Annotated in this window: 261 protein-coding genes, 10 tRNA genes and 3 rRNA genes (2 of these 274 cut by a window edge); 137 read left to right on the forward strand and 137 right to left on the reverse strand. The window is 31.9% G+C overall.

Features of this window, described 5'->3' with window-relative positions:
• From prfB to HA151_RS00955, 6 genes are all read left to right on the forward strand, one after another.
• The gene (prfB, locus tag HA151_RS00930) for a peptide chain release factor 2 (RefSeq protein WP_209105704.1) occupies positions 1-951 on the forward strand; it begins 172 nt to the left of the window's first position. Within the gene, positions 1-951 belong to an annotated coding region that runs on past the window's edge; the region does not span the whole gene.
• Positions 952-954: 3 nt separating this feature from the next.
• Positions 955-1137: a DUF3285 domain-containing protein gene (locus tag HA151_RS00935; protein ID WP_209105705.1), complete on the forward strand. Its 183-nt coding sequence runs from the start codon at positions 955-957 to the stop codon at positions 1135-1137.
• Positions 1138-1143: 6 nt separating this feature from the next.
• Positions 1144-1683 (forward strand): rRNA maturation RNase YbeY, encoded by a 540-nt coding sequence (gene ybeY, locus HA151_RS00940; RefSeq protein WP_209105706.1) that lies wholly within the window; start codon positions 1144-1146, stop codon positions 1681-1683.
• A gap of 6 nt (positions 1684-1689) precedes the next feature.
• Positions 1690-2109, forward strand: coding sequence for a diacylglycerol kinase family protein (locus HA151_RS00945; protein ID WP_209105707.1), 420 nt, complete (start codon positions 1690-1692; stop codon positions 2107-2109).
• A 2-nt stretch (positions 2110-2111) separates the two neighbouring features.
• A complete protein-coding gene (locus HA151_RS00950) occupies positions 2112-2708 on the forward strand; it encodes an anthranilate synthase component II (RefSeq protein WP_209105708.1) in 597 nt (198 codons plus the stop codon).
• A 20-nt stretch (positions 2709-2728) separates the two neighbouring features.
• Positions 2729-3454, forward strand: a complete 726-nt coding sequence (locus HA151_RS00955; protein ID WP_209105709.1) for an MBL fold metallo-hydrolase — start codon at positions 2729-2731, stop codon at positions 3452-3454.
• On the opposite strand, the gene HA151_RS00960 is transcribed toward HA151_RS00955, so the two are convergent.
• The 4 genes from HA151_RS00960 to mnmE form a co-directional block, all read right to left on the reverse strand.
• The gene (locus HA151_RS00960; protein WP_209105710.1) at positions 3451-4560 is read right to left on the reverse strand and encodes a pyridoxal phosphate-dependent aminotransferase; all 1110 of its coding nucleotides are present in this window, start codon (positions 4558-4560) and stop codon (positions 3451-3453) included. The genes HA151_RS00955 and HA151_RS00960 overlap by 4 nt on opposite strands.
• The gene (gene argS / locus HA151_RS00965; RefSeq protein WP_209105711.1) at positions 4560-6374 is read right to left on the reverse strand and encodes an arginine--tRNA ligase; all 1815 of its coding nucleotides are present in this window, start codon (positions 6372-6374) and stop codon (positions 4560-4562) included. Before argS ends, HA151_RS00960 begins: the two co-directional genes overlap by 1 nt.
• A 27-nt stretch (positions 6375-6401) precedes the next feature.
• Positions 6402-7268 carry a carboxylating nicotinate-nucleotide diphosphorylase gene (nadC, locus tag HA151_RS00970; protein WP_209105712.1) on the reverse strand — a complete coding sequence of 289 codons (867 nt, stop codon included), beginning with the start codon at positions 7266-7268 and terminating at the stop codon, positions 6402-6404.
• Positions 7269-7340: 72 nt separating this feature from the next.
• Positions 7341-8723, reverse strand: a complete 1383-nt coding sequence (mnmE, locus tag HA151_RS00975; RefSeq protein ID WP_209105713.1) for a tRNA uridine-5-carboxymethylaminomethyl(34) synthesis GTPase MnmE — start codon at positions 8721-8723, stop codon at positions 7341-7343.
• A gap of 66 nt (positions 8724-8789) precedes the next feature.
• On the opposite strand from mnmE, the gene HA151_RS00980 reads away from it, so the two are divergent.
• Positions 8790-9233 (forward strand): DUF2062 domain-containing protein, encoded by a 444-nt coding sequence (locus HA151_RS00980; protein ID WP_209105714.1) that lies wholly within the window; start codon positions 8790-8792, stop codon positions 9231-9233.
• Between the two features lie 18 nt (positions 9234-9251).
• Here the strand turns inward: HA151_RS00980 and HA151_RS00985 are convergent, their stop codons facing one another.
• Complete coding sequence (locus HA151_RS00985) at positions 9252-11567, reverse strand: RelA/SpoT family protein (protein ID WP_209105715.1); 2316 nt, start codon at positions 11565-11567, stop codon at positions 9252-9254.
• Between the two features lie 55 nt (positions 11568-11622).
• Between HA151_RS00985 and HA151_RS00990 the strand changes: the two genes are divergently transcribed.
• The gene (locus tag HA151_RS00990) at positions 11623-13221 is read left to right on the forward strand and encodes an ABC transporter ATP-binding protein (protein WP_209105716.1); all 1599 of its coding nucleotides are present in this window, start codon (positions 11623-11625) and stop codon (positions 13219-13221) included.
• Here the strand turns inward: HA151_RS00990 and HA151_RS00995 are convergent.
• Together HA151_RS00995 and ylqF are read right to left on the reverse strand one after the other, a co-directional pair.
• Positions 13214-14173, reverse strand: coding sequence for an RluA family pseudouridine synthase (locus tag HA151_RS00995; protein WP_209105717.1), 960 nt, complete (start codon positions 14171-14173; stop codon positions 13214-13216). The two genes, HA151_RS00990 and HA151_RS00995, sit on opposite strands and share 8 nt — an antisense overlap.
• Positions 14164-15036 carry a ribosome biogenesis GTPase YlqF gene (gene ylqF, locus HA151_RS01000; protein WP_209105718.1) on the reverse strand — a complete coding sequence of 291 codons (873 nt, stop codon included), beginning with the start codon at positions 15034-15036 and terminating at the stop codon, positions 14164-14166. The genes HA151_RS00995 and ylqF overlap by 10 nt, the downstream gene beginning before the upstream one ends.
• 213 nt (positions 15037-15249) lie before the next feature.
• Between ylqF and HA151_RS01005 the strand changes: the two genes are divergently transcribed.
• Positions 15250-16458, forward strand: a complete 1209-nt coding sequence (locus HA151_RS01005; RefSeq protein WP_209105719.1) for a phosphoglycerate kinase — start codon at positions 15250-15252, stop codon at positions 16456-16458.
• Position 16459: 1 nt separating this feature from the next.
• Here HA151_RS01005 and HA151_RS01010 read toward each other — a convergent pair whose 3' ends face one another.
• Positions 16460-17185, reverse strand: coding sequence for a hypothetical protein (locus tag HA151_RS01010; RefSeq protein ID WP_209105720.1), 726 nt, complete (start codon positions 17183-17185; stop codon positions 16460-16462).
• A gap of 41 nt (positions 17186-17226) precedes the next feature.
• On the opposite strand from HA151_RS01010, the gene HA151_RS01015 reads away from it, so the two are divergent.
• Positions 17227-18318 carry a UDP-N-acetylglucosamine--N-acetylmuramyl-(pentapeptide) pyrophosphoryl-undecaprenol N-acetylglucosamine transferase gene (locus tag HA151_RS01015; RefSeq protein ID WP_209105721.1) on the forward strand — a complete coding sequence of 364 codons (1092 nt, stop codon included), beginning with the start codon at positions 17227-17229 and terminating at the stop codon, positions 18316-18318.
• On the opposite strand, the gene HA151_RS01020 is transcribed toward HA151_RS01015, so the two are convergent.
• The 10 genes from HA151_RS01020 to HA151_RS01065 all read right to left on the reverse strand — a co-directional run bounded on the left by HA151_RS01020 (position 18297) and on the right by HA151_RS01065 (position 27515).
• On the reverse strand, positions 18297-19421 hold the full coding sequence (locus HA151_RS01020) for a pyridoxal phosphate-dependent aminotransferase (RefSeq protein ID WP_209105722.1): 1125 nt from the start codon (positions 19419-19421) through the stop codon (positions 18297-18299). The two genes, HA151_RS01015 and HA151_RS01020, sit on opposite strands and share 22 nt — an antisense overlap.
• Positions 19422-19437: 16 nt before the next feature.
• The gene (locus HA151_RS01025; protein ID WP_209105723.1) at positions 19438-20607 is read right to left on the reverse strand and encodes a quinone-dependent dihydroorotate dehydrogenase; all 1170 of its coding nucleotides are present in this window, start codon (positions 20605-20607) and stop codon (positions 19438-19440) included.
• Complete coding sequence (gene rnhA, locus HA151_RS01030; protein WP_209105724.1) at positions 20604-21332, reverse strand: ribonuclease HI; 729 nt, start codon at positions 21330-21332, stop codon at positions 20604-20606. The genes HA151_RS01025 and rnhA overlap by 4 nt, the downstream gene beginning before the upstream one ends.
• 48 nt (positions 21333-21380) lie before the next feature.
• The gene (gene rplL / locus HA151_RS01035; RefSeq protein WP_011817694.1) at positions 21381-21776 is read right to left on the reverse strand and encodes a 50S ribosomal protein L7/L12; all 396 of its coding nucleotides are present in this window, start codon (positions 21774-21776) and stop codon (positions 21381-21383) included.
• Positions 21777-21804: 28 nt separating this feature from the next.
• Positions 21805-22332, reverse strand: a complete 528-nt coding sequence (gene rplJ / locus HA151_RS01040; protein WP_025925885.1) for a 50S ribosomal protein L10 — start codon at positions 22330-22332, stop codon at positions 21805-21807.
• A 191-nt stretch (positions 22333-22523) separates the two neighbouring features.
• Positions 22524-23231 (reverse strand): 50S ribosomal protein L1, encoded by a 708-nt coding sequence (gene rplA, locus HA151_RS01045; RefSeq protein ID WP_209105725.1) that lies wholly within the window; start codon positions 23229-23231, stop codon positions 22524-22526.
• A 66-nt stretch (positions 23232-23297) separates the two neighbouring features.
• Positions 23298-23723 (reverse strand): 50S ribosomal protein L11, encoded by a 426-nt coding sequence (gene rplK, locus HA151_RS01050; RefSeq protein ID WP_209105726.1) that lies wholly within the window; start codon positions 23721-23723, stop codon positions 23298-23300.
• Positions 23724-23789: 66 nt separating this feature from the next.
• Positions 23790-24401 carry a transcription termination/antitermination protein NusG gene (gene nusG, locus HA151_RS01055; protein WP_032517322.1) on the reverse strand — a complete coding sequence of 204 codons (612 nt, stop codon included), beginning with the start codon at positions 24399-24401 and terminating at the stop codon, positions 23790-23792.
• A 51-nt stretch (positions 24402-24452) separates the two neighbouring features.
• Positions 24453-24695, reverse strand: coding sequence for a preprotein translocase subunit SecE (secE, locus tag HA151_RS01060; RefSeq protein ID WP_025953063.1), 243 nt, complete (start codon positions 24693-24695; stop codon positions 24453-24455).
• Between the two features lie 63 nt (positions 24696-24758).
• Positions 24759-27515 (reverse strand): ATP-dependent Clp protease ATP-binding subunit, encoded by a 2757-nt coding sequence (locus HA151_RS01065; protein ID WP_209105727.1) that lies wholly within the window; start codon positions 27513-27515, stop codon positions 24759-24761.
• A 265-nt stretch (positions 27516-27780) separates the two neighbouring features.
• Between HA151_RS01065 and eno the strand changes: the two genes are divergently transcribed.
• Complete coding sequence (eno, locus tag HA151_RS01070) at positions 27781-29073, forward strand: phosphopyruvate hydratase (protein ID WP_209105728.1); 1293 nt, start codon at positions 27781-27783, stop codon at positions 29071-29073.
• 4 nt (positions 29074-29077) lie between these two features.
• On the opposite strand, the gene HA151_RS01075 is transcribed toward eno, so the two are convergent.
• Both HA151_RS01075 and HA151_RS01080 read right to left on the reverse strand, forming a co-directional pair.
• Positions 29078-30745, reverse strand: a complete 1668-nt coding sequence (locus HA151_RS01075; protein WP_209105729.1) for an ABC1 kinase family protein — start codon at positions 30743-30745, stop codon at positions 29078-29080.
• Positions 30742-31059 carry a hypothetical protein gene (locus HA151_RS01080; protein ID WP_209105730.1) on the reverse strand — a complete coding sequence of 106 codons (318 nt, stop codon included), beginning with the start codon at positions 31057-31059 and terminating at the stop codon, positions 30742-30744. Before HA151_RS01080 ends, HA151_RS01075 begins: the two co-directional genes overlap by 4 nt.
• 255 nt (positions 31060-31314) lie before the next feature.
• On the opposite strand from HA151_RS01080, the gene HA151_RS01085 reads away from it, so the two are divergent.
• Entirely contained in the window at positions 31315-32271 is a 957-nt protein-coding gene (locus HA151_RS01085; protein WP_025913212.1) for an NAD(P)/FAD-dependent oxidoreductase, read from the forward strand.
• A gap of 21 nt (positions 32272-32292) precedes the next feature.
• On the opposite strand, the gene HA151_RS01090 is transcribed toward HA151_RS01085, so the two are convergent.
• The 3 genes from HA151_RS01090 to HA151_RS01100 are packed head-to-tail and all read right to left on the reverse strand — an operon-like array spanning position 32293 to position 35234.
• Positions 32293-32574 (reverse strand): P-II family nitrogen regulator, encoded by a 282-nt coding sequence (locus HA151_RS01090; protein ID WP_025906060.1) that lies wholly within the window; start codon positions 32572-32574, stop codon positions 32293-32295.
• Positions 32575-32576: 2 nt separating this feature from the next.
• On the reverse strand, positions 32577-33575 hold the full coding sequence (locus HA151_RS01095) for a sodium-dependent bicarbonate transport family permease (protein WP_209105731.1): 999 nt from the start codon (positions 33573-33575) through the stop codon (positions 32577-32579).
• Between the two features lie 6 nt (positions 33576-33581).
• Complete coding sequence (locus tag HA151_RS01100) at positions 33582-35234, reverse strand: SulP family inorganic anion transporter (protein ID WP_079317885.1); 1653 nt, start codon at positions 35232-35234, stop codon at positions 33582-33584.
• 222 nt (positions 35235-35456) lie between these two features.
• On the opposite strand from HA151_RS01100, the gene hemB reads away from it, so the two are divergent.
• The 5 genes from hemB to HA151_RS01125 all read left to right on the forward strand — a co-directional run bounded on the left by hemB (position 35457) and on the right by HA151_RS01125 (position 40628).
• The gene (gene hemB / locus HA151_RS01105; RefSeq protein ID WP_209105732.1) at positions 35457-36458 is read left to right on the forward strand and encodes a porphobilinogen synthase; all 1002 of its coding nucleotides are present in this window, start codon (positions 35457-35459) and stop codon (positions 36456-36458) included.
• Positions 36459-36520: 62 nt separating this feature from the next.
• A complete protein-coding gene (locus HA151_RS01110; protein ID WP_032523985.1) occupies positions 36521-36907 on the forward strand; it encodes a VOC family protein in 387 nt (128 codons plus the stop codon).
• A 14-nt stretch (positions 36908-36921) separates the two neighbouring features.
• Positions 36922-39333, forward strand: a complete 2412-nt coding sequence (locus HA151_RS01115; RefSeq protein ID WP_209105733.1) for an endonuclease MutS2 — start codon at positions 36922-36924, stop codon at positions 39331-39333.
• A gap of 42 nt (positions 39334-39375) precedes the next feature.
• Positions 39376-40359 (forward strand): GTPase ObgE, encoded by a 984-nt coding sequence (gene obgE / locus HA151_RS01120; protein WP_209105734.1) that lies wholly within the window; start codon positions 39376-39378, stop codon positions 40357-40359.
• Between the two features lie 86 nt (positions 40360-40445).
• Positions 40446-40628: a hypothetical protein gene (locus HA151_RS01125; RefSeq protein WP_209105735.1), complete on the forward strand. Its 183-nt coding sequence runs from the start codon at positions 40446-40448 to the stop codon at positions 40626-40628.
• Positions 40629-40696: 68 nt separating this feature from the next.
• On the opposite strand, the gene HA151_RS01130 is transcribed toward HA151_RS01125, so the two are convergent.
• Both HA151_RS01130 and HA151_RS01135 read right to left on the reverse strand, forming a co-directional pair.
• Positions 40697-40915 carry a CP12 domain-containing protein gene (locus tag HA151_RS01130; RefSeq protein ID WP_019480078.1) on the reverse strand — a complete coding sequence of 73 codons (219 nt, stop codon included), beginning with the start codon at positions 40913-40915 and terminating at the stop codon, positions 40697-40699.
• A gap of 127 nt (positions 40916-41042) precedes the next feature.
• Positions 41043-41987: a glutathione S-transferase family protein gene (locus HA151_RS01135; protein WP_209105736.1), complete on the reverse strand. Its 945-nt coding sequence runs from the start codon at positions 41985-41987 to the stop codon at positions 41043-41045.
• A gap of 23 nt (positions 41988-42010) precedes the next feature.
• Here HA151_RS01135 and HA151_RS01140 point away from each other — a divergent pair, with 23 nt between their 5' ends.
• Entirely contained in the window at positions 42011-42916 is a 906-nt protein-coding gene (locus tag HA151_RS01140) for an aspartoacylase (RefSeq protein ID WP_209105737.1), read from the forward strand.
• A 119-nt stretch (positions 42917-43035) separates the two neighbouring features.
• On the opposite strand, the gene HA151_RS09330 is transcribed toward HA151_RS01140, so the two are convergent.
• Positions 43036-43164, reverse strand: coding sequence for a hypothetical protein (locus tag HA151_RS09330; RefSeq protein ID WP_257473228.1), 129 nt, complete (start codon positions 43162-43164; stop codon positions 43036-43038).
• A 190-nt stretch (positions 43165-43354) separates the two neighbouring features.
• Here HA151_RS09330 and psbA point away from each other — a divergent pair, with 190 nt between their 5' ends.
• Together psbA and aroC are read left to right on the forward strand one after the other, a co-directional pair.
• On the forward strand, positions 43355-44437 hold the full coding sequence (gene psbA / locus HA151_RS01145) for a photosystem II q(b) protein (protein ID WP_002805533.1): 1083 nt from the start codon (positions 43355-43357) through the stop codon (positions 44435-44437).
• A 108-nt stretch (positions 44438-44545) separates the two neighbouring features.
• Positions 44546-45646, forward strand: a complete 1101-nt coding sequence (aroC, locus tag HA151_RS01150; RefSeq protein ID WP_209105738.1) for a chorismate synthase — start codon at positions 44546-44548, stop codon at positions 45644-45646.
• A gap of 31 nt (positions 45647-45677) precedes the next feature.
• On the opposite strand, the gene HA151_RS01155 is transcribed toward aroC, so the two are convergent.
• The 6 genes from HA151_RS01155 to isiD form a co-directional block, all read right to left on the reverse strand.
• Positions 45678-46304, reverse strand: a complete 627-nt coding sequence (locus HA151_RS01155; RefSeq protein ID WP_209105739.1) for a bifunctional 4-hydroxy-2-oxoglutarate aldolase/2-dehydro-3-deoxy-phosphogluconate aldolase — start codon at positions 46302-46304, stop codon at positions 45678-45680.
• A gap of 21 nt (positions 46305-46325) precedes the next feature.
• Positions 46326-48179, reverse strand: a complete 1854-nt coding sequence (gene ftsH, locus HA151_RS01160; protein ID WP_209105740.1) for an ATP-dependent zinc metalloprotease FtsH — start codon at positions 48177-48179, stop codon at positions 46326-46328.
• A gap of 46 nt (positions 48180-48225) precedes the next feature.
• Positions 48226-49401, reverse strand: coding sequence for a sulfate adenylyltransferase (gene sat, locus HA151_RS01165; protein ID WP_209105741.1), 1176 nt, complete (start codon positions 49399-49401; stop codon positions 48226-48228).
• A 73-nt stretch (positions 49402-49474) separates the two neighbouring features.
• The gene (locus tag HA151_RS01170; RefSeq protein WP_209105742.1) at positions 49475-50269 is read right to left on the reverse strand and encodes a photosystem II manganese-stabilizing polypeptide; all 795 of its coding nucleotides are present in this window, start codon (positions 50267-50269) and stop codon (positions 49475-49477) included.
• Positions 50270-50482: 213 nt separating this feature from the next.
• Entirely contained in the window at positions 50483-51739 is a 1257-nt protein-coding gene (gene coaBC / locus HA151_RS01175) for a bifunctional phosphopantothenoylcysteine decarboxylase/phosphopantothenate--cysteine ligase CoaBC (RefSeq protein WP_209105743.1), read from the reverse strand.
• Positions 51729-51926 (reverse strand): protein IsiD, encoded by a 198-nt coding sequence (isiD, locus tag HA151_RS01180; RefSeq protein ID WP_373922062.1) that lies wholly within the window; start codon positions 51924-51926, stop codon positions 51729-51731. The genes coaBC and isiD overlap by 11 nt, the downstream gene beginning before the upstream one ends.
• Positions 51927-52159: 233 nt before the next feature.
• Between isiD and HA151_RS01185 the strand changes: the two genes are divergently transcribed.
• Positions 52160-52360, forward strand: a complete 201-nt coding sequence (locus HA151_RS01185) for a hypothetical protein (RefSeq protein WP_209105744.1) — start codon at positions 52160-52162, stop codon at positions 52358-52360.
• Positions 52361-52372: 12 nt separating this feature from the next.
• The gene (locus tag HA151_RS01190) at positions 52373-52714 is read left to right on the forward strand and encodes a DUF565 domain-containing protein (RefSeq protein WP_209105745.1); all 342 of its coding nucleotides are present in this window, start codon (positions 52373-52375) and stop codon (positions 52712-52714) included.
• Positions 52715-52716: 2 nt separating this feature from the next.
• Here the strand turns inward: HA151_RS01190 and HA151_RS01195 are convergent, their stop codons facing one another.
• Positions 52717-53736 carry an aspartate carbamoyltransferase catalytic subunit gene (locus tag HA151_RS01195; RefSeq protein ID WP_209105746.1) on the reverse strand — a complete coding sequence of 340 codons (1020 nt, stop codon included), beginning with the start codon at positions 53734-53736 and terminating at the stop codon, positions 52717-52719.
• A 21-nt stretch (positions 53737-53757) separates the two neighbouring features.
• Complete coding sequence (locus tag HA151_RS01200) at positions 53758-54363, reverse strand: DNA-3-methyladenine glycosylase (protein WP_348535612.1); 606 nt, start codon at positions 54361-54363, stop codon at positions 53758-53760.
• A 152-nt stretch (positions 54364-54515) separates the two neighbouring features.
• Here HA151_RS01200 and gatC point away from each other — a divergent pair, with 152 nt between their 5' ends.
• Entirely contained in the window at positions 54516-54809 is a 294-nt protein-coding gene (gene gatC, locus HA151_RS01205) for an Asp-tRNA(Asn)/Glu-tRNA(Gln) amidotransferase subunit GatC (RefSeq protein WP_209105747.1), read from the forward strand.
• Position 54810: 1 nt separating this feature from the next.
• Here gatC and HA151_RS01210 read toward each other — a convergent pair whose 3' ends face one another.
• The gene (locus tag HA151_RS01210; protein ID WP_348535613.1) at positions 54811-55758 is read right to left on the reverse strand and encodes a fatty acid desaturase; all 948 of its coding nucleotides are present in this window, start codon (positions 55756-55758) and stop codon (positions 54811-54813) included.
• A gap of 240 nt (positions 55759-55998) precedes the next feature.
• Here HA151_RS01210 and HA151_RS01215 point away from each other — a divergent pair.
• From HA151_RS01215 to ileS, 3 genes are all read left to right on the forward strand, one after another.
• A tRNA-Leu gene (locus tag HA151_RS01215) sits at positions 55999-56080 on the forward strand.
• Positions 56081-56152: 72 nt separating this feature from the next.
• Positions 56153-56611 carry a hypothetical protein gene (locus HA151_RS01220; protein WP_209105748.1) on the forward strand — a complete coding sequence of 153 codons (459 nt, stop codon included), beginning with the start codon at positions 56153-56155 and terminating at the stop codon, positions 56609-56611.
• 120 nt (positions 56612-56731) lie between these two features.
• The gene (gene ileS / locus HA151_RS01225) at positions 56732-59638 is read left to right on the forward strand and encodes an isoleucine--tRNA ligase (RefSeq protein WP_209105749.1); all 2907 of its coding nucleotides are present in this window, start codon (positions 56732-56734) and stop codon (positions 59636-59638) included.
• 282 nt (positions 59639-59920) lie between these two features.
• On the opposite strand, the gene HA151_RS01230 is transcribed toward ileS, so the two are convergent.
• Positions 59921-60544 (reverse strand): DUF3177 family protein, encoded by a 624-nt coding sequence (locus tag HA151_RS01230; RefSeq protein ID WP_209105750.1) that lies wholly within the window; start codon positions 60542-60544, stop codon positions 59921-59923.
• Positions 60545-60666: 122 nt separating this feature from the next.
• Between HA151_RS01230 and trmB the strand changes: the two genes are divergently transcribed.
• Positions 60667-61296, forward strand: coding sequence for a tRNA (guanosine(46)-N7)-methyltransferase TrmB (gene trmB / locus HA151_RS01235; protein WP_209105751.1), 630 nt, complete (start codon positions 60667-60669; stop codon positions 61294-61296).
• A 7-nt stretch (positions 61297-61303) separates the two neighbouring features.
• Here the strand turns inward: trmB and HA151_RS01240 are convergent, their stop codons facing one another.
• Positions 61304-62656 (reverse strand): phosphoglucosamine mutase, encoded by a 1353-nt coding sequence (locus tag HA151_RS01240; protein WP_209105752.1) that lies wholly within the window; start codon positions 62654-62656, stop codon positions 61304-61306.
• Positions 62657-62791: 135 nt separating this feature from the next.
• On the opposite strand from HA151_RS01240, the gene HA151_RS01245 reads away from it, so the two are divergent.
• Positions 62792-63334: a thioredoxin domain-containing protein gene (locus HA151_RS01245; RefSeq protein WP_209105753.1), complete on the forward strand. Its 543-nt coding sequence runs from the start codon at positions 62792-62794 to the stop codon at positions 63332-63334.
• A 2-nt stretch (positions 63335-63336) separates the two neighbouring features.
• On the opposite strand, the gene thyX is transcribed toward HA151_RS01245, so the two are convergent.
• Genes thyX through HA151_RS01260 form a run of 3 tightly spaced genes read right to left on the reverse strand, consistent with a single transcriptional unit; the run spans position 63337 to position 65150 of the window.
• Entirely contained in the window at positions 63337-63969 is a 633-nt protein-coding gene (gene thyX / locus HA151_RS01250; RefSeq protein ID WP_209105754.1) for an FAD-dependent thymidylate synthase, read from the reverse strand.
• Between the two features lies 1 nt (position 63970).
• A complete protein-coding gene (dcd, locus tag HA151_RS01255; protein WP_209105755.1) occupies positions 63971-64564 on the reverse strand; it encodes a dCTP deaminase in 594 nt (197 codons plus the stop codon).
• A gap of 4 nt (positions 64565-64568) precedes the next feature.
• Positions 64569-65150, reverse strand: a complete 582-nt coding sequence (locus tag HA151_RS01260) for a cob(I)yrinic acid a,c-diamide adenosyltransferase (protein WP_209105756.1) — start codon at positions 65148-65150, stop codon at positions 64569-64571.
• Between the two features lie 202 nt (positions 65151-65352).
• On the opposite strand from HA151_RS01260, the gene ntcA reads away from it, so the two are divergent.
• The 3 genes from ntcA to HA151_RS01275 are packed head-to-tail and all read left to right on the forward strand — an operon-like array spanning position 65353 to position 67530.
• The gene (gene ntcA / locus HA151_RS01265; protein WP_209105757.1) at positions 65353-66087 is read left to right on the forward strand and encodes a global nitrogen regulator NtcA; all 735 of its coding nucleotides are present in this window, start codon (positions 65353-65355) and stop codon (positions 66085-66087) included.
• A gap of 39 nt (positions 66088-66126) precedes the next feature.
• Positions 66127-67086: a DUF3084 domain-containing protein gene (locus HA151_RS01270; RefSeq protein ID WP_209105758.1), complete on the forward strand. Its 960-nt coding sequence runs from the start codon at positions 66127-66129 to the stop codon at positions 67084-67086.
• 6 nt (positions 67087-67092) lie between these two features.
• Positions 67093-67530 carry a hypothetical protein gene (locus HA151_RS01275; RefSeq protein WP_209105759.1) on the forward strand — a complete coding sequence of 146 codons (438 nt, stop codon included), beginning with the start codon at positions 67093-67095 and terminating at the stop codon, positions 67528-67530.
• Here HA151_RS01275 and HA151_RS01280 read toward each other — a convergent pair.
• From HA151_RS01280 to psbH, 3 genes are all read right to left on the reverse strand, one after another.
• On the reverse strand, positions 67511-67768 hold the full coding sequence (locus tag HA151_RS01280) for a DUF3146 family protein (RefSeq protein WP_209105760.1): 258 nt from the start codon (positions 67766-67768) through the stop codon (positions 67511-67513). The two genes, HA151_RS01275 and HA151_RS01280, sit on opposite strands and share 20 nt — an antisense overlap.
• Positions 67769-67771: 3 nt before the next feature.
• Entirely contained in the window at positions 67772-68374 is a 603-nt protein-coding gene (pth, locus tag HA151_RS01285) for an aminoacyl-tRNA hydrolase (protein ID WP_209105761.1), read from the reverse strand.
• A gap of 132 nt (positions 68375-68506) precedes the next feature.
• Positions 68507-68707 (reverse strand): photosystem II reaction center phosphoprotein PsbH, encoded by a 201-nt coding sequence (gene psbH / locus HA151_RS01290; protein WP_002805661.1) that lies wholly within the window; start codon positions 68705-68707, stop codon positions 68507-68509.
• Between the two features lie 80 nt (positions 68708-68787).
• Here psbH and psbN point away from each other — a divergent pair, with 80 nt between their 5' ends.
• Together psbN and HA151_RS01300 are read left to right on the forward strand one after the other, a co-directional pair.
• Entirely contained in the window at positions 68788-68940 is a 153-nt protein-coding gene (gene psbN / locus HA151_RS01295; RefSeq protein ID WP_209105762.1) for a photosystem II reaction center protein PsbN, read from the forward strand.
• Positions 68941-69047: 107 nt separating this feature from the next.
• A complete protein-coding gene (locus HA151_RS01300) occupies positions 69048-69176 on the forward strand; it encodes a photosystem II reaction center protein I (protein WP_002805124.1) in 129 nt (42 codons plus the stop codon).
• Between the two features lie 110 nt (positions 69177-69286).
• Here the strand turns inward: HA151_RS01300 and leuD are convergent, their stop codons facing one another.
• The 5 genes from leuD to HA151_RS01325 all read right to left on the reverse strand — a co-directional run bounded on the left by leuD (position 69287) and on the right by HA151_RS01325 (position 74013).
• Positions 69287-69898 (reverse strand): 3-isopropylmalate dehydratase small subunit, encoded by a 612-nt coding sequence (gene leuD / locus HA151_RS01305; protein ID WP_209105763.1) that lies wholly within the window; start codon positions 69896-69898, stop codon positions 69287-69289.
• Positions 69895-71304, reverse strand: a complete 1410-nt coding sequence (gene leuC, locus HA151_RS01310; protein WP_209105764.1) for a 3-isopropylmalate dehydratase large subunit — start codon at positions 71302-71304, stop codon at positions 69895-69897. Before leuC ends, leuD begins: the two co-directional genes overlap by 4 nt.
• A 14-nt stretch (positions 71305-71318) precedes the next feature.
• A complete protein-coding gene (locus HA151_RS01315) occupies positions 71319-72593 on the reverse strand; it encodes a competence/damage-inducible protein A (protein ID WP_209105765.1) in 1275 nt (424 codons plus the stop codon).
• Positions 72590-73861 carry a serine hydroxymethyltransferase gene (glyA, locus tag HA151_RS01320; RefSeq protein WP_209105766.1) on the reverse strand — a complete coding sequence of 424 codons (1272 nt, stop codon included), beginning with the start codon at positions 73859-73861 and terminating at the stop codon, positions 72590-72592. Before glyA ends, HA151_RS01315 begins: the two co-directional genes overlap by 4 nt.
• 78 nt (positions 73862-73939) lie before the next feature.
• A tRNA-Arg gene (locus HA151_RS01325) sits at positions 73940-74013 on the reverse strand.
• Between the two features lie 86 nt (positions 74014-74099).
• Here HA151_RS01325 and HA151_RS01330 point away from each other — a divergent pair.
• Both HA151_RS01330 and HA151_RS01335 read left to right on the forward strand, forming a co-directional pair.
• The gene (locus HA151_RS01330) at positions 74100-74351 is read left to right on the forward strand and encodes a hypothetical protein (RefSeq protein WP_209105767.1); all 252 of its coding nucleotides are present in this window, start codon (positions 74100-74102) and stop codon (positions 74349-74351) included.
• Positions 74352-74366: 15 nt separating this feature from the next.
• On the forward strand, positions 74367-74657 hold the full coding sequence (locus tag HA151_RS01335; protein ID WP_209105768.1) for a DUF3181 family protein: 291 nt from the start codon (positions 74367-74369) through the stop codon (positions 74655-74657).
• Positions 74658-74659: 2 nt separating this feature from the next.
• Here the strand turns inward: HA151_RS01335 and murJ are convergent, their stop codons facing one another.
• Complete coding sequence (murJ, locus tag HA151_RS01340; RefSeq protein ID WP_209105769.1) at positions 74660-76237, reverse strand: murein biosynthesis integral membrane protein MurJ; 1578 nt, start codon at positions 76235-76237, stop codon at positions 74660-74662.
• 71 nt (positions 76238-76308) lie between these two features.
• Here murJ and sfsA point away from each other — a divergent pair, with 71 nt between their 5' ends.
• From sfsA to HA151_RS01360, 4 genes are all read left to right on the forward strand, one after another.
• A complete protein-coding gene (sfsA, locus tag HA151_RS01345) occupies positions 76309-77049 on the forward strand; it encodes a DNA/RNA nuclease SfsA (RefSeq protein WP_209105770.1) in 741 nt (246 codons plus the stop codon).
• Positions 77050-77229: 180 nt separating this feature from the next.
• A complete protein-coding gene (locus HA151_RS01350) occupies positions 77230-78690 on the forward strand; it encodes an ammonium transporter (RefSeq protein ID WP_209041781.1) in 1461 nt (486 codons plus the stop codon).
• Positions 78691-78779: 89 nt separating this feature from the next.
• The gene (locus HA151_RS01355; RefSeq protein WP_209106121.1) at positions 78780-79976 is read left to right on the forward strand and encodes a 4-hydroxy-3-methylbut-2-enyl diphosphate reductase; all 1197 of its coding nucleotides are present in this window, start codon (positions 78780-78782) and stop codon (positions 79974-79976) included.
• Between the two features lie 104 nt (positions 79977-80080).
• Complete coding sequence (locus tag HA151_RS01360) at positions 80081-80641, forward strand: DoxX family protein (RefSeq protein WP_209105771.1); 561 nt, start codon at positions 80081-80083, stop codon at positions 80639-80641.
• A 1-nt stretch (position 80642) separates the two neighbouring features.
• Here the strand turns inward: HA151_RS01360 and purH are convergent, their stop codons facing one another.
• Positions 80643-82196: a bifunctional phosphoribosylaminoimidazolecarboxamide formyltransferase/IMP cyclohydrolase gene (purH, locus tag HA151_RS01365; protein WP_209105772.1), complete on the reverse strand. Its 1554-nt coding sequence runs from the start codon at positions 82194-82196 to the stop codon at positions 80643-80645.
• A gap of 33 nt (positions 82197-82229) precedes the next feature.
• Here purH and HA151_RS01370 point away from each other — a divergent pair, with 33 nt between their 5' ends.
• Positions 82230-82847 (forward strand): alpha/beta hydrolase, encoded by a 618-nt coding sequence (locus HA151_RS01370; protein WP_209105773.1) that lies wholly within the window; start codon positions 82230-82232, stop codon positions 82845-82847.
• On the opposite strand, the gene HA151_RS01375 is transcribed toward HA151_RS01370, so the two are convergent.
• Positions 82844-83212, reverse strand: coding sequence for a DUF3155 domain-containing protein (locus HA151_RS01375; RefSeq protein WP_032524027.1), 369 nt, complete (start codon positions 83210-83212; stop codon positions 82844-82846). The two genes, HA151_RS01370 and HA151_RS01375, sit on opposite strands and share 4 nt — an antisense overlap.
• Positions 83213-83464: 252 nt before the next feature.
• Here HA151_RS01375 and HA151_RS01380 point away from each other — a divergent pair, with 252 nt between their 5' ends.
• Positions 83465-84601, forward strand: a complete 1137-nt coding sequence (locus HA151_RS01380) for a sensor histidine kinase (protein WP_209105774.1) — start codon at positions 83465-83467, stop codon at positions 84599-84601.
• Here the strand turns inward: HA151_RS01380 and HA151_RS01385 are convergent.
• The gene (locus HA151_RS01385) at positions 84579-85358 is read right to left on the reverse strand and encodes an adenosylcobinamide-GDP ribazoletransferase (RefSeq protein ID WP_348535614.1); all 780 of its coding nucleotides are present in this window, start codon (positions 85356-85358) and stop codon (positions 84579-84581) included. The genes HA151_RS01380 and HA151_RS01385 overlap by 23 nt on opposite strands.
• Before the next feature lie 58 nt (positions 85359-85416).
• Here HA151_RS01385 and tgt point away from each other — a divergent pair, with 58 nt between their 5' ends.
• Both tgt and HA151_RS01395 read left to right on the forward strand, forming a co-directional pair.
• Positions 85417-86535, forward strand: a complete 1119-nt coding sequence (gene tgt, locus HA151_RS01390) for a tRNA guanosine(34) transglycosylase Tgt (protein WP_209105775.1) — start codon at positions 85417-85419, stop codon at positions 86533-86535.
• Between the two features lie 33 nt (positions 86536-86568).
• Entirely contained in the window at positions 86569-86709 is a 141-nt protein-coding gene (locus HA151_RS01395; RefSeq protein ID WP_002805418.1) for a photosystem II reaction center protein K, read from the forward strand.
• 26 nt (positions 86710-86735) lie between these two features.
• Here the strand turns inward: HA151_RS01395 and HA151_RS01400 are convergent, their stop codons facing one another.
• The 3 genes from HA151_RS01400 to HA151_RS01410 form a co-directional block, all read right to left on the reverse strand.
• Positions 86736-87740, reverse strand: a complete 1005-nt coding sequence (locus tag HA151_RS01400) for a Gfo/Idh/MocA family protein (RefSeq protein ID WP_209105776.1) — start codon at positions 87738-87740, stop codon at positions 86736-86738.
• A 50-nt stretch (positions 87741-87790) separates the two neighbouring features.
• On the reverse strand, positions 87791-89059 hold the full coding sequence (locus tag HA151_RS01405; protein WP_209105777.1) for a hemolysin family protein: 1269 nt from the start codon (positions 89057-89059) through the stop codon (positions 87791-87793).
• Positions 89060-89077: 18 nt separating this feature from the next.
• A tRNA-Ile gene (locus HA151_RS01410) sits at positions 89078-89150 on the reverse strand.
• A gap of 141 nt (positions 89151-89291) precedes the next feature.
• On the opposite strand from HA151_RS01410, the gene pyrE reads away from it, so the two are divergent.
• Positions 89292-89852 (forward strand): orotate phosphoribosyltransferase, encoded by a 561-nt coding sequence (gene pyrE, locus HA151_RS01415; protein WP_209105778.1) that lies wholly within the window; start codon positions 89292-89294, stop codon positions 89850-89852.
• 9 nt (positions 89853-89861) lie between these two features.
• Complete coding sequence (locus HA151_RS01420) at positions 89862-90698, forward strand: folate-binding protein YgfZ (RefSeq protein WP_209105779.1); 837 nt, start codon at positions 89862-89864, stop codon at positions 90696-90698.
• Here the strand turns inward: HA151_RS01420 and HA151_RS01425 are convergent.
• Positions 90684-92102 (reverse strand): TM0106 family RecB-like putative nuclease, encoded by a 1419-nt coding sequence (locus HA151_RS01425; RefSeq protein ID WP_209105780.1) that lies wholly within the window; start codon positions 92100-92102, stop codon positions 90684-90686. The genes HA151_RS01420 and HA151_RS01425 overlap by 15 nt on opposite strands.
• A gap of 80 nt (positions 92103-92182) precedes the next feature.
• Between HA151_RS01425 and HA151_RS01430 the strand changes: the two genes are divergently transcribed.
• Together HA151_RS01430 and rdgB are read left to right on the forward strand one after the other, a co-directional pair.
• Positions 92183-93637, forward strand: coding sequence for a phosphoglucomutase/phosphomannomutase family protein (locus HA151_RS01430; protein ID WP_209105781.1), 1455 nt, complete (start codon positions 92183-92185; stop codon positions 93635-93637).
• Between the two features lie 2 nt (positions 93638-93639).
• Positions 93640-94215, forward strand: a complete 576-nt coding sequence (gene rdgB / locus HA151_RS01435) for an RdgB/HAM1 family non-canonical purine NTP pyrophosphatase (protein WP_209105782.1) — start codon at positions 93640-93642, stop codon at positions 94213-94215.
• A gap of 2 nt (positions 94216-94217) precedes the next feature.
• Here the strand turns inward: rdgB and HA151_RS01440 are convergent, their stop codons facing one another.
• The 3 genes from HA151_RS01440 to fabI all read right to left on the reverse strand — a co-directional run bounded on the left by HA151_RS01440 (position 94218) and on the right by fabI (position 97183).
• On the reverse strand, positions 94218-95702 hold the full coding sequence (locus HA151_RS01440) for a carotenoid oxygenase family protein (protein WP_209105783.1): 1485 nt from the start codon (positions 95700-95702) through the stop codon (positions 94218-94220).
• 72 nt (positions 95703-95774) lie between these two features.
• Positions 95775-96380, reverse strand: a complete 606-nt coding sequence (hisB, locus tag HA151_RS01445; protein WP_032517399.1) for an imidazoleglycerol-phosphate dehydratase HisB — start codon at positions 96378-96380, stop codon at positions 95775-95777.
• Between the two features lie 20 nt (positions 96381-96400).
• A complete protein-coding gene (gene fabI, locus HA151_RS01450) occupies positions 96401-97183 on the reverse strand; it encodes an enoyl-ACP reductase FabI (protein ID WP_209105784.1) in 783 nt (260 codons plus the stop codon).
• 104 nt (positions 97184-97287) lie between these two features.
• On the opposite strand from fabI, the gene HA151_RS01455 reads away from it, so the two are divergent.
• Positions 97288-97881 carry a thioredoxin family protein gene (locus tag HA151_RS01455; protein WP_209105785.1) on the forward strand — a complete coding sequence of 198 codons (594 nt, stop codon included), beginning with the start codon at positions 97288-97290 and terminating at the stop codon, positions 97879-97881.
• A 158-nt stretch (positions 97882-98039) separates the two neighbouring features.
• Here HA151_RS01455 and HA151_RS01460 read toward each other — a convergent pair whose 3' ends face one another.
• Genes HA151_RS01460 through folK form a run of 3 tightly spaced genes read right to left on the reverse strand, consistent with a single transcriptional unit; the run spans position 98040 to position 100650 of the window.
• Positions 98040-99476 carry a cryptochrome/photolyase family protein gene (locus tag HA151_RS01460; RefSeq protein WP_209105786.1) on the reverse strand — a complete coding sequence of 479 codons (1437 nt, stop codon included), beginning with the start codon at positions 99474-99476 and terminating at the stop codon, positions 98040-98042.
• The gene (locus HA151_RS01465) at positions 99473-100036 is read right to left on the reverse strand and encodes an NUDIX hydrolase (protein ID WP_209105787.1); all 564 of its coding nucleotides are present in this window, start codon (positions 100034-100036) and stop codon (positions 99473-99475) included. Before HA151_RS01465 ends, HA151_RS01460 begins: the two co-directional genes overlap by 4 nt.
• A 47-nt stretch (positions 100037-100083) precedes the next feature.
• Complete coding sequence (gene folK, locus HA151_RS01470; protein ID WP_209105788.1) at positions 100084-100650, reverse strand: 2-amino-4-hydroxy-6-hydroxymethyldihydropteridine diphosphokinase; 567 nt, start codon at positions 100648-100650, stop codon at positions 100084-100086.
• A 48-nt stretch (positions 100651-100698) separates the two neighbouring features.
• Here folK and bchD point away from each other — a divergent pair, with 48 nt between their 5' ends.
• Entirely contained in the window at positions 100699-102870 is a 2172-nt protein-coding gene (gene bchD / locus HA151_RS01475; protein WP_209105789.1) for a magnesium chelatase ATPase subunit D, read from the forward strand.
• A gap of 7 nt (positions 102871-102877) precedes the next feature.
• Here bchD and HA151_RS01480 read toward each other — a convergent pair whose 3' ends face one another.
• Both HA151_RS01480 and HA151_RS01485 read right to left on the reverse strand, forming a co-directional pair.
• On the reverse strand, positions 102878-103723 hold the full coding sequence (locus tag HA151_RS01480; RefSeq protein ID WP_209105790.1) for an MlaD family protein: 846 nt from the start codon (positions 103721-103723) through the stop codon (positions 102878-102880).
• Positions 103724-103728: 5 nt separating this feature from the next.
• Positions 103729-104514 (reverse strand): ABC transporter ATP-binding protein, encoded by a 786-nt coding sequence (locus tag HA151_RS01485; protein WP_209106123.1) that lies wholly within the window; start codon positions 104512-104514, stop codon positions 103729-103731.
• Between the two features lie 135 nt (positions 104515-104649).
• On the opposite strand from HA151_RS01485, the gene HA151_RS01490 reads away from it, so the two are divergent.
• Positions 104650-106035 carry a gluconeogenesis factor YvcK family protein gene (locus HA151_RS01490; RefSeq protein ID WP_209105791.1) on the forward strand — a complete coding sequence of 462 codons (1386 nt, stop codon included), beginning with the start codon at positions 104650-104652 and terminating at the stop codon, positions 106033-106035.
• Here the strand turns inward: HA151_RS01490 and HA151_RS01495 are convergent.
• From HA151_RS01495 to HA151_RS01505, 3 genes are read right to left on the reverse strand one after another with little or no spacing between them, the layout of a single operon-like run.
• The gene (locus HA151_RS01495) at positions 106032-106562 is read right to left on the reverse strand and encodes an NAD(P)H-quinone oxidoreductase subunit J (protein WP_209105792.1); all 531 of its coding nucleotides are present in this window, start codon (positions 106560-106562) and stop codon (positions 106032-106034) included. The two genes, HA151_RS01490 and HA151_RS01495, sit on opposite strands and share 4 nt — an antisense overlap.
• Positions 106562-107296, reverse strand: a complete 735-nt coding sequence (locus HA151_RS01500; protein WP_209105793.1) for an NADH dehydrogenase subunit K — start codon at positions 107294-107296, stop codon at positions 106562-106564. The genes HA151_RS01495 and HA151_RS01500 overlap by 1 nt, the downstream gene beginning before the upstream one ends.
• Before the next feature lie 4 nt (positions 107297-107300).
• Entirely contained in the window at positions 107301-107663 is a 363-nt protein-coding gene (locus tag HA151_RS01505) for an NAD(P)H-quinone oxidoreductase subunit 3 (RefSeq protein ID WP_011817786.1), read from the reverse strand.
• 77 nt (positions 107664-107740) lie between these two features.
• Here HA151_RS01505 and HA151_RS01510 point away from each other — a divergent pair, with 77 nt between their 5' ends.
• The 6 genes from HA151_RS01510 (at position 107741) to HA151_RS01535 (ending at position 110066) form a co-directional block, all read left to right on the forward strand.
• On the forward strand, positions 107741-108169 hold the full coding sequence (locus HA151_RS01510; RefSeq protein WP_209105794.1) for a rubredoxin: 429 nt from the start codon (positions 107741-107743) through the stop codon (positions 108167-108169).
• A 9-nt stretch (positions 108170-108178) separates the two neighbouring features.
• Positions 108179-109195 carry a photosynthesis system II assembly factor Ycf48 gene (locus HA151_RS01515; protein WP_209105795.1) on the forward strand — a complete coding sequence of 339 codons (1017 nt, stop codon included), beginning with the start codon at positions 108179-108181 and terminating at the stop codon, positions 109193-109195.
• A gap of 135 nt (positions 109196-109330) precedes the next feature.
• On the forward strand, positions 109331-109579 hold the full coding sequence (gene psbE / locus HA151_RS01520) for a cytochrome b559 subunit alpha (protein WP_002806020.1): 249 nt from the start codon (positions 109331-109333) through the stop codon (positions 109577-109579).
• Positions 109580-109581: 2 nt separating this feature from the next.
• Positions 109582-109728, forward strand: coding sequence for a cytochrome b559 subunit beta (psbF, locus tag HA151_RS01525; protein WP_011375863.1), 147 nt, complete (start codon positions 109582-109584; stop codon positions 109726-109728).
• Between the two features lie 11 nt (positions 109729-109739).
• On the forward strand, positions 109740-109859 hold the full coding sequence (locus HA151_RS01530) for a photosystem II reaction center protein L (RefSeq protein WP_002806119.1): 120 nt from the start codon (positions 109740-109742) through the stop codon (positions 109857-109859).
• A gap of 9 nt (positions 109860-109868) precedes the next feature.
• The gene (locus HA151_RS01535; RefSeq protein ID WP_011375864.1) at positions 109869-110066 is read left to right on the forward strand and encodes a photosystem II reaction center protein J; all 198 of its coding nucleotides are present in this window, start codon (positions 109869-109871) and stop codon (positions 110064-110066) included.
• Between the two features lie 44 nt (positions 110067-110110).
• Here the strand turns inward: HA151_RS01535 and mtnP are convergent, their stop codons facing one another.
• Positions 110111-111004 carry an S-methyl-5'-thioadenosine phosphorylase gene (gene mtnP, locus HA151_RS01540; protein WP_209105796.1) on the reverse strand — a complete coding sequence of 298 codons (894 nt, stop codon included), beginning with the start codon at positions 111002-111004 and terminating at the stop codon, positions 110111-110113.
• A 10-nt stretch (positions 111005-111014) separates the two neighbouring features.
• Between mtnP and selD the strand changes: the two genes are divergently transcribed.
• Positions 111015-113186, forward strand: a complete 2172-nt coding sequence (selD, locus tag HA151_RS01545) for a selenide, water dikinase SelD (RefSeq protein WP_209105797.1) — start codon at positions 111015-111017, stop codon at positions 113184-113186.
• Positions 113187-113192: 6 nt separating this feature from the next.
• Here selD and HA151_RS01550 read toward each other — a convergent pair whose 3' ends face one another.
• The 3 genes from HA151_RS01550 to HA151_RS01560 are packed head-to-tail and all read right to left on the reverse strand — an operon-like array spanning position 113193 to position 117101.
• On the reverse strand, positions 113193-114434 hold the full coding sequence (locus HA151_RS01550) for a CCA tRNA nucleotidyltransferase (RefSeq protein ID WP_209105798.1): 1242 nt from the start codon (positions 114432-114434) through the stop codon (positions 113193-113195).
• A 5-nt stretch (positions 114435-114439) separates the two neighbouring features.
• Positions 114440-116848, reverse strand: coding sequence for a UvrD-helicase domain-containing protein (locus HA151_RS01555; protein WP_209105799.1), 2409 nt, complete (start codon positions 116846-116848; stop codon positions 114440-114442).
• 22 nt (positions 116849-116870) lie between these two features.
• Positions 116871-117101, reverse strand: a complete 231-nt coding sequence (locus tag HA151_RS01560; protein ID WP_245151543.1) for a hypothetical protein — start codon at positions 117099-117101, stop codon at positions 116871-116873.
• A gap of 152 nt (positions 117102-117253) precedes the next feature.
• On the opposite strand from HA151_RS01560, the gene HA151_RS01565 reads away from it, so the two are divergent.
• Positions 117254-117766 carry an R-phycoerythrin subunit beta gene (locus tag HA151_RS01565; RefSeq protein WP_209105800.1) on the forward strand — a complete coding sequence of 171 codons (513 nt, stop codon included), beginning with the start codon at positions 117254-117256 and terminating at the stop codon, positions 117764-117766.
• Here the strand turns inward: HA151_RS01565 and HA151_RS01570 are convergent.
• The 3 genes from HA151_RS01570 to HA151_RS01580 form a co-directional block, all read right to left on the reverse strand.
• Positions 117750-118301: a phycobiliprotein lyase gene (locus tag HA151_RS01570; protein ID WP_209105801.1), complete on the reverse strand. Its 552-nt coding sequence runs from the start codon at positions 118299-118301 to the stop codon at positions 117750-117752. The two genes, HA151_RS01565 and HA151_RS01570, sit on opposite strands and share 17 nt — an antisense overlap.
• Positions 118276-118455, reverse strand: coding sequence for a hypothetical protein (locus HA151_RS01575; RefSeq protein ID WP_025924164.1), 180 nt, complete (start codon positions 118453-118455; stop codon positions 118276-118278). Before HA151_RS01575 ends, HA151_RS01570 begins: the two co-directional genes overlap by 26 nt.
• Before the next feature lie 118 nt (positions 118456-118573).
• On the reverse strand, positions 118574-119209 hold the full coding sequence (locus tag HA151_RS01580; protein WP_079323367.1) for a TVP38/TMEM64 family protein: 636 nt from the start codon (positions 119207-119209) through the stop codon (positions 118574-118576).
• Positions 119210-119355: 146 nt separating this feature from the next.
• Here HA151_RS01580 and HA151_RS01585 point away from each other — a divergent pair, with 146 nt between their 5' ends.
• A complete protein-coding gene (locus HA151_RS01585; protein WP_209105802.1) occupies positions 119356-119790 on the forward strand; it encodes a hypothetical protein in 435 nt (144 codons plus the stop codon).
• Positions 119791-119867: 77 nt separating this feature from the next.
• Here the strand turns inward: HA151_RS01585 and HA151_RS01590 are convergent.
• From HA151_RS01590 to psbB, 7 genes are all read right to left on the reverse strand, one after another.
• Positions 119868-119940: transfer RNA gene (locus HA151_RS01590), tRNA-Phe, on the reverse strand.
• 90 nt (positions 119941-120030) lie between these two features.
• On the reverse strand, positions 120031-121260 hold the full coding sequence (locus HA151_RS01595; RefSeq protein WP_209105803.1) for an FGGY-family carbohydrate kinase: 1230 nt from the start codon (positions 121258-121260) through the stop codon (positions 120031-120033).
• 11 nt (positions 121261-121271) lie between these two features.
• Positions 121272-122513 carry a methionine adenosyltransferase gene (gene metK / locus HA151_RS01600; RefSeq protein WP_209105804.1) on the reverse strand — a complete coding sequence of 414 codons (1242 nt, stop codon included), beginning with the start codon at positions 122511-122513 and terminating at the stop codon, positions 121272-121274.
• Between the two features lie 141 nt (positions 122514-122654).
• Complete coding sequence (locus HA151_RS01605) at positions 122655-123746, reverse strand: 30S ribosomal protein S1 (RefSeq protein ID WP_209105805.1); 1092 nt, start codon at positions 123744-123746, stop codon at positions 122655-122657.
• A 107-nt stretch (positions 123747-123853) separates the two neighbouring features.
• A complete protein-coding gene (gene nrdR, locus HA151_RS01610; protein ID WP_209105806.1) occupies positions 123854-124333 on the reverse strand; it encodes a transcriptional regulator NrdR in 480 nt (159 codons plus the stop codon).
• Positions 124334-124428: 95 nt separating this feature from the next.
• Entirely contained in the window at positions 124429-124527 is a 99-nt protein-coding gene (locus tag HA151_RS01615; RefSeq protein WP_011131951.1) for a photosystem II reaction center protein T, read from the reverse strand.
• 23 nt (positions 124528-124550) lie between these two features.
• Positions 124551-126074 carry a photosystem II chlorophyll-binding protein CP47 gene (gene psbB / locus HA151_RS01620; protein ID WP_209105807.1) on the reverse strand — a complete coding sequence of 508 codons (1524 nt, stop codon included), beginning with the start codon at positions 126072-126074 and terminating at the stop codon, positions 124551-124553.
• Between the two features lie 222 nt (positions 126075-126296).
• Here psbB and HA151_RS01625 point away from each other — a divergent pair, with 222 nt between their 5' ends.
• From HA151_RS01625 to HA151_RS01640, 4 genes are all read left to right on the forward strand, one after another.
• Positions 126297-126659: a 2Fe-2S iron-sulfur cluster-binding protein gene (locus HA151_RS01625; RefSeq protein WP_209105808.1), complete on the forward strand. Its 363-nt coding sequence runs from the start codon at positions 126297-126299 to the stop codon at positions 126657-126659.
• A gap of 104 nt (positions 126660-126763) precedes the next feature.
• Positions 126764-126916, forward strand: a complete 153-nt coding sequence (gene psbM, locus HA151_RS01630) for a photosystem II reaction center protein PsbM (RefSeq protein WP_011817804.1) — start codon at positions 126764-126766, stop codon at positions 126914-126916.
• 11 nt (positions 126917-126927) lie between these two features.
• On the forward strand, positions 126928-127797 hold the full coding sequence (prmC, locus tag HA151_RS01635) for a peptide chain release factor N(5)-glutamine methyltransferase (RefSeq protein ID WP_209105809.1): 870 nt from the start codon (positions 126928-126930) through the stop codon (positions 127795-127797).
• A 22-nt stretch (positions 127798-127819) separates the two neighbouring features.
• Entirely contained in the window at positions 127820-128401 is a 582-nt protein-coding gene (locus tag HA151_RS01640) for an L-threonylcarbamoyladenylate synthase (protein ID WP_209105810.1), read from the forward strand.
• 178 nt (positions 128402-128579) lie between these two features.
• Here the strand turns inward: HA151_RS01640 and HA151_RS01645 are convergent.
• The 6 genes from HA151_RS01645 to ctpZ form a co-directional block, all read right to left on the reverse strand.
• Positions 128580-128651 (reverse strand) — tRNA-Thr (locus HA151_RS01645).
• 65 nt (positions 128652-128716) lie between these two features.
• A complete protein-coding gene (gene minE / locus HA151_RS01650; RefSeq protein ID WP_209105811.1) occupies positions 128717-129052 on the reverse strand; it encodes a cell division topological specificity factor MinE in 336 nt (111 codons plus the stop codon).
• A 1-nt stretch (position 129053) separates the two neighbouring features.
• Complete coding sequence (gene minD / locus HA151_RS01655; protein WP_209105812.1) at positions 129054-129869, reverse strand: septum site-determining protein MinD; 816 nt, start codon at positions 129867-129869, stop codon at positions 129054-129056.
• Between the two features lie 111 nt (positions 129870-129980).
• Complete coding sequence (locus HA151_RS01660) at positions 129981-130643, reverse strand: septum site-determining protein MinC (protein ID WP_209105813.1); 663 nt, start codon at positions 130641-130643, stop codon at positions 129981-129983.
• Positions 130644-130653: 10 nt separating this feature from the next.
• Positions 130654-131910 carry an HD domain-containing protein gene (locus HA151_RS01665; protein ID WP_209105814.1) on the reverse strand — a complete coding sequence of 419 codons (1257 nt, stop codon included), beginning with the start codon at positions 131908-131910 and terminating at the stop codon, positions 130654-130656.
• 20 nt (positions 131911-131930) lie between these two features.
• The gene (gene ctpZ / locus HA151_RS01670; RefSeq protein ID WP_209105815.1) at positions 131931-133232 is read right to left on the reverse strand and encodes a carboxyl-terminal processing protease CtpZ; all 1302 of its coding nucleotides are present in this window, start codon (positions 133230-133232) and stop codon (positions 131931-131933) included.
• A gap of 71 nt (positions 133233-133303) precedes the next feature.
• On the opposite strand from ctpZ, the gene petB reads away from it, so the two are divergent.
• A complete protein-coding gene (gene petB, locus HA151_RS01675; protein WP_011817812.1) occupies positions 133304-133960 on the forward strand; it encodes a cytochrome b6 in 657 nt (218 codons plus the stop codon).
• 33 nt (positions 133961-133993) lie between these two features.
• Complete coding sequence (gene petD, locus HA151_RS01680) at positions 133994-134476, forward strand: cytochrome b6-f complex subunit IV (protein ID WP_002808353.1); 483 nt, start codon at positions 133994-133996, stop codon at positions 134474-134476.
• A gap of 2 nt (positions 134477-134478) precedes the next feature.
• On the opposite strand, the gene HA151_RS01685 is transcribed toward petD, so the two are convergent.
• The gene (locus HA151_RS01685; RefSeq protein WP_209105816.1) at positions 134479-135918 is read right to left on the reverse strand and encodes a glycoside hydrolase 100 family protein; all 1440 of its coding nucleotides are present in this window, start codon (positions 135916-135918) and stop codon (positions 134479-134481) included.
• Positions 135919-136530: 612 nt separating this feature from the next.
• Here HA151_RS01685 and HA151_RS01690 point away from each other — a divergent pair.
• The 5 genes from HA151_RS01690 to rrf all read left to right on the forward strand — a co-directional run bounded on the left by HA151_RS01690 (position 136531) and on the right by rrf (position 141606).
• Positions 136531-138015: ribosomal RNA gene (locus tag HA151_RS01690) — 16S ribosomal RNA — on the forward strand.
• A 120-nt stretch (positions 138016-138135) separates the two neighbouring features.
• Positions 138136-138209, forward strand: a tRNA-Ile gene (locus tag HA151_RS01695).
• Between the two features lie 12 nt (positions 138210-138221).
• Positions 138222-138294: transfer RNA gene (locus HA151_RS01700), tRNA-Ala, on the forward strand.
• Between the two features lie 256 nt (positions 138295-138550).
• A 23S ribosomal RNA gene (locus tag HA151_RS01705) occupies positions 138551-141426 on the forward strand.
• 63 nt (positions 141427-141489) lie between these two features.
• A 5S ribosomal RNA gene (gene rrf, locus HA151_RS01710) occupies positions 141490-141606 on the forward strand.
• The 16S, 23S and 5S rRNA genes sit together here with 2 tRNA genes alongside, the layout of an rRNA operon.
• Before the next feature lie 42 nt (positions 141607-141648).
• Here the strand turns inward: rrf and HA151_RS01715 are convergent.
• The 4 genes from HA151_RS01715 to HA151_RS01730 form a co-directional block, all read right to left on the reverse strand.
• The gene (locus tag HA151_RS01715) at positions 141649-142527 is read right to left on the reverse strand and encodes a DNA-formamidopyrimidine glycosylase (RefSeq protein ID WP_209105817.1); all 879 of its coding nucleotides are present in this window, start codon (positions 142525-142527) and stop codon (positions 141649-141651) included.
• A 4-nt stretch (positions 142528-142531) separates the two neighbouring features.
• Positions 142532-142741 (reverse strand): photosystem I reaction center subunit IV, encoded by a 210-nt coding sequence (locus HA151_RS01720; protein ID WP_011817817.1) that lies wholly within the window; start codon positions 142739-142741, stop codon positions 142532-142534.
• 80 nt (positions 142742-142821) lie between these two features.
• Positions 142822-143583 carry a LysM peptidoglycan-binding domain-containing protein gene (locus HA151_RS01725; protein ID WP_209105818.1) on the reverse strand — a complete coding sequence of 254 codons (762 nt, stop codon included), beginning with the start codon at positions 143581-143583 and terminating at the stop codon, positions 142822-142824.
• A gap of 72 nt (positions 143584-143655) precedes the next feature.
• A complete protein-coding gene (locus HA151_RS01730; protein ID WP_209105819.1) occupies positions 143656-145047 on the reverse strand; it encodes an aldehyde dehydrogenase family protein in 1392 nt (463 codons plus the stop codon).
• 155 nt (positions 145048-145202) lie between these two features.
• Here HA151_RS01730 and HA151_RS01735 point away from each other — a divergent pair, with 155 nt between their 5' ends.
• Positions 145203-146093, forward strand: a complete 891-nt coding sequence (locus tag HA151_RS01735; RefSeq protein WP_209105820.1) for a GNAT family N-acetyltransferase — start codon at positions 145203-145205, stop codon at positions 146091-146093.
• A 72-nt stretch (positions 146094-146165) separates the two neighbouring features.
• Here HA151_RS01735 and HA151_RS01740 read toward each other — a convergent pair whose 3' ends face one another.
• Together HA151_RS01740 and HA151_RS01745 are read right to left on the reverse strand one after the other, a co-directional pair.
• Positions 146166-146414: a DUF3104 domain-containing protein gene (locus tag HA151_RS01740; RefSeq protein ID WP_209105821.1), complete on the reverse strand. Its 249-nt coding sequence runs from the start codon at positions 146412-146414 to the stop codon at positions 146166-146168.
• A gap of 463 nt (positions 146415-146877) precedes the next feature.
• Positions 146878-147015 (reverse strand): hypothetical protein, encoded by a 138-nt coding sequence (locus tag HA151_RS01745; RefSeq protein WP_209105822.1) that lies wholly within the window; start codon positions 147013-147015, stop codon positions 146878-146880.
• A gap of 367 nt (positions 147016-147382) precedes the next feature.
• Here HA151_RS01745 and HA151_RS01750 point away from each other — a divergent pair, with 367 nt between their 5' ends.
• Entirely contained in the window at positions 147383-147817 is a 435-nt protein-coding gene (locus tag HA151_RS01750) for an NADH-quinone oxidoreductase (protein ID WP_209105823.1), read from the forward strand.
• Here the strand turns inward: HA151_RS01750 and HA151_RS01755 are convergent.
• Positions 147814-148323 carry an alternative oxidase gene (locus tag HA151_RS01755; RefSeq protein ID WP_209105824.1) on the reverse strand — a complete coding sequence of 170 codons (510 nt, stop codon included), beginning with the start codon at positions 148321-148323 and terminating at the stop codon, positions 147814-147816. The two genes, HA151_RS01750 and HA151_RS01755, sit on opposite strands and share 4 nt — an antisense overlap.
• A 155-nt stretch (positions 148324-148478) precedes the next feature.
• Between HA151_RS01755 and HA151_RS01760 the strand changes: the two genes are divergently transcribed.
• Entirely contained in the window at positions 148479-148619 is a 141-nt protein-coding gene (locus HA151_RS01760) for a hypothetical protein (RefSeq protein ID WP_209105825.1), read from the forward strand.
• A gap of 273 nt (positions 148620-148892) precedes the next feature.
• Here HA151_RS01760 and HA151_RS01765 read toward each other — a convergent pair whose 3' ends face one another.
• A complete protein-coding gene (locus HA151_RS01765) occupies positions 148893-149201 on the reverse strand; it encodes a hypothetical protein (RefSeq protein WP_209106125.1) in 309 nt (102 codons plus the stop codon).
• Between the two features lie 299 nt (positions 149202-149500).
• Here HA151_RS01765 and HA151_RS01770 point away from each other — a divergent pair, with 299 nt between their 5' ends.
• Complete coding sequence (locus HA151_RS01770; RefSeq protein WP_209105826.1) at positions 149501-149701, forward strand: hypothetical protein; 201 nt, start codon at positions 149501-149503, stop codon at positions 149699-149701.
• 90 nt (positions 149702-149791) lie between these two features.
• Positions 149792-150082: a TIGR03894 family protein gene (locus tag HA151_RS01775; RefSeq protein ID WP_209105827.1), complete on the forward strand. Its 291-nt coding sequence runs from the start codon at positions 149792-149794 to the stop codon at positions 150080-150082.
• Positions 150083-150094: 12 nt separating this feature from the next.
• Here the strand turns inward: HA151_RS01775 and HA151_RS01780 are convergent, their stop codons facing one another.
• A complete protein-coding gene (locus tag HA151_RS01780) occupies positions 150095-150298 on the reverse strand; it encodes a hypothetical protein (RefSeq protein WP_209105828.1) in 204 nt (67 codons plus the stop codon).
• A 117-nt stretch (positions 150299-150415) separates the two neighbouring features.
• Entirely contained in the window at positions 150416-151945 is a 1530-nt protein-coding gene (locus tag HA151_RS01785; RefSeq protein WP_209105829.1) for a phytoene desaturase family protein, read from the reverse strand.
• 323 nt (positions 151946-152268) lie between these two features.
• Between HA151_RS01785 and HA151_RS01790 the strand changes: the two genes are divergently transcribed.
• Positions 152269-152754: a hypothetical protein gene (locus HA151_RS01790; RefSeq protein WP_209105830.1), complete on the forward strand. Its 486-nt coding sequence runs from the start codon at positions 152269-152271 to the stop codon at positions 152752-152754.
• 1 nt (position 152755) lies between these two features.
• Here the strand turns inward: HA151_RS01790 and HA151_RS01795 are convergent, their stop codons facing one another.
• Complete coding sequence (locus HA151_RS01795; RefSeq protein WP_011817836.1) at positions 152756-152971, reverse strand: Nif11-like leader peptide family natural product precursor; 216 nt, start codon at positions 152969-152971, stop codon at positions 152756-152758.
• 91 nt (positions 152972-153062) lie between these two features.
• Between HA151_RS01795 and HA151_RS01800 the strand changes: the two genes are divergently transcribed.
• Positions 153063-153380: a hypothetical protein gene (locus HA151_RS01800; protein WP_209105831.1), complete on the forward strand. Its 318-nt coding sequence runs from the start codon at positions 153063-153065 to the stop codon at positions 153378-153380.
• Between the two features lies 1 nt (position 153381).
• Here the strand turns inward: HA151_RS01800 and HA151_RS01805 are convergent, their stop codons facing one another.
• Together HA151_RS01805 and HA151_RS01810 are read right to left on the reverse strand one after the other, a co-directional pair.
• Positions 153382-153774: a hypothetical protein gene (locus tag HA151_RS01805; RefSeq protein WP_209106126.1), complete on the reverse strand. Its 393-nt coding sequence runs from the start codon at positions 153772-153774 to the stop codon at positions 153382-153384.
• Between the two features lie 4 nt (positions 153775-153778).
• Positions 153779-154045 (reverse strand): TatA/E family twin arginine-targeting protein translocase, encoded by a 267-nt coding sequence (locus HA151_RS01810; RefSeq protein WP_209105832.1) that lies wholly within the window; start codon positions 154043-154045, stop codon positions 153779-153781.
• A gap of 389 nt (positions 154046-154434) precedes the next feature.
• On the opposite strand from HA151_RS01810, the gene HA151_RS01815 reads away from it, so the two are divergent.
• The 3 genes from HA151_RS01815 to HA151_RS01825 all read left to right on the forward strand — a co-directional run bounded on the left by HA151_RS01815 (position 154435) and on the right by HA151_RS01825 (position 155764).
• Positions 154435-154674: a non-structural protein (NS2)-like protein gene (locus HA151_RS01815; RefSeq protein ID WP_209105833.1), complete on the forward strand. Its 240-nt coding sequence runs from the start codon at positions 154435-154437 to the stop codon at positions 154672-154674.
• Positions 154675-154974: 300 nt separating this feature from the next.
• Positions 154975-155424: a peroxiredoxin gene (locus HA151_RS01820; protein WP_209105834.1), complete on the forward strand. Its 450-nt coding sequence runs from the start codon at positions 154975-154977 to the stop codon at positions 155422-155424.
• 67 nt (positions 155425-155491) lie between these two features.
• Positions 155492-155764, forward strand: a complete 273-nt coding sequence (locus HA151_RS01825) for a small RNA NsiR4-regulated ssr1528 family protein (protein ID WP_002808213.1) — start codon at positions 155492-155494, stop codon at positions 155762-155764.
• Positions 155765-155865: 101 nt separating this feature from the next.
• Here HA151_RS01825 and HA151_RS01830 read toward each other — a convergent pair whose 3' ends face one another.
• Both HA151_RS01830 and HA151_RS09295 read right to left on the reverse strand, forming a co-directional pair.
• Complete coding sequence (locus HA151_RS01830) at positions 155866-156210, reverse strand: hypothetical protein (RefSeq protein WP_209105835.1); 345 nt, start codon at positions 156208-156210, stop codon at positions 155866-155868.
• Between the two features lie 229 nt (positions 156211-156439).
• A complete protein-coding gene (locus tag HA151_RS09295; RefSeq protein WP_245151544.1) occupies positions 156440-156814 on the reverse strand; it encodes a hypothetical protein in 375 nt (124 codons plus the stop codon).
• A gap of 66 nt (positions 156815-156880) precedes the next feature.
• On the opposite strand from HA151_RS09295, the gene arfB reads away from it, so the two are divergent.
• Positions 156881-157309, forward strand: coding sequence for an alternative ribosome rescue aminoacyl-tRNA hydrolase ArfB (gene arfB, locus HA151_RS01840; RefSeq protein ID WP_209105836.1), 429 nt, complete (start codon positions 156881-156883; stop codon positions 157307-157309).
• Positions 157310-157382: 73 nt separating this feature from the next.
• Positions 157383-157631, forward strand: coding sequence for a DUF1651 domain-containing protein (locus HA151_RS01845; RefSeq protein WP_209105837.1), 249 nt, complete (start codon positions 157383-157385; stop codon positions 157629-157631).
• A 255-nt stretch (positions 157632-157886) separates the two neighbouring features.
• Here HA151_RS01845 and HA151_RS01850 read toward each other — a convergent pair whose 3' ends face one another.
• Together HA151_RS01850 and HA151_RS01855 are read right to left on the reverse strand one after the other, a co-directional pair.
• Positions 157887-158735 carry a CPBP family intramembrane glutamic endopeptidase gene (locus HA151_RS01850; RefSeq protein WP_245151545.1) on the reverse strand — a complete coding sequence of 283 codons (849 nt, stop codon included), beginning with the start codon at positions 158733-158735 and terminating at the stop codon, positions 157887-157889.
• Between the two features lie 35 nt (positions 158736-158770).
• Entirely contained in the window at positions 158771-158962 is a 192-nt protein-coding gene (locus HA151_RS01855; protein ID WP_209105839.1) for a hypothetical protein, read from the reverse strand.
• A gap of 378 nt (positions 158963-159340) precedes the next feature.
• Here HA151_RS01855 and HA151_RS01860 point away from each other — a divergent pair, with 378 nt between their 5' ends.
• The 3 genes from HA151_RS01860 (at position 159341) to pip (ending at position 161116) form a co-directional block, all read left to right on the forward strand.
• Positions 159341-159481: a hypothetical protein gene (locus tag HA151_RS01860; protein ID WP_209039498.1), complete on the forward strand. Its 141-nt coding sequence runs from the start codon at positions 159341-159343 to the stop codon at positions 159479-159481.
• 2 nt (positions 159482-159483) lie between these two features.
• Positions 159484-159666 carry a hypothetical protein gene (locus tag HA151_RS01865; protein ID WP_209106127.1) on the forward strand — a complete coding sequence of 61 codons (183 nt, stop codon included), beginning with the start codon at positions 159484-159486 and terminating at the stop codon, positions 159664-159666.
• A gap of 508 nt (positions 159667-160174) precedes the next feature.
• Positions 160175-161116: a prolyl aminopeptidase gene (gene pip, locus HA151_RS01870; protein WP_209105840.1), complete on the forward strand. Its 942-nt coding sequence runs from the start codon at positions 160175-160177 to the stop codon at positions 161114-161116.
• Positions 161117-161148: 32 nt separating this feature from the next.
• Here the strand turns inward: pip and HA151_RS01875 are convergent, their stop codons facing one another.
• Positions 161149-161322 carry a hypothetical protein gene (locus tag HA151_RS01875; RefSeq protein ID WP_209105841.1) on the reverse strand — a complete coding sequence of 58 codons (174 nt, stop codon included), beginning with the start codon at positions 161320-161322 and terminating at the stop codon, positions 161149-161151.
• A gap of 127 nt (positions 161323-161449) precedes the next feature.
• Positions 161450-162946 (reverse strand): FAD-binding domain-containing protein, encoded by a 1497-nt coding sequence (locus tag HA151_RS01880; protein WP_209105842.1) that lies wholly within the window; start codon positions 162944-162946, stop codon positions 161450-161452.
• 89 nt (positions 162947-163035) lie between these two features.
• Between HA151_RS01880 and HA151_RS01885 the strand changes: the two genes are divergently transcribed.
• A complete protein-coding gene (locus HA151_RS01885; protein ID WP_209105843.1) occupies positions 163036-163659 on the forward strand; it encodes a TenA family protein in 624 nt (207 codons plus the stop codon).
• A gap of 49 nt (positions 163660-163708) precedes the next feature.
• A complete protein-coding gene (gene thiD / locus HA151_RS01890) occupies positions 163709-164488 on the forward strand; it encodes a bifunctional hydroxymethylpyrimidine kinase/phosphomethylpyrimidine kinase (RefSeq protein WP_209105844.1) in 780 nt (259 codons plus the stop codon).
• Positions 164489-164506: 18 nt separating this feature from the next.
• On the opposite strand, the gene HA151_RS01895 is transcribed toward thiD, so the two are convergent.
• The gene (locus HA151_RS01895; RefSeq protein ID WP_209106141.1) at positions 164507-164692 is read right to left on the reverse strand and encodes a hypothetical protein; all 186 of its coding nucleotides are present in this window, start codon (positions 164690-164692) and stop codon (positions 164507-164509) included.
• 182 nt (positions 164693-164874) lie between these two features.
• On the opposite strand from HA151_RS01895, the gene HA151_RS01900 reads away from it, so the two are divergent.
• From HA151_RS01900 to HA151_RS01910, 3 genes are all read left to right on the forward strand, one after another.
• On the forward strand, positions 164875-165018 hold the full coding sequence (locus HA151_RS01900; protein WP_209105845.1) for a hypothetical protein: 144 nt from the start codon (positions 164875-164877) through the stop codon (positions 165016-165018).
• Positions 165019-165097: 79 nt separating this feature from the next.
• Positions 165098-165565 (forward strand): cupin domain-containing protein, encoded by a 468-nt coding sequence (locus tag HA151_RS01905; RefSeq protein ID WP_209105846.1) that lies wholly within the window; start codon positions 165098-165100, stop codon positions 165563-165565.
• 70 nt (positions 165566-165635) lie between these two features.
• A complete protein-coding gene (locus tag HA151_RS01910) occupies positions 165636-166013 on the forward strand; it encodes a phosphoenolpyruvate carboxykinase (RefSeq protein ID WP_209105847.1) in 378 nt (125 codons plus the stop codon).
• A 360-nt stretch (positions 166014-166373) separates the two neighbouring features.
• Here the strand turns inward: HA151_RS01910 and HA151_RS09335 are convergent, their stop codons facing one another.
• The 4 genes from HA151_RS09335 to HA151_RS01930 all read right to left on the reverse strand — a co-directional run bounded on the left by HA151_RS09335 (position 166374) and on the right by HA151_RS01930 (position 167303).
• On the reverse strand, positions 166374-166505 hold the full coding sequence (locus tag HA151_RS09335; RefSeq protein WP_257473235.1) for a hypothetical protein: 132 nt from the start codon (positions 166503-166505) through the stop codon (positions 166374-166376).
• A 79-nt stretch (positions 166506-166584) separates the two neighbouring features.
• Positions 166585-166722 (reverse strand): hypothetical protein, encoded by a 138-nt coding sequence (locus HA151_RS01920; RefSeq protein ID WP_011862410.1) that lies wholly within the window; start codon positions 166720-166722, stop codon positions 166585-166587.
• Between the two features lie 258 nt (positions 166723-166980).
• Complete coding sequence (locus HA151_RS01925; protein ID WP_209106142.1) at positions 166981-167121, reverse strand: hypothetical protein; 141 nt, start codon at positions 167119-167121, stop codon at positions 166981-166983.
• 110 nt (positions 167122-167231) lie between these two features.
• Positions 167232-167303: transfer RNA gene (locus HA151_RS01930), tRNA-Thr, on the reverse strand.
• A gap of 283 nt (positions 167304-167586) precedes the next feature.
• On the opposite strand from HA151_RS01930, the gene HA151_RS01935 reads away from it, so the two are divergent.
• Together HA151_RS01935 and HA151_RS01940 are read left to right on the forward strand one after the other, a co-directional pair.
• A complete protein-coding gene (locus tag HA151_RS01935) occupies positions 167587-168129 on the forward strand; it encodes a hypothetical protein (protein ID WP_209105849.1) in 543 nt (180 codons plus the stop codon).
• Positions 168130-168273: 144 nt separating this feature from the next.
• Positions 168274-168834, forward strand: coding sequence for a hypothetical protein (locus HA151_RS01940; protein ID WP_209105850.1), 561 nt, complete (start codon positions 168274-168276; stop codon positions 168832-168834).
• A 22-nt stretch (positions 168835-168856) separates the two neighbouring features.
• Here the strand turns inward: HA151_RS01940 and HA151_RS01945 are convergent, their stop codons facing one another.
• Both HA151_RS01945 and HA151_RS01950 read right to left on the reverse strand, forming a co-directional pair.
• Positions 168857-169648 carry a hypothetical protein gene (locus HA151_RS01945; RefSeq protein ID WP_209105851.1) on the reverse strand — a complete coding sequence of 264 codons (792 nt, stop codon included), beginning with the start codon at positions 169646-169648 and terminating at the stop codon, positions 168857-168859.
• A 95-nt stretch (positions 169649-169743) separates the two neighbouring features.
• On the reverse strand, positions 169744-170190 hold the full coding sequence (locus tag HA151_RS01950) for a hypothetical protein (RefSeq protein WP_209105852.1): 447 nt from the start codon (positions 170188-170190) through the stop codon (positions 169744-169746).
• Between the two features lie 169 nt (positions 170191-170359).
• Between HA151_RS01950 and HA151_RS01955 the strand changes: the two genes are divergently transcribed.
• The 5 genes from HA151_RS01955 (at position 170360) to HA151_RS01975 (ending at position 173489) form a co-directional block, all read left to right on the forward strand.
• Positions 170360-171214: a PD-(D/E)XK nuclease family protein gene (locus HA151_RS01955; protein ID WP_209105853.1), complete on the forward strand. Its 855-nt coding sequence runs from the start codon at positions 170360-170362 to the stop codon at positions 171212-171214.
• Positions 171215-171303: 89 nt separating this feature from the next.
• Complete coding sequence (locus HA151_RS01960; RefSeq protein WP_002805225.1) at positions 171304-171588, forward strand: DUF3764 family protein; 285 nt, start codon at positions 171304-171306, stop codon at positions 171586-171588.
• 2 nt (positions 171589-171590) lie between these two features.
• Positions 171591-172094 (forward strand): ribose ABC transporter ATP-binding protein, encoded by a 504-nt coding sequence (locus HA151_RS01965; RefSeq protein ID WP_209105854.1) that lies wholly within the window; start codon positions 171591-171593, stop codon positions 172092-172094.
• A 167-nt stretch (positions 172095-172261) separates the two neighbouring features.
• Positions 172262-172513 (forward strand): hypothetical protein, encoded by a 252-nt coding sequence (locus HA151_RS09300; RefSeq protein WP_245151546.1) that lies wholly within the window; start codon positions 172262-172264, stop codon positions 172511-172513.
• 193 nt (positions 172514-172706) lie between these two features.
• Positions 172707-173489 (forward strand): SIMPL domain-containing protein, encoded by a 783-nt coding sequence (locus HA151_RS01975; protein ID WP_209105856.1) that lies wholly within the window; start codon positions 172707-172709, stop codon positions 173487-173489.
• Positions 173490-173612: 123 nt separating this feature from the next.
• Here the strand turns inward: HA151_RS01975 and HA151_RS01980 are convergent, their stop codons facing one another.
• On the reverse strand, positions 173613-173777 hold the full coding sequence (locus HA151_RS01980; RefSeq protein WP_209105857.1) for a hypothetical protein: 165 nt from the start codon (positions 173775-173777) through the stop codon (positions 173613-173615).
• A 316-nt stretch (positions 173778-174093) separates the two neighbouring features.
• On the opposite strand from HA151_RS01980, the gene HA151_RS01985 reads away from it, so the two are divergent.
• The 6 genes from HA151_RS01985 (at position 174094) to HA151_RS02010 (ending at position 183092) form a co-directional block, all read left to right on the forward strand.
• The gene (locus HA151_RS01985) at positions 174094-174510 is read left to right on the forward strand and encodes a very short patch repair endonuclease (RefSeq protein ID WP_209105858.1); all 417 of its coding nucleotides are present in this window, start codon (positions 174094-174096) and stop codon (positions 174508-174510) included.
• 114 nt (positions 174511-174624) lie between these two features.
• Positions 174625-175674 (forward strand): DNA (cytosine-5-)-methyltransferase, encoded by a 1050-nt coding sequence (gene dcm / locus HA151_RS01990; RefSeq protein WP_348535616.1) that lies wholly within the window; start codon positions 174625-174627, stop codon positions 175672-175674.
• 92 nt (positions 175675-175766) lie between these two features.
• Positions 175767-177194 carry an ATP-binding protein gene (locus tag HA151_RS01995; protein ID WP_209105859.1) on the forward strand — a complete coding sequence of 476 codons (1428 nt, stop codon included), beginning with the start codon at positions 175767-175769 and terminating at the stop codon, positions 177192-177194.
• Complete coding sequence (locus tag HA151_RS02000) at positions 177191-180031, forward strand: Z1 domain-containing protein (RefSeq protein WP_209105860.1); 2841 nt, start codon at positions 177191-177193, stop codon at positions 180029-180031. Before HA151_RS01995 ends, HA151_RS02000 begins: the two co-directional genes overlap by 4 nt.
• On the forward strand, positions 180031-181011 hold the full coding sequence (locus HA151_RS02005; protein ID WP_209105861.1) for a PD-(D/E)XK motif protein: 981 nt from the start codon (positions 180031-180033) through the stop codon (positions 181009-181011). Before HA151_RS02000 ends, HA151_RS02005 begins: the two co-directional genes overlap by 1 nt.
• Positions 181011-183092, forward strand: a complete 2082-nt coding sequence (locus HA151_RS02010) for an AIPR family protein (protein ID WP_209105862.1) — start codon at positions 181011-181013, stop codon at positions 183090-183092. Before HA151_RS02005 ends, HA151_RS02010 begins: the two co-directional genes overlap by 1 nt.
• Positions 183093-183185: 93 nt before the next feature.
• On the opposite strand, the gene HA151_RS02015 is transcribed toward HA151_RS02010, so the two are convergent.
• The 3 genes from HA151_RS02015 to HA151_RS02025 form a co-directional block, all read right to left on the reverse strand.
• On the reverse strand, positions 183186-183944 hold the full coding sequence (locus HA151_RS02015) for a site-specific integrase (protein WP_245151547.1): 759 nt from the start codon (positions 183942-183944) through the stop codon (positions 183186-183188).
• 347 nt (positions 183945-184291) lie between these two features.
• Positions 184292-184363, reverse strand: a tRNA-Thr gene (locus HA151_RS02020).
• A gap of 10 nt (positions 184364-184373) precedes the next feature.
• Positions 184374-184455, reverse strand: a tRNA-Tyr gene (locus HA151_RS02025).
• A gap of 101 nt (positions 184456-184556) precedes the next feature.
• Here HA151_RS02025 and aroQ point away from each other — a divergent pair.
• From aroQ to proC, 10 genes are all read left to right on the forward strand, one after another.
• Positions 184557-184997, forward strand: a complete 441-nt coding sequence (aroQ, locus tag HA151_RS02030; protein WP_209106129.1) for a type II 3-dehydroquinate dehydratase — start codon at positions 184557-184559, stop codon at positions 184995-184997.
• Entirely contained in the window at positions 184998-185606 is a 609-nt protein-coding gene (locus HA151_RS02035; RefSeq protein WP_209105864.1) for a tRNA-(ms[2]io[6]A)-hydroxylase, read from the forward strand.
• 15 nt (positions 185607-185621) lie between these two features.
• Positions 185622-186377 carry a precorrin-2 C(20)-methyltransferase gene (cobI, locus tag HA151_RS02040; protein ID WP_209105865.1) on the forward strand — a complete coding sequence of 252 codons (756 nt, stop codon included), beginning with the start codon at positions 185622-185624 and terminating at the stop codon, positions 186375-186377.
• Positions 186377-186862: a DUF1823 family protein gene (locus tag HA151_RS02045; protein WP_209105866.1), complete on the forward strand. Its 486-nt coding sequence runs from the start codon at positions 186377-186379 to the stop codon at positions 186860-186862. The genes cobI and HA151_RS02045 overlap by 1 nt, the downstream gene beginning before the upstream one ends.
• A gap of 74 nt (positions 186863-186936) precedes the next feature.
• The gene (gene der, locus HA151_RS02050) at positions 186937-188310 is read left to right on the forward strand and encodes a ribosome biogenesis GTPase Der (protein ID WP_209105867.1); all 1374 of its coding nucleotides are present in this window, start codon (positions 186937-186939) and stop codon (positions 188308-188310) included.
• On the forward strand, positions 188310-189224 hold the full coding sequence (locus HA151_RS02055) for an energy-coupling factor transporter transmembrane component T family protein (RefSeq protein WP_209105868.1): 915 nt from the start codon (positions 188310-188312) through the stop codon (positions 189222-189224). The genes der and HA151_RS02055 overlap by 1 nt, the downstream gene beginning before the upstream one ends.
• A 19-nt stretch (positions 189225-189243) precedes the next feature.
• Entirely contained in the window at positions 189244-189510 is a 267-nt protein-coding gene (locus HA151_RS02060; RefSeq protein ID WP_025880619.1) for a PII-interacting protein PipX family protein, read from the forward strand.
• Between the two features lie 3 nt (positions 189511-189513).
• A complete protein-coding gene (locus HA151_RS02065) occupies positions 189514-190149 on the forward strand; it encodes a YggS family pyridoxal phosphate-dependent enzyme (RefSeq protein ID WP_209105869.1) in 636 nt (211 codons plus the stop codon).
• Positions 190150-190298: 149 nt separating this feature from the next.
• On the forward strand, positions 190299-190874 hold the full coding sequence (locus HA151_RS02070; protein WP_209105870.1) for a cell division protein SepF: 576 nt from the start codon (positions 190299-190301) through the stop codon (positions 190872-190874).
• A 7-nt stretch (positions 190875-190881) separates the two neighbouring features.
• Positions 190882-191694, forward strand: coding sequence for a pyrroline-5-carboxylate reductase (gene proC / locus HA151_RS02075; protein WP_209105871.1), 813 nt, complete (start codon positions 190882-190884; stop codon positions 191692-191694).
• A gap of 5 nt (positions 191695-191699) precedes the next feature.
• Here proC and HA151_RS02080 read toward each other — a convergent pair whose 3' ends face one another.
• The 4 genes from HA151_RS02080 to hpf all read right to left on the reverse strand — a co-directional run bounded on the left by HA151_RS02080 (position 191700) and on the right by hpf (position 194980).
• Positions 191700-192857, reverse strand: a complete 1158-nt coding sequence (locus tag HA151_RS02080) for a glycosyltransferase family 4 protein (RefSeq protein ID WP_209105872.1) — start codon at positions 192855-192857, stop codon at positions 191700-191702.
• Positions 192858-192942: 85 nt separating this feature from the next.
• A complete protein-coding gene (gene recO, locus HA151_RS02085) occupies positions 192943-193728 on the reverse strand; it encodes a DNA repair protein RecO (RefSeq protein ID WP_209105873.1) in 786 nt (261 codons plus the stop codon).
• Entirely contained in the window at positions 193729-194388 is a 660-nt protein-coding gene (locus HA151_RS02090) for a 2-deoxyribose-5-phosphate aldolase (protein ID WP_209105874.1), read from the reverse strand. It lies immediately after the preceding gene.
• Positions 194389-194395: 7 nt separating this feature from the next.
• The gene (hpf, locus tag HA151_RS02095; protein WP_209105875.1) at positions 194396-194980 is read right to left on the reverse strand and encodes a ribosome hibernation-promoting factor, HPF/YfiA family; all 585 of its coding nucleotides are present in this window, start codon (positions 194978-194980) and stop codon (positions 194396-194398) included.
• A gap of 44 nt (positions 194981-195024) precedes the next feature.
• On the opposite strand from hpf, the gene lipB reads away from it, so the two are divergent.
• The 5 genes from lipB to queA all read left to right on the forward strand — a co-directional run bounded on the left by lipB (position 195025) and on the right by queA (position 200851).
• Entirely contained in the window at positions 195025-195675 is a 651-nt protein-coding gene (lipB, locus tag HA151_RS02100) for a lipoyl(octanoyl) transferase LipB (RefSeq protein WP_209105876.1), read from the forward strand.
• Between the two features lie 27 nt (positions 195676-195702).
• Positions 195703-197646, forward strand: coding sequence for an AMP-binding protein (locus HA151_RS02105; RefSeq protein ID WP_209105877.1), 1944 nt, complete (start codon positions 195703-195705; stop codon positions 197644-197646).
• Between the two features lie 38 nt (positions 197647-197684).
• Positions 197685-198128 (forward strand): YlqD family protein, encoded by a 444-nt coding sequence (locus tag HA151_RS02110; RefSeq protein ID WP_209105878.1) that lies wholly within the window; start codon positions 197685-197687, stop codon positions 198126-198128.
• A gap of 218 nt (positions 198129-198346) precedes the next feature.
• Positions 198347-199714, forward strand: a complete 1368-nt coding sequence (locus HA151_RS02115; RefSeq protein ID WP_209105879.1) for a dihydrolipoamide acetyltransferase family protein — start codon at positions 198347-198349, stop codon at positions 199712-199714.
• Between the two features lie 6 nt (positions 199715-199720).
• Complete coding sequence (gene queA, locus HA151_RS02120) at positions 199721-200851, forward strand: tRNA preQ1(34) S-adenosylmethionine ribosyltransferase-isomerase QueA (RefSeq protein WP_209105880.1); 1131 nt, start codon at positions 199721-199723, stop codon at positions 200849-200851.
• Here the strand turns inward: queA and cysK are convergent.
• The 4 genes from cysK to rpsD all read right to left on the reverse strand — a co-directional run bounded on the left by cysK (position 200848) and on the right by rpsD (position 205241).
• Positions 200848-201834: a cysteine synthase A gene (gene cysK / locus HA151_RS02125; RefSeq protein WP_002805805.1), complete on the reverse strand. Its 987-nt coding sequence runs from the start codon at positions 201832-201834 to the stop codon at positions 200848-200850. The genes queA and cysK overlap by 4 nt on opposite strands.
• Positions 201835-201918: 84 nt before the next feature.
• Entirely contained in the window at positions 201919-203388 is a 1470-nt protein-coding gene (locus tag HA151_RS02130; RefSeq protein WP_209105881.1) for a PLP-dependent transferase, read from the reverse strand.
• A 3-nt stretch (positions 203389-203391) separates the two neighbouring features.
• Entirely contained in the window at positions 203392-204555 is a 1164-nt protein-coding gene (locus HA151_RS02135) for a trans-sulfuration enzyme family protein (protein ID WP_209105882.1), read from the reverse strand.
• A gap of 77 nt (positions 204556-204632) precedes the next feature.
• Positions 204633-205241, reverse strand: a complete 609-nt coding sequence (rpsD, locus tag HA151_RS02140) for a 30S ribosomal protein S4 (protein ID WP_011817920.1) — start codon at positions 205239-205241, stop codon at positions 204633-204635.
• A 95-nt stretch (positions 205242-205336) separates the two neighbouring features.
• Between rpsD and yidD the strand changes: the two genes are divergently transcribed.
• The 4 genes from yidD to HA151_RS02160 all read left to right on the forward strand — a co-directional run bounded on the left by yidD (position 205337) and on the right by HA151_RS02160 (position 208211).
• Positions 205337-205573 carry a membrane protein insertion efficiency factor YidD gene (gene yidD, locus HA151_RS02145; protein WP_209106130.1) on the forward strand — a complete coding sequence of 79 codons (237 nt, stop codon included), beginning with the start codon at positions 205337-205339 and terminating at the stop codon, positions 205571-205573.
• A gap of 4 nt (positions 205574-205577) precedes the next feature.
• The gene (locus tag HA151_RS02150) at positions 205578-205880 is read left to right on the forward strand and encodes a glutaredoxin family protein (protein ID WP_025887563.1); all 303 of its coding nucleotides are present in this window, start codon (positions 205578-205580) and stop codon (positions 205878-205880) included.
• Between the two features lie 9 nt (positions 205881-205889).
• Positions 205890-207425, forward strand: coding sequence for a UDP-N-acetylmuramoyl-L-alanyl-D-glutamate--2,6-diaminopimelate ligase (locus tag HA151_RS02155; RefSeq protein WP_209105883.1), 1536 nt, complete (start codon positions 205890-205892; stop codon positions 207423-207425).
• An 81-nt stretch (positions 207426-207506) separates the two neighbouring features.
• Positions 207507-208211, forward strand: a complete 705-nt coding sequence (locus HA151_RS02160) for an SDR family NAD(P)-dependent oxidoreductase (RefSeq protein ID WP_209105884.1) — start codon at positions 207507-207509, stop codon at positions 208209-208211.
• Here HA151_RS02160 and HA151_RS02165 read toward each other — a convergent pair.
• From HA151_RS02165 to HA151_RS02175, 3 genes are all read right to left on the reverse strand, one after another.
• Positions 208194-209375, reverse strand: a complete 1182-nt coding sequence (locus HA151_RS02165) for an aminotransferase class V-fold PLP-dependent enzyme (protein WP_209105885.1) — start codon at positions 209373-209375, stop codon at positions 208194-208196. The two genes, HA151_RS02160 and HA151_RS02165, sit on opposite strands and share 18 nt — an antisense overlap.
• Positions 209376-209411: 36 nt before the next feature.
• Positions 209412-210206 carry a methyltransferase domain-containing protein gene (locus HA151_RS02170; protein WP_209105886.1) on the reverse strand — a complete coding sequence of 265 codons (795 nt, stop codon included), beginning with the start codon at positions 210204-210206 and terminating at the stop codon, positions 209412-209414.
• A 77-nt stretch (positions 210207-210283) separates the two neighbouring features.
• Positions 210284-210457 carry a DUF4278 domain-containing protein gene (locus tag HA151_RS02175; protein ID WP_071813219.1) on the reverse strand — a complete coding sequence of 58 codons (174 nt, stop codon included), beginning with the start codon at positions 210455-210457 and terminating at the stop codon, positions 210284-210286.
• Positions 210458-210712: 255 nt separating this feature from the next.
• Between HA151_RS02175 and HA151_RS02180 the strand changes: the two genes are divergently transcribed.
• The gene (locus HA151_RS02180) at positions 210713-210973 is read left to right on the forward strand and encodes a hypothetical protein (protein ID WP_209105887.1); all 261 of its coding nucleotides are present in this window, start codon (positions 210713-210715) and stop codon (positions 210971-210973) included.
• Positions 210974-210992: 19 nt separating this feature from the next.
• Here the strand turns inward: HA151_RS02180 and HA151_RS02185 are convergent, their stop codons facing one another.
• Positions 210993-211238: a NifU family protein gene (locus tag HA151_RS02185; RefSeq protein WP_002805305.1), complete on the reverse strand. Its 246-nt coding sequence runs from the start codon at positions 211236-211238 to the stop codon at positions 210993-210995.
• A gap of 70 nt (positions 211239-211308) precedes the next feature.
• On the opposite strand from HA151_RS02185, the gene HA151_RS02190 reads away from it, so the two are divergent.
• From HA151_RS02190 to HA151_RS02200, 3 genes are all read left to right on the forward strand, one after another.
• Positions 211309-212805 (forward strand): malate:quinone oxidoreductase, encoded by a 1497-nt coding sequence (locus HA151_RS02190; RefSeq protein ID WP_209105888.1) that lies wholly within the window; start codon positions 211309-211311, stop codon positions 212803-212805.
• 55 nt (positions 212806-212860) lie between these two features.
• Positions 212861-214669 carry a translation elongation factor 4 gene (gene lepA / locus HA151_RS02195; RefSeq protein ID WP_011817927.1) on the forward strand — a complete coding sequence of 603 codons (1809 nt, stop codon included), beginning with the start codon at positions 212861-212863 and terminating at the stop codon, positions 214667-214669.
• A 169-nt stretch (positions 214670-214838) separates the two neighbouring features.
• Positions 214839-215594, forward strand: a complete 756-nt coding sequence (locus HA151_RS02200; protein ID WP_012007248.1) for an ABC transporter permease — start codon at positions 214839-214841, stop codon at positions 215592-215594.
• 2 nt (positions 215595-215596) lie between these two features.
• On the opposite strand, the gene trmH is transcribed toward HA151_RS02200, so the two are convergent.
• The gene (gene trmH / locus HA151_RS02205) at positions 215597-216268 is read right to left on the reverse strand and encodes a tRNA (guanosine(18)-2'-O)-methyltransferase TrmH (RefSeq protein WP_209105889.1); all 672 of its coding nucleotides are present in this window, start codon (positions 216266-216268) and stop codon (positions 215597-215599) included.
• Positions 216269-216364: 96 nt separating this feature from the next.
• Between trmH and HA151_RS02210 the strand changes: the two genes are divergently transcribed.
• The 7 genes from HA151_RS02210 (at position 216365) to HA151_RS02240 (ending at position 220815) form a co-directional block, all read left to right on the forward strand.
• A complete protein-coding gene (locus HA151_RS02210; RefSeq protein WP_025933200.1) occupies positions 216365-216568 on the forward strand; it encodes a hypothetical protein in 204 nt (67 codons plus the stop codon).
• 177 nt (positions 216569-216745) lie between these two features.
• The gene (locus HA151_RS02215) at positions 216746-217138 is read left to right on the forward strand and encodes a thiol-disulfide oxidoreductase DCC family protein (protein WP_042849887.1); all 393 of its coding nucleotides are present in this window, start codon (positions 216746-216748) and stop codon (positions 217136-217138) included.
• Between the two features lie 2 nt (positions 217139-217140).
• On the forward strand, positions 217141-217377 hold the full coding sequence (locus HA151_RS02220; RefSeq protein ID WP_209105890.1) for a TIGR03643 family protein: 237 nt from the start codon (positions 217141-217143) through the stop codon (positions 217375-217377).
• Positions 217378-217380: 3 nt separating this feature from the next.
• Positions 217381-217512, forward strand: coding sequence for a DUF2256 domain-containing protein (locus HA151_RS02225; RefSeq protein WP_075487685.1), 132 nt, complete (start codon positions 217381-217383; stop codon positions 217510-217512).
• Positions 217509-218999, forward strand: a complete 1491-nt coding sequence (locus HA151_RS02230; RefSeq protein ID WP_209105891.1) for a cryptochrome/photolyase family protein — start codon at positions 217509-217511, stop codon at positions 218997-218999. Before HA151_RS02225 ends, HA151_RS02230 begins: the two co-directional genes overlap by 4 nt.
• A 105-nt stretch (positions 219000-219104) precedes the next feature.
• Entirely contained in the window at positions 219105-219284 is a 180-nt protein-coding gene (locus tag HA151_RS02235; protein WP_209105892.1) for a hypothetical protein, read from the forward strand.
• A 214-nt stretch (positions 219285-219498) separates the two neighbouring features.
• On the forward strand, positions 219499-220815 hold the full coding sequence (locus tag HA151_RS02240; RefSeq protein ID WP_209105893.1) for a 16S rRNA (cytosine(967)-C(5))-methyltransferase: 1317 nt from the start codon (positions 219499-219501) through the stop codon (positions 220813-220815).
• A 9-nt stretch (positions 220816-220824) separates the two neighbouring features.
• Here the strand turns inward: HA151_RS02240 and HA151_RS02245 are convergent, their stop codons facing one another.
• Genes HA151_RS02245 through petP form a run of 3 tightly spaced genes read right to left on the reverse strand, consistent with a single transcriptional unit; the run spans position 220825 to position 223776 of the window.
• Positions 220825-222594 carry a transglycosylase domain-containing protein gene (locus HA151_RS02245; RefSeq protein WP_209105894.1) on the reverse strand — a complete coding sequence of 590 codons (1770 nt, stop codon included), beginning with the start codon at positions 222592-222594 and terminating at the stop codon, positions 220825-220827.
• 1 nt (position 222595) lies between these two features.
• Positions 222596-223543 carry a chlorophyll synthase ChlG gene (gene chlG, locus HA151_RS02250; protein WP_209105895.1) on the reverse strand — a complete coding sequence of 316 codons (948 nt, stop codon included), beginning with the start codon at positions 223541-223543 and terminating at the stop codon, positions 222596-222598.
• A gap of 8 nt (positions 223544-223551) precedes the next feature.
• Entirely contained in the window at positions 223552-223776 is a 225-nt protein-coding gene (petP, locus tag HA151_RS02255; RefSeq protein ID WP_011375988.1) for a cytochrome b6f subunit PetP, read from the reverse strand.
• A gap of 59 nt (positions 223777-223835) precedes the next feature.
• Here petP and hisF point away from each other — a divergent pair, with 59 nt between their 5' ends.
• Complete coding sequence (gene hisF, locus HA151_RS02260) at positions 223836-224606, forward strand: imidazole glycerol phosphate synthase subunit HisF (protein ID WP_209105896.1); 771 nt, start codon at positions 223836-223838, stop codon at positions 224604-224606.
• 45 nt (positions 224607-224651) lie between these two features.
• Positions 224652-225353: a bifunctional demethylmenaquinone methyltransferase/2-methoxy-6-polyprenyl-1,4-benzoquinol methylase UbiE gene (gene ubiE, locus HA151_RS02265; RefSeq protein ID WP_209105897.1), complete on the forward strand. Its 702-nt coding sequence runs from the start codon at positions 224652-224654 to the stop codon at positions 225351-225353.
• Between the two features lie 5 nt (positions 225354-225358).
• Here ubiE and HA151_RS02270 read toward each other — a convergent pair whose 3' ends face one another.
• The gene (locus HA151_RS02270; RefSeq protein WP_209105898.1) at positions 225359-225820 is read right to left on the reverse strand and encodes a DUF721 domain-containing protein; all 462 of its coding nucleotides are present in this window, start codon (positions 225818-225820) and stop codon (positions 225359-225361) included.
• Between the two features lie 98 nt (positions 225821-225918).
• Here HA151_RS02270 and HA151_RS02275 point away from each other — a divergent pair, with 98 nt between their 5' ends.
• Complete coding sequence (locus HA151_RS02275) at positions 225919-226668, forward strand: biotin--[acetyl-CoA-carboxylase] ligase (protein ID WP_209105899.1); 750 nt, start codon at positions 225919-225921, stop codon at positions 226666-226668.
• Positions 226669-226670: 2 nt separating this feature from the next.
• Here the strand turns inward: HA151_RS02275 and HA151_RS02280 are convergent, their stop codons facing one another.
• Together HA151_RS02280 and HA151_RS02285 are read right to left on the reverse strand one after the other, a co-directional pair.
• Positions 226671-227357: an ABC transporter ATP-binding protein gene (locus HA151_RS02280; RefSeq protein ID WP_209105900.1), complete on the reverse strand. Its 687-nt coding sequence runs from the start codon at positions 227355-227357 to the stop codon at positions 226671-226673.
• A gap of 16 nt (positions 227358-227373) precedes the next feature.
• Positions 227374-228894 carry an NAD(P)H-quinone oxidoreductase subunit N gene (locus tag HA151_RS02285; RefSeq protein ID WP_209105901.1) on the reverse strand — a complete coding sequence of 507 codons (1521 nt, stop codon included), beginning with the start codon at positions 228892-228894 and terminating at the stop codon, positions 227374-227376.
• Positions 228895-229069: 175 nt separating this feature from the next.
• On the opposite strand from HA151_RS02285, the gene topA reads away from it, so the two are divergent.
• Positions 229070-229295 carry the 5' portion of a type I DNA topoisomerase gene (gene topA, locus HA151_RS02290; protein ID WP_209105902.1) on the forward strand. It continues 2381 nt past the right edge of the window, so 226 of the gene's 2607 nt are visible here — the first part of the coding sequence; its start codon is at positions 229070-229072; the stop codon falls past the right edge of the window.

A 229295-nucleotide genomic window follows, 5' to 3' on the forward strand; every position in this document is an offset into this window, starting at 1 on the left:
TTAATTCTTGATGATGTTAAGGCACAACTAGAATTGTTGGATAAATGGAAAACTTTTATTTCTGATGCTAATGCTTCTCTTGAGCTTTATTCTTTAGAACCAGAAGAGGAAATGATTTTGGAATCTAAGGAGGGGCTAAAGAAATTAAGAGAGAATTTAGATAAATGGGAATTTGAAAGGTTGTTAAGTGGTGAATACGATAAGGAAGGAGCAGTAGTTTCTATAAACGCAGGCGCTGGTGGAACAGATGCACAGGATTGGGTAGAAATCTTATTGAGAATGTATTCAAGATGGGCCGATAATAATCAAATGAGTTTAATCATCAATGAATTATCTCAAGGAGAAGAAGCAGGTATTAAAAGTGTAACTTTTGAAATTGATGGAAAATATGCATACGGATATTTAAAATATGAAAAAGGAACTCATAGATTAGTAAGAATTTCTCCTTTTAATGCTAATGGTAAAAGACAAACCAGCTTTGCTGGGGTAGAGGTCATGCCAAAATTAGATGACAATATTTCACTCGATATACCTGAAAAAGATTTAGAAATTACAACAAGTAGATCCGGTGGGGCTGGAGGTCAAAATGTTAATAAAGTAGAGACAGCGGTAAGAATTGTTCATTTGCCTTCAGGGATTTCAGTAAGATGTACTCAAGAAAGATCGCAATTACAAAATAAAGAAAAAGCTATGTTACTCCTTAAGTCTAAACTACTAGTGATTGCTAAAGAACAAAGAGCGGCAGAAGTCGCAGATATTAAAGGTGATATTGTAGAAGCTGCATGGGGCAATCAAATAAGAAATTATGTTTTCCATCCTTACCAAATGGTAAAAGATCTCAGGACTATGCAGGAGACTAATGACTTAGATAGTGTTTTAGATGGTGGACTTGAACTATTTATTCATGAATTATTACGCATGAATATTTCTTCTTACGAATCTATTGAATAACTAATGAAAAATAAAAACGAAAATATAGACAAAAAAGTTGCACCTCCAAGCTTTATAAAGCTTGCTATGCGAAATATGGTAAGGAAGGGTTCAAAAAGTATTTCTCATTTTTCAATAACCTTTCTAGTTTTAATTGGGATATTAATAATTGTAGCCATAATAGGTAAGCCCAATATTCCTGTATAAGAATGTATGAAAGAAAAAATTATTTCTGAAATAAATTTAGACTTGGTTTTTAAATTTAATGAATTTTCCCAATTTTCAAATAATTTAAAAGATTCTAAAAATAAGCTTATTTTTGAATCTATTTTTTGGGAGAAAGTTTTTTTATCTTGGACAAAAATAATATTAAAAAAAGATGATTATAAATTGCCAAATTTCATTTTTGAAAAAAAATCTTTTTCATTAGGCTTACAGATAATATCTAATCAAGAAATTGCTTTTATGAACCAGAAGTGGATGCAAAAAAATGGACCAACTGATGTTCTATCTTTCCCAATTATTTCTGATGAATCTCTAAATAATTTAGATCACATAGAGTTGGGAGATATATTTATATCATTAGAGATGGCACTTGAGCAATCTCATGAATATAAAAATTCAATCTATAAAGAAATGCTTTGGTTAGCTAGTCATGGATTTTTACATCTTTTCGGCTGGGAACATAAAAATAATCTTGATTTAGAAAATATGTTAAATTTTCAGGAATATTTAATTAAACAATTAGATTAAAAATCTATGGGGAAAAAAATAAACTCTTTAAAAGATAGAATAGACTCATACAAAACTTCTAGTAATTTATTAAAAAGTTTTAAGTACGCTTTTTGTGGAATTAGTTACGTATTAAAAACTTCAAGAAATTTTAAAATTCAATTAATTTTTGCAGTTACAAGTTTAATTATTGGGTTTTTACTGAAAATTAGTCAAAGTAATTATATGATATTGATTGCCACAATTATGTCTGTTTTAATATTAGAAATATTAAACACATCTATTGAATCAATAGTTGATTTAGTAGTGAAAAAAGAATTTAGTAGTTTGGCGAAAATTTCAAAAGATGCTTCTGCAGGAGCAGTGTTATTAGCTGCCATTAATTCTGTTATTATTGCTTTATATATCTTTATTCCTAAAATAAAGTTGTTATTTGAATCCATATAAATATGTTTCTTGTTATTGATAATTACGATAGTTTTACATATAATCTTGTGCAATATTTAGGCGAACTTTCTGTTGAGCATGAAATAACTAGAGAATTAATAGTTAAAAGAAATGATGAAATTACTTTGGAAGAAATTATCAAACTAAATCCTAATGGCATCCTATTATCTCCAGGTCCTGGTAATCCAGATCAATCTGGAATTTGTCTGCCAATATTAAAAAAATTATCCAAAAATATTCCGATATTGGGAGTTTGTTTAGGGCATCAAGCTTTGGCCCAAGCTTTTGGAGGTAAGGTTATAGTTGGTAAAGAACTAATGCATGGTAAGACATCCAAAATATTTCATAATCAAAAAGGTTTGTTTAAAGATATCGAGACTCCATTTGTGGCGACTAGATATCATAGTCTTATAGTTGATTCAAGTTCATTACCATCTTGTTTCGATATAACTGCGACTTTAGAAGACTCAACTATTATGGCTATTTCTCACAAAGAATATAAACATTTACATGGGGTACAGTTTCATCCTGAAAGTGTATTGACACAATTTGGTCATAAATTAATTAGTAATTTTCTAAAAATGGCTGAACAAAAGTAAAATACTAAAAAATTAATATTATGATTGCTCAAATTAAAAACATCTTCTTTTTTATATTATTTAGCTCTTTCTTACCTACACAATTATTGGCAAGGAATTTAGTAATAAAAAGTCTTGGACATAGTAGTTTTTTAATTAATAGTACAGAAAAATCTATTCTTATAAATCCCTTTAAAGCAATAGGTTGTGCAAGTAATTTAAAGGAGCCAAAAGAAGTCAACGCAGATTTTATTTTGGCTAGTTCTAGGCTTCCAGATGAAGGATATAACCCTAATGATCAATTAATGTTTGTTGAGCCAGGAATCTATCAATTTGAGGATATTTTATTAAAAGGAATTTCCGTCCCACATGACAGAGTAGATGGAAGAAGATTTGGGATGGCAACTGTTTGGAGTTGGGAGCAGAATGATCTTAAAATTGTTCATATGGGAGGCGCAGCTGGTGATATTGATATTAATAGTCAAATTATTTTGTCTCGTCCAGATATCTTATTTATTTCAATTGGAGGCGGAATAAAATCTTATGATGGGCAAGAGGCTTCAAGAATTGTTAAGCTTCTAAAACCTAATGTAGTTATTCCTGTTCACTTTGCTCGTGCCAAAAAAATTAATAAAGAATGTGATTTCTCAAATGCTGATTTATTTATCGAAAATATGAAAGATTTTAAAGTAAAATACGTTGGAAAAGATTTTCGAATAAAACCTAAAAGAATTGATCAAAATACAATTTATATTTTTGGTAATTAATTTATTAAATCTAAGACCTTGTAATTTTCCCAGAAAAAAATCATTTGTTCTTGAGTTCCAATACTAACCCTTATTGACTTATCAATATCTTTTTTGTTTTCCATACTTCTGATAAGAATACCTTTTTCTTTCATCTGTTGTATTAAAATTTGAGGATCTTTTTTTGGCCAAATTAAGAAATAATTACCACCACTAAAGTGAGTTCTGATTTTTGTTGATTTAAATTTATTTAAAATCCATTCCCTTGCTTTTTTTACTTCTAAAACATAATTATCAATATATGATTTGTCTTTAAGCGCTGCTAATGCTGCCGTTATAGCAAAGCTATTTACATCATATGGTCCTGTAACTTTGTTAATGTACTGAATTAAATTTTTATTGCCAAAAGTAAAACCTATTCTTAAACCAGCTAAACCAGCTGTTTTTGAAAGAGATTGAATTATTAGTATATTTTTATTCTTTTCAAAATCTATCGATTCAAGAAGACTATCCCCATTAAATTTTTCATAAAGTTCATCAACAATTATCAATGAATTTTTTTTGATATTTGCTAAGTTAATTATCTCTTTAGCATGTAAAACTGTTCCTGTTGGATTGTTTGGATTACAAATAAATATTAATTTTGGATTATACTTTATAATTTTTTCACTAAATTCTTCGGTGGGGAATAGAAAATTTTCTCCAATATAAGAACAAGTTATTTTCTTCATCCCTCGCATTTCTGAACAAGGAGAATAGTAACCAAAAGTTGGATTTGTAGTTAGAAATATTTGATCTTTTTCTCCAAAACAATTGAAAATTGCATTGATTGCTGCGTCTGCCCCATTGAAAATTCCTATTTCATCGTTATCAAATTTTCTTGAATCAAGATATTTATCACATAAAAAATTTTTTAATAAATTATATTCTGGATAAATTGAAATCTCATCTAATTTTATCGCTTGTAATGCCTCGAAAACATTAGGACTTGGACCTATAGTATTTTCATTAAAGTCTAAGCGGAGTAAATTTCTTCTATTTTCTAAAGGTGCAGAGTAAGACTGCATATTTATTATTTCTTCTCTTGGTTGTGGGAAAAGATTACTTAATTGATCAAAATCATTCATTACATTCTTTCTAAAGTTTCAATTCCTAGAAGCTCTAAGCTTAATTTTAGTGTTTTTGCAGTTAGATCACATAAATTAAGTCTAGAAATTTTTATATATTTTTCTTCTTTGAGTATCTGAACTTGATCATAGAATCTATTAAAAGTTTGACATAGCTCAAACAGATAATTGCATAATCTATTTGGCATTAAGTCTTTTTCAATAGATATTATGACTTCATCGAACTTAAGTAATTTTCTGATAAGTTTCCACTCAGATTTATGTTCATAATTTATATATTGCAAATCTTTAGAGTAATAAACAAAATCATTTTTTCTTTTAATTCCTGCAATTCTTACAAGTGTATATAACAAATAAGGTGCCGTATTGCCATTCAGGGAAAGCATTTTATCAAAACTAAATTGATAATTAGTAATCCTATTTTGGCTTAAATCTGCATACTTAACAGCTCCTAATCCAATGATTCTTGAAGTATTTTCAATAAAATCTTCTGTCTCATAACGATTTTCAACTTCTAATCTTTTCAATAAATCTTCTTTTGCTCTTCTAACTGCTTCTTTTAATAAATCTTTTAAACGTATTGTTTCACCTTCCCTTGTTTTTAGTTTTTTCCCATCAATTCCTTGAACTAAACCAAAAGGGACATGGTCTACTTGACAATTTTCTGGGATCCATTTTGCTTTTTTTGCTACTTGAAATACTCCAGTAAAATGATTTGCTTGTCCATGATCAGTTACATAAATAATTCTCGAAGCATTATCCCCATTAGGAGGTTTATTGAATCTGTATCTTATAGCAGCAAGATCTGTGGTGGCATAGTTAAAACCTCCATCTTTTTTTTGAATAATTAGCGGTAAAGGTTTGCCTTCTTTATTAGTCATCCCATCTAAAAATACACATTTTGCTCCTTCATCTTCTACTAATAATTTTTTTAAATTTAAATCCTCAATAACTGATTTTAAGAAGGGATTATAAAAAGATTCACCTCTTTCTTCTATTTTTATTTTTAAATTTTTATAGATTTCATCAAATTCTTTTCTAGATTGATCACATAATAATTTCCAAGCTTTAATCGATTTAATATCTCCACTTTGTAACTTAACTACTTCCTCTCTAGATCTTTGTTGGAATTCAGATTCATTATCAAATCTTTTTTTTGATTCTTTATAAAATTCAACTAAATCACTTATCTTGATTTTACCTATCTCTTCTAAATCATTTGAATATAAATCTTTTAGCTGTGTAATAAGCATTCCAAATTGCGTTCCCCAATCGCCAACATGATTTAGTCTTAATACTTGATAACCTCTTAACTCGAAAATTCTGGATATTGAATCTCCTATTATTGTTGACCTTAAATGCCCCACATGCATTTCTTTAGCAATATTAGGACTAGAAAAATCTATGATGACTTTATTTGATAATAAACTATCTAAATCTTTTGTAATTTGAGGTACTCCAGCCCTTTGGCATTGAATATTTGATTTAATTTCATTTATTAGAACTTCATCTTTTAATTTTATATTTATAAATCCAGGTCCAGCTATTTCTAGACTTTTACATAATTTTGATATGCTTTTATTTTTATTTAAAAGGTTAATAAAATCATTAGAAATATCTCTTGGTTTCTTTTTATATATTTTAGATAAACTTAAACAAACATTACATTGATAATCACCAAATTCTTCTTTTGATGATTGTGTAATTAAATTTTTTCTAAGAATTTCGAACTCTCTTTCTTTATCATTTTTTTTAAGACTATCTAAAAGAGATTGTTCAAAGTTATTTGTTAATTCTTTTAAAATGGTTAGCATTATTTATTCAATTATTTATCTATATGATTAATTAATATAACGCATACTTAAATCAATCCAATCACTTTTGGTAATTGAAGAACTTGTTGAAATCAAATCAATACCTTTTATTAGATATTTACTAATTTCTTCAGGGTTTATTCCAGAAACTTCTATTATCAAATTTTTATTGACTTCTTTTTTTAATGTATTAATTGATAAATCTCTTAATTCTTGAACGTTTTTTGTGATTATTTCAGGACTAAGTTCATCTAATAAAACACTATCTGCTCCTGCTAATACTGCTTCTTTTGCCTGTTCGATATTCTCAGCTTCAATTATGATATGAGTTGTAAAAGGCGAATTTAGGCGGATTTTTTGTACTGCGTTCTTAAGATTATCTGTCCATGCAATATGATTTTCTTTTATCATAGCTGCATCGTATAATCCCATTCTATGATTTACTCCACCTCCGCATTTGAATGCATATTTTTCAAATATTCTTAAGCCAGGAGTCGTTTTTCTAGTATCTGCTAATTTTATATTTGTGCCTTCTAACTTATCTACAAGTTTCTTTGTATATGTTGATATTCCAGATAAATGCATTGCTATATTTAAGCTGATCCTTTCACTAGCGAGTAAACTTTTTGAAGGTCCATATATTTCTAAGAGTTTTTGATCTTTAACAAATTTATCTCCATCAGAGATATTAAATTTTGGACTGATTTTTAAATCAATTTTTTTAAAAATTTCTTTTATAATCTCAACCCCACAAAATATACCCTCCTCTTTTGCAATCCAATATGCGTTACCATTCTCTTCTGTAATAGAGGAACTTGTTAAATCTCCCCTACCTATATCTTCATCGATCCAATTATCAATGATCTTACTTATTGTTGGAGTATTCAGATCCACTAAACAAAATGAATAAAAATTCAACTGTAGTTAGAGAATTAACTATAAATCACTATGTAAATTAACTCAAATTTATTTACCAATACAAAACTTAGAAAAAATATTATCTAGAAGCTCCTCTGTTAATTCTTGACCAGTTATTTTAGATAAGTTTTGAATACCATCTCTAAGTTCTATTGATAACAAATCAAATGGCAATCTATTTTTAACTATTGCATCAGTATCATTTAAATTTGATAGGCAAGCAGACAAATTCGTTAGATGTCTTTCGTTTAAAAATATATTGATATTTTCTAATTGTTTTAATTCGCATTTTTTTATGATTGTGTCGATTAATAATCTTTCACCATCATTATTCTTAATGCTCATAAGAATTATGTTTTTTAACCCATTTGAATTAATAATATTAGAGTCAATTAAATCTTTTTTATTACCCACAATAGTTATTAATTTTTCTTTAGGGATTTCTTTTAATATTTTTTTGTCTTCTTCATTAAATCCTTCTTCAAGACTATAAATATAAATTATGAAATCTGACTCTTTTATTTTCCCAAAACTTTTTTTAATTCCAATACTTTCAATTTGTTCATGAGTGTCTCTTATGCCAGCAGTATCAATTATTTTCATTGGGATGTCATTAATATTTAAATTCACTTCAATAACATCTCTTGTCGTTCCAGGAATATTAGTTACGATTGCTTTCTCTTTTTTTGCAAGCAAATTTAGTAAAGAACTTTTACCAACATTTGTTTTACCTATAAGTGCGATAGAAATCCCATTATGAATATATGAATTTCTTTTTGAATTTTCTATGAGTAACTCTATTTTTTCTTTCACTTTTTTGATGTTTTTTAGATACTTGGCGTAATCAAAATCTGTAAAGTCTTCTTCAAAATCAACTCTCGCTTCTATCTCACAAAGTTGATTTATAAGGTCATTTTTAATATCATCAATTTTTTTCTTTATTTCTCCTTGAACCCCGCTAAAAGCTAACTCTGCTGATCTGATATTGCTTGCGTTAATTAATTGGTTAATTGACTCGGCTTGAGTAAGGTCTATTTTCCCATTCAGAAAAGCTCTTTGACTAAATTCTCCTGGATTTGCAAGTCTAATTCTAGAATTACTTGATAATAATATCTTGAGAACTTTATTTACTAAGATAATACCTCCATGGCAATGTAGTTCAACAACATCCTCTCCTGTAAAGCTATTCGGTGATTTCATTACTAAAATTAAAACTTCATCTATAAATTTATTTTGTTTATTTTCCTTAATAAAACCGTGAAAAACTCTATGTGATTCCCATGCATATTTTGATTTAGTTTGAACAATATTTTTGCAAGAATTTATTGAGTCTTTCCCTGATACTCTTATTATCGCAACTCCTCCTTTCCCTATACTTATAGCTGAAGCAATTGCGGCTATCGTATCTTCTGTAGTAACTATAGAATCCATCTCTCGCTTTGTTATAGATAATTAAGTAAGATTATCAAGAATTTAATTTTGAATTTTTATTTCTGAATGAGATCTAAAAGAGATATTAACTATAAGAAAATTCTATCATTATTTTGGAAACAGAATGGAAGTCCTTTGTTTAATGCTAAAGGTTTAGCTATAGGTGTATTTAGTGGCTGCTTTCCATTTTTTGGGTTTCAGACGTTAATAGGGGTATTTTTTGCAAAACTGGCTAAGGGAAATATTGTTTTAGCTGCAATTGGTACTTGGATTAGCAACCCTTTTACTTATGTTCCACTTTATTATTTTAATTATAAAATTGGTTCTATTCTTATAAAAAATTCTTCTAATAAAATCATTGAAAAAAATTTGGCTATTCATGACTTATGGAAACAAGGTAGTATTTTTTCAATAAAATTACTTTTAGGTTCAACTTGTGTAGGTTTGTTATTTGCTTTTATTGCAGGTAGTATTGCTTTTGTGATTTACAACACAAAAAACAATAGATAGATTGATAAAATTTTAAAATTAACCTTTCCCAACTCTGGCAATATCTAAGACGTCTGCCATAGATTTAATTTGGTCAATAGTTTTATGAAGTTGACTATAACTTTCTAGACCAACACAGAGATTTATAATAGCTGGTTTACCAAAGGCAGTTTTAACATTCGCATCACTAACGTTTATGCCTTTATCAGACAGTCGCATAAGAATATCTTTAAGAACTCCAACTCTATCAATAACTTCTATTCTTAATTGAATTGGAAACTTATTATCGCTAGTTTTATTATTTTGATTCCATCCAACAGGTAATCTTCTCTCTATTGGTATTGGTATAACATTTTCACAATCTACTCGATGAATGGTTATACCATGGTTACCGAGTGATACTGTTCCAATTATATCTTCGCCTGGAAGTGGGGCACAGCATTTGCCTATTCTGTAATCAAGACCTTCTACACCAGAAATAGGTGATCTATTAAATTCATTATATTTATAAGTTGATAATTTATTATTACTTTTCAGGGATTTTGCTATTTCAGAATCAGAATCAGAATCATTTTTTATATCTTCTGTCTGTAACTTTACTTCTTCCCTTAATCTATTTAAAACTTGATGTAAAGTTAATCCACCAAACCCAAGAGATGCTAAAAGATCTTCCGTAGTTTTTAGATTGCATCGATTCGCGACTTTTTTCATAGCATCACTTGAAATTAATGTTTCAAAACCATTTCGACCGACTTCTTTTTCGAGTAAATCTCTACCTCTTTTAATCGTTTCATCCCGATGGCTTTTTTTATACCATTGGCGAATTCTATTTTTAGCAGTTGGCGTAACTACAAAATTCAGCCAATCTAAGCTTGGAGTTGCATTATTACTTGTCAAAATTTCTATAAAGTCACCATTTTGTAATGCTGTGGATAATGGCGAAAGCTTTTCATTAATCCTTATTCCATTACAGTGATTTCCAACTTCAGAATGTATTCTGTAGGCGAAATCTATGGCAGTCGATCCTTTTCTTAAACCAACAACATCCCCTTTTGGAGTAATTACAAATACTTCTTCATCAAATAAATCTTCTTTAATTGAAGCTAAATAATCATTATGATCTCCTTCATTATCTTCTTGTTGCCATTCGATTAATTGTCTCAGCCAATTAAATCTTTCCGCGTTACTTTTAGCTGGAGAGCCCCCTTCTTTGTATTGCCAATGAGCAGCAATACCATATTCGGCAATTTGATGCATAGAAGTAGTTCTAATCTGAACTTCAATAGGTCTATGTCTCCCAATCACAGAAGTATGGAGGGACTGATAACCATTTGGTTTTGGTAATCCTATATAGTCTTTAAATCTGCCTGGTATTGGTTTGAAAGTATCATGTACAACTGCTAAAGCTCTATAACAACTATCTGAATTATCCATGATAATTCTTAGAGCAGCAACATCATAAATCTCGTGAAATTGTTTTTGTTGTCTTTCCATTTTGCTCCAGATGCCATAAAGATGTTTTGGTCTTCCAGTTATTTCAAAGTTTTTTAAACCTGCGGAGACTAAGTTTTCTTTCATGAGATTCAAAGTTACTTTTAATCTTTTTTCTCTATCACTTCTTTTAACAGCTATTTGATCTTTTAGATCTTGATACTCTTTAGGTTCGAGGAATTTAAAGGCTAAATCTTCTAATTCCCATTTAAATCTGTTTATTCCTAAACGATTAGCCAAGGGTGCATAAATTTCTCTTGTTTCTCGGGCTATTCTTAGTTTCCTCTCATTATTTAGCCATTCAATTGTTCGCATGTTATGGAGTCTGTCTGCAAGTTTTACTAAAACAACTCTGATATCGCTTGTCATAGCCAAAAACATTTTTCTAAGATTTTCAGCTTGTGCTTCAGTTCTGTTATTAAAGTGAATCCCTCCTAATTTTGTTACACCTTCCACAAGTATTTTTACTTCTAATCCAAAATTTGCTTCTATATCCGATAAATCTATTCCTGTATCTTCAACAACATCATGTAAAAGTCCTGCAGCAATTACGGATGAACTGGCACCTATTTCCTTGAGAAGATTTGCAACAGCAACAGGATGAATAATATAAGGTTCGCCACTCGCGCGAAGTTGTCCTTCATGCGCTTTATAAGCAAGTTTAAAGGCCTTGGCGATAAGATTTTGGTTCTCATCGTTTTGACTATTTGATTTTTCATAATTATAAATATCTTTTAAAAGCCAATCTGGGATTTTTATCTCATAATTAAAAGATTTACTTTCATATTTTTCGTTTTCAGGCAAAATAGTTTTGGAAACTTCAATTTCGTTTTTTTCTTTTGAATTTGCTGCAGCCTCAGACATTTTATATTGCTTTAGATTTATTTTATTTAGGACTAGAAAAATTTGCTATAAAATCATGGAAATAAAAAAAGAAAAAATTCTTACTGTTAAAGATCTTACTGTTAAATATGGTTTAAAAAAGCTACCTATTATCAAAAATTTTAATCTAGAAATAAATAGAGGGGATCATTTGGCTATCGTAGGGCCCTCTGGGTGTGGAAAGACTACTTTTGCGAAAACATTGGTAAATATGTTGCCTGAACAAGCAAGTTCACAAGGTTATATATCAATTTCCTCATTAGATCCTAGAAAAATAAATAACAAAGAGGCGCAATTATTTAGAAGAAAAAATTTTGGATTTATCTATCAAGATTCTATAAAAAGGCTTAATCCACTTATGAGAGTTGGGGATCACTTATATGAATTGTTTAAAACTCATGATCAAACTAAATCATCTTTACTTATTAAAAAATTAGTAAAAGAAGTTTTTCAAAAAGTAGGAATTGAAGAAAGCAGACTTGATTCTTTCCCGCATCAATTTAGCGGTGGAATGAGACAGAGAGTTTCTATAGCAATGGCTCTTGCTTTAAAACCTAAATTATTAATAGCTGATGAACCTACAACGAGCTTAGATACCAAAACAAGTTTTGAAATTATGAAAGAAATAATTCAGTTATGCAATGAATTCGATACTACTTTAATTTTAATTAGTCACGATATTAATCTTGCAGCAAAGTGGTGCAAAAAAGTTGCAATAATTGAAAATGGATCGATTGTTGAAAAAGGAAATATAATAGATATTTTTCAATCACCAAAATCAAATATTGGGATAAAGTTAGTAAATGCTTCAAAAATAGTATTAAAATCAAATATTAAAAATAATGTTCGAGATGAGGTGCTTCTAGAGGTAAATAACTTAAGACATTGGTATAAATTAAATTCTTCAATTTTTATAAATAAATGGAATAAGGCTTTAAATGAAGTTAGTTTCAAATTATATAAGAATGAGACTCTGGGAATAGTTGGTTCTTCAGGCAGCGGTAAAAGTACATTATGTAGGGCTTTAATTGGACTTCTGCAAGTAAGAGGCGGTGAAATAAAAATTTATGATAAAAATCATGCATCGAAAAAAAATAAATCTTTTACAAAGCACAATAATATGCAAATTATTTTTCAAGATCCTTTTTCAAGTTTGAATCCGAAAATGACAATTAAAAATATTTTGGAAGATATATTTTTTATTCAAAAAATTTCAGATAAAAGAAAAATTGAAAAAGAAATAAAATTAATGTTTAGAAATTTAAATCTTCCCTTAAAGAATGACTTTTTTAATTCTTATCCTAGCCAATTATCTGGTGGTCAATTGCAAAGAATTTCATTAGCCAGGGCGCTATTGTTGAAACCAAAAATTTTGATTTGTGATGAGAGCGTTAATATGTTAGATGCTTCAGTAAAAATAGAAATTCTTGAATTACTTAGAGTCTTGCAAGAAAAAATGGATTTAACCATTATCTTTATCACACATGATTTAGGAATTGCTAAAAGATTTTGTAGTAGGTTGCTAGTTATGAAACACGGAAAGATAGTTGATGAAGGCGAAAGTTCTACAATATTCGCTAAAACTAAAAACACCTATACAAAATCTCTTATAAATTCTTCTTTAAATCTTACTTAGCTTTAAGAACGTTTAGTAATTTTTGAAAATCTAATGGTAATTCTGCTTCAAATATCATTTCTTTGCCATTGATTGGATGTATAAGGCCAAGCTTAAAAGCGTGTAATGCTTGGCCCTCTAATTTACATGGAAGTTTTTTGCATCTTCCATAAAGAGGATCACCCACAATAGGATGATTAATGTGAGCGCAATGAACTCTTATTTGATGCGTTCGCCCCGTATCTAGTTTGAAATTCATTAATGAGTAATTACCTAATCTTTCTTTTAATTTCCAATAAGTGCAGGCATATCTTCCTGAAGCTTCTTCAACTACTTTATATTTCAATCTATTGAATTTATCTCTACCAATGTGCCCCACTATTTGGCCTTCATCAGAATTAGGTGCTCCATGTATTACTGCAATATATTCGCGTGAAGCTATTTTTTCTTTTATTTGTTTCTGGAGATTTACCAATGCTTCTTGGCTTTTTGCTACCACCATGCATCCGGAGGTATCTTTATCTAATCTGTGAACAATACCAGGTCTTAGTTTCCCATTAATTCCAGGAAGATCATTACAGTGAAAAAGTAATCCATTGACTAGAGTTCCTGATTTGTGTCCCGGGGCTGGATGAACAATTAGTCCCGATTGTTTATTGATTACTATAATGTGTTCGTCTTCAAAAAGGATTTCTAAATCCATTTTTTCAGGTTTCAAATATACAAGAGGTTCTGGAGGAGGCATCCAGATTTGAACATTGTCGCCATTTTTTAAAGGGGTCTTTGCTTTCGCAGTTTTATAGTTTACAAGTACTAATCCTGAATTGATAAAATGTTGAATTCTTGCTCTACTTTGTTCTGGCCTTTTACTTACCAACCATCTATCTAGTCTCATAGGAAGAGGTAGCTCATAAATAATTTCTATTAGTTCACCCTCTCCAATGCCGAAGGAATTTTTATTATCTAATTCCATGGTGGGACTTCTAAAGCAATTTTACCAAGCATTTGATTTCTATAATCTTCCAATAATTTATGAGACATTCTTCTTCTATCTCCTGAGGTATGTTTTGAAGCTGCTTCATCGATCCAATCAGAAGGCCTCTCAAAGCCTTTTGCAATATCAACTCCATATCTATTAGATATTTGTTTTAATGAGATATTCGCATTTTTATCTTTGTTTAGAGTAGATATAATTTTGATAAATTCAATTGCGACACTCTCTATTTCATAAGCAGCCTCTCCAATATCGTCACATAATGCAAGATTAAGTGCTGATTTTTGATTTTCTAAATTAGGAGGTATAACACCAGGAGCATCTAGTAGATCAATACCACTATCTAATTTTATCCATCTTAAATTACGTGTCACTCCAGCTTTCCTAGCACTATCTACAACTCTTTTTTTTGCAATTCTATTTATTAATGCTGATTTACCTACGTTTGGAAAACCAAGTGTTAGGGCTCTTATTGGCCTTATTCTCATACCTCTAGAAATCCTTCTAGCATCAATTGATGATCTAGATTCTTTTGCAGATTTACAAATTTCATTAATACCTATACCTCTTTTGGCATCACACCAATGAGGATATTGATCTTTTTTATTAAACCATTTATTCCAACTAGTTATTGTTTCAGGAGAGATCATGTCTGATCTATTAATTACAAGAATATGTTTTTTATTGTTGATCCATTTATTTAAATGTGGGTGCCCTGTTGATATTGGGATTCGCGCATCTCTAACTTCTATAACTAGATCTACTTTATTGATGACTTCAGACAATTTTTTTTCTGCTTTTGCGATATGGCCTGGATACCATTGAATTTTGGGTATGTCCACTTCAATTAAATCAATAAAATTTTTGTATTCCTTTTAATTTTTATTAGTTTCAAAAGTATTTACTTTAAAGTTTAGTACAAATTTAATAACTAAAAAATTTTTATCATAGTTAATTTTTAAAATTTATTAAGGCATAGGTAACAGTTACTACTTTTTAACCCAATAAGTCTAAATAAACGTTAGGGTCTTAAAATTAAAAATCACGTTTGTTTAATGTCAAAATTATCTCTTTCCAGTCTTGATAAGACACATTTAGAAGGCAAGAAAGTTCTTGTGAGAGTAGATTTTAATGTTCCATTAAATGAAAGTGGCCAGATAACTGACGATACTCGCATTAGAGCAGCGATCCCAACAATTGAATATCTTATTAATAATTCTGCAAAAGTAATTTTAGCTGCTCATTTTGGAAGACCAAAGGGTCAGGTAAATGAAAAAATGAGATTAACTCCAGTAGCAGAAAGATTAACTGAATTGTTAGGGAAGAATGTCGCTCTTACTAATAGTTGTATAGGTGATGAAGCAATTGCAAAATCAAATAGTTTAGATAATGGAGATGTTCTTTTACTTGAAAATGTTCGTTTTTTTGGAGAAGAGGAAAAGAACGACTTGGATTTTGCTAAAAATTTAGCATCACATGCAGATATGTATGTAAATGATGCTTTTGGTGCTGCTCACAGAGCTCATGCTTCAACTCAGGGTGTTACAAATTATTTAAGTACCTCAGTAGCTGGATTCCTTTTAGAAAAAGAATTGAAATACTTACAAGGAGCAATAGATTCTCCAAAGCGCCCTTTGGCAGCAATAGTTGGAGGATCAAAGGTAAGTAGCAAAATAGGAGTGCTTGATTCTTTACTAGATAAGTGTGACAAAATCATGATTGGTGGAGGTATGATTTTTACTTTTTATAAAGCTAGAGGTTTAGATGTTGGGAAAAGCCTTGTAGAAGAGGATAAACTTGAGCTTGCTAAAAATTTAGAAGCAAAAGCAAAAGCAAAAGGTGTTGAATTATTATTACCCAATGATGTTGTTTTAGCTAATGAATTTTCTCCTAACGCCGAAAGTAAAATATCTCAAATTGATTCAATTAGTGGTAATTGGATGGGTCTAGATATTGGTCCAGAATCCATAAAGGTTTTTCAGAATGCTCTTGCAGAATGTAAGACAATAATTTGGAATGGTCCAATGGGAGTTTTTGAATTTGATAAATTTGCAGAAGGTACAAATGCAATAGCTACAACTCTTGCGGACTTAAGCGCCTTTTCTGAAGTTTGTACAATAATTGGAGGTGGAGATTCAGTTGCAGCAGTGGAAAAAGCAGGATTAGCTGAGAAAATGTCACATATATCTACTGGAGGTGGGGCTAGTTTGGAACTTTTGGAAGGTAAAACTTTACCTGGTGTGGCTGCTTTAAACGACGCATAGATTAAATCTCATCAACTATATCAATAGTCTTTGTGAAAGTAATTATTCCCTTTGGATGAGCTATGATGCCGGACCAAATTTGTACGCCTGGTTTTGATGGGGCTCTTGTAATTTTATAAATTCCCCCAGATGCTAGTGGTTCGAGCAATATTTCTTGTTCAAAAAATGAATTTATTTGATGAGGTTTTATAGCTCCAGCAATAATCACTTCTTCAAGAGGCTTATTTAAAATAACATCGATATCATATTTAGAACCAGTAAGAACTCTATCAGGAATTTTAAAACTAATATCTATCTCTTTATTATCATTTCTTATTGTTGTGAATAAATTTTTGATAATCCCTTCATCAATTTTTCCATTTACCATTGAAAATAAATAATCAAAATTTGATTCGAGTATATATATTTCCCCATTAACTATTTTTTCCCCAGAAACTTTTATTCGCAAAATTTCTTTATTTGGAATATTAGATTTTAATCTTTTGATTTTCCATCTGCTTTCAGGGAAATCATTGATAATCTTTGAAAATTGTCTTGATATATTTTGACTATCATCATTTCTAAAATTTTTTTTAATAAAGTCAAAATCTCGGCCATTTAGAGAGTTTTCTAGATTGCTTATAAAATCAACTTTTAAATTTTGCGTTATTGCTGAATTGGGAAAAATGAGATAAATAATTAAGTAGAGAGGAACTCCTATATTTTTGAATAAGTTTAAATTAAACATATTTATAATTTGTTATTTTCATTCTACTAATTTAACTTTTTATGTCTAAAAAAAATAATTTATTAGTTGCAGCTAGTGGAACAGGAGGGCATATTTTCCCAGCTTTAGCAGTTTCTAAAGAGTTAGAATACGAATGGAATATTCATTGGCTGGGTGTTCATCAAAGACTTGATACAAATTTGATTCCTAAAAAATATAATTTGAGGACTTTGAATATAAGGACACCAAGAAAAAATATTTTTTTGTTTTTTCAATATATAGAAATTTTAATGTCAACATTCCAAGTAATTAGGATTTTAAAAGAAAAAAAAATTAACTTAGTTTTTACCACTGGGGGTTATATATCAGCTCCTACTATTGTTGCTTCAAAACTTCTTAAGATTCCTGTCATTATTCATGAATCAAATTTAATTCCAGGAATGGTCACCAAATATTTTGGCTTTTTATGTAACTATGTTCTTTTAGGATTTAAGAAAACAAATTTTTATTTAAGAAATTGTAAAACTATTTTTACTGGTACCCCTTTAAGAGAGCAATTTTATAAATCTAATCTCTTGCCAGAATGGGTGCCAAAAGGAAAAGGACCTCTTTTGATTGTTATGGGAGGTAGTCAAGGAGCAAAAGCTATAAATCAAATTCTTTATGAATCTCTAGAATTTTTAATTGAAAAACAGTTTCGAATAGTTCATATTATTGGCGAATGTAATCAACAACCTTTTCATGTAAAAAATTCTACAAATTATATCCAAAAGAAATTTTCTAATGAAATGGCAGCTTTGATTCAAAACTGTGACCTTGTAATTTCAAGATCTGGTGCAGGAACAATAAATGAACTCATAGAAACTGAAAAACCTTCAATTTTAATTCCATATCCTTATTCTAAAAACAATCACCAAGAGAAAAATGCAATGATTCTTGCCGAAAGTGGAGGCTCAGTTTTATTACATCAAAATAAAATTTCTAAAGAAGTTTTTGAAGAAACTCTTGAACGAATTTTTAAAATAAAATCAAAAAACGGGAAAAATTACTATGAAATATTAGATCTTATGAAGAAAAACATGAAAAATTATAATAAAATCAAATCTAAAATTGAGATTAAAAAATTTATTAATTACTTTTTAAAGGAATTTTGAATTTCTTGACATAAAAGAGTGTTATTTTTCCTATTCTGCAAACTGATTCTTGCCCACTTTTCGCCAAGAAATCTAAATGAAGTGCATTCTCTAAGCAATATTCCCTTATTTTCTAAGTATTCTATATTTGGAGACAAGGATGCTTTACTTTCTATTAAAAAAAAGTTGGTTGAAGAATTATGAACTTTAAGGTTCTCTATTTTTGATAATTTTTCAAATACTCTCTTTTTTTCAATATTTATCCAGCTGTGAATCTGTTTTGTCCACTGTTTATAGAATTTCTTATTACTTAGGAGATCAATTCCGGCTTTAATAGCAAATGAATTTAAAGGCCAAGGATCTCTATTTAATTCCCATTGTTTAAGTTTTTTCGATGAGCCAATAATGTAACCTAATCTAAGACCAGGAATATTAAAGATTTTGGTCAAGCTTCTCAAGACTAATAAATTATCAAATCTTTGGGTTAACGGTATTAAAGATTCTTTGTCACCATTAGGTGTTATCGACAAGAAAGCTTCATCACAGATAACTAATTTATATTTTTTCACAACTTCCTCCAAAGAATTCTTTTCCCATAATTGGCCGGTAGGGTTATGTGGATTTGTTATCCAAATAACATCACCTTTTGGATGAATCGGAAATGATTGGGGAAAAGTATTATTCCAGTTTTTTGGTAATTCGCAATTTATAAAACTGCTATTCCAACAATTTAAAGATCTTTCATAATCAACAAATGATGGAGAAGGAATACAAGTTATTCCAAATTTGGATGCTTCATAACCTGCCCAGGTTATTAGTTCAGAAGCTCCATTCCCAGGCAATATATTGTCTGAATTTATCCCATGAAACTTGCCGATTATTTCTTTAAGATCACTCAAGTTTCTTTCTGGGTAATATCTAAAGCCAAGATTCTTAATTTCTGCATTTATTGAATCTATTACTATTTGAGGAGGATCAAAGGGTACTAATGATGCACTTGCATCAATAATTTCGGAGGGTAATAAATTTAATTTTTTCGCAATTGCATATACATTTCCACCGTGCTTTAAGTTTGATCCTTGCATGGCTAACGTTGAGTAATCATGAGGTTCACATTTGTTCATTATTCATTCTCTAATTTTATTCAATCCATTTTAAATCTGATCCAATTGCATCTTTTATATTAGATAATTGATGGTTATTGAGTTGCTTTATAATTCCTTCAAGTATATCTGGTACTAATTGCGGACCCTTATATATCCATCCTGTATAAAGTTGAATTAATGATGCTCCAGAACAAATTCTTTCCCAAGCTGACTCAGGACTATCTATTCCACCAACGCCAATTAAAATAATCTTTTTATCAATATTATGTATATGTTTTATTATTTGATTTGCTTTTTTTTGGAGAGGCCTTCCACTTAATCCTCCATTCTCTTGAGAGAGTAATAGTCCGGTTTGCCTGATCTTTCTATTTTCAAGACCTAATCTATCAATGCTGGTGTTTGTTGCAATTATCCCATCGATATTTTCCTCGATTATTAATTGGCAAATATCTTCAATATCTTTAAGGCCTAAATCTGGCGCAATTTTTACAAATAATGGTGGACAATTAGGTAAGTTTTTAATTTCTCTAAGAAGTTCTTTTAGAAGTATTGGATCTTGTAACTTTCTTAGTCCTTCGGTATTTGGTGAACTAACGTTTATTGCTGCGTAATCACAATATGGAATTAATAATTTTAGAGAAGTTAAATAATCATCTTTTGCTTGAGATAAACCTGTAATTTTTGACTTCCCGAAATTTATCCCTAAACAAATATTTTCCCTGTTTTTTTTAAACTCAATACCTTGTTCAAGAAAGTTTTTAACTAGATTTTCAGCGCCATTATTATTAAAACCCATTCTATTTAATGCCGCCTCTTCTTCTGCTAATCTAAACAACCTTGGTTTGGGATTACCTTCTTGAGCAAACTTAGTTACTGTACCAAGTTCAGCAAATCCAAAACCAAAATTTTTCCATATATTTGCGGCATTTCCATTTTTGTCAAAACCCGCAGCTAAACCAATTGGATTACAAAAATTTATTCCACATATGTTCTGAGTTAACCTTTGGTCAGTTATAGAAAATTCTTCATTTAGATTTTTTAGGATATGTGAAACTAATGGCCAATTATATTTTCTTGAACTGAATGATAGAAGATTAAGAGATAAATTAGTTAAATATTCTGCATCGATTCCGGAGTCTTTTTTTAGTATAGGAGTAACCAAGTTTTTATAAAGATTTTTAAATACCCCCTTTTGTTCATTCATAAAAAATCAGGATTCTTTTTTTCTATTATCCAATATTTTTCACCTTTAGGAATCAATATCCAATTACGCCATTCAAAAGGTAAATATTGTTTTATCTTTAAGTGGTTCTCTTCCCCTAATAAGTTAGTTAGTTCTGATGAACTTAATAAGTATTTTTTTTCTGCAAATTTTTGAATCAATTCATTTCTTGAAAATAAGTCCTGAATTTCTGTAGGTGCACTTTTTTCAAAAAATTCTACTGAAGATTCAGACTCTTTTGAGTTACTTTTTAGAGATATACCTTTGCTATAGTTAGTCGCGATTTTATCTACCCTATCATTTTGTTTGTCACCGCTATGGCCTTTAACATATTCCATTACAAGACCATTAATTCTTAATTGATCAATTTTTTGCCATAAATCAAGATTTTGAACTGATTTTCCTGAGCTTGTTTTCCATCCATTTCTCTTCCAATTAATAATCCATTTTGTATACCCTTCTATGACATATTTACTATCAGTTCTTAATTTAAAGTTTTCTTTTAATTTAAAGGTTTTTAATTTCTCAAGTGTTTTTATAGCCGCAGTGAGTTCCATTCTATTATTGGTTGTATTTTGCTCGGAACCCCCTATCTCTAATTCACTTTTGTCGTCAAAAATTATTAGACCACCCCAACCACCTGGACCTGGATTACCACTGCAGGCTCCATCTGTTGCAGCTTCAATTGCAATACTATCAATATTCATAATTTTTGAAGCCGATATTAAAGTCTATCGGCTTGAAAAAATATTCTCTTACTTAAGTGTAACTTTACCGCCAGCTTCTTCAATCTCTTTCTTTAAAGATTCAGCATCTGCTTTAGCAATTCCTTCTTTTACTGTTTTTGGTGCAGATTCAACAAGTGCTTTTGCATCGCCAAGACCTAGACCAGTTGCATTTCTTACAACCTTAAGTACTTTGATTTTTGCAGCTGCATCAAAGCTTTCGAGAACTACATCAAATTCAGTTTTTTCTTCAGCAGCGCCACCATCTGCGTCACCGCCAGCTGCTCCTGGAGCTGCCATTACTACACCTGCAGAAGCTGCAGCAGATACACCAAAAGCCTCTTCAATTTGCTTTACAAGCTCAGATGCTTCTAAAAGTGATAGAGATTTTAATGATTCAAGAATTTCTTCAGTTTTTGCGGACATTTTCTTAAAAGTTAATTAGGTTTTGAATTTAAGATTCTGATTTTTCAGAATGTTGTTTAAGTGATCTAGCAAGTCCAGAAGGTACTTCATTAATAGAGATTGCAATTTTTGTTGCAACGCCATTAAGAGCGCCAGCAATTTTTGCCATCAATACTTCTTTAGATGGAAGACTTGCAATTTCTTTTATTTCAGAATTGCTTAGAAGTCTGCCTTCAAATAAAGCTCCTTTGGTTTCGGATTTTTTGGTGTCTTTTTGAAAAGATTGGATAGCTTTTACAGCACCACCAACATCTTCTTTTATTAAGACAAAAGCATTTGTTCCGGTCAGTAAAGATTCAAGATCATTCCAATTACTATCTCCATCAATAGCTTTACGCATTAATGAATTTTTAGTAACTTTGCAAATGCCGTTAGTTGTTTGCAATCTAGATCGCAAATCTGACATCTCCTTGATAGTTAAACCTTTGTAGTCAAGAACTACAGCCATTTCCGAGTCGTTTAATAGAGATTTAATCTCAGTAACGATTTGTTGCTTATTCTCTAGTGTTCGGCCCATTGATGTTTTTTTGGATCGTAATTTAGGGAGAGCAGGAAATGCGGCAAAGTCCTTTTAAAGAGGCCGCTTTTATTAGATCCAAAAAGAAATAATTTAAGACGAGTCCTCGGTAGGAATTAAAAATTTAGAATAACTAAATCAACCTACTTTCTTTGGCCGTATTATTGCACTTTAAATTATACTACAAAGCGTTAACCTTCAGGTTGGTAATCTTGTACAGCATTTATATCAACTTGAACTGAAGGCCCCATTGTTGAAGTTACATAAAAAGTTTTCCAATACCTTCCCTTAGCTCCACTTGGTTTATTTTTATCAATTGATTCTTGTAAGGTTTTTAAGTTGTCAAAAAGAGCCTCTTTTGTGAAACTTGCTTTTCCAAAGCGGACATGAACAATTCCAGCCTTATCTGCTCTAAATTCGAGCTTACCAGCTTTGAATTCTTTTATTGCATTAGCAATGTCATTAGTTACTGTCCCAGCTTTAGGATTTGGCATTAAACCTCTAGGTCCTAAAACTCTTCCTAATTTTGCAACCTTTGGCATCATATCTGGAGTTGCAATAAGTAGATCAAACTCCATATTTCCTTTGTTGATGCTTTCCACAAGATCTTCTTCGCCAAATAAATCTGCACCAGCAGCCTTAGCTTTAGATACATTCTCACCGCTAGTAATTACTGCAATTTTGATGCTTTGGCCAGTACCATGTGGTAATGCAACAGTGGTCCTTAATTGTTGATCAGTATATTTTGGATCAATACCTAAACGTATATGTGCTTCAATAGTTTCATCAAATTTTGCATTAGCATTTTCCTTGATAATACTTAGAGCTTCAAGTGGTGCGTAAATGCGATCTTCTATCTTTGTTGATAGAGCCGCCATTCTTTTGGATAGTTTTTTCATAATAATATTGGGTACAAACGGTTATTAACTAACCTCCCCTAAAAAGTGAGAAATTTTGTATTGAACTCAATCAGTGATAGAGATGCCCATATTACGAGCAGTACCCTCAATTACTTTCATTGCTGATTCAACACTAGAACAGTTTAGATCAGGAAGCTTAGTTTTGGCTATCTCTTCTAATTGAGATTTACTTATGTTCCCAACAGAGCCTTTTGCGGATTCACCTGATCCTTTCTCTATCCCAGCTGCTTTTGTTATTAAGACGGAAGCAGGAGGTGTTTTTGTGATAAAAGTAAAGCTTCTATCTTCAAAAACAGAAATCTCGACTGGAATTACAAAACCTGCTTTATCTTGTGTCCTTGCGTTGTATTCTTTGCAAAATGCCATGATATTGACACCATGTTGTCCTAAAGCTGGTCCTACAGGAGGAGCAGGATTTGCTTTGCCTGCTTGTAGAGCAAGCTTGATAACTGCAACAATTTTTTTTGCCATTAGATTAGAGAATTTAAGCTGAGGTAGAAATCATAATTTTACTCGATAAACAATAACAATTAGAAATTAATTCTGTTTATTGATTTGGGAGAATTCTAATTCTACAGGAGTCTCGCGCCCAAATATTGAAAGTAATGCTTTTAATTTATTTCTTTCTCCGGAAACTTCTATAACTTCTCCCTGGAAATCCTTGAATGGACCACTAGTTACAATGATTCTATCTTTTTCTTCAATATCTAACTTGATTACAGCTTTTTTCTCAGACGCACGCTTGAATATTCTATTAACTTCTTGTCTTGATAATGGTCTAGGTTTGATATGACCTCGCGATCTTCCGCTTCCTCTGCCGTCTTCAGCACCTACAAAGTTAATTACATTTGGAGTACTTTTAACAGCCATCATTGTATCTTCATCCAAAATCATTCTTACGAGGACATAACCTGGAAAAACTTTTTCTTCAGTAGTTTGTCTGCTTCCATCTTTTTTTAATTTAATTCCTGGAGTTTGGGGAATTTCAATTTCAATGATTCTATTATTAACACCTAAAGTTACTGATCTCTGCTCAAGAGTCGCTTTTACTTTTTTTTCACAGCTTGATGCTACTTGAACTGCATACCATCTTGCAATGCTTGTATTTGCTTTTGAAGAAGCAAGGCTTGTAGTTAATTCATTACTCATTTTTCTGGAAGCTTAATTAAGATTTTTATTAATGGATATTCGGGAAATAATTCAACCAAAAATTTGCGAGGCTGCCCATCCATAGAATCTGCTAACAGAAGCAATTGCTGCAGCAGAAAACGATACCATAATTATAACTGCTACTGATTCGCTAAAAAGTTGTTGTTTGTTAGGCCACACGACAAGTTTAAGCTCATCGTAGGTAGAACTAAAAAAATTATTCTTTTTTTTAGGCTCTTCAACTTCAGGAGAATCCTTTTTAAGAGGTTCTTTATTAGTAGTGGGACTTGTCACAAAATTTTTTTTTGAAATTAAGCTATACGCTTTAGTTTTTATTTTAGCTTATTGATTTACTCCTCAGCCAGGTTTGAAAACGATCTCATCTCTTTTAGAAGGATTAAGTTTAATTGTTATATTTTTTTTGTTTTTGAAGTTATCCTCTAACAGTTTTGCAGCCAATGGATTTTCTATTTGTCTTCTAAGTTCCCTGCTAAGTGGCCTAGCACCATATTCAGGTTCGTAAGAATCGTTTGCAATTTTATTGATAACTTTTTTGTCTATAACGATATTTATTTTCTGTTCAAGTAGCAGTTTTTTTAAATCTTCTGTTTGTAAAATGATTATTTTTTGAAGTTCATTAATAGATAATGGATTAAACTTTACTACTTCGTCAATTCTATTTAAAAATTCAGGTCTAAAAATTGAAGACAATGTATTACTAATGGAATCGTCTAAGGTTTGTTGGTCTTTTTCTGACTTTTCCTCACTTTTAGAAATCTTTTGTGAATACTCCAGTATAGATTTACCAGCTAGGTTGCTTGTCATAATGATAACGGTATTTTTGAAGTCTACGGTCCTTCCTTGAGAGTCCGTTAATCTTCCTTCATCCAAGACTTGTAAAAGGATATTAAAAACTTCTGAATGTGCTTTTTCTATCTCATCAAGAAGTATTACTGAATAGGGTTTACGCCTTACAGCTTCAGTCAATTGACCTCCCTCTTCATAACCAACATAACCTGGAGGAGCTCCCAAAAGTCTTGCTACGGCGTTTTTTTCCATATATTCACTCATGTCTAATCTTAAAAGTGCGTCTTCTTCATCAAATAAAGCTGTTGCAAGAGATTTTGCTAATTCTGTTTTACCAACCCCTGTGGGACCCATAAATAAGAAAGATCCGATAGGTCTTTTTGGACTTTTCATGCCAACGCGAGCTCTTCTAATTGCAGCAGAAACAGCTTCTATAGCTTTTTCTTGTCCAATAACTTTTTCACTTAATTCTATTTCTAGATTGACTAATTTCTTTCGTTCATTTGAAACTACTTTAGAGATTGGAATTCCTGTGATTTTTGAGATAACATCAGCAATATCATCAGGTTCAACTTGATATTTAAAAGGGAAATTTCTATTTTTCTTTATTTTGTTAAAGTTCTCTTCAACTTTTTGTATTTCATCCTGTATTCCACTTAACTCTTCTTCAAGCTTTTCTAAAAAATCAAGATCTTTTGCAATATCCTGATTAGATTTTTCTTTAATTAGTTTGGATAGCTTATCTTCTTCTTTAATTAAAATAGATAATTGCTCCATTCCCTCACGCAAATGGCTCCAATTGTCAAACAGAGCGTCCAATTTTGCCTCTGATTGTTGCCTCATATTCAATAGTTTTTCTTGAGTTTCAATATTTTCTCCATGCAAATTCTTCAGTTTTTCATTAATAGTATGAAGCTTGTTTTCTTGTTGGATAATTATTTGAGGCTTATCACTTGATTCGATTTTTAGCTGTGCAGCTGCTTCATCAATTAAGTCTATTGCTTTGTCAGGAAGACATTTATCGCTGATGTATCTATCTGCTAACCTTGCGGAATAATTTACAGCCTCTTCAGAAATTCTTATGCCATGATGTGATTCATATTTCTTTTTGATACCTTGTAGTATTTTTGCGCTCAATTCTACTGAGGGTTCATTAACAGTTATTTTTTGAAAGCAATTATTCAATGCTTGATCTTTTTCTATAGTTTCACGAAATTTCTCAGGTGTCGTTGTACCGATGCATCTAAGTTCTCCTTCAGCAAGTAAAGGTTTTAAAATATTACTAATTTCTGTAGTAGATCTGTCAGAACTTAATATTGAGTGAATTTCATCAATAAATAAAATCATTCCTTGGCTTGGATCTTTTAGTTCCTGCAGTATTAAGCTTAGTCGTTCCTCTAGTTGGCCTCTAAATTTTGTCCCGGAAACTAAAGCTCCTAAGTCAAGTGAAATAATTTTCAAATCTTTTAAAGAATCAGGAACTTCTTTATCTACTATTAATTGGGCAAGTAATTTTGTAATTGAGGTTTTACCAACTCCAGGATTACCGATGAGTATGGGATTATTTTTGTTTCTTCTGCAGAGGACCCTCATTAAGTTATTGATCTCATTTTCTCTTCCTATTACAGGATCCAGTAGACCCTTTTCAGCTGATTCTGTTAAATCTTTTCCATAAATTGAAAGAGCATTTTCATCTTTCCCAACTTGTTTTTTGGTTTCAATTTGAAGTTCACTTTTAGGTAATGGAACAATAGCTTTTTCAAATTTTTCTTCTTTAACTAAAGTCTCTTTGTTTGATTCAAAATTAGATTGATTATTTATATCAATTACGTTCTTATATCTTAAAGAATCTTTTGATTGATTAATATTTGGGAAAAACTTTAATTCTTCCTCTAATTTTTCCATTGAAAGATTGCCTTCTTCAAAAACATAATTTCCAATTCTTGAATCCCTTCCAAGAGCAATTAGTAAATGAGGGATTTCTATTAATCTCGATCCCCATTGAATTTTAATCTGATTCGCATTATCTAATAAAATTTCTAAATCTTCTCCGATAGTAAAAATATCTGACTCATTTGTTGGTGTCTCTTCTAAAAAATCTTCTGTTATATCTAAAACTGTATCTTGGTCGATTGATAATTTTTCAATGAAAGCAAAAAATTCACTTGATGAGAACAATGTATGAATTATGTGTTCAATGTTAAATTCGCTATGATCCCATTTTTTTGCTGTTTCTTCACCTAATAAAAGAAGATTCCAACTGATATCGCTAAAAAGTTCAGGACTGGATGTAAGTGTTTCTCTCATAAAATATAGAGATTATAGTTGACTATTAATTAATATTCTAAATAGGATTTGCATTAATAATAATCTTATAATTTTCAAATTGTAAGATCAACTTGAAAAATATGCTTATGAGAGGGGTTGCGAAGACTTTGGAATTAATAAAAGCGTTAACTAATATCTAAGTTTTTCTGAAATTATGAAAAATTATAATTGGTTAACATATATATTTCAGATATTAGCCAAATAGTTCAGCTATTTATAGGATTTAAGTAGTAATAATTAAATTGTGAAAGAAACTATTGATTTTCTTATTGATACTATTGAAGCAAGGCAAGTCCTTGATTCAAGAGGTAATCCAACTGTAGAGGCAGAAGTATTTTTGGAATGTGGTGCGAGTGGTAGAGCTATTGTGCCTAGTGGAGCTAGCACTGGTGCTCATGAGGCACATGAATTAAGAGATGGTGGTTCCAAATATATGGGGAAGGGTGTTTTAAATGCTGTTAACAAAATTCATGAAACAATATCCCCGGCTCTATGTGGATTGTCAGCTTTAGATCAAATTGCAGTTGATAAATTAATGATTGAAATTGATGGAACTCCTAATAAGTCTAACCTTGGAGCAAATTCAATCCTTGCAGTAAGTCTTGCAACTTCCAGAGCATCAGCAAATGCTTTAGACATTCCCCTGTATAGATATCTTGGAGATCCATTATCTAATCTTCTTCCAGTCCCATTGATGAATGTAATAAATGGTGGTGCTCATGCACCAAATAGTCTTGATTTTCAGGAATTTATGCTTGTCCCACATGGAGTTAATAATTTCAGTGAATCATTAAGAATGGGTACTGAAATTTTTCACTCATTAAAATCATTACTTGATCAAAAAGGTCTATCTACTGCTGTAGGCGATGAAGGTGGATTCGCACCTAATTTATCATCAAGCGAAGAAGCAGGGGACTTATTAATCGAAGCAATTCAAAAAGCCGGATTTAAGCCTGGTGAGCAGGTATCTCTAGCTTTAGATGCTGCTAGTACTGAATTTTATAGTGATGGTATTTATAAATATGAAGGGAAAAGTTTAAATAGTTCTGAGATGATTTCATATCTTTCAAGATTAGTTTCTAATTATCCAATAGTTTCAATAGAGGACGGTTTAGCAGAGGATGATTGGGAGGGTTGGTCAGAATTAAACAGAGAATTAGGAAATAAAGTTCAGCTTGTCGGCGATGATTTATTCGTCACTAATACAGAAAGGCTAAGGAAAGGGATTATGGAAAAATCTGCAAATTCAATCCTAATAAAGGTAAATCAAATTGGAACATTAACTGAAACTTTGGAAGCTATTGAGTTAGCTAAAATGTCCGGTCTCACAAGTGTTATTAGTCATAGAAGTGGGGAGACTGAAGATACAACTATTGCTGATTTATCTGTGGCCACAAGATCGGGTCAGATCAAGACAGGCTCTTTGAGTAGAAGTGAAAGGATTGCAAAATACAATAGGCTTTTAAAAATTGAGGAGGAATTGGGAAATCAAGCAAGATTCGCCGGAGCTTTAGGTTTGGGTCCAAAAAATATATAGTTTTTCAGCGCTTAAGTTTTTCTAAACGTGAGCCTTTTCTCATACTTAATTGGCATTTTATCCAATCAATACTTATTGGTAGTGCAAAAAAAAGTGGCAACAATGCAAAATTATTTTGTTTATTGGTTACAAGTAAAGCAGATGCAATTGATAAGCTTCCTATAAGAATTGAATGGCCTAAAGTTTTTTGAGCAGTAAACATTTTTTTGAATTGCCTATCAGACTCTCCCATTCTTATTTGTAATTGTAGATCGCCCTGCTCTAATCTTTCTAAGCTTTCATCTATTCTTTTGGGTATTCCAACAGCTTTTGATCCTAGTTCACCTACTTGCCTTCCAAATTGGTTAATTAAATCGTTAGGAGTTTGATTATTTGAAGTCATAAGTTCTATTAAATAAGGCTTGGTAACTGATACAAGGTTAAACCCTGGGTCAAGCATTCTACCAACTCCTTCAAAAGTTGATAAAGCTCTCATCACAAAGATTAAATCTACTGGCAGTTGAAATGGTGTTTCATAAACAAGTTCGTATAAGTCTCCAGATAATTTTTCGATAATATTTGGACTAAATGGTGGAGTTAAAGCTTCTTTAAGCATCAATCTGACTAATCTTCTGACTGGCCCTACATCAATATCTTTTGAAATTAGCCCAGCTTGTTGTAATTGACTAACAAGTGATGAGGCGTCTCTTAATGCAGCAGCCTTAACCATTCCCCCTAATCTTGTTTGAAGATTATTTGAGATATTGCCCATCATTCCAAAATCATAAAAAATCAATTTACCTTTATTTGAAACTGCTAGATTCCCTGGATGAGGGTCTGCATGAAAAAAACCGTAATTTACTAATTGTTTTAAATAGCTGATAGCACCTATTTCTGCAATTTTTGGCAAATCAATTTCTTGAGATTGTAATTTTTCCAAATCGCTGATTTTTGTTCCTTCTAGATAACTTAAACAAAGCACTTTTTCACTGCTCATATCCCAAATCACTTCAGGAACTTCAATATTTTCATCATCAAGAAATTGCTGTCTAAATCTTGCTGCATATTGTGCTTCACAATTAAAATCAAGCTCCTTCATGAGAACTTTCCTACACTCTTTTGCGATCTCAACCCAGTTTCTCCCGCGACTCCAATTCTTATTTTTCTGTAATAAACCTGCTATTTGCTGCATTATCCTCAAATCGATAATAAATAATTCTTTTAAATTGGGCCTTTGAACTTTAAATACTACTTTCTTACCATCTTTTAGAGTCGCCTTATGAACCTGAGCTAATGATGCTGATCCAACCGGATCGCCTACTATTTGATCTATTTTATTAAACTTTGATCCTAATTCTTTTTTGATAGTTTCTTCAACTTGCTTAAATGAAAAATTAGGAACTTGATCCTGTAATTTAGATAATTCTTGTATCCAGGTATTAGGAATTAGATCAGGTCTAGCTGATAATAATTGTCCAATTTTTATAAATGCTGAACCAAGCTTAATTAATTGATTAGTAAACCACTTAGCTCTTTTTATTTGAACCTTACTTTTTTGATTGCTCTTAGTTTGGAAAATTGTAAATCTAATATTATCTATCCACAAATTTATTAAAAGTGAAATTAGAGTTATCCAAATAAGAAAGGCCCTCTTCAATTTTTTTAAACGATAATGAAGAACGTGATAACTCATTTAATTTGATTATTTATGGATTTATTAAAGAGATCTATTTGCTTATTGATACATTCAATTTCATTTAAAGATATTTTTATATTGGAATCTTGATAAGTATTGTTGGTCTCATTTTCTTGAATATTTTCGGCTTTCTCCATTCTTGAGGCTTCTTCGATTATGGATTCTTTCAAACTATCAAATTCTTTTTTGAGAATTTCAGGAGCATCCTGAGCAATAGTTGTTGCTTCTTCTATTTTTTCAAACACTATCTCATTTAATTTTTCGGTTACTTTCTTAATAGCAGCTTTTAAAAGGTAATCAGAGTTGGTCATAAAAAAATATAATGTTTCTACGGCAATTGATTTTTCGATATGACCTAATAATAGATCAAGACAGAACATTTCACGTAACTGATCATTTTGATAATTAATTTTATAAAGTTTTCCTATGTAAGTTTGTTTCTATATTATGCTTTTTTCTTTTTTTTCTTTTAACTTATATCTATACATGAGGTTAGGTATTTACATTAAAGATATCTTCTAACCAAAAACTCATCTAATTAATTATTAAAAAGGAGTTTTATTAAATTGGAAATTATTGAGTCAGATGTAGTTATTATCGGAGGAGGCCCGGCCGGCTGTACTTGCGCACTTTATACATCTCGTTCAAACCTAAAGACAGTAATTTTAGATAAGAATCCATCTGTTGGCGCTCTAGCAATAACTCATCAAATAGCTAATTATCCAGGAGTTCCAGTTGATATAAGTGGAGAGAAATTACTTACTTTAATGAGAGAACAGGCTGTTCAATACGGAACAGACTATAGGAGAGCACAAGTGTTTGGAATAGACGCTAGTGGAGAATGGAAAATGGTATATACCCCCGAAGGCACTTTCAAAGCTAAAGCACTTGTCCTTGCAAGTGGAGCTATGGGTAGGCCTGCATCATTTAAGGGCGAAGCAGATTTTCTTGGTAAAGGAGTAAGTTATTGTGCTACTTGTGATGGTGCTTTTTATAAAAATAGAGAAGTTGCCGTTGTTGGAGTGAACAAGGAAGCAATTGAAGAGGCAACTGTTCTAACTAAATTTGCGTCAACTGTGCATTGGATCACATCAAGTGATCCTAAATCAGATAATGAAGAAGCTATGGAATTGATGGATAATTCAAATATAAAACATTGGAGTAGAACAAGATTATTAGAAATATTGGGTGATGATATGGGTGTTAATGGGGTTGTTGTAAAAAATAAGCAAGAAGAAAACCCTATTAATTTAAATTTAGATGGAGTCTTTGTCTATATGAGTGGTTCAAAGCCGATTACTGATTTTTTAGGGGATCAAATTGCTTTAAAAGAAGACGGAGGAGTTATTGTGGATGACTTTATGTCTACAAACTCTGATGGAGTATGGGCTATTGGTGATATAAGAAATACACCATTTAAGCAAGCCGTTGTTGCGGCTTCTGATGGATGTATTGCTGCAATGTCAATTGATAGATATTTAAACAGTAGAAAAAATATAAGAGTAGATTGGATTCATTCTTAAAAATAAATTTTCTTCTTTAATTTAAAGGGGTGTTGCCTCAGAAATATAAGCAACTCCTCCGTAGTAGCTTAAATCGTCTCTGATATTATCTCTCATTTTATCTATTAATTCTTGTTCGCAAAAAACAATTACATGAGCATTTGAACCTAATCCTGTGAATTCCATATCTTCAGTAACAACTCTTTCAGGCCCTCTGCCTGTGGCGTGTTTCATAACTGTATATCCAGGAACATTAGCTTTTTCTAATGTTTTAATGATTGCATCTAGTTCTCTTTCACTAAATATCAAGTCTAATCTTTTCATTTCTATAGAGGGGAAAATGGGATAATGGTATTTACTAAACTCATATATATGGGAATGCCAAGAACTATATTGAATGGGAAAGTTAAACCTAGTGTAGTTGAAATATAATAACTAGATTTAGCTTCTGGTACCGTCATCCTCATTGCTGCAGGAACTGCTAAATAAGAGGCGCTAGCACATAAAACCACAAATAAAAGTGCGTTGCCAGGTCCTAATGATAAAAATCTTGCAACGAAAACACCAATAAATGCGTTAAATAAAGGCATAAAAATGGCAAAGCCAATCAAGAACGAACCCGCATTCTTCAATCTAGGTAATCTTTGAGCAGCGACTATTCCCATATCTAACAAGAAGAAGCATTCTGCTCCATAGAATAATTGTCCAGTAAAAGGCTCCATTTTTGCAATCCCTGAGGGATTACTGGAAGCAGTAAGAAATCCTACAATTAAGCTTGAGAGCAATAAATAAACTGATCCATTCAAAAGTGATTCGTGTAATATTGCGCTTAGATGCATTTTTCTTGATTTTGGCCTATTTTTGGGAGCTGCAAATTTCACAAGTAATAATCCAACAATTATTGCAGGAGACTCCATTAAAGCTAAGGCTCCAACCATAAACCCATCAAAAGCTATTTTTTGACTTTCCAAAAAACTTTCTGCGGAAATAAATGTAACAGCACTAATTGAACCGTAAGCTGCTGCTATTGCTGCTGAATTAAAGACATCAAACTTAAATCTTAAAATTAAAAATCCAATTAGCGGGATAACTAGCGACATTAGTATTGCAGCACTTAGAGTAGGCAATACTTGATCATTAAACCCACTGTTCTGAATCTCTATACCTCCTTTAAACCCAATAGCTAATAAAAGATATAGAGAGAAGAGTTTAGGTAATGGAGCTGGTATTTCTAAATCAGATTTAAAGATTACTGATATTGCTCCAATCAAAAAGAAAAGAACTGGAGGGGCTAATACATTTTGCAGAATTGGATTTATTTCCATAAATTATTAGGCTATTTCATTTAGAGCAGTTTCTAAAGCTTCTTTTCTTGTCTCAATGATGCCTTCAACTCCAAACTTAGCTAATCTATCCTTTACTTTTTCATTTGCCCCAGCAACAAATGCTTTTCTGGAATTATTTTTTGCTTCCTGCATCATGTCCTCTATTGCCAGAGTAGCCGTCACTCCAAGTCGTGGAACATCAGTGATATCAAGTATTAAAACCTTGTAGTTTCTTACCAGCATCATTCTCTCAGATATACCTTTGGCTGCTCCAAAACTAAGTGGTCCTTTAAGTCTAAATAACATTACTTCTCCTGAGCATCTATCTAGTAGTGCTTTTTCATCAGCAGGTAATGCATTTTTGGCTTGATCATCATTTGATAAAGGATTATCCTCGTCCATACCTTCTAGTTGAGTTTCGGTTATTGAATCGATAGTGAGCATATTTGCTATGAAAACACCTACTAAAACTGCCCAAATTAAATCCCAAAAAACAGTCATTAGGAGTACTCCATACATTACAACTGAAGTTTTTAAAGATAATTTGTGAGCCCTCCTCAAGAATCCCCAATCAATAATATCTAAACCAACTTTTATAAGAATTCCTGCAAGCAATGCAGTTGGTATTTGCTCAGCTAGGGGTCCTGCGCCAACTAAAACTATCAACAACACAACCGAGTGAACCATACCAGAAATGGGAGTTGATCCTCCAGATTTAACATTTATAACTGTTCTCATGGTTGCTCCTGCTCCAGGTAAACCTGAAAATAGACCTGCAACAGCATTTCCTATTCCTTGACCAATAAGTTCTCTATCAGAATTATGTTTTGTTTGAGAGATATTGTCTGCTACTAGAGATGTCAGTAAAGAGTCAATTGCGCCAAGTACTGCTAGGACTAATCCTGCTTTGAAAATAATTGGGAAATATTGATTGAAACTTGGGAAATTTAAAGATGGGACTCCCCTTGGAATTTCTCCAATTCTATCAATAGCTCCATCTCCAAAAATTAATATTGATATTGGGGTAACTATCAATAGGGCCAAGAGAGGAGAAGGAACCCACTGACTTATTTTTCTAGGAGTAAGAAATACTATACCTAATGTCATTATTGCTACTCCAATAGCAGCACCATTTGGCTGGAAATTTGAAAATACAGTACTTAAAGATTCGACTACTCCACCTCGAGTGCTAATTCCAAGTAATGGTCCAATCTGAAGCGCAATGATTATTACTCCTATGCCAGACATGAATCCGGAAACAACAGAATATGGAACTAAAGTAATGTATTTACCTAGTTTTAGAATCCCGAATAATATTTGCAGTAAGCCGCCAATGACTACTGCTGCCATAACTAAAGGTAAAATTTGTCCTGCAGAAAGATCTCTTGGAACCCCTACTGCTGCTAAGCCTGCCACCACCCCTGCAACAGTTACACTCATGGGGCCTGTAGGTCCACTAACTTGAGCAGGTGTTCCGCCGAATAATGCTGCTAAAAAACCAACTACTACTGCTCCGTATAGTCCATAAATTGCTCCGCCAGGCCCTAACGCAGCATTTCCAAAAGCAAGAGCGAGAGGTAAAGCCACTACTGCGGCTGTGATGCCTCCAAGAATATCGCCTCTTACATTTTTCAGATGAAATCCATTAATTATTTTCAAAGATGCTCTCCTTAAAATAAACACTTAACTAGAAGATAATATCTCTTAATGACGTAAATTTGTGAAAAATGAAGATTGTGCAAAATATTTTTGTAACTTTTTTGCTCTTACTAAATAAACTTTAGTTAATTTTCCTGAACAAAAGGAGTCTCTGATTGATTTAAGTGTGAGGTGAGCGATTAATGTATTAGATAAATATTTTTCAATTTAAATAATATTCAAATGAATTCGATTATTCGTCCTAGAAGATTAAGAAGGTCTGAGGCAATTAGAGAAATGGTAAGAGAAAACCATCTAAAAGCTTCAGACTTTATATATCCATTATTTATTCATGAAAAAGATTCTAAAGAGGAAATTTCGGCAATGCCAGGAACTTTTAGATGGGATATGAATGGCTTAATAAAGGAGGTCACTAGGGCGTGGGAATTAGGAATTAGGTGTATTGTTCTTTTCCCAAAAATAAACGATAGCTTAAAGACTGAAGATGGAGCAGAGTGTTTTAATGAAGAGGGTTTAATTCCTAGAGCTATTCAAATATTAAAAAAAGAGATTCCAGAAATGGCAATAATGACAGATGTTGCCTTGGACCCTTATTCGTGTGATGGACATGATGGACTAGTTGATGAAACTGGAAAAATATTGAATGATGAAACGATTGAAATATTAAAAAAACAAGCTTTAACTCAAGCTAGAGCTGGAGCAGATTTTATTGGCCCTAGTGACATGATGGATGGCAGAGTTGGAGCAATCAGAACTGCTCTTGATAGTCAAGGATTTAGTGATGTAGGTATTATTAGTTACACAGCAAAATATTCATCTGCTTATTATGGTCCATTTAGAACTGCTTTAGATTCGGCTCCTAAAGAAAATAGTAAGAAAATAATTCCAGACAATAAGTCTACATATCAAATGGACCCTGCCAATTCAAAAGAGGCTTTAATTGAATCTGCATTGGATCAGTATGAAGGAGCTGATATTTTGATGGTAAAACCAGGAATTTCATATTTGGATATTGTTTATAGACTAAGCACATTTTCAAATAAGCCCATAGCTGCATACAACGTTAGTGGGGAGTATTCCATGGTAAAGTCTGCTGCTATGAAGAACTGGATTAACGAAAAAGATATTGTTTTAGAGACATTGCTAAGTTTTAAAAGAGCAGGAGCAAAATTAATACTCACTTATCATGCTTGTGATGCATCTCAATGGTTGCAGGATACTTAAAAACTCATTATTAACAAAAATTTGGTTTATTCTTAGATAAGTAATAAATTAATTGCTTTGTTTTGAAGTTTTCACAAGGAGTAAATAGGATTGGTCACATTGCACTTAGAGTAGAGAATCTCGAAAGGGCGAAATCTTTTTATATTAAGCTGGGTATGAATTTGGTTTGGGATGATAAAGATTGGTCTTATTTAGAGGCAGGTAAAGGGAAAGATGGACTTGCGTTGTTAGGCCCTAGCTACAAAGCTGCTGGACCTCACTTTGCTTTTCATTTTGAAAATAAAAAAGAAGTGGAAAATATTCAAAATGATTTAAAAAATTCTGGTGTAAAAGTTGGTCCTTTACATGAGCATAGAGATGGAACAGCATCTTTTTATATGAAGGATACTGAAGGAAACTGGCTTGAGATGCTTTATGTTCCTCCTGAGGGGATTCAATCGAATGTTTGATTCTTTTTTTTTGTATGCAAGAGAAAAGTTATTCTAAAAAATTATATTCAGATAACACCTTAGAAGAAGAATCTATAAACCTTTTAGAGTGGGATTCATTAAAAACGCATTTATCTTCATTCGCCTCAACCGAAATGGGTAAACGATCAATTTTAAGTTTTGTTATACCTTCTGAATACGAGTCATCTAAAAGACTTTTGAATGAAACTGTTGAAATTAATGAGTTAGAAAAAAATTTAGATAAATCAATTAGTTTTTCTGGTGTTTTCGATATTAGTAGAAATATTGAAATTTGTTCGAAGGGAGGAGTAATTGCATCTTCTGAATTGTTAGAAATAGCGAAAACAATTGCTGAAGCAAGAAATTTAAAAAAAATCTTACTAGATTTTGAACAAAGGCCTTATATTTCATCATTTACAAAAAATTTAATTGATCATCAGAATATCGAAACGATTTTTAAAAAAGGCATTGAATCTAATGGAAGGATTTCAGATAATGCTAGTAATGAACTATCTATTCTTAGAAAAGAATTATTATCTAAGAAACTTGAAAGAAAAATATTAGTTGAGAAATTTATTCAAAAGAATTTAGCTTATTTGCAAGATACTACTATTGGAGATAGATATGGTAGACCTGTTTTAGCATTGAAAGTTAATTATGTAGATAAATTTAAAGGCATAATTCATGACTCTTCATCTTCAGGAAATACAGTATATTTTGAGCCGGATAGTGTAGTAACTAAAGGTAATAAGATAGCTTCTTTAGAAGCTAGGATCACAGCAGAAGAATTTAAATTACTTAAGAAATGGTCCCAAGTTGTTAGTGATAATTCAGAAAATCTTATTGGAATGGCATCCATTTTATTGAGATTAGAAAATGCTCTAACTCGTTCAAGATATTCGAAATGGATTGGAGGCAAAACTCCTAAGTTTGAGAAAAATCCTATTATTTCTTTAATTGGTTTTTCTCATCCATTATTGATTTGGGAGCATAAGAAAAAAGGAGCTCCTCCCCCAGTGGCTGTCGATTTTCATATAAATAGAAATATTAAGGTTGTAGCTATTACAGGTCCAAATACTGGAGGTAAAACGGCAGCTTTAAAAGGCTTAGGTTTGTCTTTACTTATGGCTAGAGCAGGATTATTGATACCCTCAACTAATAATCCTATTATCCCTTTTTGTCCAAATATATATGTGGATATAGGAGATAATCAATCATTAGAAGAAAATTTATCTACCTTCAGTGGGCATATATCCCGCATAAAAGAGATATTAGATTCACTTGATAATAAGAAAGGATTATCAGTTGTTTTGTTAGATGAGATTGGATCTGGTACGGATCCTCTGGAAGGAAGTGCTCTCGCGATGGCTTTATTAAAAGAATTTGCAAATAAATCTGATATCACTTTAGCAACTACACATTATGGAGATATTAAGGCTTTAAAATATAATGACTCAAGATTTGAAAACGTATCAGTTGCCTTTGACGAGGATTCTTTGAAGCCAAAATTTATACTCAACTGGGGTATCCCTGGGAGAAGTAATGCTTTATCAATTTCAAAGAGAATTGGTCTCGATGAAAGCATACTTAATGAAGCTGCAAATTATCTAAAGCCAAAAGAAGTTGATAACATTAACAATATTATTAAAGGACTTGAGGAAGAGAAGATTAAACAACAAAATTCTGCAGAAGCGGCTGCAGAACTGATTGCAAGGACTGAAATATTACATGATGAACTGAAGAGAAATTATGAATATCAAAAAATAAATGCTGAAAAAATCCAGGAAATCGAAAGGTCTAAATTATCAAAGCATATTGTATCTGCTAAAAAAGAGGTAATAGATTTGATTAAAAAATTAAGAGATAAAAATGTTAATGGAGAGGATACGAGAATTATTGGAAAAAGATTAAAGGAAATTGAGACGGAACATTTAACCCAAAAAAAATTTGAAAAGTCAATATCATGGAATCCTCAGGTAGGCGATTTTGTAAAAATTAAAAGTCTAAATAGTACGGGACAAATTGTAGATTTAGATAAAAAAGGTGGTTTTTACGAAGTTAAATGTGGTTCATTTAGAAGCACATTATCTATAAATGACTTTGAAGGTATTAATGGAGAAAAGCCTAATTTCAAAAGTTCAAAAATTGAGATCAAGTCTTCAAGGGAAGATTTTTCTTTTTCTAAAATTAGAACGAGTAAAAATACAATTGACGTAAGAGGGCTAAGAGTTCATGAAGCCGAAATAATTATTGAAGAGAAAATTAGAAAATTTCACGGACCGCTCTGGATTGTTCATGGAATTGGAACAGGGAAATTAAAAAAAGGACTAAGAAATTGGTTATCAGGTTTAAATTATGTTGATAAGATTGAAGATGCAGCCAACAACGAGGGTGGACCTGGTTGCAGTATTGCGTGGATAAAATAAAATTTAAAAAACTTAGAAAAAAAATTTAATAAGCGTACTTAAGTGCAATTTATTGATCAAGCAAACATTATTCTTAAAGCTGGAAAAGGTGGCAATGGAATAGTTTCATTTAGAAGAGAAAAATTCGTTCCTGCTGGAGGACCTTCCGGGGGAAATGGTGGCAGAGGGGGTTCAGTTATTTTGATGGCTGATAATAATCTTCAAACATTATTAGATTTCAAATTCAAACGTGAAATAATTGCTGAGGATGGATGCAAAGGAGGTCCTAATAAGAGATCAGGTGCTTCAGGTGAGGATAGAATCCTTAAAGTTCCCTGCGGTACAGAAATAAGGGATATTAAAACCGGCATTATTTTAGGAGACTTAACTAAAGATAAACAGAGTTTGACTATTGCCATTGGAGGAAGAGGTGGACATGGTAATGCTTACTATTTAAGTAATCAAAATAGAGCCCCAGAATCATTCACTGAAGGAAAAGATGGTGAGATATGGGAGGTCCAATTAGAGCTAAAACTTCTTGCAGAGGTTGGTATTATAGGCCTTCCAAATGCTGGGAAAAGTACGTTGATTTCCGTTGTATCATCAGCCCGTCCAAAAATTGCGAATTATCCTTTCACGACTCTAATACCTAATTTAGGTGTAGTAAGAAAAATTGATGGGAATGGTTGCCTTTTTGCGGATATTCCTGGATTAATCTCTGGTGCAGCTGATGGAGTAGGTTTAGGGCATGATTTTTTAAGGCACATCCAAAGAACGAAGATACTTGTTCACTTAATTGATGCAATTGCAGAAAATCCTTTACATGATTTTGAGATTATTGAGCAGGAATTAAAAAAATACGGAAAAGGTCTAATAGATAAAGAGAGGATAATAGTATTGAATAAAATTGAGCTTGTAGATGATGATTATTTGAAAATAATTACAAAAAAGTTAGAAGATTTATCTAAAAAGAAAGTTTTAGTTATTTCTTCATCTTTAAAAAAAGGTTTATCTTCACTGCTTTCTGAGGTGTGGAAAAGGATATAACTTAAATTAAAAATTTTTTTGTAAAAGAATATACTTGATTTAATAATGAAAATTAGTCATAAATAAGATACTTCTTAAAACACAATATGAATTTCTATACTTGCTACGATCAACAAGGAAAAATAATAGCTAGATGTCAAACCATCCAGGATATTGAGGTTTTGAAGAAAATGGGAAGACCAATTGTAGAAGTGAAGGAAATGAAAAATGAGGAGTCGGTTGTTTGTTCACTTACAGGAAGTCCTTCCGACTTTAATAGAGATTACTAATAGAATTAATAAATAAAAAAAGGGCTTTTAGAGCCCTTTTTATTGTGCATTATCTATAAAAAGAAAACTTAATCATCATAAACAAGACATTCTGGTTCATCCGGGTTGGCATCGCAGAATAGTTCCAAAGCATTAGGGTCATGTTTATCATCCGGATGATGATCCTTATACTCTTCGAGTTCTTTAAGCTCTTCAGTTAAATGTCTGACCTTTGGAAGATTGCCCTCTGCTTTTGCAGATTCGATTTCCGATTGATCTTTTTGGATGTGTTCGTCAATGGATTTCATTTTAAGCTTTTCGTACTTTAGTAGACATACATAACATAGTTAATTTCTAATGAAATTGCATTATCTATGAACTAAATAAGTGTTCATTACAACATCGTTTTTTTTTGAAATTGATTTATTTATTTTTTTAGGCCTTTACTTTCATTATTTCCTTTAGCGATGGTAAAACTGGGATTATTTGATTTGGGTTTAAAGGGAATAAAGCTTTGTAGTAATCTTTTTTCCATTCATTATCGAAGCATGTACTATTTACGTTAGATAATTTAAAGAATTTTAATCTCCATTCAATAATCTTTTCAAAACTTGATAGTTCTTGTTCAGTACATTTGAAAAGTTTGCTATATATCAATTCCCATCTTATAAGCGTTGGGAAAAGGTAAATATCTGCGTAGGTCAACTCTCCTCCAAATATCCAGTCACTTTTATTTTTCTGTAATAAATTTTCAACTTTATTTAAAGCTGCAAAAAGATTTTGACTTGCTTTTTCGTAAGCTGACTGATTTCTGGCGAAACCACATTTATATACCCCATCATTAATGCTGTTATTAATTAAATCTAAAAATTTTTGATTACAGTCTTTAATAGTTAATGTCTCATTTTTTGATTCACTTTTTATTGAATTAAGAAGTTTTATTATCTGTGAACTTTCATTAGACAAAATTTTGAATTCATTTTCTACAAAATTAATTAAAAGAGGTAGTGTCGCTCTAAAAATATTCTTTTTATTTGCTTTTTTGTAAAGGTCTGAAAGTCTTTTATGTCCTTTAAAATTTCCATTGAAAATCCATTCGCCATGTTCAACATCTGCTTTTAAAAAAATAACTTTAACTTTTTTAGATAAATGTTTTATTTCGTGGACGAGTAAAGTTCTCTGACACCATGGACAAGAATTCCCTACCAATAAATAAACTTGTCCATTCTCATTATTAATATCGTATTCACTATCAGTTGTTATACCCTTAGGCCTTTTATAATTACCATGTAAGTCTGATGGCGCGAAGCCATTCATTAATTGGGTCCAAAACCAAAACCAGAATTTTCTGGAGGCCTTTATCAGGTATTTATTTTGCATAAAATTTTATTTTTAAAGAAAAAATGACTGTTCAAAGAATACTTATCGTTTCAGGCACTCATGGGAATGAAATTAATCCTGTTTGGGCTGTTAAGCAATTTAAGAGAAAGGAAAATAGTTTAAATAATGATATTGAGTATGAGTACATCATAGGTAATCCTGCTGCCTACGAAAAAGGTTGCAGATATATAGATATAGATTTAAATAGATCTTTTAAAAAAAGTGAGAATTTTGATCAACACAAGAATAGCTTTTATGAAACTAATAGAGCCAATTTTTTAGTAGATGAATTTGGAATTGACGGATCTAAACCCTGTCAAATTGCAATCGATTTGCACACTACTACTGCAAATATGGGAACAAGCATTGTTATGTATGGGAGGAGATCTAAAGATTTTTGTTTAGCTGCATTACTGCAGAACAAATTTGGATTGCCTATTTATTTGCACGAAAAAGATAAAGCCCAAACAGGCTTTCTTGTAGAAGCTTGGCCATGTGGTTTAGTTATTGAAATAGGAGCTGTCGCACAAAATTTTTATGATCAAAATATTATAAATAGATTCTCTCTAATATTAAGCTCCCTAAGGGAAGAGATAGATAAATTAAAAAATAAACTTATAGAACTTCCAAAGGAATTAGTGGTTCACGTTCATGAAGGGAGTATAGATTATCCAAGAGATGAAAAGGGAGATATTGATGGCATAATTCATCCTGAAAGACTAAACCAAGATTGGAAAATGATTAAAAAAGGAGATCCATTATTTCTGGATAGCCAAGGAATAATTCACAAATATGAACGGGACCAATTGATTTGGCCTGTTTTTATTGGAGAAGTTGCTTATAAGGAAAAAAAAATTGCCATGAGCTATACAAAAAAAGAACTGATTTGTTCCAAAAAACAATGGGTTCAAGAGTTTGAAAGTTTTTAAATTAAGAAACCGGAACAATAAATCGTTGAAAACTAATAAGGATTTTTTATTTTATAGATAAGTTTATTTAATACTTAATGCTTTTATTTTTTTTTTGCTAACTCTCAATCCTTAAAAACTTAAATTCTTTCACTCCAATAAATAACAGCTCCAAAAGCCTCTAATTGCAGTCTTCTATGCTTAGCCTCTCTTAAGGAAACTACCTCTCTAGATCTTTTTCCGTTAAAAAGCCATTCGATTATTACCAAGTTGAATCCTCAATAACAAAGAAAATCTTAAGACATGGAAGTTCTTTTCTCCTGTTTTCCAAAAAATAAGTTTACTTAAAGAAAAAATATTTACACATTTTTAGCGATTTTGGTCTAAAATCTTCGAAGCGGAAACTTATTTTCCGTTTTTATTTACACGTCTCACTTTAGAGACATACTTTACGAACTCATGACAACTATTCAGCAGCAGCGTTCTTCGCTGTTAAAAGGTTGGCCACAGTTTTGTGAGTGGGTAACATCAACTAACAACAGAATTTATGTTGGTTGGTTCGGCGTCTTAATGATTCCATGCCTTCTTACAGCAGCGGCTTGCTTCATCGTTGCATTCATCGCAGCACCACCAGTAGACATCGACGGAATTAGAGAGCCAGTTGCTGGTTCATTCCTATATGGAAACAACATCATCTCAGGTGCAGTTGTTCCTTCATCTAACGCTATTGGTCTACACTTCTACCCAATTTGGGAAGCAGCTACTGTAGATGAGTGGTTATACAACGGTGGTCCTTACCAGCTTGTAATTTTCCACTTCCTAATTGGTATCTCAGCATACATGGGAAGACAGTGGGAGCTTTCATACCGTTTAGGTATGCGTCCTTGGATCTGTGTTGCATACTCTGCACCAGTTTCAGCAGCTTTCGCAGTATTCCTTGTATACCCATTCGGTCAAGGTTCATTCTCTGACGGAATGCCTCTAGGTATCTCTGGAACATTCAACTTCATGTTCGTTTTCCAGGCAGAGCACAACATTCTTATGCACCCATTCCACATGGCTGGTGTTGCTGGTATGTTCGGAGGATCTTTATTCTCAGCTATGCACGGTTCACTTGTTACTTCATCTCTAATCAGAGAAACAACTGAGACAGAATCTCAGAACTATGGTTACAAGTTCGGACAAGAAGAAGAAACATACAACATCGTTGCAGCTCATGGCTACTTCGGTCGTTTGATCTTCCAATATGCAAGTTTCAACAACAGCAGAAGTCTTCACTTCTTCCTAGCTGTATTCCCAGTTGTTTGTGTATGGTTAACTTCAATGGGTATCTGCACAATGGCATTCAACCTTAACGGTTTCAACTTCAACCAGTCAGTTGTTGATGCAAACGGTAAGATTGTTCCTACATGGGGTGACGTTCTTAACAGAGCAAACCTAGGTATGGAAGTAATGCACGAGCGTAACGCTCACAACTTCCCACTTGATCTAGCAGCAGCTGAGTCTACAACAGTAGCTCTTTCAGCTCCAGCTATTGGTTAAGCTTAAAGTTCTTAAACTTACAAGCCCCCTTTTTGGGGGCTTTTTTTTGTTTAATTTTCAATTGGTTTCATATAATGTTTATATATAGATAAAACATTTGATATTTCTATGAGTAGTAGTTTTGGAAAAATTTTTCGTGTTAGTACTTTTGGAGAATCACATGGTGGTGCAGTAGGAGTTATCCTTGACGGATGTCCACCTAAATTAAAAATAGATATAAATCTGATACAAAATGAATTAGATAGGCGCAGACCTGGCCAAAGTGACATTACAACACCCAGAAATGAAGAAGATAAAATTGAATTATTAAGTGGGATAAAGGAAGGGTTAACACTTGGAACTCCAATAGCAATGTTGGTAAGAAATAAGGATCAAAGACCGAAAGACTATAATAATTTGGAGCAGGTATTTAGACCTTCTCATGCAGATGGTACATACCATCTGAAATATGGAATTCAGGCAAGTTCTGGCGGTGGAAGAGCCTCTGCTAGAGAAACAATTGGGAGAGTAGCTGCTGGTGCTGTAGCAAAACAATTATTAAAAACCTTCTGTAACACTGAAATACTATCTTGGGTAAAGCGTATACATGATATTGATTCTGATATAAATAAAGAGAAGATTTCTCTCAAAAAAATAGATTCTAATATTGTTAGATGTCCTGATGAAATGGTATCAACAAAAATGATCGAGAGAATTAAGGAATTAAAGCGTCAAGGAGACTCTTGCGGCGGTGTTATTGAATGTCTAGTAAGAAATGTTCCCTCTGGTCTTGGAATGCCTGTTTTTGATAAATTAGAAGCTGATTTAGCAAAGGCTTTGATGTCTTTGCCTGCCACGAAAGGCTTTGAAATAGGTTCAGGTTTCTCTGGAACTTATTTAAAAGGAAGCGAACATAATGATGCCTTCATCAAGTCTGATGATATTAGTAAGTTAAGAACAACATCAAACAATTCAGGAGGTATACAGGGCGGAATAAGTAATGGTGAAAATATCGAGATGAAGATAGCTTTTAAACCTACAGCAACCATCGGGAAAGAACAGAAAACAGTAAATGCTGAAGGAAAAGAAGTTTTGATGAAAGCAAAAGGGAGACATGATCCATGCGTTCTACCAAGAGCAGTTCCCATGGTTGATGCTATGGTAGCTTTAGTACTTGCTGATCATTTGCTTCTAAATCATGCTCAATGTGACTTAATAAATAAGCAGTAGTTTTGTTGAATAAATTGTATTTATACTTAACTTAATTATTTTTAAGCCATTCATATATTTTTGGATCAAATTTTTTATTTTTGATAGCTTTATCTCCAATTACTACTGCTTTATACCCTAAAGATTTATAAGTTTTTAAATCATTGATTGATAGTCCTCCAGCAGCGATGAAATCAATATTTTTAAAGTTGAGTATATTTATCGAACTATCTTTACTTTTTATTGGATAAATTTTGATAATGTTGCAATTTAAATTTATCGCTTCCTTAAAATCCTTTAAATTATTAATTCCAGGAATAAGTAAATAATTTTTTGACTGTGCATAATTGAAAAGATCTTTATCCCAATATTTCATCATCGAAAAATTTAATCCAATTTTTAAAGAATCCTCTATTGATTGCTTATTAATTATGGAGGCAGAGCCTAAATTAATTCTTGGATATTTAATTTTGATAATGGATACAAAATCTAACCAATTTTCGTTGTTAGACCAACTTATTTCAATATTTTTTAATCCTAATTTTACTAGGCTTTCTAATTCTTCAAAAAATGAATTTCTTATAGAGGTATTTGAGTAAATATTATCTTCAGGTTTTATAAGTAAAAAAAAAGACTCTTTTTTCAGGAACTCCGAAAAAGAATCTTCTTTATTATTCATTAAAAATTTAAATTTTCGAGCTTAAATATAGTTTGCGACTTTTACTTCTGAGCGGTTAAGCAAATCTTGGATATCTTCAGTATCTATAGTTTCTCTTTCGATGAGCATTTGAGCCATTTCGTCAAGAACAGTTCTGTTGTCTGTTAAAACTTTTGTAGCTCTCTTATAGGCAATATCAACAAGTTCAGAAACCTCCACATCAATTGTAGCGGCTGTGTCTTCAGAGAAGTCTCTTGTAGAGCTCATATCCCTTCCGAGAAACATTCCACCTTGAGATTGACCTAGAGCGACTGGACCTATTTTGTCACTCATGCCAAATTTAGTGATCATTTGTCTAGCTACATTGGCAACTTGCTGTAAATCATTTGAAGCTCCTGTAGTGACTTCTTCTTCTCCATAGACTATTTCTTCAGCAACTCTCCCTCCTAGGGCTACAGCCATTTGATTTTGAAGGTAAGAACGAGAATAAAGTCCTGATTCCATTCTTTCTTCACTTGGAGTAAAGAAAGTTAAGCCTCCGGCTTGACCTCTTGGGATTATTGAAACTTTTGCTACAGGATCATAATCAGGCATTAATGCTCCTACAAGTGCATGTCCAGCCTCATGATAAGCAACCAATTCTTTTTTCTTGTCACTAATAACTCTATCTTTCTTTTCTGGGCCAGCCATAACTCTTTCAATAGCATCGCTTACTTCATCGTTACTTACTTTATCTAAGTCTTTTCTAGCTGCTAATATTGCAGCTTCGTTTAGTAGATTTGCAAGATCAGCTCCTGTAAACCCTGGCGTTCTTCTGGCAACTTTATCAAGATCAACATCTTTTGAAAGTGTTTTATCTTTAGCATGAACATTTAATATTTGTAGCCTTCCAGCATAATCCGGCCTATCTACTGTTACCTGCCGATCAAATCTACCTGGACGCATTAGAGCTGAATCTAAAACATCAGGTCTATTAGTAGCAGCAACTATTATTATTCCAGAGTTACCTTCAAATCCATCCATTTCTGTAAGAAGTTGGTTTAAAGTTTGTTCTCTTTCATCGTTTCCTCCTCCCATACCTGCGCCTCTTTGTCTACCCACTGCATCAATTTCGTCAATAAATACTATGCAAGGAGCATTCTTTTTGGCTTGCTCAAAAAGATCTCTAACTCTGCTTGCACCAACTCCTACAAACATTTCCACAAATTCTGAACCCGATATAGAGAAAAAAGGAACACCTGCTTCTCCTGCGACTGCTTTAGCTAAAAGAGTTTTTCCAGTACCAGGAGGTCCAACGAGAAGCACACCTTTTGGAATTTTTGCTCCAACAGCAGTAAATCTATCTGGGCTCTTAAGAAAATCTACAACTTCAGTTAATTCTAATTTTGCACCTTCAACACCAGCTACATCTGAAAAAGTAACCTGTGTAGATGGTTCCATTTGAAGCCTAGCTTTGCTTTTGCCAAAGTTCATGGCTGGATTACCACCTCCAGCATTTCCGCTTTGAGACCTTCTGAAAAGAAAAAATAGTCCTCCTATTAAAAGAACTGGAAAGATTAAGCTACTAATAGCTTGTTGCCATGGGTTAGCTAATTTTGTAGGTGTTACTGCAATATCTACATTATTTTCAGTTAGAATTTTTAATAAATCTTTGTCTGGGGCTAAATTAACTTCAGATCTGCTCCCATCATTTTCAACCACTTGAGCCGTTGCATTGTCTGGAGATATTAAGACTCTACTAATTTCTTTATCTTGAACAGCCTCTATAAAATCACTGTATCTTAATGTCTTTGTAGCATTTTCTGTACTAGGTTTATCAAAAACAGAAGTACCAATGAAAATTACAGTGATGACGGCAAGGACATAAAGCCCGACGTTTCTCCAACGTTTATTCACAATAAATAATCTCTAATTTATACATAATACTAATAATAAAACAATATTAAGAGTTTCTTAGTACATCTACTACACTTTTAAATGCAAACCATTCTGGAATTGGTTCGCCGCTCCTCAATTTTTTCCTAAATTCTGTACCACTAAGTTTCATAATTTCATAATTGTATTCCTTAGCTTCTTCAGCCGTAATATATCCTTTTTCCTTGGTATAAACTAAATTTTTTGAAGGAACAGTTTGCATCATTAACTCGCCTGCACATTTATTTGCAAAATTCTGTGCGTCATATGGTCCATAAAAATCTTCACCAGTTGATGATGACTTACAACCAGCCATATCTCTACCGATAATAAAATGGGTGCAACCATAATTTCTTCTTATTATCATATGTTGAAGAGCTTCTCTTGGCCCTGCCATATGCATTGAATAAGGTAAAAAAGCCCATTTTATCCTTGCATCAGATATTTCTTCTTCTAACTCTTTATAGGTTAAATATCTAACTTTTCCAGGGATATCATCTTGTTGAGTTGGCCCACAAGTTGGATGTACTAAAACAACTGAATTATGAGAAACATTATCTGACAGTAAGGCATTAGTAAATAATTCATAATGTGCTCTATGAATTGGATTTCTGCATTGAAATGCAACTACATCATAATTAGATGGCAGCGTAGCTCTTACTTCAGCAGGGGTTTTGCAAGGAAATTCTCTAATTGGTAATTCGAAGCCGTAAACCCTCCCACCTATGTAGAATCTACCCCTCTCATTAAAGATCATCTTAACAGCTGGATGATCTAAAGAATTAGTACCATAACAAAGTTCAGCCTCTAAGGATTTATCAGGCTCCCATATAGAACTTACTTCTAAAACTGCAATTTTTTGGTTTTTATAGGTAAGCAAGATTGTCTCTCCAACTTTTACTTCTGCATTATTTGAATCAAATACAATTGGTAAGCCAAAAAGCAAACCGCTTGTGTCTCTATTATTTTTAATGACCGATTTATAGCTATTTTCATCCATAAAACCTTCCAACGGAGAAAAAGCTCCTACCATCAAGAGTTCTAAGTCGCATGCATTTCTCTCGCTACATTCAAACTCAAAGATAGCTTTAGAGATAAGATCATTTTTGAGATGATTATCTTTGATAATTAAATTTTTTAGTTCCCCTCCGTAAGGCGGTATTAGTCCATCAGAGTCTGTTAATGTTTTTTGTTGTGATTTCATTTTTTTGAATAGATAAAGAAAAATTTTGAAAAAAAAAGAGGGGTTGAACCCCCTTTTATTTCTTAACTAGAATTTATGCCTTTCTTCCGTAAAGCTCTCCGATTATTTTTACATCAAGTGGATCTTTTGATCCCATGTCTGTATCTGAAGGTTGGATAGCTTCAAAAGTGCCTGCAAATTCGTCTGTGTCAGAATCCACATTATTTATTGAAAGAGTGATAACCCCTGTACCATTTACATCAACTTTGATATTTTCCTTGGCAAGTTCTTCATCATCTCCTCCTAATGCAACTAAACCTTGAGCATATTCAACTCCAGTATTTTTTGCTCTTGCTTTAGGATCTAGAAAATCACCAGTTCTGTAGTTAGGTGTAAATGTTGAACCACTAACTTCGGTTCCTGGCTCAATAGATGAAGGTAAATCAGCTTTAAGATCTTTTGCTGAGAATGCAAATGGGACCTCTAAGCCACCAGGAGTTAAGACTGTAATAAGTTGAAAATCGATACCACCTTTTTCGGTAAAAGTTCCTGAATCTATATCTCCATAAACTTCTGTAACTGTGGTGTTATTTCTGGGGCTAATAATTTTTGTAGAAACAAATTCTGCAGCTTTTCTTTTCGTCCCTGGCACTTTTACATAAACTTCTGTTGGATGCATGCATATTCCTTTAAGGCTATCTCCATTTCCTACAGATATTGATCCGACAAGAGATGAGTCTAATGTAGGACAATCATTAGCTTTACCTGTGTTCACAACATCTGTAAATTGTGCGTTTCCTCTTTCAGAAAAAGCAAATGTTTTAACAGGTACGAAAGCAAAAGTTATACAAATTGAAATAACAAAAGCTAAGAAAGAACGAATTCTCATAATTAAAGTTGCAGTAAAGTTCTGTGACGATTGATTAAAGGTCATCTAAATAGTTCAGTACGGATATTACAAGGGAAAGGACCATAAAGGAAGGACTTTTAAATCCTCGAAACAACCCGTAGCTTTTTAGATTTTTAAAAACTTGAATTATTGTAAGCTATCACATTATTTTTAATGATTAAGATTACAAAAAAATACAAACAAAAAATTTTTTTAATCTTTTTGTGAAATGATTTTAGTAATCAATTTATTTGCTAAATCAATTTTTGATGTTTTTTTTATATGATGTTCTATATTTTTTTTATCGAATAGCCAACCTTCGTTTTGAGCTAAATAACCAAATCCCTGCCCTTTAAGATCTATTGGATTTGCAAATAAATAATCACAACCTTTTTGAATAATCTTTTTTTTGATTATTATTTTTGCTTCTTCAATAGATCCTGTAAAAGCGCAAAAACCAACAAAAACTTGATTATCTTTTTTTGATTCACTAATTTTTTTTAAAATATCTGGGACTAATTCAAAATTTTTAATCAAATGATCATTAATTTTATTTTTTGGAATTTTAGCTGAATGATCTGAGAACATCTTAAAATCAGATACTGCTGCATTCATAAAAAAATAATCACAATTCGAAATTTCATTATTGATTACCTTAATCAAATCATCACTAGTTTCAATTTCATATCTTTGAATTCCATCAGTAAGATCTTTATCAATTTTCAGAGGCCCATGAACATATCGTACTTGCGCCCCTCTGAATCTTGCTACTTGAGAGAGCATTAAGCCCATTGCTCCAGAACTTTTGTTAGTGATATGTCTTGCGGAGTCAACCTTTTCAGAAGTGCACCCTCCAGTTATTAAAATTTTTTTATTGAGTAAATCTTTATGATAAGTATTTTGATTTTGTGAAGTTATAAATTCAAGAGCTAATTGAATTAGATCATTTGGAGGTATCTTGCCGATACCAATAGCATCGCATGCTAAGAGACCTTCACTTGGTTGTAAAGACAAAACATTTTCATAATTTTGTAAATTTTTATAATTTTTTTGAACAGCTTTATTAAGCCACATTTGAGTATTCATTGCTGGTGCAACAATAATTGGCTTAATATTTGCCATTAAAATACTTGGAATCAATCCATCTGCATTCCCAGTTACCCATTTTGATAATGTTGTCGCAGTTAAAGGTGCAATAATTAAAATATCAGCCCAGTTGCAAAGTTCTATATGAAGAGGTTTTGATTGAATATTAGACCATTGATCTTCTTCTAAAATACAAGGGTTTCTACTTAAAATAGAAAGAGAAAGCGGTTTTATCAATTTCTCTGCATTTTTAGATAAAACGCATTTGATTTCATAATTCTCTTTCGCTAATTGGCTAACTAATAATGGAATTCTTACAGCTGCAATACTCCCTGTTATTAGTAAAAGAACCTTTGTTTTATAGTTCTTATTTTTAGTTTTCATCGAAAGGTTCCTGATCAAGGAGGTGTATATAGTCAGATGTTAATTCAGGTCTATTTATTGCAAGAGCCCTCAATAGATGCCAGTCATTTAAACCATCAAATGGGGAAGTATAGTTATCATCCTCTAGCCTTTTTGCGAGCTCAAGGGTCATTTCTTCGTTAAATGAATTTACTAGCTCTTCACTTATTTTATTTTCAGAAATAAATTCCACATTGAATAGAGTCAATATATTTTAATAATAATGCCTCATGTAATTATTTATAATTGATGGATGTATTAATTAAATATTTTCGCGTATATAAGAATTAAGAAGGTATCTTGTAATTTTTTTAATTCATTTATCTTCATTTTCAGTCATAAATATGCAAACTCTTCTTATCAAAAATAATTTTTTTAATATAGAGTTGTCTAATTTTTATCATGTCTCAAACTAAGAAAGAGCAAGTCATCAGTCACATTCGCTATTTACGGCAAGAACTAAGAGAAATGCATTTAGGTATTAAAGAAGATGGCCTGTTCCCAGAACCAGGAGAATTAAGAGGATTAATCGCTCAGCTAGAGGCATTACTTGAATTAATAGAGGGAAATACTAAAATTCATTCAAACTCTGACGCAGCTTAGTAAAAAAGCAAAATGGTTTTTAAACCTCAAAAAACAAAATTTCAATTAAAGATTGTAGAAAATATTAAGACATTAAGTTTTTGGGCTTCTAATCCGTGGCGCAGATACTCAATATCGTTAATTACAATATTAATTGGCTACTTTTTTGGAAGTTCTCTCGGTATGGTAAGCGCCGTTGTAGAACTCATGGATCCAGTAGCTGCTTTTTTAGCAGTAATTTTTATTGAAATTTTAATAGTTCTAAGAAGAAATTTTCGATTTGAAAGGAAAAAAAAATTTTTGGTACTTTTATTGGATTCTTTAAGATTAGGATTATTCTATGGCTTCTTTACTGAAAGTCTTAAATTACTATAAATTTATTTGTTGTATTTTTTTAATAGATAAAGTAATGCCATTCTTATTGGAATACCATTTGCTACTTGATTATTGATTAAGCAATTAGGATATTCATCAACTACTTCACTACTTATTTCAATGTCTCTGTTAATTGGTCCAGGATGAAGGATAGGAATTTCTCTACTATTCAAAGATAATTTTTCTGAGGTTAAGCCATAATCCGAACTGTATGAATCAATACTGCTTAGTAAATTCTCCATCATTCTCTCTTTCTGGAGTCTTAAAACAATTATTGCATCAGCAATTTTTATTGATTCTTCTAATGTTCGGGATATTGTTATGGAGCCTCGGGATTTTACAGGATCTTCTAATTGAGTTGGCACAGTTGGGTTTTTAAAAAAATTGATAAATTCATCAGGTATTAATGTCTTCGGGCCACATAATATTATGTCTGCACCAAATGCACTCAAAGCCCAAAGATTTGATCTTGCAACCCTTGAATGATTAACGTCACCAATTATTAAAATCTTTTTGGAATTTAAAACCTCTGAATTCAGAGTGTTTTTGGAAAAGAATTTTATTAATGTATATGTGTCGAGCAGTCCTTGACTCGGGTGACTATGTAATCCATCGCCGGCGTTAAGAACTGAAGTATTGGAATTTATTGAATCAAGTTTTTTAGCGATGTCAAAGGTTATATAGCTTGATGAATGTCTTATGATTAATGTATCAGCCCCCATAGCAGAATACGTTATGGCTGTATCAATTATTGTTTCGCCTTTTATCAAAGAACTAGATGATGGCGCAAATGTTTGTACATCAGCAGATAGCCTTTTTGCTGCAAGTTCAAAGCTATTTTTAGTTCTTGTACTAGGTTCAAAAAACAAAGAAGTTACCAAAGTTCCTTGTAAGGCTGGTATTTTTTTTGTCTCTGCATTTTTTAGTGCATCAAATCTATCTGCTAATTCAAATACTGACTCATAATCTTGAATTGAAAAATTTGCAAGTGTGTGGATATGTTTATGAGGCCAAATTTGCATTACGCTTAAAAAGATAAATGATTATTTAAATTTAGGTGTTCTGTCACCTTTTAATCTTTTACTTACACTTCTACTATTTTTGAGATACCAACGCCATTTTATATTTTTTGCCCTTGATATGCCAATTCTTGTGGTTTGAATAAGATCTTTTTCTTCTAGATTTGAGTCTCTTTGAGAAATCCATAAAGATTTGTTGTTAAGAACTTCATGGGCGTTAAATGATAAGTCTAATCCGAATGTCTTAGTAACTAGGCCAGGTCCAGAAGCTAATCTTTCATTCTTTTTAGGGATATAAACTGCCCTGATTAATACACCACTCGCAAAATTTTCTTTGTCAGTAACTATGTTTAAACAATGATGTATGCCATAAGATTTATAAATATAAAATGTCCCAGGTTTGCCAAATAATGAATTATTTGATTTAGTTTTTTTTCGGTAGCCATGACAGGCTTCTTCTTCCTGAGAATAAGCTTCAGTTTCAACAATCATCCCCTTAACTTGATCTTTTTTATTTTTTTGTTTTATGAGGTAACAGCCTATTAAATCAGGGGCAACAAGTTTAGAGTGCCGACAAAAAAAATTTTTTGGAAATAAGACTTCTTCTATTTTTAAATATTTATCTAACACTATATTTAGCTGATAAAGTTAATAATGGCTATTATTAATGACTGATTTTCAGAAGATGTGATTATAAATTTTATTATTATATGAATTTTAAAGAATATGTTTATATAACCTTTGAAATAAACTATTATTTAAGATATTAAACTTTAAATGTAATGACAAAAATAACTAATGAGGAAGTTAAAAAAGTTGCTCATCTAGCAAGATTAGAATTGAATGAGGATGAAATTAATAACCACGCAGAACAATTAGAAAAAATATTGGAATATATTAAACAACTTGAGAAAATTGATACAAATGATGTGCCATGCACAACAAGAGCTATAGAAGTTACAAATGTGTTTAGAAAAGATGAAAAGAAAAATTCCGATTGCTCTGAGGAGCTTTTAGCATTGGGTCCATCCAGAGAAGATAAATACTTTAAAGTCCCAAAAATCATAAGTGAATGAGTTAGCTGCTACCAATAAATGTTTTATTGACAATCCTTAGTAGAAATTTTTTTATTTTATATCCTGGATATAAATTTATAATTTTTCTTATCTTCCCCCTTTTTTTTCTATGACTTCTTACACCAATTAATAAATCATAAATGAAGTTAAAAATGTCTTCTTTACTTTCAAATATCCCAACTCTTTGAGGAGATCCTTTAACATCCAATAATGGTTTGGTTTTTTCATAAGCTGCTTTGTATTCAAACCAAGGAATTGAAGGCCAAAGATGATGAATGAGATGATAATTTTGACCCATTATCAATAAATTCATAAATTTGCTTGGATAAACACGAGAATTAATCCATTTGTTTCTTGATCGAAAAGGTCTATGAGGCAGATAATCAAAAAATATTCCCAGTGTAACCCCCACCATTAATGCTGGTCCGAACCATAAATTATAAATTAGATTCATAAAGTCAAATTTCATTCCTGCCAAGATTATTGTTATAAAGATCGATCTTTCTATTCCCCACTGTAATAATTCATATTTTCGCCAAAGTTTTCTTTGGAAGAAAAATACTTCATGATAAAAAAATCTTGGGGCAATAAGCCAAATAGGGCCAAAAGTACTGACAATATGATCAGGATCATTTTTTGGATGATTTACATGAATATGATGTTGTAGGTGTACTCTTGTAAACACTGGGAAACTAAATCCCAAGAGTATTGCAGAGCCGTGGCCCATCGCTTGATTTATCCAAGGAACAGGGTGAGCGGCCTTATGACATGCATCATGGATTACAGTACCTTCTATATGTAAAGCTAAAAAGGCAGTGGCTACAAGCAAAGGTAGGGGCCAAACACCTCTATACCATTGCCATATACTAAGAAAAGCGAGAAAATAACCACCAAAAAAAAGACCTAATGTTGGATTCCAAAAACTTGGCGGATCTACGTAATTTTTAATCTCCTTTTGCCAATTAAATGTTTTTGAAGAATTAGGAATTTTTGTTGTATTTTTACTGATTAAGTTTGAAATCGTCTCTTGTACTCTTAAATTAATATAACTGATATTTTATGTTGATTGTATGTTCTAATAAAAAAAATTTTTTAGATATTTATAATTTTAATTTTTATGTGTCAAATTAATGATCATAAGTTAAAAATATTTTTAAAATAAACCACTTTCAATTATTATTTTAAGTGAGCGGTCGTGGCGGAATTGGTAGACGCGCGAGTTTTAGGTACTCGTATCTTCGGGTGTGGGAGTTCAAGTCTCCCCGACCGCATTTAAGGGAACTCTAATACAAACTTTATTTATTAATATTAACCTTTTATGATCATTTAAAAAGATAAACATAATGACTAATTTGATAGTTTATTTGGGTTCTTTTTATATGGTAATTGGGATTATATTTTTATTTGTACCTATAATTTATCTTGAGCTTGGCAGACCAAAAGACTTAATAAAAGCTTTTTTGAATTTATTAATAGGTTTAATATTAATTATCAAAAATAAAACATTAGATGAATCTTTTTTTGTAATCGTATTTTTTTTAACAGTAATAATTATTTTGTATTTAGCAGAACTTTTTTTATCTAGATGGAATCAATTGACAGATAATGAAAAGAATAAATTAACTACCTTTTTGGAATTAAAAAATAATTTTTCAAAAATATTAGAGGCACTTAAACTTGGTTTTAAGAATTTTGCACAATCTTTAAACTTTTTTAATTTTGGTAGCAATAATGAAACAACGACCCCAAAAAAGTGGGTAAGAAATGATAAAAATGATAATAATGATAATATAAAAATTTGAAACCAAATCAATTGGTTTGTTGGAACATCTCAAAAAACTTCCGGTCAATTAAGAAATTATCTAATAAATTAGATTTATTTAAACAATTCTATTGATCACTAATATTTCTTATATCTTCGTATGAAATCTCAAAATAGCAAACAAAATAAATCAGATTTTTCTTATAAAGAAACTTTAAATTTACTTAAAACTGACTTCTCGATGCGTGCTAACTCTGTAGTAAGAGAACCTGAGATTCAGGATTTTTGGGCTAACAATAATATTGATTTCCAATTAGGTTCAAACAACACTGGCAAAACATTTACATTACATGATGGCCCTCCTTACGCAAATGGATCCCTTCACATGGGCCATGCTCTTAATAAAATTTTAAAAGACATAATAAATAAGTACAAAATCTTGAGAGGATTTAAGGTGCATTATGTTCCTGGTTGGGACTGCCATGGATTACCAATTGAATTAAAAGTACTTCAAAATTTAAAATCTGATGAAAGAAAGTCTCTTGATACTCTAAATCTAAGAAAAAAAGCAACAGATTATGCATATACACAAATAAATAATCAAATGGAGGGATTTAAGAGATGGGGTATATGGGGAGATTGGGATAACCCTTATTTAACTCTCAAGAAAAGTTATGAATCTGCTCAGATTGGAGTATTTGGGAAAATGTTTTTAAATGGTTATATTTATCGAGGTCTTAAACCTGTACATTGGAGTCCAAGTTCTAGGACCGCACTTGCAGAAGCAGAATTAGAGTATCCTGATGAACATTATTCAAAAAGCATTTATGTTTCCTTAAAAATCACAAAAGTATCTGATGAAATCCTATTGAAACTTTGCCAACAAAACCCCAATCTAAAAAATGATTTTTTCCTCAGTAATTCTTTCATAACTATTTGGACTACTACACCATGGACCATACCGGCAAACGAAGCAGTTGCAGTTAATCCAAAAATAAATTACGTTTTTGCTATTGATGAAGAGAAGAGAATATACCTATTTGCAAAAGAATTATCCTCTGAAATTAGTAACAAATTTAATAGAGATCTAAAAACTCTTTTAGAGGTTAAAGGAGATACCTTGAAAGATATTGAATATCAACATCCTACTAAAAATAAAAATTGCAGAATTGTAATTGGCGGGGATTACATCACTACTGAATCGGGTACAGGAATTGTTCATACTGCACCAGGTCATGGGGTAGATGATTTTAATGTCGGTCAAAAATATGACTTACCTACAACATGTATTGTTGATGAAAAAGGGAATTTAAATCAATATTCTGGTCAATTCCAAGGATCTAATGTACTTAGGGACGCAAATGATTTAATTATTGAATACTTAAAGATAAATAATTTGCTTATTAAACAAGAAAATTATAAGCATAGATATCCTTATGATTGGAGAACCAAAAAACCAACTATTTTTAGAGCAACAGAACAATGGTTTGCATCTGTAAATGGCTTCAGATCATCAGCATTAAAGGCAATCGAAGATGTTGAATGGATGCCAGCAACTGGAAAGAAAAGAATTTATTCTATGGTGGTTGGTAGAGGGGATTGGTGTATTTCCAGACAAAGGTCTTGGGGCGTCCCAATTCCAGTTTTTTATAAAAAAAATGGTAATGAAATTTTACTCAACAGCGAGATAATTAATCATATTCAAAAACTTTTTAGTGAACACGGAGCGGATATTTGGTGGGATTGGGATGTTAAAAATCTATTGCCAGAAAATTATCTACAAGAATCTGATCAATGGGAAAAAGGAACAGATACAATGGATGTCTGGTTCGATTCAGGATCTAGTTGGGCTGCAGTTTGTGAGCATAGAAGTGAATTAAAGTATCCTGCTGATCTTTATTTAGAAGGCTCAGATCAACATCGAGGGTGGTTCCAGTCTTCTTTACTCACATCTGTCGCTGTTAATAATAAACCTCCATATAAGAAAGTTTTAACTCATGGATTTGCACTTGATGAAAATGGCAGAAAAATGAGCAAATCATTGGGTAACGTTGTTGATCCCAATATAGTGATTAATGGAGGTAACAATAAAAAAACTGAGCCTGCCTATGGCGCTGATGTTCTAAGGCTATGGGTAAGTTCTGTAGACTATTCAGTAGATGTGCCAATTGGTTCAAATATACTCAAGCAGCTATCAGATGTTTACAGAAAAGTTCGTAATACAGCAAGATATCTTCTAGGGAATATTCATGATTATGACCCTAGTATTGATAGTTTTGACATTGATCAATTGCCGCTCTTAGATCAATGGATGTTAGGCAGATTAGTTGAGGTTACAGATCAAATATCAAGTGCATATGAAAATTATGAATTTTCAAAATTTTTTCAAATTTTACAAAGTTTTTGCGTTGTAGATCTATCAAATTTCTACTTGGATATTGCAAAGGATAGGTTATATGTCAGTTCTAAATCACAATTTAGGAGAAGATCATGTCAGTTTGTAATGTCTAAAATTGTTGAAAATTTAGCTGTTCTTATTTCTCCAGTACTTTGTCATATGGCTGAAGATATTTGGCAAAATATTCCATATTCAACTAAAGAAAATTCAGTTTTTGAAAGAGGATGGCCAATTTTTTCACAGTCATGGAAAAATGAAACTCTTAATGCGCACATTGCAAATTTACGAAATTTGAGAATTGAAATTAACAAAGCTATTGAAGGGTGTAGAAATAAACAAATAATTGGAGCAGCTTTAGAAACAGAAGTGTATTATTTACCCGAAAATGAAGTTGTGAAAGATTCTCTGACTTGGCTAAAAAAACGTGGTAATAAAGAAGTAGATTTATTTAGAGATTGGCTTATAGTTTCTAATTTTCAAGTAGTATCCGAATTGGTCGAGAAATCTCTAATTATCGATGATAATGAACTTGGTAAGATTCAAATATTAAAAGCTCTTGGTCAAAAATGTGATAGATGTTGGCATTATCAAAAAGAAACTTTTAGTGGGATTCAAAATACAAAATTATGCAAAAGATGCTCAAATATTATTAATCTTGAATTTACTTAAATCCAGATTTTATGATTCAAAAAGAAAAGTGCTTTTGATTTTCTTTTATAAAATTATTTTTGGTTTTTGTAGGATGCATTGTAAAGCTTGAAGTTATTAAGTTTGTATCGTAATTTAAAACTTTTTTCTTAATTTTTAATTGGATGAGTTTGAGAGCTTATGCGACCCTTTGAAAATAATAATTTGTGACTGTTAAGTTTGATTTTTTTATAGAATGCAACCTTATCCATAAAGGATCCTATTAGGTTTGAAGGAAATTATTTTTTAGGCTTATTTTATCAATCAGTTTCTGCTATTTTCGGAGAAGTAAGAATTTCTTCCATTTTTAGGAAATTTAATTATCGACCATTGCAGTAAACCTAAAAGATATATCAATAAGGAAAATAATCCTAAAAATTTTGCTAACGGCTGAGTAAAGTTGGCTCCGAATAAAAAATTAAATAAATTTTTGATAATAATATAAAAATTTGAGGAAGGCTGAAGCCATATTTGACATGAAGCTGAATTAATTAAATAAAAACAGCTTATGTTTTTTAGACTTTGAATTAAAAAATTTAGAGATATGAAAGTTAGCGACCATCTCCAAACTTTTGTTGTTGTAACAAGGTAATAAGAAAAATCATATTCTTTTAGTTCATCATTTATGTCACTCCAAAACCAAACCGAACTCGTCATCAATAATGTTGAAATATTTGTTATTAGTAACGCGTATTTGTACTCACCTATTAAAAGTAAAAGACTTATTAAAAATAAAAGCGATATTTTCCAATAAATAGATAAAAGCTTATTAACAACTTTATTTCGTTTTTTAATCGCCCACAAGAATAATGTAAAAGGAATACCAATAAGGAAAATTATTGAGAGTTGAAAAGATAGCCAAACTGAAAGTTGATTAAAAAAGTTCAAAACTTTTGAATTTTACACATATAATAATTAAACAATAATCTGATACTTTTTAACTTACTATTGTCATAGTTATGAATATTATGCATCTTTAAGTTATTGCTAAGCGATAAATTCAATATTTCATGAGGCAGCATGTAAATCCTTTTAGTAAAAATTTTGATGAAATCGAAAGGATCCCTAATTTAATTGAAATGTTTGATGATCCTAATTTGCCACTCCATTTGGATATTGGTTGTGCTTCAGGAGATTTTTTGTTTGATTTGGCTTTAATTAGCTCTAATTGGAATTATATCGGAATTGAAATTAGAGAGAGATTAGCTAGAAATGCTCAATCAAAATTAGGGGAAATAGGAATCAAAAATTTATATTTTGCATATGGTAATGCAAGTAAAATTTTAGTTGATTCAAATACTGAATTTATTATAAGAAATGTAAAAAGTATTTCTTTTAATTTTCCAGATCCATGGTTTAAAAAAAGACATTTCAAGAGGCGTATTATTCAGCCAGATTTTATTGATACCCTCTCAAATGCAATGCAAAAAGGATCTTTAATTTTTATTAAAACTGACGTAAAGGATTTATTTGATTATATGGATTGTACAATATCAAGCAATTTTAACTTTAAAAAACTAGATGTAAAAAATTTTAATTATCATAAATCTTTTAATCCAAATAAAGTTCAAACTAACAGGGAAAAGTATGTAATTTTAAGTGAAATTGATATTTTCGAGAGGATTTATATAAAAATTTGATTTTAAATTAATTAAGTATTTTTTTAATTTCTAAACTTAGTTTATCTATTATTTCACTTGATAAAGATTCAACTTTATTCTTATTTTTAGCCTCTACTAGAACTCTAATTACAGGCTCCGTGCCGCTAGGCCTTATAAAAACTCTACAATTATCTGAGTAGTTTTGCTTGTAATTTTCAATAGTTTGATTAATTAATCTTTTAGTTTTTTGATTGACTTTATTAATATTTGGATCGAAATGGATGTTTGTTAGTTTTTGAGGGAAAGGTTTGAAACTGGTTTTGAGCCAATTCTTTAAAGTTATATTTTTCTCTTTACAGTATTTAGAAATTTGAAGTGCAGTTAGTATCCCATCTCCAGAAAAGTTATTAATTTTTGAAAGTATGTGACCTGACTGTTCTCCTCCTAAAACTGCATTTTTTTTCTTAATTTCTTCATAAACGAATTTATCCCCAACATCAGTTCTATATAAAACGCCACCAATTTTGTTCCAGGCCTTTTCAAAACCTAAATTTGCCATTTGGGTTGATATTAGTAAATTATTTGTGAGGATTTTCTTTTCCATAAGTTCTCTACCTAAGAGAAAAAGGATATGATCTCCATTCAAAACATTGCCACTTGAATCTATCCCAATTACTCTATCGGCATCTCCATCGAAACTAAATCCCATATCTGCAGGGTTCTCTTCTAATGCTTTTTTTAATGTTTCGAGGTTAGTAGAGCCACAATTCATGTTAATTTTTAAGCCATTTCTCGAGTTATTGATAACTCTTACATCTGCGCCAAGACTCTGAAAAATTTTTTTTGCACAAGTCGTGGCCGACCCAAAACATGTGTCTAATATTATTCGCATTCCGCATAAATCTTCGCTTCCCATTGTTTGGATTAGACTTTTAATATAAACATCTAAAAGTTCTTTATTTGGTTTTAGAAAGGTTTCTTTTGTAATAAATTGTTGATCTTGATTTTGTTCTTCAACTAATTTTTGAATTTTATTTTCAAAATTTCTGGTAATTTTTTGACCATTATTATCAAAAATTTTAATCCCATTATATTCGGGTGGATTGTGGCTTGCAGATATCATTATTCCACTGCCAAGATTTTCTTTTTTTATTAAAAGAGGAATTGCTGGTGTAGGACATATTCCAAGATTTATAAATTTTTTGCCACTAGCATTTATACCTGTTGCTATTGCTTGCAGAAGAATCTCTCCACTAACCCTAGTATCTCTCCCAATTATTATTGGATTATTATTTTCTAGAGTTAAACCTAAAGCATATCCTACTTTATATGCTAGAGAATAAGTTATATCAATATTAAATCTTCCTCTTATCCCATCAGTGCCAAATATTGATTGCATAATAAACTATTAGGAATAAGGTATATTTTTGTAGTAATTTATTGTTATTTTATCAGTTAATTAAAAGCTAAAAGATAAATCTTCTCTATAAATGTTGAACTTATTTAAAATGTTTTAAGTTAAAAATTTTTCATAATGCAATCTGAGAGTAGAGAACCACTTTTAAATAAAAACTTACAGGTGATAGTTGTTTTGTTTATTTCTGTAGTAATTATTTCTTTGATTTTATTTAAAAATATCTTTTTTCAATCAACTTACCTTTTAAAAAGTTTTGGAGAATTATCTGTAGATCCTGTAGTCGCTTTCAAAAATGATAAGCCTACATTTATTGAATTTTATGCCGAGTGGTGCGAAGTTTGTAAAGAAATGGCTCCAGAAGTATCTGCATTAAAAGAGAAATACGAAAAAAATATAAATTTTGTTTTTTTAAATGTTGATAATAAAAAATGGGATAATTACATTCGTAAATTTGACGTCAATGGTATTCCTCAAATTAATCTTTTTGATAAGAAAGGTAATTTAATATCTACCTTTGTTGGAAAACAGAAAGAAGAAAAATTAAGAAAATCTATTGATAATTTAGAAGTAGAAGCGAAATCTTATGTTGAAATTGTTAATTCTGAATTTTCAGAATTCAAAAATAAAAATTATGAGATTTCCCCTCGCAGCCATGGATAATCTTACCAATCTAGTGATTTTGATACAATCGGAAAACTTTGTTTGAAAATAGATTTACAATTTTCGGCGATGCATTTATGTTCTTTTTGGGTACCATGAGCTGATCTTAAATTGATGTAATGTATCCAAGATCTGCATGAACCAGACATATATATTCTTGTTGGGGTTGCCAAAGGTAAAATAAATCTTGCACATTCTTTAGCTATACCTTCAGCAAGTAAATCTTCATATAGTTTTGATGCAGCTTTAAAATGTGAGGTAATTTTCGAATTGTATTTTTCTTTTAATTGATCAGGGAGGTCAGGGATGGAATTTTGCCTATTTTTAAAGTCTTGTCTTCTCAACTCTGGTAAAGGAATATTTCCTAGTTGAGAACTATCTGCATATCTTTGTGAGAATTCCTGGAAGGTAAATGATCTGTGTCTTAAAATTTGTGCTGCAATACCTCTATTGGTTTCTATTTGTAGGGTCATAAATGACTGTTCAAATACACTCCAATGTTCGTTTTTAATGCAATAACTTAACAATTTAGAATAATCTTCATTTTTTTGATTGCTTGGATTACTAACTCTAGCAATGTAAGCCATTGTTTTTTCTGCATCAGGAGTTAGCGAAATTAGTTCAACTTGACTCATGTTAGATCTTAGCTAGTGTTACTTTCTCAGGTTGATTTTGATATTTTCCTCTTCTATCTTCATATGTTGTGGAGCAAGGATCTCCTTCAAAAAAGAGTAGTTGGCAAATGCCTTCGTTTGCGTAAATTCTACAATCAGCACCAGAACTATTACTAAATTCTAGGGTTAGGTGGCCTTCCCATCCTGCTTCTGCAGGGGTTGTATTCACTATTATCCCTAGTCGAGCGTAAGTACTTTTCCCAATGCATATTACAGTTATATTTTCCGGTACTTTCATCTTTTCTAAAGCTACCCCTAAACCATAAGAGTGAGCAGGAAGAATAAAGAAGTCTCCATCATCATCATGATGAAGAACGGTTTTTTCTAAATTATTGGGGTTAAATTTTTTGGGATTCATAACAGTTCCAGGGATATGCCTAAAAATTAGGAATTCTTTTGATGAAAGTCTCAAATCATATCCATATGATGAACATCCGTAACTCAAAACTGGCTTTCGTTGATTATCAGGCTCGAGATGCCTCACTAAATTTGATTGGAAGGGGTTTATCATTCCTTCTTTTGCTTTTTGATTTATCCAGAGATCATTTTTAAGCATTGTTTTATGAGCGAAGTTCGGTGATTTGGTTAGCCATTAATAATAAATCTTTAGGTATGTCTGTTCCAGTTAGGATTACATCTCCTGGGATAAATCGGTTTTCAAGTGTTGAAATCAAATCATCCTTATTAATAATTCCCATCTCAATAGCTAGAAAAATTTCATCAAGTATAATTTGTTCATTTTCTCCAGAAAGTAATTCATTTTTACAAAATTTCCATAATTCATAAGTAGATTCATGAATAGATTTTTTTAAATTTTTATTACTTTCAATTTCTTCATTATTATATTGATCAAAGGAATGTGACGATCTTACCCAAGTTAAATTACCACAAAGCTTAACTGGGTTAGCAATACCTTGTTCAACTCCTCCCTTCATAAACTGTACTATAAGTACTTTCCTACCCAGAGCAGCATTTCTTAGAGAATCTCTAATTATTGAGGAATAACTTCCTCTATAAGGAGATTGATAGATTTGGATTTGCCCGTTTTGTGTGAATCTTTGTGAGTCTATTTTATTATTAGTGTCTATCTTTACAACTTCAAGATTACTTTTGGCATAATTATTAGATGAACTAATGACCATTATTGAATGTTTCTTTAATACATACAGTATAATTTGAATTTAATAACGCTGCATATAGTGTAATTTTACTTAAAAAAGCTCTGAAAAAGATGAAATTAACCAATAAAAGTTCTCATAGAAAATAATAAGAATTGAAAATTGTTACTGTTGATACAAGATGATTTAAGGTGTCTCCTTAAATTTTTTAATAGTCAAGATTCTTATGACACCTTCTTCTCGAGGATTCAGCCGCTTTACTTCCCAACATTCCGGACAAAGTAAAATTAACTCTGTTGGAGAGCGCTTCCCAATTAATAGAACTTTAATGGAAGTAATTAAAGGTCTAGATGGGGCAAGTACAGAAATGGTTGAGAGATCTAAAACAATATTTTTTCCTGGAGATCCTGCTGAGAGGGTTTATTTAATAAGAAGAGGGGCAGTCAGGTTGTCGAGAGTTTATGAGTCAGGTGAAGAAATAACTGTCGCTTTATTGAGAGAGAATAGCCTTTTTGGTGTTTTATCTCTTCTTACAGGCCATAGATCTGATCGTTTTTATCATGCCATAGCATTCACAAGAGTTGAAATGATAACAGCCCCTGCGAATTCTGTTTTAAGAGCAATAGAGGAAGATGCATCAGTAGGATTATTATTGTTGCAAGGTCTTTCTAGTAGGATCCTACAAACAGAAACAATGATTGAAACTCTTACTCATAGAGATATGTCATCTCGTTTAGTAAGTTTTTTAATGGTCCTTTGTAGGGACTTTGGAGTTGCAAGTGAAAAAGGGATTACAATTGATTTGAGGCTGTCACATCAAGCAATTGCTGAAGCTATTGGTTCTACAAGAGTAACAATTACAAGACTGTTAGGAGATTTAAAGGATTCTGGGTTACTAAATATTGATAGAAAAAAAATTACAGTTTTTGATCCGATAGCTCTTGCAAAAAGATTTAATTGATTCATCATTAATTATGATGTATCGATTATATAAAATATTGTGGCTTGGATTTTAATTGTTTTTTTAATACTACTAGGAGGATTAATTGCCCCATTTGGGGATCTTCTTGGCACTAAGATTGGTAAAGCAAGATTTAGTATCTTAAAATTAAGACCAAAGAAAACTGCGACAATCGTAACGATAATAACTGGGGGCTTTATTAGTGCTATATCTATAGGCCTATTGCTTTTAGTTAGTGAAGAATTTAGGCAAAGACTTTTTGTAGATATACCTTTCTTACAAAAAACTTTAGATGAAAGTAAAAAGGCTCTCATTCCTTTGCAAGAAGAAAGGAAGATGCTTGAAGATAAGATTAATACTAAAGAAAAGGAATTAAATAAACTAAAAAGTGATGTTAAAGAATTTAGAAGTGGAAATGTAGTGATAAAAAAAGGGCAAACTTTATTTATTGCAAAAGTTAATTCTAATAGAAATCTAAAAATTGATTTAGCGAATATTTATAATAGTGCGGATAAATATGTCCAAAAAATTGTAATCCCAAGTAATAAAAAAATCAAAAATATTCTTTTGTGGAGACCTAGTGATATTTCTGAAATTGAAAGTGTTGCTCAGAAAGGAGGAAATTGGATCATATTGATTAAATCAGCTGCAAATGTTTTGAAAGGAGATAATTTTGTTTTTGTATACCCGGAATTGCTAGCGAATAAAATGATAGTAACCAAAGGGGAAGTTATTACGAGCGAAACTTTTAGTGATAATGATCTCGAATACAAAAATATAAATTTAAAAATTAGAGCGTTGTTGACAAAAACTAGAGATGAAATCAAGTCCAAAGGATCTATTGCAAACGAAATTACTACAAGAGGAGACTTTGTAAAAAAAATAATAGATGCATTGGAGACTAATCAAAATATAAAATACAGATTAGAGGTGATATCCTTAAAAGATAGTAAAACTGCAGACCCAATAATAGTTGATTTGAACATCACCAAAAAATAATCTTGTATGGGAAAATTTATATCTATTGATCCTGGTAAATGTAAATGTGGTTTAGTTTTAGCCGAAATTAGTGAAAAAAAAGTTTATAAAGCCATCATTATTAAAAGTGAATTACTTGAGGATTATGTAAAGAATCTAAATTCCGTTGAAAATATATCAAAAATTGTCATTGGAAATGGCACAACAAGCAAAGAGATTAGAGAAAAAATGGATTTTTTTAAAAAAGAAATTATAATTTTTGAAGAAAAAAATACCACCTACAGAGCAAAAGCAAGATATTTCGAACTTTTCCCAATTAGCGGTTTGAAGTTATTAATTCCAAGGGAGGTTTTTATTCTTAATAAGAACCTTGATGCAATATCGGCCTTGATAATTTTAGAGGATTTTTGCAAAATTAAGTTTACTTTGAATAAAAATTTAGATTTTAAAACTTGGCTGAAATAGTAAACTTATATTCATTTCCTACTTCTAGGGCATAATCTTTTTTCATTAAAAATCTTAATAAGGCATCCTCAATTAATGCTCTTCCCAAAGGAGGCTGTACTAACAATGAACCTTTATTAAAAGACCAAATAAAAGTCCATTTGAATTGACTAGCTTCAACAACACCCTTTATTTGCTTTTTTGATAAGCAATATTCTTTAACACTCACACTGGCTATTGTTTCTGGTTTTGACCGCATTAGTTAAATTTGGTCTTTATCAAAGGAATTTAATTCATTAATTATATGCTCTTCTTTTTTTGTATTTAATTGTTCTAAGGATTCTATGACCCTCTTAAAGACTTTATCTAATATCAAATTTTCTTCTTGAGAAATATTACCTAACACATGAGAAATAGTATTGAAATTATTTATACCTTGAATTGATGGCGGTGATCCAATCCCAATTCTTATTCTTTTAAAATTTTGAGTTTGCAATTTTTCGATGATGTTTTTAAGTCCATTATGCCCTCCTGAACTACCTTTTTTTCTAAATCTTATTTTCCCAAGAGGAAGATCTTTATCATCAACCACTATAAAAAGCTGTTCTAAATTAATTTTGTACCAATCTATAATGGCTCGGACGGCATCACCACTATTATTCATAAAGGTATTTGGTAAGAATAATCTGTAAGTGGACCCATTGATTTTGAATTCAGAGCAGTAACTTTTAAGTTTATCCTTTAACAAAAAATTTGAATTGTATTTTTTTGAGAGATTTTCAAGAAGTAAGAATCCTAGGTTATGTCTATTTTTTGAATATTTCTTACCTGGATTTCCTAATCCTATTAAATATATATCTTCCATGATTTATATCTAAATCTCTTTAATTGAGAATTATAAACATACAATAAAACCATAACCAAGGGAAATCAAATTCCTAATAGTCTTTAGGAATTTTCTAGATTAATTAATTAGATTATATGAAATTGCAGAAATTTAGTTACCGTTCCAATCTACTGAGAAGCCTTGAAGTAATAAAGATTGGTTATAAATTTGAAGGAGAATTACTAAGAAGACCAAAAGTAATAATCCTATTACTGTCATCACAGGAACTGCTCCCCAACCAGGCACAACTTTTCCCTGACCTGAATTGCCAATTGCTTTTAAAAGACTTCCTAAGGCTGTTTTTTGACCCATGTTGAATTCACTAAAACTGATATTATTTCGTTATTGTATAAGAACTTATACATAAATTGTTTACAAACTTAGCAAAATTGATGCAAACTTTATCATCTTCCCCAGATCCTGCAGTTTCTATAGCAGTAACGATTCTGGCAATACTCTTAGCTTTAACGGGTTTTGGTCTTTGGACTGCATTTGGACCTAAGGCTGCAAAGCTTACCGATCCTTGGGATGACCATGATGATTAATTTCCATAAAGTATTTCAAAATTTTCCAAAAATACAAAAAGTAAACCTTTTACCATAATTTAAATATAAATTTAATAGGATATAAATCTGTCAGCACTTGTATTTCCATGCTTGCCCTAAAAATTTCTGTATACACCATTGTCTTTTTCTTTGTTGGAATCTTTCTTTTCGGATTTTTAGCGAGTGATCCTACTAGAACTCCTAATAGAAAAGATTTAGAAAGTCCTCAAGATTAATTTTCTACAAAATTAATTTTTAACATAATTTCCATTTTTTAAAATAAAATCATATAATTATTTTTTTTATAAATCTCAAATATTTGTTTCTAAAAGTTTTACTTAACCATTTAACTATATTTTGTATAGGGTAGATCCTGAAATTTCTTTTCCACTAAAGAAGCATTTTTAAGTAATGTAGCCGTAGCATCCCATTCTCCAGATAAAAACATTTTTTTAGAGCTATCTTTAATCTCAAGATTAAATTTCAAATCGCTTGATTTAGCTACTAAATTTTTTAGATCAATTTCTAATAATAAACTTTTGTTATCGTTATATTTTTGAATATCTTCTATTGAATTTTTAGGAAGGGTAAAACATGGAATTCCGATTGCAATACAATTACTATAAAAAATTTCAGCAAAACTTTCACCTATTATCGCTTTAATACCCCATCTCATAAGTGCCTGGGGAGCATGTTCTCTGCTGGACCCACATCCAAAGTTGCTATTAACAATTAGTATTGAGGCATTTTGGTTTTTCTCAAGATCAAAAGGATGGCTTCCTTTAAGATTTTTTCTATCGTCTTCAAAAACAGATTTGCCCAATGAATCGAAATTAACACACTTTAAGAAACGTGCAGGAATTATTCGATCAGTATCAATATCGTTTCCAATCAATGATATGCACTTGCCAGTTATTTGTGAAATTTTTCCTATTGGTGGATTAAATTCTGCTTTCATTTGTTTATAAATTCTCTCACGTCACTTACTTTGCCATTAATAGCAGCAGCAGCAACCATTGCAGGACTCATGAGTAGTGTTCTTCCGTTTGGAGATCCTTGTCTACCTTTAAAATTTCTATTACTAGAACTGGCACTAACTTGATTACCTATTAGCTTATCTGAATTCATTGCTAAACACATTGAACAGCCTGGCTCTCGCCATTGAAATCCAGAATCCTTAAAGATCTTATCGAGACCTTCTTTTTTTGCTAAAGTGGCTACTTGTTCTGAACCAGGGACTACAAATGCTTTTACTGTATTTGATACTTTTTTGTTTTTTAATACCTTAGCAGCAACTCTTAAGTCACTAATTCTTCCATTGGTGCAACTGCCAATGAAACAAACATCAACTGGAGTATCTTTAATTGATTGACCTGGCTTGAAATCCATATATTCATAAGCTTCTTTAGCGACAAATTTGTCATTTGAGGAGATTTCTTCTAAAAGGGGGATCTGTTGATTTATACCTACACTTTGACTTGGAGTAATTCCCCAAGTTATGGTTGGTTCTATCTTAGCCGCATCTATTTTAATTACATCATCATAAATAGAATTATCATCGCTTTTTAATGATTTCCACCATAAGAGCGCTTTATCCCAATTCTCCTTTTTTGGGGCGAATAATTTATTTTTGATGTAACTAAAAGTTTTTTCATCAGGATTTATGTAGCCGCATCTCGCGCCACCTTCAATAGACATATTGCATATAGTCATTCTTTCTTCCATTGATAATGCATTGATTGCAGGCCCTGCAAATTCATATGCAAAACCCATTCCTGCCTTTACTCCAAGTTTATTAATGATATGGAGAACTAAATCCTTAGCGTAAACCCCATTAGATAACTTATTCTCACACCAGATTTGCCTTACCTTTAATTTATTCATGGCAATGGTTTGAGTAGCAAGAACATCTCTTACTTGACTTGTACCTATCCCAAAAGCAATTGACCCAAAAGCTCCATGAGTTGAAGTATGTGAATCTCCACAAGCAATTGTCATCCCCGGCAGCGTTAGCCCCAATTCCGGAGCAACTACATGAACTATTCCTTGATTACCACTACCAATATTAAAAAATTTTATTTTATGTTCTAAGCAATTCTTCTCTAATGTGCTAATCATTTGTTCTGCAAGATTATCTTGAAAAGGCCTGCTTTGATTATCTGTTGGAACAATATGATCAACTGTAGCGACAGTTCTACTAGGGAATTTCACTTTTAAATTTTTGTCTTTTAAAGCACCAAATGCTTGAGGGCTTGTTACTTCATGGATAAGGTGAAGACCAATAAAAATTTGATCTGAGCCACCAGGAAGACTGGAAACTTTGTGTAAATCCCAAACTTTATCAAATAAGGTATCTTTACTCAATTTGTAAAAAAAAGTTACTTACTATTCGATAATAGAATTAATCTGAGGCTGTTTAAACACACATTTACACTTAGTGTTTGAATTTCAATTCTATTTCGAGTTGAGTTAAATATTTTTTTTATATTGGTAATATAATTATTTGGTCCTGCAATCGAAATATATACTAACCCAACAGGTTTTTCTTGAGTTCCTCCATTGGGACCAGCAATTCCACTGATAGCAATTGCCCAGTCTGCTGCTAATTTATTTTTGACATTAATTGCCATAGCCTCACAAACTTCTTCCGAAACGGCTCCATATTTAATTAGCTGATCTTCCGAAATATTTAATAATGAATTTTTTAGCTCATTACTATAGGAAACAATACTGCCTTTAAAAATTTGAGACGAGCCTGATATTGATGTTATTGATGAAGATAGAAGGCCTCCAGTACAGGATTCAGCAAAAACAATAGTTTGGTTCCTCTTTGTTAATTCTTTTATTAAAACGCTAGGGAGAGTATCATTATCCTCTCCAAAAATAAACTTTGAGAACTTTTTTTTTAATTTTTCTTTTACAGGTTTAATAATATTTTTTGCTTCCACTTCATTCTTTGCTCTGGCGGTGATTCTGAGTTTAACCTCTCCTAAGTTTGCATATGGAGCAACAGTTGGGTTTTTAAGATTTAATAGATCATTAATTTTTTCTGCAACAATAGATTCTCCAATACCAGAGAATTTAAGAGTATTAGAAAAAAAGGAATAACTATCAGAGAATTTGGTCTTAATGAATTCAAATGCTGTCTCCTCCCACATAGTTTTCATTTCACTGGGAACTCCAGGGAAAGTAAGAATAGTAAATCCTTTGATTGGTTCCCATATCATTCCTGGAGCAGTACCTCTTGGGTTATTAATTATTTGAGCATTTTTTGGGAAGAAACATTGTTTCCTTAAGCTAGAGGAATCTTCCTGAAGCTTTGAGTTTGAAAGTTTTTGTTTAATTTCATCCCATAAGTGTGGTCTTTCAATAAGTGATTCATTAAATGATTTGGCTATTGCTTCAGTAGTTAAATCATCTGGGGTAGGCCCCAAGCCACCTGTTGTAATAAGAAGATTACTTCTTTTCGATATTTCTTGAATTTCTTTTATAATTCGATCAAAATTATCACCGACAGTTGATTGCCTAAAGTGATTTAAGCCTAATTGAGATAACTGTTCAGAAATCCATTGAGAATTGGTATTTATAATATTTCCTAAAAGTAACTCTGTTCCAATAGAAAGAATTTCAACTCCTTTGGAATTAGGAATCATTTAATTGATGCTTCAAGTTTGCCTTCATAAAGAGGAAAACGATTACATAAGGTCAATACTCTTTCTTTACATTTATTTTCTATTAGTGAATCATTTGGGTAAAGCAATCTATCTGCAATAATTTCGCCAACTTCAGTAAAAGCATTCTCATTAAAGCCTCTAGTAGTTAAAGCAGCAGTACCCAACCTTAGCCCGCTGGTTACAAAAGGTGATTCAGGGTCAAATGGAACAGTGTTTTTATTTGCAGTGATATTCACTTCACTTACAAGCAAGTCAGCAATTTTACCAGTCATTTTGATACTTCTTAAATCGAGTAAAACTATATGATTATCAGTGCCTCCACTAACGATATCAATACCTCTATTTATTAAAGTTGTAGCTAGAACTTTGGCATTTTTTATTACTTGTTGGGAATAATTAACGAAATCTGGTTGTAATGCTTCTCCAAATGCAACTGCTTTAGCGGCAATAATGTGTTCTAGGGGCCCACCCTGAGTTCCTGGGAAAACAGATTTATCAAATTTTTTTCCAAATTCTGCATCTTTACACAAGATAAGTCCACCTCTAGGACCTCTTAATGTTTTATGAGTAGTTGTAGTTACTACATCACAATAAGGAATTGGATTTGGATGAAGTTTACTTGCTACAAGACCTGCGATGTGAGCAATATCAGCCATTAAGAATGCACCAACTTCATCTGCAATTTTTCTAAATGATTCAAAATCGATTGTTCTTGGATAAGCTGAATATCCGCATATGATCAATTTTGGTTTTGTCTCTAGTGCTATCTCTCTTATTTCATCAAAATTTAATTCACTACTTTCTTTATTTACACCATAGTGGACTGCATTGAACCACTTTCCACTCATATTTACTGGAGATCCATGAGTTAGGTGTCCACCATGAGATAAATCCATCCCCATGATTGTGTCGCCAGGTTTAAGTAAACTTAGGAAAACAGCTGCATTTGCCTGAGCTCCACTATGGGGTTGTACATTAGCCCAATTTGCATTAAATAATTTTTTAGCTCTCTGAATAGCTAATTCTTCGATTTCATCAACAAATTCACATCCTCCGTAGTATCTTTTTTGAGGTAAACCCTCTGCATATTTATTTGTAAGGACGGATCCTTGAGCCTGCATGACGGCAATTGATGCAAAATTTTCGCTTGCGATTAACTCAAGATGAGTTTCCTGTCTATTTTTTTCAGAGTTAATAAAATTGGATATTACTGGATCGCTTTCTTTAAGATTTTGAAGGATATTCATTGAATTTGATAAGTAATACTCATAATATAGACGATATTTTTTAGAAAAATTATAAAAAGAATATTTCATAATTTTAAACGCGCCTGGAGAGATTCGAACTCCCGACACCCTGATCCGTAGTCAGGTGCTCTAATCCACTGAGCTACAGGCGCATAATTATGTAATATCTCTGTTTCAGGGTCTCTTAGTCAACTAGATTTCAGTTAAAATATCTATTATTAACAATCTAATTTTTGATATGCCTATAAAGTGGTACGGAAATGGTGATTTAGAAGATCCCATCTATAAACATTTTTCTCGAATAGTAAATTTTGTTATTCACTGCATGATATTTACTGCGATTGTCAGTGGCACTTGGCTTTTAAAAGAAATTAGATATGAAATCGATTTTTTTAACAATTTTGCAATTTTCTGGTCAATTCTTTTGGCCTCTCATTTACTTTTTGTAATTATAAAAAAACCTAAGGACACTTCAGAACAATCAACTTAATTTAATTTTTAATTTATGGACTCTCTGATACAAATAAGTGATCTAGAAAGTATTATTTCAGAAAAGGTTTTTATAAAAATAGAAAAGTGGAATTTATATCTTGGAGATGCTGGCCTGGCTAGACAGCTTGCTATTGAATGTATCAGCAATAAAGATCAAGGCCCATTTGAGGCCTCAAAAGTAAGTTTGAAAGCAATAAATGTAAAAGTAGGGGATGGTGTTAAAAGAATTCCACTTATTAATTTAATCACTACCTCACAAATAAAAGAATTAGAGGAGATTTTGGAAGGTTTTTTTGAAAACTAAATCTATTTTTTATAGACTTTAAATCTATTTACTCTCAAGCATTTTGTAAATAAAAAATAGATTACAAAAAAAGTTAGAGATCCAAATATTAATAATAAAAACTCTCCGAGATTTGAATTTAAGTTATTTGTAGTTTTGAGAATAGTAAAACAAAGTACGCTATCTATAAATGCCGCTAATGACATTAGGATAATTTTCCTTAATAAATCCAAGTTAGGTAAATAGATATTTTCATTTCTCAGATTAAAAGAAAGCAAAACGCAAACTATAAAGTTGACTGTTACTGAAGATAAAATTATTCCTACAACTCCAAAATTATATGGTGAAAGATTTCCAAAATTTTTAATTGGAGCACCAATTAAAAACCAATCAAAAAAGATATTTAATACTATCCCTGCAAATGAAGATCTAAAAGGAAATTTTGTTTTTTCTATTGAATAGTAAGTTCTTACTAATAAATCTCTATAAAGATAAAATGGTATCCCAATTGCGTAAGCAATTAATATATTCTTTACTTTTAAAGCCGCTGAATAATCAAAAGATCCTCTTTGAAAAACTAACTGTACTATTTGATTATTAAATGTTATGAAAAATCCGGTTAAAAAAATAGTTGTTAAGAAACAGTACTCTATTCCAGAGATCAATTTTTTTTGGAGACCTCTATTGTCTTTATAATTTCTAAAATTTGAGAATTTTGGAAGTAATGGCAAAATTAAAGAGTTAGATAATATGCCTAATGGGGCTTGTATCAGAAAGTTTCCGTAAGCCAGTCCCGATGCTGCTCCTTGAAAACTTGAAGCGAAAAACATATCGATAAAAACATTAATTTGACTGAGACCAGATGAGATAGATGCTGGAATAATTAGTTTGAAAATCCTCCTTTCTTCATCACTAAAAAATTGGAGGTTTGACTCTAATCTCAAGAGACCGATTTTATTTATTTCCACAATTTGAACTACAAACTGAATTAAAGTTCCTGTCAAAGTTGCAAAAGCTAGTAATCCTGTATAAATAAAGAAATGAGAATATGCATTTTCTTGGTTGAAAATCCAATTTAAAAAAATAAAAAAAATAATAGTTAGGCTTGTTATCGCTGGACTTATACTTGATAAAAAGAATTTTCTTTGAGAATTTAAGGCGCCAAAGCTTAAACCTATGAAACCAGATAATGGGATACAAGGAGTAAGTATTTTTAATTGATAAGTGGCGATAGATTTAGCTTCGTAACTTAAATTGGGGGCTAATAATTCAATTAATAAACTGGAATTAAAGAAAATCAATATAGCTAAACCTATTAATAATATTGAAAGCTTTATGCTTACTTGAGTTAAAACAATCCCTCCATTTTTTTTGTTAAGGGGAGTAAGAACTGCAACGACTGCATTATGTAATGGACCATTAATCCCTCCAATAATTATTAGTAAAAAACCAGGAATTATATAGGCATAATTAAATGCGTCGTATGTTACCCCAACTCCAAAAGCAGCAGCTATAAATATTTGTCTTATACATCCAGCTAATTTACTAAGACTAGTACCAAACGAAATTGAAAAAACATTATTTTTTAAAAATGAATGCATTTGGATTTGTCTAAATTTTTCAAGAAGTTTAAGTTTCAATTATATTTGATTTTTAACTAACGACATATTTTATGAATGATCGGATAATTGAATTTGATCCATTAATTGAAGGGGTTTTAATTAAAAGGTATAAAAGATTTCTGGCAGATATAAAATTAGAGAGTGGAGAGGTAGTTACTGCTCATTGTGCTAATACAGGCCCAATGAAGGGACTTTTAAGTGAGGGAGCAAAAGTAAGAATAAGTGTTTCCTCTTCTCCAAAAAGAAAATTACCTTTTACTTGGGAACAGATATGTGTTTTAGATGCAAAAAATGGTGAGGTTTGGGTGGGAATTAATACTTTATTTGCAAATAAGTTAATCAAAAAGGTTATTCAGAAAAATTTGCTAAACCAAATAATTGGAGAAATAGAGACAATTAAATCTGAAGTACCTTATGGAAAAGGTAAAAAAAGCAGGATTGACTTTTTTTTAACTCCAAAATCTTCAAATCCTGATAAACGTAACATTTACATAGAGGTTAAAAATACGACATGGATTAGAGAAAATGTAGCTCTATTCCCAGATACAGTAACGAAAAGAGGTCAAAAACACCTAATGGAATTAAAGGAATTAATTCCTGAAAGTAAAAGTGTTTTAGTACCTTGTATTACAAGAAAAGATGCTTGTTTTTTTGCCCCTGGAGATGAAGCAGATCCCTTGTACGGCAATCTTTTTAGAGAATCTTCAAGTGCAGGAATGATAACTATTCCATGTTCCTTTGAATTTCATAAAGACCACGTATCATGGAATGGAATTAAACCTCTAAAGTAACCGAAAAACTTGATATTCAGGAATCCAAAAAAAATGATTTTTAAATTTAACAAATATTTTTTTATGGTGCAACTATAAAAATGGTATCAACAACTACTAGACACAGATAAGTTTTTTGAATAAATTTAAATTTGAAAGGAAACAGCACAAACTGTTTTTTTGCAGATCTAATTTTTTTTTATGACCACTGCTTTGCAAACGCCTCAAAGGCGCTCTAGGTCCAAACTTCAAGACGCAAGCCTTGTTAATGGACCTATGCTCCTTTTGAGGAGTATTCGAGGATTTAGTTCAAACCGCTCTATGTTGTGGCTTGCAACTGTTCCCTTAGCTTTGTTTGGTTTAGGTATTTTTAATCTTTCAGCTCACGCAGCTGATTTACCTGAGTTGAATGCAGCTTTTCTTGCTAACAATTTATGGCTTTTGATCGCTACTATTCTAGTGATCTTTATGAACGCCGGTTTCGCTATGGTTGAGGCAGGTATGTGCCGTTCTAAGAACGCTGTAAACATCCTTGCTAAAAACCTATTCGTATTTGCTCTAGCTGTAACTTCTTATTGGTTTATCGGCTATTCATTAATGTACGGAGGAAGTGTTGCTGACGGATGGCTTTATTTTGGAGGCTTATTTTTTGATCCAACAGTTACTGCAGATATGGTAACTGATGCTGGATTAGTCCCAACTGTTGATTTCTTGTTCCAGTCTGCATTCGCAGGAACTGCGGCAACTATCGTTTCCGGTCTTGTTGCTGAAAGAGTTAAATTTGGAGAATTTGTTGTTTTTGCGATTGTATTAACTGCATTTATTTATCCAATTGCTGGTAGCTGGAAATGGAATGGTGGCTGGCTTGATTCTCTAGGTTTTGTTGATTTTGCTGGTTCTTCAATTGTTCACTCAGTTGGAGCATGGGCAGGTCTTGTAGGAGCTATGCTTCTTGGACCAAGAATTGGCAAATACTCTGATGGAAAACCACAGGCTATGCCAGGACATAATATGGCTATTGCCACTTTGGGTGCATTAGTTCTATGGATAGGTTGGTATGGTTTTAACCCCGGTTCTCAACTTGCCATGGACCAATGGGTTCCTTATGTTGCTGTAACAACTACTTTGGCAGCAGCAGCTGGCGCTATTGGAGCAACTATTGTTTCAACATTAACTTCTGGTAAGCCTGACCTTACAATGATTATTAACGGAATCCTTGCAGGATTAGTTAGTATCACTGCTGGTTGTGGCGATATGACACTTGCTGGTGCCTGGTTTGCAGGACTAGTTGGTGGAATTATCGTTGTATTCTCTGTAGCAGCCCTTGATGCTGCTGAGATCGATGATCCTGTAGGTGCATTCTCTGTTCACGGAGTTTGTGGTGTATGGGGTACTGTAGTAATCGGTCTATGGGGTACAGCCGTTCAAGGAGATGGAGCAGGTATGGGATTGTTTAATGGTGGAGGTATTAGCCTTCTCTTAATTCAAGCTCTTGGTGCTGCAGCTTATGCTATCTGGACACTAGTTACTTGCTGGATCGCTTGGTCTGTAATCGGTGGATTATTCGGAGGAATCCGAGTATCTGAAGAGGAAGAGACTCAAGGCCTTGATATTGGAGAGCATGGTATGGAAGCATATCCAGACTTTGCATCTGCTAAATAATCTAATTCAAAATTGATTCTAGAAACCTGACATATGTCAGGTTTCTTTTTTTTTACAAAAAATTATTTAAAATGTTGTACTATCAAAAGATGGATACACAAGCTTTTAGAAGGTCTCTTCATCATTCTGATAGATATAATAGAAGGGGCTTCGATTCTCCAACAAAAAGGGCTCAAGCGTTAGAAGCAGCTTATCAAAGTGATTTGATAAGTTCTATAAGAGATAATGGTTTTACTTTCACTAAAGGCAGACTTAATATCAAGTTAGCTCAAGCATTTGGGTTTTGTTGGGGTGTTGAAAGAGCTGTAGCAATGGCTTATGAAACAAGAAGACATTACCCTAATGAGAATATTTGGATAACAAACGAAATAATTCATAATCCCTCTGTTAATGATCATTTAAGAAAAATGAATGTAAAATTCATTTCAGCTAGAAATGGAATTAAAGATTTTTCGTCAGTTTCTAATGGGGATGTAGTTATACTGCCTGCTTTCGGAGCCACTGTTCAAGAGATGAAACTCCTTCATGAGAAAGGTTGTCATATCATTGATACAACTTGTCCTTGGGTTTCTAAGGTTTGGCATACCGTCGAGAAACATAAAAAACATGTTTTTACATCAATTATTCATGGAAAATTTAAGCATGAAGAAACCCTTGCTACTAGTTCTTTCGCAGGTAAATATTTAGTTGTACTTGATTTAGAAGAAGCAAATTATGTATCTGAATATATTATGGGTAGAGGTAATAGAAATGAATTTATGAATAAATTTGCTAAAGCTTGTTCTAATGGATTTGATCCCGATCAAGATTTAGATAGAGTCGGAGTTGCTAACCAGACGACTATGCTTAAAAGTGAGACCGAAGAAATTGGAAAAGTTTTTGAAAGAACAATGTTAAAAAAATTTGGACCAGAAAAATTAAATAGCCACTTCTTAGCTTTTAATACTATTTGTGATGCAACTGAAGAAAGACAAGATGCAATGTTCTCTTTGGTTGATGAAGACCTTGATATTCTTGTCGTTATAGGAGGCTTCAATTCTTCAAATACTACTCACTTACAAGAAATAGCAATTACTAAAAATATTTCTTCTTTTCACATAGATACCCCAGAGAGGATATCAGTTAAAGAAAACTCAATTTTACATAAGCCACTAGGATCAGATTTAGAACTTAAAAATAATTTTTTACCTAGTGGAAAAATTAATGTTGGAATTACTTCAGGTGCATCAACTCCTGATAGGGTTGTTGCAGATGTTATTGAGAAGTTAGTTGATATTACTTCTTGAATTTGTTATTTCATTTATAACATTACTGAGTTTTTTTAATTTATTAGCAAGATAGTTCCAAAATATCTACTTTATTAATTAGAATAATAAAAAAATTATGAAGTATGGAAGACAAATCACAAACTAATCAAGTTGAAACTGCAAATATGAATAGGACTAAAGCTCCCCAAAAAGTTGAAGTTGTTGTAGCTAATTCATCTTCAGGGTCAGAAGTAAATATACTTGGGGAATTATCAATTTTTGTTTTACGAATTGGTTTTTGTGCTTTGATGATTCATCATGGCTTAGAGAAACTTCAGGATCCTCAGGGTTTTGCTGAGTTTGTAGTTGGGAAGTACTTCCCATTTTTACCGGGTGATCCTGTTATTTGGACTTTTGGAGCGGCGATTACTCAATTAGTATGCCCAGTAGGCTTGGCTCTAGGGATATTTGCAAGACTTTCTTCTCTAGGGCTTTTCTCTACAATGGCATTTGCTGTTTATTTTCATCTCCTAGATACTGGACTAGAAGGTTTTCCCATTGCAGTCGTTGAGGGCCATAATTATGCATTCGAATTATCTTTCATATACGGGGCGATTTCTCTATACTTTTTGTGTGCTGGTCCAGGAAGGCTCTCTTTATTTAGAAAGACTAACAAAATTACTTATTATCCAAAATCAACTTAATTTAATGCAAAAAGTGCCTTTTTTGTGTGAATATCATTGAGATTCCTTTCGAATCACACATATCAATACTTTCTTGGTCTCTGAGACTTCCACCAGGTTGGACAATAGCTTTTATACCATACTTATTTGCGAGTTCGACAGTATCTGCAAAAGGAAAAAAACCATCGCTTGCTAAGACTGCATCTGAACATAAACTTCCAGCAGCTTTTAATGCAATTTTTGCAGCTCCAACTCTATTCATTTGTCCAGCTCCAATACCAATAGTTGTTTGGTTTTTTGCAATAACAATCGCATTTGATTTCACGTGTTTACAGATTTTCCATGCAAAATTTAGATCTAAATTCATTTGATTACTAGGATTTTTCTTAGTTACGGAAATCCAATTTTCAGTTTTTTCTTCACTATTATCAGTATCTTGAACTAGTAATCCTCCCATTATTGATTTAGTAGAATTTTGATTCTTCTTTGGGAGTTGATCTTTTGAAAACTTCAATATTCTTAAATTCTTTTTAACTTTTAAAATTTCTAAAGCTTCTTCATCAAAAGATGGAGCAACAACACACTCTAAGAAAATATCTTTGAGGTGAATTGCGGTATCACTATCAACATTTGAATTAAAAGCAACTATTCCTCCAAATGCACTAACAGAGTCGCATTCCAAAGCATTCAAAAATGATTTGGAAGCTGAATTACTTATAGAGGCACCACAAGGATTATTGTGTTTTAAAATAACAGAGGCAAACATGTCTGTTGTAAGTTCATCTTTTTCTGTATAGCCAAATTCTAAAACTGTTGAAAGTGCCGACTCTAGATCTAATAGATTGTTATAACTTAAATCTTTTCCTTGTAATTGTTCTGCTGCATTCCATCCAATGTCACTTAAACCATACCAGAAAGCTTTTTGATGTGGATTCTCCCCATATCTTAAGGTTTTGATTAGTGGATAAGATTCAATATATTTGGAAGGTTGTAAATCTCTTTCTTTTCTTATCCAATTAGATATTGCAGTGTCATAGTCTGCTGTATGTTGAAAAGCTTCAAAGGCTAATTTTGCTTTATATGAGTCTTTCAATTCACCTTTTTTACTTTCTTCAAGAAAATTTTGATATTGACTAGGATCTACTAAAACGGAAACGTCCTTATGATTTTTAGCTGCAGAACGAATCATTGATGGTCCTCCAATATCTATATTTTCAATGCTATCTTCCCATTTAGATCCCTGCGCTACAGTTTTTTTAAAAGGATATAAATTAACAACTACTAAGTCAATTAATTTTAGGTCGTTATCTTCTATATCTCTTTTATGTTCTTCATCAATTCTTTTGGCTAATATCCCTCCATGTATTTTTGGATGTAATGTTTTAACTCTTCCTCCAAGTATTTCTGGCGAATTAGTAAAATCTGCCACTTTAATAACTGGAATATTTGCCTCTATAAGATGTTTGGCAGTGCCTCCACTTGATAGAATTTTATAATTGAATTTTCCTACCAATTCCTTACAAAATGGGATTATATCTTTTTTATCAGAGACACTTACTAAAGCTAATGGCGACATTATTGGAAAGTTTACTTACTTAAGAATATAAACATGAAATACGACATTGATCATGAATTTGTCTCGATTACCTCTCAAACTGCAACTCATAGAATTATTTTGTTACATGGTTGGGGGGCCGATTCAGATGACCTTTTAAGATTTGGAAAGGATATTAGAGAAAAAATATATCTTGATTTTGAGGTAATTTCTTTAAGAGCTCCTGGATTACATCCAAGTGGTCAGGGAAGACAGTGGTATGGATTATATCCACATGATTGGAATGAAGCTGAGGTTGAGGTGAATAAACTTTTAGTTACATTAAAAAAATTTGATACTGATCGGATTCCATTAAAAAAAACAATTTTGTTGGGGTTCTCTCAGGGGGCGGCAATGGCAATTGATGCAGGATTTAAATTAAATTTTGGATTAATTGTTGCTTGTAGTGGTTATCCTCATCCCAACTGGTTCCCAGGAGAAAAATGCTCACCATTAATTGTTAGTCATGGTTTATTTGATGACGTTGTGCCTATAGATGCTTCAAGGATTATTTATGAAAAAGTGAAAAATAAGTCTTCTGAATTATGTGAATTATTAGAATTCGATGGATTTCATCAAATCGATTCCAATTTAATTGACTTTATCAGTTCAAATATAAGTAATATTTTTTAAACAAAAGCATATTCGTATTCTTCAATCTCTTCCCAATCATCTGCAGTAAGTTCTAGACCTTCAAATATTTTTTCTTCTCCAATTCCTTCAACTACAACTTTTAATGATGGAAATAAAAAATGATTTTCTTCAGCATATTGGGCACTAAATAGGCCTTTTTCACCCCAGAAAAACCTATCTGTAGTATGTTCATTTCTTCGAACGTTAAAAACTGAAGGAGCAGATAATTCATTTTCAGCTATGAATCTTCTTGCTGCTGTAACTGGTTTATGTTTGCCAGTTTCGATATGATAAATAGGTACATGTGCCATTACTCTTTGGCCAGCCAATCTTCTTCTGCTGATTCTTTTTCTTTTTTTTGACATTGATTGGTACTCCTGAAATTATTAATGAGATTAGTCTTATTTATTTTTACTAATCTTATATATGTGATTTTAAATTCACTTCAAATTACATAGAGGACCCATCAACCTCTGATGTAGCTTAATATATGATTAAATAATCATATTTAAGGCTGGCTAAAGTCAGACCTCTTTATATATCTTAATACTTTTTTCATATTTTACAAGCCCTTTTTCAAGTTTTTTTTAAAAAAATTTCTCAAAATTTCATTAATTATGAATCTTTCAAAAAAATTTGAAGAATTAATATTAAAACAGCTAGAGAGTTTTGGTTGCTCAATGGGAGTGACTAATTTAGTGATGTATCTTGCTTCAGCTAAGCAAGGAACTAAAGCATCATTTGAGATGATTGGTCAATGGCCGCAAATTGATAGGCTACTTACATCAATAGAAGATGATCCTTCACTAAAAGTTTCGTCGCCTAATAGAAGATGGTACCCGCTTCAAGAAAACGATATTCTACTTGGTGTCCTAAGGGTAGAAACTGATTTGAAAGGGGGGAATTGGCCAGTATCTCTTGATTCTAGGTTAAAAGCGCTTTCAATATCTTTAGCTAAATGCGTCTCTATCGAATTAGAACGTCAAAATAAAAATGAAGAAATCAATTATTTAAAAAATCAAGTCAATGTCATAATCCATCAATTAAGGAATCCATTGGCAGCTATTAGGACATATGCAAAATTACTAATAAAAAGACTTGGTTCAGATGATGATTCTATTGAAATAGTCGAACGCATGATAATAGAGCAAAAACAAATTAATCAATATATGGATTCTTTTGCACAATTAAATTCACCCATTCAACTTCCTCTGGGAATTGGAGAGGAAAGATTATTATTACCACCAAATTTAGATAATAAAAAGGTAATAACTGTTCAAAGTTTATTGAGGCCAATATTAGAAAGGGGTAAAGCTAATGCGGACTTAGAGAATAGAGATTGGACTGAACCTTCTCTTTGGCCAAATTGGACTATTTCGCCAATAAAGGCAAAATATGCTGTAATTGCTGAAATTGTGGCCAATTTATTAGAAAATGCATTTAAATATGCTCAAAAAGATGCCGAAATTGGACTTGCAATTACGAGTAATGGACTTTGTATATTTGATGATGGTAAAAAAATATTCAAAAATGAAAACGAGAAAATTTTTGAAAAAGGTTTTAGAGGATCTGCCGCTAAAAAGAAGGACGGCACTGGTGTGGGACTATTTTTGGCGAGGAAATTAGCAAAACAAATTGGAGGAGATTTGAGATTGCTGGAAAATAACTCGATTGATAATACTGAGATATCAAAAAATCTTAAGAAGAAAAATATTTTCTATTTAGAACTACCTATAAAAGAATTGCATGCATAAACAACATTGCAGTTTCAACTAGTACAGTACTTGCACCGCAGGCATCTCCATTGAAACCTCCAATTTTATTACCTAGTATGTTTGGGATGGAATAGCTTAGCAATATACCAATCAAAATAAGAATTAAAAATTTAATTAATATTGCTTTGGATGTAATTGAGACAAATTGGTATGCAATGAAAATTAAAAGGAAAATAATGGAGATCAAAGATTCTTTTTTAAATCCATTCCAAAACTTTTTGTGACTAATAGATTTTTTCTTATGACTAATATATTTAAAATTTTCTATAAAAAATAAATTTGAAAATCTTCCCCAAAATAAGCATATAGGTAAAACAAAAATTATTAGGTTTTGAATTTTCAGTATGCAAGCAATTTGAATTAAACTTATAAAAACTAAAGCTTGAACGCCAAAGGAACCAACTTTACTGTCTTTCATGGCTTTTAAACGTCTCTTTTTACCTGCAAAAATACCATCGAAAGTATCCATTAAACCATCGAGGTGTAGACCACCAGTAATTAAATATCCCGAAGCCAAACAAATTAATGAAGATGCATAAATTGACCAAGAGTTTGTTCTTAAAAAAAGAAAAATATAACTCTGTATTGTTCCAATAAATAATCCTAAAGGCGGTGCAAATTGTGCAATATTTTTAAATTCGGGATTAATTAAAGGTATCTTTGGAAATGTCGTATAGAAAATCCAAGAGCCTGCAAAATTTTTTATTAAATATTTTTTGATGAGATAAAAATAGATTCAATATTAAATAATAGGTTAGATTAATGAAAAAGGATCAAAAATTTTATAAATTATCGTGTTTGAATTTGAAATTACATCGAATTGCAGTAATACAATGGCAAGAACTGGCATATTTCATACACCAAATGGTGAGGTGAAGACACCAAAATTTATGCCTGTGGGTACTTTGGCAACGGTTAAAGGAATTTCATCCAAGCAGTTAACCTCTACAGGATCAGAAATGATTCTCTCAAATACCTTTCATCTTCATTTACAACCTGGAGAAAAATTAATTAAAAAATCTGGCGGAATACATAAGTTCATGAATTGGACTAAGCCTATTCTTACTGATTCAGGAGGATATCAAGTTTTTAGTTTGGCTAAGTTAAATAATATTTCTGATAAAGGAGTGGAATTTAAAAATCCAAGAGATGGTAGTCATGTATTTTTATCACCTGAAAAAGTAATGCAGATTCAAATGGATCTTGGATCGGATGTTGCGATGGCTTTTGATCATTGTCCTCCGCATACAGCTAACGAAAATGATATTGAGGACTCTTTACAAAGAACTCATTCATGGTTGCAAAAATGTGTCGAAACTCATCAGAAATCTAATCAAGCATTATTCGGGATAGTTCAAGGTGGTAAGTATCCGAGATTTAGAGAATATAGCGCAAAATATACAAGTTCTTTTGATCTGCCTGGAATAGCAGTGGGAGGTGTAAGTGTTGGCGAGGCGGTCGAAGAAATACATAGTGTAATTAATTACGTCCCGAAATTCTTACCAGTAAATAAACCAAGATATTTAATGGGAATTGGCTCTTTAAGAGAAATTTCTTTTGCTGTTGCAAATGGATTCGATATTTTTGACTGTGTTTTGCCTACAAGACTAGGAAGACATGGGACTGCATTTTTTAATGATGAAAGATTGAATTTGCGAAATGCTCGATTTAAAAATGACTTTTCTCCAATTGACAAAACTTGTAAATGTGAGACATGTAAGTCCTATTCTCGAGCATATTTGCACCATCTAATTAGAAATGACGAAATATTAGGCTTAACCCTCATAAGTTTGCATAATATTGCTCACTTAATAAGATTTACAAATGCAATTTCTACTGCAATTAGAGATAATTGTTTTACAAATGATTTCGCTCCTTGGAAAACATCCTCTATTGCTCACTATACGTGGTAACGTTTTACATAATTAATTAAATTATCAAAAAAGGTGCTCATTCTATTAAATACATTCGCTGAATTGCCCGAGGCTTACAAGGCCTTTGCTCCAACTGTTGATGTACTTCCACTTATTCCTTTATTTTTCTTTTTATTGGTATTTGTTTGGCAAGCTGCAGTTGGATTTAAATAAATATATTTTAATTTAGATTGTTTTTATTAGAAGGGATTTTCAAGTAAAATCGCATCTCCAGAATTATCTACAGCACTCTCTATAAAATCAGCAATTTTTAATGCTCTTGAGGCTTGCTCACCATCCACCTCAGGTATTTCTTTGCCCCGAACGCATTTTAGAAAATGCTCTAGTTCTGCATAAAGAGGTTCAATGGAAGTTGTGCTAACTTCTTCTACATATCCATCATTTCTATAAACTAATTCTCCATGCTCTGCTGTGTATGATTCATGAGACTTTCGATGGATTTGTAAAGAGTGATTTAAGAAATCAGTTTCTACTAGGGCATTTTGGCAGTGAGCACTAAGATTTCTAATTTTTTTGTGACTCATTTTGCTGGCAGTTAAGCTTGCAATAACATTATTTTGAAAAACTAAAGTAGCATTGACATAATCTATTAATCCTTCGCTATTTCTTCCTCCAACGGCTGCTAATTTTTGTATTTTTGAGTTTACAAGCTCTAAAATAAGATCAATGTCATGAATCATTAAATCCATTACTACAGAAACATCATTTGCTCTATCTGCATGAGGACTGTGCCTCCTTGCTTCTAAAACAACAATTTCTTCATTATTTACTATTTTATTTAATTCTCTAAAAGCAGGATTAAATCTTTCAATATGCCCAACTTGTAATAGACAGTTACTTGCATTAGCCGCCTCTATTAAAGATTTTGCTTCCAACTCATTTGCTGCAATTGGTTTTTCAATTAGAACGTTAGTGCCTCCCTTTAAACAATCTAGTCCTACTTTTTGATGAAGTAGTGTAGGGACAGCGATACAGATAGCATCAACTTTTGGAATTAGGTCCTTATAATCCTTGAACCATTCACATTGAAATTGCTCAATAGCTAATTTGCCTCTCTCTTCATTTGGATCTGCGACTCCAATGAGATTTGCATCTTTGAGTAAACTTAGTACTCGAGCATGATGCCAGCCCATATTCCCTATACCTATGACTCCAACCTTTACCGGCGATGAGGTTGGCTGCATAATTATAAATCCATATATTTATTATCATTATCCTCTATGGGGAGTCACATTTAGCTTTTAGGAAGGATTATTTTAACACGATCAATTTTTGGACCTGACATAGAAATAACTTCAAATTTAATATTATTGAAATCTAGAACGTCACCAATTTTTGGTACCATTTGAAATTTTTCTAACATAAATCCAGCAAGGGTATGATAATCAGTACCTTCCGGAATTGAACATCCTATCTTTTTATTGATTTCAATAATTTCCGATTTTCCAGCTATTGACCATTTTTTAGAGAAATTATCTAACATTCTCATATCTGAATAAATTCTATTATTGAGCATTTCCTCTCCAACTATTTCGCCATTTAGATCAGCTGCAGTTATGAGTCCCTCTGTTCCACCATGTTCATCAACTACTAGTAAGAAAGGATTGTAGTCTCTTACTATTGGAAATATTTCTGCTAGTGAACATGTTTCTATTATTTTTGTTACTGGTAAAAGGAATGGCTTTAATAATGTATCGGCTCCCATTTCACCTTTTGATATTGGCTTAGCAAGATAACGCAAATCTAATACACCTAATACATCATCTAAAGATTCACCAATCACAAAGAAGCGAGCATGTCGAGTTTTATCTACTTGTTTCATGAGTTCTGAAAAGGTTATATTTTTTGGCAAAGTTACCATTTCAGATCTTGGAATCATCACTTCTTTAACCTGTGTATCTTTTAAAGCAAAAACTCCTTCAAGAATATTCTTCTCATCTGGTTTTAAACCTGTTACGTTATCTGTTTCTATAAGAGTTTCTAATTCTCCAGCAGATAAACCTGAGTTTAAAGAATCCCATTTGTTATTTAAATTAAACAAGCCTAAACAGGCGCTAGCAAAGAATTCTATTGTTTTCACTATAGGATTCATAGCTTTTCTTACAGCATCAAATATCGTGGTTAACCTTAATGCAGCAGATTCTGGATTGTTAATTACTAAAGCTTTTGGAATTAGTCCAGAAACAAGAGTAACAACTAAAACAACAAATAAAAATAATAGAAGATCATAAAATCTATTTGATAAAATATTGCTTTTCCAATAATCATTAGCCAGGTTATTGCTGAGCCATCCAATTGCAATTAATGAAATTGTTACTCCAAATTGAGAAGCAATTAATGAAGATCTAAAGCGTTTTTGAATTTTTAAAATTGAAAATGCTCCTTTCTTTTTTTCTTCTATTAACCTTAAAACTTTACTTGGTCTTATTAATAAAAAAGAGAGTTCACTCGCTGCGAAAAAAGCTGGTAAAAATAAAAGAAATAAAAGTAGAGTTATTTTCATTCAATGACAAATGAATAATGGGGGTGGCGAGGATCGAACTCGCCTTAGCCAAATTATGAGTTTGGTGCATTCACCAGATTGCTACACCCCCAAGGGAACTTATGTAATTTTAATTACATTGAATTTCAATATACAATATAAAAATAATATTTCAAAAAATACCTCATAAGGAAGTTTTTGTGAGATTTCTTTTTTTTCTTCTAATCTTTAAATATAAATTTAATTTTTACTAATGGGCAAATTTTCGGATAAGTATGATTTAAATAAAGCAAAATTGTTAAAACAGTTAGTTGAAAAATCTTACAAGAAAGGAAACTTCACTTTATCTTCAGGAAAAAAAAGCAGTCATTACTTGAACTGTAAACCAGTGTCATTAAATGGCGAAGGCTTAAACTTAATAAGTGATTTATTTTTAGAGTTAAAGGACACAAGGTCAAAAGCTGTAGCAGGATTGACATTAGGTGCAGACCCCATAGTAAGTGGATTAATTCTCAAAGCAGCTTTGCATGGCCAAGACCTTGATGGTTTAATAATTCGTAAAGAAATCAAAAAATACGGTACCAAAGCTGGAATAGAGGGCCCTACATTAGAAGAAGGAACCTTGGTAACTGTTTTAGAGGATGTTGTTACAACTGCTGGTTCAGTAATAAAAGCTATAAAAAAATTACGAGAAAATAATTATGTTGTTGAGGAAGTTTTGTCTATAGTTGATAGGCAAGAAGGGGGATTAGAAGCCCTTGAAGATGAAAATGTTAAATTAAAGAGTCTTTTTACAATAAAAGATTTTTTATAATTATTTAAAATGCAAGATATAACAAAAAAGTTTTGGCTTGAAAAATTCGATTGTTTTTCAATTTCTGGAAAAGATGCCAGAAAATTTTTGAATGGAATAACAACAGGTAATATTCTTAATTCAGAAAATAAAGTTATCAAAACTTGTTGGTTAACTCCAAATGGCGTTCTAAGGTCATTAATTGAAATTATTTTTTTAGAAACAAACTTAGAAGTAATTATCTTGGCGGGTAACACAAAAGAAATAATTGATTATTTTAATCAAATTATTTTTCCAGCGGACGATGTAATTCTGAGTAAACCTTCCTTGATAAATAGAATTCAAGAAATTGATGAAACTAGTTCATGGAGAACTTACCAGCCTATTTTCTTCAAAACAGAAGATAAAGAATTTGAAATATATAAAAATAAACTAAATTTACTAAATCCCAATGATTTAAAACTTTGGAAGATTAATCAGGCAATACCCTCATTAGAAATGGAAATAAACGGAAAAAATAATCCTCTTGAGCTTGGATTACAAGATCTTATAGATTTTAATAAAGGTTGTTATTTAGGACAAGAAACAATGTCAAAAATAAAAAATGTTTCTTCTTTAAAACAGGAAATAAGAATTTGGAAATCAATTGAATCTAATTTGAATTTAGAATTAGAAGATAAAAATTTATATATAAATTCTGCCAAGGATATTTCTGTAGGCAAAATCACTAGATTTTTTAAATCAGATCGTCAAATAAAAGGTTTAGCTATGATAAAAAGAAAATATTTAGAGGAAGAAAGTTATTTTTTTTCAGAAATTTTTGGAAAAATTAGTATAAAAAAATCTGTAGGATCAATTTTTCTTTAATCGATTTTTGATTAAATATTCTGCAATTTGTAGAGTAGCAAAACAATCATCTTTGTTATATTGGATTATTTTCTTTAAAAATATTTGGTTTTCTGTAATTTGATATTGAATCCACCAATAAAGTGCTTTCGAGCCACTTACATTTTTTTGCACCCATTCAAATCCAAGCCAATTAGAGACAGTTTTTAAGCCATAGTTTTTTAGTGGCAATATCCAGGACTTTCTTATTAAGTAATGTAAGTCAATAAATCTGGAGGAAAGTGAATCTATTTCTTCGAAACTAAAATTTAGTTCTTTCGCAATATTAATTATTGATATTTTTTCAGTTTCTCCGTAATGCAAAACTGGCCATTCCTTGTTTGAAAAAAGTATTTCAATAATTTTCCTGTAAGATTCTCCTTTATTCTTTTTAAGATTTAAGATTGGTTCATAAACAAGATCTTCTTTTTTTATAGACAAATTATTTACTTTTAAAAATCCATATAAAAAATCATGCTTTTCATCTGGATTTGACTCAATATCAAATATATAAAAGCCAGAACATATTTTTTCTAATAGATCATGCGTATTATTTTTATTAGAAATGAAATATGGTTCTCCAGAAATATATGCTTTTGCTTGCTTTACAAATAAGGAGGCTTTTTCATACTTTTGATCGTTGAATTTAGATAATTTCTCTCCAAGTTGTTTTTCGTTATACAAAGCTAATGTTTGGGTATCAGATATTCCATTTGTTATGAGTAACGAGGCTGTTTTGGAACCTATTCCATCTATATCTGTTAGGTATCCATTTTCTTTTGCTTCTTTGTCACAAAATTTTTGCCAGGAACAAATAGTACATTTTTTTCTATCTTGAGTTATTTCTGGTATAGATCCCTCCAAGCATTCATTCAAATTTAATAAAACATTTAAAACTTTTTTTCTTAATTTTTTATTTATATAAATTTCTTCAACTTTAACTTTTTTATAAAAAGTGGAAATTACTAATCCTTTCTCAATTTTAGATTCTTGAAAAGATTCCAACAGCATAGAGCAAAAAGCTAAGTCGAATAAATGTTCTTTAGTTGTTTTGTGGCCTAACTTATAAACAGCAGGTAAATATTTATATTGTCCCCATTTACTTTTACCTTTAGTCTTTACGAGTAATTGTGGACGTATCTCTGCGTTAATATTTTGAAAAAGATTACCTTTGATTTTTAATCCAATTACCCCCTGATAACCATTTTCACAGGCTTTTAATCCTGTATATATTTCACCATTACAAAATTCAGAGAAAATTTGAAACTGATTAATTTTATCTATAGCTTTATGGGGAGACCAAACTTCATAAGATTTTTTACCCTTAAAATCGAGCCATGCTTTTCTTTTGCATCTTGTAAAACTTTTTAAATGAAGAGAATTCAAATTATTGTTTAAGGGCGGTTTTAAAATTTACTCATATAAATTAGTATAGATAATTAAAAGAAATCAAGGAAATTTGAAATTTGAGTGCTGATAAATTTGAAAAGATAAAATTTGGAACTGATGGTTGGAGAGGAATTATTGGTTTTGACTTTAACCTGTCCAATCTCTCAAGAGTTGTTGTAGCTGCATGCCAGGAGTTGGATTATCAATACTATAAAGAAGTTAATTCAAAGAAAATAATTATTGGATATGATCGTAGATTTATGGCTTGTGAATTTGCCAAGCAAATAGTACCTTTTGTAAGAGGATGTGGTTTTGAACCAATCTTATCTGATAGATTTGTTACAACACCATCTTGTAGTTTCTATGCCAAAGAAGTCGGTTGTCTTGGAGCGTTAGTAATTACAGCAAGTCATAATCCATATAATTGGCTAGGCCTAAAAATAAAGAGCTTTAATGGATGTTCTGTTGACGAATCTTTTACAAGTGAAGTTGAAAAAAGATTAATGCTTGGAAATTCAATTGAAAAAATAGATGGTATTAATCAATTGGTAGATATTAAGAAATTTCATTTAGATAGAATTAAATCCCTTTTTGATATTGACTATATTTCCAAGAGATTGAAAAAAATGAAATTGAGAATTTTTGTAGATTCTATGCATGGTTCAGCTGCAAATTGTATGGCTGAGATTTTTGCTTCTAATGATTTAGAAGTTATTTCAGAAATCAGGAAAGATGCTGATCCTTTTTTTGGAGGAAAACCTCCTGAACCTCTTTTGAATTATGCAGATGATCTAAAACAAACACTAATGAAAAATTCAACAAATGAAGTGAAAACTTTAGGAATTATATTTGATGGTGATGGTGATAGAATTGCGGCAATTGATGAAAAAGGAAGATACTCTAGTACTCAAGATTTACTCCCATACTTTATTAGCTATTTGGGGGAAATTAAAAAGAATTCTTATCCAGTTTTAAAGACTGTTAGTGGTTCAGATATTATTAAAAATATATCAGAGAGTCAAAATAGAGATGTTTTTGAACTTCCAGTTGGCTTTAAATATATTGCTGAAAAAATGATTAAAGAAAAAATATTTATTGGAGGAGAGGAATCTGGGGGAGTTGGTTTTGGTGACTTTATGCCCGAAAGAGATGCTCTATATGCAGCGATGGTTTTATTAAATGGAATTGCTGAAAAATCTCAATATTTATATGAAACCTTAGATGAAATTCAAGAAGATTTTGGGCCAAGTTTTTATAAAAGAATTGATATTAAATTTCCAAATCAGTCAGAAAAAAACTACGTAAAAGAATTTATCATAGATAATATTCCTGATAATATTAATAATCACAAGTTAAAAAGTATCTCAAAGATCGATGGAATAAAGTTGAGAATTGATAAAAATTTTTGGCTTCTTTTTAGGTTTTCAGGAACGGAACCTCTTTTAAGGTTATATTGTGAAGCACCAAAAGAATCTTATCTAATTGAGGTATTAGAGTGGGGTCAAGAATTTATAAATTTGGCAGGAAAATAAGGATGAAAAATTTACTTTTAGCCAGTAAGAATAAAGGTAAAATTGAAGAATATAAGAAATTGCTTGCTGAAGTTAATTGTAAATTGTTACTCCAACCAGAATCATTAGAAGTTGAAGAGGATGGACTGACATTTAGAGATAATGCAATTAAAAAAGCGAGTGAAGTTTCGAGAAAAACGAATAATTTTTCAATAGCAGATGATTCAGGAATTTGTATTGAAGCACTAGGTGGTAAGCCTGGCATTTACTCATCTAGATATGCAGAAAGTGATAAGAAAAGAATTGAACGAGTTTTAAGAGAACTTGATGGAGTTCAAAATAGAAGTGCTTTCTTTATTGCTAATATTTGTGTTTGTTCCCCAAATGGTGAAGTGATTATTGAATCTGAGGCCAAATGTCATGGCAATATTATTTTAAACCCCAGAGGAAAAAGTGGTTTTGGGTATGACCCAATTTTTGAGGAGATTTCTACCAGATTAACTTTCGCAGAAATGAATAGTGATATTAAAGATTCTTGTAGTCATAGAGGTAAAGCATTAAAAAAAATTATTCCAGATTTAATTGAAATTTTTTCTTAAATTCAATTAACCCAAGATCCATGAAGGCCATGAGGAATTGAAATGGGTAATTCATAAACAGCTAATTCATTTAAGTCTTTTGCATCTAATATCACTAAATCACTTCCTCTTCTTTCTCCGTTCCATAGAATTATAAATAAAAATCCCTCATCTTCTTTTGAAGAGTTTTCTAATGGAACCATAATTGGTTCACTAACAAATCCACTTGGACCTGCTGACCAAAAAATCTCTTCCTTAGAAGTTAAATTTATTTTTTTTATTGCTTGAAGTGGAGCGTTCCCCAGCTTTTGAGATGTGCTTGCCATCCAACTAAAAGTTGCTTTTAATCCTAAGTTTTTAGGATTAATAACAGCAAATTCACAACATTGTTCACTGAAAGTTTCAAGTTCACAAGTTTTTGTCTTTAGATCGATAATTGATCTTTTCAGTTTTCCTTCTGGATATTTATCAAAGTCAATATCCCTAAAATTCTCGTCTGGACCAACTGATGGGAAATCATCATAAAAAATACTATCTAATACGATTTTGGAATCTTTTTCAAATGCGTTTACATGATGAAAAACGAATCCTTCTGGAGCATCTATTGTTAAAGGAGGCTGTCCTCTAAATAATCCACTTTCTCTGGGGATGATAAAAAACTTTGCCTTTTTATTTGGGTTTGACTTTAGACATTGTGCAGCTCCTCTTTGACCCATTACAAATGGAAGAGGATTGAAATCAATAGCATTCTGTAAAAATATTGCCCAATTAGTTGTAATTGCGAAATCATGAAGGAATGCAAAGCCATTAAAGGTATCTTTTCTGTCAAAAATGAGCTCTCCAGAATTTTTACCAGCATTATCAAATTCCATTAATCTAATGGTACTTTTTGGCCCGGTTTGTACTCCAAAAGTGACTACTAGTTCTGGAGATGCATTTGAGTTTAGGTCTGTTTTGGGATGAGCACTGAATGCTTCGTTAGGCTTGAGTACTCCTTTTAATGTTGTTAAACCAATAGTTTCAAGACTATCAGGATCTATTGCATGTGGACCTGCTGCTTCCCATAACGCGAGAATTTCATCTCCTAATTTAATGACATGTGTATTAGCGATATTCTTGAATTTTAGATCTAATGCATTATTTAAAATCCCTCCATTTTTTTGTGTTCCAAAAACACCTCTATAAATAAATTTATCTATTTTTTCTTCTTCCAAATAGCCTTTAGTTTTAACAAATCTATTTGTTAAGAATGGCTGACCATTTTCGAATTTTATGGATGTTATCATCCCATCACCATCAAATGGATGATGAACCCATTGTCCACCTCTCTCTAATATTCCTGGTCCATTTCTTAATAATGTTCCATTTAAATTTTTAATATTATAACCTTTGCTAATTTTTAGAGGCTCTTTAGTTAGCTCCTTTTCTACATTTTGATAAGCACTTGACCAATCTTCTTTTTTAAAAATATTAAATTTATCAATTTTTTTATCTTGTAAATTAGTCACAATAAAACAATCACTTTATCTATCTTCGCCAAAAATCACCTGAATTGTGGCTGATTCGAAAAAATTCCTATTTTATTGTTTTTCTAACATTCCTTTACTGCTTGGAATTGAATCAGATCTTCTTGGATCTATCTCGGTAGCCATTCTCATTGCTCTTGAAAAAGCTTTAAAGCACGCCTCAACTATGTGATGTGAATTACTTCCTCTTATTTGATTAATATGTAGAGTAATACCGCTGTTATTTACAAAGGCAATAAAAAACTCTCTTACTAGTTCAGTATCATAATTTCCTATTCTAGGGGCTTTTAATTGAAGATCATAAGAAAGATGCGGTCTACCAGAGCAGTCTAAAGTGACTTGAACTAATGCTTCATCTAATGGGGCAAAGAAATGTCCAAATCTGCTTATCCCTTTTCTTTCTCCCAAGGCTTTTGAAAATGCTTTGCCTAATGCGATTCCAACATCTTCATTTGTATGATGATCATCAATATGGGTATCTCCAATTGCTTTTATTTTTAAATCGAACAAACCATGACTGGATATTTGATGAAGCATATGATCTAAGAATGGTATCCCGGTATCAATCTCAGAAATTCCATTTCCATCTAAGTTTATCAATACAGAAATATCTGTTTCATTCGTTTTTCTTTTTATTTCAGATTGCCTTAGAGATGACATTTTTATGCAAAAAACTTAGTTTACATTCCATTAATGCAGTAACCCGCATCAACATAAATTGTTTGGCCTGAAATGCCGCTAGAGAGATCACTTAATAAAAAAGCAGCTGTATTACCTACTTCTGTTTGAGTGACTGTTCTGCGTAAAGGAGCCTTTTCTTCAACATTGTGAATCATATCTAAAATGCCACCTATAGCAGAACTCGCAAGTGTTCTTATAGGACCAGCACTTATTGCGTTAACTCTGACTTGTTTTTCGGGACCAAGTTCTGCAGAAAGATATCTTACTGAAGCTTCTAAAGCTGCTTTAGCAACTCCCATCACGTTATAGTTGGGAATCGCCCTTTCTGAACCTAAATAAGTTAATGAGACAACTCCAGCACCATCACTAAAAAGTGGTTTTGCTGCTTTACATAAAGGTGCTAACGAATACGCACTTATATTAAGAGCCCTATCAAAACCCTCTGAAGTGGTAGCACTATAATCTCCAATCAATTCATCGCGTCCTGCAAATGCTAGGCAGTGAACTAATCCGTCAATTTGCCCCCAATTTTCTTTTATATTTTTAAAGATTTCTTCAATTTGAGCTGGATTTTGAACATCAAGAGGCAAAAATAACGATGGATTTAAAGGTTCAGTTAGTTCTCTAACTTTAGACTCGAATCTTCCCTTATCATCAGGCAAATATGTGATTCCAAGTTCTGCGCCAGCTTTTGAAAGTTGTTGAGCTATACCCCATGCTATTGAACGATTGTTGGCAATTCCCGTAACAAGAATTTTTTTGCCAGTTAGATTTAGAAGCATTTTGTTTATTATTTCTATTATTCTCCTATATAAAAGTACCTATCTTTACGGATTACTGCAAAATATACAATAATTTTCAAATATAAGAAATATTTAATTTAAATATGGTCAGAACAAATTCTATGGTTTTGGAATTAGGTTTTCAATTGCCGAATTTCGAAATGTTAAATGCTAATTCTTCAAAAAATGAATATTTTAATTCTCATAATCTAGATAATCGGCATTTACTTTTAATGTTTATTTGTGCCCATTGCCCATTTGTTAAATATATTGAGAATCAAATTTTCACCTTAAGTAAAGAAATTAAAAATACAGTTCAAACAGTTGCAATTTCAAGTAATGATATTGTCACTCATCCTTCAGATTCTCCTAAAAATTTGAGATTACAAGCACAAACGCAGGGATGGAGTTTTCCTTATCTATATGATGAAAATCAAAATTTTGCTAAGGAGTTAAAAGCGGCTTGCACCCCAGATTTTTATCTTTTTTCAAATCAAGGAGATAATAATTTTTCATTGTATTATCATGGCCAATTAGATGATAGTAGACCAGGTAATGATATACCTCTTTCTGGTGAAGATTTGCGCTCTGCTGTAAGAGATTTGAATCAAGATAATTCTTATCCTTCAAATCAGATGCCGTCTTTAGGTTGCAATATTAAATGGAGTCCAGGTAAAGAACCGAGTTGGTTTAATTGATTTAAAATTTTTTTCTACCTATAGAAATATGGGTTAGATTTAATATTATTCATTATGCGGATACCTTCATTTAATTTAATGAATAGGAAGTACCAAGAAATTGGCTATGAAATAAATAGTTAGTTTTTTCAAGTTTTAAACAATTGTATATATTAAATTCAAATTTCAGCATAAAGTGATTTAAATAATCTTTGTTGTATGTTGTGATTAACAATAGGGATTGAATAATTATTTTTTTCTAAATTAGATATCTCTCCATTTAATAATTCTGAATTTGACACTTTAGATAATTCAGGAATCCAATATTTTATATATTCGCAAATAGGATCAAATTTTTTTGCTTGGGTATATGGATTGAAAATTCTTAGTGGCTTTGGATCCATACCGCTACTGGCGCTCCACTGCCATCCCCCATTATTTGCTGCTAAGTCTCCATCAACCAAAGTGTCCATAAATTTTTTCTCGCCCATTTGCCAATTGCATATAAGATCTTTTACCAGAAATGAAGCGACTATCATCCTACATCTGTTATGCATCCAGCCAGTACTATTTAGTTGACGCATTGCAGCATCAACTATAGGTACTCCGGTCTCTCCGTTGCTCCAATGCTGAAACCATTCATTATTGTTTTGCCATGGAAAGTGATCCCATTTTTTTCTATATGGACCTTTCTCTAGCTCTGGGAAATGGAATAAGCAATGTTGATAAAATTCACGCCAAACAAGTTCTTTTTGCCAAGTTTCAATTGATAGATAATTTCCTTGATTTGCAAAATCTGAATTTAAATTTAATGTGGCGTTCCAAATTTTTCTAATGCTAATGGTGCCGAATCTGAGAGATGCACTTAGAAAAGATGTCCCATTATGGGAAGGGAAATCTCGTGCAGAATTATAAGAATATATTTTTTTTTCGTTAATGAAGTTTTCTAATAATGTTTCTGCAGCATTCTCTCCAGGTCTACATGGACAAATATTCGAACCAGGAAATTTGATATTTTTGATAAATTTCTCTAGAACCGAATCAGATGAATTTATTGTCTTATTTTCTGTGAGTTTATTATCTATATCTTTAAACTGGAAAAACACTTTATCTTGTTTATATGGACCTAATAAATTCATTTTTGATTTAAGGTTTTTATAAAAAGGCCCATAAACTGAATAAGGTTTATTATTTCCGGAAAATATTTTTAAAGGTTCTACTAGTAAGTGATCCCAAGTTTCAATAACTTGAATATTTTGTTCTTTTAAAAAATTTTTTATTTGTAAATCTCGATTAATCTCATAAGGTTCAATTGATCTATTCCAAAAAACAAATTTAGCATCTATTCTCTTTGCTAATTGAGGAATTTTTAATACAGGATCTCCTTCTTCCATGATTAATCTACTACCCATTTTTTTCCAATTATTTCCTAATTCTTGAAGCGAATTTCCTAGAAACCAAGCTCTTGAACTTGCATTGAAATCGTGTGGGTAATTTTTATCAAATATGTAAGTTGAAGTAATAGCATTCGATAATGAAAATGCTTTGATTAAAGCGTTATTGTCAAATATTCTTAAATCCTTTCTATGCCAAAAAAGTATTCTTGGTTTATTCATAATTTATCTAAAAATTGTTTAGCTCTAAACCACGCTGTTACAGTTTTTGCATCAAGAATCTCATCCCCACTAGAAATAAGATTATCTAGTTCGTTCGGATCTAAAATTAATACTTCTATATCTTCATCTAAATCTCCTTTAACCTCGGAATTTAGTTTGCTCAAATCACGCGCTAAAAATAAATAAATTTCTTCATCTGCATAACCAGGAGCAGGGACAAGAGTTCCTAGCTCATCCCATTTGTTTGCACTAAATCCAGTTTCTTCTTGTATTTCTCTTTTAATTGAATTAATAGGTGTTTCACCTATTTCTAATGTGCCTGCTGGAAATTCTAATAAATACCTTGAAACAGCAAATCTATATTGACGAAGAATGATAACTTTATTGTTTTTTGTAATAGGTACGGCTAATGCTGCTCCAGGATGCTTAATGTATCCATATTCACCTTCGTGTCCATTTGGAAGCTCAATTCTATTTATTTCGAAACTAAATTTTTTTGACTTTAACTCAGATATTTTTTCTTTAAAAATGGATCTTTTTAAAAAGTTTATGTTGCCCATGAATTTTAAATAAAAACAGCCTAACAGTTATTTTTTGGTTTTGTAAATTAATAAATAGACCATTTTGGGTCATCAAACTTTGTGATTTTTTGGCTTCTACTTAAGATTTCAGAAAGTGGAGTAATAACGAAATTTCGATTCATGAATCTAGGGTGAGGTAGTGTTAATTCCTCGTCAAAGGTATGAAAATCTTCCCACCAAAGAATATCTAAATCGAGACATCTTGATAGCCATTTCTTACCTTTTGGCGTCTCTTCTCGTCCGAAAAATCTCTCTAACTGTTTTAGCTCTTTTAAAAGTAATTTCGCGTTTTTATTTGATGGTTTAGGGAAAGAATTACTTTTTATAAGTAATAGAGTATTTAAATAATTTGGTTGCTCATTATCAACACCATGAGGTAATGTCTCATAAATTGAAGACCAAAAAAAGTTTGCATGAAATTTGCTTTTCTCTTCTTTTTTTTCGTTGGAACTATCTCCCCATTCATTTATTATTTCCTCTATTTTTGGTTTGCAAATTAATAGTGACTCAAAAGGGCTTCCGAATTTACTATCAATATTTGCTCCGAGGGATATACATAGTCCATTTTTGATATTAAGATTTGATAATTCCACTACAAAAAACAAAGTTATTGGATAAATTCTATATCAGGCATTTTTAAAGTGATTTTGAACCCCGAGTTAAAAGAAAAAGGTGAAATAAAAGATTTAATGAAGTCAAAGGATTCTTTTAGAGCTTTCCCTTTGGCCGCAATTACAGGTCATAGCTTGTTGAAATTATCTTTACTCTTGGCAGCAGTCGATCCCAGTTTAGGGGGAGTGATTATTGCTGGCGGAAGAGGTACTGGTAAGTCAGTATTAGCAAGGGGTTTACATACTTTACTTCCTCCAATAGAGGTATTAGATAATGAATTAATACTTGAAAAGCTAATTGAGAAAAATAGTGAAACTTCATTAAGACCTATTGGTAGGAACCTAGATCCAGATAAACCAGAGGAATGGGATTTTAGTACTAATAAATTGTTGGAGGAGGTCATTGGAAGTGATTATTTGAATCATATTGAAGAAATTCCGAAAAAAGTAAGAGAGGCTCCATTTATTCAAGTTCCTATTGGCATAACTGAAGACAGACTTGTTGGATCAATTGACGTTGCTGCTTCATTAAGTACGGGGGAACAAGTTTTTCAACCTGGAATTTTGGCAGAGGCTCATAGAGGTGTTCTTTATGTAGATGATATAAATTTATTGGACGATGGTATTGTAAATTTAATTCTTGAAGCTACAGGAAGAGAGAAAAATAATATTGAAAGAGATGGTTTAAGCCTTTCTCATCCTTGTAAGTCACTTTTAATAGCAACTTATAATCCTGAAGAAGGTGCTTTAAGAGATCATGTCTTAGATCGTTTTGCGATTGTGCTTTCCGCAGATCAATCTATTGATAATGCTCAAAGAGTTGAGATTACGAAATCTGTATTATCACACGCAGAAAATAATATTAAATTTTCAGAAAAATGGTCGGAAGAATCCGATAATTTATCTACTCAATTAATTTTGGCAAGGCAATGGTTAAAAGATGTGAAGATAACAAAAGAGCAAATAACCTATTTAGTGAATGAAGCTCTTAGAGGAGGAGTAGAAGGGCATAGGTCAGAATTATTTGCAGTCAAAGTAGCGAAGGCTAATGCAGCTCTTCGAGGCGATGAGAATGTAAATTCTGAGGACCTAAAAGTTGCAGTGCGGTTAGTTATTCTTCCACGAGCAATGCAAATACCTCCAGAAGATGATGATATTCAACCACCCCCACCAGAGGAACAGAGTCCCCCACCTCCCCCTCAATCTAACAATGAAGACTCTGAACCTGAGTCTAATGAAAATGATGATAATCAAGAGCAAGAACAAGATAATTCTGATGGAGAAGAAGAATCTACTCCCGAAATACCCGAGGAATTCATATTAGATCCTGAGGCATGCATAGTTGATCCTGATTTACTTATTTTTTCATCAGCCAAAGCTAAAGCTGGAAATAGTGGAAGTAGATCAGTGATATTTAGTGATAGTAGAGGGAGATATGTAAAACCTATTATTCCAAGAGGTAAAGTAAAAAGAATTGCGGTAGATGCAACTCTTAGAGCTGCCGCACCTTATCAAAAATCAAGGAGATTAAGAAATCCTGATAAATCAATAATTATTGAAGAAAATGATTTTAGGGCAAAGCTTCTTCAAAAGAAAGCTGGAGCTTTAGTGATTTTTCTGGTTGATGCGAGTGGATCTATGGCTCTGAATCGGATGCAAAGTGCTAAAGGTGCAGTAATAAGACTTTTGACAGAGGCATATGAAAATAGAGACGAAGTAGCCCTTATTCCTTTTAGAGGTAATCAGGCTGAAGTTCTTTTACCTCCAACAAGATCTATAACTGCTGCGAAAAGACGACTAGAAACGATGCCTTGCGGAGGCGGATCGCCTTTAGCTCATGGACTAACACAATCAGCGAAAGTAGCAAAAAATGCTCTCTCTACAGGAGATATAGGTCAGGTTATTGTTGTAGGAATTACTGATGGAAGAGGCAATGTACCATTAGGGTTATCTTTAGGACAAAGCGAAGTTGAAGAGAAAGATAATGTTAATAACAATTTAAAGCAGGAGGTTCTTGATATCGCTGCAAAATATCCCATGCTTGGGATAAAACTCTTAGTTATTGATACAGAGAGAAAATTTATTGCAAGTGGCTTTGGTAAAGAATTAGCAGAGGCAGCTAAAGGGAAATATGTCCAACTGCCAAAAGCTACAGATAAAGCAATCGCAGCTATGGCTTTAAATGCAATAAATGAATTCTAAATATGACTTATGGATAAATTTCATTGAAGAATTTTGAAAGTCCAATAGTTAAATCTCTGATAGATTTTGTTAGTTCTTTATCTTTCGTTAATTTTTCAAAATCATCACTCATATCGTCCAATTTGCTGGAGATAGATTTCGCAGCATTGATTGTTAATTTAATGTCATTAAGAGTTTCTTTGTCATCGATAGTAGACAAAATGTTATTTAAATGATTTGCAGCAGTTGTAATTTCTTTAATTAATGGTTTAATTCTTTGTATTTCTTGTTTCGATAAAAAAATTAATTCATCGAGGTTTTCTTGTGTTTGATCGAATTGGTCAATTGATTTAACGATATTCTCAATTAAGTTCTCTTGATTTGATACTTTTAAAAGTTGATTTATTTTATTTGTAATATTTGAAAGACTTGATAGTTGTTTACCAGTGATAATATCTCCCTGACAAACAATTATTTTAGTGTTGCATTTTTCAGAAGCAGGTTTCGCAATGTTTTTAGGAATTGATTTTTCACTAGTTTCTAAAGCAACTTGAACATCTCCTCCAAGGAAAGAATTTGTTACTACCCTTGCAAATGCTGGCTTAGGAAGAACAATGTCATGATTATTTAAAACTATTTTTGCCTGAATTGATTCATTTGTGAATAAGATATCTTCTATTGATCCTACTAAGATACCTCTATAGGTAACTGGAGATTTTTTTGATAAACCGCTTGCGTTATTGAATTCAGCAAAAAGGTACCAATTTTTTGAAGATAATCTTACCCCTCTTAGCCAAAAAGAAAATAATGTGAATATCAAAATTCCCCCAAGTAAGGAAAATCCAACTATTGAATCTCGTAAGCTTCTACGCATAATTTCTAAATGTCTATGGGTTGCATTGGGCCATTAAGTTTCCCATTTCTAAATTGAAAGACATAGGGATCATTGCTTTTTTTAAATTCATCAATGGAACCTCCCCATCTAAATTTGCCCCCGTAAAGCATTAATACTTTATCTGAGGTCCTCTCTATAGTACTAATAACATGGCTTACAACAATAGATGATCCATTTGCTTTATCGTTTGTTTTATTAATTAAATCTTCAATTCTTGATGAGGCAATTGGATCAAGACCTGCAGTTGGTTCATCAAAAAGTAATAAGGGTTTACTCTTCGCATTAAGAGTTTGATCTGTAATTAATGCTCTGGCTAAACTTACTCTTTTTTGCATTCCTCCGCTTAATTGATTTGGAAATTTATTTTCAATATTAAATAAACCTACCTCAGCTAAACATTCAAGTACAATTTCATGAATTAACTTTTTAGATAAGTTTTTATTTCTTTTAAGTAGGAAACCTACATTTTCTTCAATAGTTAAAGACCCCAATAAAGCTGGGTTTTGAAATACTAGTCTTACATCAGGAGGATTAATTTGATCTAATCTCAAATAGATTTGTTTTTCACCATTTATTCTTAGTTCACCTTTGGTAGGTAATAGGAGACCAGCTAATATTTTTAAAATTGTTGATTTACCTGAACCTGAAGGGCCAACAATAGCTAATTTCTCTCCGTCATTAAGTTCAAAATTTAGATCATTAAGTACATTAACTTCCCCCCAGCTTATTGAAAGGTTTTTTGTTTTAACTGCATGATTTGTTTTTTTCAAAACCTGATTTAATGGAAAGTCATCTTCTATTACATTTTGCCTATTTTTGGGAAATAAAAAAAGGATGTGTGAAATTGATTTATAATGAATATATAACGATTCTAAATTTGAAGACAATAATTTAAGAGGTTTTTAATGAATAGGCGTAAAAATAAGGTAAGAAAATACTACAAGTATATTAAAAAGTCTAATTTTGTTTTATTGAATAAAATCTTAAGAATTTTGAGTTGGCTTTTGCCTGGACTGGTAATAAAAAGATGGATGATTACATCTGCGATAGGTTTTTTAACTTCATTATTAGGCCTCGCTGTATGGACAAATTTAAGACCAGTTTATTGGCTTATTGAAGTATTTTTTTGGTTAATGACAGGCTTAACAAATGTCTTACCTGTCGCGTTATTGGGACCTTTAATTTTTGTGATTGGACTTTTACTAATTGGGATTGGACAAAATAGAAGCATTAATTCTATTCAAAAAGCGCTTGTTCCAGAAAAAAATACATTTTTAGTGGATGCATTAAGAGTTAAGAGTAAGTTAAATAGAGGTCCAAATATTGTTGCTATTGGTGGAGGGACGGGGTTATCTACTTTGTTAAAAGGTTTAAAAAATTACAGCAGCAATATTACAGCAATCGTAACCGTATCCGATGATGGTGGGAGTAGTGGAATTCTTAGAAAACAATTAGGTGTGCAACCTCCCGGCGATATTAGAAATTGCCTGGCGGCTTTATCAAATGAAGAACCAATATTAACTAGATTATTTCAATATAGATTTTCTGGAGGAACTGGTCTTGAAGGTCACAGTTTTGGAAATCTATTCTTGTCAGCTTTAACAACAATTACAGGTAGTTTAGAAAAAGCAGTGCAAGCATCTAGTAAGGTCTTAGCTGTACAAGGTCAGGTATTGCCAGCAACAAATATTGATGTCATGTTATGGGCTGAATTAGAGGATGGCGAAAAAATTTTTGGTGAAAGCAATATTAGCAAATCTCAAAAATTAATTTCAAGGATTGGTTATCTACCAGAAAATCCTTCCGCTCTACCGAGCGCTTTAGAGTCTATAAAGGAAGCTGATCTAATTGTTCTTGGTCCAGGCAGTCTATATACTTCTTTATTACCAAACTTGTTAGTTCCTGAAATAGTCGATGCTTTATTACAGAGTAATTCTCCGAAAATTTACATAAGTAATTTGATGACTCAGCCTGGAGAAACAGATGGTCTTGATGTATATCAACATATTAAATCAATAGAAAAACAATTATCTAATTTTGGAGTTAACACTAGGATTTTTAACGCAATCTTATCTCAGAATAAATTTGAAAAGTCTCCATTAGTTGACTATTACGAAAGTAGAGGAGCAGAACCTGTCAAATGTAATAGAGAAAAATTATTATCTGAAGGTTATTATGTTCTGCAAGCTCCATTGTACTCAAAAAGAATTACACCAACTCTTAGACATGATCCGAGAAGATTAGCAAGAGCCGTTATGTTCATATATCGAAAATTAAAAAAAATAAACTAATAAGCATCTTGAAGTTCATAGAAATCTGGCTGAATATAGTCTTTTCTCAATGGCCATCCTCTCCAGTCTTCCGGCATTAAAAGTCTTTTAGGATTTGGATGATCAATAAAATTTATTCCATACATGTCATATGTTTCTCTTTCTTGCCAGTCACTTCCTTTAAAAATTTTATACAAACTAGGAATTGATAAATCAGAATCTCTTTTTAAGAAGACTTTTAATCTAACTTCTTTAATCTTTTCGATATTTTGTAAGTCATCAACGGTTATAAAATGGTAAAAACTGACAAGATTTTTACCTGGCCCTTCATCATATCCGCCTTGACATTGAAGATAGTTGAATCCATAATTTCTTAGAGCTGATACGGCCTCATATAATTTGCTAGGTTCTAAAGAAATATTTTCTATTCCTAAGTGGTCATTAGGTAATGATTCGTTTGGAATTCCATCTTTAGATAAAGCTTGACTTATAAATCCTTCTTTTTCAATCGAATTATCTGAGGATTTTGCTAAACCGTCTTTTTCCATTAATCTTGATCAGTGTTAATAATTTTAGATTTATCGACGATACCATTTAATTCATTTATATTTTCTTTTTGGGAGGAAGGAATAACTTTCGTGGGAGTTTTATTTAGATATTCACCATTATTTTCAGAGAAAACAAGATTCATTTCATGATCAACTGTTATGTACCTGTGGGTTTGTTCTGTTTTTGTTCTTTCTAAAATTGATTCATTACCAACTTTTTTTCTTAGTTTTATTACAGCATCGAAAATGGCTTCTGGTCTAGGTGGACATCCTGGAAGGTATAGATCAACAGGTATTAATTTATCAACGCCTCTGACGGCTGTAGTAGAGTCTGCGCTAAACATGCCCCCTGTAATTGTGCAAGCACCCATAGCAATAACGTACTTTGGTTCAGGCATCTGCTCATAAAGCCTCACTAAGGCAGGAGCCATCTTCATTGTTACTGTTCCTGCAACTATTAATAAATCAGCTTGTCTTGGAGAACTTCTAGGTACTAATCCAAATCTATCAAAATCAAATCTAGATCCAATTAAAGCAGCAAATTCTATAAAACAACAAGCTGTTCCATACAAGAGAGGCCATAGACTGCTTAGCCTAGCCCAATTATGAAGATCGTCTAAGCTTGTTAATATAATATTTTCGCTTAAATCTGTAGTAACTTGGGGTGCACCAAGAGGATTACAAGTTCCTTCTCGAATTTCTCTTATTGCTTTTGGGGATAATTGTGGATTCAATTTTTTAACTCCATTCTAAAGCACCTTTTCTCCATGCGTATGCTAGGGCAATAACAAGTATTGCAATAAAGATTAAAGCCTCAATAAAAGCTAATAAGCCTAACCTATTGAAGGCAACAGCCCAAGGATAAAGGAATACTGTCTCAACATCAAATATAACGAAAACCAAGGCAAACATGTAATAACGAATATTAAATTGAATCCATGCTCCTCCAATAGGCTCCATTCCGGATTCATATGTAAGTTTTCTTTCCCCTGTTCTGCCTTTTGGGGCAACGATGAGATTAGTAACTAGAGCTAATACAGGGACAGCTGCGGCAATTAGAAGGAAACCTAAAAAGTATTCATAGCCAGTTAATAAAAACATCTTAAAAAATTAATTTTGAATAAAAGTCGCTTAATTAAGCAAAATCTTTTAAAGTTCTTAAAGAATAATAATAAACCGTGAGTGAAAACATTCAACCAACCTCTGAGGAAAACAAAATAGTTGAAGACTTTAAGAAAGAAAAACTTTCTGATAATTCCTCAGGTGTAAATGTTGAACAACCTGTTCTTAATCTAGAACAAAATAGATTCGAATGTAGAAGTTGTGGATATATTTATGATCCGTCTGAAGGAAATAAAAAACTAAACATTCCTAAAAATACTCCTTTTTCTGAGTTAGATGGGAATACCTTCGCTTGCCCTGTTTGTCGAGCTGGTAAAAATTTTTATAAAGATATAGGTCCCAAATCTAAACCTAGTGGCTTTGAAGAAAATTTAGTTTATGGGTTTGGTTTTAATAGTTTACCTCCTGGACAAAAAAACATATTGATTTTTGGTGGGCTGGCGTTTGCTGCTGCTATGTTTCTTTCTTTGTACTCTTTGCATTAGTATATATAAATGAAAAAAATTATTACTAGTATTCCCAATCTTCTTTTATCATTTGTCCTTTGTTTTGTATTGAGCAGTTGTTCATCTACAGGAGTAAAGACGAATGATAGCAGTCCTTGGAAAACAATTCAGTTTGAGGACCAGGCTAATGCTTTAGATGTTGATTTTATAGATGATAAAAATGGATTTTTGGTAGGTTCTAATAGACTTATTATGGAATCTAATGATGGAGGAGAAACTTGGGAAAAAAGAAATTTAGATTTACCAAGTGAAGAGAACTTTCGTCTCTTAGATATTGATTTTAAAGGTGAAGAGGGATGGTTAATAGGTCAGCCTTCATTAGTTATGCATACACTTGATGCGGGAAAGAATTGGACACGTTTATCTCTTGGTAACAAATTACCAGGCCAACCATTTCTAATAACGACTGTTGATGCTGGTGTTGCAGAATTAGCAACCACTGCAGGTGCTATTTATGAAACATCAGATAGTGGTGAATCATGGAATGCAAAAGTTGTAGACGCATCTGGTTCTGGAGGTGTAAGAGATTTAAGAAGAACTAATAAAGGAGATTATGTCAGCGTAAGTAGTCTGGGTAATTTCTTTTCAACTTTAGAAAAGGATAGTGATGCATGGATAGCTCATCAAAGAGCCAGCAGCAAAAGAGTTCAAAGTATTGGTTTTAATCCAGAAGGAAGTTTATGGATGCTTTCTAGAGGGGCCGAAATTAGATTTAACGAAGATATGAATGACCTAGAAGATTGGTCGAAACCTATAATACCTATTCTAAATGGATACAACTATCTTGATATGGGTTGGGATCCTAATGGTGATATTTGGGCTGGAGGAGGTAATGGCACCTTAATAGTAAGTAAAGATCAAGGTAAAACTTGGAATAAAGATCCTATCGCTTCTGAATTGCCAACAAACTACATTAAAATAGTTTTCCTTGATAAGGAGGTTTTGGATAATCAAAAAGGATTTGTACTTGGCGAACGTGGCTATATCCTTAAATGGAAGAGTTAAGTTTGAATAACTAGAGTAAATAGTAAAAAAAACTTAATTTTTGACTGATTTAGCAACTGTCTGTAACCAAGCTGTTAATTTCTTCGCGAACTTATGATTTTACACTGTAAGATCATAGGGTAAACATTTGTGATTATGGCCGCAGGTTCAACGGGTGAACGCCCATTTTTTGAAATAATCACCAGTATTAGGTACTGGATTATTCATGCAGTAACATTACCAGCTATTTTTATAGCAGGCTTCTTATTTGTATATACAGGCTTAGCCTACGATGCTTTCGGGACTCCACGTCCAGATAGTTATTTCCAATCATCAGAATCTAAAGCGCCTGTCGTAACACAAAGGTATGAAGCTAAATCTCAACTAGATTTAAGAACAAAATAACAATGACTAATTCTCAAGCTCCAATGCAGGCTGCGGAAGTCCGCGTTTATCCAATATTTACTGTTCGTTGGCTAGCAGTTCATGCTTTAGCTATTCCATCAGTATTCTTTTTAGGCTCTATTGCTGCTATGCAATTTGTAGCCAGATAAATTTAACTATCATGCAAGTAAACGAAAACCCTAACAAAGTTCCAGTTGAACTTAATCGTACAAGCCTTTATTTAGGCTTATTATCAGTCTTTGTATTGGGAATTTTATTTTCCAGTTACTTTTTCAATTAAATTAAAACTATGAGTAAATTAAAAGGACCTGATGGAAGAATTCCAGATAGACTTCCCGATGGTAGACCAGCAGTTGCATGGGAAAGGAGATGGACTGAGGGAACTCTTCCTCTATGGCTCGTTGCTACAGCAGGTGGAATTGCAGTTATCTTCGTTTTAGGAATTTTCTTCTATGGCTCATACCAAGGAGTTGGAGCTGGAGGTTAACAAACTGTTTGCCTGGAGCTTATAATCACTTATATCTAATTAGCCTAATAAGAATCAGTAAATATCCTTAGTTTCTTGTCAGTAGAACTTGGGATATTTTCTTTTTTTGTTATTAATCCATCTTTTAATGAAAAATGAGACTTACTTTTTGGTCTCTCTTTTTCAATTAATTTAGCTACTTCGAAGATTATCTTATTAGCCACTTCAGTATTCGATCTAAGATTATCCAAAACCATCTCTACAGAAACTTCTTGATGAGTTTGATGCCAGCAATCATAATCAGTAACCATTGACAATGAGGAGTAAGCTATTTCAGCTTCTTTAGCTAATCTTGCTTCTGTATGATTCGTCATTCCTATTATTGAACATCCCCAACTTCTATATAAATTAGATTCTGCCCTTGTAGAGAAAGCAGGACCTTCCATTGCTAGATAGGTACCGCCTCTATGCAATTGTCTACCAACAGGAATATTTTTTTCTCCTATTTCACTTAATATACGGGATAAATTTGTGCAGAAGGGATCCCCCATAGTTACGTGGGCTACAGCTCCCTCGTTAAAAAATGTTGCTGGTCTATTTTTTGTCCGGTCTATAAATTGATCTGGCACAACTATATCAAGCGGCCTTATCTGTTCTTGTAATGAACCAACTGCTGATGGAGCAATAATCCATCTTACTCCTATTGATCTTAGGGCCCAAATATTAGCTTTGTAAGGGATTTCAGTAGGATTTAATCTATGTGTTCTTCCATGCCTAGGAATGAATGCTATCTCTAAATTTCCAAGACTATATACTCTTATTGAATCAGAAGGTTTACCATAGGGAGTATTGATTTCTATTTCTCTTAAATAATCTATTTGCTCCATTGAATAAAATCCACTCCCACCAATTATCCCTAATCTTGATTTTTCAATCGGTAATAAATGTTCTTTATTCATCGTGATGTAAATGACTTTTAATCATCTAGTACTAATTGGAGGAGGACACACAAATGTTCTTTTAATTAAGAAATGGTTAATGTGTACGAAATTAATGCCAGAGATTCCTGTTTCAATTATATCTAGAGATTCTCATTTGGTTTATTCGGCGATGTTTCCATCGGTGCTTTCAAAATCAATTTCTTTAGAAGAGAGTTTGATTGATATAAAATCTTTAGCAAAAAATGCAGAAGTATCTTTTGTAGAAGAAGAAGTAAAGGATATTGATTTTAATTTAAAGGAAATTGTTTTAAGTAACAGACCCTCAATTAATTATTCGAAGTTGGTTCTTAATTATGGAAGCCAAACAATAATTCCAAGAGAATTTGAGTCACTAGTTAAAAAGCAAAATGCTTTTACAATTAAACCTTTTTTGAGGGCATATGATTTAATACAAAAAGAGGATATTTTCGATTCAATTAATGAACTTCCATTTGTAATAGTTGGAAGTGGCCTTGCAGCAATTGAAGTATCATATGCTTTGAGAAAAAGATGGAGAGGTAGATCTTTAAAATTATTATGTGATTCAAGAAAAATTAATAATAAAATTCTAAAGAGTTTACGGAATTCTAATATTGATTTAGTTCAAAATCTTAATTTTGATTATGGAAAGATTCTTTTATGTACTGGAAATACATCTCCTTTATGGATACAAAAAAAATTATTAGAATCGGATTCTCATGGCAGAATAATCACAAATCAGAATTTGCAGTTGAAAAGTTTTTCCGAGAACTTTGCTGCAGGTGATTGCGCTGTTGTAGATTCAGCAAAAAGACCACCATCGGGAGTCTTTGCAGTTAAGGCTGTAAATACATTAGTCAAAAATTTAAAAAAGGATATAGAAGGAGAATCATTAAAAAAGTGGTTTCCTCAAAAGATCGGATTACAAATAGTTAACATATTTCCAAGCCATCATCAAAAGGCTTTTGCTATTTATCGCAATTTTGTTTTTGGCCCTTCTTTTATTTTTTGGATTTTAAAGCATAAAATTGATCTGAACTTTATTAAGAAGTTCAGATCAAAAAGGCTAATTATGAAAGTTAGTGGAAAAAATATTTCATTAAATGATTGCAGGGGTTGTGCAGCTAAAATTCCTCAGATTGTTTTGAATAAATCATTAATAAATTCTAATTTAGATTCTTTTGCTTCATCCCCTGAAGATTCAGTTGAGATTTATCAAAATGGTAAAGATATTATCTTGCAAAGTTTAGATGGATTTCCTGCTTTAGTAAGTGATCCTTGGCTGAATGCAAAAATTACTACTTTGCATGCTTGCTCAGATTTGTGGGCATGCGGAGCAAAACTTTCATCCGCGCAGGCTTTAATATCATTACCAAAAGTTGAAAGGGAATTTCAGAGTTACCTCTTTTCTCAATCCCTTCAAGGTATTAAATCAACAGTTGAGGATAATGGAGGTGAATTACTTGGAGGCCATACTTTCGAGGCAAGAAGTTTAGTAAATAAACCTTATTCTTTAGGAATAGATATTTCTTTAACTGTCCAAGGCATTTTGAAAAATGGAGCAAAACCATGGCTTAAATCTGGAATGAATGATGGAGATATTCTTATGATGTCTAGACCTCTTGGCGTTGGGATTTGCCTTGCAGGTCAAATGCAAAATATTAATATGCTAGGTAGCTCTTCTGAAATAATTAAAAACTTATTAAAGAGTCAACAATATTTGATTGATGAAATTTATCTTTTTCAAGATCAATTTAAAGAATCATTAGTCAATGCTGCGACTGACATTACTGGATATGGATTTATTGGACATCTTAAAGAAATGGTTGAATCATCTAATTTATATAGGGAAAGAAATAATCTTGAGCCATTAAAAGTTTTATTAGATTTATTTGCATTTAAAGCTTATCCTGGAGTATTTGATCTAATAAGAAAAGATGTTAAAAGTACTTTCTTTGAATCTAATAAAGAAATTTTTGACAAAATTTATAAAGGAAATCAGCAAAAAAGAATAATTAATTTTTTAAATGAAAATTTATTTGATAAAGAGACTTTTAACGAGAGAATATCATTACTATTAGATCCTCAAACATGCGGCCCCTTGCTGATTAGTTGTAATCGTAAATATGAGAATTATCTTAAAGATAAATGGTACAAGGTAGGAGAAGTTGTAAAAATGTAATCAATTTCAATTTAATTTGTCAATTTCCAGATATCTTAATCTTTTGATTTCCTTTCCCATTTCCTTCCCTGGATCCCATCCTTCTTTTTTTAATGTTTCTCCATCTTTTTTTGATTTTATGAATTTGTAAATAAATAACCACTTAAACAATTTACGCCAGTATGGACCTCCATCACAAATTAATAATTTGACAGTCTCATCATTAAGGTTTTTGTCCTCAATAAATTCTGTCCAACTTGATGGCGAAAAATGATTGAATTTTTTTGGGTTGGTTTTTAATATCTTTTTTATATTTGAATAATCTTCTAATATTTTTATCTCACTATTATTTATCAAAAATCTTTGAAATGCTGTTTCTAAATCTTTTGAATCTTTTAACAAGTAAAGCATATAATTTCCATTCAACTTTTGAATCCAATGTAGTCCTCTTAAAAACCTTTTATCGACTTTAATATTTTCATTTAAGATTGAGATAATTTCCCATTTATGAATTATCGAAATTACATTATTCAAATTATCATGTTTGCATATTTCAGCTAGTTCCATCCTTATTCTTATGCCGAGTGCAGGAGGGTAAATCATTTTCTGATGAGTTTCTGAACTTTTCCATGGCCATTGTCTAACTGTTTCTTGAGATTGTGTGAGAGAATTTTTTGAAATATTGAAATCTAACCTTGAAGCATATTTTGCACATCTAATTAATCTACTTGGATCATCTGAAATGCTTTTACTGTGAAGTAGGTTCAATTTTTTGCTTTTTATATCTGAAATTCCTCCATAAAGATCATAGATTTTCCTTTGCGAGACCTCGAATGCTATTGAATTTATCGTGAAATCTCTTCTTTTAAGATCATCCTCAATAGTACTATTAGTTACTTTAGGATTTAAGCCTGGTGAAGAATAAATCTCTTTTCTTGCAGAGGCAATATCAATTTTATAGTCATTAATATTTATTTCTACTGTGTTGTATAAATTAAATTCCTTGATTAAACATAAATCTACATTTATAACATTTCTTTTTATAAATTTTGCCAGAGAGATAGAGGAACCTTCAATAACAAGATCTATATCTACAGGTTTAGAAAAAGATTTTTTATGGAATTTACTTATTAATAAATCTCTTAAATAACCGCCAACAAAAGCCACTTTAATATTGTTATTAGATTCTATGTATTTAGTAATTAGGTTATATAAATTAAATGGAGTTTTGATTAATTCTGTGTGGATATAATCAGAGATATCGTTCATTAGTTTTAACTTACATAACGAATTGGAGCTAATCTGGGATCTAAAATTTTACTTCCTTTATTACCAAATTTTACTGCTAAAGATATTTTTTCCCCACTCCCAAAAATATGTATGATTTCACCTCTCCCAAATTTTGAGTGAATTAGCTTATCTCCAACTATCCAGCTTTTCCCTTTACTGGGTCCTGAATATAATTTCCTTACTGCATTTATTGGGTTGTTAACGAATTCATGTGGATTGTTTCGATCAACTCTTGTTAAACGATCAAGATGCCAATCTCTTCTAATTGAAGCACCACCAGTTTGTGGTAATTCGCCATCCATTAAATCTTCAGGTATTTCTGAAAGAAATGTTGAAGGAATTGTTGCTTCACGCATTCCACCCCATAATCTTCTTTCTCTGGCATGACTCAAGAAAACTCTTTCTTTAGCTCTAGTAATACCTACGTAGCATAATCTTCTTTCCTCTTCAAGAAGGGAGGGAGTATCTATTGATCTATGGCTTGGGAAGAGACCTTGTTCTAGTCCAGTGATAAAAACATTTTGAAATTCTAAACCCTTACTATTGTGCAGAGTCATAAGAGTTACGGAGTTGGGATTATTCTTCTTCGTATCATTATCAGTTGTTAAGGCTGCTGTAGAAAGAAATCCTTCTACATCTCCACTTTCTGTTTCTTCTTCATATTGAGTAGCTGCATTTATTAGTTCTTGTAAGTTATTTCTTCTATCTTCAGATTCTTCAGTCCCACTAGCTAGCAAGTCACTTAAATAACCACTTTTTTCTAAGATTAGTTGTAGTAGTTGAGCAGGGCCTGAATTTTCTAGATAACAAATTAGATCATTCATAACTTCAGTAAATTTATTAATTCCTTTTGATGATCTGCCTATTGTTTCTTCAAGACTATGCTTATCATTAAGAACCTCCCATAATGGAATATTTAACCTGTTAGATAGTTCATTAAGTTTTTGAATAGTAGTCTTACCAATGCCTCTTCTAGGAACATTTATGATACGCAAAAGACTAACGTTATCTGCAGAATTAACAAGAACTTTCAAATATGCTATTGCATCTTTAATTTCTCTTCTATCGTAAAAACGCAATCCTCCGAAAATTGTATATGGAATGCGCCATCTTACAAGAGATTCCTCTAATACCCTTGATTGAGCTCTTGTTCGATATAAGATTGCAAAATTTTTCCAAATTGGGTTTTGATTATAATTATTGAGCGATTTTATTTTATTGGTAATTGCTTCTGCTTCAGAAATTTCATCATCACAGCTGAGTAACTTTAAAAGCTCCCCTTTTTCTTTAGTAGCCCTTAAAACTTTCTCAATTCTTTCAGAGTTATTTTCAATTAGTGAGTTTGCAGCATCAAGGATATTAGAAGATGACCTATAATTATCTTCTAATTTAATTAAAGATGATTTTGTATCATCATTAAGTGAGGTTTTAAAATCTTCTTGAAAACCGATTAGAATTCTAAAATCAGCGGCTCTGAAACTATAAATACTTTGATCAGCATCCCCAACTACAAAAATTGAACGATCTTCCCAATTAAAGAATTTTTTTGGTTCAGTATTCCCAGCAGTAATTAATTTTATAAGTTCATATTGTGTTCTATTTGTATCTTGATATTCGTCAACTAGAATGTGTTTAAATCTTTTGTGCCAGTAATCTCTGACTTCATCATTTTGCCTCAATAAGAAAACAGGCAAAAGTAGAAGATCATCAAAATCTAAAGAATTATTTTTTGAAAGCGAAATCCTATATCTCTTGTAGGCTTCTGCGACTGTTTTATCAAAATTATTATCTGCTGTTTCTAGAAGATCATTCGAAGTAAGGCATTGATTCTTAGCATTACTTATTAATCTTTTAATCTTTTTGGGATCAAATCTTTTGGGATCAAGATTCATATCTTGAGTGATAATTTCTTTTACTAATGTTTGAGAATCTGTTTCATCGTAAATTGAAAATTGTCTAGTCCATTTTAATCCTTCTGGGTCATTATATTTTTCAATATCGTATCTAAGAAGTCTTGAAAATAAAGAATGAAAAGTACCTATCCAAAGGTTTTGAAGTCTGTCTTGATGAACGTTTGTTCTTAGCTGATTTTGCTCAACTTCTTTTAGAGTTGACCATGGTTGCCCAAATTGATTAAAAGCTAATTCTTGTGCTAGAAGAACTTCTAACCTTGCTTTCATTTCTTTAGCAGCTTTGTTAGTAAAAGTTACCGCAAGAATGTTATAAGGATCTATAGAATTGTTTTCAATAAGATTTGCAATTCTGTGGGTTAGAGCTTTTGTCTTTCCGCTGCCTGCACCTGCTACAACTAAAAGTGGTCCATAAACATGCTTTACTGCTTGAAGTTGTTCATTGTTTAGAGAATTAAAAAGGAAATTGTTAGTTTGAGACACTTTTGTAAGATTTTTTCAAGAGTCAGACTTTACTTTGAGGTTCAGATTCTGTTTCTAGCTGTTCTAAAGCTTTTTTTAAATTAATAAGTTCATTATTGTTATTAATTATTTCTTCAAATTTGTTTTGAGGCATTCTTAATTTCATACTTCTTTCAAAAATCTCTTTTTCTAATCTTTTTTTGTAAGAAGAAATAATTTTTTTTGATAACTTTAAATCTTGCTGATCCAAAATCTTATTAAAAAGTAATCTCATCTTAGCGGAAAAAATTTTTTTATTTAAATTATTTCAACTATCACTTTGGAATGAAGTTATTAATTAAGAAGCGTTGCGTTAATTTTATAATTGTATTGTTTTTACTGTCTTTGTACTAATCTTAAAATCTAACTTTAAATTTTACTTCTGGAATGTCAGTTTCAAAAAATAATCAACTATTGTCAGCCGATAAGAAATTAAATGATTTAAGCAATATAAAAAGATTCATTAATAGTGCAAACGCAAGATTAGATGCAATAACCTCAATAACCAATAATTCACATGCAATCGCAGCAGACGCTGTAACATCAATGATTTGCGAAAATCAAGATTCACTTAATTCAAAAGTATCTTTAAATACAACTAACAAGATGTCCGTTTGTTTAAGAGATGGAGAAATAATCCTAAGGATTGTCGCTTATCTTTTAATTTCTAATGACGAATCAGTTTTAGAAAAAAGTTGTTTGAAGGATCTTAAAAATACTTATCTTGCTCTTGGGGTACCTTTAAGAAATGCAAGAAGGGTTTTTGAATTAATGCGAGATGCAACAATCTCTGATTTGAATTCAACAGTTAATAATATGCGTGGAAACAAAGGTTTTCTTCCCAAATTAATATCTGAAACAGAGTTTCAATTTGAAAGGATAATTAATCTTTTAAACTAGCTAAATTCCTTATCTCTGAAGTATGGGACGTCTGTATTACTGAGTTATTTTCTAGGTTTCTTACTATAGAAAATCTGGATCTTATATGAGTGGATAAAAAGGAAATTCTTTCTTCGGAAACAGTTGATTTATAAATCGTTTTTATGTTTAAGTTATTTTGTTCATCAACAAAATAATTGGATGATGAAATAAAGGATTCTGTATAACCTTTATTTCTTAAAACAATTCCTGAATTATCATCCTTGGGCAAAAATATCAAAATAGTTTCATCTCCCTCATTCATATCATTTTCTTCCCAATCACTAATAGCTTGCCATTTTATAGAAATGGCTATGCTCTCTACGTTTAAACTTAACTTGTAATTTTTAAAAATTTCAATAACTTTTTTATTTTTTGAATTGATATGTTTTATATATATTTTACTAGTTGAGTTTTCAAATTCTTGAAAAGCTAAAGTATGAGAACTTCTTATGGATTTCCACTCTCCTATACTTTCATCAATGAATTGATTAATTGTTGTTAGATTCTTCGTCAAGTTTATCTTCTACGGAATGATTTTCTGCTTTTTGAATCATTCTTACCATTGAATCCACCATTAATCTCTTTGCAGAAGTTACTTTTAATCCAGAAGGCGTGGTTGATATTTGTTCTCCAGGGCGATCATGTGAAGTTGGTCTAAATGGAGTCATCTAAGAGCTTTAAAAAATTAATCGATTCTTATTCTTGCATGAATTCTTATTCATATAGTTTTTGTTTGCAAAAATGTCATATCTTTATTTTTTGATTTCAGAATTTTTAACTGTTTTGTTATTTAGGTATTTTATTTTTTGCTAATCCTGAAATAGTAGCTAATGCAAACATTCCCAAAAGAGCTACTCCTAGAAATAATCCTGCTCCCTGACTAACACCAGCTCCTACAGCTACTAATATTGAATCACTTATTAGAAGACTTATTAATAATGCTGGAGTAAATATTTTCCAGCGGGTTCCTCCAATACCAATTGCATAGCTTAGAAAATCAAAAAGACCAGTCATAAGTAAACCTGTCATTAGAAAGAAATTTTCTTCGAGTTGGTTTTGATTAAAACTTTCAATTTTTTTCATCGCTTTGGGGCCTACCAAATTCCTTACAGGGACTCGCCCATAATTTCTTGCGATAAAGAAAGCAGCTTGGCAAAAAACGATATCAGAAAAGATTATTGTCATGTAACCTTTTTGAAATCCTAGTAATGAGCCTGCTAGTAGAGAATAAGCTGAACTTGGAAGAGCTGGTAAAATAATACTTACTCCTCTAAGTATGAAAATTCCAAAAGGAGCCCAAATCCCCATACTTTCTATTTTGTTCCTAAGGGGTTCAATCCCATAATTTTGGATTAAATAAATCAATACAACAAATATTGCTATAAAAAAAACTACTGAAAGAAATTTCTGTATTTTATTCATTATTTTTTAGTAAATTTATTGAAAGTAAATTCTCAATTTAATATTCGATTGTATCTATAATAGAAATACTAATCAATAAAAATTTTTACAAATTTTTAAACTTATATTTACTCTCGATAAAAAATTTTTGTATTTCAGACGTATTAATGGTTAATTCCAATAATAAATTTAATTCTATATTTATTCGAAATAGCTTTGGTCTAGTCCTTTCCATAATTGTTTCCTTGAGTATCTCAATAAAACAATCAAATGCTTTATCTCATGAATGGGTTGGAGTTCCCAAAAGTGAATATGGAGAACAGTTATGGGATAGACAAAGTATTAAAAGAAATGAGGATGGTTCCGTGAGAATATTGAGTAAATTTATCCCCAAAACAAAAAGTGAAATTACTAAGGATATACTCTATACAATGGATATAAATTGTTTTGAAAAATCATTTAGAGACGTTGATGTCTCCATAGATGAAATAAATAGTAATTTCAATGATTTAGCAGATTGGCAAGATCCAAATGGAGATAAACTGATTTTGGGTGTTATTGGTCAAGTCTGCAGACTAGAAACTGAAAATTCTGAATTTTAAAAATAAAATTAAATAAATAAGAAAGTTTCTATATGCCTAGAAAATATAAAACCCTGTCATGGACAGGGTTTTAAAGGTGCCAGGACCCAGATTTGAACTGGGGACACGGCGATTTTCAGTCGCCTGCTCTACCAACTGAGCTATCCCGGCTCTAACCTATATACTCTAAATTACGATGTGTAGTTTGTGAAACCCTTTTCATTAAAAATTTTATATCTTCATCAAATATCCTAAAAACTATTATTTTGCATTAATCGCTAATAAGGCAGTGCCAAATGAAGTAGTTTTTTTACATGAAACTATTGGTATATTGATAATTTTTTCTCTTATTTTTCTCCACTGAGGGTTTTTTGAACCTCCACCAATAGTAATAATTTTTTTTGGAAGTGAACCTGTGAGTTTGCCTAGTTTTTCCCACCCTTTCAATTCGATCTTAGCTAGCCCCTCAAATAATGCATGTAAATAAAGTGAGTCACTGACTGGTCTTGGACCAAGTATCGGCTCTAAATTAGAATTATTAACAGGAAATCTCTCTCCTTTACTATTAAGAGGTAAAAGATCTAAAGAAGTTCTTTTCGATGGATTAATTTGTCGACTGAGTTCCTTTATTTCTAAATCAGAAAAGAACTGAGACAAGATGCCGCATCCCGCATTTGATGCTCCTCCACATATCCAATCGCCGTTTACTCTATGGGTTGTAATTCCCTGTTTTTTTATAGGTTTATCAATAAATTTTTTAACCACAATTGTTGTTCCTAAAACTGTGAGACCTTCTTCTTTTCCTAGACCTGAAGCTATTAAACTTGCATTAGAGTCAGTGGTGCCTGAGATTAATATTAATTTCTTATTCAAGTTAAATCTCTCTGCTAAATCAAAATTTACTTGTCCAACAATTTTTCCACTTTTTACTATTTGAGGTAGGCATTTTTGCCATGAGGTATTGAGATAGCTTTTTGGCCAAGATTCTTTTTTTAGATCCCATCCAAGTTTTAGATTATTACCTTCTTCTCCATGAGTCCAATCTTTTAAAAACCAACCAGTTATCCAATCAGATTGATGTCTTAAAAGTATATTTGTCCCATATTTATCTATTAGTTTTAATGCTTTAGCAAGACTACTGTAGGGAGTCCGTAGATGATCTTCTCCAGAGGCTAAGGACTCAAGAAGGTTTTCATGTTCAATACATGCTTGGTCGTAAGGGATTGCTTCACCTAGCGGCTCTCCTCTTAAATTGGATGCTGTTAAAGTTCCTGAGGTGCCGGAGATGGCCAATTTATTAAGGTTAATTTTTACTTCAAAAGGTAAATTAACCAAAAGATTCTCACAAGAATTAATCCAAGAATTTGGATTTTTAAAGCTGTATGAATAAGGTACTGAATTTGAATATACTAATTTCTGATGAAGATTAATTATTGATATTCTTGCGCCACTGGTTCCAAAATCTAACCCTCCATAAAAGTTATCAGGCATAGAATAATATTTTATAAAAAGATTTTGGAAGCCTCTGCTAATCTGGCTGCTTTTTCTTCCACATTTTCCCAAGGGAGCTCAAGATCTCTTCTGCCAAAATGTCCATAGGATGCAGTCTTTCTAAAAAATTTACCTCCCATTTTTTTTGGTAGATTTCTTAAGTTAAATTCTTTTATTATTGCTGCGGGTCTTAAATCAAAGTGCTCTTTAATTAGCTCAGTCAAATTAGCTTGTGAAATAACACCTGTATTAAAAGTTTCCACGAGAATGGAAATTGGTTTTGCTACTCCAATTGCATAACTTAATTGTACTTCTGCTTTTTTTGCTAATTTTGCCTTAACTATGCTTTTAGCTACATAACGTGCTGCATAAGCCGCGGATCTATCTACTTTTGTGGGATCTTTACCAGAAAATGCCCCTCCGCCGTGTCTTGCATATCCACCATAAGTATCTACAATGATCTTTCTACCAGTGAGCCCCGCATCTCCTTGAGGCCCGCCTACTACAAATTTTCCGGTGGGATTTACTAGAAATCTCGTTTTGCTAATGTTTGGTTTGATTTCTAAATCTTCAGTAGCAGGAATTACAACATGAGTCCATAAATCTTCTTTTATCCTTTGACGAATTTCTTCTTCATTTGTTATTCCATCAATCTCAGAATTATGTTGAGTTGAAATTAAAATCGTATTAATAGAAACTGGTAAACCGTTTTCGTAATCAATGCTTACTTGGGTTTTACCATCAGGGAGTAAATAATTAAGGACTTCTTCATGCCTCACTTTGGCAAGTTGAATGGCTAATCTATGAGCCAAGCTAATAGGTAAGGGCATTAATTCAGGCGTCTCATCGCAGGCATAGCCGAACATTATTCCTTGGTCACCAGCTCCGGTATTATCTTTCAAATCATCGTTAACATCATCTGCGTCGTTTACTCCTTGTGAAATGTCTGGTGATTGCTCGTCTAGTGCTACTAAAACAGCACAACTATTTGCGTCAAAACCACCTGCTCTATAGCCCTCATATCCAATTTCTTTAATTACATTTCTAACAAGTTTTATGTAATCGACTTTTGCTTTTGAAGTTATTTCTCCAGTAAGTAAACAAAGACCCGTATTAACAACAGTTTCGCAAGCAACTCTGCTTTCTGGATCTTCTGTCAATAAGGCATCTAAAACAGCGTCACTAATTTGATCACATATTTTGTCAGGATGACCTTCAGTTACAGATTCTGAAGTGAAAATGAAATCACTCATTAACAAATAATTTTAAAATTAGATTTAATCCTAAATTAGATTATCGTTACAAATCAATTATTGTAAATTTTAAAAAACTCATACAAAAAAATTAATTAGGTTTAAATTTCGGTGTTAGTGTACAAAACAAATAAAAAAAATTTAGACCGTTTCAGCTGAAGCTGCGGGTATTTCTTCATTATCGTCAGTCTGTTCAAATAACATTTGCTTGTATTTAGCTGCCATTTCTTCCGCTTTACTAAAAACTTTTTGGGGATCGGTTAGCATATCTCCAGGTTCTGGTTCAAGTGCTTTAGTAGATAATGAAATTCGCCCTCTTTCTGAATCAAGGTCAATTATCATAACTTTCATTTGATCATTTACATTTAAAATATTATGAGGAGTTTCAATATGTTCATGACTGATCTCAGAAATGTGTAATAGACCACTCACACCTCCAATATCTATAAAGGCTCCGTAAGGTTTGATACCCTTAACTGAACCTATAACAACTTCTCCAACCTCAAGTCTATTCATTTTTTTCTCAACCAAGGCTCTTCTATGGCTTAGTACTAATCTGTTTCTCTCTTCATCAACCTCAAGAAATTTTAAAGGTAGGTATTCACCTTCTAAATCATCTTTAATTTTTCGAGCACTAATATGAGAACCTGGTATGAAACCTCTTAAGCCTTCTACCCTTACAAGTGCCCCGCCTCTATTTGTGGCAAAAACTTCAGAATAGATAGTGGCGTCTTCTTTTTGTAATTGTCTAACTCTTTCCCATGCTCTTTGATATTCAATTCTTCTAATAGAGAGTGCTAATTGTCCATCTTCATTTTCTTCACTCATTATGAAGAATTCTCTACTTTCTGAAGGTTGTAAAACATCATTTAGTCCCTCCACTTTATTTATTGAAACCTCTTGAACGGGCATAAATGCTGCTGTTTTTGCTCCTATATCTATCATTGCCCCTTTGGGTTCTAGAGCAAAAACGGTGCCTTTTACTAAATCACCAGGCTTAAAATTATAGTCATACTTTCCTAAAAGTGAGGCAAATTCTTCTTGTGTGAATCCTGCATTATCAAAATCCGCATTTGTTCTGCTAGAGGAAGAATCTGCTGAAGGAATTTCGCTCTTTTCAAATGATAAATCTTCCTCATCTTGGAATGCTGAATCATTATCTAATCCAGACGAATTTTTAATTTCATTATCTTCAGAAAGTTCTTTAATGGTTTGGGAAGAATTTTCGTTCATTTGTTGCATCGCAGACTACCTAAGGTAGTTAGAAAGGAATGCTACTAGCCTGCAAACCAATAGCAAAAACATTTGTGATAAATATTCTACACTTTAAGATGCTGATTTTATGAAATTGATGCTAATTGGTTTTTTGAACTTCCTTTTAGGGATTCAAGAGTAGAGATAAAATCTTTAACTCCATTAAACTTTCTATACACTGAAGCATATCTTATGTATGCCACTTCGTTTTCTTTTCTAAGGCTTTTAAGAATTAACTCTCCAATTTTTGAAGATTTAATATCTTTATTAGAATCTTGAACGATTTGTGATTCAATTCCATCTACAAAATTAACGATTGCTTCACTAGTGAAGGTAGTCTTTTCGCAAGCTCGTGATATCCCAGTCAATAGTTTTTGTTTGTCAAATAATTCTCTACTTCCGTCTTTTTTAATAACTGAGACAGGCATTGTTTCTATTCTTTCATAGGTTGTAAATCTAAATGTGCAATTTAAGCATTCTCTTCTTCTTCTAACACTTTTACCACTATCAGCAGATCTTGATTCCAAAACTCTGCTATCTGTGTTTTGACAGGTTGGACACTGCATGTAGTGAAAAAAAACAAACTTAACTCTAATAGTAGATTAATATTTTAATTATGAAAAGTAAAAAACCTCTTGTTAAAGAGGTTTTTTACTTAAGTTCATTTTCTATCGAATTTAGGGGGATCTCTAAAGGCGACAGCAAAGAATAAGGTAACAACTGCGAGAGTTAAAATGAGAACGTAAGCAAAGGCTTCCATAAGATTAAGTAATAAAGTTTAATTTAAACCCTTCCTGGGATTCTTCTTGTTGTTTCGTCACCAAGTTTTTTGAATAAACCAAATTCAACTTGGTCACCAATCTCAGCATCAATACCAGCAAAGGAATTTCTGTAAAGAGTTCTTGAAGCATGCCACCAGTGGCCAAACAAGAATAGCAATCCAAAACATAAATGAGCATATGTAAACCATGCTCTTGGGGAGCTTCTGAATACACCGTCAGATTTATAAGTTTCTCTGTCGAACTTAAAGGCTTCTCCAAGTTGCGCTTTTCTAGCTAATCTTTTCACCACTGCAGGATCAGTAAATGTTTGCCCATTTAAGTCTCCTCCGTAAATAGTTGCAGTGATGCCTGTTTGTTCAAATGAATACTTAGCTTCAGCTCTCCTAAATGGGATGTCTGCCCTGACGTTACCCTCTTTATCTTCAAGAATGACTGGGAAGTTTTCAAAGAAATTAGGTATTCTTCTAACTTCTAGTTCATTGCCATCTTTGTCTTGGAAAGCAATATGACCTTGCCATCCAGTTGGTAAACCATCACCATTTACTAAAGCTCCAACTCGGAATAATCCTCCTTTAGCAGGGCTATTCCCAACGTAATCATAGAAGGCTAATTTCTCTGGTATAGATGCGTATGCTTCTTCTTTAGTGGCACCATTATCTATGGCAGCTTGAACCCTTCTATTGATTTCAGTTTTGAAATATCCTGAATCCCATTGATATCTCGTAGGGCCAAATAACTCAACTGGAGTTGTTGCTGAACCGTACCACATTGTACCTGCGACAACAAAGGATACAAACAATACTGCTGCCAAAGCACTTGCTAATACTCCTTCAAGACTTCCAAGTTTGAGTGCTCTGTAAAGTCTCTCACCTGGTCTATTGGTAATGTGAAAGATTCCCCCAATGATACCCATTAGCCCAGCTGCAATATGATTAGCAACAATTCCGCCTGGATTAAATGGGTTAAATCCTTCAACTCCCCAAGAAGGAGCCACAGGCTCTACATGCCCAGTTAATCCGTATGGATCAGATACCCAAATCCCCACATTTGCGCAGTGGAATGCTCCAAATCCAAAACATGTAAGCCCGGCTAAAAGAAGATGAATTCCAAAGATTCTTGGAAGATCCAGAGCTGGCTCACCAGTTCTTGAATCTTCCCATAGATCTAAGTCCCAGTATGTCCAATGCCAAATTGAGGCCAACATTAATAACCCACTAAATACTATGTGAGCCGCTGCCACCCCTTCAAAACTCCAGAACCCAGGATCAACTCCTGTAGCACCTGTGATATCCCATCCGTTCCAACTACTTGTGATACCAAGTCTTGCCATGAAAGGCATAACATACATTCCCTGTCTCCACATTGGATTGAGAACAGCATCAGAAGGATCAAAAATGGCTAATTCATAAAGAGCCATTGAACCGGCCCAGCCGGCTAATAATGCAGTATGCATAAGATGCACCGCTAGTAGTCGACCTGGGTCGTTAATAACTACTGTGTGAACTCGATACCAAGGCAATCCCATCGGTTAATTTCTAGTAACTATGCTGAATAAACAGCTAAACAACACGATAGTAAGGGTTTTTTAGTCTTTGAGGGATTTTTGTAAATAAATTTATTTTCTTGCAAAAATTGGGCAAATTAGTTTGCATTACTGGAGTTACAAGGAATTTTTGACTAAAAATTGTTAATATTTTGGTCACAATTCTCAAAGTAAAACGCCAAAATAGGAAAAATAACAAAAAAAATGGCAACTATTAGATTCATCCGCGAAGGATTGGAGGTTCAATGTAATCCTGGAGAAAATTTGAGAGAACTGGTAATGAAAGAAAACTTACAACTATATGGATTAAAAGGAATTTTGGGAAATTGTGGAGGTGCAGGACAATGCAGTACTTGTTTTATTTCAGTTGAAGGTGGAAACAAAAATTCATTAAGTCCTATCACTTCTGTTGAAGAAGAAAAACTCAAAAATAGACCAGAAAATTGGCGACTTGCTTGCCAAACTTTAATTAAATCATCTGCAGTGATCTTAACAAAACCACAATCCCCTCCCTCAAATTTGGAAGAACTAAAAAAAATTAGCGAAAATAAAAAATTACCTAGATAAATTGTTTAAGACTGTTAATCAGTTTATAAAATTTGTTTATTTTTCCACTTTATTCCAAGTTATATGTCTATAGTCTTAGTACCTAATATTGAATTACCAATTAAATGGAAACAACTAACTTTGGATTCGTAGCTAGTCTTTTATTTGTAGGGGTGCCAACAATATTCCTTATAGGTTTATTTATTTCTACTCAAGATGGAGAAAAATCAAGCTTCTATTCTGATTCTAGTAAAGGTAGGCTTGGGCCAAAACGCTAATCTCATTATAGATGCTTTGCATTTCTGTAGAAGAATTTTTATTTTGGAAAAAAAAGCAACTCTCTAAAGGTGGTAATCAACAATCCTTTAGTGTTTTACTTGATTGTATAGGGGGTATAACGACTAGTGATTTAAATTTGACAATTTTAAATCCTAAGGGAAACTTATATTTAAAAAAAAACTTAGAATTTTTAGAATGTGTTTGGGATGATCATTTATTTAAATCTTGCCCAATTCAATACCTTTGTGAAACAACTTTTTGGAGAGACTTAAAATTAAAAGTGACAAACAAAGTGCTCATTCCCAGACCAGAAACAGAGCTCATAGTTGATATTGTCTTTAATATATTTCGAAAGAAGTCAGAAAAATTATTTTTTGCTGAATTAGGAACTGGATCAGGTGCTATAAGTATTGCGTTGGCATTGGCTTATCCATTGAGCGAGGGAGTGGCTACTGATATAGATCAAGATGCTTTAGAAATAGCCGCTAAAAATTATATAAATTCTTCTAAACACTCAAATTTGAAATTTTATTGTGGGAATTGGTGGTCACCTCTTGAAAGTTTTAAAGGAAAATTAGACCTTGCTATTTCAAACCCGCCATATATTCCTAATGAAACTTATGAAAAATTACCCAAAGAAGTTAAAAATTTCGAACCTAAAGTTGCTTTATTAGGCGGCGAAGATGGTTTAAAACATATCAGGGAAATAATACAAAAAGCACCATTATTTTTAAAAGAAAAGGGCTGGCTAATTTTAGAGAATCATTTTGATCAAAGTGAAAAAGTAAAACAACTACTTATTGAAAATAAATTTACATCAATAGAAATTGTGAAAGATCTTTCAGGTATTGGTAGGTTTACTATTGGAAGATATATATAAATATGAAAGTTTCATAATCTAAATGAATTTAATAGACTATAGATCCGCCATAAAAACTCTTAAAAGTGGTTTACCTATAATTTTCCCAACAGACACATTACCTGCGATTGGCTGCTTGCCAAAATTTTCAAATATTATTTATGAGTTTAAAAAAAGAGATAGAGATAAACCCCTAATTCTTATGGGATCTGAACATAAACAATTAATTGATTACGTTCACGAATCAGCTAAAGAAGATTACGAAAATATAGCTTCAAAATATTGGCCTGGAGCATTGACAATGGTTATTCCTGCTTCAGAAAAGCAGACTTCAATCCTCACAAGCAATGATCTAACTCTTGGGTTGAGGATTCCAAATTCATATATTGCTCAGTCTCTTATTAGAGAAACAGGCCCATTGTTAACCTCAAGTGCAAATATTTCAGGGTTTAAAGGATCGATTACAGTTGAAGGTATTGCTTTAGACTTCCCTTCTTTACAAATATTAAACCCTACCCCCTGGGAAAAAAGTAGTGGAAAAGCTAGTACTATTATATTTTGGAAGAAAAGCGGGGATTGGAGTTTAATTAGAGAAGGAGAAGTATTAGTTAGGGAATTGCATTAATGTTTTTATTATTATTTTTTGTTTTATTAATCCAATTTTTTACTTATTGGATATTTGAACCCTTGTCATCTTTTTTAGAGTATGTTCTCGAAATAAGATTGTTTCCTATCATTGCTCTGATAAGTTTAATCTTTTTATTTTCAGCAAAGAATATTGAACAGAATTAAATAAATCAAAATGCCGGCTAACAGATTTGAACTGATGACCTTCGCTTTACAAAAGCGCTGCTCTACCGCTGAGCTAAGCCGGCAATCTCTTTATCTTACAATTTGGTAGGGTCAATTATCAGTATTTTTTTAGCTTTTTTTAAATTTATTATTTTTTTATATTTTTATTAGCTTTATCAGTTTTATCAGTTTTTTTGAATTTTATTTCTCCTGAAATAGTTCTTTTGATTGGTAAATTTGCAACTAATGCAGTCATTCTATCCTCAGTCTCTAAACTTACTGCTACCTCTTCAAAATCAATTTCAACATATTTAGCAACAACATCAAGAATCTCTTTCCTCATTTTATCTAAAAGATCAGTTGTTAAGGAACTCATATCAACTCTGTCATGAGCAAGTACAAGTTGTAATCTTTCTCTAGCTGTATTTGCACTAGACGTTTCTCTGCCTAGTAATTTATTTATAAGATCTCTGAGAGTCATCATTTTAAAAAACCTTTGTTTGCATTAATCTAATGAATTTATCTTTAAGGCTTTTGCCTTCTTTTTTTGGATCGATAATTGGTACGTCTTTATTTGTAAGTCTTTGAGAAACATTTAAATAACATTTTTTTGCAGGAGATCTACGATCTGAAAGTGTCAGTGGCTCTCCTCTATTTGTACTTATTATTACCTGTTCATCTTCTAAAACAATACCTAATAAGGGCAAAGAAAGGATCCCTTGAACATCTTCGATAGATAACATTTCTTGACTAGCCATCATGTTAGGGCGAACTCTATTGATTACAAGTTGGATAGGCTCAATATCTGAAGTATTAAGAATCCCTATTACTCTATCCGCATCTCGAACTGCGGATAATTCTGGGTTAGTAACAACAATAGCTTCTTTACAAGCTGCAAGAGCATTTTTAAAGCCATCTTCTACACCCGCTGGACAATCTACTAAGACAAAATCAAAGTTTTCACTAAGAAGCTCACTAATTTTTTTCATATCTTCGGGCTTCATCCAATCCAACATCCTTGGATCTCCAGCAGGTAGAAGAGCAAGATTAGGTTCCTTTTTATGTCTAACTAATGCTTGGTCAAGACGACAATTGTTGTCAAGAACATCTTGAGCAGTATAAACAATGCGATTTTCTAATCCTAGAAGAAGATCTAAATTTCTTAAGCCAAAATCAGCATCTAACACAGCAGTTGTTGCTCCGCTATTAGCAAGTGCTATTCCTAGGTTTGCAGTTAGAGTTGTTTTACCAACCCCTCCTTTGCCTGAACAAATTAGTATTGTGCGAGTTGTCTTCCCCACGGTTTTAAAGATTTTACAAATAATAAAGCCACTTGCAGAAAGTTAAATATTTTAAAGATTAAGTAATTCTTAAATTTGTCTAGTTTGATTTAATTTATTGCAAATGATTGATTAATTTTTACTTTCGATTATGTGTGGTTTAATGATTATCGTTTGTTTATCTATTAGCGCAATTTCTGGATAACAACTTTTGGGCTTATCCTTTGGTCCAATAGCTATCACATCTGCAATTCTTAACTGTAAAGGGTTGAGATAAAGTGATGTAATAGAGGCATTTGTATTCCCACTTTTACCTGCGAATGCGATCCCTAGTAATTTGCCCCAAACGTAAATATTTTTCTTAGCGGAAACTATTGCTCCTGGATTAACGTCTCCAATAATGCATAGGTTTCCATTTGAAGATATTCTTTCACCCGATCGTACTGTTCCTTTATGAAGAATATCGTCTTTCTTTTTTGAATTGAATAAAAGTAACTTATTTTTAATCTCTTGCTCTTTTATAAAAACTGAATCTATTTTTAAAAACTTTCCGCTTAGTATCGTATATCTATTATTTGAGTAAATGCGTAAGGAACAAATATTAATTTTGTCAAAATGGTTTTTTAATTTCGCTAATTGATGAGAACTTATAGACTCATTTATTACGAAGATTTTTGCTTCTAGAGCTTCTTTGATGTAAGAAAACCTTTTGAATGTTTCATGGATATTATTTAAATCTAATAAAGAAAAAATTTCTAAATATTTACTTTTAGTATTTTTTAAAACTATTTCCATTGAATTAAATCTAGGAATTGCTTTTTAATAATGAAATTTCATTTTTAATTTCATTTTTGATCATACCTGGATAAATAATAAAAGAGCTTTCCTCAGATCTCATTAAAGTTTTTATTAAAGCAGAATTATTTTCTAATGCACTTTGATAAGTGCCATCCCATATTTTAAGTGCATTATTAGAATTAAAACTTTTAAAAGACCTTTCCTTAATCCCACAAAATATTTCTGAATCATAACCATTCTTTTCACATAATTTTGTTGCAAATGCGAGGATTTTTAATCTATTCAACTTACTTAAAAAACTTATGTCTGATGCCTTTAATAAATCTCTGTCAATAAACATTTTGCATAGTGTAGAAAGTGGCTCAAAAGATTCATCTTTCCATCTAATCAAATGGTAATAAAAGGTTACATCATCATTTCTTATGAAATCATTAAAATCAACCTTTGAAGGTGAAAAAATCCACTTATGTAGAGAATCATCTAACCAAATTTTCTTTTCATAATTTTGTTTTATAGTGTGTATTATTTTTTCTAGAATCCATGTTGATATTTCATTTATCCTGTGATTATAGATTGTTCTGTACATCAAGTTTCTTAGTACAAGGAAATGTTCTATAGCGATAACTCCTTTTGGTTTGATTCCGATATTCCCATCAGGTGAAAAAGTAAGAGCTGAGATAATTCTTTCTAAATCTACTAACCCATAATTAGTACCTGTATTATAGCTATCGCGCAAAAGATAATCGAGACGATCGCAATCTATCTCACTACTTATCAATGTTTTTAAAGGTTTTGAAAATAGTTGTTTTGATTGAAATAATTCACCAATTTTTCTCGGTAATTCGTTGTCATATTTTTTGAGGATTGAATTTATTGGAGAATATTTTGTAACCAATTTTTCAGACCATTGTTCGTGATCATGCTTAAATATTTTTTCACTGGTATGGCTTAGAGGTCCATGACCTAAATCATGTAGCAGAGCTGCTCCATAGAGAACAAATTTATTTTCACAAAATGAAGATTTACTTTCAATTAATCTCTTATAAATTTTTCTAGCTATACAAAAAACACCAATTGAGTGAGTAAATCTACTCGATTCTGCACCATGAAAAAGTAATGATGCTGCTCCTAATTGTTTTATTCTTCTTAGTCTTTGAAAAGCAACTGTATCAATTAATTCCATAATCATTAATTCTTCTGGCTTTCCTGAATCAAATACTATTTCTTTATGAATTGGGTCATGAAAAATTCTTTTAATACTCATATTTTTAAGATTTTTTATTTTCAATCTTTAGCCATCTCAAGGTTTAATTTTTCGTTGTTTAATTCAATAGTTTGAACTGCAACTTCTTCTTTTTCCAGTAGCGACCCCAGAAATAATTCTGCATTCTTCACCCATTTATCATCGGTACTTCCATAATCACTTGTATCCGGGAGATCAAGTAATTTATCAGGAGTCATACCTTGGCCTTGAATATTATTACCTTTGGGGGTTAAGTAACTGGCCACTGTTATAGCAATACCACTATCTTCTCCCAAACTTTTTAGGGATTGAATTAAACCTTTCCCATAAGTTTGTTCGCCCATAAGAATGGATCTTTCATTATCTTGTAATGCGCCAGCAAGTATTTCACTGGCACTTGCAGTACCTTTATTTACTAAAGTCACCATTGGTCCATCAAAAGATGTTTCTTTTTGAGAAATAATTGCATCTTTGATTCCATTTCTATCTTTTGTCTCGACTACAGGCTTCTCACTTAATAAAGAGTCTGCAACTGCTATACCTGAGCTAACTAGCCCCCCTGAATTATTTCTAAGATCCAAGATTAAGCCCTCAACATCTTTCTCATTTAACTCTTGAAGTGCTTCTTCAACTTTTTTGGGTACGCTTTCGCTAAATTGAGTTATCCTTAAATATCCTATTGTGTGAGAATCGTCTCTTAATCTTTTTGTTCTAACTGGTCTGAGATCCACAGATCTCCTCTCTAGATCGACTTCCCTAATTTCGCCTGATTCCGAAGATAATTCAACTAAAACTTTTGTCCCCGATTCACCTCTTAACTTAGAAGCAGTACTCGCAAGCCCTAATTTTTCTGATGAGATTCCGTCCACCGATTCTATAATGTCTCCGCTTACTATTCCAGCTTCTTCAGCTGGGGAACCCCCAAGAGTAGAGATAACTTTAACTTTATTGTCATCATCTTCACCTAATTGAAGCCCAACACCATTAATTTCACTACCAAAATTACTTGATTTCAGTAGTTCATAATCTTTCGGGCGTAAAACTCTCGTATAAGGATCGTCTAGAGGTCTTAACATGTCTTCAATTGCGGAATAAGCCTCTTCACTTGTTTCAATTTGTTTCTGTAATGTTTTTTGTCTAATTCTTTTCCATTGGATTTCATCAAACTTTTCTGGATCATAAAAACCTTCGTTTACCAAGGTCCAAGCATCAAGTACTAATTGCCTGCTATCACTGAGAGCATCCACTCTTTCAATCAATAAAAGATTGATTGAAAAAACGATGATCATTGATACAGTGATCACAGTTTTGAATGTTAAAAGTTTGTTAAAAGATGAATTCATTGGGTTAAGTGTTAACACCAAGTATAAGAATTTTAAGTAAGCTCTTTATATCAAAGCTAATTTTTTTTTGGATGGCGAATTCTTCATCTGTTTATGACTGGTTTCAAGAAAGGCTTGAAATCCAAGACATAACTGACGACGTAACTTCCAAGTACGTACCCCCTCACGTAAACATTTTTTACTGTTTAGGAGGCATAACTTTAGTATGCTTCCTAATTCAATTTGCAACAGGTTTTGCAATGACTTTTTACTATAAGCCAACAGTTACACAAGCTTATAGTTCAGTAAGTTATTTAATGACTGATGTTAGTTTTGGATGGTTAATAAGGTCAGTACATAGATGGAGTGCATCAATGATGGTTTTGATGTTAATCCTTCATGTCTTTAGGGTTTATCTTACCGGTGGTTTTAAAAGGCCAAGAGAACTTACTTGGGTAACTGGAGTTGTTATGGCTGTTATAACAGTAGCTTTTGGTGTTACAGGATATTCTTTGCCTTGGGATCAAGTGGGTTATTGGGCGGTTAAGATTGTTTCTGGTGTTCCAGCTGCAATTCCTGTTATTGGTGATTTTATGGTTGAATTACTTAGAGGTGGAGAGAGTGTTGGACAATCTACTCTTACACGATTCTACAGTCTTCATACTTTTGTTTTGCCATGGTCATTAGCTGTATTCATGTTGATGCACTTTTTAATGATTCGTAAACAGGGTATTTCAGGTCCCTTATAAACTCCTATAATTCAATTATTATCAGATTAATACATGTCTACGTTAAAAAAACCAGATCTATCTGATCCAAAATTAAGAGCAAAATTGGCCAAAGGTATGGGCCATAATTACTATGGTGAACCTGCTTGGCCAAATGATTTATTATACATATTTCCAGTTGTTATCCTTGGGACTATTGCATGTGTTGTTGGGCTAGCAGTACTTGACCCTGCAATGTTAGGAGACAAAGCTAATCCATTCGCAACTCCTTTAGAAATATTACCTGAATGGTATCTTTATCCAGTTTTTCAAATACTTAGGGTAGTGCCTAATAAACTTTTGGGCATTGCACTTCAAACGTTAATACCTTTGGGCTTAATGATCTTACCCTTTATCGAAAATGTTAATAAATTTTCTAATCCCTTTAGAAGGCCTATAGCCATGTCGGTTTTCTTGTTTGGAACTTTCCTAACAATATATCTTGGTATAGGTGCTTGCTTACCTATAGATAAATCTTTAACTTTGGGTTTATTTTAATCTCAAATTTTAAACATATCTAAGTCATTATTCTCTACCCTCAAGAAGTGATGCATTAATAAAAAGCCAACTATTGTCCAGGTTTGGTAAGTTCTTGATTGTTGCCCCACCCAAGTCCCTGTAGGACCGTCAAAATATTCTGCCCACTCTTGCTTAGGTAGTTGATTAAGTTGGCACCAATATGACTCTTCGATTAGAGATTTCATTTCTTCCATAAGAATTACATCATCAGAAGGAAACTTTTTTTGATGTAAAAGAACAGCTGTACCAAAAAACCATAATAGGCTCGGCCAATGTCCACCATTATGGTAACTCCAAGGCCAATTCTTTGGATCCGAACCTGTTTTATTTTGCCATTCTTCGACATCCATATGCGGATGACAAATTCGCATAGGCATTTGAGCCATCAAATGCTGCCTGTTATGCAAAACTAATCTAAATAAAGCTCTTTGTTCTGCGGGAGGAAGAACTCCAAACATACAGGCTAAAGAATTTCCTAAACTGTAAAATCGAAAGTCAGGTCTTCCTGTTCTAATATTTCCTATTAAATATCCACCTCTATTTTCTAACCAATCTTGGAGCCATGAAGGAACTACTTGAGGTTGAACATTAAATTCATTGAAGTGTTGATCATCTCCGTACTGCTCGGTTGGCCTTCTTCTTAAGATTTGCATTGTTTGGCTGGTAACCCAATAATGTTTCAAGAGAAAACTTCCTAGGTCTTTAACCCATTGATTTGTGAGAATAAGCCTTTGATCTAATAGTCTACTTACGTGATCTGCTCGACTTAATTCCATTAAATTTATACAGCTTTTTAAACATCCATGAAGTAAAACTTCAACTTCTAAAGGTGCTCCCCATACATCCATAGGTCTATCAATCATGAATGCGCAATCTGGTACAAAAAGTACGGGAGTACCTTCAAATGTTGGATGAAGAACTAGATCTAGTAATAGTTGAATACCTCTTTGAACGCTCTGACTCTTTCCAAAAGCAAAATCACCGCTCTTATTTACATAATACCAACATAAAATTGGCCACCATAAACTTGCATCGGCTGAAGTAATTCTGCCAATCGATCTTTGACCATAGTCTCCAATAAGCTTTCCATTTTCTTCAACGAAACTAGTAGGAAATACTCCACGAGTTTGATAATTAGTGCTTTGTAACTCAAGACATACAGTAAGAAACTTTTTTACAATTTCGTATCGTTTTTGAGTAATGAGGTAAATCATTACTGGAACGTTATCTCTTAAAAAAATTTCTCCGTAATTTAACTTTTTATTTTTTGTTGGGTGTTCTAATGCCGCAACACTACCTACTAATTCACCTGAAATTTCGACTAAAGTCTTTTCAAAGTGTTTTTTCGCATTTGTTACAATTTTTTCTTCATCAGAACTTGGTCTTACTCGTAAATTTTTTTGACTAAATCTTTCTGCCATTTCATTTATATCCCTTTATTTAAGCCTAGTTCTTTAAAGAGACTTTGAACAAAAAAAAAATTAATAAAAAATTTTTGTATAAAAGGTTGCACAATTAAGGTTGAATGGTTTAATATTTTCTTCTGGGCAAAAAATTCTTTTTTTGCATAATTCAGGTAATTATCTAAAATCTAATTTTTCGATAATAAATGAATTTTTTGGAGATTCGATCTCGGTCATTATTTCCAGCCAGAAGAAGGGTTTCCCCTTCAAAGTGAGTTATTCAATCATTGTTTAACTCTGCACCTAGAAAATTTAAAAACTTAGGAACTGATGCTTTTATTGCGTCAAATATTTATTAAATTTATTTTTGATAATTATTAGATGTATTTGCAATAAAGGTGTGAGGTCCCGTCAAGAATATATAAATTGTTTTCAATTGCTAACTTTTAGTTTTTTGAAAACCAACGGATCTGAGATCTTGGAAAGTCACTTTGAAATATTTTTAATGTGCACTCAAAGTAATCCTTAAATATTTAAGGAGGCTGAACCTGAATAATTTAAGTCAATCTTATTTTTTATTTGGAGAAAGCAATTCATATTGAGTAGATTTATCTACAAAAGGATTTGAACACAACGGAGAGTTTGATCCTGGCTCAGGATGAACGCTGGCGGCGTGCTTAACACATGCAAGTCGAACGAACCTTCGGGTTAGTGGCGGACGGGTGAGTAACGCGTGAGAATCTGCCCTCAGGAGGGGGATAACGGTTGGAAACGACCGCTAATACCCCATATGCCTATTGGTGAAATGAATTTCGCCTGAGGATGAGCTCGCGTCTGATTAGCTAGTTGGTGAGGTAATGGCTCACCAAGGCTTCGATCAGTAGCTGGTCTGAGAGGATGATCAGCCACACTGGGACTGAGACACGGCCCAGACTCCTACGGGAGGCAGCAGTGGGGAATTTTCCGCAATGGGCGAAAGCCTGACGGAGCAACGCCGCGTGAGGGACGAAGGCCTCTGGGCTGTAAACCTCTTTTCTCAAGGAAGAAGATATGACGGTACTTGAGGAATAAGCCACGGCTAATTCCGTGCCAGCAGCCGCGGTAATACGGGAGTGGCAAGCGTTATCCGGAATTATTGGGCGTAAAGCGTCCGCAGGCGGCTTTTCAAGTCTGCTGTTAAAACGTGGAGCTTAACTCCATCATGGCAGTGGAAACTGAAAGGCTTGAGTATGGTAGGGGCAGAGGGAATTCCCGGTGTAGCGGTGAAATGCGTAGATATCGGGAAGAACACCAGTGGCGAAGGCGCTCTGCTGGGCCATTACTGACGCTCATGGACGAAAGCCAGGGGAGCGAAAGGGATTAGATACCCCTGTAGTCCTGGCCGTAAACGATGAACACTAGGTGTCGGGGGAATCGACCCCTTCGGTGTCGTAGCTAACGCGTTAAGTGTTCCGCCTGGGGAGTACGCACGCAAGTGTGAAACTCAAAGGAATTGACGGGGGCCCGCACAAGCGGTGGAGTATGTGGTTTAATTCGATGCAACGCGAAGAACCTTACCAGGGTTTGACATCCTGCGAACCTCTTAGAAATTTGAGGGTGCCTTCGGGAATGCAGTGACAGGTGGTGCATGGCTGTCGTCAGCTCGTGTCGTGAGATGTTGGGTTAAGTCCCGCAACGAGCGCAACCCACGTTTTTAGTTGCCAGCATTTAGTTGGGCACTCTAGAAAGACCGCCGGTGATAAACCGGAGGAAGGTGTGGATGACGTCAAGTCATCATGCCCCTTACACCCTGGGCTACACACGTACTACAATGCTACGGACAAAGGGCAGCAAACTCGCGAGAGCTAGCAAATCCCATAAACCGTGGCTCAGTTCAGATCGTAGGCTGCAACTCGCCTACGTGAAGTAGGAATCGCTAGTAATCGCAGGTCAGCATACTGCGGTGAATACGTTCCCGGGCCTTGTACACACCGCCCGTCACACCATGGAAGTTGGCCATGCCCGAAGTCGTTACTCCAACCCTTGTGGAGGAGGACGCCGAAGGTGGGGCTAATGACTGGGGTGAAGTCGTAACAAGGTAGCCGTACCGGAAGGTGCGGCTGGATCACCTCCTAACAGGGAGACAACAAAATGTTTAATATTATTTTGTCACCTTAGGTCGATCGGTATCTCACATTCTTAATTTATTAAGAATTTCATTTCTTAAGTTTTTCTAGGTCACACCCATTTTTTCCTGGGCCATTAGCTCAGGTGGTTAGAGCGCACCCCTGATAAGGGTGAGGTCCCTGGTTCAAGTCCAGGATGGCCCATATCTCTATGTTGGGGGTATAGCTCAGTTGGTAGAGCGCCTGCTTTGCAAGCAGGATGTCAGCGGTTCGAGTCCGCTTACCTCCACTGATTACCACCTCCTCCATATTTTTGGAGTAAGGAAAATTTTGAGTTGTGATCAATTTCTGAACGAATCTAGCTTCCTAATGTGATCATTAAGATGCTGGACTCATTGAATTATTTTCATTGTTTTCAGAGAACCTTGACAACTGCATAGATTATTTTAAAGACAATAAGCATCTTTAATGATGCAGATTTATTATTTGTGCGAATGCATTAATAACAATTCTATTAAGCTGATGCTTCAAATTTTGAAGTTATTGGTCAAGCTACAAAGGGCTCACGGAGGATACCTAGGCACACAGAGGCGATGAAGGACGTGGTTACCTGCGATAAGTCTCGGGGAGTTGGAAGCACACTTTGATCCGGGAATTTCCGAATGGGGCAACCCCATGTACGGCCAACTGAATATATAGGTTGGTGCGAGCTAACCCAGCGAACTGAAACATCTTAGTAGCTGGAGGAAGAGAAAGTAAATAACGACTCCCTCAGTAGCGGCGAGCGAACGGGGAACAGCCCAAACCGATAGTCTTGACTATCGGGGTTGTGGGACAGCAATATGGATCAATAAGTCTAGAAGAAACGTTTGAATGGCGTGCCATAGAGGGTGAAAGCCCCGTAATCGAAAGATAAGTTGACCTAGCTGCATCCCGAGTAGCACGGAGCACGTGGAATTCCGTGTGAATCTGCGAGGACCACCTCGTAAGGCTAAGTACTACTGTGTGACCGATAGAGAAACAGTACCGCGAGGGAAAGGTGAAAAGAACCCCGGGAGGGGAGTGAAATAGAACATGAAACCGTGAGCTTACAAGCAATGGGAGCCCGACTAATCGGGTGACCGTGTGCCTGTTGAAGAATGAGCCGGCGACTTATAGGCACTGGCGGGTTAAACCGGAAATGGTGGAGCCACAGCGAAAGCGAGTCTTAATAGGGCGTTTGTCAGTGTTTATAGACCCGAACCCTGGTGATCTAACCATGGCCAGGATGAAGCTTGGGTGATACCAAGTGGAGGTCCGAACCGACTGAAGTTGAAAATTCAGCGGATGAGCTGTGGTTAGGGGTGAAATGCCAATCGAACCAGGAGCTAGCTGGTTCTCCCCGAAATACGTTGAGGCGTAGCGTCTAGTGCTCCAGCAGGGGGGTAAAGCAACCATTTCGGTGCGGGCTGCGAAAGCGGTACCAAATCGATATGAACTCTGAATACCCTGTGTGTAACTAGGCAGTCAGACTGTGGGGGATAAGCTCCATAGTCAAGAGGGAAACAGCCCAGACCGCCAGCTAAGGTCCCAAAATTAACGCTAAGTGATAAAGGAGGTGGGATTGCCCAGACAACCAGGAGGTTTGCCTAGAAGCAGCCATCCTCAAAGGAGTGCGTAATAGCTCACTGGTCGAGCGATCCTGCGCCGAAAATGAACGGGGCTAAGCGTTATACCGAAGCTGCGGATAAATTTATTTATGGTAGGGGAGCGTTCTATGTAGGGTGAAGCGTTAGCGTAAGCGGACGTGGACAGCATAGAAGTGAGAATGTCGGCTTGAGTAGCGAAAACATGGGTGAGAATCCCATGCCCCGAAACCCTAAGGGTTCCTCCGGCAGGCTCGTCCGCGGAGGGTTAGTCTGGACCTAAGGCGAGGCTGAAAGGCGTAGTCGATGGATAACAGGTCAATATTCCTGTACCAGATGTGTTTTGAGAAGGGGGACGGAGAAGGCTAGCCAGGCCAGATGTTGGTTACTGGTTCAAGCGTTCGAGGCTTTGAGAGATGGAGAAAACATCTTGAGCTAAGGCGTGAGTACGAGCTGCTACGGCAGCGAAGTTGGTGATGTCATGCTTCCAAGAAAAGCCCTATACTCGTTAAGACACAAATGCCAGTACCCGAAACCGACACAGGTGGGGTGGTAGAGAATACCGAGGGGCGCGAGATAACTCTCTCTAAGGAACTCGGCAAAATGGCCCCGTAACTTCGGGAGAAGGGGTGCCAGCGAGAGCTGGTCGCAGTGAAGAGGCGCAAGCGACTGTTTACCAAAAACACAGGTCTCCGCTAAGTCGCAAGACGATGTATGGGGGCTGACACCTGCCCAGTGCCGGAAGGTTAAGGAAGCTGGTTAGCTTTTAGTGAAGCTGGCGACTGAAGCCCCGGTGAACGGCGGCCGTAACTATAACGGTCCTAAGGTAGCGAAATTCCTTGTCGGGTAAGTTCCGACCCGCACGAAAGGTGTAACGATTTGCGCGCTGTCTCGGAGAGAGGCTCGGCGAAATAGAATTGTCTGTGAAGATGCGGACTACATACACCCGGACAGAAAGACCCTATGAAGCTTTACTGTAGTTTGATATTGTGCTCGGGCTCTGAATGCGCAGAATAGGTGGGAGACGTTGAAATAGTGCTTGTGGGTACTATTGAGTCATCGGTGAGATACCACTCTTTTAGAGCTAGGGTTCTAACGCTTACCCGTTATCCGGGAAGCGGACAGTATCTGATGGGCAGTTTGACTGGGGCGGTCGCCTCCTAAAAGGTAACGGAGGCGCACAAAGGTTCCCTCAGGCTGGTTGGAAATCAGTCGTTGAGTGCAAAAGCAGAAGGGAGCTTGACTGTGAGACCTACAAGTCGAACAGGGACGAAAGTCGGTTTTAGTGATCCGACGGTTCTGCGTGGAAGGGCCGTCGCTCAACGGATAAAAGTTACTCTAGGGATAACAGGCTGATCTCCCCCAAGAGTTCACATCGACGGGGAGGTTTGGCACCTCGATGTCGGCTCATCGCAACCTGGGGCTGAAGTCGGTCCCAAGGGTTGGGCTGTTCGCCCATTAAAGCGGTACGCGAGCTGGGTTCAGAACGTCGTGAGACAGTTCGGTCCATATCCGGTGTATGCGCAGGAATATTGAGAGGATTTCTCCCTAGTACGAGAGGACCGGGAGGAACGCACCTCTGGTGTGCCAGTTATCGTGCCAACGGTAAACGCTGGGTAGCCATGTGCGGAGTGGATAACCGCTGAAAGCATCTAAGTGGGAAGCCCACCTCAAGATGAGTATTGCCATGGCATAAGCCAGTAAGGTCACGGGAAGAACACCCGTTGATAGGCTCTACGTGGAAGCTTGGTAACAAGTGCAGCGGAGGAGTACTAATAGACCGAGGGCTTGACCAAATAAACTTAATTTATTGTTTTTAATTTATATTTTTTCTATGCAGTTCTCAAGGTTCAAACTATCCTGGTGTTCATGGCGATGTGGAACCACTCCGATCCATCTCGAACTCGGTTGTGAAACGCATCAGCGGCGAAAATATTTAGGGGGTAGCCCCTTGAGAAAATAGCTCAATGCCAGGTAAAAATATTTAAAGGGTTTGCTCTTATTGAGTAAACCCTTTTTTATTTTTGGCATTTGGGACACCAATGTGTACTTCTCCCAGTAATTTTTTGCCTTTCAATTAAATTCCCACATATGCGACATTCTTTCCCAGTTCTCCTATAGACATTTGTCTGTAAACCAAAATTACCATTATCTCCTTCCAAGTTCCTAAAATCGCTAAATGTAGTTCCACCAGAACCTATACTTTTTTTTAATACAGTTACAATTGATTCTTTGAGCTTAATCAACTCATTCTTCTTTATTGTTCGAGCTTCCCTAAAAGGTGAAATGCCAGCAGAGTATAAACTTTCATCAGCATAAATATTACCTATACCTGCCACTATTGTTTGATCTAATAAAATAGCTTTTATTGATTTTGTTCTTTTTGAAATAACTTTTTTAAGATAATTTGCATCAAAGTCTTGAGAAAATGGTTCTGGCCCTAATGAACCTAATCCTTTAATTATTTTGTTAGGAGATAGGCCTTTATTAATCCACCACATTTGACCAAAACTTCTTACGTCAATGTACCTAAGCTCATTATTATTTTTATCGAAAAATCTTATTCTTGTATGTTTACAAGGAAGAGTTGAGTTTTTAATAAATTTGAAATATCCAGTCATTCTTAAATGAACTACAAGGAATCCGTTATTTTGTGAATTTTCTAGAGGAAATTGAGCATTTTCATTTTGAACTTCTTTCAATTGAGCTATTAAATATTTACCTCTTCTATCCCATTTATAAATAAGTGAGTTACCAAGTCCTTTGATGAATTCTTCTTTGTTTGTTGGGAATGCAACAGTTGAGTCCCTACAGACTTCAACTTTTTTAATAATAAAGTTATTAAGTTTTTGCTCTAAACCTCTTCGAACTGTTTCTACTTCAGGTAATTCAGGCAATTATTTAAGCTTTCTCTAATTCACTTTCAGCGAAATTATTTGTATTTGCTCCACCATCAGTTCCGCTTATCCCGGCGTAATTTACTTTATCGAATCTGACTACGCAGTTATATTTAATACCTGAGGTATCAACTGAAGCAACTTTACCTATTTCATTATACCAATATGATTCCGGTCTTTTTACTCTCACGAGATCTCCTCTTGAAATAGCCATTACTATTAATTTAACTTTTTGTAGAATAACTCATTATTAATATTCTTAGACAAATTATTCACACATATTAATTAAAAGTTTTAACAAAAATCATTTATCAAATTAATTTCAAATTCTTCTTTAGCAGGCTTACTTCCCATCCATTTCCTGCCAGGTATTCTTACATCTAATTCCCTCGTATCACAATTTATTGAAAGAATTAGTTTTTTATTTTCTTTATTCAGTACGTTTAAAACTTTTCTACCTTTAATATCTTTATATGATTTACTTTGGATAATTATAGGACCATAATTTTTTTTATCTAACTCAAGTAATTCATTATTTTTTCTATTTTCAGTTGTTTCATGATTTTCTAAATTAATTATGTTCTTTTTTCTTAATATGAGTTTTTGACCAATTTTTATTGAATCAGGATTATTGAGATTATTCATCTCTATTAGATCGATTACTTTTAAATTATATTTGTTTGATATCTCAGTCAGATTTTCACCAGTTTGAACGATATGATAATTACTTATTAAATCTGATTGTTTTGTAAGATTTTCAGTAGATTCGGAGATAATAAGATTTTGGCCAACAAAGATATAATTTTCGTCTTTTAAGTTATTCAATTTAATAATTAAATCTTTATTTATTGAATAGAATTTTGAAATACTTGATATTGTATCTCCACTTTTTACAATATGAGTTTTTTCTAGTTTAGTTTTTTCTTCAGTAATTGATTCTTTTCTAACAATATTCTCAATTTTATTTTTTGGTGAAAATACCTTTTCTTCTGATTTTAAAAAAGGTTGATTAAAAAAATTAATAAATATGGCAATTACTAAAAATGCAAATTTCATAAAACTCACTATTTATTTAAAGATAATCTTAAAATTTAAGATCGCTAGGTCTTTGAAAACAATTTAAGTAATTTAAAACTGAAAAATAAACTTTAAAAATTTCTTTGCTCTTTCGTAGGGAGGATACCGCAGATTTGAATCAAATAAAAAACCTTTAAAAGTAATAGATTTTTGATTTGAAAAATTTCGGAACCCTTCTTCTCCATGAAATCTACCAATACCACTTTGCCCAACGCCTCCAAACGGTAAATTTGGAATAAGGACTGGTAACATAACATCATTTATACAAATTGTTCCTGAGCTGGTTACTTTTGAAATATGATTATGAATTTTTTTATTGCCTCCAAATAAGTAGATTGCTAATGGTTTTGATGTTTGACTAATCTGTTTTAACGCTGATTCCTTATCATTGATTCCAATTACTGGAAGTATTGAACTGAATAGTTCTTTCTGCAAGATTTCTGTTTCATTTAATTTAGATTTCAAAATTGTGGGAGATATTTTCAAATTTTTTTTACTAAAAGTCCCCCCAAATAAAATTCTTTTTTCTTTTTTATATTGTTTTAGAACTTCTACAGTTGATGTAAAATGCTTTTTCTCTAATTTTGATAAGTTTTTCGAGATAATTGGATTATCTCCGTAAAAACTTACTATACATTTCTTTAATTTTTCTATAAAAATAGTTTCAATTTCTTTATCTACAAAGATATGATTAGGAGCCATGCAGGATTGACCAGAATTAAAAAATTTGCCCCAAACAATTCTTTTAGCAGCAACCTCTAAATTTGCATTTTTGAAAATAATTACAGGATTTGTTCCGCTTAACTCAAGAGTTAATGGAGTTAAGTTTTTTGAAGCTAATTTCATTATAGATTTTCCAGTCTCAGTACTTCCTGTAAAAAATATGTGATCAAAATTTTGTTCAATTAATTTTATGGATTGTTTATAGTCACCCTCTATTGTCATTAGGACATCTTTACGGAAATATTTGGAAGTAAGCTTTTTAATAAGTTTTGAAGTTGCAGGACATCTCTCTGAAGGTTTTATAACTGCCGTATTTCCCGCTGAGAAAATATTTACTAATGGCTTTAAAACATAAAGTAATGGATAATTATAAGGACCAATAATTAAGACGCACCCAAGAGGTTCATAAATAACTTTGGAGGATGATGGGAATAGATAAAAAGGTGTATCAATTTTTTTTGGTCGCATCCAAGAATTGAGTTTCTTTTTTATGAGTGAAATTTCTTCTTTCACTAAAAGGATTTCTGAAAGCCCTTCAATTTCAGATTTGCCTAGATCAACATAAAGTGATTTTATTATCTCTTTTTTATTTTCATCCAAAAGTTTAGAAACTATCTTGAGATGTTGGATCCGCCACTTTATATTTTCCGTTTTACCAGTAAGAACTGTATTTTTTAATCTATTAATGTCTTCTAAATGAAATTTATCAGAAATTTTCATTTTATTACTATTAATAGTATTAAATATATCAGAGGATAAATTGTAAATAACTAAGGTTTTAGCAACTTAAATCAAAGTGAATGATTTATGAGAAATAATCAAATTTATTAATATTACCCTTAAAAATTCAAATTTTTCTTGGTTAGTATATTTCTATGAGGGAAAAATTTTCAATTAGATTGATATCTATAAATGAAATACCAGAAGTCACAAACTGGGCAAAGTTAGAAGGTTTTTCTCCTGGAATGGATGATGTATCAATTTATAGAAATACAGATAAACAAGGGGTATGGGTAGCTTGTCTCGACAATAATCCTATAGGTTCTATTGCGTGTATTAAATACAATTCCTCATATGGTTTTATAGGTTTATTTATCGTTAAAAAAGAATTCCGAAATAATGGATATGGAGTGAGATTATGGAAACATGCCCTCGAATATTTAAAAAATGTTGATTGTATTGGCCTTGAGGCTGCCCCAGATAGATTGAATGATTACGCAAAGTGGGGGTTTAGAAAATCTTCTACTACAAATCGTTGGAAATTAAATGGTTCTCAAGATTTGCCATTGAGAAATTTCTACAAAGATCAATTTCATTCTTTTAAAGTTGTCCCGGGAACTAAAATCTCCTCTGAAGCGGTCTTAATTTATGATGATCAAAGAGAACCTAGCCCTAGACCGCATTTTCTAAATGACTGGTTGAGGAATTCTCATGGAAATGTCAGTGCAATTGTCGACAATAATGGGATGTGCCATGGATTTGGCAGGATAAGACCTTGTGTATTGGAGGATAATGAGCAAGGCTGGAGAATCGGACCTCTTTTAGCGGATACTCCACCTCTTGCTGAATTGTTAATAAGGGAGTTAGTTGGTGATTTAGATGCCCAAATCTTATTGGATTGCTCTAATCTGAATCCATATGCAAATTATCTTTTATCAAGTTTGGGATTTGAGGAAATATCAACAACTTACAGAATGTACAAAGGAACTCAACCTCCCTGCCCAATGAATCAAGTATACGGACTTGCCTGCCTGGAACTTGGGTAATCCCCTTTAAAACGAGTATTTTGCATTTTGTTTATGTAATACTGAAGGAAGTTTGTTCGATTATCCATAAGCTTAAGTTTCAGAAGGTTTTAAAATTTTTTCTACAATATCCGCGTTGATTATAGTGATCTCTCCATTATCAATATTGGCAACTTGAAACAAGGTCCATGAATTTGGATTTCTAGCTCCTCCAATACAGTCGATAACTTGACCGACCCAATAATTTTTATTCTTTTCCTTAGTATCTTCGCAATTTTCTTTTTTAATTGCTACATAATCACCAGACCTAACGAAAAGAAACTCAGGAGTTGCCGAGCTCATAATAAATAGCTAATAGTATATATGTACTATAGTAAGTCATTATTTTTGTTGCCGAACTTTGAATTATTTCGCAAACTAGAGGTAATTCAAAAATAAAATGGAATCAACTGAAATTGCTATATTTTCAACATTATTGGGATTAATTTTAGCTTTAACTGACGCTTACATAGAAAGAAATATTCCTGGATAATATGTCCAATTAAATTCTTAAATCAAATAAGATTTAAGCTGGTCTAATATGTCGGCACGGTTAGAAACTAATTTTGTGAAAACTAAATATATCAACCCTCCCATTGCGAGTCTTCCGTTAATTTTCTCTAAATGCTTTAATTTTCTCAACAAATTTAATCTTGCGGTTAAACAAAATTTAAGAGGTATAAAAAATAAAAAAGTATTGATTACTTCAAAATTAAAAATTTTTTTAAAAAGTTTATATAAATATTATTTCAAACACGAATTAAATTTAAAGCCAAGCTTCTTTCATCTCAAGATAAAGTCTCTCGCTCTCAGCAGAATCAATTTTACTGTCTGAATAGGATTGCTGCTGCTGCTGCTGCTGCTGCTGAGTTGAGTTAGTATTAGAATTTTGGACTTCGCTCATTAGAGGATCTTAATATTTGTGTTTATTCTCTCATATTTAGAGCTTTTTTTGTTAATTTAAATTCTTAAATTTTATTTAAATTTTGTATATTTTTGAATTTTCCTGTTTGGAGTGAAGTTATTTCGCTACAGTAGTTTTGGCATATAGGAATTTAACTTCCCAATATACAATTCCTAGGAAGATAGCACTTGCAATAATAATTTCAGAAATGGCTAACATTTTATTTTTAGGTACTAATTTAATTTTGGTATCAATTTACACAGAATGCAATAGGTACTAATTACATTTATGATTTTTTAAAATCTTATTTAATAAAATAACGCGTCTAAATAATATAAAATTTTAAGTTAGATACTTAATTATTTTCGTGGGAAATTTCATAAATTCAACAATTCTTATACCTTTAATACCCTTAGTTACCTCTTTATTTATTTTTATTTTATTGGTGAGTTTTAACAGGACACTTAACAGGTTAACAAAACCTGTTACTGCACTGGTTGCATTATCTTTATTAAGTTCTGCTTTTATAAGCTCATTTGACTATTTTAAGAAAATACAAGAAGAATTAGTTTTATCTGAATTTCTTAAATCTTTTGAAGAAAAAAACTTAGTTTTACATCTAAATTTAGTAAATGAAAAAGTTATAATTTTTTTCTCATTAATAATGATATTAATTATTGGAATATCTTTTTATAAATTACCTAGAAAAAAAGGTTATGTTTCATTAATGATTTGCCTAGGATTGATATCTTCTTCGGTGATACTCTCAATATTGCTAATAGATTTCTCAGCACTTATCTAAACTGGTGTAAGCATTGACAAAGCTTCATTAAGTTCTTGGACATGGTTTAATTCATCTTGAGCAATTTCTTTTATTATTTGATCATTTGGATTATCTATTAAATATTTGGAATAAGTTTCATATGCATGTTCTTCAATTTTTATGTTGACATCATAAGCATTAGCTGGAGAGAAGAAATAATAAAAAACCATAATCCAGTAATAAACAAGCACTAGGTGTCTCGCAAAAAATCTATCAATCCAAAACCTATCTCCTCCTCTTTTCTCCATTTCTTTAAGATGCTCAGTTTCGTTAATAGCTTGATAAAAATGTTCTTTCATTAAAATCATCGTTTTTTCATTTTTAATTCCTAAGGATTCTTTAAAATGAAGAACTGAAAGAAATGCAAAATAAGGTGATCTAGCTATTACTTCTAAAACCCAAAATCTTTGTAAAGATCTACCAGAGTATATGAAGTCTAAAAACCTAACAGTATTATTCAAAATCAAAGAATTTAATTTCTTCATAAATTTCGTTTTTCTTTAAGTATAATTACTCAGCCCCGCGAAGACCAAAATATATTTAAATAATTAACCAAAAATTAATATTTATAGTCTAAAAATTGCTACTTCCATTGAAATATTTTTTTTTCATGCATTAATTGGATAGATAAAAATTTTATATGACAACTACTGAAAAAATTGCAAATGCCAAAAAGAGGATTGATGAATTAGAAAGACTTATAAAATATTGGAATGATTCAGAGCATGATGAGGCAAAAATAGTAAATTTTATAAAGAACTCTGAAAATAAAGTCGCTTAGATTGTGATTATTAAGGTTGATTAACTTTAACTACCTAAAGTGATTTAATATCTTTGAGGGTTGAATATTTTTTAATTTTTAAAATAGAGCAATTAAACCTATTCTCAAAAACGGTAAGGAAGAAATAATCTAAAAGAAAAATTTATATGAAAACCTTTTCAAAAAAATATTTAGTTCCGATTAAATTTATACCTTGGTTTTTTTGGGTATTTATATCTTTTATGAGTATATATTTGTGTAAGATAGCCTGGATAAGTTGAATAATTAATGAATCTAGCTTCTCCTTAGCCAACCAGGAGCACCGCCAAACCAATCAGATATATCATCTTCATTTGGGTTGAAATGATTTTCTTTATCTAGTCCATCTATCCCAAATGATTGTAAGAGGTTATCAATCCCCCCATCATTTTTTGTACCATTCCTTCTAAAACTGTTAGCTTTTTTCAGCCAAAGAGAAATTGTAGAATTATGGTGCGCAAATTTCTCAACATATATCCTTTCTTTTAATGAAATTGATTTATCTTGAGCGATTCTTTTAATTATTCCTTGGATCTTTAGTCTTTTTGCATTACTAAGAAGCATTTTTGAACAATTCATTACTCCCTTTATAGGAAGGATTACTAAATATATCCTGTCAATGTTAATTTCAACAAATTCACCATCTTAAAAGGTTTTTAAGCAAGAAAAGTTTTAAGACACTAAAAAAAGAGATCAATAAGTTACATATGATACGTTTATTCATTTATCAAACTTATAGTTTCTACGAATTAGATTAAAAAATCAATCCATTCGCAAGGATACTTTGAAATTCAAATAAGTGGACAAAGTTGTTGCGCTATAGTAAATATGTACTATTATTAATACATATGTATTATAAAGATATGAAAGTGATTTCATCTTCTCCTTATGCCCCTTTTAATTTAAAAGAGTGGAATTCTCTAATAAGTAAAAATGCAAAGTTTGAAAATACTCCAATAAAGATTCAAAAAAAATTTTATAGAACTCTAAAAAAGATTGAAAAAGATGAACTTTTGCAAGAGAAGAATGATTTACATCAACAAATGCAACTTGCATTCGGATAGAAAAATATTAACTAACAATCTTTTTATTGAATATTATTCTATGAGATCCAATTTTTTGTTAGATTAGTAGAAATACAAGAAGGATTTAATTTGGCTGTAGATCGAGAACTTTTAAAAGAAGTTACCCAAGAACTTTGGAATACTGTAAAAAAACTAAGACCCGAAATAGATAGGCAAACTCGACTTCAATTAGTTTTAAAGGCCTTATTAACTATTGGAGATTTGCCAGATCAAATGCAAGCTGCCATGGTGGTAGGTGTTTGCGCAGAAATGGATAAGAGTGAAGCTGATAATGTTGAAACTAATTCACAAACTAAAGATTCAAGCGGTGTTGATACTTCTACAGGCAGAAAAGTAGTTAGAAGAAGTTCAGCTAAATAATCTTTGAAACTATCATCCTTTTATTTTCTTTGATTCTTTTTTATTAAGTCTATTGAATAGATAATATGAAATTACAATTAAGAGAGGAACGAATATTGAATGTAAAGTCATCATTAATTCTGTTTGGCCCATTCCTATAAGGTTTGACTCGCTTGGAAGTTGTTCTGACCAAGTGCCAACTAAATGCCAGGCTTGGGGAAATGATAAGAAAAACATATAAGAGCTATAAGTTAAGTTTATGTTCAGATAAAGATTATCATTATTGAACGTTTTTGCTTTCTTTATTCTTATTTCTTAACTAAGCATTTGTGGAGTTATAAAAAAGAACTTGATTCATAAATTTATTTTCTTAAGAAGAGTTTTAAATTCTTTTTTACCAATAATTTTTTCAGCTGCGTAAGCACCACTTGCTGAAACAGCAGGAATTCCAATACCTGGAAATGTACTTGCACCGCAAGTAAATAAATTTTTCACTGGAGTTTTGCAGCCTGGGAAAAGACCTTTTGCTGCAGATAATGCAGGACCGTAACTACCGCAATAGGTATTGGTAAATTTTTTATGAGTGATTGGGGTTCCTAGCATTTTTAAATCAATCCTTTCATCTATGTCAGGGATGAATTTTCGCACTGCATTAAGGAATATTGAACATCTTTCTTCTTTCAAATTTCTATATTCTAATTCCTTTGGATTTAGGTTTTCCCAAATTTCCCAGGGTTCATTTGCGGGAGTATATCCATGAAGAACATGTTTTCCTTTAGGGGCCATATTTTTATCTAGAACAGATGGGATTGAAAATACAGCTATATTTCTTTCTGCGGTTATACCTTTTTCCCACTCATCAACATGTATTGCATGTATTGGCAAATCTTCAAGACCATCAGCGTCAAAACCTAGATGTATATGAAGGAAAGAATCACATTTATTAGGGTTCAAAACTTTTGTATTCCATTTTTTTGAAATTTCATTTGGAATTAACTTTTTTAAATTCCAAACATCAGTATTCGTGACAACAGATTCACAACTATAACTAGAACCATTATTAAGAGTTATACCTGTGGCTAAATTTTTATTGAAGTTAATTGTCTTTACTCTCGAAGAAAGAATTAATTCTCCTCCATTTTTTTTAAATCCATTAATTAAAGCTTTTACGATAGATTCACTTCCTCCTTTGGGGTATTCAAGGTATGAATTTGGTTCAAACCATTCGTTAAATAAAGTAGCCATCGCAGCTGTATTTGTATCATTCATTGACATACCACTTATCAAAAAGCTCAATAAATCAACCCAATTTCTGAGAAAAGGATCCTCTAGATGATTATTTACTAAATTCCCAAAGCCTTTATTAATTTTTGTTATTTGATTGATATTAGGTAAAAATTTTGAGGTTAAATTTATTAGATCTAAGAAAGTTATTGATTCGGGAGAAAATGAGAGTAAAGGTATTTCATTTATTATTTGGCTAAGAGGTTTTATTCCGGAAATAAATGATTCCCATTCTTTAACAGATTTCTCACCTCTTAGAGTTTTAATAGTATGTTTAAAAGGTTCTTCCCCCACATCAAGATTAAAATTACCTTCAGGGACAATTACTTGCCAACCTTTGTATTGAAATAGTTCAACTTCTTCATCAAGTAATTTAAGAATTTGTCCTAGGGGATTAGTTGTCGGCCATTTACCTATTCCACTCCACAGTGAAGGGCCTGATTCGAAAGTGTAACCATTTCTTTTGAAACTGTGCGCAACACCCCCTGGCTGACTATGAGCTTCACATATAAGTACTGTTTTGCCTGATAGAGCGAGAATCGAACCGCAACATAATCCTCCAATTCCACTACCAACTATTACAACATCGTACTTTTTCATTAAATATTTACCCTACTCTTCTCGTGAAACTAATTAGTTTTAGACAAATGTATTAGTTGAAGTCGTAATACTTAATACAACGGCTAGGAAAAATATGTAAGGTACTGCTTTAAGAGGAACGTATCCTTGGCTTTTAGAAATAAAATCCATTAATTTAGTTACTTAATGTAAACATAATAACGAGATCTTGTTCCTTATGTGTGCCATAAAATTATTTTTTTGGAAATATTTTGAAATAAAGAAATCTTTTTGGAGAGATTTTTTAACTAAGAACATTTTTTCTGAAGTTATCTTAGTATTTGATTCTTAGATTAAGATCTATTATGAAACACTTTCCTGATATTAATGAGATAAAACTATTAGAAAAAAATTCCCAAAAAAATGGTAGCGGAATTGTATATGAGGAATTGTTAGGAATATGGAAGTTTAAGTATGTATGGGGAAAGGAGTCAGATGAAATCAAAAATATACCCAGCTCGATTTTACAAGTATTGTCGGCAAGACTCGAATTGAAAAGTAAAAATAAAGAGGATCAAATAAATTATGAAATAAAAAATTCAATTAATTTCGGATTATTAAATATTACTTTTATAGGCAGCGCAGAATTAAAAGGGATTAGACCTCTATTGGCTTTCTATTTTGAAGAATTGAAAATTAGTATAAGTAGTTTTCCTATATTTAATAAGGAATTAAAAAAACCAGAATATAAAAAAATGCCTTTTTTCTCACTTGTAGGAATTAGCACTAATGATAATTGGTTATGTGCTCGAGGCAGGGGCGGAGGGCTTGCAATATGGGTTAAGTCTTAATTTAGTGGTATTCTCCTGGATGATCTACCTTTCTTACGGTAACTTTATCAACTTTTTGTCCATTAAATCTTAAGAGATCATCTCCTGAAAAGTCATAACCTAAGCGTTGACCTATTAGGGCTACATCATCTGCTGTAGAGGATGTCGTGACTTGCTTTTTTAATTCTTCATCAGATTGCATCTTAATTAAAAATTTTCTTATTTCAGAAAAACTCATTACTAGAATTTGATTGATTGATGTTAAAGAAATTTATAAAATCTTTTTCTTAGCAAGAACAAGATAAATAGATAATCATTATACTATTTTTATGACTTACTTATTCCTCTATATAGTTGGCATAATTTTAATATGGTGGATATATCGTGTCGGTTGGCTTGAGGCGCTCAAAACAGTAGTTAAAGTTATAGTTCCCTCAGCGCTTATTATTTTATTTAACATAAAAGCAGGAAGATTACTTTTTAAAAGTCCTGTAGTCGGTTTATTGAGCGCTTTGCCTACCTCTATTTTTATTTTTAGAGGTTCATTGCCTTTAGTTAGTTATATAAATAACTGGATTGAAAATAAAATAAATAAGTATGATGATTCGGAAGTTGTAGATACTGATTCTGTGCCATTAGATGATTAATTTAATCAAATCCAAGAAATAATTCTTTGTGTACAACAAGAACATCAAATAAAGTTGTTCCATGAATAGGACTTAATGGAATTTTGTCTATATTCAATGCTTCTGCGCAAATTAAATGAGCATCCCATTTTGTATTGTGATCACTTATTTCAATTGACCACTCAATTACTTTTTTGAAATGATCTGGCATCTCCGAACCAATTTTTCTGCAAATTTGACATAGAACTGACAAAAGAGGAGGCTTTGATGGCCTTTTTAAATCTCTAATAAGACTAGGCTGCGTAAAAACACTTGTATAGCGGATGTAGTCTATTAATTCATATTCTTCTTTAGTAAGAGCTGCTTTATCTAATGCTCTTTCAAATTCGTCTATGGGGGTTATGGGCCTATCCAAGATATTATTTTTTGCTGTTTTCTGAATCCATTTTTTCTTGATTAATTTCATTGGTTTGATTGCTTTCTATAGATTTAGGAGATTCATCTTTATCTTCTTCGTTCATAACTTGATCGATTTCATTTTGAAATTCATTCGACGCTTTTTTAAGACTTTTCAAAGTTTTACCAAGTTGTTTTCCTAATTCTGGAAGCTTTTTAGGACCAAAAATTAAAAGAGCTAAGATAAGTATTACAGTAACTTCAGGCAAACCCACACCAAAAATATTCATAACTGATAACTATTTAACTAATAAGGAAATCTACTATTAAATATAGTCAAATCATCTGAAAATTTCATTCTCGGAAAAGCTTTTTTAATATTAAAAAATTTTGAAAAATATTATTGTTATTAATACTCCTTTAAAGAAAACTAACCAAAGTAATTGATAATCACTCAATTTGAATTTTTTTTGGTACCAATTTATAAGAGTTTTATGTTTATCTATTAATTTTCTCATTTTCACCGAGATTATTTATTTCTATCACTTATTTTATCTTAATTTCTTGTATTATTATTTTATTGAAATCCTTGATTCAACTCAAATTAGATTATTTTATTAGATTTTAATCTTTTTCTAAATTATTGAAACTATTCGCTCAATATTTACTATTAAAAAAAATGAAGTACTTATTTGTTGTCTTTTACTTTTTTTTTCTAATTTATCCAGCTGAAGCCGTTACCACAAAAATGTTTAAAGTATTGGATACGTGTGCAAGATATCGACTCGGTGAGATTAATGCTAATGAGGCTTTAGAAAAACTAAAATTAAAATTAACGAATTCTTCTACTAGTCAGCCAAAGGATCTAGTAAAAAAATATTGCTCAGTATTTACTCCAAATGAAAAAATTGAATTTTAATCTTAGCAATACATATTTAATTATTCTTTATTTGAATAATCTTTAGCTCTGTTTCGGATTTCTTTAACTTTTTTAAAATTATTTATTTTTAAATTAAAAATAAATCCTAAAAAAAGAAGAAGAAATAAAAAAATATAAATTATTAATTCCATATTATTGAATTAATAATTCACCATAGTTTATTTCAATAATTTTTTAGTATCTTTTAAAACAAAAAACTGACTTTAATATTAGTTATTTACTTTGAAGGCCACAATGAAAACAAATTAACCTCTAATATGGAACTTTATAAGAACTGTTGTGAAGATTGGAGATAAAGTTCCAGAATTTTCTTTACTGGATCAAAATGGAGTTAAAAGATCAAATAAGGGATTAAAAAGTCCCCTTGTTTTGTTTTTTTATCCAAAAGATGATACGCCAGGTTGCACTATAGAAGTTTGCGGATTTAGAGATAAATATGACTTATTTAAAGTATTAGGTGCGCAAGTTTGGGGAGTAAGTAATGGAAGTACCTCAAGTCATTTGGCATTTGCTAATAAAAATAAATTACAATATCCACTTCTTTGCGATACAAATGACTCTATTAGGAAAACTTTTAAAGTTCCTAAAGTATTAGGATTTATGGATGGTAGGGTAACTTACGTTATTGATCGCAAAGGGACAGTTAGGCATATTTTTAGAGATTTATTGAATGGTCCTGAACACATTAAAGAGGCTATTAGAGTACTTAAGGAAATTCAAAATCAATAAATTATTATTCAAAGAATTTTAGATTAATAACTTTTGCTTTATTATGGTTGCAGTATTTTTTTAATATATGAAGAAAATGGGAATGCAGGCTGTTGATCTTGCTATTCAAAATGGAGTGGATCTTGACGGTACTCCAATCCCTCAAAAAATGCTAGATCTGTACAATAGAATAATGGATGAGGAGAATAAAAGACAAAGGAGTGGTGTTAAAAAATCAATGAGAAATAGATGCGTCAAAACGGGTTCTAAGCATTTTGATAAAGAAACATTGAATCAATTATTAATAGACTCGGGTTGGGAAGGTCTAAAAGAAAAGGAAATTTTATTTTTTTATAATTAAAAAAAATTTTTTAATTATTTTAAAAATCAATTATGGTAATTATTTATTTAAATTAAGAAACTGAGAAGTAATTAAATATTTTTTGGGATCTAATTTTTGAACTATTTAAACCATCCTTTTTTTTTAGAGGAAATTATTTTCTCATTTTCAGCTTTTGTTTTACTACTTGCTTTTTTGAAAGCCAAGTTGGCTTCTATAACTGTAACTATTGATATAAAAAAAAGACCTGAAATTCCAATTATTTGTTCACTTTGAGAGGGTTCTGAATCTCCTTGTAAAAAAAAACCTAATGCGAACCATGCAGTACTAGCAGTGATGCTAAAAAAGTAGGGTTTCCATCTTCTTTGATATAAGTAGCCCGATCCTAAACCAGGAAGAAAGTTCAAAAAAGAGGCTACCCAACCTTTTGAAGATGCAAGTATTTCGTCTCTAGAGGGATAAGACATCTATATTAGGTATTTATTAAATGTGAATTTATATAAGCAAAAGATATTGCTGCACAAATTACCCAGCTAAAAGGTAAGAACATTCTTATTTTTTCTTTATTATTATCCATTTGTTAATTATGGAAAATATTTTTAATATCTGTGGATTTAATGGATTCCTTAAGTTTAAAAGAACTAAAAAAGACGGTTAAAAACCGTCTTTGGAAAAAGTAATTTCTCTAAAAATAAATTATTTATCTTTTGAGGCTGAGAGTACTTTAAGTTCTTTTTTTACTTCTTTTTCTCTCTCTTCAAGATGTTTTAGTTGAGCTTTAAAAGCATCTTCAAGTCTTACTTTTTGTTTTGTAATTTCATCAAGCTCTTCTTGATGTTGGTTTTTCTTTAACTCCTTCATTTCGCTATCGGAAATAACATATACTGGGCGATATGAAGGTGTTTCAAAAAGAAGATCAAACATTGAATACATAAGTGACCTTTGAATAAGTACAAATTCAATATCTAATAATTCTTTGAAATATGAAAGGATAAATACCGAAGATATTGATACGGCAAATACACCGAATTTCGGTTTACCTAACTTAACCGCCCAGTATTTACCGACCAAATTTTAAAGTATATTTTAAAGTATTAAGTAGAAGATTCTAAAGATCTAAATCAAAAAGAACTAAAAATGGATTTAAAAATTACTAAAACATTAGTAATCCCATCCAACGAAATTAAGTGGCGATTTTCCAGATCTTCCGGTCCTGGAGGACAAAATGTAAATAAAATTGAAAGCAGAGTGGAGATTATTTTTAATTTAGAAGATTCCAAAGTATTAAATGATTATCAGAAAGAAATTATTAAAAAAAACTTGAAAAATAAATTAGTGAATAATACCTTACGCTTAGCGGTTCAAGAACATAGAAATCAATTATTAAATAGGCAGCTAGCTTTAATGAAATTTAGTTTAATCCTAAAAAATGCTTTAAATAACCCATTTAAATCAAGAAAATCCACACAACCTACCAAAGCATCACAAAAGAAAAGAGTTGAGCTTAAGAAAAAACGTGGCGAATTAAAAAAAAGTAGACAAAAAGAAAAAACATATCAAATATGAATAAACTAAATAAATATTTTCCTCGCAGATTTCAATCAAACATGTGTGATAAATTAAATTTTATTTTGGTTTATTGGATTCAACTAATGATTTCTGGTTAATTGACTCCAATTTTGTAGGAGTGATGCGTTTCTACAAAGATAAAGATCATTCTGATAAATCTATTGATTATATGGTTATTGAAGAAGGAATTATTATGGGAATACATGGAGAAAATCCTCCATTAATGAAAACTAGAAAAAAAATTGTTATAGAAGAAGCAAGATTATTGTGGCAAAAATTGTTAAATGAGGGTTGGCAAAAAACTAATAAAAAATGGTGAGGAAATTCTACAAAAACTTTTTTTAATTTCAGAAAATAAATGAACCTTTAGGGTATAGCCTGGAAATTTTTTCCTGTTGTAAATATTTCTTTTTTTTGATGTCGTTTTCATATCTTCTCAACATCATTAGATAGTTTGTAACTCCAAAAATTACTAAAAATACAATAAATCTTATTCCTGCCTCAAAGTTCATATGAAAATTAAGCTTTATTTTACTCTTACAATTACTAATCAAAAATCAATCGGTATTTATATCTAATTAAAACGTCTAAGGAAATTTTTTTTTGATTTTACTGCATAAAAAATACATAACAAAAGCAATATTAAAATTGCACTAAAGCTTCCGATTGGGTTTGGAATATTTTGTGTAAAAGGACCTGCTAAAAAAGAAGGTGTATTTTCTTTGAATTCTATTAATCCGTTATTTATAAAAAACCAAATTCCCACAAGTCCTCCATGAATTCCTATGCAATTCCATAGAGAACCTTTATCTCTAATTTTTACTAATGATAGAAATATCCCAAGTAAAATAAATCCTAAACGTAAACCTATTATGTTCCAAAATGTCTCATTTGATAAATTATGAACAAAGCTAAAAACTATAGCTTGTAAAGCTATTGATATTTTTGTACCATATTCAAATTTTAGTTCTTCTAGTAACCAGCCTCTAAAAATTATTTCCTCTGCGAATCCAACACCTAATCCCAGTACAATAGAATTTAATAATATTATTGGCGACAATTCACCTATCCAAGAAATATAATTTTTTTGCAATAGTGGTACAAGAATTAGAATTATTAAAAGTAAGGAAAATAAGATACCTTTAGAAAAATTGACAAAGTTTTTTAAAAATTTGTCTTTAGTTATCCCAAGAAGTATCCAAGCACTTGATTTGTTTCTTTTGATATAAAACCAATACGGGAGTAAAAAGATAAAGAGAAAGAAAGTAATAATAGTTCCAATTAAGGATAAATTTTCTTCTTCAAAATTAAATAATAAAAGTGGTTGGGATAAAGCCCACCCAATGCCATAAAGAATTGGAATAAAAAATATAGTGGATAAAAATCTTGGTCTTAAAAGAAAAAAACTTTTAATTAATATCATTAAATTTTTCATTTTAGTTTGAATATCAATTAACCCTAGTCGTTGCCTTTTATTATTCTAACTACTTGTTCAAAAAGTTTTAGCTTTTTCTTTTTACTATAGTTTATGTTTTTTGAAAGATAAGATAAATCTTTATAAAATTGCCGAGTTATTTTATCTTCTTTATCACTAGGCCATGGTAAGTCTGATCCTTCTTCATATTCTTCTTTATATCTTTCTTTATTCAAAATTTTTTTATATCGTAATATTTTAAATTTTACTTATTGCAAATGCTTAAAAGTGATGTTTATTAAATTTGTGTATTTATTTAAAATTTATGCTAATTAATCTTTCAACTTTAATTTTTACATTATTATCTCCATTGCTTATTTTTGCAGTAATAGTATGGGTTTACTTATTTCATTAGGAAGTATTTAAAAAATAAACTTAATTAATTTAAGGGTGTATTATGCCTACTTTTTCCAATGCAAATGATAAAACTGCAATAACGGCCATTACTGTTAAGATCTTGTTCTTTTTTATGAAATCCATAATGCATATTAATAATCTATTTATTAAATTCTTATATAAAATAATAAATAATTAAAATTATTATAACAATTAGAATGGAACCAATATATGTAGGAGATTTACTTCCCTCAATAGCTTCTTATAAAAAGATAATTGAAAAATATGATAAAGGTATAAAAGAAGGGGAATTTTATGAAGAACCTATAGGCGGAGATTTTAATTACCCTGATTGGTAAATATGATTACTACAAAAATAACTTTTGCCTTGGCAGATTGGATTAGAGAGTGGCGTAAGTGCCGAGATAAGAATCCTTCTATTGATGAGTGTGTAAAATTTGTTCAGTGGAAATTGGAAGATTATAAACTTTCTGATAGTGATAAAAGAATAATTGAATCTATTTTGCTCTATGAATCTGAATAACTAAAAGATTATAGACTTTATTTTTTATATTTATCTATAAAAAACAAAGGATCATTAAAATTCTCTTACAAATTTAGAAAAAAGTAAATCAGCATATTTACGGATTTACTGAAAATGTAAAAAGGAGTAATTTATAAATGTTGAGTTCGGAGGCAATCTAAATGATTGATAGTCCGCCTGAAATTTAGCAAATTCCAAAATATAGGAAGCGTATTCCTGAGAATGGGATTATTCGAAAATTAAAGTTCAATCAATTAGTCTGATAAGACTTCGCTTTATAATTACTAGCGATAATAGGGACTGAAATTATCGAGATAAATCCCCGAATTCACGTATTCTAGGTTTATGAGTAAATAGACTTTTCAATATGTAATTTTATATCCTGTTATTAGGAAATTAAATATCAAAAAGGACTGTACCACCAGTCCTTTTTTTTTAACAAACTACTTCTAAAATAGACTTCTTTTTGGATAATATGGATTTATTAAGTGTTTAAAAATATTTCACAATGAAAGATCAAGTCTTGTTTCCTAAAATTGAAGTTCGTGAAAAGGGTTTTTTACAAGTAAGTGATATTCATACGATTTATTGGGAAAGATCAGGCAATCCAAATGGTAAAAAAATACTAGTTATTCATGGAGGCCCAGGAGGAGGAAGTCAACCAAGATATAGAAGATACTTTGATCCAGATAAATTCGATATTATTCAATTTGACCAAAGAGGTTGCGGTTCTTCAACTCCTTTCTCAGAATTAAAAGAAAATTCGACTAATCATTTAGTTGATGATATTGAGAAATTAAGGATTCTATTAAAAATAGATAGTTGGCATTTGTTTGGTGGATCTTGGGGCTCAACACTTTCACTTATATATGCAATTAAAAATCCATCAAGAGTTAAAAGCTTAACTTTGCGAGGTATATTTTTATGTAGAAAGTTTGAATTATTATGGTTCTATCAATATGGTGCAAGTGAGATATTCCCTGATGAATTTGAAGAATATATTTCTGTGATACCAAAAGAAGAAAGAAATGATTTGATAAGTTCTTTTTATAAATATCTAACATCATCAGATGCAAATCTTAGATCAAAAGCAGCAGCAGCTTGGACAAAATGGGAACTCTCAACTAGTCATTTAATAAATAAAAAATTCGATTTTGATAAGTCTGAAGTTAATTCTTTTTCAGATGCATTTGCAAGGATCGAATGTCATTATTTTATTAATAATATTTTCTTAGAAGATGATTTTATTTTAAAAAATATAAAAACAATAGAATCGATCCCAACAAAAATTATTCAAGGTAGGTATGACGTTGTTTGTCCAGTTAGGAGCGCTTGGGATCTAAATAAGAAATTAAATAATTCTGAATTAATTATTGTTAATGATGCTGGTCATTCAATGAGTGAAAAGGGCATTACTAAAGAATTAATAAAAGCTGTAAAAGGAATTTAAAATCTTTAAAAAAGAAAATATTCCTTTAAAAATTAAAGGCCATTATCTTCAATATTTTGTGCAATACTCCTAAGAAGTTCGACGATATCAGAATCTTTGCATTGAGTATCTTCTTTGAGCAAAATGCACTCGTCTCTAATACTTACATTAGTACTCCACCATATACCTGAACTATTGGTATCGTCCCATTCAAATCTTTCAGACATAATTAATAAAATCTAATAGATACATTAAAGCTTGCATTAGTTCATCGTGGATTTATATATTTAATTTCAAAATTTAAAAAACTTTCCTAGGTGCTCAAAGGAATCTGTAAATTTCTGACAATAAAATTTAGAAATCTAATTTCAGTTCGTATTGTTTTTCCTTTTTCTTAGAAACAGTTTTTTTATTATTTATATTTTTTCTAAGTCTTTTTCTAGAGCCATGCTTTAAATAAATTTCTTTTGAGATATCCCAATATCCATCCTTATTAGTGATTTCCTGAATTTTCTTCTTTGCAGTTCTAGTGCTTTTTGGGATGTCAATTATTGGTCTTATGTAATTAATTTGTTCGTATTCTTCTTGATTAAATCTAGATAGTAACCATGGTTCATGAATGAAATTAAGTGATATATCCTTTAATTCTGGTATCCATTTTTTTATAAATTTTCCTTGAGGATCATGATCTTTTCCCTGCTTTATAGGATTATAAATTCTATTGGTATTTATAGACGTAGTTCCAGATTGCATTTGGCATTGGTTCCAATGTATTCCAGGCTCATAATCTACAAATTTATTTGCTAATTCAGAACCTGAATCTTGCCATGGTAGCCATAAATTATAGCTAGCAAAAGACATTAGCATCGCTCGCATCCTGAAGTTAATCCATCCATTGAAATTTAATGAACGCATGCATGCATCTATAAAAGGAAAGCCCGTATTACCTGAACTCCATGAATAAAGTAATTCATTATTTTTTTCTCTAATATTTTTAAAAAAAGGATGGTATTCCCTAAACTCTAGTTCTGGTTCACTTTCAAGTTTCTGAATAAAATGACAATGCCAAGTTAATCTGCTTTTTAACATCCTAGAATTATTGTTTTTTGATATATTTGCCTTTTTAAAAATTTCTTTTAATGAAATGCATCCCCAACAAATATATGGGGATAGTCTTGTACAACTATTAAATGATTTTTCTGGGCTAGATATATCTTTTGAATAAGAATCTAATTTATTACTAAAGAAGTATTCCATCCTCTCTAGACCTTTCTTTCTTCCACCTTGCATTCTTCCTGGACAAGTTTCTTTTTTAAAGGAAAAAATTTCGTCTGAGGGTATTTCTCCAATATTAAAGTTAATAGAATTAATTCTTAATGGAGCTTTAAGTAAGTTTTTTTCGGAATTTTTTTGCCACTTTTTAGACCAATTATTCCTATCTAAATTGCCTCTAAAAACTGAAAATTGTAGAAATTCCTGCCAAATAATATTCTTGTTTAAAGCCCATTCTCTTACTTTTTGATCTCTCTTATAAGTAAGCCAATCGCCTGTTTCTTGATGGCTATATATACCTTTGATTTTAAATTTTGAACTAATTTCATCAAAGATATTAATAACATTCCCAGTCCTAATAATTAATGGTTGTCCAATCTCAGCAAGTGCATTTCTTAAATCTATTAAACTTTCCTTGCAAAATTGCCATTGTCTATCTGAATGAGTATTTTGGCTCCAAATATCTAACTCAATAATATAAATAGGTAAAATATCATTATCTTTTATAGCCTCACAGAGAGCTTCGTTATCAAAAATTCTTAAATCTTTCTTAAACCATAAGATATTTATTTCTTTCATAATTTTTTCTTTTAATCCTAGAAAAATAAGATTAAGTTTGTAGGTAAAAAAAATAAAAAATTTTAGAATAACTAAAAATCAAAAAAAAAATGAAAATAACAAAAAAACTTTGGGATGATAATTATGAGATTGCTTTACTAAGTTTAAATACAAAATTTGTTCAAGGTTTAAAGAATGGAAGTCTACCTAAAAATATATTTCAAGAATATTTGGCTCAAGATTATTTCTTTTTAGAGACTTTTGCTAAAGCTTATGGTCTTGCTGTTTCCAAATCAAAAGATAAGTACTCAATAAGGAAGTTAAGTGAACTCTTAATGGGCGTTTCAGAGGAGTTAATACTTCATGAAACGTATGCAAAAGAATGGGATATTGATTTATCTAATAACTATATAAAAAAAACCACTAAAAATTATACAGATTTTCTTGATGATATTTCCAAAAGACTTAGCTCAGTTGAAATAATGTTTGCAATGACTCCATGCATGCGACTTTATTCTTGGATAGGAAAAAGTTTGTATGAGGAGGATTTTGACATTAAATATAAAGAATGGATAATTACTTACTCTGATGAGAGCTTTGAAAAGCTAGCAGATTCACTTGAAAATCTTATTGAGACTAATAAAGAAAGATATGATATTAAACAGGCCAAATATTTATACAGGAGAGCTATGGAATTGGAGTTAGATTTTTTTAATGCATATTCAGATTTCTGATTTAAATTAAAATTTACTTATAGTACTTTCAAAAACGAGTTAATAAATTATGTATTCTAAAATTGCTCTTTCAATAGGCGGTAGTGACTCAGGAGGTGGAGCAGGCATACAGGCTGACTTGAGAACTTTCATGGCCCTTAAAGTACATGGATGTTCTGTTATTACATGTATTACCGCACAAAATAGTATAGAGGTTACGTGCGTTCAACCAGTAGAGAAGAATACTTTATTAAATCAATTAGATACTTTATTTGCTGATTTTGGTATTGATGCATTAAAAACTGGAATGTTATTAAATGAAAGGATAATTAATGATGCTGCTTCAAAATTAAATACATACAAAATAACCAAAATTATTGACCCAGTAATGGTTACAAGAACTGGTTCTAAATTACTGGAAGATTCTGCTATTAATGCTTATAAAAAACTCTTATTACCAATTGCTGATTTGGTAACTCCAAATATTTATGAAGCAAATCTACTTTCTGGTTTAGAAATAAGGAGTAAAGAAGATGTCGAAAATTCAGCAAGAAAAATTATTGCTCTTGGAGCTAAAGCGGTACTTATAAAAGGTGGCGGTTTAAAAAATATGAAAGGGAAGGATTTTTTCCTTGATTTAAATGGTAGAAAAGAGTGGCTATTTAATAATTTCATAAATACAAAAAATACCCACGGTAGTGGCTGTACTTTGAGTGCTGCTATTTGTGGTTACAAGGCTTTAGGTTTTGATCTATTTGATTCCATACAAAAAGCGAAATTATTTGTTGAGAAATCTTTAGAAAATTCTTATAAAATAGGCTCTGGCCCTGGTCCCTTAGGCCATCATTAATTATTTATAGAAGTGGAGTTAGAACCACCATTTTCTATAGGGCTTTTTTAAAAATAAGATTTCTTCAGTCTCCCATCCTCCCTCCAACCACTCAAGATGCTCAAGTAATAAAGACTCACTTTCCCTTTTGCTTAATTGCCCAATTCTATTAGCAATACCATCGAACCTTATTTTCATCAATTCCTCAATCTTGATGTTATTCATAGGTTAAATAATAAATTTTTTCTACTCTTACTTGTATACATTTTCTTGTCAACGATTTAATTTTATTTGTTTACTAGCAGTTCTTAAATATGTATTAAATACAACTTTTTAAAATAGATAGTAATTAAGACTTATTCACATAGATTTAATTAAAGACTAATTTATATAAAAATACTTTAACTATGAATAAAGAAGAAAAATCTAAGCAAAAAACTATTTTAAATGTAGGCTATTGTGAAACGACCTCTGAATGGCTCAATAGAATCATTACTGAACTGGCAGATGAAAATAAAAATTTTGTAGATTTGTCAGTTATTTGTGCTTAATTTTTTAGAAAATATAGTTTATTTTGATTTTTTCAGATAGCTTTGGAGTATAAGATAAATTTAAAAGATATTTTGTGATGTGAATCCTAATAAAAAAAATATAGAGATAATTAAACAATTCAATTTATCTCCTCATCCTGAGGGTGGATGGTTTAGAGAGATAGTAAGGAGTGAGAATTCTCTAATAAGGGAAGATGGCCAAAGTAGAAACTTTATTACAGGAATTTATTATCTTTTAGAGAGAGATGTAAAAAGTGCTTGGCACAGAGTAAAAAATGCTGATGAAATTTGGATTTATTTAAGGGGCGATCCTCTGAATTTATGGTGCCTAGATAATGATAATAAGTTAATAAGAAATTTAATTTTAGATTCTAATAATCCAGTAGAAATGATCCCATCTGGATATTGGCAAGCTGCAAAAAGTACAGGCGAATTTACTTTAGTAAGTTGTTGTGTTGGCCCGGGCTTTGATTTTAAAGATTTTGAATTACTCAGAAATACAATTCATACTTCTAGATTGGATAAAGCAATTAATGATCTTATTTGAGACATTTTTTTGTTTATATTTTTGAAATTATCCTCTAGATTTATAAGGCTACTCAATTAATCTATATTTAATGAATCAAAATAATGTCAAAACTATTGGTATTAATGATCAACCAAGAAAAGATTCATTTTTAGTATATGTAAATCAGGTTGATGGATTAAAAGGCATCCTTAATAGGGATTTTGCTAAATGGTCGAATTTTGATAGTTGGGAAAGTATTTCAGTTCAGCAATGGATTTTTTCTAGAGCTTTAGAGGTTTTCAGAGGTAATAAAATTGATATTAAATGCGACTGTTGTGAACATAATGATTTAATCCCAAATGATTTTGAGAGTATTAAAAAAGAAAAATGTTTTGGAAAAAAAAGTGCTTACATGATTGAAAAAGTTGTAGATGAAATTGTATTAGCTAAGGCAAGAAGAGAAAGTGATGGTACATACTCTGCGTAAGATTCATAAATATCTATGGAATGAAAAATCTTTTATTTACCAGTGAAAATTATCAGAAGAACCAATCGTTAAATTTCTAGTGGACATTTTATGGAATTTAAAGTGTACTGAATCACTGAACTCCTTTTCATCTGAGTAATTCACAAGATCTACTGGGTCGATGTTTTCGTCGAACCATGCATCGTATTCAATATGGTTCGGTTCGGCAAAATAACTCATATCCAATTAATAGCTACCAAAAAGCATATAAACGGTACATGCGATACCAAATTAAATTCTCACTTTATTAAAAATCCATATTTTTAAATTTTTAATAAAGATTAGTTGCTAATAGATAAGAAAAAGAAAAAAAAAGAATAACTAAATTGAGATCCTATCAAGCATCAATACATCCTGAGCTTTGATCGTATCCATCTTCTCTTCATCTGGATTTTTATAAGATTCAATTTCATCTTGAATTTTTCTCTTGTAAATTCCTTTGATATAGTCCATTTCTATTTTGTCTTTGTCCAGTATTGAGAATGGTGATCTTTTAAAATTCATAACTTTCTCCTAAATAAATAAAATTTAATCAGCTCCAGTTTTTATCAGATTCAACAAAGCTATCCAATGTTTGCTGATTTCTGATTTCTTCCTCAAGAAGTTCTTCCTCTGATCTTTCTTCAATCTCAGATTTATAATCTTCTTTTAGTGTGGATTTCGTAGACATTTTCTCATGACGACTACATCTATGTTCTAACTAGTTAGAGTGGTCATCCGACTAACAAATATGTACGGTTTGAGGAACTCCCATATACGGATAAAGGACCAACAATTGAATTTGAATATGGGTAGAATGTGATCAATTTATAATTAATTTTTGCCTTTAAGAATCATAAATAAAGGTAGACCAAAAAGCATCAGACTCCCATCAATTAATAAAAAAGTATTCAGGTTCATTTATACATTCCTCCTTAGGTATCCCAATTTAGAGAAATTCCTTTTTTTTAATTTGTTGTTTTTTCATATCATTCATCTCTTTTCTGATTTTGTTGTAGTAGGCAAACTCTTCTGGATCATCAGAACCAAGACCATAATTCATGGTCGCTGCAAGATAAATGCGGTGCATACGGTATGACGATAGTGGCATTACTAAAGACAAACTATATTAAATATATTTAAATTTTAGTTAAAATACTTTATCTACGAGATCTCAGTTATATTAATCAATTGCTCAAGTGCCCTCGTCGGGACTTGAACCCGAGACCTCTCCCTTACCAAGGGAGTGCTCTACCGCTGAGCTACAAGGGCAATTTTAAAGTGGGCCGGGTTGGCCCAATCAGACTGCCTGCAGCACAATGATTCTGAAGTGTGCAGAATAAATTTAGACGGCCTTTCTGTGACTGTCAAATTATTTCTAGGGAGTGCTGTAATAGTGATATAGTCCATTTTTTGATTATATTCCTTCCTCCTAAAAACTTTTTCATGGAAATTTTATGATCTATCTTTTACTATAGCGGCCATGTAATATCGATTAAAAAACAATGATTTTAATTAATTAAAGGGTTAATTTATAAGAAATCTTTAAAACATAATGGATTATTCCTTAGAAATAAATAAGAAGAAAAAAGTTTTTGAGGTCACATTAAAATATGCATATGAAAAGTTTATAGAACTTAATGAAGCTAGGGATACAATGTGGGGAGGTGGTATTTATATTGCATCAAGCCACACAATTGAATATGTTTTATGGGAAGTAAATCCTGAGAATGGTTATGATGATTATGATTATGACGATGACGATGACGATGATGATGATATCTTTGACTACTATTTCTACTTGAAAGATCAGTTAAGTTCCCCAGACTCGCTAAAAAAATATTTAGATTGGAGAATTCCAGAGGACCTAGAGAACCTTGGTGATAAATTTTTAGCTCCAAGAGATGATGATGATGATAGGCAATGGCCGATTGGAGGTGAAGGGTTCCCATTTAAATCAATAGAAGATTTCAAAAGACATGTTGATTATGATCAAATTTGTCGAATCGCATATCTTGCATGGGGAGGTTTCTCTAGAGAAAGCTTTGAGAAATATTCTTCTATTGAATTATTAAATTATAAAGATCATTTAAAATAAATATTTTTCAATTTCTGCAAAATTATTGCTAGTTAGTATTGTAATTATTATCAAGTCCAATTATTTTCATAAAAACTTTTTAAAGGGACATTCAAAGAACTTTCTGCTAATTTTCTACTAATACGAGGCTTTTACTTTATTCAGATGTCCAAGGAATACCCCCTTTTATTTCCTGAATTGGTTGAACAGTTCAACTCGTTGGATGATTCAGATGAAGACTACATTGAAGATGAATGGGAGGAAGAAGGTCTGAATTATAAAGTTATCGAGTATCCGTCAAATGATATTTCTCCATACAATGACTTCAGAGTCCTTTGTTATAAAAATAACTTCTATAGATGTTCATTCGATGATCATGCTATTGAAGGATATATGTCCAAAGAATTGTTTGAAAAATATAATGATGATTATTTTGATGAGGAGTACATAGTCTCTGGAGAATGGATAGAGATTAATGAAGATTCAGAAGAAGACCAAGCGCCAGAAGGGTATTATTCCTTCTCAATTCCATCTATTGTGCAACTTCTAGATGGTGGAAAGAAGATCGACAATAGATGTATTAATGAAGATCATGAGATTGATACTGATTGGTTAATTGATACTGATGAAAAGGATTTTAAAAATATAATTTATGGCGTTTATGGATTTGGAAAAGAAGTTTTATTCAATGATGAATTTGTAATTAAAGAGAGATACAACGGTTAAAGATTATTATCCCCTTTTTTGGCTAATTTGAATCTATGCTAAAAGCTTTTAGTACAATCTCATCTGTTAATTTGATACTTTCATTTCCTCCAAGTTTGCAGTCGTTAAGAAAGTAATTCTCAAATCCAATCATTGAAGAATGTAGTAATAACATGTTTATTTTGGTTGATTGCCCTTCGCTAATTGAATTTGTCTGAGCAACATATCCTGCCAAAATTTCCTTCACAAGTTCCTTCCCTTTTGATTCGTACTCGCTAATGCAAGATGCAGTTAATGCGGCGGCACATTCATATTCCCAATCTTCCACTTTTTTAGGATCCCACCAAAACTCATCGGGTTTTGTTTCATAATGTCCATAGGTTCTTTCTTTTGTCTTCTCAACTAAAAAATTAAGCCAATCTTTAGATTCACTTTCAAACCAGTTCTTAGTAAAGTTCTTTAAATTTTCAAGCTTTTCTAAACTTTGCTCCTCCCTAGATTTCTCAGGCATAAAATATGGATCAAAACTTCTAATGTATTTTTTATGTAAACCAAACCATTTATAAATAAATTCATTGCCGTCGTCATAATCAAAATCCAAAGGTAATTTATGAAAAATCATAATAACTGATTCTTCAGACTGATCAGAAATTGTTGGAAAATATTCTCCAATTCTTGACATGTCTAATAATGTTGAGGTGTTTATTTTGTAGCCAAGGTTATCAAGTTTATTTCTTAATCCCATAGAATCAAATAATTCAATACCAAGAGATTGTTCTTCATCAAACTGCCCTTCAAATTCTGAATAAAAACTTTCCCAACTAACAGGCTTCATTTAACTAACCAATTAGAGAAATGATAAGTGTAAAAACTTTTTCTAACAAGAAGTAAATGTTCATTATTTAATAAGCGGTGCAAGTAGTAAAAGTTTTATTTTTTAAAATCAATTTTAAATTGTCCTTCTTGAAAAACATCTTCACCATCACAACTTCTCTCCCAACATTTCCTAAATGATTGGAAGCATAAATTAAAGTCTAGATCTTCCAGAAATTCATCAAAATTTTTATAGAAACAATCCTCAGTGTTGCCTATAAAAAAATAAGGGCCTTCTGGTTCTTCTTCTTCTTCAAATCTAACTTTTAAATAATCTTTTAACCCCTTCTGGGTACTTGTCCATTTATAAATATCTTCTAAAAAATCAAAAAATTCAATAATCCCCTCATCATCTAAATCATCATCATCTGGGCAAATATGATCCCAAACTACAGAGACCGCAGAAATAGTTGCCGATGAACAGCAAGTTGGTCCCTCTTTAATCATCTGATCAAGATAATTTTCTAGAATTATTGAATAAGCTGAGATAGATACAGGTTTCACTTAACTAATTAAAAAGAGATGATAAGTGTAAAAACTTTTTTCTAACAAGAAGTAAATCTTCATTTATTAATTTTGCTGATTAATGATTTTTTTAAGCTAGAAATTTTGTTTTTACTTTTTTGTAAGGATAATCTATATATAAGAAAGATTCTTTCTGAATTAAAAAATCATGATAGATCTGAAAAGAAATAGTAAAAAAGAACCTGTAAAAGCAACTGGATTAAGGACAAGAGCATCTTCATCTTATTCTCCTAATCAGAAAGAAGATTTCAAAATAAGTAGAGGAAGGTTTTCAAATTTTTTAACCTGCAAGAGATGTTTTTACTTGGACCGAGTAAAAGGACTTGACCCGCCAGGAACACCTGGATGGACTTTAAATGAAACTACTGATTTGCTCTTAAAAAAAGAATTTGATTATTGCCGAGAAAGACAAATCCCACATAGATTATTTATCGACAATGATTTAAGTCATCTAGTTCCTTTTGATCATCCTGAGATAGATGATTGGCGTAATTCTCTTCACAAAGGATTGATGCTTCGCCATAAGGATACAAATATCATCTTGACAGGAGGGGTTGATGATATCTGGCAGCATAAGATTACTAAGGAATTAATAGTTGTTGATTACAAGTCACAGGCAAAACTTGGGAGAGTAGATAAACAAGATTATCTTGATGATCCTTATCATGAAGGCTATAAAATCCAGATGGATTTCTATGCCTATCTTCTTAAGGGGATGGGATTTGATGTTCATAAAACATCCTATTTTTTAGTTTGCAATGCAAAAAGAGATGATGAAGAATTTAATAAAAGAATGAATTTTGACGAATATTTAGTCCCTTATAATTGGAATATTGATTGGATTGAGAAAGAAATAGATTCAATGGTTTCTTTGATGAATAATGACCAGATTCCGGAACCAAATCTATCCTGTAAAAATTGTGCTTATTCCGAGCAATATGCCAAGTTAGTTTGTAATCCTGTGAAAGATGATAGTGATGAGATTCAGGGGAATCTGTTTTAGCCAACTTTTTGCCTATGCTTTAGCTGGAATGCGATAATTTTATTGATTGACAGTCGATCTACAATAAGGGGCAATTAGCTCCTTTTTTTATGTCAATTGAAACAACTGTTTTGGATTTCAAATTAAGCAATACTTTTGAGGAATATGAGGCTCATATGAATGCTCCTGAACAACAGGCGATGTTTAAAGAGATGGGAGTAAAAACTTTTTATATTGGCAAATCATTGGAAGACCCCAAAAGAGCGACAGTTATGTTTCAAGGCCCAGTAAATACTTGTTACGACATCTTTGTTAATCCAGAAACTAAACCAATAGTTGAAGCATCGGGTCATATTTATGAAGGGACAATAATTAACCGCTGGATTTCTGAATAATTTTGAAACGACTAATTCTTACTGCAATATCATTTTTATTTCCTTTCTACGCTCAAGCTGGCTTTCCAGAAGGTGAGAATGGTTATGATCTGAAAAAAATTGAAGAGTCTTTTAGATTACCCTGTGATGAAATTGGAAATGATGATTGTATTGCAAGAGCATTGGGTGTCGGTGCCTGTACCTGGGTATTTGGAATAAACAAAGATAAAGAGCCTGCGGAGGCTTTAAAAATTGCAGATAATGTTTTAATTGCTCTTCTGAAAGGAAATAATCTTGATTTAAAATCAATGCTTGAAAAAGATGGATTGATTAAAAATAATATTAAAAAAGAAGCCACTTACAGAATTAACTTCTGCAGTGAAGAGACAAAAAAAGCTATCCCAAAGTTAGTAAAGAAATTGCCTGAGGGTGTTGTATTAGATGAAGAGAGAATAGAGGATTTAACCAGTGTATTTCCTCTTCAATATTTAAGTATGTTTGAGCAATTTAGCAAAACTAAAAAGTGAAACCCTTGGAAGAAAAAACTGATCAACTTACAGAAAAGGAAGCTTTGAGTATTTATGCGAAAATGATGCATACTCTTGATTCGTCTGAGTTTGAATCGTATTTGTCAGAAGATTTCACATACTCTTCACAGAAAGTCTTGACCGATATGAACACAAAAGATGAATTCATGGAATACATCAGACCGAAGCTTGAAACAATAAAAAAAACTAACAGTTCTGTTTATGCCGAATTAGGTGTCTGCCCAGCCTATGGTCATACAGATTGCCTCATCATGGCGCAAGGCGATAAATCTAATCTTCTTGGAGTTGCTTATGCTTCTGTAGATAAAGGAAAAATATCAGGTATTTCCTTGTGTATTGTACCCACTCCTGATTCGGCAGAGCGGAGTGGAATTTATCCTGGACTTCAGTCGAATTGAATAATACAAAAATACTTCTTGCGGACCGTTATTTCATTTGGCAATATTAGTAACCGACTCCAAAATTGGCACATCAACATAAGATGTTTCCCTTAATGGCCAGATAGAACTGAAGGAATAAAAGTCAGGGATTTTCTAATATTTTTCTTTCGGTTCAGCTGTTAAAAAGCTCCTACACACATACTGATAGACAATGAAAATTATTAAGAGACTCAGGTCGCTGCCGGGCGATTCTCTGGGTGTTATACGCCGCACCCCGCCACTTGTTTTCGCAATGGCTGTCTTATCTCTCGGAGGATTTATAGGTGCCTCCACGGTCCTTGTGAGAGGGTTCAGAACGGTTGAAAATACTATCACTGTTACGGGTGCAAGTACAGAGAGTTTTGAGAGTGATATTGCAAAATGGTCAGTCCAAGTAAAGACCTCAGGTAAAACTCAGATTGACTCATTCACCAAGCATAAGCAGTCCATTAATAAGACAATGGAATTCCTTAAAGCCAATGGAATTGAAGACAGTGTAAAGCAGGATGTTTATCTTGGACCTGCGAGTATAAGTGAATATAAAACAAAGCATCCTAAGACTAATGAAATCATTAGAACTGAATGGATTACTTATCAGAATATTGAGATTGAAAGTAGGGATGTTTATAACATCCAGAAGACTCATAGTCAGATTACAGAATTACTTGGGAAAGGGGTAAGGGTGAAACCAAGCCGTCCTGAATTCACTTATTCAAAGCTGGCTGATAAGCGCGTTGACATGCTTGCTAAGGCAGCAAAGGATGCACGAATCAGAGCTGAGGCTATTGCGCTTCAGGCAGGATCTGAAGTGGGTGGTTTGAAGAGAGTTAATACTGGAGTTTTTCAGATAACTGTTCCGAATTCCACCAAGGTAAGCAGTTGGGGTTCTTATGACACCACCACCATCAAGAAAGATATTACTGCCGTTATGGGAGTGACTTTCGCGGTTAAGTGATGACTTAGGGAGTTTTCTTTTTGCCTTTAAGAATCATCAGCAAAGGCAGACCAATAAGCATAAGACTCCCATCAATTAATAAAAAAGTATTCAGATTCATTTATCCATTCCTTCGGGGGTATCCTAATTTAGGGGTATCCCTTTTTTAACTGGGTCCTTTTTCATATCATCCATCTCTTTTCTAATTTTGTTGTAGTATGCCAACTCTTCTGGATCATCAGAACCAAGACCATAATTCATGGTCGCTGCAAGATAAATTCTGTGCATCCGGTATGACGATAGTGGCATTACTCAAGACAATCTCTGTTAAATATATATGAATTTATGGCAAAATGCTGACCTCTGAGATCTTAGTCATACCAGTCAATTGTGCAACCCCCTCATAATACACGGGGGGAAGGGGTAAAAAACAAGAAATTTAGAGGGGACTACTTACTGGATGTGTATACATCATCATTGTAAGTAGGTGCAATAAAGCATAATCAACCACAACTAAAACACCTATATAAGGTACGTGGGTATGTGTGTAAACACATAATGCACGTACTGTATATAGGTACCTATAGGGTGATGGTGATTATATTGTTTAAAACTTATTGGTTAGATGAATAGTGAAGTAATACATAAGGTAAGTGAGCAGAGATCAAGGAATATGTCTGCCATTAAATCAAAGAATACAAAGCCTGAAATCAAGGTAAGAAAAGTTCTTCATTCTATGGGATATAGATTCAGACTTCATTCAAAAGATTTGCCCGGGTCTCCAGATATCGTTCTCCCAAAATATAAAACCGTTATCTTTGTCCACGGATGTTTCTGGCATAGGCATGAGAATTGCAAGTATGCCTCCACTCCAAAAACAAGGCAGGAATTCTGGAACAAAAAATTCACAGAAAATATAAAAAGGGATTCAGAAATTCAGGATAAAATAAAAAATCTTGATTGGAGATCTGTTGTTATCTGGGAATGTGAAACAAAAAATATAGAAAATTTAAGAGATAAAATAATTGATGTTTTTAGTTAATAAATTGGTTGACTTTATAAATCTCGGTGCCATATTAAATAAGAATTTAAGAGAAGAAAGATTCAAGAATCTCAAGATAGCAAATTAAATATTTTACAAAAGCAGTTTGATTTTATCGATCTCTTTGCAGGTATAGGTGGCTTTAGAAAAGGCTTTGAATCAATTGGTGGAAATTGTGTTTTTACGAGTGAGATAGATAAATTTGCTCAAGAAACGTATAAAGCTAATTTTCAGACAGAACATAAATTTGCTGGAGATATTAGAGATGTGGATACAAAATCAATACCAAGTCATGATGTTTTACTTGCGGGATTTCCATGCCAGCCTTTTAGTCTTGCAGGCGTAAGTAAAAAAAATTCACTTGGTAAATCTCATGGCTTTGATTGTCAGATCCAAGGGACTTTATTTTTCGAAATAGCAAGAATTCTCGAGCATCATAGACCCAAAGCATTTCTTTTGGAAAACGTAAAAAATCTCAAAAGTCATGATAAAGGTCAGACCTTTAAAACTATTCTTGACGTATTAAAAAATAAGCTTGGTTATAAAGTTCAATATCGTGTAATCAATGCAAAATCTTTCGTCCCTCAAAATAGACAAAGAATTTATATAGTCGGTTTTAGGGAAGAAAACAATTTTAATTTTGATGATTTAATTATTCCGGATATATCAGATGGTCCCACATTATCTTCGGTACTTCATTCTGAAGATGGATCCGAAACTTTTGAAGAACCATACACTATTCCCCATCTTTCAAAAGTTAATGAAAAATATACCATCACTAATAAATTATGGGACTATCTAAGGATGTATGAAAAAAAGCATAGAGCCAAAGGTAATGGATTTGGTTTTGGCTTATGTAAGCATGAAGATGTTGCTAGAACTTTGTCTGCCAGATACCACAAAGATGGTGCTGAGATATTAATACATCAGGGAGATAAAAAGAATCCAAGAAGACTTACCCCAAGAGAGTGCTCAAGGTTGATGGGTTTTGATAAAACTGGCGAATCAAATTTTATAATTCCAGTCTCTGATTCTCAAGCCTACAGGCAATTTGGTAATTCGGTAGTAGTTCCTGTTATTCAAGAAATTGCTAGAGCTATGAGTGAATATATCTATCAAAAAGATATTTTGAAAGAAAAAATCGTATTACCAATCTGTGCTTAAAAAATAGATTTGTTAGTGGGAGAACAAATAATACAAAATGATTTTTAAAAATAGAGTATATTCTTCAACAGAAAAAAAGTCTTAATTATTTAATGACTAATGCTTCGGAATTAATTGATGCAACACCTTCTGCAGCATTACTTATCGAGAGTATAAGGGATATTGGTTATTCTATTGAAACAGCGATATCAGATTTGATTGATAATTCTATTTCAGCAAACGCAAATAATATTTATATAAATTTGAATGATGATGATGTCGAAAATATTTTTCTTGAGATTGTTGATGATGGTCATGGAATGAATCGTAATGAACTAATAAAAGCAATGACAATAGGAGCAAAAGATCCGCGCATTATTAGGGATAAAGATGATCTAGGTAGATTTGGTTTAGGACTTAAAACAGCATCATTTTCTCAATGCAGAAAACTAACTGTTGAATCAAATTTTAATGATGAAATTAATTCTTTCACATGGGATTTAGATTTAGTAAGAGAAAAAAATAATTGGGTTGTAATAGATAATAAAAAAGATAATTTAGCTCCAGGAACTAAAATTATTTGGGAAAAAATTGATAGAGCAGATTTTAAACTTAGCAAAATTAATACTAATAGTATTCTTAAAAATATTGATAATCATTTAGGTTTGGTTTTTCATAGATTCTTAGAGGGTATAAATTTAAAAAGTGAGAAATTAAAAATTTTTATAAATGGTAGCGAAGTCGAACCAATCAATCCTTTTAATGAAGAAAGTAATGCAACTTTAAAATCTGCTGTAAGTACATTTAAATATAATAATTCTAATATTTATGTACAATATTTCATTCTTCCACACGAAGATATGGTCACAATGGAGGAGTGGAAAAAATTTGAGATGGATGGCGGATATATTAAGAATCAGGGTTGTTATGTATATAGATGTAATAGATTAATTGTTTCTTCTACTTGGTTTGGCATTATGCCGAAATTAGCAACAACCAAACTTTGTCGAGCCAAAATTGATATTGGAAATGATATTGACTCAGATTGGAAGATAGATATAAAAAAAAGTACCGCTTATCCTCCAAAATCAATAAAGAATTTTTTAAGTGAGTTAATAATTAATAATATCGAAAGCAAGGGTAGAAATGTAGTAAATAAAAGAACTCAAGAACTCATAAAAGATAAAGATATGAAGCTTTGGGTTCCCATCAGAACAAAAAGAAAAATTACTTATAAAATAAATAGAAAACATCCCTTAGTAAAAAAACTTTTAAATAATAAAGAAAATTTATTGATCTTAAAACTTCTTGAAAACTCAATTCCTTATCAGGAGATCTATGGAGAGATGTGTGATAATTCAGCAACTGTTATTGGATGGTTAGAGGAAGATAAAAACGTACTAAATGATGTAAAACAACTTATTGAAATTTTTAGATCTGATAATGTTCCAGAAGAAATAATCAAATCTGAAGTTGAATATATTTTAATAAGATCAGGAATTCAGTTTAATGAAGAAAGCTTTTTAGAGATTTTAAAATGAATGAAACTTTTCGATTAATAAAGAATCAGGCTAGAAGCTCAACAAAGAGATTTATAGATGCAAATCATAATATGCCTGAAAATAAAATTAGAAAAAAAATAGATCAACTTGTCGTACAACTTGCAAAAATAAATAGCATTGAATTAACAAATTCAGAAAAGGAAGAAATTATTCAGGCAGTAGCTCTAGAAATTGTTGGGACAATGGAAGATGCAAGTAATATTTTCAATATTGATAAGTTTGACCACTGGTTAGACAATGTTAAATCGGATTTTGATAATAAATACTGGGAAGATTATCATTTTCATTTGTTCCAAAAACCTTATTACACAACTGGGCCAAATGGTACTTTAACCAAAATGGGAAATAGCATTGAATTTATTCTCTCTATGTTGGCTAATCCTAATGGCGAGCCTAGTTCTAGAAAGGGAATGGTTGTTGGTAATGTGCAATCTGGGAAAACATCTCATTATATAGGGCTTATATCAAAAGCTGCAGATGCTGGTTACAAGGTAGTTATTGTTATTACTGGTATGTTAGAGGATCTTAGAAAACAAACTCAAACAAGAACTGAAGAAGGATTTTTAGCTAAGGATGTCCAAACAGGAGAGTCTGTTGGTGTTGGACTTGAAAGATTAAGACTTAGTTCTCAAATGCCTAATTGTGTCACTACTAGAGAAAAAGATTTTACCAAAAGTCTTGCGGTGAGCAGTGGATATACAGTTGAAAGTTTTAAAGAGGCATTTGTATTAGTAATTAAGAAAAATGCTTCAATTTTAAGAAATCTAAATGAGTGGATTGAGGATGATCTCCAAAGAATTGGAAGGACACAAGTAGATACATCTGTTCTAATTATTGATGATGAAGCTGATAATGCATCAATAAATACAAAAGCAAATTCTAGTAAATCCAGAAGAAGGAGAAAGCTTGACGAAGTTGAGGATAATGCAAATTATGAACCTTCTAGAATCAATGGTCAGATAAGAAGCTTGATTAAAAAATTCGAAATTTGTTCTTATGTTGCTTATACTGCTACGCCATTTGCAAATATTTTTATTAGCCCTAAAACAAAAGATGAGATGTACAGAGAGGATTTATTTCCGAGACACTTTGTTCAATATATAAATCCTCCTGATAATTATTTTGGACCATCAAGAATCTTTTTAGATAAGGAATTTCCAAATTTTTTGAAAATTATTCCAGAATCTGAAATCGACGGAACAACTATAAATTCAATTCCGTTGAAACATAAAAAGGATTTTTCAATCGAAAAAATATCGCCAAAATTAGAAGAATCAATTAATAGTTTCTTTATATCTTCTACTGTTAAAAAATTGGAGGGTTTTGAAAAAGATCATACTTCAATGCTTATTAATGCTTCTACATTTACTCTTGTTCAAATTTCTATTAAAAGAGCTACTGATTTCTATGTGAAAAATTTAGCAAAAGCATTAAAGTATCGTCGTAAAGAAGAAATTCAAATATTAAAAACTTTATGGGAAAAAGATTATGTTGATTATCACGATAAATATGAATGGAGTGATATAGAAAATCTTATATATAAAATTGTAGATCTAACAAAAGTAATAGTTATTAACAGATCTAAGGAATCTGAAAAATTAGATTATGAAAATTGGCCTTCTGGTAGAACCCTTATTGTTGTAGGTGGTTTTTCTTTATCTAGAGGATTAACTTTAGAGGGTTTAATTGTTTCCTATTTTGTAAGAAATTCAAAAATGTATGATTCTATTTTGCAAATGGGAAGATGGTTTGGATATAGAGATGGTTATGAAAATCTTTGTAGATTATATTTGCCATCTTTTTCGATAAAAGATTTTGAACATATTTCAGAGTCAGTTGAGGAACTAGCTGAAGATATTCAGTATATGCAAAGTCAGGGAAGAACGCCTTTGGAATTTGCTCTAAGGGTTAGGGCTGATGCATATGATAAAAAACTAAAGATCACCTCAAGAAATAAGATGGGTGCAGGGGAAAAGCGATTGAGGTCTTTTTCTTATAGTGGCAAATTAGTTCAAAACTATGCTTTTGACAGGGATACTATTTCTCATAATTGGAATGTTGTTGAAAGTTCAATTTTAGAAATTATCAAATCCGAATCAAATCAATTTTCGAGAAAGAAAAATCAATATGTTTTGTTCAAAAATATTCCAGGTCAATTTATTTCTTCGCTAACAGAGGAATATAAATTTTCTGATGATAATTCGACAATAAATAAGCAAACTTTGCTTAGTTATATCAAAAAAAGACTTTCATTTGAATTGAATAATTGGGATATAATAATAGATTCAAATTTATTAGATAATAAAAAAGAAACTATTGATTTCGCAGGAATTTCAATTGCCCCTGTGGGAAGAAGTGTTTCTGTTTATGTTGGTAATAAATACGAAAATCTTGAGTTTGATTTGGAGAAGTTAGTTTATTTATCACCGCCGAGGAGTCGTAATATTTGCACTCCTGATATCTCCTTAATTTCATATGAAGACATCCAAATTAATGAGGCTGAAGATATAAAGAAGGAGCAGAAGAAAAGAATTAGAACAATAAATTTATTGGCAAATATACATAAGAAACCTGCTTTAATAATTACTCTCTGTAAGCCTACTTATAAAGAGGAATATTTGCTAAATAAAGATGATGAAGATAAAAAAAATCAAGTCCAAAAATTAATATCTGAAATGCCATATGTTGCAAGTTTAAGTTACTTATTTCCGCGTTCCGATGTTGCAGAAGAATTAATTGAAGTCTTTGTAAATGCGGATGTTGATGATTTATATGGAGAAGATCTTGATTATGAAGATTATTATGGTGATGATTAATGATTAATTTTTGGCAAGGCTTATGGGATCAAAAAGTTCCCAAAGGTGATCTCAAATATGCCTCTATTTCATTAGCTCTAAATTCTCCTTGGATGATAAAGGCTACTAAAGATGATAAGGGGAGAATAGGATTTCAATTAATTGCAGAAAAAACTAAAATGAATGATCAGATATATAAACGTAAGTTATTGAAAACTTCTCAAGTTTCTGTAACCTTTGTAGATAAAAAAACTCTATATATAAGATTGGAAGATATAGACGCAAAAGAAGAATTTAATGAATACGCAGAGAGCATAATAATCAAAGCAGCACAGGCATCATCAGAAATTGAAATGATAGAAATTGCTATTTCTAAATCCTTAAAATGGTTTAATTTTTTAAAGCCTATTAATGAAAGAAAATTAAAACCATTTCAGCAACAGGGACTAATAGCAGAACTATTATTTCTAAAAAAAATCGTCAATAAAATTGGTTTATCTGATGCGCTTAATTCTTGGTGTGGTCAAGAAAGTTTTGACAAAGATTTTATTTTAGGAAAATTAGGTGTAGAAATTAAAGCTAAACAATCCGGAAAAATAAAAGTAACAATTTCATCATCATCTCAACTAGATTTACAAGGTCTTGAAAAGCTTATATTGAACGTTTATAGCATTAATAGTGCATCCTCACTCGATAAAAATGCTTTTAATCTTGATCAACTAGTTTCTGAGATTTATGAGTTATTTTCTTCAGAAATAAATTTAAAGTACTTGTTCCAGGATAAATTAGATGAGGCTAATTATGACTTTGACCATGACTATTCTGATAGGTTTTGGATAGATTTAGAAGAAAATCAATTTTATAACGTCACAGAAAAATTCCCATCAATTACATCAGAAAATATTAATGTAAAATCAATTTCTAATGTTTCTTATGATATCAATTTAAATACAATTAAAGAATTTAAAATAACTGCAGAGGAATTTGAAAAATTAATATAATGGAAGATTTCTTAGTTGATTTAAATAATGAAATTTATTTACAGTCAGCTTCTAATGGTGAGACTACTCAAGATACATTTTTTGAAATTATTTCAGAATTATTAATTGATGATGGTGTATGTAAAGAGGCTCAAATAGTAAATGATTGGAATAATGATAAAACTGGAATTCAGATTAATGGTTATGGAGGAGATCCATTCAATGACGAAAATGTACTAACAATTTTTTTGGTAACTTTCAGTGCAAGTAATGAAATAGTTGGCATAAATATGGCGGAATTGTCATCCCTCATTAAAAGAGGTGCAAACTATATTAATAAAATTAGAAATAATGAATTTGTATCTTCTCTTGAAAAGACATCAAGTATGTTTTTAGTATCCCAATTCTTATCAAGAAGAATTACTGATGTTGAAAAATTTAGATTTGTAGTATTAACAAATAAATTATTAAAAGTTAGATCAGAACAAATTGATACACCTACTATAAATGATAAAAATTCTGAAGCTGAAATTTGGGATTTAGATAGGATAAAAAGACTTTATGAGGGAAAAAATACACAAGAAGATATAGTTATAGATCTAAAAAATGACTTAAAAGAGTGCATTCCTGTCCTCAGAGCTGATCTTTCATCTGTAAATTATCTATCTTATCTTGCTGTAATAAGTGGCGATTTATTAGCAAGGATATATGAGCAATGGGGTAATAGATTATTAGAAAGAAATGTCAGAGTTTTTTTACAGGCTAGGGGAAAAGTTAATAAAGATATAAGAGATACTATTGAAAACCGGCCACAAATGTTTTTTGCTTTCAATAATGGGATAACTGCTACAGCTGATGAAGTAAAGTTGGAGACTCTAAATAATGCAAGAGTAATAACTGAAATTAAAAATTTGCAAATAGTTAATGGAGGACAAACTACTTCTTCAATTTATGCAGCCTTTAAAAAAGATGGTGTATCGCTTAAAGAAGTTTTTGTTCAAATGAAGTTGTCAGAAATAAAAGAGAAATCAATGGCTGATGAGATTGTTCCTGAAATTTCAAGATGTGCGAATAGTCAAAATAAGGTTAAGTCTCCAGATTTTTCTTCAACACATCCTTTTCATAGGCAAATTGAAAAACTATCTAGGAGAATATATGCGCCAACAACCAATAATCAAATAAAACCAAGTAAATGGTTTTATGAAAGAACTAGGGGACAATACTTGGATAATAAAAGTAAATTTAAAGGTGCTGAAAAAAAGAGATTTGAGAATGAATATCCTAAAGATCAATATTTCCTTAAAACAGATTTAGCTAGATATATCAATGCATGGGATCAGATTCCCACAATTGTAAGTAAAGGTCCAGAGAAGAATTTTACATATTTTACCGGTTTAATTGAAAAAAATTGGGAGAAGAATTCTGACAAATATAACGACTTTTATTTTAAGAATCTCATTGGTAAGGCTATTTTATGGAATAAAATTAAGAAATTGGCTTCCAAGAAAAATGGCATCCTAAATTATGGAACAAATGTCACAATTTATGCAATTTCGAAGATTTCGTATGATATCCCACAGAGACTAGAATTTGATTTTGTAAAGGTTTGGAATAGTCAGTCAATAAGACCAGATTTTGAAAATTGTTTATTAGATTTAGTTCAATTTCTTTATCAAATTATTAATAATCCACCTCCAGATCAAAATTCAATTCCATCAGAATTTGCAAAAGCTCAAAAATGTTGGGAAATAATTAAAGAATCAAAATTTCCTTGGAACAAATCTATTGAATATTATTTAATATCGAAAGAAGCATTGAAGAAGGAAGAAAGTTCTTCAAAAAAAGTTAAAAAATTAACAAATGATTTGGAACTGGAAATATTAGTAGCCAAAAAAAATGGCACGTTTTGGAGATCTTTAGATGATTGGATTTTCGCGAACTCTAGTATGATCAAAATAACAGGAACTGAAGCAAAATTATTGAAAGATTCTAGAGGTATACATAAAACTTTTTTCCCGAATACTTTTGAGTGTAAGCGATTAATTAATCTATATCAAAGAGCTAAGGAAATAGGTTTTCCTGGAGAATTTGATTTGAATTAGGAAAAATTAATTTTAAAAAATTTATTAAAAAAGTTCCTTTAACTTTTATACGTTGTATCCCTAGGGTTGCCCCCCAGTAGGGGGCCAAATAATCTAATAAGTTAGTCGATAATGACTATATCTCATCAACATTTTTATATCTCTGTGCCCACTGCAGGCACTTATTTCCAGAGCATTCATTCCATAACTCCACATTCGGCTGATTGCTATATGCCTTAAATCATGAAATCTGAGAGTTTCAAGCCCAGCCCTTTTTCTGGCTTTATCGAATCCATGCCTGGCCGCACCTTTTGTAAGATCAATAATTTTTCCATGCCTTTCTGATAATTCTTCCAGAATCTTTTTGGCTTTACCTTGAAGAGGAACAAGTCTCGGTGCTGAAGAATTATCCGTGGCGGCACAATTCTTTCTATGTATATAGATTATTCTTTTCTTGAGATCTATATTTCTCCAGGTCAGGCTCAGAAGTTCGGAGCGGCGGAAGCCAGTTGTCAGGGCAAGCTTTGTGAGTCTCAGATGATTTGGGTTGGACATCTGAGACAGTTCATATAGAAGTCTTTTCTCGTCTTGATCAGTGAAAAATGGAGCCCTTGCATCTCCGGTCCCCCTCACTCTCAGATGCCTTGCGGGGTTATCTTTTATTTCCGCTCCTCTTTCATCTCTTGCCCAGTCAATCAATACTCTCAAAATCCTCAGTTCCCGCATCACTGTATTTGGTTTCACTTTCAGTAATCTTTCATCTCGCCATACTGCAAAATGTCTTATCTGCAGAGCAATTAGTGGAATATCTTCAAGCCAGCTTTCTGCAGTCACCCTCAGTGGATATTTCTCATTCTCCGCACTGCGGTGCATAAGCAAAGGACCATTTATATACTCATTGATTGCCTCCCCAAGGGTGACAGGGATGTCATTTAAAACCTTTTTTGTTCTCTCTTCAACTGCATCTGCCCATGATTGGGCCAGATCTCTGGAAAGAAAAGTTCTTGACTTGGGGCCGACATAATTCTTCCTTCTGATAAGAACCTGCCAGCCGCTGCCGCTTCTTCTGATTGTTGCCATTTCGGTGTCATCGTATGTGTGATGCACCTCCAGATATCTGCCTATAAAACAGAAAAGTGGACCCGAAAACGGACGTCCACTTCTAATGAATTTCTTTGTGCGATAGTGGCAATCTCACTGATACCAAGCTATCCCGCGAGTGCCCTCGTCGGGACTTGAACCCGAGACCTCTCCCTTACCAAGGGAGTGCTCTACCGCTGAGCTACAAGGGCAATTTTAAAGTGGGCCGGGTTGGATTTGAACCAACGTAGGCAGAGCCAGCGGATTTACAGTCCGCCCCCTTTAACCACTCGGGCACCGACCCCCACTATTTGAACTTATCAGTTAATGGTCACTTTGTGTGAAAATGTTTTGGTTTTTTTGTTTCTTTCTAGATAGCATTTAATAGAAAAGACTTTATTGATGATGAATATCTTATTGATAAATGGACCGAATCTAAATCTTTTGGGAACTAGAGAACCAGAAATATACGGTAATAAAACATTGAGTGATATAGAAAAAGATTTAACTAAAGTTGCTAAAGAAAAAAGTATTAATCTTGAATGTTTTCAAAGTAATCACGAAGGAGAAATAGTAGATAAAATACAGGAGTCTGTAAAAACTATCCAAGGTATTCTTATAAATGCTGGCGCTTTTACTCATACCTCGATTTCTATTCGTGATGCTTTAATTGGATCAAAAATTCCGTTTGTAGAGTTACATATTTCAAATATTTTCAGTAGAGAAGATTTTCGTAAAGAATCTTTTCTTACAGATAAAGCTATAGGAATTATTAGTGGATTTGGCATATCAAGTTATTCCTTAGCTCTTGAAGGAATTATTGAATATTTAAGTAGTAAAGATTAAATGCTAGTCGATTTCAAAAGACCCACTTCTCATATTAAATATTTATCGTCATTTACCTCAGATGAGTGGATCAAACTCGCATTATCCAATCCAATCGATATTCTTATTGACCATGCTCATTGTGAAAGAAAAGCAGCAGGAGTAGCTATTCAATTGATGTTTAGATATCCATCAGAACCAAATCTAGCAGAAGTTCTAAGTCCAATAGCGAGAGAGGAATTAGAGCATTTTGAAAAAATACTTTATTTTTTAAAGGACCTTGGACATTCTCTTGAGTCCTTAAAACCGCCTCCATATGGAGCTGAATTGTCCAAGAATATAAGAAAGGAAGAGCCCAATAGAATGCTTGATAGTTTCTTAATAGCAGGACTTATTGAAGCAAGAAGTCATGAAAGATTAAGCTTGCTTGCGCTGAATTCTGAAGATAAATCGTTTCAATACCTTTATGAGTCTCTGCTTGAGAGTGAGGCAAGACATTTTGGAGTTTACTGGAAACTAGCGCAAACTAAATTCTCTAAAAATCAAACTTTAAAAAGGTTAGAGGAATTGTCTGAAATTGAATCATCTATACTAGCTGAAACTTTTGTATTGCCAAGGGTACATAGCTAAAAATAATAAAATAAAATGATAATAAACAAGTTCTTAAGTTTACTTAATCGATATAAAACTGATTTGCCAACATTTACCATCGTTGGTGTAGGCCCTGGAGATCCATCGCTTTTAACAATTGCTGCTGTGGATGCAATAAAAAAAGCGAAAGTTATAGTTTACCCAATATCAGATGATAATAAAAAGAGTTTCGCTGCGGAAATCGTCAAGAAGTACACCAAATTTAAAAAAAATATTCCTATCATCTTTCCAATGGCTAGGAAGGATTTTGATCCAGATGAAATATGGTCTAATGCTGTAGAAAAAATTGTGAAATTTATACAAAATGGCGAATCAGTTGTTTTACTTTGTCTTGGAGATACTTCACTATTTGCAAGTTCTTCTAATATTTTGAGGTTAATAAAAAATAATCATGCTGAAATTATTACCAAAACAATACCTGGTATTTCCTCTATTTCAGCAGCAGCAGCTTTAAATGATTTTGATTTGGTAAAAAAAGGCGAGACATTGATCATCAAAGAATGCCCTTCTTCAGGATCTGAATTAACAACCCTAATTATGGAAAGTAAGGCAAATAAAACGGTATTGGCAATTATGAAAGTTGGCAAAAGATGGAATTTAGTCAGGGAAATTTTAAAAAAAGAGGATATCCTCAATACATCATTAATAGCTTTAAGTGTTGGGATGCCTGATCAAATTATTCAATATGCATCACAATATAAAAAGGAATTTATGCCTTATTTCTCTTTGATTTTGATAAGGTTCGATTAATGTATAAAAAAGAAAAATTAGTTGAAAATCAATTTACATGGCCAATATGTAAGGATCTTTTATTTCTTGTTCTCGAAGATAGGGTTAGTGATATTTTTGTTTGTGAATTGGTTTGGGAAAGACTTTTTTATACTAAAGAACTCTCTATAAATGATTGGGCCTTTAGCGCATTAACTCCTTCCTATTGGTCAGAAAAATTTGAAAAAGCTCCTCAAATCATTTCAGAGCGACCAGCCTCAGTACATTTGACTCGATCAATTCCAAAAGAATATAAACAAGGATTAAAAAATTTTCTCAATTTTAAAGGTTATAAGATTAATGAACTCTATCCAAGAAGAACTAGAAGAGCGACGGCAGTAAATTGGTTGCTTTATTGGGCGATTGAAAATGATTGTTTTTCAAAAGATAGTGGATTATTGCCAAGTCCTAGTTCGCCACCTGTTAATCCAGTTAAAGGACATTTTGGCGATCCAGAAATTAAATAAGTTTTTTTGAATAAGGTAAATTATTCTATTAAAGGTATAGTTGTATTGGATACTACTTTCTTTGGAGAGAAGAATTGATTCTTCCTACAATAGCAATTATCGGAAGACCGAACGTTGGGAAATCTACCTTAGTTAATCGTCTTTGCCAAAGTAATGATGCAATAGTATTTGATAAGCCTGGTGTTACAAGAGATAGAACTTATCAAAATGCTTCATGGGGAGGTAAGGAATTTCAAATAGTTGATACTGGAGGTTTAGTTTTTGATGATGATAGTGAATTTCTTCCAGAGATAAGGACACAAGTTTTCTTGGCTCTAGAAGAGGCTTCACTAGCATTACTGGTGGTAGATGGGAATCAAGGCGTTACTGATGGTGATTTGTCAATAGCAAAATGGTTAAGAAACTCGAGATGTAAAACAATTGTTGCTGTTAATAAATGCGAATCGACTACTCTAGGAATATCACTAGCTTCGGAGTTCTGGAAATTAGGATTGGGCGAACCTAACCCTGTTTCGGCTATCCATGGTTCAGGCACTGGAGATCTTTTAGATCTCGTTATTGGCGAACTTCCTGAAAATAATATCCAGGATGATGAAGAAAAGATAATGATGTCGATTATTGGTAGGCCTAATGTTGGTAAATCTAGTTTATTAAATTCAATCTGTGGAGAAAAAAGAGCAATAGTTAGTGATATTAGTGGTACGACAACTGATTCAATAGATACTCTTATAAAAAAAGGTGATAATCATTGGAAAATTATTGATACTGCAGGGATTAGAAGAAAGAAAAATGTTAAATATGGCACTGAATTCTTTGGTATTAATAGGGCTTTTAAATCTATAGATAGAAGTGATGTTTGTGTTTTAGTTATAGATGCTATAGATGGAGTGACTGACCAAGACCAAAAGCTGGCTGGACGCATAGAAGAACAAGGCAGAGCTTGTATAATTGTTGTTAATAAATGGGACCTTGTAGAAAAAAATAGTGCAACAATTTATCAAGTAGAAAAAGAACTTAGATCTAAACTTTATTTTTTGCACTGGTCAAAAATGATTTTTATATCTGCCCTAACTGGTCAAAGAGTTGATAATATTTTTGAGCATGCTCTTAATGCTGTAAATCAACACAGAAGAAGAGTTACAACATCCGTAGTTAATGAAGTACTTAAAGAATCAATCAGTTGGAAAAGTCCTCCAACGAAGAGAAGCGGCAAGCAAGGTAGGCTTTATTACGGTACTCAAGTTAAGAACAAACCTCCCACTTTTACACTTTTTGTAAATGACCCTAAATTATTTGGAATAACTTATAGAAGATATATTGAAAAACAAATTAGAGTAAATTTAGGCTTTGAAGGCACACCTCTCATTTTACTTTGGAGAGGAAAACAGCAAAGAGCTTTAAATAAAGAAGTCGAAAGAGAAAATATTGAGTTAATTCAAAAAGATTAATGAATTTGCTAACCAAATTTTCTGTTGGTCAATACGTTCATGGTAATAGAAGTTGGCTAAGAATTATAGATAGTAGATTAAAAATAATTATCGTAATGATATTTTTAATCACACCAATTTGGGCAGGTCCAATATGGAGATTGGGTTTAGTTGTTTCTTTACTATTAATTACTTTTTTAAGTTTATTGCCATCTAGAGTATGGTGGCGATCATTATTTTTTCTCTCATGTTTATCATTATTAATTGGATTTATATCAATACTTGCCTCATCTGATATTCAATCTCTTGATGGCTACTTAAGAAATCCCAATGAGTTGCAAGTAGTACTGGAAAGCCAAAAAGAATGGAATATTTTGCAAATTCCTTCGCAGAAGATATGGTTTATTAATCTTGGCCCCTACAATTTATCAAGAAAAGCCTTAGAACTAGGAATAAAAACCTCCACTTTGATATTTACCGTTATTCATAGTGTGAATTTGATGCTTTTAACCACATTGCAGGAAGACATTGTATGGGGATTAAGTTGGTTTATGTATCCATTTAGGAAGATTGGATTGCCAACTAGTAAGTGGCTTTTTCAGTTGTTAATTGCATTACGTTTTATTCCTCTAGTGCAGGAAGAACTTCAAAATATCATTAAATCAGCGTCAGTTAGATCAATAAATTTTCGAAATTTAGGATTGAAGAAATCGTTTAATGTTTTATTAATATTAGTGGAAAGGTTATTTCAAAATATATTTCTGAGAATTGATTATGGAGCAGAATCATTACTCTCAAAGAAAAAAATTATTATAAAAACTAACAGATTTAGAACTCTTTATCCTTCAAAAGCTCTCAATGTAATTGTTAATACATTATCGATTTGTTTTATTTGCATAGCAATTTTTCTTAGAAAACTGTATGGTGCATTATAAATAACACAATATTTTAGGTTTGAGTTCTGAGCGTTATTTAAACCATCCAACATTTGGTATGTTATATCAAGTTTCTCCTGGAAATGATGGGAGAGATATTTATGCGACTTTATACGCTCAAAAAATGTTTTTCTTGGTAGAGGTTCGGCAGAGAGAAGTTTTTTTTGAAGTTATACCTTATTTGGATGCCCGCAATCAGGCCGAATTAAACCTTCAAAAAGCAAGAAGAAAAGGATCTGAAGAACTATCTAAATGGGAGAATTTATTTACGCAAACTTTCTTATAAAAGGTGAACCCTGAAAATTATTTAAAAATAAGAAATAAGATACCATCAAATGTAAATATTCTTGCGGTAAGTAAAGGATTTAAAAGTCAAGAAATCAAGACTATTCAAAATATAGGTCAGAACGATTTTGGTGAAAGTAGGGTTCAAGAGGCGTTTGAAAAACAATTAACCTTAAAAGATCTTAAACAAATAAATTGGCACTTTATTGGAAGAATACAAAGTAATAAAATAAGAAAAATAGTTCAAAATTTTAAATACATTCATTCAGTAGATTCATTTGAAAAGTTGCAAAAGATTTCCAATATTTCACGTGAGGAAAAGAAAAATCCATTAATAATGTTGCAGGTTAAGTTGAGTGATGATCCTACTAAAGGAGGATTTAATCCTGAATTTTTAATTTTGAAATGGAGAGAAATTCAAGATTTGAAAAATATTTCTTTAACCGGTTTGATGACTATAAATCCTAAAGGACTTAGCTCTAAAGAAAATTCAGGGTTGTTCAAAAAATGTCGAGCTCTTGCTGATTCACTGCAACTACCAGATTGTTCCATGGGGATGTCAGGTGATTGGGAGGAAGCTATTGACGCTGGATCAACTTGGTTAAGATTAGGATCATTGATTTTTGGAGGTAGATCTTAATTAGTTATTTTTTATAAAAATCTTATCTATAAACTTGCAGTAAAGTTCAACTAACGTTATTTAAGTATAGGTAGTTTATTCATTTAAAAAATGAATCTATTACTTAAGGTTCCTAAACCTTAGTAATCAATTTCAAGAGGATTTAAAAGGTGTCACTTATTTCTAAATTAAAGGCAGTTGTTGCAGGGGATGAGTATCTCGATGATGATTTTGATGAGTTGGATTATCCTTCAGAGGATGAATTAAATGGTATTAATAATTTCAAACAACATCCAAAGAATGCAAATGCCCTTGCAAATTCAAATCCATTTGATTTTATGAATAACAACAGATCATCAAAAGTAGTTGGTATGCCTGGGATCTCAAATTCGTCCTCAGAAGTAAGCTTAATGGAACCAAGAAGTTTTGATGAGATGCCTCAAGCTATACAAGCATTAAGAGAGAGAAAAACTGTAATTCTCAATTTAACTATGATGGATCCTGATCAAGCTCAAAGAGCGGTAGATTTCATTGCTGGGGGCACATATGCAATTGATGGACATCAAGAGAGAGTTGGTGAAAGTATTTTTCTTTTTGCTCCAAGTTGTGTAAATGTAACTAGTTCTTCCCCAGAAGAAGCTTCTCCTTCCTCTGGGTCTATAGAAAACACACCACAATATAGTTTGGGCAAAAATACTACTCCTGAACCAGCATGGGGTGATTCTAAATTAAGTGCTTATTCATGATTAATCTGTGACAGATAAAATTGCGATTATTGGTTTTGGAAATATTGCAAGTGCTATAGTTACCCCTCTTTTAGATAACGAATTAATTCAGCCAGAGAATGTTTTTTGTGTTGTAAATACAGAAAAAAGTTTAGAAAACATAAAAAAAAATTATAAACATAAAATAAACGTTTATAAATCAGGTTCTAAAGAGTCAAAAATAATTTGGGATTGTAAATATAAACTTCTTTCGATAAAACCTCAACAATTAAAAGATATAAGTGAGGCCCATCATATAAAAAACAAGGACAATTTAATAGTTTCAATTCTTGCGGGGGTTTCTATAAATAGACTTTCTCAAAAGTTTCCTAATCATAAATGTGTGAGAGTGGTTACCAATATTCCAATAACTATTGGAAAAGGTTTAACAGGGATTTCTTGGGGAGAAGAAATTACAGAAGATCAGAAACAATTTACAAAAAAATTATTTGAAAATACTAGTAAAATTTATGAATTTACTGAAGACTACCTTGATATATTTTTAGCTTTAACTTCATCAGGTCCTGCAGTTATTGCTTTGATTATAGAAGCATTAAGTGATGGAGGATTAAGCGGGGGATTACCAAAAATAATTTCAGAGGAACTTGTTATGGAAATGATACTAGGCACTATTTGTTTAATAAAGGAAAATAAACTTTCTACTTCTGAGCTTAAAAATTTAGTAACCTCTCCAGGTGGAACAACTATTTCTGCTTTAAGGGTATTAGAAAAAAAGAGTGTAAGGTCAGCATTAATTGAATCAATAGTTTCAGCTAGTAATCGTAGTAAAGAGTTTCGTTAGGTTTTTCAATTATCTTTTAAGTTCATGTAAACTTTTTCAAGTGAATTTATATTTTTAGTAATTGTGTATCTCTCAAGTATGCGCTTTCTAGCTTTTTCTCCAAGATCTTTTGTAAATGAAGGGTGTTCTACAAGAATTGGGATTATAGTTTTTAATTGTGAAGCCACATTATCAGTTGAAATTACTATTCCTGCTCCGTTATCTAAAACTTCACCATCAGCTCCCGCATCTGTAGCTACACAAGCAGTACCAGCCGACATTGCCTCTAAAAGTGATAATGATAAACCTTCTACTAAGCTTGGTAAGAAAAATACTTCTGCTATTTGCATTATTGCTATCCTAGTTTCTAAATCTAATTCGGCACCCCACCAAATTAATTTCTCATTGCCAAGATTAGAAAAACTATTTTCAAGTGTTGGCTTCATTGGTCCATCCCCAACAATAACTAATTTGCAATTTTGAGTTTTTGTTTGGCGCCAAGAACGTAAAAGTGGCTCGATATTTTTCTCATTTGCAATCCTTCCCATATATAAAAAGATTCTTTCATTTCCAAGTTTGTTTTTAACCTGATCATATTTTTTATTTTTTTTGTAAAAAGGTTTCCAAATATTTTCATCAACCCCGTTTGGAATAATTATTTGTTTTTCTTTAGGTACTCCTAATTTTTCAAGAACATTTTTTTGTAGTTCAGAAAAAATAATTATTTTATCGAACTTTGCTAAAGAGGGAGCATAAAGTTGATACGTTAATTGTTGAGTGCTCGCGGTTAGATTTCTATTTTTTGCATCAAATGGTGGATGAAATGTTCCTATAAGAGGAATATTAATTTTATTACAAAGCTCTGGAAGTCTAAAGTCTAAAGGAGATAAAGTTAGGCTTGCATGTACTATGTCAGGTTTTAATTTTTCCAATGATAGCCTAAGCTCTTTTTCAGCCCTTGGCGAGGGAATTGTATAGACTTGAGATTTAATTAAATATGGGAGACTTACATCAGGATCATTTGCAAGAAATAATGGTTTTGATGAATTTGAACTAGATGGATTGTCGAAATGGATAAAACTAATTTTATGCCCTCTGGCCTTCAATTCCTTAGTTGTTGAATTACCGTAAGTCACATTTCCGCAAAAAGGGGATTTTTTACCCAACCAGGCAATATGAACCACATTAATTGATTTAGCTATTTATAAAGTTAACAGTCAGAGCCGTCATGATCATAATTTTTAAATTTATTAATCATTTATAAAAATCTTAACTATATATTTCTTTCAACATTTTTAGTGATGATAGATCTTTCTCTAATTGAGCACAGATCCAAGTCTCAATAATAAATAATATTTTAAGCCAGACTTTTTTAGGTCCCAATAACTCTCCATTAGATTTTATTGGCAATTCGGGAAAAAGAAGTCTTTGTAATAGAGCAACTTCAGATGCATTTATTTTTAGATTACTTTGAGGATCTTCAATGGACGAAAACCCTTCACTTGGCAAATAATAACAACTCCATTCCCAATTTCCTAAAGGCGGAATAATAGGTTCTCCAGTTTTACAGCAATGATGAATTGGTAAATTTATACCTCCAATGGCTAATAGATGGATTAAAGATTGAATACTCATTGAGAGCATTTTAATATCTTCTTCTTTAGATTCTTCATACAAATAAATCCTATCTAGATGAGCAAGAACACAAGATAAATAGTTTTGTTGCTTGTCATTATTACCTACTAATAAAAAAGTTAATTCAGTTATGGCTTGTGCGGCTGCAAGACATTCGATATTTTTCCCTAGGCCAGAATAGCTTTTTAATATTTTAATTTGACGTACAGATTTAAGATTTCTTTTCCCAAAAATCTGCAGACTTAAATATGTTAATGGAGTAGCTGCAGCAAGACTACTTTTAGGACGCCTAGCACCAGGGACCGCTAATCTCACAATCCCTTGCTCATCAGTAAGTATAGTTATTAATCTATCATTCTCGCCTAATGGAGAAGCTTTAATACAGAGACCTTCTAGTCTGCACTCTCCAGAACCAGACATTTAAATAACCTTTGCTTCTTGAAAAATCTCACAAAAATTAGAAGTCCCCACGCAACTAATTCCATTATCAAACAAATCAATTACGTGCGACAGTTTTTTTATGCCACCTACAACTTTGATTTGATTTTGAGAGCCTGTGATTTTTAGTATTTCGCGGACATCATTAGAAGTAAGAGTAGATCCAAAACCGTCTCCGAATTGAAAATTTTTTATTCCTAATTCCAAACATATTTCAATCGCATTGATAAAAACTTCTTCTTGTAGTTTTGATTTATTTATGATTATTGAAACTGGTAATCCAGATAATTTAACTTGCTCAATTTCAGCAGCGAAAGTTTCTAAATTTCTTTTGGATAAATTGATAAAGTTTGGGATATATTCAATTCCTTTTGCACCCTTATCTTTTGCAAAACAAACTAATTCTTCAATAAATGAAACTGGTAAATCTGCTAAAGGGTAAGAAATAAGTGCGTTTATATCCGCACTGTAATTACCCAAACAGTTTTTAAGATCAGTTAAATAATTTAGTGAAGTAGAAATATTTTTGATATTGTATTTTCTTATTAAATCGCAATTCACACAGAAATCTTCCCATGATAAATAAGGGTTAATAATAATCGCATGAATTTTCTCGTTTAATTCATATTCAATATTGGGCATTTAAAACTTATTTAGATTGAATCAATCCATAACCTCCATGATTCCTTTTATATATAACTTGAAGTTCATTATTTTTCTTGTTTCGAAAAACATAAAAATCATGATCAATTAGATCTAATTGTTTTCTTGCTTCGTCTGATGAAATTGGAGTCATTTCAAAGTATTTATTTTTTATAGATGGCTCAGGCAGACTTGCTTCAGTTCCTTCTTTAAATAAAGCTTTATCTAAAAAATTTGATTCCATTCTTTCAATTGGTAAAGAATCTTTATTTTTAAATTGTTTATTATGAATTGTTTTATTGGTTCTTTCTTTGTATTTGCGTAATTTTCTACAAAGTTTATTTGAAACTAAATCAATGCTTGAGTATAGATTTTCAGTTTTTTCTTCAGCTCTAATTACGGTACCATTTGCAAAAATAGTAACTTCTGCAGTTTGGAACGAGACTCTTGGATTCTTTTCAATTGAAAGATGTATGTCAGCTTCTTTAACGATATCCTTATAGTGATGTATTGCTTTTTCTATCTTTGCTTCAGTATATTCTTTTAATGCTCCAGTGAGCTCAAGATTCTTTCCATGGATTAAAATTTTCATAACAAATCTAAAAATATTTACTTACTTTCTAAATCTACTTAAATATGGATAATAGAACAGCAATAATTAAACAACCTGATAATATTTCTTCTTTTAATGATGTTTATAAATTACAAAAAGAATATCAGGAGGCATTGATTTTAGATAATTCTAACCCAGATTTTATTTGGATAGGGGAGCATCAACTCTGTTATACATTGGGGAGAGGATCTAATTACGATAATTTACTATTTTCTCTGAATGATGCTAGATATGATGTTTTTAAGATTGACAGAGGTGGTGAGGTAACTTGTCATATGCCAGGACAATTAGTAACGTATTTGGTTTTAGATTTGAAAAATTTTAATAAAGATTTAAATTGGTACTTAAGAAAAATTGAAGAAATTATTATAAAAATCCTTGGAGCTTTTAAAATAGATTGTCACTCTAGAGAAGGGTTTACTGGTGTTTGGATAGGAAATAAAAAAATCGCATCAATTGGAATTGGGTGTAAAAGATGGATTACGATAAATGGATTTTCAATCAATATTGACTGCGAATTAGAAAATTTTAATAAGATTGTTCCTTGCGGAATAGAAAATTGTCTTATGGCAAATATGGTTGATTACAACAAAAACCTAAATATTCAAGAAGTCAAGAGAATTGTTAAAAAAACCATCGAAGAAGAATTTAATTTTGATTTTATATCAAAATAGAAATTAAAATTTCAAAATCAATTTAATATGGGTGATTTAGCGTATTGGCCTGCAGCCAAACCTCTTTCTAAAAAAAATAAATTTGCCAAAAATAGAGATTTTATTAAGAAGCTTAATCATATAGATCAAATTTGGGAAAAATTAAAATTTAAATGTGGTGATGCTTTAGCTGTTTGCGATTTAAGAGGGAAATATAAAGAAAAATTTTCTTATTCTGAGCTGGCTGATTTAATAACAAAAGTCTCTTTTTCTTTCGAAAATTATGGTTTAAAAAAGGGGGATGTAGTTACTGTAATATCTGAAAATTCTCCAAGATGGCTATTAGTAGATCAAGGCTTAATGCGTTTAGGAGCTATCAATGCGGTGAGAGGTATTAATTCTCCGTCAGTAGAATTAGACTATATTATTGAGCACTCTAATTCAGTAGGTCTAATAGTTCAATCTAAGGAGATTTGGCTAAAGTTAAACAACAAAGAAGAATTAAAAAAAAGACTGAAATTTATAATCAACTTAGAAGATGAACAATTTGAAAGTTTAATAAGTTGGAATCAATTTATAAGTGCAGCAGAAAAAGAAAATTCACAAAATAATAATCTTGAAACATTTAATCCAAAAATTGATGATGTTGCTACTATCCTTTACACTTCTGGGACAACAGGAAAACCTAAAGGTGTCCCCTTGACTCATGCAAATTTTTTACATCAAATAATCAATTTAGCTTATATCGCTGATCCAGAACCTGGGACCTCTGTTTTAAGCGTGTTGCCTATCTGGCATTCTTATGAAAGAAGTGCTGAATACTTCTTCTTTTCATGTGGCTGTTCTCAATACTATACAATTCCAAAATTTCTGAAAGACGATATTACACAAATTAAACCAGTTGTCATGGCTACTGTACCAAGACTATGGGAAGCAATACATGATGGTTTTTTTCAGGCGTTGAAAAAAATGCCTTCCAAAAAGCAAAAACTTATTAAGTTTTTGATAGGGAATAGTTCAGTCTTCAAAAGAAGTCTAAGAAAGATAAGAAATTTAGATATCAATCAAATAACTTTTGAATCAAAAATCACCTTACTTGGTTCTGTTATTAGCCGATATCCTTTACATAAATTGTCTACCATTTTTTTATGGCCAAATATTCTTAGACAACTATGCGGAGAAAAACTGAAATTTCCCATTAACGGCGGCGGTGCATTGCCAGAACATGTAGATCTTTTTTTTGAATCTTTAGGTATAGATGTTTTGGTGGGATATGGACTCACAGAAACTAGTCCAGTATTAACTTGTAGGAGAAGAGAATTAAATGTTAGAGGATCATCCGGTCAGCCTCTAGCATTTACTGAAATTAAAATAGTGAATGATGATAAGAAAAAGATTCTGAAGTTCAGAGAAGTCGGAAAAATTCTTGTTAGGGGCCCGCAAGTAATGAAAGGTTATCTTAATAATGAAATAGCTACAAAAGGTGTTTTATCCAAGGATGGTTGGTTTGATACTGGTGATTTAGGTTTTCTAATACCAAATGGTTCTCTCTTTATAACAGGAAGAGCCAAGGATACAATAGTGCTATCAAGTGGTGAAAATATAGAACCGAATCCGCTAGAGACTGAAATCCTTAGTTCTGAATTTATAAATCAGATTCAACTAGTAGGACAAGATAAGAAATGTTTAACAGCCCTTGTAGTTCCTAATGTCGAATTGGTTAAAAGCAAGTTTTTGGAAGAAGACCTTTCAAAATTAAACCTGAATAAGAAAATTGGTATATTTTTCAAATCACAAATTAATAATTTGCTTAAAAGTCGATTAGGAGCAAGATTAGAAGAACAAATATTAGATTGTTATTTTGTTGATGCCTTTACTCTAGAAAATGGGTTGTTAACACAAACTCTTAAACAAAAAAGAAGAGAAATAGAAAAAAAGTATTCATTACAAATAGAAAATATGTATGAAAACAAATTTAGTAAGAAAATTTAATTTGTTCTATCTATATTGAAAAGGTAATTTAATTTTTTATGGAAACAAAAAACTCAATATCTATAAAGCGCTCAATAGCTATTAAAGCTGTAGTTACACCAACTTGGAAGGAAGATGCTGAAAAAGAATTAAGTAAAGCAATTTCAAACATTGATCAGCAATTATCGCAACTGGAGCAAGAGGGTCAGCAAATAGTAAATAATATTAGATCCCAATCGGTTAATCCCCTAGATCCAAGGGTTCAAGAACAGGTTAGTCAGGTGCAACAACAAGTCGCAGCAAAACGAAATGAAATTGAAGAACAAAAAAGAAATCTACTTCAACAACAGAATCAAGTTCGCGAATTAAAAATGGACGAAATTGTTGATCAAGGGCAAGTGGATAGTTTCTGTGATGTCACTGTGGGAGACAATCTTATTGAAAAAATGCAAGTATCGATTACGGTTAAGGATGGAGTTATTCAATCTATAGATAATAATTAAAGAGAAGATTTAGTATTTTTGATAAATATAAGTAAATCTTAATTTCGAAAAGTTTTAAATTCTAATCGATTTAAATTATTACTTTCTTAAGTTTTAAGAGTTCCCACTGTGAACATGATTTCGTATAATTAAAACAAGAGTTTAAAGGGTTCTTAACCATAAAAACTTTAGGAAGTTTGGTAGAAATCCCTTGAAACTTATGCAATAACAATTTTCTTATGTCTCACGAAATATTCATGCCTGCCTTGAGTTCTACTATGACGGAGGGCAAGATTGTGGAATGGTTGAAAAATCCAGGAGATAAAGTTGAAAGAGGTGAATCCGTCTTGGTTGTTGAATCTGACAAGGCAGATATGGATGTTGAATCTTTTCAAGATGGATATCTTGCGGCTGTTTTAATGCCTGCTGGCAGCACTGCACCAGTAGGAGAGACTATCGGCCTTATTGTTGAAAATGAGGATGAGATAGCTTCTGTTCAAGAACAAAATAAAGGAAATCAACCCGAAGTTTCTAGTTCGGATCAACTTGAATTGGTAAGTAATAAAACTGAAGAAAAACCTGAAGTTCAAAGTGAAATTGTTGAAAAACAAGAAAAAGAAGTTGTATTAATGAGTGAAAAGGCAGCCCCATCTTTCAGTAGCGATCAAATAAATGCTGCTACGAGTAATGTTTCTTCGAGGGTGATTGCATCTCCAAGAGCTAAAAAACTTGCCTCTCAAATGGGTGTTGATTTAGCAAAGGTTCATGGATCCGGACCTCACGGAAGGATTCAAGCCGATGATATTTTAAAAGCTAATGGCCAACCAGTCTCTATACCATGGATAGGTGAAGGTGGTTCTCCTGCAAGTGTACCTGGTGCAAATTTGGGAGTTGAAAGTAAACCAGAAACTTCAGGAAATAGTTTTGGTAATCCCGGAGAAACAGTTCAATTTAATACTCTTCAAAAAGCGGTAAATAAAAATATGGAATCTAGTTTAGATGTGCCATGTTTTAGGGTGGGTTATTCCATTAACACAGATAAATTAGATAATTTCTACAAAAAAGTAAAACAGAACGGAGTTACTATGACTGCTTTACTAGTAAAGGCAGTTGCAAAGACACTAAAGAAACATCCTCAAGTTAACTCAAGTTTTTCAGAAAATGGAATTTCTTATCCAGAAAATATAAATATTGCTGTTGCTGTTGCGATGGAAGATGGTGGACTAATAACTCCAGTTTTAAAAGAACCATGCAATACTGATTTATTTGAATTGTCTAGGGAATGGAAAGATCTTGTAAAAAGATCAAGATCAAAACAATTAGAACCTGATGAATACTCAACAGGAACCTTCACTTTATCTAACCTTGGGATGTTTGGAGTTGATAGATTTGACGCAATTCTTCCTCCAGGGACCGGTGCTATTTTAGCCATAGCATCATCGAAACCAACCGTTGTTGCTAATAGTGATGGTTCAATATCTGTTAAAAAAATAATGCAAGTAAATCTAACAGCTGATCATAGAGTGATCTATGGAGCTGATGGAGCTTCATTCTTAAAAGACTTGGCTTCCCTAATTGAAGATGAGCCAGAGAATCTTGTCTCCTAAATTTAATTGATTTCTCAACTTAATAATGAAGAAAGAGATTATAAGCTTGAAGCTTATGATTATTTACTTGATCCTTCATTAATTGCTAGTAAACCTTCTGCAATTAGGCATGAATCAAGATTGATGATAGTTAGAAATAGTTTTTTAGAAGAAGACTGTTTAACTAATAAATTTACCAAGAATCTTTTAGATGAATTTAGAGAAGGGGATCTTGTAATTGTAAATAATACTAAAGTTATGAAAGCTAGGTTAAAGGTTGAATTAGAAAATAAGACATTAGTAGAATTATTAGTTTTAGAAAGATCCCATGAATGTGTTTGGTTATGTTTGGCAAAGCCAGCAAAAAAGTTAAAAATAAATAGAAAATTAAAATTAAAATCTCCATTAGCACAAGATATTAATTTGATTGTTGATGGAGTTGATGAAGAAACTGGAGGGAGATTTATTAAATTTCCGGAAAATATAACTTGTCTCAATTCAATGAATGAACTTCTTGATAAATACGGGGAAATCCCTCTTCCTCCTTATATAAAAAATTCCGAAGAAGAATCTTTTCATGAGAAAAGTTATCAAACTGAGTATGCAACAAATCCGGGGGCAGTTGCTGCACCAACAGCTGGTTTACACTTAAGCAAAAGTCTTATTTCCAATCTAAAAAAAAAAGGCGTAATAATCTTACCGATAACTTTGCACGTGGGCTATGGAACATTCAAACCAATTGATCAAGAAGATTTAAGTAACTTAAAACTTCACAAAGAATGGGTAAGTGTTAGTAAGGAAGTAGTGGAGGAAATAAAAAGAATAAAGAAAACAGATAGAAAAATAATTGCTATTGGTACAACTAGCGTAAGAGCTCTTGAAAGTTGTTATTCTTACGAAATTAATGACTTTGTTCCCATAGCTAAATACGTAGATTTAGTAATTAAGCCAGGTTATAAATTTAAGGTAGTTGATGGATTATTAACTAATTTTCATCTCCCTAAAAGTTCATTATTACTTTTAGTAAGTGCAATGATTGGTAGAGAAAGATTATTAGATTTGTACAAGAAAGCCATAAAAGAAAAATTTAGATTCTTCTCTTATGGCGATGCGATGTATATTTCACCAGATTCACTACTGGAGAAAAAATTGATTTAGGCTTTGACTGGTTCTTGAATGATTCCGCTTGGAACTTCAGTAAACATAATTGATGATAAATACCTCTCTGCTAAATCAGGTAGAACAACTACAATTGTCTTTCCAGCATATTCATCTTGTTCAGCTAATCTAACCGCAGCTGCAGCAGCGGCTCCACAAGATATGCCTACTAATAGACCTTCCTCTTTGGCTAATCTAAGAGCCATCTCTATTGATTCGTCATTTGTTACTTGTTCAACCTTGTCAACAATTGATAAGTCAAGGTTCTTAGGAATAAATCCTGCTCCAATTCCTTGTATTTTATGTGGTCCGGATTTAACTTCTTCTCCATTCATTGTCTGTGTAATAACAGGACTATGTGATGGTTCAACAGCTACAGAAGTGATATTCTTGCCCTTCTCTTGCTTAATGTATCTTGAAACTCCTGTAATTGTGCCGCCAGTTCCAACCCCTGCAACTAGGACATCAATTTCGCCATCACAATCATCCCAGATTTCTGGTCCAGTAGTTTTGAAATGAATTTCAGGGTTCGCTGGGTTATCAAATTGACCTGGCATGAAATATTGAGAAGGATTACTTTCTGCAATTTCTTTAGCCTTAGCTATTGCTCCAGGCATACCTTTAGATGCCTCTGTTAAAACAATTTCAGCACCCAACACTGCCATAACCCTTCTTCTTTCAATTGACATGGATTCTGGCATTGTAAGGATCAGTTTATAACCTCTTGCTGAAGCAGTAAAAGCTAAAGCAATTCCTGTATTTCCAGAAGTTGGCTCAACAATAGTTTTGTCTTTTGTAAGTTTCCCACTTTTCTCTGCATCCCAAATCATGTTTGCGCCAATCCTACATTTGACACTATAAGCGGGGTTTCTACCTTCAATTTTTGCAAGTACTGTAGCTTTCGCGTTTTTAGTAACTGATTTTAATTTTACTAATGGAGTGTTTCCAATAGCAAAACTGTTGTCCTCATAAATTTTTGCCATGTATAAATTAAGAAAATATATATTAATACTAACTATTATTCAGAAAAAAAGTATATAAGTTTCTATACGGTAAATACTAGGAATTTAGAAATTATTTAGTGCTTCAGAAAAGCTTTTCCATAATTGATCTTGGTCTTCTAATCCGACTGATACTCTAATAAGGTGCGAGGGTATACCAAAACTTTCAGCCCAATCCAACTCGTCATAATGAGCTAGTAAAACATAAGGACAAACTAGAGTAAATTTTGTACCTAAACTAGGTCCTTTAGATACTTGTAGAGAATCATAAAATTTCTTGGCTTTTTTCAATCCTCCATTTAATTCAAATGATAATAAGCAGCCGTATCCTCCATCAGAAGTAAGTAAAGAATTAAAATTTGGACAATTTTCAGGATGGAAAATATTCTTAATCTCACTATGAGTCTCTAATCTTTTTTTTAATTCTAAACATGCTTTATTTTGTTCAAAAACTCTTTGATTTACATCTCTACTAACTCTCTCTAGATAAACTATATCTCCATCGGAAAGTATTGGAATATTAATCTCGTTTAATGCATTTCTAAACTGATCAATCCATTTGCTTTTTGGATTTAGTATTAATGATCCGGCAAGAATATCACCACTACCTGAAAAAATTTTTGTAAGTGAAGTAAAAACTATATCTGCATGTTCTATGGAATTTATATTTAAATTCGAACCAATTGTATCGTCAACAATTAACGGAATATTTAGCTTTTTTGCAATTTTTGAAATTTTTTTAATGTTTACACATTTGAGCATTGGATTACTTGGAAGTTCAATAATTAATGCTGATGGATTTATTCTTTTGATTTCTAATTCAATATCCGCGCAATTTTCTTCTGTAATTAACTTTGCTCCGTGAAAGATTTTCATTGGTAATTTAAGTACATCTACATATGGAAAACCAACTTGGAGTGTTGGTTTAGCTGGAAATAATTTATATATGATTTCTAATGATGTATGCAATGCAGACATTCCAGATGAAGTTAAGTGAATATCATTAGAGTCAATTTTTGTAGATTTAGAAATTCTATTTTTTATTCTTTGAGAACATTCATTTACGTAAGATTTTGGAGGGCAATCTTCAAGACCTAATTCTATAGCGGCAGCTCTTGAAGATAGACCAAGACCAGTATGTTGCCAAAAATATTTTGCATAAATACTTCCTTCTTTTTCAGTTATTAAGAAAGCTAAATTATTTCTTTTTTCTATTAACGAGAATTGTTCAGAAGTATTTCTATCAATATATTTTTTAGCTTTAAAAGCTATTCTTTCATTCGGATATGGCCAGATACTTTTATTGTTGTAGTAATTTTGTTTTTTTACTTTTTCGCATAATCTTTTCACTATGGGGTTTAGCCCGAATCGTGGGTAAATGGACTTCAATAAATTCATACATTCTTGATCTTTTTCCTCGTAATTTATTACATCATTCCAAGTTGGTAATGCTACAGAAACAGCATGAATACTATCAGGAATTGCATATCCCAACTCTAAATTTTTCCATATAGGTTTTTTAAGTAAATCTCTCAATTTTCAGAATTTATTTAAAGCAAATAAAATGTCCGAGATTAAATCGTTTGTATCTTCACATCCAATTGATAATCTGACAAGAGCATCATCTATCCCTAGTAAATTTTTTGTTTTGTCATCAATGGAAGCATGAGTCATCGTTGCAGGGTGACAAATTAAACTTTCAACTCCTCCAAGGCTTTCTGCTAGAGAGAAATATTTGAGAGATTTGCAAAATTTAAAAGTATCCTCTTTATTTAAATTTAATTTTAGGGTGATCATTGAACCTCCAGATTTCATTTGCGATTTTGCTAAATTAAATTGCGGATGTTCTTGATTAAAAGGGTAAATTACTTTACTAATAATTTTATGATTACCTAATTCTTCAGAAATAAATTCTGCACTTTTAGTTTGTTGTTCGATTCTTAAAGGAAGAGTTTTTACTCCTCTCGTAATGAGCCAACTATCAAAAGGAGATGGTTGAAGCCCGAGAGCTTTTTGAGAGAAAAGCATCTTACTATTCCATTCCTCATTATTTGTAAGTACTGCTCCGCCAAGTGCATCACTATGTCCATTAATGAATTTTGTGGTGCTTACAAGCGATAGTGTTGCACCAAGGTCCAATGGTTTTTGAATAAGTGCAGTAGAGAAGGTATTGTCTACAACTACTGGTATTTCGAGTTTATTCGCTTCATCACAAATCGCCTTAATATCGAGTACTTTCAAAAGTGGATTAGTTGGACTTTCTAGCCATATCAAGGTTGGCTCGAAGTTTGAAATCTTTTTGACATTATTTTCGTTTGTAAAATCTGTGTATAAAACTTCTAGTCCAAATTTCTTGAAAACTTTTTCGAACATCCTCACTGTACAACCATAGAGATTTGACTCGCAGAGTATCTTGTCACCTGATTTCAGTGTTGATGAAATTGCAGTTACCGCGCTAATTCCAGATCCAAAAACTGTACAATATTTAGAATCTTCTATTGATTTAAGGGTGTTTTCTAGAATTCTAAAGTTGGGATTGCCTGATCTGGTGTAGTCGAAATTATCTTTATTTCCATGTTTGAAAGTAGATGTAGAAAAAATAGGAGGCATAACACATCCAGTTTCTTCAGCAAATGTTTCCCCATGGTGAATAGATAAGGTCTTAAAACCTGGCTTTTTTATATTATTTTCCTTATTTCCCATTATTTTTTAAAAATAAGAATTAAATTAAATCTCTCATTTTTTTAAAGAGAGATTTAATAATCCAAAGAAAAGTAATATTAAACTTTTCTTGAATAATATTCAACAACTAGTAGTTCGTTTATTTCTAGAGCCACCCACTCTCTATCGCATTTCCCATTTATTTTTCCCGTTAATTTAGGCTTGTCTAAATCAAGATGAGGTGGGACATTTGCTAAGCCAGGGAATTCTATATTACCTTCTACAAGTTTTTTGCTTGCTTTGTTTTCTTTAATTCCGATTACATCGCCTGATTTGCATTGATAACCAGCAATATCAAGAACCTTTCCATTAACGGTTACATGGCCATGATTTACTAATTGTCTTGAGCCTGGAATGGTACCTCCAAAACCCAATCTAAAACAAACATTATCAAGTCTGTTTTCTAAAAGTCTTAGTAGGTTAGTACCTGTAGATCCTTCTTGAGCTCTAGCTTTTTTCACATAACGTACTAGTTGTTTTTCAGAAACTCCATAATTAAACCTAAGTTTCTGCTTTTCTTCTAGACGAATTGCATATTCTGATCGCTTGCGACGGGCTTGGCCGTGCTGACCTGGAGGATTAGACTTCTTTGAAGCTTTCCTGGTGAGACCTGGTAGTTCTCCCAAGCGACGCGTAACCCTTAATCTGGGGCCGCGGTATCTTGACATAATTTTAAATTAAATAGAAAATTGCAATAAATTGGATAATTGATTAAATTCAATTAAACTAATTACTACTGGAAATATTATTTTACATCATGAAAGTGTTCAAAACTATAAATAAATCAATTACTTCTATACTTCTTTTTTTGATTTCGTTTTATCAAAAGTGGTTTTCTCCTTTTTTTGGACCAAGATGCAGATTTATTCCAAGTTGCAGCTCTTATGGATATGAGGCAATTACTAGACATGGTCCTTGGAAGGGAGGGTGGTTAACTTTAAAAAGATTAAGCAGATGTCATCCTTTAACTCCCTGTGGATGTGACCCTGTGCCTGAGTAAATGAATGAAAATATTTATTTTTGTTAGGCAGGGATGTTGCCTTTGTGATTCATTAAAAAACAAACTGGCAAAAATAAATCTTAATGAGTTATTCCCTAATCTAGAGGAGCTTAAAGAAATTGATATTGATAGGGTCGATTTATATAAAGATAAATATAAAAAATATGATTATGAAGTACCTGTTATTGCTATTGAAAGAATTAGGTCCGAGGAGATCATAGAATTGCCTCGCATTTCTCCAAGATTAAAAGATGATCAATTAAAGAATTGGTTTCAAAAAAATATTAGTACCATTCTGGAGAAATAATTTTTTTATATGAGATCTATAAAATTACATAAACTTTTAGATTTGGTAGGAATTATTCCTTCATCAAATCTTATCGATCAAGATATCAATAATATTTCTTTTAACTCTAAAGAAGTACAAAAAGGAACTTTATTTTTAGGAATGCCTGGTTTAAATGTTGATGGAGGAAAATTTTGTATTGAGGCAATTGAAAATGGCGCAGAGGCTGCCATTATTGGGCCTGCTGCAAAACAGAAAATTGGATCTATTGATCGAAAAAGGATTTTGGTTATTGAGGATAATTTAGATTATATTTTTGGTCAAATAGTCGCTGAGTTTTGGAATAGGCCTTCAAGAAAACTTAAACTTATTGGTGTTACTGGTACAAATGGAAAAACGACAATTACTTTCTTATTGGAATACCTTTTAAAAAAATTAGGGAAAAAGACTGCATTATTTGGGACCTTGTTTAATAGATGGCCTGGCTTCTCAGAAGTTGCTTCTCATACAACTGATTTCGCCGATAAACTTCAAAAGAAATTAAATGCTGCTGTTGAGGCAGAATCTGAATTCGCGATATTAGAAGTAAGTTCTCATTCTATTGCTCAAAAGAGGATATCAGGATGCGAATTTGAGGCGGCTATTTTTACTAATTTAACTCAAGATCATCTTGATTATCACTCAGATATGGAATCTTATTTTCAAACAAAAAGAAAATTGTTTTTACCACCTTATTTAATAGAAAAGGATGGAATTTCTGTATTAAATCACGATGACCCTTGGATATCTAAATTATCATCTGATCTTGAAAAAAGATCTTCATTAGTGTCTACAAAGATTACTGAAAGTGAATTTAAAAATCATGATTTTTTTTTCGTAACAGATAAAAAATTTACTGAAAATGGCTCAACCTGCATTTTTCATACACCCAAGGAAAAAATTCAACTTTTTGTTCCACTCGTTGGAGAATTTAATTTAATGAATGCGATTCAAGCAATAACAATTTTGTATAAACTTAATTTTTCTTTAAAAGATCTATCAAAGTTAATACGATCTTTCCCTGGCGCTCCTGGGCGAATGGAGAAAATAGAAATTGATAATGATGACGTTTTAAGATCACTTCCAACAGTAATTGTTGATTATGCCCACACTCCTGATGGATTAAAAAAAGTTTTGCAATCAATTAAAAAACTTTGTAAGGGAAAACTCATTACTGTTTTTGGCTGTGGAGGAGATCGAGATCTTGGTAAAAGGCCTTTAATGGGATCAATAGCTGAAGAGTTTTCTGATCAACTTTTTATAACTTCAGATAATCCAAGATCAGAAGAACCCCAAAAGATAGTAAATGATATTTTGATGGGTATAAAAAAAAGAGAAAAAATAACAATTGAGATTGATAGATTTAAAGCAATAAATGAATCTATTAAATTTGCCAATAAAGAAGATATTGTTTTAATTGCAGGTAAAGGACATGAAGACTACCAAATTCTCAATGATAAAGTTATTAATTTTGATGATAGAAAAATAGCTTATAAATTATTAAAAGAAAAAAGAAAATCTCAATAAAATTTCCTAATCAAATAAGAAAGATCTTTACGCAAATTACAGGAAAAGTTTCTTAGAATTGATAGAGTTATTTTTAATAAAATGAAAGGCTTAGCCTTAGTTGTAGGCGCAGGTGGAATTGGAACCCAAATAGCTAAAGATCTGAGTGAAAGTGAAAAAGATTTAGAAGTTGTTTTGTGTGGAAGAAAAAGTGAATTTAATTCTTTTTGGGAATTAGATATAGAGGATTCTCAATCCCTTTTGCAGTTGAAAAATAAAATATCAAATCAGCCTTCAAAATTAAGGCTAGTTGTTAATGCTACAGGTAGACTTCATGGTGATTCTCTTCAACCAGAAAAAAGATTACAACATCTTGATAAAAAAAATATGATGGAAAGTTTTTCAATAAACGCCTTTTCTCCTATTTTATTAGCTAAAGCGATTGAAGAATTTATACCAAAAGATTTGGATTTTAATTTTGCAAGTATAAGTGCAAGAGTTGGTAGCATTGGAGATAATCAAACTGGAGGTTGGTATTCATATAGAGCTGCAAAATCTGCGCAAAATCAGTTTTTTAAATCTTTAAGTATTGAATGGTCTAGACGTTTCCCAAAGGCTACTATCACATTGCTTCATCCAGGAACAGTAGATACTGATTTATCTAGACCTTTTCATAAATTTGTGCCAGAACATAAATTATTTAGTAAAGAAAAATCCTCCCAATTTTTGATAAATATTATTAAAAATCAATCCCCGGAATGTACTGGAAAATTTATTGCTTGGGATAGCTCAGAAATACCCTGGTAATTTTTTAATTTCTTCAGAAAGTAAATTAATCTCAGCTTCTATCGTCATTTGATGTACGCATGCTCTAAACCATTTTGGATCTTCTAAAACTCTAATCCAAATTTTCTTTTCTCCAAGTTTATTTACAAATTTATCCTTATCTTTAATATTTTCGATGTTAAAACTAACTATCCCATTTAAGTACTTTTTTTCTAAAACTAATTCAACACCCTTTAATTGATTTAATTCATCCCAAAGTTTCTCACTTAATCTTTTGATATTTTCGCTTTTTTCTTTTTCATGGCAGTCTTTATCCAAAAGATCTATAGAATTACGAAGCCCTGCAAGTAAAGGAATGCAAGATGTAGCTACTTCAAACTTCCTTGCATCATCATGAAAAAGATTATCTGAAGGCTCATAAATGCCTTGTTCTTTTTTTAATGATTTCCAACCAATTATTGTTGGATCTGTTTCATGAATAAATCTATCTGAAACATAAATGGCTCCAAGTCCTTCTGGTCCACATGCCCATTTATGAGAAGTTATTGAATATAAATCAGAATAAAAAACTTCTTTTTCAATATTTATATGCCCAAAGGTTTGAGCACCATCAACAAGTAAATAAGAATCTGCTCGATTATTTTTTAATTCGATAGAAATTTGTTTTAAAGGAATTTTATATCCAAAGTTCCATAAGATATGAGAAATAATTAGTATCTTAGTCTTACTATTTAGATTTTTCAAAATCTCTAAAATTATATTTTCGTCGTTTAGATTTTTGAATTTTTGGATCGGCAAAATTTTGAATATTAATTTATTTCTTCTGCAAAATTCTCGACTTGCAGCCACTACTCCAGGATGTTCACAGTCACTTATTAACAGCTCTTCTCCCTCTTCTACTTTTATTCCCCAAAAGGGCAAAATCATACCGGAAGAGATATTCTCGGTTAAAGCTACATTCTTTGAATTTACACCTAATTTTTTTGCAATGAGCCTTTTTGTGGTCAATATTTCTTTGTAAATAAAAGGCCACATATTGTTAGTAAATGGTCCTAAATCTTGGATAATTTCCCACGTTTTAACTATGGCTTCTAAAGAAGATTTTGGTAATGGTCCTTGACCTCCATAGTTGAAATAATACTTATTTTTTAATGCTGGTATTTGATCTCTTAGATTATTTCTCATGGAAATTTAAGTTATATTTTTAAACTCTTGAATTTTTTAAATATTGCCTACTAAAGTTACTGTTCTAAATTCTATATCCTCAATTACTTTCCAAGGTTCAGCACTCCTTTCTGCAAATTCTAAATTTTTAAATCCTAGTTCTTTAAAGTCACTTATAAAGTCTGGTTCATACCATGCTCCACTAATACATCCTGTCCATAGATCATGATCATTTTGCAATCTTAAAGGAACTTTTTTGCTAGAGACAATATCGCTAATTGCAATTCTTCCATTATCGTTTAAAACTCTTTTTATATTTCTAAGAAGGTTATTTCTAGATTCTGGACTTACCAAGTTTAAAACGCAATTACTTAAAATAATATCAACTGATTTGTCGGCGATTAATGGACTTAAATCTTTATCTAATTCATCAAGTTTTTCAATTGAACCTTCTAGAAATTTTGTATTGTTGAACCCTATATTTTTTGTAACTTCTTTAGAGGCTGATCTAGATAAAGAAAGCATATCAGGATTCTGATCAACTCCAATAACTTTCCCTTCTTTCCCAACAATTTGGGCACAAATAAAAGCATTTTTGCCGCTACCACTTCCAAGATCTAAGACTATATCATTTTTTTGAACATATTTAGTTGGATCCCCACATCCATAGTCTCTTTCTATAACCTCTTTAGGAATTGCTTCAAGTAAAACGGGATTAAACCCAACTGGTGTACAAAGACAACTTTCTTTTTCTAGTGCGGCTGAACCATATCTTTCTTGAATCGCATCTTTATGATCGAATTGATTAGATGCTTTATTAGATGTGGTTGTATTACAGCAACTTTCAGACATTTTTTTTAAAGGACTCTCGATAAATATAGCCCAAAAAAAAAGCCCCTGAAAAGAGGCTTTTAATTTGTTTAATTAAATTATTTAGTGTAATTAACACCTCTATAATTTAATTCTGCTTTTTCATTACTTGAAGAAGCGTCATCCATTCTATTGGTGTATACGTTTCTTCTGTAGGTAAGTTCAACAAGTTGCTTTTTAGCAGCTTCTTTGTTTTGAACGTAGTTTTTACCTCTGTAAGTTAAAGTAGTCATGATTCGATGTGACAACACGGCCATCCCCCGTTCCATGGTATGGCTCGAACTGCGCCCTCAAATGAGGGTGAACGAAAAAGTAGCGATTGCTACCAAATAATTATAAGCGTATTTTTAACAGCATGTCTAGCTTTTACAAATAGAAACGAAGATTTAATGTTTTTTTAATTATTATCTTAGGTAAATTTTTTTATAAATAGTCTCTAAAAAGGTTTATGTTTATATTTGGTTTAATCTTCATGTAACTATTTATTTATGACAGGTTTTTTATATTTCTTGGGAAATACTTTAAGGTGGCCAGTGTTAAAGCCAAAAGAATTTTTTTCACTACATGCTTATTTTTCAATTATTTATTTGATAACTTTTACTTTGAGTAAATATGATGTAAGCCAATCAAATTTAGTTTTTACTTTAGGAATTCTTGCACCTCTTTTAATCGCTATTGGTCAAGGACTTCCAATTGATTGCCTTGATATGGAATCATCTTTGTTGAAGGAATTAAAAACTAAAAAATAAATATTTCAGTTAAAAATTTTTATAAAACCTGGACAACTTCGCTTATTTCAGGAATCATTTCTTTTAACTTTCTTTCAATACCCATTTTGAGAGTCATAGTGCTACTTGGGCAACTACCACATGCTCCTTGAAGTCTGACTTTGACAATTGGACCATCTATTTCTGCAATCTCAACATTACCTCCATCAGAAATTAAAAAAGGTCTTAGCTCGTCAAGGACTTTTTCTACATTTTCGTTTGTCAGAGAAAGTGTTTCAGTACTCATAATTTTGGATTAACTTTATAATAAGCCTAGAAAGAAATCTGATTAATTGCAAAAAAGATAATTTTCTGTTGTGACTTCATCTAAAAATCCCACTAATGACAATAGCTACTTTGATGCAGTCTTAGTAGGAGCAGGGATAATGAGTAGTACTTTAGCCCTCCTAATTTCAGAAGTTTTACCAGATATAAAACTTCTTATTATAGAAAAATTAAATGCTCCAGGAAGTGAAAGTACTGGTGCTTTTAATAATGCTGGTACAGGACATGCGGCTAATTGCGAATTAAACTATACCCCTTTAGATGAAAAAGGAAATCTAAAAATAGATAAAGCGCTCTCAATAAATCGTTCTTTTGAAACATCCATGTCTTTATGGGCCTCATTGTATGAAGCAGGGAAAATTGATATTAACAAGTTTCTAAAATTTATTCCTCATATTAGCTTTGTTTCTGGTCAGGATAATATTTCTTTTTTAAAAAAAAGATTTCAGAAAATGTCCGAAAATCCTGAATTTATCGATATGGAATTTTCTACATCTTTTGATGAAATTTCATCATGGGCTCCTTTAATAACAAAAGATAGAAATCCATCTACTCAAATTGCTGCTACCAGAATAGGTAGGGGAACTGATATTAATTTTGAGGCTTTAACTAAAGAGTATTTGTCATTAGTTTCTTTAAACAAAAATGTTGAAATTAGATACAAAACAGAATTAGTAGATTTAAAGAAAATTGATAAAAAACAATGGGAACTAGAAATCAGTTCTGAAGGTAGAAAAACTTCAATTAGAACTGGCTACGTTTTTCTTGGTGCTGGTGGAAAAACAATAAATTATTTACAAAAATCAAAAATTCCAGAAGCAAAAAGTTATGGTGGATTTCCTGTTAGTGGGAAATGGCTTATTTGCGAGAAAAAAGATCTAACAGAAAAACATAACTCAAAAGTTTATGGTAAAGCTGATATTGGATCCCCACCAATGTCTGTGCCTCATTTAGACACCAGATGGATTGATAATAAAAAACTTCTTTTATATGGACCTTTTGCTGGATTTACAACGAAATTTCTAAAACAAAGTTCATACTTTGACTTATTTAGTTCAATTAAAAAGAATAATATTTTTTCTATGTTAGACGTTGGTTTCAAGAACAACGATTTAATTAATTACCTAATATCACAATCATTAAAGAACCATAACTCAAGAGTTGAGAATTTAAAGAATATGATGCCATCAGCTAATTCTTATGATTGGTATTTAAAGAATGCTGGTCAAAGAGTCCAAATAATTAAAAAAACTGAAGGAGGTGGTTCTTTGAAATTTGGAACTGAGATTGTAAATTCATCTGATGGATCATTATCTGCTTTGTTGGGAGCCTCTCCGGGAGCAAGTACTGCGGTTTCAATTATGGTTGAGGTTCTAGAAAAATCTGTTTTATTTTTAAACGATAAGCATAATCTTCAGAAAAAGATAAATGACTTAATTTATCCAGAACTATCAGTCTCTGAAAATTACAGTACCTTCATAAAAGAAATTAAAAAAAGAAATAATTCCATTTTTGGTTTCCATCCATAATTCTAATTAGCTAATATTAATCAAGATGTAATTAGAGGAGAATTTTTCTTTCTATATGACTGATATATCTGTTTCAAAAATTAGAAATTTCTGCATAATCGCTCATATTGACCATGGTAAATCTACCCTTGCAGATAGGTTACTTCAAGATACTGGTACTGTGCAGCAAAGGGATATGCAAGAACAATTTTTAGACAGTATGGATCTTGAAAGAGAGAGAGGAATTACTATCAAGTTACAGGCCGCTAGGATGAAATATAAAGCTGACGATTCCCAAGAATATGTTTTGAACTTAATAGATACTCCAGGGCATGTTGATTTCTCTTATGAGGTTAGTAGATCTCTTCAAGCTTGTGAAGGCGCCTTACTTGTTGTTGATGCAAGTCAAGGAGTAGAAGCTCAAACCTTAGCTAATGTTTATCTTGCCTTAGAAAATAATCTTGAAATAATTCCTGTTTTAAATAAAGTTGATTTACCAGGGGCTGATGCTGAAAAAATAAAACAAGAAATAGAGGAAATTATTGGACTTGATACATCTAATGCAATAAATTGTTCAGCAAAAACTGGAGTTGGTATTAAAGATATTTTGGAAGCAATCGTAAGAAGAGTTCCTCCTCCTCAAGATGAAATTAAACTACCTACAAAGGCACTGATCTTTGATTCTTACTATGATCCTTACAGGGGAGTTATTGTTTATTTCAGAGTGATATCTGGGTCTCTAAATAAGAGAGAAAAAATATTATTAATGGCAAGTAAGAAAAATTATGAACTAGATGAGATAGGAATAATGGCGCCTGATCAGCAGCAAGTTGATGAATTACATGCAGGAGAAGTTGGTTATTTAGCTGCTTCTATAAAATCAGTTGCTGATGCGAGAGTGGGAGATACGATTACTCTTTTAAATTCACCTGCCAATGATCCTTTGCCTGGATATAAGACAGCAAATCCTATGGTTTTTTGTGGCTTATTCCCGACTGATGCTGATCAATTTCCAGATTTAAGAGTATCACTAGAAAAATTACAATTATCTGATGCGGCTTTAAAGTATGAGCCCGAAACCAGTAGCGCAATGGGATTCGGATTTAGGTGCGGATTCCTAGGACTTCTTCATATGGAGATTGTTCAAGAAAGATTAGAAAGAGAATATGACTTGGATCTAATCGTAACGGCACCATCAGTTATTTATAAAGTTAATTTAAATCAGCAGGAACATATCTTTATTGATAATCCTTCTACAATTCCTGATCCTCAACTTAGAGAATCAATAGAAGAGCCTTATGTGAAAATGGAAATTTATGCTCCCAATGAATTTAATGGAACATTAATGGGTTTATGTCAGGAAAGAAGGGGAGTATTTATAGATATGAAATACATAACAACAGATCGAGTTACCTTGATTTATGAAATTCCATTAGCAGAAGTTGTTACAGATTTCTTTGATCAAATGAAAAGTAGAACCCAAGGGTATGCATCAATGGAATATCATTTGATTGGCTATAGAAAAAATGACCTTGTTAGATTAGATGTTCTAATAAATTCAGAAAGAGCAGATCCATTAACTTCAATTGTTCATAAAGATAAGGCTTATGGAATTGGCAGAAGTTTAGTTGAAAAATTAAAAGAACTTATTCCAAAACAACAATTTAAAATACCTATTCAAGCATCAATCGGTAGCAGGATTATTGCAAGTGAAAGCATAAGTGCTTTGCGAAAAGATGTTTTATCTAAATGTTATGGCGGGGATATTTCTAGGAAAAAGAAACTTTTAAAGAAACAAGCCAAAGGTAAAAAGAGGATGAAGGCAATGGGTAAAGTTGAAGTCCCACAAGAAGCTTTTATGGCAGTCTTGAAATTAAACCAGTAATTTCTTTTAATTTAAAATTTTTAGCTATTTATTTTTAAAAGAATTGGGTATATTTCATTTATATCTTTAAAAAAAGATTTTGGATATTAACTCATTTAATCGTGTCGGCGCAAATATCAGAAAAGCTGGATTTTTAATTGTACTTTTTTATCTTCTTGTTGTTTTAATAATGAAATTTTTAGAGGCCAATAATTTTTTTGGCTATTCATTTTCAATGTTAAGCAATGATATCTTTGCCCCTCCTTCTCTTAATCATTTTTGTGGCACAGATAGATTAGGAAGAGATGTTTGCTTAAGAACTTTGCAAGGATCATCATTAGCGATAGAAGTTGTATTCTTAGCTATTCTTTTTTCATTAAGTTTGGGTTTGCCTTTGGGATTATTAAGTGGATATTTTGGTGGTTTTTTTGATAAATGCTTATCACTAATAATGGATACTATTTTTTCAATACCTGTAATTTTACTTTCAGTTGTTGTGGCTTTTGTATTGGGTAAGGGTATCCTTAACGCGGCTTTGGCATTGTGTATTGTTTACTCTCCTCAATATTTTAGATTAATCAGAAATCAGACAATATTGGTTAAATCCGAAACTTATGTGGAGGCAGCTCAAGTTGCAGGAGCTGATGTTAAAAAAATTATTTTTAAATATATTCTCCCAAATGTAATAACACCATTGCCTATTCTGCTTACCCTAAATGCTGCAGATGCTGTTTTGGTATTAGGAAGTTTAGGATTTTTAGGCCTTGGCGTTCCTGCAGATGTCCCAGAGTGGGGAAGTGATTTAAATCTGGCTCTTGCCGCTTTACCTACAGGTATCTGGTGGACGGCTTTGTTCCCAGGTTTGGCAATGTTTTTTTTAGTTTTAGGTCTTTCTTTTATAGGAGAGGACCTTGAAGAAATTTTTGATAGTCAAAATTCTGAATAAATTTAGTTATCTGTAACAGGATCAAGTTCTCCTTGATCATTCAACTTTGGATATTCTTTAGCTGATTTTTTATACACCGCAGCTAATTCTGGGTAACACCATTCAAAAAGTGTTTTTTGATATTCATCCATATTTAACCCTTCTCCATTAGCGGGCAATATACCTTTATTTTTTCTTTGGCGAACAGCTTCAAATAATAATATAGAAGCAGCAACTGAAACATTCAGAGATTGAACCATACCTCTCATAGGTATAAAAATTGATTGATCAACCATTGATATAAGTTCATTACTTAGTCCCCATTTTTCTGCTCCTAAAACAAAACATGTATTTTGAGAATAATCAAAATTTCTATAATCTACTGATTCATTATTAAGAGTCGTTCCATATAATTTAAAGCCCTTATTCTTTAAATCAGATATTGCAGTGATAGTGTTTTCATGATTATTCAGTTTTACCCATTTTTGACTTCCTTGAGCGGTACTATTAAAAGTCTTAACGGCATTCGTTTTGCTTATAAAATTTGCTTCGAAAACTCCTGCCGCATCACATGTCCTTAATATCGCAGATAAATTATGTGGTTTATTGACATCCTCAACTAAAACAGTCAAGTTTTTCATTCTGCAATCTAAAACATTTTTGATTCGTTCAAATCTTCTCGGCAAAATTGACATTTATAATTTTTTCACACTTTTAAATTATATTCAAAAAATATTGATTACCTATTAAATCTCTTGGTTTATAATATTTTGGTAGTTTAAATTAACTCAATGGCATACATAGAATGGGACTATACATTAATAACAAGTATGGTAGAAAAACAAGGATGGGATTTACCTGATCGTGAATCGGAAGAATGGAATAAATTTAACGATGAATTAGGAGAAAAAATGCGAGGTGTTGGACTTATTTTTGAAAAATATTGTAAATTTACTCCTGATGTAGGAGAAGGAGTTCATCTTCTAGATGACTGATTATAAATAATTTTAAACCATTGATGTATCCCTTAATCAATGGCTTATTAATTAATAAGATAATATAATTTCACTAAATTAGAACTGGCAATTATTAAGGCTTTATAAAGCTTGTACTCTAAAAAAAATTTTTTATTCCACAAAAAAGTTATTTAATTTCTATATTTGAATAAAAATATGAAAAATAAATTAACCTTTTTATTCGATGGAGGTTGTCCACTTTGTTTGAGAGAAACAAATTTTCTTAAAAAAAGAGATACCTTAAATCAAATTGCATTTATAGATATTAATAGTAAGGATTATGATCAAAGTCTTTTTAATGACATCTCATATTCAGAAGCTATGTCAAACCTGCATGGGATTATTGAAAATGGTGAAATTATTAGGGGACTAGATGTACTTGCATATTCTTATGAATTAGTTGGTTTAGGTTGGGTTTATTATCCCTTGAAGATTAAGCTCTTATCTCCATTATTGAGATTGGTTTACAGATATTGGGCAAAATATAGACTTCAAATTACAGGTAGATCCGATATTGAAAAACTTTGTACCTCACAATGTGAACAATAAATATGGAAAGTATGGACATAGACAGAATAATAGAAATGTGTTGGGAAGATAGAACACCCTTTGAAGCTATCGAGTATCAATTTGGTTTAAAAGAGGAAGATGCGATAAAAATTATGCGTCAAAATCTTAAACCCAAATCTTTCAAAGTCTGGAGAAAGAGAGTTTCGGGAAGAAATACAAAACATATGGCCCTTAAAGATTCAACTAGATTTAAATCTACTCATAAAAGAAAATTATAAATTTTGAAAAATCTTTCTACTAAAACTTGTCCTGTTTGCAAAAGGCCATTTGAGTGGCGTAAAAAATGGAAAAACTGTTGGGATGATGTTATCTACTGTTCAAAAAGATGCAGTAACAGGAAGTCGCAAAGATGAAACAAATATCAATTATTTTCCCCAATCAACTTTTTAGAGAAAGCCCAATCTTAAAAATAAATTGTGAAGTTTTGATTTTGGAAGACTCATTATTTTTTGGAAATGATAAATTTCATAAATTAATTAACCATAAAAATAAGTTAGTTTTTCATAGAGCATCTATGCTCGCTTATAAAAATTATTTAGAAATATCTGGCTTTAAAGTTTTATATATCGAAAACAAGAATAATGTTTCTACAGTTGATCACTTATCGGAAATTATTAAAAATAAATATCAGAAATTAAATCTCATTGACCCTCATGATTTTTTAATAATGAAGAGGATCAATAATTTTGTTGAAAGTAATAATTTAGCTTTAAATATTTTGCCTTCTCCTATGTTTATGAGCAGTGAAGATTTAAAAGATTTATTTGCATCAAATACAAAAAAACCTCTTATGGGGAGATTTTATGAGAATCAAAGAAAGAGCCAAAAGATATTAGTTAATCCTGATGATACGCCTGAAGGTGGTAAATGGAGTTTCGATGAAATGAACAGAAAAAAATTACCAAAAAAAATAAATATACCCGATACACCTAAATTACAAAAAAATAAATTTGTAGTTAATGCAGAAAGGTCATTAGCCAATTTTGATATTGAGTTTATTGGAGAAAGTAACAACTTTTTATATCCAACTAATTTTGAAGAGGCAGATGCATGGTTAAATGATTTTTTTAAACATAGATTTTTCTTATTTGGAGATTATGAGGATGCTATTTCTAAAGAAAATTCTTTTTTATGGCACAGTTTACTTTCTCCTCTTTTAAATAGCGGCTTATTAACCCCAGATGTAGTAGTAAATAAAGCATTACTTTTTGCAAAAAATAATAATGTTCCTATTAACTCTTTAGAGGGTTTTATTCGTCAAATTATTGGATGGAGAGAATTTATTTGCCTCGTCTATAAAAAGTACGGAACAAAGATGCGAAATAGTAATTTTTGGAATTTTGAAGATAAGCCAATTCCAAAATCTTTTTATCAAGGAAATACAGGAATTGAACCAGTAGACGTTGTTATAAAAAATATTATTAAATTTGGTTACTGTCATCATATTGAGCGGCTAATGATTGTTGGCAACTTTATGCTTCTATGTAGAATTCACCCCAACCAAGTTTATAAATGGTTTATGGAAATGTTTATTGATTCCTATGATTGGGTTATGGTCCCAAATGTTTACGGAATGAGTCAGTTTAGTGATGGAGGTATCTTTTCAACAAAGCCATATATATCAAGCTCTAATTATGTAAAGAAAATGTCTAATTTCAAAAGTGGCCCATGGTGTGAAATATGGGATGGCTTATTTTGGAAATTTATTAAAGATAATGAAAGCTTTTTTAGAAAGCAATATCGCCTTGCAATGTTAACGAGAAATATCGATAAAATGTCAGAGGAAAAATTAAATAATCATCTAAAAACGGCCGATAAATTTTTAAGAGATATTCAATAAATTAAGAGTAATATCCTACAGTTGTATTTGAAAAATTAAAAGAATATTATATTATGACGATTTATTAAGTATAAATGTTACTTTAATCAAAGTTAGATTTATCTAATGGAAATTGGAACACTTTTTTTAAAAAGTAATTCGACAGGTATTATCACTTTTTCTGAATTAGATTGGATAACTACTCATCAATCTAATTTCACAAGGTTGGAGGAATCCATAGCAATTAAATTAGGCAGAATGCTGGATGCAGGTTCTATCAATATTGGTTGCCGTTTGAGATCCTGATTAAGTTTTCATTTTACTAATGAAGTATCAAGAAGAAAAAAAAATATTTTTTCGAGAAAGAATCCATTCTTTAAATATCTTTCTTTTTTTAGGATTTAATCTTTCACTTATTTCTATCATTGGTTTTATTTTGGTTTAATACTGCAATCGTAAAAGTAGTTTAAATTTTTGAATTTTTTGTATATTAAAGTTATCTTTAAAAATAAATTATATTTTGAGCAAAGGATATTTACAAAGAAAAGCAGCTTGGGAAATTTTATTAAAAGTTAGTTGTGGTGATTTTTCTGATCATGCTCTTGAAAAGGTTTTAAAAAATTATCAATTTAATCCTCTTGATATAGCTTTTATTACGGAATTGTCTTTTGGATGCATAAGGTATAGAAAATTTCTTGATCTTTGGACGGATCATACATCAAAAATTACTCATAAAAAGCAGCCTCCAAAGTTAAGATGGCTCCTACATATAGGTTTATATCAACTATTGAAAATGGATAAAATTCCATTTCCGGCTGCTATTTCTACCACTGTAGAAGTAGCTAAAAAAACAGATTTAAATGGTTTAGCGGGAACTGTAAATGCGATATTGAGAAATGCATCAAGAAAATTAGAACAAAAAATTTTTCCTGAATTATCATTTGATAGAAAAGAAAGAATTTCATATCTTGAATCATTTCCATTATGGCTTGTGAAGGATCTTTATAAATGGGTCGGTAATAGCGAGGGTGAAAATATCATTAAGGCATTTAATAAAAAACCATCAATTGATTTGAGAATTAACCAATTAAAAACTAATTTAGATAAATTTTTGAAAGTACTTCATGAAAATAAAATTGATGCTGAAATTATTAAAGATTTACATAATGGAATTACTTTAAAATCTAATCCAAGATCTATAAAAAATTTACCAGGATATAGAGATGGACTTTGGACAATTCAAGATAGATCTTCTCAGTGGATAGCACCTCTATTAAATCCAAAAGAAGGTGAAAAGATTTTAGATGCTTGTGCAGCTCCAGGAAGTAAGTCTACCCACCTAGCAGAATTAACAAATGATAGTGCTGAAATCATTGCAGTAGATAGATCAGCAAAAAGATTGAAAATATTGCAATCAAATCTAGAAAGGTTAAATTTGAAATCTGTTGATATCCTTAAGGCTGATGCTACGAGTTTGATTGAATTAAATCCTAAGTTTATATCTTATTTTGATAAGATTTTATTAGATGCTCCATGCTCAGGCATTGGAACTCTCTCCAGGAATCCAGATTCTAGATGGTCTTTAAGTAAAGAAAAAATAAAATCTTTAACTTTATTACAGGAAAAACTTTTGGATAGTATTTTTCCTCTTTTGAAAAAAGATGGCACTTTAGTTTATTCAACTTGTACTATTTGTCCCGATGAAAATAATCTATTAATTGAACGATTTATTGAAAAAAGCAAAACTTTAAAATTGATTAGCCAAAAGCAAATTTTACCTAGCTTGGATTATCCTGGTGATGGATTTTATTCTGCAATAATTTCTTATAAATCTTAAAAATTTAATTTATTTTTTAATTGGAATTTTAAAAATTTCAGATATGAACTTCTTCCATAAATAAGCTGCATTTCCACTAGATAATTCAGATTCCTTGTTATCGTCGTAACCTAACCAAATCCCTGTTGTAAGGTTATCAATGGAACCAATAAACCAGAGATCTTTATTTCCATCAGACGTTCCTGTCTTCCCATAAATTTTCTTTCCTTTTATAGATGCTGCTTTTGAAGTGCCTTCTTTTACAGATTTTTCAAGAAGTTTATTTATTTTCTTGTTTATTTTTAAATCTAATATTTTCTTGGGAATAGATTTTTTTTTCCAAATAGGTTGTTTTTTAAATGATTCTATTTTTTCTATGATTTCAGGGCTTTGAATCTTCCCATTATTGTTTATTGCAGAATATGCATTTGTGATGTTTAAAAGATTATCACCGTAGGAGCCTATAGCTAATGATGGGAATTCCTGAAACTCTTGCTCGTAACCTAGTCCAAATGAATTCGCTAAATTAATAATATTTTTCAAGCCGATTTTTTTTGTTATTGATATTGGAACGATATTTGACGAACTTTTAAATGATTCAATCAAAGATATTGAACCTCTATAGTCTTCTGAAAAATTTTTTGGGCAATAACTTTCCCAGCATGTTGGTAAGTCTTCAAATTTATCGCTTAATTTATTTCCTTCTATTAATGCAGCAGCATAAGGGATTATTTTAAAAGTAGAACCTAAAGGTCTTACAGATGAAATCACTCTATTGTATTCATTAATTGATGGATTTTTGCTGGTTATCATTGCCCGGATTAGTCCTGTATTTGATTCAATTGATAACAGAGCAAACTCAAGTTCTTTAGGGCCTGCATATCTTGATATTTTTTGCCCTTTTTCTTGCCAATCTTTGTTGATAGAAGATTTAATTCTTAAAAACTTATAATCATTTTTATTTCCAATTCTTTTATCTGTTTCCTGAAGAATAAAGTTTATTAGTAATTTATCATTTAAAAAATTATCAGCTGTTTGATAATTTAATTTGATTTTTTCTTTAATAGCCTTATTCTTATTTGCAAGAGAAATATATCCATCAAGATGCATTGATTCAAGAACTTTATTTCTATTTTTAATAGCAAGTTTTAAATTTTGATAAGGTGAATAAATTGATGGAGCTGGAGCTAATCCTGCAATTAATGCTATCTCTGATAATGTCAATTCTTCTATGAATTTTCCAAAATAAACTTGGGCAGCCTCGTCTACCCCATACGCTCCTGATCCTAGATAAATATTATTTAAATATAATTTTAAAATTTGATTTTTGTCATATCTAAATTCAATTATGAGTGATATAAATATTTCTTTGATTTTTCTTTGAAAACTTAAATCATTATTTAGAAAAAGTAATCTAGCAACTTGTTGTGTAATCGTACTTCCTCCCTCTTTAACATAACCACTTCTAATATTTTTAATCAGGGCACGTGAGATGCTTTTTAAATCTATTCCATTATGTTTATAAAATCTTTTATCCTCAGAAGATATAAAAGAATGTTTAAGTAAAAATGGAATTTTATGATAACTATTATCTATTTCAAATTTGCGGCTTAATTTGCTTAGTATCTTATTATCAGAAGATGATATTACGTAGGAATATTTGGTTTCCCGAAACTTTTTATTTTTAGATACGTCAAATTTTAAAGTATTAAATATTATACTAAAAAAATAAAAAGATATTCCAGAAAAAATTAATATTGGAATTATTAAAACAAAAGATTTGAATTTAATCTTTTGCACCTTAAGCAACTAAAAAACTATGTCCTATCGCTAAAGCTGTTACTAACATTCCAGTTATAAGGAACGGTTGGGCACTTGCTTGATATTTGACATCAAACTTTAGAGGATCTCTTAGTAACCACATATCTTGAAATGTAATTTGTGGGATTACCAATAAAACCAAAATTACAGAGGCTAAGTGTTGACCAATAATGACTAATACTACTACCATTGCTAATTGAAAAATGTCAATCAGTCCTGCACTTATTCTACTTGCATTTTTAATTCCAAATACTACTGGTAGAGAATTTAAGCCTAGCTTTGAGTCTCCTTCAACACTTTTGAAATCATTAATAACAGCAATTCCAAGTCCTGAGAGGCTATAAGCAAGTGTTAGTATCGCCGTAACGATAGTTAATTTCCCAAACAATGCCTGTCCTGCCCACCAAGGTAAAGCTATATAAGATGCTCCTAATGCATAATTTCCAAGCCAACCATTCTGTTTTAATTTGAGTGGTGGGGCAGAATATATATAACTTACAAAGGAACCTCCTAATGCCAAAAGTAATACAGAGGGAAAGCTGTGTTTAGCATATAAATCCAATAGAAAAGCAACTACTAAACCCGCTATAAGTAATACCCAGATTTGTATTTTTACATCTTTAATTGAAATTTTTCCAGAAGGAATTGGTCTATTTGGTTCATTAATTGCATCAATTTCTTTATCAAAAAAATCATTTATGGTTTGGGTATAACCAGCCAGAAGTGGTCCACTCATCAACATACATGCTAATGAAGCTAAAACATTACTAAATGTCCATTCAAAATTCCCACTTGCAGCTGCTCCACAAATAACTCCCCATATCAAAGGGATCCACGTTATAGGTTTCATTAACTGTATACGGAGTTTCCATATACTTGATGTTTCAGAGGCACCCTTAATTCCTAATAGTTGTTTTGGATCATTCACTTTAATCTTTAACCTTTCTCAATTTCTTCTGGGAAAAACCAATTCTGCTCACCATTTTGAAATTTTGCGGTGATCCCAATACTTCTGCCGTCTGTCATTTTATAGCCTGTTATTACGGCTTTAGGATTCGAGGATATTTGATCGATTAATTTAGCTGGTAGTCTATCTTTTACTTTGTTAATGTTAATTTTGATTTTACTACCAATTTTGGGTAATAATTTTGTTTCAGCCATAAGAGGTAAAATGGAAGCTATTATGCAAGATTAACAGCATTTGGACAATTTTTACTAAAATGGTAGCTCTTCGTTTAATTCCTTGTTTAGATGTCGCCCATGGCAGAGTCGTTAAAGGTGTAAATTTTGTTAACTTGAGAGACTCAGGCGATCCTGTTGAATTGGCTTGTAGATATTCTGATGAGGGCGCAGATGAATTAGTATTCTTAGATATTAGAGCTAGTGTAGAAAATAGAAATACATTAGTTGACCTTGTCTCTAGGACCGCAAAATCAGTAAAAATCCCATTTACAGTAGGTGGAGGAATAGATTCTGTTTCTTCAATTAATGATCTTTTAAGAGCTGGAGCGGACAAAGTGAGTTTGAATTCTTCTGCTGTAAGAAATCCAGATTTAATTTCTAAAAGTTCTAGAGAATTTGGTAATCAATGTATCGTGATAGCAATTGATGCTAAAAGAAAAGTAAATAAGACCGATGAATGGGAGGTATATGTAAAAGGAGGGAGAGAAAATACTGGAATAGATGTATTAAGTTGGGCAAAGAAAGTTGAGAAGTCAGGCGCAGGGGAAATTTTGCTTACTTCAATGGATGGTGATGGCACGCAGAATGGATATGATTTACATCTGACTGAATGTGTTGCCAATATTGTTAATATTCCAGTGATTGCTTCTGGAGGAGCAGGTTGTTTAGAAGATATCTATGATGTTTTTAATGAAGGTAGGGCATCTGCTGCACTTTTAGCATCTTTACTTCATGATAAGAAACTTTCTTTAAGAGAAATAAAGACTTTCCTCCTCGAAAAAAAACTTCCAATTAGACCATATGAATAAAAAATTTAATTTAATACAAAAAAGAAATAAGTTAAAAATTTAAAAATGAAATTCACAAAAACTATCGAAGTCAAAAATATATTTAATAAAATTTCTTATAAATATGACTTTTTAAATAATCTATTAAGTTTTGGGCTGCACAGATTATGGAAAAGGAAATTAATTAATTTATTGGAACCTTTAAATGGTGAAGATTGGGCTGATTTATGCTGTGGAACTGGAGATTTAGCATTCTTAATTTCTGAGAGAGTTAGTCCAAGGGGTTCAATTACTGGGATTGACAGTGCAGAGGATATCTTGAATATTGCAAAAAAAAAATCAGAGCTTAAAAAAAATAAATTTATTAAGTGGGAAATGAAAGATGTATTAGAAATTCATGATTATGCAAAAAATTTTGATGGGATTTGCATGTCATATGGACTTAGAAACTTGAATAATGTTGAAGAAGGAATAAAAAAAGTTTTTGATCTTTTGAAGGATAAGGGAAGGGCAGGATTTTTGGATTTTAATCACTCAAAAAGAAATTCTTTATCCAATATTTTTCAGAAAATTTATTTAAGATTAATTGTAGTAACCATTTCGCGGCTTTTTAATTTAGGTTCAGAGTACGCATATATTGAAAAAAGTATTAGTAATTTTCCAAAGAAAAATGAGCTTATAAGTATTGCTAAGGAAGTTGGATTTAAAAAAGCTGAATATAGAACTATTTTGGTGGGGCAAATGGGAATACTAATTTTAACTAAATAAAGAATTTAGTTTTTTATTTTTCTCCAACAAAAAGAACACTTTCCCCATCTTTTGATCTCGCCCTCAGGAGTAGGGGAATTACAAAGCGTACAAATGCACATATTATTTTGATTGATTCTGCTTGGATGCTTTGCCCAAACTATCTTTGCATTAGTAGCTTTGATATTTTTATTTTTAATTTCATAATTTTGTATTATTTTTATTTCATTCAAAGTTATTCCAATTTTCTCGATTCTTTCTTTTAATTTATGCTTGTTATAAATTAAAGCTTGGCGCCACTGCGGATGATTTACTGCAATAGTAAGTATTTTTTTTTCAATATTTAATGGTTTACATTCTTGAAATAGTTCTAAGCCGATTAAGTTTTTCCAGTTTTCATTGATTTTAGAAAGTTTATCTAAGTCTCCGCAGGATTTTTTGAAATTATCAAGACAATTTTTCAATGGATGTGGATTCCTTCTATTCACTAGTGGTAAATACTTTTTGTCCAATTTGTAAAATTTACTTATTAAGACTAAAGTTAATCTAATCTTCAAAAAGATGCTCGTTGTTTTAATAAAGAATTTTGAAAGTTATTGGACCTGCAGCTAAAACAGTTTTTTATTTAAAGAAAATTCAGGGTCAATATCCAAGCTGGAGACTTTTTTACAAAATAAAATGTAAAAGTACCGAAAATGAGCTAACAAACTTGCTTGGATATTCTGAAATAAAGAAAAACCAGCCAGTAGCAATAATCGCAAGAGAACAGATATCAGGGGTTGGCCAAAATTCAAAAACTTGGGTTTCTCCAAAAGGCGGGATTTGGTTAAGTGCAGCTTACCCAATATTCTCAAAAGAATTTGAATATCAAATATTTAATTTGTCTTTAGGTATTAAGATATGTGAAATGCTTAGACAAGAGAATATAAATGTTTGTTTGAAATGGCCAAACGACATTTTTTTTGGTTCAAAAAAGTTGATTGGATTTTTACCAAGGGTGGTAACGAGAGGCAAAGAAATTATCTATGTAAGAATAGGTCTTGGTATGAATGTTTTAAATGACACTCCATCAGAAGGTATTTCATTATCAAAAGTACTTCAAACTAAGAATATTAATCAACATTATTGGACAGCCAAAGTTCTTAAAGCTTTTTATGATTCAATTGAATCTAATAAGAAGAAAGAATATGTGATTAAATCTGCAAATAAGTTTCTTACTAAAAGTTTTTTACCTAGTGGTTATTGTCCTCATACATGGAAAATTAAAGATATTGATTCCAATGGGAATTTAAGAATTGAAAATGAAACTGAACTGAAGGTAATTCGAAGGTTTTGAACTTAATTAACTTTTAATTCAACTATTCTTCCATCCTTAAATTTGGCTATTTTTTTTGCGCGATTTGCAACTTCATCTTCATGAGTAACTAAAACTATAGTTATTCCAGATTCATGCAGCTTGTCAAAAAGATCTAATACATCTTCAGTGGTTTTTGAATCTAGTGCTCCAGTAGGTTCGTCTGCCAACAAAATTGCAGGGTTATTGATAATAGCCCTCGCAATAGCAACTCGTTGTTGTTGACCTCCGGATAATTGGTTTGGACGATTATTCATCCTTTCTGAAAGGCCAACTTTTTTTAAGGCATTCTTACCCCGCTCTAATCTTTGTTCAGGATCAATACCAGCGTAAATCATCGGCAAAGTTACGTTTTCAAGTGCAGTTGCGTCTGATAAAAGATGAAATTGTTGGAAAACGAAGCCTAATTTTTGGTTACGTATTTCCGCGAGCTCATCATCAGATAAATTCTCAACAGGAATACCATTTAATTTATAAATACCGTCAGATGGTCTATCTAGACATCCAATAATATTCATAGCTGTACTTTTGCCAGAGCCACTAGCTCCCATTACAGCTAAATAATCACCTTTGTAGATTTCTAAGTTTATGCTATCCAATGCTTTAACAGTTAGATCCTCTTTCCCATATGTTTTAGATATATTTTCTAAACTCGCTACTTTCTTGGCCATTTATTGAAGAATTCTTCTAGGAAATTTTGTTTGCTGTAGCAATAATATCTTGTAAGAAAGGAGTTTCTGAAACTGCTGTATTAGCTAATTTAAAAAGAGGATTGGACAGGATTCCTCCTAGAGCAGTTACTGCGACACAAGTATAAAGTGCAATTCTCAAGGGAGGTAATCCTACAATTCCCCAATTAATTTCAGGATATGATTTGACTATTTCAGAAGCTTCCTGTGGTTCTTTAACTACCATCATTTTTATCACTGAAATGTAGTAATAAATAGATATAACTGAAGTTACTAATCCAACTATTACTAATAGATATTGATGATTTGCCCAACCTGCAAAGAACAAGTATATCTTTCCAAAAAAGCCTAACATTGGAGGTAAACCTCCAAGTGATAGAAGACAAAGGCTTAAACCTAATGTAATGAGAGGATCTTTTTGGTAAAGTCCTGAGTAATCAAGAATTCTGTCAGAACCAGTTCTTAGTGAGAAAAGTATTACACAAGAAAATGCACCCAAATTCATAAATAAATATGCAGCCAAATACAAAACAGATGCTGATAAACCATCTTGTGTGCCAGATACTATTCCAATCATTACAAATCCAGCTTGTCCAATAGAACTGTAGGCTAGCATCCTTTTCATTGAGGTTTGAGCTAGAGCTACAACATTTCCTAGAGCCATGCTTAATATGGCCAAAATGGTAAATAAAAGTTTCCATTCTTCGTCAAAAGAGGAGAAAGTTGTGCTTAATATTCTTATTGCAAATGCAAAGCCCGCTGTTTTTGAACCAACAGATAAAAAAGCTACTACAGGTGTAGGTGAACCCTCATATACATCAGGAGTCCATTGATGAAAGGGAACAGCAGCAATTTTAAAAGCAACTGTTGATAAGACAAATACAAGAGCTAGTGATGTAATGAAGGACGGCTTGTTGATAATCTCTAAACCTATTGTCTCTAAGTTTGTTGAACCACTTAATCCATAAAGAAAAGAGGATCCATACAAATAGACAGCAGCTGCTGCTGATCCAACAAGGAGGTATTTTAAGGCCGCCTCTGAACTTCTTGGATCTCTCTTGAGGTAACCAGAAAGTAAGTAACTTGCTACAGATAACGTTTCCAGAGATATAAATACACTAATTAGGTCAGTAGATCCACACAAAAGCATTGCTCCAAGGGTGGCCGAAAGAACTATCGCGGCAAATTCGCCAATTGGGCTACCACTCTGTTCTGTATAGCGCCAACTTATAAGTAGTGATACTAAGGTTGATAAAGAAATTATTGCTCTAAATGCGATTGCTAAATTATCAGAATTAAAGGACCCAAGAAATGCACTTTCTACAGGATTACTCCATTGCAATGCCAAACTAACAAGAGAGCTGCCAATTGATGAATAGCAAATTATTGGCGCCCATTTTGATGCAGTTTTTTCTCCAGCTAAATCTACAAGAAGTGTTCCAACAATACCCAATAAAATAAAAGCCTCTGGAATAATGGCTTGAGCATTTAGATTAATTGTAAAGATTTCGTTGGGCACTTTATTAAATTGGATTAAATTAGATGTTTGATTGTAAGGGTCTAAGAGTTAATCTTAACTTGATTATAATTTGTGAGTATGATTTTTGAAATTTTAAGAAGAAATTACTTGAAAAAGCTTCAAATAATCATAATATGCCCTAACTAAACAAAAACACCAATTTTTGAAATAAACCTTGGATCACACACTTGTTATTGTTGAAAGTCCCACCAAAGCAAAAACCATAAGAAAGTTTTTGCCTTCTAATTATGAAGTTCTCGCTTCAATGGGACATGTAAGAGATCTTCCAAAAGGAGCTGCTGAAATACCTGCTGCAGTTAAAAAGGAAAAATGGTCAAGGATAGGAGTTAATACAACAGAAGATTTTGAACCACTTTATATAGTTCCAAAAGATAAGAAAA

The organism is Prochlorococcus marinus XMU1419 (assembly GCF_017695955.1).
Taxonomy (GTDB): Bacteria; Cyanobacteriota; Cyanobacteriia; order PCC-6307; family Cyanobiaceae; genus Prochlorococcus_A; species Prochlorococcus_A marinus_AD.

Bases quoted from the DNA above. Each gene is read 5' to 3' on its own strand.
- HA151_RS00935 (WP_209105705.1), top strand. From the start codon at position 955: ATGAAAAATAAAAACGAAAATATAGACAAAAAAGTTGCACCTCCAAGC.
- ybeY (WP_209105706.1), top strand. From the start codon at position 1,144: ATGAAAGAAAAAATTATTTCTGAAATAAATTTAGACTTGGTTTTTAAA.
- HA151_RS00945 (WP_209105707.1), top strand. From the start codon at position 1,690: ATGGGGAAAAAAATAAACTCTTTAAAAGATAGAATAGACTCATACAAA.
- HA151_RS00950 (WP_209105708.1), top strand. From the start codon at position 2,112: ATGTTTCTTGTTATTGATAATTACGATAGTTTTACATATAATCTTGTG.
- HA151_RS00955 (WP_209105709.1), top strand. From the start codon at position 2,729: ATGATTGCTCAAATTAAAAACATCTTCTTTTTTATATTATTTAGCTCT.
- HA151_RS00960 (WP_209105710.1), bottom strand. From the start codon at position 4,560: ATGAATGATTTTGATCAATTAAGTAATCTTTTCCCACAACCAAGAGAA.
- argS (WP_209105711.1), bottom strand. From the start codon at position 6,374: ATGCTAACCATTTTAAAAGAATTAACAAATAACTTTGAACAATCTCTT.
- mnmE (WP_209105713.1), bottom strand. From the start codon at position 8,723: ATGGATTCTATAGTTACTACAGAAGATACGATAGCCGCAATTGCTTCA.
- HA151_RS00980 (WP_209105714.1), top strand. From the start codon at position 8,790: ATGAGATCTAAAAGAGATATTAACTATAAGAAAATTCTATCATTATTT.
- HA151_RS00985 (WP_209105715.1), bottom strand. From the start codon at position 11,567: ATGTCTGAGGCTGCAGCAAATTCAAAAGAAAAAAACGAAATTGAAGTT.
- HA151_RS00990 (WP_209105716.1), top strand. From the start codon at position 11,623: ATGGAAATAAAAAAAGAAAAAATTCTTACTGTTAAAGATCTTACTGTT.
- HA151_RS00995 (WP_209105717.1), bottom strand. From the start codon at position 14,173: ATGGAATTAGATAATAAAAATTCCTTCGGCATTGGAGAGGGTGAACTA.
- HA151_RS01005 (WP_209105719.1), top strand. From the start codon at position 15,250: ATGTCAAAATTATCTCTTTCCAGTCTTGATAAGACACATTTAGAAGGC.
- HA151_RS01010 (WP_209105720.1), bottom strand. From the start codon at position 17,185: ATGTTTAATTTAAACTTATTCAAAAATATAGGAGTTCCTCTCTACTTA.
- HA151_RS01015 (WP_209105721.1), top strand. From the start codon at position 17,227: ATGTCTAAAAAAAATAATTTATTAGTTGCAGCTAGTGGAACAGGAGGG.
- HA151_RS01020 (WP_209105722.1), bottom strand. From the start codon at position 19,421: ATGAACAAATGTGAACCTCATGATTACTCAACGTTAGCCATGCAAGGA.
- HA151_RS01025 (WP_209105723.1), bottom strand. From the start codon at position 20,607: ATGAATGAACAAAAGGGGGTATTTAAAAATCTTTATAAAAACTTGGTT.
- rnhA (WP_209105724.1), bottom strand. From the start codon at position 21,332: ATGAATATTGATAGTATTGCAATTGAAGCTGCAACAGATGGAGCCTGC.
- rplL (WP_011817694.1), bottom strand. From the start codon at position 21,776: ATGTCCGCAAAAACTGAAGAAATTCTTGAATCATTAAAATCTCTATCA.
- rplJ (WP_025925885.1), bottom strand. From the start codon at position 22,332: ATGGGCCGAACACTAGAGAATAAGCAACAAATCGTTACTGAGATTAAA.
- rplA (WP_209105725.1), bottom strand. From the start codon at position 23,231: ATGAAAAAACTATCCAAAAGAATGGCGGCTCTATCAACAAAGATAGAA.
- rplK (WP_209105726.1), bottom strand. From the start codon at position 23,723: ATGGCAAAAAAAATTGTTGCAGTTATCAAGCTTGCTCTACAAGCAGGC.
- nusG (WP_032517322.1), bottom strand. From the start codon at position 24,401: ATGAGTAATGAATTAACTACAAGCCTTGCTTCTTCAAAAGCAAATACA.
- HA151_RS01065 (WP_209105727.1), bottom strand. From the start codon at position 27,515: ATGAGAGAAACACTTACATCCAGTCCTGAACTTTTTAGCGATATCAGT.
- HA151_RS01075 (WP_209105729.1), bottom strand. From the start codon at position 30,745: ATGAGTTATCACGTTCTTCATTATCGTTTAAAAAAATTGAAGAGGGCC.
- HA151_RS01080 (WP_209105730.1), bottom strand. From the start codon at position 31,059: ATGACCAACTCTGATTACCTTTTAAAAGCTGCTATTAAGAAAGTAACC.
- HA151_RS01090 (WP_025906060.1), bottom strand. From the start codon at position 32,574: ATGAAAAGATTAGACTTGATATTTAGTGAAAGAGAACTAGATGCAATC.
- HA151_RS01095 (WP_209105731.1), bottom strand. From the start codon at position 33,575: ATGGAAATAAATCCAATTCTGCAAAATGTATTAGCCCCTCCAGTTCTT.
- hemB (WP_209105732.1), top strand. From the start codon at position 35,457: ATGAATTCGATTATTCGTCCTAGAAGATTAAGAAGGTCTGAGGCAATT.
- HA151_RS01115 (WP_209105733.1), top strand. From the start codon at position 36,922: ATGCAAGAGAAAAGTTATTCTAAAAAATTATATTCAGATAACACCTTA.
- HA151_RS01125 (WP_209105735.1), top strand. From the start codon at position 40,446: ATGAATTTCTATACTTGCTACGATCAACAAGGAAAAATAATAGCTAGA.
- HA151_RS01130 (WP_019480078.1), bottom strand. From the start codon at position 40,915: ATGAAATCCATTGACGAACACATCCAAAAAGATCAATCGGAAATCGAA.
- HA151_RS01135 (WP_209105736.1), bottom strand. From the start codon at position 41,987: ATGCAAAATAAATACCTGATAAAGGCCTCCAGAAAATTCTGGTTTTGG.
- HA151_RS01140 (WP_209105737.1), top strand. From the start codon at position 42,011: ATGACTGTTCAAAGAATACTTATCGTTTCAGGCACTCATGGGAATGAA.
- psbA (WP_002805533.1), top strand. From the start codon at position 43,355: ATGACAACTATTCAGCAGCAGCGTTCTTCGCTGTTAAAAGGTTGGCCA.
- aroC (WP_209105738.1), top strand. From the start codon at position 44,546: ATGAGTAGTAGTTTTGGAAAAATTTTTCGTGTTAGTACTTTTGGAGAA.
- HA151_RS01155 (WP_209105739.1), bottom strand. From the start codon at position 46,304: ATGAATAATAAAGAAGATTCTTTTTCGGAGTTCCTGAAAAAAGAGTCT.
- sat (WP_209105741.1), bottom strand. From the start codon at position 49,401: ATGAAATCACAACAAAAAACATTAACAGACTCTGATGGACTAATACCG.
- HA151_RS01170 (WP_209105742.1), bottom strand. From the start codon at position 50,269: ATGAGAATTCGTTCTTTCTTAGCTTTTGTTATTTCAATTTGTATAACT.
- coaBC (WP_209105743.1), bottom strand. From the start codon at position 51,739: ATGAAAACTAAAAATAAGAACTATAAAACAAAGGTTCTTTTACTAATA.
- HA151_RS01185 (WP_209105744.1), top strand. From the start codon at position 52,160: ATGTCTCAAACTAAGAAAGAGCAAGTCATCAGTCACATTCGCTATTTA.
- HA151_RS01190 (WP_209105745.1), top strand. From the start codon at position 52,373: ATGGTTTTTAAACCTCAAAAAACAAAATTTCAATTAAAGATTGTAGAA.
- HA151_RS01195 (WP_209105746.1), bottom strand. From the start codon at position 53,736: ATGCAAATTTGGCCTCATAAACATATCCACACACTTGCAAATTTTTCA.
- gatC (WP_209105747.1), top strand. From the start codon at position 54,516: ATGACAAAAATAACTAATGAGGAAGTTAAAAAAGTTGCTCATCTAGCA.
- HA151_RS01220 (WP_209105748.1), top strand. From the start codon at position 56,153: ATGACTAATTTGATAGTTTATTTGGGTTCTTTTTATATGGTAATTGGG.
- ileS (WP_209105749.1), top strand. From the start codon at position 56,732: ATGAAATCTCAAAATAGCAAACAAAATAAATCAGATTTTTCTTATAAA.
- trmB (WP_209105751.1), top strand. From the start codon at position 60,667: ATGAGGCAGCATGTAAATCCTTTTAGTAAAAATTTTGATGAAATCGAA.
- HA151_RS01240 (WP_209105752.1), bottom strand. From the start codon at position 62,656: ATGCAATCAATATTTGGCACTGATGGGATAAGAGGAAGATTTAATATT.
- HA151_RS01245 (WP_209105753.1), top strand. From the start codon at position 62,792: ATGCAATCTGAGAGTAGAGAACCACTTTTAAATAAAAACTTACAGGTG.
- thyX (WP_209105754.1), bottom strand. From the start codon at position 63,969: ATGAGTCAAGTTGAACTAATTTCGCTAACTCCTGATGCAGAAAAAACA.
- dcd (WP_209105755.1), bottom strand. From the start codon at position 64,564: ATGCTTAAAAATGATCTCTGGATAAATCAAAAAGCAAAAGAAGGAATG.
- HA151_RS01260 (WP_209105756.1), bottom strand. From the start codon at position 65,150: ATGGTCATTAGTTCATCTAATAATTATGCCAAAAGTAATCTTGAAGTT.
- ntcA (WP_209105757.1), top strand. From the start codon at position 65,353: ATGACACCTTCTTCTCGAGGATTCAGCCGCTTTACTTCCCAACATTCC.
- HA151_RS01275 (WP_209105759.1), top strand. From the start codon at position 67,093: ATGGGAAAATTTATATCTATTGATCCTGGTAAATGTAAATGTGGTTTA.
- HA151_RS01280 (WP_209105760.1), bottom strand. From the start codon at position 67,768: ATGCGGTCAAAACCAGAAACAATAGCCAGTGTGAGTGTTAAAGAATAT.
- pth (WP_209105761.1), bottom strand. From the start codon at position 68,374: ATGGAAGATATATATTTAATAGGATTAGGAAATCCAGGTAAGAAATAT.
- psbH (WP_002805661.1), bottom strand. From the start codon at position 68,707: ATGGGTCAAAAAACAGCCTTAGGAAGTCTTTTAAAAGCAATTGGCAAT.
- psbN (WP_209105762.1), top strand. From the start codon at position 68,788: ATGCAAACTTTATCATCTTCCCCAGATCCTGCAGTTTCTATAGCAGTA.
- HA151_RS01300 (WP_002805124.1), top strand. From the start codon at position 69,048: ATGCTTGCCCTAAAAATTTCTGTATACACCATTGTCTTTTTCTTTGTT.
- leuD (WP_209105763.1), bottom strand. From the start codon at position 69,898: ATGAAAGCAGAATTTAATCCACCAATAGGAAAAATTTCACAAATAACT.
- HA151_RS01315 (WP_209105765.1), bottom strand. From the start codon at position 72,593: ATGATTCCTAATTCCAAAGGAGTTGAAATTCTTTCTATTGGAACAGAG.
- glyA (WP_209105766.1), bottom strand. From the start codon at position 73,861: ATGAATATCCTTCAAAATCTTAAAGAAAGCGATCCAGTAATATCCAAT.
- HA151_RS01330 (WP_209105767.1), top strand. From the start codon at position 74,100: ATGCCTATAAAGTGGTACGGAAATGGTGATTTAGAAGATCCCATCTAT.
- HA151_RS01335 (WP_209105768.1), top strand. From the start codon at position 74,367: ATGGACTCTCTGATACAAATAAGTGATCTAGAAAGTATTATTTCAGAA.
- murJ (WP_209105769.1), bottom strand. From the start codon at position 76,237: ATGCATTCATTTTTAAAAAATAATGTTTTTTCAATTTCGTTTGGTACT.
- sfsA (WP_209105770.1), top strand. From the start codon at position 76,309: ATGAATGATCGGATAATTGAATTTGATCCATTAATTGAAGGGGTTTTA.
- HA151_RS01350 (WP_209041781.1), top strand. From the start codon at position 77,230: ATGACCACTGCTTTGCAAACGCCTCAAAGGCGCTCTAGGTCCAAACTT.
- HA151_RS01355 (WP_209106121.1), top strand. From the start codon at position 78,780: ATGGATACACAAGCTTTTAGAAGGTCTCTTCATCATTCTGATAGATAT.
- HA151_RS01360 (WP_209105771.1), top strand. From the start codon at position 80,081: ATGGAAGACAAATCACAAACTAATCAAGTTGAAACTGCAAATATGAAT.
- purH (WP_209105772.1), bottom strand. From the start codon at position 82,196: ATGTCGCCATTAGCTTTAGTAAGTGTCTCTGATAAAAAAGATATAATC.
- HA151_RS01370 (WP_209105773.1), top strand. From the start codon at position 82,230: ATGAAATACGACATTGATCATGAATTTGTCTCGATTACCTCTCAAACT.
- HA151_RS01375 (WP_032524027.1), bottom strand. From the start codon at position 83,212: ATGTCAAAAAAAAGAAAAAGAATCAGCAGAAGAAGATTGGCTGGCCAA.
- HA151_RS01380 (WP_209105774.1), top strand. From the start codon at position 83,465: ATGAATCTTTCAAAAAAATTTGAAGAATTAATATTAAAACAGCTAGAG.
- HA151_RS01400 (WP_209105776.1), bottom strand. From the start codon at position 87,740: ATGCAGCCAACCTCATCGCCGGTAAAGGTTGGAGTCATAGGTATAGGG.
- HA151_RS01405 (WP_209105777.1), bottom strand. From the start codon at position 89,059: ATGAAAATAACTCTACTTTTATTTCTTTTATTTTTACCAGCTTTTTTC.
- pyrE (WP_209105778.1), top strand. From the start codon at position 89,292: ATGGGCAAATTTTCGGATAAGTATGATTTAAATAAAGCAAAATTGTTA.
- HA151_RS01420 (WP_209105779.1), top strand. From the start codon at position 89,862: ATGCAAGATATAACAAAAAAGTTTTGGCTTGAAAAATTCGATTGTTTT.
- rdgB (WP_209105782.1), top strand. From the start codon at position 93,640: ATGAAAAATTTACTTTTAGCCAGTAAGAATAAAGGTAAAATTGAAGAA.
- hisB (WP_032517399.1), bottom strand. From the start codon at position 96,380: ATGTCATCTCTAAGGCAATCTGAAATAAAAAGAAAAACGAATGAAACA.
- fabI (WP_209105784.1), bottom strand. From the start codon at position 97,183: ATGCTTCTAAATCTAACTGGCAAAAAAATTCTTGTTACGGGAATTGCC.
- HA151_RS01455 (WP_209105785.1), top strand. From the start codon at position 97,288: ATGGTCAGAACAAATTCTATGGTTTTGGAATTAGGTTTTCAATTGCCG.
- HA151_RS01460 (WP_209105786.1), bottom strand. From the start codon at position 99,476: ATGAATAAACCAAGAATACTTTTTTGGCATAGAAAGGATTTAAGAATA.
- HA151_RS01465 (WP_209105787.1), bottom strand. From the start codon at position 100,036: ATGGGCAACATAAACTTTTTAAAAAGATCCATTTTTAAAGAAAAAATA.
- HA151_RS01480 (WP_209105790.1), bottom strand. From the start codon at position 103,723: ATGCGTAGAAGCTTACGAGATTCAATAGTTGGATTTTCCTTACTTGGG.
- HA151_RS01490 (WP_209105791.1), top strand. From the start codon at position 104,650: ATGAATAGGCGTAAAAATAAGGTAAGAAAATACTACAAGTATATTAAA.
- HA151_RS01495 (WP_209105792.1), bottom strand. From the start codon at position 106,562: ATGGAAAAAGACGGTTTAGCAAAATCCTCAGATAATTCGATTGAAAAA.
- HA151_RS01505 (WP_011817786.1), bottom strand. From the start codon at position 107,663: ATGTTTTTATTAACTGGCTATGAATACTTTTTAGGTTTCCTTCTAATT.
- HA151_RS01515 (WP_209105795.1), top strand. From the start codon at position 108,179: ATGAAAAAAATTATTACTAGTATTCCCAATCTTCTTTTATCATTTGTC.
- psbE (WP_002806020.1), top strand. From the start codon at position 109,331: ATGGCCGCAGGTTCAACGGGTGAACGCCCATTTTTTGAAATAATCACC.
- psbF (WP_011375863.1), top strand. From the start codon at position 109,582: ATGACTAATTCTCAAGCTCCAATGCAGGCTGCGGAAGTCCGCGTTTAT.
- HA151_RS01530 (WP_002806119.1), top strand. From the start codon at position 109,740: ATGCAAGTAAACGAAAACCCTAACAAAGTTCCAGTTGAACTTAATCGT.
- HA151_RS01535 (WP_011375864.1), top strand. From the start codon at position 109,869: ATGAGTAAATTAAAAGGACCTGATGGAAGAATTCCAGATAGACTTCCC.
- mtnP (WP_209105796.1), bottom strand. From the start codon at position 111,004: ATGAATAAAGAACATTTATTACCGATTGAAAAATCAAGATTAGGGATA.
- selD (WP_209105797.1), top strand. From the start codon at position 111,015: ATGACTTTTAATCATCTAGTACTAATTGGAGGAGGACACACAAATGTT.
- HA151_RS01550 (WP_209105798.1), bottom strand. From the start codon at position 114,434: ATGAACGATATCTCTGATTATATCCACACAGAATTAATCAAAACTCCA.
- HA151_RS01560 (WP_245151543.1), bottom strand. From the start codon at position 117,101: ATGAGATTACTTTTTAATAAGATTTTGGATCAGCAAGATTTAAAGTTA.
- HA151_RS01565 (WP_209105800.1), top strand. From the start codon at position 117,254: ATGTCAGTTTCAAAAAATAATCAACTATTGTCAGCCGATAAGAAATTA.
- HA151_RS01575 (WP_025924164.1), bottom strand. From the start codon at position 118,455: ATGACTCCATTTAGACCAACTTCACATGATCGCCCTGGAGAACAAATA.
- HA151_RS01580 (WP_079323367.1), bottom strand. From the start codon at position 119,209: ATGAATAAAATACAGAAATTTCTTTCAGTAGTTTTTTTTATAGCAATA.
- HA151_RS01585 (WP_209105802.1), top strand. From the start codon at position 119,356: ATGGTTAATTCCAATAATAAATTTAATTCTATATTTATTCGAAATAGC.
- HA151_RS01595 (WP_209105803.1), bottom strand. From the start codon at position 121,260: ATGCCTGATAACTTTTATGGAGGGTTAGATTTTGGAACCAGTGGCGCA.
- metK (WP_209105804.1), bottom strand. From the start codon at position 122,513: ATGAGTGATTTCATTTTCACTTCAGAATCTGTAACTGAAGGTCATCCT.
- HA151_RS01605 (WP_209105805.1), bottom strand. From the start codon at position 123,746: ATGAACGAAAATTCTTCCCAAACCATTAAAGAACTTTCTGAAGATAAT.
- nrdR (WP_209105806.1), bottom strand. From the start codon at position 124,333: ATGCAGTGTCCAACCTGTCAAAACACAGATAGCAGAGTTTTGGAATCA.
- HA151_RS01615 (WP_011131951.1), bottom strand. From the start codon at position 124,527: ATGGAAGCCTTTGCTTACGTTCTCATTTTAACTCTCGCAGTTGTTACC.
- psbB (WP_209105807.1), bottom strand. From the start codon at position 126,074: ATGGGATTGCCTTGGTATCGAGTTCACACAGTAGTTATTAACGACCCA.
- HA151_RS01625 (WP_209105808.1), top strand. From the start codon at position 126,297: ATGGCAACTATTAGATTCATCCGCGAAGGATTGGAGGTTCAATGTAAT.
- psbM (WP_011817804.1), top strand. From the start codon at position 126,764: ATGGAAACAACTAACTTTGGATTCGTAGCTAGTCTTTTATTTGTAGGG.
- prmC (WP_209105809.1), top strand. From the start codon at position 126,928: ATGCTTTGCATTTCTGTAGAAGAATTTTTATTTTGGAAAAAAAAGCAA.
- HA151_RS01640 (WP_209105810.1), top strand. From the start codon at position 127,820: ATGAATTTAATAGACTATAGATCCGCCATAAAAACTCTTAAAAGTGGT.
- minE (WP_209105811.1), bottom strand. From the start codon at position 129,052: ATGATGACTCTCAGAGATCTTATAAATAAATTACTAGGCAGAGAAACG.
- HA151_RS01660 (WP_209105813.1), bottom strand. From the start codon at position 130,643: ATGGAAATAGTTTTAAAAAATACTAAAAGTAAATATTTAGAAATTTTT.
- HA151_RS01665 (WP_209105814.1), bottom strand. From the start codon at position 131,910: ATGAGTATTAAAAGAATTTTTCATGACCCAATTCATAAAGAAATAGTA.
- ctpZ (WP_209105815.1), bottom strand. From the start codon at position 133,232: ATGAATTCATCTTTTAACAAACTTTTAACATTCAAAACTGTGATCACT.
- petB (WP_011817812.1), top strand. From the start codon at position 133,304: ATGGCGAATTCTTCATCTGTTTATGACTGGTTTCAAGAAAGGCTTGAA.
- petD (WP_002808353.1), top strand. From the start codon at position 133,994: ATGTCTACGTTAAAAAAACCAGATCTATCTGATCCAAAATTAAGAGCA.
- HA151_RS01685 (WP_209105816.1), bottom strand. From the start codon at position 135,918: ATGGCAGAAAGATTTAGTCAAAAAAATTTACGAGTAAGACCAAGTTCT.
- HA151_RS01720 (WP_011817817.1), bottom strand. From the start codon at position 142,741: ATGGCTATTTCAAGAGGAGATCTCGTGAGAGTAAAAAGACCGGAATCA.
- HA151_RS01725 (WP_209105818.1), bottom strand. From the start codon at position 143,583: ATGAAATTTGCATTTTTAGTAATTGCCATATTTATTAATTTTTTTAAT.
- HA151_RS01730 (WP_209105819.1), bottom strand. From the start codon at position 145,047: ATGAAAATTTCTGATAAATTTCATTTAGAAGACATTAATAGATTAAAA.
- HA151_RS01735 (WP_209105820.1), top strand. From the start codon at position 145,203: ATGAGGGAAAAATTTTCAATTAGATTGATATCTATAAATGAAATACCA.
- HA151_RS01740 (WP_209105821.1), bottom strand. From the start codon at position 146,414: ATGAGCTCGGCAACTCCTGAGTTTCTTTTCGTTAGGTCTGGTGATTAT.
- HA151_RS01745 (WP_209105822.1), bottom strand. From the start codon at position 147,015: ATGAGCGAAGTCCAAAATTCTAATACTAACTCAACTCAGCAGCAGCAG.
- HA151_RS01755 (WP_209105824.1), bottom strand. From the start codon at position 148,323: ATGAAGAAATTAAATTCTTTGATTTTGAATAATACTGTTAGGTTTTTA.
- HA151_RS01760 (WP_209105825.1), top strand. From the start codon at position 148,479: ATGACAACTACTGAAAAAATTGCAAATGCCAAAAAGAGGATTGATGAA.
- HA151_RS01765 (WP_209106125.1), bottom strand. From the start codon at position 149,201: ATGCTTCTTAGTAATGCAAAAAGACTAAAGATCCAAGGAATAATTAAA.
- HA151_RS01770 (WP_209105826.1), top strand. From the start codon at position 149,501: ATGAAAGTGATTTCATCTTCTCCTTATGCCCCTTTTAATTTAAAAGAG.
- HA151_RS01780 (WP_209105828.1), bottom strand. From the start codon at position 150,298: ATGTTTTTCTTATCATTTCCCCAAGCCTGGCATTTAGTTGGCACTTGG.
- HA151_RS01785 (WP_209105829.1), bottom strand. From the start codon at position 151,945: ATGAAAAAGTACGATGTTGTAATAGTTGGTAGTGGAATTGGAGGATTA.
- HA151_RS01790 (WP_209105830.1), top strand. From the start codon at position 152,269: ATGAAACACTTTCCTGATATTAATGAGATAAAACTATTAGAAAAAAAT.
- HA151_RS01795 (WP_011817836.1), bottom strand. From the start codon at position 152,971: ATGAGTTTTTCTGAAATAAGAAAATTTTTAATTAAGATGCAATCTGAT.
- HA151_RS01800 (WP_209105831.1), top strand. From the start codon at position 153,063: ATGACTTACTTATTCCTCTATATAGTTGGCATAATTTTAATATGGTGG.
- HA151_RS01810 (WP_209105832.1), bottom strand. From the start codon at position 154,045: ATGAATATTTTTGGTGTGGGTTTGCCTGAAGTTACTGTAATACTTATC.
- HA151_RS01815 (WP_209105833.1), top strand. From the start codon at position 154,435: ATGAAGTACTTATTTGTTGTCTTTTACTTTTTTTTTCTAATTTATCCA.
- HA151_RS01825 (WP_002808213.1), top strand. From the start codon at position 155,492: ATGAAGAAAATGGGAATGCAGGCTGTTGATCTTGCTATTCAAAATGGA.
- HA151_RS01830 (WP_209105835.1), bottom strand. From the start codon at position 156,210: ATGTCTTATCCCTCTAGAGACGAAATACTTGCATCTTCAAAAGGTTGG.
- arfB (WP_209105836.1), top strand. From the start codon at position 156,881: ATGGATTTAAAAATTACTAAAACATTAGTAATCCCATCCAACGAAATT.
- HA151_RS01850 (WP_245151545.1), bottom strand. From the start codon at position 158,735: ATGATATTAATTAAAAGTTTTTTTCTTTTAAGACCAAGATTTTTATCC.
- HA151_RS01860 (WP_209039498.1), top strand. From the start codon at position 159,341: ATGGAACCAATATATGTAGGAGATTTACTTCCCTCAATAGCTTCTTAT.
- HA151_RS01865 (WP_209106127.1), top strand. From the start codon at position 159,484: ATGATTACTACAAAAATAACTTTTGCCTTGGCAGATTGGATTAGAGAG.
- pip (WP_209105840.1), top strand. From the start codon at position 160,175: ATGAAAGATCAAGTCTTGTTTCCTAAAATTGAAGTTCGTGAAAAGGGT.
- HA151_RS01875 (WP_209105841.1), bottom strand. From the start codon at position 161,322: ATGTCTGAAAGATTTGAATGGGACGATACCAATAGTTCAGGTATATGG.
- HA151_RS01880 (WP_209105842.1), bottom strand. From the start codon at position 162,946: ATGAAAGAAATAAATATCTTATGGTTTAAGAAAGATTTAAGAATTTTT.
- HA151_RS01885 (WP_209105843.1), top strand. From the start codon at position 163,036: ATGAAAATAACAAAAAAACTTTGGGATGATAATTATGAGATTGCTTTA.
- thiD (WP_209105844.1), top strand. From the start codon at position 163,709: ATGTATTCTAAAATTGCTCTTTCAATAGGCGGTAGTGACTCAGGAGGT.
- HA151_RS01895 (WP_209106141.1), bottom strand. From the start codon at position 164,692: ATGAATAACATCAAGATTGAGGAATTGATGAAAATAAGGTTCGATGGT.
- HA151_RS01900 (WP_209105845.1), top strand. From the start codon at position 164,875: ATGAATAAAGAAGAAAAATCTAAGCAAAAAACTATTTTAAATGTAGGC.
- HA151_RS01910 (WP_209105847.1), top strand. From the start codon at position 165,636: ATGAATCAAAATAATGTCAAAACTATTGGTATTAATGATCAACCAAGA.
- HA151_RS09335 (WP_257473235.1), bottom strand. From the start codon at position 166,505: ATGGACTATATCAAAGGAATTTACAAGAGAAAAATTCAAGATGAAATT.
- HA151_RS01920 (WP_011862410.1), bottom strand. From the start codon at position 166,722: ATGTCTACGAAATCCACACTAAAAGAAGATTATAAATCTGAGATTGAA.
- HA151_RS01925 (WP_209106142.1), bottom strand. From the start codon at position 167,121: ATGCACCGCATTTATCTTGCAGCGACCATGAATTATGGTCTTGGTTCT.
- HA151_RS01935 (WP_209105849.1), top strand. From the start codon at position 167,587: ATGGATTATTCCTTAGAAATAAATAAGAAGAAAAAAGTTTTTGAGGTC.
- HA151_RS01940 (WP_209105850.1), top strand. From the start codon at position 168,274: ATGTCCAAGGAATACCCCCTTTTATTTCCTGAATTGGTTGAACAGTTC.
- HA151_RS01945 (WP_209105851.1), bottom strand. From the start codon at position 169,648: ATGAAGCCTGTTAGTTGGGAAAGTTTTTATTCAGAATTTGAAGGGCAG.
- HA151_RS01955 (WP_209105853.1), top strand. From the start codon at position 170,360: ATGATAGATCTGAAAAGAAATAGTAAAAAAGAACCTGTAAAAGCAACT.
- HA151_RS01960 (WP_002805225.1), top strand. From the start codon at position 171,304: ATGTCAATTGAAACAACTGTTTTGGATTTCAAATTAAGCAATACTTTT.
- HA151_RS09300 (WP_245151546.1), top strand. From the start codon at position 172,262: ATGGAATACATCAGACCGAAGCTTGAAACAATAAAAAAAACTAACAGT.
- HA151_RS01975 (WP_209105856.1), top strand. From the start codon at position 172,707: ATGAAAATTATTAAGAGACTCAGGTCGCTGCCGGGCGATTCTCTGGGT.
- HA151_RS01980 (WP_209105857.1), bottom strand. From the start codon at position 173,777: ATGCCACTATCGTCATACCGGATGCACAGAATTTATCTTGCAGCGACC.
- HA151_RS01985 (WP_209105858.1), top strand. From the start codon at position 174,094: ATGAATAGTGAAGTAATACATAAGGTAAGTGAGCAGAGATCAAGGAAT.
- HA151_RS01995 (WP_209105859.1), top strand. From the start codon at position 175,767: ATGACTAATGCTTCGGAATTAATTGATGCAACACCTTCTGCAGCATTA.
- HA151_RS02000 (WP_209105860.1), top strand. From the start codon at position 177,191: ATGAATGAAACTTTTCGATTAATAAAGAATCAGGCTAGAAGCTCAACA.
- HA151_RS02005 (WP_209105861.1), top strand. From the start codon at position 180,031: ATGATTAATTTTTGGCAAGGCTTATGGGATCAAAAAGTTCCCAAAGGT.
- HA151_RS02010 (WP_209105862.1), top strand. From the start codon at position 181,011: ATGGAAGATTTCTTAGTTGATTTAAATAATGAAATTTATTTACAGTCA.
- HA151_RS02015 (WP_245151547.1), bottom strand. From the start codon at position 183,944: ATGCACCGCAGTGCGGAGAATGAGAAATATCCACTGAGGGTGACTGCA.
- aroQ (WP_209106129.1), top strand. From the start codon at position 184,557: ATGAATATCTTATTGATAAATGGACCGAATCTAAATCTTTTGGGAACT.
- HA151_RS02035 (WP_209105864.1), top strand. From the start codon at position 184,998: ATGCTAGTCGATTTCAAAAGACCCACTTCTCATATTAAATATTTATCG.
- cobI (WP_209105865.1), top strand. From the start codon at position 185,622: ATGATAATAAACAAGTTCTTAAGTTTACTTAATCGATATAAAACTGAT.
- HA151_RS02045 (WP_209105866.1), top strand. From the start codon at position 186,377: ATGTATAAAAAAGAAAAATTAGTTGAAAATCAATTTACATGGCCAATA.
- HA151_RS02055 (WP_209105868.1), top strand. From the start codon at position 188,310: ATGAATTTGCTAACCAAATTTTCTGTTGGTCAATACGTTCATGGTAAT.
- recO (WP_209105873.1), bottom strand. From the start codon at position 193,728: ATGTCTGGTTCTGGAGAGTGCAGACTAGAAGGTCTCTGTATTAAAGCT.
- HA151_RS02090 (WP_209105874.1), bottom strand. From the start codon at position 194,388: ATGCCCAATATTGAATATGAATTAAACGAGAAAATTCATGCGATTATT.
- hpf (WP_209105875.1), bottom strand. From the start codon at position 194,980: ATGAAAATTTTAATCCATGGAAAGAATCTTGAGCTCACTGGAGCATTA.
- lipB (WP_209105876.1), top strand. From the start codon at position 195,025: ATGGATAATAGAACAGCAATAATTAAACAACCTGATAATATTTCTTCT.
- HA151_RS02105 (WP_209105877.1), top strand. From the start codon at position 195,703: ATGGGTGATTTAGCGTATTGGCCTGCAGCCAAACCTCTTTCTAAAAAA.
- HA151_RS02110 (WP_209105878.1), top strand. From the start codon at position 197,685: ATGGAAACAAAAAACTCAATATCTATAAAGCGCTCAATAGCTATTAAA.
- HA151_RS02115 (WP_209105879.1), top strand. From the start codon at position 198,347: ATGTCTCACGAAATATTCATGCCTGCCTTGAGTTCTACTATGACGGAG.
- cysK (WP_002805805.1), bottom strand. From the start codon at position 201,834: ATGGCAAAAATTTATGAGGACAACAGTTTTGCTATTGGAAACACTCCA.
- HA151_RS02135 (WP_209105882.1), bottom strand. From the start codon at position 204,555: ATGGGAAATAAGGAAAATAATATAAAAAAGCCAGGTTTTAAGACCTTA.
- rpsD (WP_011817920.1), bottom strand. From the start codon at position 205,241: ATGTCAAGATACCGCGGCCCCAGATTAAGGGTTACGCGTCGCTTGGGA.
- HA151_RS02150 (WP_025887563.1), top strand. From the start codon at position 205,578: ATGAAAATATTTATTTTTGTTAGGCAGGGATGTTGCCTTTGTGATTCA.
- HA151_RS02155 (WP_209105883.1), top strand. From the start codon at position 205,890: ATGAGATCTATAAAATTACATAAACTTTTAGATTTGGTAGGAATTATT.
- HA151_RS02160 (WP_209105884.1), top strand. From the start codon at position 207,507: ATGAAAGGCTTAGCCTTAGTTGTAGGCGCAGGTGGAATTGGAACCCAA.
- HA151_RS02165 (WP_209105885.1), bottom strand. From the start codon at position 209,375: ATGAGAAATAATCTAAGAGATCAAATACCAGCATTAAAAAATAAGTAT.
- HA151_RS02170 (WP_209105886.1), bottom strand. From the start codon at position 210,206: ATGTCTGAAAGTTGCTGTAATACAACCACATCTAATAAAGCATCTAAT.
- HA151_RS02175 (WP_071813219.1), bottom strand. From the start codon at position 210,457: ATGACTACTTTAACTTACAGAGGTAAAAACTACGTTCAAAACAAAGAA.
- HA151_RS02180 (WP_209105887.1), top strand. From the start codon at position 210,713: ATGACAGGTTTTTTATATTTCTTGGGAAATACTTTAAGGTGGCCAGTG.
- HA151_RS02185 (WP_002805305.1), bottom strand. From the start codon at position 211,238: ATGAGTACTGAAACACTTTCTCTGACAAACGAAAATGTAGAAAAAGTC.
- lepA (WP_011817927.1), top strand. From the start codon at position 212,861: ATGACTGATATATCTGTTTCAAAAATTAGAAATTTCTGCATAATCGCT.
- HA151_RS02200 (WP_012007248.1), top strand. From the start codon at position 214,839: ATGAAATTTTTAGAGGCCAATAATTTTTTTGGCTATTCATTTTCAATG.
- trmH (WP_209105889.1), bottom strand. From the start codon at position 216,268: ATGTCAATTTTGCCGAGAAGATTTGAACGAATCAAAAATGTTTTAGAT.
- HA151_RS02210 (WP_025933200.1), top strand. From the start codon at position 216,365: ATGGCATACATAGAATGGGACTATACATTAATAACAAGTATGGTAGAA.
- HA151_RS02215 (WP_042849887.1), top strand. From the start codon at position 216,746: ATGAAAAATAAATTAACCTTTTTATTCGATGGAGGTTGTCCACTTTGT.
- HA151_RS02220 (WP_209105890.1), top strand. From the start codon at position 217,141: ATGGAAAGTATGGACATAGACAGAATAATAGAAATGTGTTGGGAAGAT.
- HA151_RS02230 (WP_209105891.1), top strand. From the start codon at position 217,509: ATGAAACAAATATCAATTATTTTCCCCAATCAACTTTTTAGAGAAAGC.
- HA151_RS02235 (WP_209105892.1), top strand. From the start codon at position 219,105: ATGGAAATTGGAACACTTTTTTTAAAAAGTAATTCGACAGGTATTATC.
- petP (WP_011375988.1), bottom strand. From the start codon at position 223,776: ATGGCTGAAACAAAATTATTACCCAAAATTGGTAGTAAAATCAAAATT.
- hisF (WP_209105896.1), top strand. From the start codon at position 223,836: ATGGTAGCTCTTCGTTTAATTCCTTGTTTAGATGTCGCCCATGGCAGA.
- ubiE (WP_209105897.1), top strand. From the start codon at position 224,652: ATGAAATTCACAAAAACTATCGAAGTCAAAAATATATTTAATAAAATT.
- HA151_RS02280 (WP_209105900.1), bottom strand. From the start codon at position 227,357: ATGGCCAAGAAAGTAGCGAGTTTAGAAAATATATCTAAAACATATGGG.